This is a genomic window from Parapedobacter pyrenivorans (assembly GCF_014636865.1).
Taxonomy (GTDB): domain Bacteria; phylum Bacteroidota; class Bacteroidia; order Sphingobacteriales; family Sphingobacteriaceae; genus Parapedobacter; species Parapedobacter pyrenivorans.
Map to the genome: position 1 here is coordinate 119,226 of NZ_BMER01000007.1, position 164,473 is coordinate 283,698.

Annotated in this window: 139 protein-coding genes and 4 tRNA genes (1 of these 143 running past the window's edge); 80 read left to right on the forward strand and 63 right to left on the reverse strand. The window is 48.5% G+C overall.

Translation table 11 applies throughout. The features are described from left to right. Both rho and pssA read left to right on the forward strand, forming a co-directional pair. Positions 1–1,214: the 3' portion of a transcription termination factor Rho gene (rho, locus tag IEV98_RS23550; protein ID WP_188508516.1), read on the forward strand. Its footprint begins 286 nt before the window's first position; only the last 1,214 of its 1,500 coding nucleotides appear in the window; the start codon falls outside the window, past its left edge; it ends in the stop codon at positions 1,212–1,214. 43 nt (positions 1,215–1,257) lie between these two features. Continuing rightward, positions 1,258–1,935 (forward strand): CDP-diacylglycerol--serine O-phosphatidyltransferase, encoded by a 678-nt coding sequence (pssA, locus tag IEV98_RS23555; RefSeq protein ID WP_188508517.1) that lies wholly within the window; start codon positions 1,258–1,260, stop codon positions 1,933–1,935. A 15-nt stretch (positions 1,936–1,950) separates the two neighbouring features. Here pssA and IEV98_RS23560 read toward each other — a convergent pair whose 3' ends face one another. Continuing rightward, complete coding sequence (locus IEV98_RS23560; protein ID WP_188508518.1) at positions 1,951–2,313, reverse strand: Hpt domain-containing protein; 363 nt, start codon at positions 2,311–2,313, stop codon at positions 1,951–1,953. Next, positions 2,294–2,824: a 2-amino-4-hydroxy-6-hydroxymethyldihydropteridine diphosphokinase gene (folK, locus tag IEV98_RS23565; protein ID WP_229738941.1), complete on the reverse strand. Its 531-nt coding sequence runs from the start codon at positions 2,822–2,824 to the stop codon at positions 2,294–2,296. Before folK ends, IEV98_RS23560 begins: the two co-directional genes overlap by 20 nt. A gap of 166 nt (positions 2,825–2,990) precedes the next feature. Here folK and sppA point away from each other — a divergent pair, with 166 nt between their 5' ends. Genes sppA through IEV98_RS23580 form a run of 3 tightly spaced genes read left to right on the forward strand, consistent with a single transcriptional unit; the run spans position 2,991 to position 6,904 of the window. Further along, on the forward strand, positions 2,991–4,763 hold the full coding sequence (sppA, locus tag IEV98_RS23570; protein ID WP_188508519.1) for a signal peptide peptidase SppA: 1,773 nt from the start codon (positions 2,991–2,993) through the stop codon (positions 4,761–4,763). Between the two features lie 4 nt (positions 4,764–4,767). Next, a complete protein-coding gene (locus tag IEV98_RS23575) occupies positions 4,768–5,658 on the forward strand; it encodes a hydroxymethylglutaryl-CoA lyase (RefSeq protein WP_188508520.1) in 891 nt (296 codons plus the stop codon). A 55-nt stretch (positions 5,659–5,713) separates the two neighbouring features. After that, a complete protein-coding gene (locus IEV98_RS23580) occupies positions 5,714–6,904 on the forward strand; it encodes a phosphoglycerate kinase (protein ID WP_188508521.1) in 1,191 nt (396 codons plus the stop codon). A gap of 53 nt (positions 6,905–6,957) precedes the next feature. On the opposite strand, the gene IEV98_RS23585 is transcribed toward IEV98_RS23580, so the two are convergent. Then, positions 6,958–9,627, reverse strand: a complete 2,670-nt coding sequence (locus IEV98_RS23585; RefSeq protein WP_188508522.1) for a hypothetical protein — start codon at positions 9,625–9,627, stop codon at positions 6,958–6,960. A gap of 829 nt (positions 9,628–10,456) precedes the next feature. On the opposite strand from IEV98_RS23585, the gene mgtE reads away from it, so the two are divergent. From mgtE to IEV98_RS23605, 4 genes are all read left to right on the forward strand, one after another. Then, the gene (gene mgtE, locus IEV98_RS23590; protein ID WP_188508523.1) at positions 10,457–11,833 is read left to right on the forward strand and encodes a magnesium transporter; all 1,377 of its coding nucleotides are present in this window, start codon (positions 10,457–10,459) and stop codon (positions 11,831–11,833) included. An 11-nt stretch (positions 11,834–11,844) separates the two neighbouring features. Beyond that, positions 11,845–12,483: a hypothetical protein gene (locus tag IEV98_RS23595; RefSeq protein WP_229738942.1), complete on the forward strand. Its 639-nt coding sequence runs from the start codon at positions 11,845–11,847 to the stop codon at positions 12,481–12,483. Then, the gene (locus tag IEV98_RS23600; RefSeq protein WP_188508525.1) at positions 12,480–13,568 is read left to right on the forward strand and encodes a sialidase family protein; all 1,089 of its coding nucleotides are present in this window, start codon (positions 12,480–12,482) and stop codon (positions 13,566–13,568) included. Before IEV98_RS23595 ends, IEV98_RS23600 begins: the two co-directional genes overlap by 4 nt. A 131-nt stretch (positions 13,569–13,699) precedes the next feature. Then, a tRNA-Asn gene (locus IEV98_RS23605) sits at positions 13,700–13,773 on the forward strand. Between the two features lie 137 nt (positions 13,774–13,910). Here the strand turns inward: IEV98_RS23605 and IEV98_RS23610 are convergent. After that, positions 13,911–14,876: an NAD(P)-dependent alcohol dehydrogenase gene (locus IEV98_RS23610; RefSeq protein ID WP_188508526.1), complete on the reverse strand. Its 966-nt coding sequence runs from the start codon at positions 14,874–14,876 to the stop codon at positions 13,911–13,913. 56 nt (positions 14,877–14,932) lie between these two features. After that, the gene (locus IEV98_RS23615) at positions 14,933–15,388 is read right to left on the reverse strand and encodes a hypothetical protein (RefSeq protein ID WP_188508527.1); all 456 of its coding nucleotides are present in this window, start codon (positions 15,386–15,388) and stop codon (positions 14,933–14,935) included. 112 nt (positions 15,389–15,500) lie between these two features. On the opposite strand from IEV98_RS23615, the gene IEV98_RS23620 reads away from it, so the two are divergent. Further along, entirely contained in the window at positions 15,501–16,421 is a 921-nt protein-coding gene (locus IEV98_RS23620) for a PfkB family carbohydrate kinase (RefSeq protein WP_188508528.1), read from the forward strand. 6 nt (positions 16,422–16,427) lie between these two features. On the opposite strand, the gene IEV98_RS23625 is transcribed toward IEV98_RS23620, so the two are convergent. From IEV98_RS23625 to murB, 3 genes are all read right to left on the reverse strand, one after another. Further along, the gene (locus tag IEV98_RS23625) at positions 16,428–16,682 is read right to left on the reverse strand and encodes a cytochrome b5 domain-containing protein (RefSeq protein WP_188508529.1); all 255 of its coding nucleotides are present in this window, start codon (positions 16,680–16,682) and stop codon (positions 16,428–16,430) included. Next, positions 16,669–17,184 (reverse strand): RNA polymerase sigma factor, encoded by a 516-nt coding sequence (locus IEV98_RS23630; protein ID WP_188508530.1) that lies wholly within the window; start codon positions 17,182–17,184, stop codon positions 16,669–16,671. The genes IEV98_RS23625 and IEV98_RS23630 overlap by 14 nt, the downstream gene beginning before the upstream one ends. A gap of 209 nt (positions 17,185–17,393) precedes the next feature. Continuing rightward, the gene (gene murB, locus IEV98_RS23635; protein WP_188508531.1) at positions 17,394–18,422 is read right to left on the reverse strand and encodes a UDP-N-acetylmuramate dehydrogenase; all 1,029 of its coding nucleotides are present in this window, start codon (positions 18,420–18,422) and stop codon (positions 17,394–17,396) included. A 134-nt stretch (positions 18,423–18,556) separates the two neighbouring features. Between murB and IEV98_RS23640 the strand changes: the two genes are divergently transcribed. Further along, on the forward strand, positions 18,557–19,165 hold the full coding sequence (locus tag IEV98_RS23640; RefSeq protein ID WP_188508532.1) for a TetR/AcrR family transcriptional regulator: 609 nt from the start codon (positions 18,557–18,559) through the stop codon (positions 19,163–19,165). Here the strand turns inward: IEV98_RS23640 and IEV98_RS23645 are convergent. Beyond that, positions 19,131–20,141 (reverse strand): YpdA family putative bacillithiol disulfide reductase, encoded by a 1,011-nt coding sequence (locus IEV98_RS23645; protein ID WP_188508533.1) that lies wholly within the window; start codon positions 20,139–20,141, stop codon positions 19,131–19,133. The two genes, IEV98_RS23640 and IEV98_RS23645, sit on opposite strands and share 35 nt — an antisense overlap. Positions 20,142–20,198: 57 nt before the next feature. Next, positions 20,199–22,370, reverse strand: a complete 2,172-nt coding sequence (locus IEV98_RS23650; protein ID WP_188508534.1) for an FUSC family protein — start codon at positions 22,368–22,370, stop codon at positions 20,199–20,201. A 191-nt stretch (positions 22,371–22,561) separates the two neighbouring features. Between IEV98_RS23650 and IEV98_RS23655 the strand changes: the two genes are divergently transcribed. From IEV98_RS23655 to IEV98_RS23705, 11 genes are all read left to right on the forward strand, one after another. Then, the gene (locus IEV98_RS23655) at positions 22,562–23,245 is read left to right on the forward strand and encodes a hypothetical protein (protein WP_188508535.1); all 684 of its coding nucleotides are present in this window, start codon (positions 22,562–22,564) and stop codon (positions 23,243–23,245) included. A 28-nt stretch (positions 23,246–23,273) separates the two neighbouring features. Continuing rightward, the gene (locus IEV98_RS23660; RefSeq protein ID WP_188508536.1) at positions 23,274–23,969 is read left to right on the forward strand and encodes a hypothetical protein; all 696 of its coding nucleotides are present in this window, start codon (positions 23,274–23,276) and stop codon (positions 23,967–23,969) included. A gap of 19 nt (positions 23,970–23,988) precedes the next feature. Continuing rightward, a complete protein-coding gene (locus IEV98_RS23665) occupies positions 23,989–24,948 on the forward strand; it encodes a hypothetical protein (RefSeq protein WP_188508537.1) in 960 nt (319 codons plus the stop codon). Positions 24,949–25,036: 88 nt separating this feature from the next. Then, complete coding sequence (locus IEV98_RS23670) at positions 25,037–27,247, forward strand: ATP-binding protein (protein ID WP_229738943.1); 2,211 nt, start codon at positions 25,037–25,039, stop codon at positions 27,245–27,247. A gap of 125 nt (positions 27,248–27,372) precedes the next feature. Continuing rightward, entirely contained in the window at positions 27,373–28,014 is a 642-nt protein-coding gene (locus tag IEV98_RS23675) for a response regulator transcription factor (protein WP_188508539.1), read from the forward strand. A 247-nt stretch (positions 28,015–28,261) separates the two neighbouring features. Continuing rightward, positions 28,262–30,838, forward strand: a complete 2,577-nt coding sequence (locus IEV98_RS23680) for a phosphoenolpyruvate carboxylase (RefSeq protein ID WP_188508540.1) — start codon at positions 28,262–28,264, stop codon at positions 30,836–30,838. 75 nt (positions 30,839–30,913) lie between these two features. Continuing rightward, positions 30,914–31,468: a DUF4142 domain-containing protein gene (locus IEV98_RS23685; protein ID WP_188508541.1), complete on the forward strand. Its 555-nt coding sequence runs from the start codon at positions 30,914–30,916 to the stop codon at positions 31,466–31,468. A 15-nt stretch (positions 31,469–31,483) separates the two neighbouring features. Next, entirely contained in the window at positions 31,484–32,515 is a 1,032-nt protein-coding gene (locus IEV98_RS23690) for a Gfo/Idh/MocA family oxidoreductase (RefSeq protein WP_188508542.1), read from the forward strand. 146 nt (positions 32,516–32,661) lie between these two features. Continuing rightward, a complete protein-coding gene (gene ppk1 / locus IEV98_RS23695) occupies positions 32,662–34,728 on the forward strand; it encodes a polyphosphate kinase 1 (RefSeq protein WP_188508543.1) in 2,067 nt (688 codons plus the stop codon). A gap of 6 nt (positions 34,729–34,734) precedes the next feature. Next, on the forward strand, positions 34,735–35,628 hold the full coding sequence (locus tag IEV98_RS23700) for a Ppx/GppA phosphatase family protein (RefSeq protein WP_188508544.1): 894 nt from the start codon (positions 34,735–34,737) through the stop codon (positions 35,626–35,628). A 128-nt stretch (positions 35,629–35,756) separates the two neighbouring features. After that, positions 35,757–35,839: transfer RNA gene (locus IEV98_RS23705), tRNA-Leu, on the forward strand. A 289-nt stretch (positions 35,840–36,128) separates the two neighbouring features. Here the strand turns inward: IEV98_RS23705 and IEV98_RS23710 are convergent. Together IEV98_RS23710 and IEV98_RS23715 are read right to left on the reverse strand one after the other, a co-directional pair. Next, entirely contained in the window at positions 36,129–36,419 is a 291-nt protein-coding gene (locus tag IEV98_RS23710; protein WP_188508545.1) for an HU family DNA-binding protein, read from the reverse strand. Between the two features lie 162 nt (positions 36,420–36,581). Continuing rightward, entirely contained in the window at positions 36,582–36,986 is a 405-nt protein-coding gene (locus tag IEV98_RS23715; RefSeq protein ID WP_188508546.1) for a cupin domain-containing protein, read from the reverse strand. Positions 36,987–37,100: 114 nt separating this feature from the next. Here IEV98_RS23715 and IEV98_RS23720 point away from each other — a divergent pair, with 114 nt between their 5' ends. Continuing rightward, positions 37,101–37,316 (forward strand): dodecin family protein, encoded by a 216-nt coding sequence (locus IEV98_RS23720; protein ID WP_188508547.1) that lies wholly within the window; start codon positions 37,101–37,103, stop codon positions 37,314–37,316. Here the strand turns inward: IEV98_RS23720 and IEV98_RS23725 are convergent. From IEV98_RS23725 to IEV98_RS23740, 4 genes are all read right to left on the reverse strand, one after another. Next, a complete protein-coding gene (locus IEV98_RS23725; protein ID WP_188508548.1) occupies positions 37,313–38,083 on the reverse strand; it encodes a peptidase associated/transthyretin-like domain-containing protein in 771 nt (256 codons plus the stop codon). The genes IEV98_RS23720 and IEV98_RS23725 overlap by 4 nt on opposite strands. Before the next feature lie 33 nt (positions 38,084–38,116). Continuing rightward, positions 38,117–40,087, reverse strand: coding sequence for a M1 family metallopeptidase (locus IEV98_RS23730; protein ID WP_188508549.1), 1,971 nt, complete (start codon positions 40,085–40,087; stop codon positions 38,117–38,119). Positions 40,088–40,113: 26 nt separating this feature from the next. Then, positions 40,114–40,458: an ArsC family reductase gene (locus tag IEV98_RS23735; RefSeq protein ID WP_188508550.1), complete on the reverse strand. Its 345-nt coding sequence runs from the start codon at positions 40,456–40,458 to the stop codon at positions 40,114–40,116. Positions 40,459–40,520: 62 nt separating this feature from the next. Next, positions 40,521–42,965: a TonB-dependent receptor gene (locus IEV98_RS23740; protein ID WP_188508551.1), complete on the reverse strand. Its 2,445-nt coding sequence runs from the start codon at positions 42,963–42,965 to the stop codon at positions 40,521–40,523. Positions 42,966–43,219: 254 nt separating this feature from the next. Between IEV98_RS23740 and IEV98_RS23745 the strand changes: the two genes are divergently transcribed. Next, entirely contained in the window at positions 43,220–43,633 is a 414-nt protein-coding gene (locus tag IEV98_RS23745) for a DUF6157 family protein (protein WP_188508552.1), read from the forward strand. 29 nt (positions 43,634–43,662) lie between these two features. Further along, on the forward strand, positions 43,663–45,453 hold the full coding sequence (locus IEV98_RS23750; RefSeq protein ID WP_188508553.1) for a DNA polymerase III subunit gamma/tau: 1,791 nt from the start codon (positions 43,663–43,665) through the stop codon (positions 45,451–45,453). Positions 45,454–45,472: 19 nt separating this feature from the next. On the opposite strand, the gene IEV98_RS23755 is transcribed toward IEV98_RS23750, so the two are convergent. The 11 genes from IEV98_RS23755 to IEV98_RS23805 form a co-directional block, all read right to left on the reverse strand. Continuing rightward, the gene (locus IEV98_RS23755) at positions 45,473–47,215 is read right to left on the reverse strand and encodes an ABC transporter ATP-binding protein (protein ID WP_188508554.1); all 1,743 of its coding nucleotides are present in this window, start codon (positions 47,213–47,215) and stop codon (positions 45,473–45,475) included. Between the two features lie 3 nt (positions 47,216–47,218). Then, on the reverse strand, positions 47,219–47,962 hold the full coding sequence (locus IEV98_RS23760) for an LOG family protein (RefSeq protein ID WP_188508555.1): 744 nt from the start codon (positions 47,960–47,962) through the stop codon (positions 47,219–47,221). Between the two features lie 4 nt (positions 47,963–47,966). Further along, on the reverse strand, positions 47,967–48,803 hold the full coding sequence (locus tag IEV98_RS23765; RefSeq protein ID WP_188508556.1) for a restriction endonuclease: 837 nt from the start codon (positions 48,801–48,803) through the stop codon (positions 47,967–47,969). Positions 48,804–48,854: 51 nt separating this feature from the next. Next, positions 48,855–49,583 carry an HAD family hydrolase gene (locus tag IEV98_RS23770; RefSeq protein WP_188508557.1) on the reverse strand — a complete coding sequence of 243 codons (729 nt, stop codon included), beginning with the start codon at positions 49,581–49,583 and terminating at the stop codon, positions 48,855–48,857. A gap of 165 nt (positions 49,584–49,748) precedes the next feature. Then, a complete protein-coding gene (locus IEV98_RS23775; RefSeq protein WP_188508558.1) occupies positions 49,749–50,867 on the reverse strand; it encodes an ABC transporter permease in 1,119 nt (372 codons plus the stop codon). A 17-nt stretch (positions 50,868–50,884) separates the two neighbouring features. Continuing rightward, positions 50,885–51,991, reverse strand: coding sequence for an ABC transporter permease (locus IEV98_RS23780; protein ID WP_188508559.1), 1,107 nt, complete (start codon positions 51,989–51,991; stop codon positions 50,885–50,887). Further along, positions 51,992–52,738 (reverse strand): ABC transporter ATP-binding protein, encoded by a 747-nt coding sequence (locus IEV98_RS23785; protein WP_188508560.1) that lies wholly within the window; start codon positions 52,736–52,738, stop codon positions 51,992–51,994. After that, positions 52,735–53,649: an ABC transporter ATP-binding protein gene (locus tag IEV98_RS23790; RefSeq protein ID WP_188508561.1), complete on the reverse strand. Its 915-nt coding sequence runs from the start codon at positions 53,647–53,649 to the stop codon at positions 52,735–52,737. The genes IEV98_RS23785 and IEV98_RS23790 overlap by 4 nt, the downstream gene beginning before the upstream one ends. 1 nt (position 53,650) lies before the next feature. Further along, the gene (locus IEV98_RS23795; protein WP_229738944.1) at positions 53,651–54,547 is read right to left on the reverse strand and encodes an HlyD family secretion protein; all 897 of its coding nucleotides are present in this window, start codon (positions 54,545–54,547) and stop codon (positions 53,651–53,653) included. 15 nt (positions 54,548–54,562) lie between these two features. Beyond that, the gene (locus tag IEV98_RS23800) at positions 54,563–55,834 is read right to left on the reverse strand and encodes a TolC family protein (protein ID WP_188508562.1); all 1,272 of its coding nucleotides are present in this window, start codon (positions 55,832–55,834) and stop codon (positions 54,563–54,565) included. Positions 55,835–55,887: 53 nt separating this feature from the next. After that, positions 55,888–56,502, reverse strand: coding sequence for a TetR/AcrR family transcriptional regulator (locus tag IEV98_RS23805; protein ID WP_188508563.1), 615 nt, complete (start codon positions 56,500–56,502; stop codon positions 55,888–55,890). A 149-nt stretch (positions 56,503–56,651) separates the two neighbouring features. Between IEV98_RS23805 and IEV98_RS23810 the strand changes: the two genes are divergently transcribed. Further along, complete coding sequence (locus IEV98_RS23810; protein WP_188508564.1) at positions 56,652–57,029, forward strand: SRPBCC domain-containing protein; 378 nt, start codon at positions 56,652–56,654, stop codon at positions 57,027–57,029. Here the strand turns inward: IEV98_RS23810 and crcB are convergent. Together crcB and IEV98_RS23820 are read right to left on the reverse strand one after the other, a co-directional pair. After that, positions 57,017–57,403 carry a fluoride efflux transporter CrcB gene (crcB, locus tag IEV98_RS23815; protein WP_188508565.1) on the reverse strand — a complete coding sequence of 129 codons (387 nt, stop codon included), beginning with the start codon at positions 57,401–57,403 and terminating at the stop codon, positions 57,017–57,019. The two genes, IEV98_RS23810 and crcB, sit on opposite strands and share 13 nt — an antisense overlap. Positions 57,404–57,427: 24 nt before the next feature. Continuing rightward, a complete protein-coding gene (locus tag IEV98_RS23820) occupies positions 57,428–58,261 on the reverse strand; it encodes a sulfite exporter TauE/SafE family protein (RefSeq protein ID WP_229738945.1) in 834 nt (277 codons plus the stop codon). 109 nt (positions 58,262–58,370) lie between these two features. Between IEV98_RS23820 and IEV98_RS23825 the strand changes: the two genes are divergently transcribed. From IEV98_RS23825 to IEV98_RS23870, 10 genes are all read left to right on the forward strand, one after another. Continuing rightward, on the forward strand, positions 58,371–58,658 hold the full coding sequence (locus IEV98_RS23825) for a YgaP family membrane protein (RefSeq protein ID WP_188508566.1): 288 nt from the start codon (positions 58,371–58,373) through the stop codon (positions 58,656–58,658). A gap of 51 nt (positions 58,659–58,709) precedes the next feature. Continuing rightward, positions 58,710–60,284 (forward strand): lipopolysaccharide biosynthesis protein, encoded by a 1,575-nt coding sequence (locus IEV98_RS23830; RefSeq protein ID WP_188508567.1) that lies wholly within the window; start codon positions 58,710–58,712, stop codon positions 60,282–60,284. After that, positions 60,277–61,224, forward strand: coding sequence for a glycosyltransferase family 2 protein (locus IEV98_RS23835; RefSeq protein WP_188508655.1), 948 nt, complete (start codon positions 60,277–60,279; stop codon positions 61,222–61,224). Before IEV98_RS23830 ends, IEV98_RS23835 begins: the two co-directional genes overlap by 8 nt. A gap of 5 nt (positions 61,225–61,229) precedes the next feature. Then, positions 61,230–62,297 carry a glycosyltransferase gene (locus tag IEV98_RS23840; protein ID WP_188508568.1) on the forward strand — a complete coding sequence of 356 codons (1,068 nt, stop codon included), beginning with the start codon at positions 61,230–61,232 and terminating at the stop codon, positions 62,295–62,297. Continuing rightward, positions 62,294–63,499, forward strand: a complete 1,206-nt coding sequence (locus tag IEV98_RS23845) for a glycosyltransferase family 4 protein (protein WP_188508569.1) — start codon at positions 62,294–62,296, stop codon at positions 63,497–63,499. Before IEV98_RS23840 ends, IEV98_RS23845 begins: the two co-directional genes overlap by 4 nt. Then, positions 63,486–64,673 carry an O-antigen ligase family protein gene (locus IEV98_RS23850; protein ID WP_188508570.1) on the forward strand — a complete coding sequence of 396 codons (1,188 nt, stop codon included), beginning with the start codon at positions 63,486–63,488 and terminating at the stop codon, positions 64,671–64,673. The genes IEV98_RS23845 and IEV98_RS23850 overlap by 14 nt, the downstream gene beginning before the upstream one ends. Positions 64,674–64,678: 5 nt before the next feature. Continuing rightward, the gene (locus tag IEV98_RS23855; RefSeq protein ID WP_229738947.1) at positions 64,679–65,674 is read left to right on the forward strand and encodes a glycosyltransferase family 4 protein; all 996 of its coding nucleotides are present in this window, start codon (positions 64,679–64,681) and stop codon (positions 65,672–65,674) included. Further along, entirely contained in the window at positions 65,671–67,224 is a 1,554-nt protein-coding gene (locus IEV98_RS23860; protein ID WP_188508572.1) for a right-handed parallel beta-helix repeat-containing protein, read from the forward strand. Before IEV98_RS23855 ends, IEV98_RS23860 begins: the two co-directional genes overlap by 4 nt. Beyond that, positions 67,221–68,129 carry a glycosyltransferase family 2 protein gene (locus IEV98_RS23865; protein WP_188508573.1) on the forward strand — a complete coding sequence of 303 codons (909 nt, stop codon included), beginning with the start codon at positions 67,221–67,223 and terminating at the stop codon, positions 68,127–68,129. The genes IEV98_RS23860 and IEV98_RS23865 overlap by 4 nt, the downstream gene beginning before the upstream one ends. A 158-nt stretch (positions 68,130–68,287) precedes the next feature. After that, the gene (locus IEV98_RS23870; protein ID WP_188508574.1) at positions 68,288–68,998 is read left to right on the forward strand and encodes a sugar transferase; all 711 of its coding nucleotides are present in this window, start codon (positions 68,288–68,290) and stop codon (positions 68,996–68,998) included. Positions 68,999–69,043: 45 nt separating this feature from the next. On the opposite strand, the gene IEV98_RS23875 is transcribed toward IEV98_RS23870, so the two are convergent. Next, positions 69,044–70,498 (reverse strand): sialate O-acetylesterase, encoded by a 1,455-nt coding sequence (locus IEV98_RS23875; RefSeq protein ID WP_188508575.1) that lies wholly within the window; start codon positions 70,496–70,498, stop codon positions 69,044–69,046. Positions 70,499–70,626: 128 nt separating this feature from the next. Between IEV98_RS23875 and IEV98_RS23880 the strand changes: the two genes are divergently transcribed. After that, positions 70,627–71,895 carry an MFS transporter gene (locus tag IEV98_RS23880; protein ID WP_229738948.1) on the forward strand — a complete coding sequence of 423 codons (1,269 nt, stop codon included), beginning with the start codon at positions 70,627–70,629 and terminating at the stop codon, positions 71,893–71,895. Positions 71,896–72,034: 139 nt separating this feature from the next. On the opposite strand, the gene IEV98_RS23885 is transcribed toward IEV98_RS23880, so the two are convergent. Beyond that, positions 72,035–72,106, reverse strand: a tRNA-Arg gene (locus tag IEV98_RS23885). 337 nt (positions 72,107–72,443) lie between these two features. Here IEV98_RS23885 and IEV98_RS23890 point away from each other — a divergent pair. Both IEV98_RS23890 and IEV98_RS23895 read left to right on the forward strand, forming a co-directional pair. Next, positions 72,444–72,806 (forward strand): DUF2200 domain-containing protein, encoded by a 363-nt coding sequence (locus IEV98_RS23890; protein ID WP_188508577.1) that lies wholly within the window; start codon positions 72,444–72,446, stop codon positions 72,804–72,806. A 137-nt stretch (positions 72,807–72,943) separates the two neighbouring features. Continuing rightward, entirely contained in the window at positions 72,944–75,871 is a 2,928-nt protein-coding gene (locus tag IEV98_RS23895; RefSeq protein WP_188508578.1) for a hypothetical protein, read from the forward strand. Between the two features lie 22 nt (positions 75,872–75,893). Here IEV98_RS23895 and ychF read toward each other — a convergent pair whose 3' ends face one another. Beyond that, positions 75,894–76,994: a redox-regulated ATPase YchF gene (ychF, locus tag IEV98_RS23900; protein ID WP_188508579.1), complete on the reverse strand. Its 1,101-nt coding sequence runs from the start codon at positions 76,992–76,994 to the stop codon at positions 75,894–75,896. A 74-nt stretch (positions 76,995–77,068) separates the two neighbouring features. On the opposite strand from ychF, the gene IEV98_RS23905 reads away from it, so the two are divergent. Next, entirely contained in the window at positions 77,069–77,404 is a 336-nt protein-coding gene (locus tag IEV98_RS23905) for a Rieske (2Fe-2S) protein (RefSeq protein WP_188508580.1), read from the forward strand. Positions 77,405–77,489: 85 nt separating this feature from the next. Further along, a complete protein-coding gene (locus IEV98_RS23910; protein WP_188508581.1) occupies positions 77,490–79,292 on the forward strand; it encodes a serine hydrolase in 1,803 nt (600 codons plus the stop codon). A gap of 3 nt (positions 79,293–79,295) precedes the next feature. Here IEV98_RS23910 and IEV98_RS23915 read toward each other — a convergent pair whose 3' ends face one another. The 3 genes from IEV98_RS23915 to IEV98_RS23925 form a co-directional block, all read right to left on the reverse strand. Beyond that, positions 79,296–79,541 (reverse strand): DUF1456 family protein, encoded by a 246-nt coding sequence (locus tag IEV98_RS23915; protein ID WP_188508582.1) that lies wholly within the window; start codon positions 79,539–79,541, stop codon positions 79,296–79,298. A gap of 14 nt (positions 79,542–79,555) precedes the next feature. Beyond that, positions 79,556–80,857, reverse strand: a complete 1,302-nt coding sequence (locus IEV98_RS23920; RefSeq protein ID WP_188508583.1) for a DEAD/DEAH box helicase — start codon at positions 80,855–80,857, stop codon at positions 79,556–79,558. Between the two features lie 112 nt (positions 80,858–80,969). Then, a tRNA-Leu gene (locus tag IEV98_RS23925) sits at positions 80,970–81,051 on the reverse strand. Positions 81,052–81,316: 265 nt separating this feature from the next. On the opposite strand from IEV98_RS23925, the gene IEV98_RS23930 reads away from it, so the two are divergent. After that, complete coding sequence (locus IEV98_RS23930) at positions 81,317–81,739, forward strand: VOC family protein (protein ID WP_188508584.1); 423 nt, start codon at positions 81,317–81,319, stop codon at positions 81,737–81,739. A 9-nt stretch (positions 81,740–81,748) separates the two neighbouring features. On the opposite strand, the gene IEV98_RS23935 is transcribed toward IEV98_RS23930, so the two are convergent. Genes IEV98_RS23935 through IEV98_RS23950 form a run of 4 tightly spaced genes read right to left on the reverse strand, consistent with a single transcriptional unit; the run spans position 81,749 to position 85,666 of the window. Continuing rightward, complete coding sequence (locus IEV98_RS23935) at positions 81,749–82,663, reverse strand: metal ABC transporter permease (protein ID WP_229738949.1); 915 nt, start codon at positions 82,661–82,663, stop codon at positions 81,749–81,751. Further along, on the reverse strand, positions 82,638–83,927 hold the full coding sequence (locus IEV98_RS23940; protein WP_188508585.1) for a metal ABC transporter permease: 1,290 nt from the start codon (positions 83,925–83,927) through the stop codon (positions 82,638–82,640). Before IEV98_RS23940 ends, IEV98_RS23935 begins: the two co-directional genes overlap by 26 nt. 12 nt (positions 83,928–83,939) lie before the next feature. Then, positions 83,940–84,728 carry a metal ABC transporter ATP-binding protein gene (locus IEV98_RS23945; RefSeq protein ID WP_188508586.1) on the reverse strand — a complete coding sequence of 263 codons (789 nt, stop codon included), beginning with the start codon at positions 84,726–84,728 and terminating at the stop codon, positions 83,940–83,942. Positions 84,729–84,742: 14 nt separating this feature from the next. Then, positions 84,743–85,666, reverse strand: a complete 924-nt coding sequence (locus tag IEV98_RS23950; RefSeq protein WP_188508587.1) for a metal ABC transporter solute-binding protein, Zn/Mn family — start codon at positions 85,664–85,666, stop codon at positions 84,743–84,745. A 144-nt stretch (positions 85,667–85,810) separates the two neighbouring features. On the opposite strand from IEV98_RS23950, the gene IEV98_RS23955 reads away from it, so the two are divergent. From IEV98_RS23955 to IEV98_RS23980, 6 genes are all read left to right on the forward strand, one after another. Further along, positions 85,811–86,986, forward strand: coding sequence for an acetyl-CoA C-acyltransferase (locus IEV98_RS23955; RefSeq protein WP_188508588.1), 1,176 nt, complete (start codon positions 85,811–85,813; stop codon positions 86,984–86,986). 26 nt (positions 86,987–87,012) lie between these two features. Then, a complete protein-coding gene (locus tag IEV98_RS23960) occupies positions 87,013–87,909 on the forward strand; it encodes a hypothetical protein (protein WP_188508589.1) in 897 nt (298 codons plus the stop codon). A 118-nt stretch (positions 87,910–88,027) separates the two neighbouring features. Next, positions 88,028–89,635 carry a peptide MFS transporter gene (locus IEV98_RS23965; protein WP_188508590.1) on the forward strand — a complete coding sequence of 536 codons (1,608 nt, stop codon included), beginning with the start codon at positions 88,028–88,030 and terminating at the stop codon, positions 89,633–89,635. A gap of 116 nt (positions 89,636–89,751) precedes the next feature. Beyond that, positions 89,752–90,477, forward strand: coding sequence for a polyprenol monophosphomannose synthase (locus tag IEV98_RS23970; RefSeq protein ID WP_188508591.1), 726 nt, complete (start codon positions 89,752–89,754; stop codon positions 90,475–90,477). Positions 90,478–90,479: 2 nt separating this feature from the next. Continuing rightward, positions 90,480–91,502 (forward strand): Holliday junction branch migration DNA helicase RuvB, encoded by a 1,023-nt coding sequence (gene ruvB / locus IEV98_RS23975; RefSeq protein ID WP_188508592.1) that lies wholly within the window; start codon positions 90,480–90,482, stop codon positions 91,500–91,502. Positions 91,503–91,544: 42 nt separating this feature from the next. Then, on the forward strand, positions 91,545–92,315 hold the full coding sequence (locus IEV98_RS23980) for a putative outer membrane beta-barrel protein (RefSeq protein ID WP_188508593.1): 771 nt from the start codon (positions 91,545–91,547) through the stop codon (positions 92,313–92,315). On the opposite strand, the gene IEV98_RS23985 is transcribed toward IEV98_RS23980, so the two are convergent. Next, positions 92,286–92,867, reverse strand: a complete 582-nt coding sequence (locus IEV98_RS23985) for a HEAT-like fold family protein (RefSeq protein ID WP_188508594.1) — start codon at positions 92,865–92,867, stop codon at positions 92,286–92,288. The genes IEV98_RS23980 and IEV98_RS23985 overlap by 30 nt on opposite strands. A 13-nt stretch (positions 92,868–92,880) precedes the next feature. Next, the gene (locus IEV98_RS23990) at positions 92,881–93,111 is read right to left on the reverse strand and encodes a DUF4287 domain-containing protein (RefSeq protein ID WP_188508595.1); all 231 of its coding nucleotides are present in this window, start codon (positions 93,109–93,111) and stop codon (positions 92,881–92,883) included. A gap of 124 nt (positions 93,112–93,235) precedes the next feature. Here IEV98_RS23990 and IEV98_RS23995 point away from each other — a divergent pair, with 124 nt between their 5' ends. Beyond that, positions 93,236–94,450: an NAD(P)/FAD-dependent oxidoreductase gene (locus IEV98_RS23995; protein ID WP_188508596.1), complete on the forward strand. Its 1,215-nt coding sequence runs from the start codon at positions 93,236–93,238 to the stop codon at positions 94,448–94,450. 65 nt (positions 94,451–94,515) lie between these two features. Here IEV98_RS23995 and xylA read toward each other — a convergent pair whose 3' ends face one another. Both xylA and IEV98_RS24005 read right to left on the reverse strand, forming a co-directional pair. After that, a complete protein-coding gene (xylA, locus tag IEV98_RS24000) occupies positions 94,516–95,847 on the reverse strand; it encodes a xylose isomerase (RefSeq protein ID WP_188508597.1) in 1,332 nt (443 codons plus the stop codon). Positions 95,848–95,883: 36 nt separating this feature from the next. Further along, positions 95,884–97,401 carry a xylulokinase gene (locus tag IEV98_RS24005; protein WP_188508598.1) on the reverse strand — a complete coding sequence of 506 codons (1,518 nt, stop codon included), beginning with the start codon at positions 97,399–97,401 and terminating at the stop codon, positions 95,884–95,886. A 143-nt stretch (positions 97,402–97,544) separates the two neighbouring features. On the opposite strand from IEV98_RS24005, the gene IEV98_RS24010 reads away from it, so the two are divergent. Then, positions 97,545–98,561 (forward strand): LacI family DNA-binding transcriptional regulator, encoded by a 1,017-nt coding sequence (locus tag IEV98_RS24010; RefSeq protein ID WP_188508599.1) that lies wholly within the window; start codon positions 97,545–97,547, stop codon positions 98,559–98,561. Positions 98,562–98,670: 109 nt separating this feature from the next. Next, the gene (locus tag IEV98_RS24015) at positions 98,671–99,966 is read left to right on the forward strand and encodes a GntP family permease (protein ID WP_188508600.1); all 1,296 of its coding nucleotides are present in this window, start codon (positions 98,671–98,673) and stop codon (positions 99,964–99,966) included. Positions 99,967–99,982: 16 nt separating this feature from the next. Here the strand turns inward: IEV98_RS24015 and IEV98_RS24020 are convergent, their stop codons facing one another. The 9 genes from IEV98_RS24020 to IEV98_RS24060 form a co-directional block, all read right to left on the reverse strand. After that, positions 99,983–100,774: a (Fe-S)-binding protein gene (locus tag IEV98_RS24020; RefSeq protein WP_188508601.1), complete on the reverse strand. Its 792-nt coding sequence runs from the start codon at positions 100,772–100,774 to the stop codon at positions 99,983–99,985. A gap of 34 nt (positions 100,775–100,808) precedes the next feature. Then, complete coding sequence (locus IEV98_RS24025) at positions 100,809–102,104, reverse strand: 4Fe-4S dicluster domain-containing protein (protein ID WP_188508602.1); 1,296 nt, start codon at positions 102,102–102,104, stop codon at positions 100,809–100,811. 152 nt (positions 102,105–102,256) lie between these two features. Further along, positions 102,257–102,823: an OmpH/Skp family outer membrane protein gene (locus tag IEV98_RS24030; protein WP_188508603.1), complete on the reverse strand. Its 567-nt coding sequence runs from the start codon at positions 102,821–102,823 to the stop codon at positions 102,257–102,259. Positions 102,824–102,937: 114 nt separating this feature from the next. Further along, a complete protein-coding gene (locus IEV98_RS24035) occupies positions 102,938–103,474 on the reverse strand; it encodes an OmpH/Skp family outer membrane protein (RefSeq protein ID WP_188508604.1) in 537 nt (178 codons plus the stop codon). Between the two features lie 71 nt (positions 103,475–103,545). Beyond that, complete coding sequence (gene bamA / locus IEV98_RS24040; RefSeq protein WP_188508605.1) at positions 103,546–106,101, reverse strand: outer membrane protein assembly factor BamA; 2,556 nt, start codon at positions 106,099–106,101, stop codon at positions 103,546–103,548. A 57-nt stretch (positions 106,102–106,158) separates the two neighbouring features. After that, a complete protein-coding gene (gene uppS / locus IEV98_RS24045) occupies positions 106,159–106,902 on the reverse strand; it encodes an undecaprenyl pyrophosphate synthase (RefSeq protein ID WP_188508606.1) in 744 nt (247 codons plus the stop codon). Positions 106,903–106,939: 37 nt separating this feature from the next. After that, on the reverse strand, positions 106,940–107,767 hold the full coding sequence (gene porG, locus IEV98_RS24050) for a type IX secretion system protein PorG (RefSeq protein WP_188508607.1): 828 nt from the start codon (positions 107,765–107,767) through the stop codon (positions 106,940–106,942). A 47-nt stretch (positions 107,768–107,814) separates the two neighbouring features. Then, the gene (locus IEV98_RS24055; RefSeq protein WP_188508608.1) at positions 107,815–108,702 is read right to left on the reverse strand and encodes an NAD kinase; all 888 of its coding nucleotides are present in this window, start codon (positions 108,700–108,702) and stop codon (positions 107,815–107,817) included. Between the two features lie 4 nt (positions 108,703–108,706). Then, positions 108,707–109,369: a CBS domain-containing protein gene (locus IEV98_RS24060; RefSeq protein ID WP_188508609.1), complete on the reverse strand. Its 663-nt coding sequence runs from the start codon at positions 109,367–109,369 to the stop codon at positions 108,707–108,709. 250 nt (positions 109,370–109,619) lie between these two features. On the opposite strand from IEV98_RS24060, the gene glsA reads away from it, so the two are divergent. Then, positions 109,620–110,459 carry a lyso-glycine lipid O-acyltransferase GlsA gene (gene glsA / locus IEV98_RS24065; protein WP_188508610.1) on the forward strand — a complete coding sequence of 280 codons (840 nt, stop codon included), beginning with the start codon at positions 109,620–109,622 and terminating at the stop codon, positions 110,457–110,459. A 4-nt stretch (positions 110,460–110,463) separates the two neighbouring features. After that, positions 110,464–111,429, forward strand: coding sequence for a glycine N(alpha)-acyltransferase GlsB (gene glsB, locus IEV98_RS24070; RefSeq protein ID WP_188508611.1), 966 nt, complete (start codon positions 110,464–110,466; stop codon positions 111,427–111,429). Here the strand turns inward: glsB and IEV98_RS24075 are convergent. After that, entirely contained in the window at positions 111,412–111,867 is a 456-nt protein-coding gene (locus tag IEV98_RS24075; protein WP_188508612.1) for a GatB/YqeY domain-containing protein, read from the reverse strand. The two genes, glsB and IEV98_RS24075, sit on opposite strands and share 18 nt — an antisense overlap. Before the next feature lie 78 nt (positions 111,868–111,945). Between IEV98_RS24075 and IEV98_RS24080 the strand changes: the two genes are divergently transcribed. Then, complete coding sequence (locus IEV98_RS24080; RefSeq protein WP_188508613.1) at positions 111,946–112,164, forward strand: hypothetical protein; 219 nt, start codon at positions 111,946–111,948, stop codon at positions 112,162–112,164. A gap of 3 nt (positions 112,165–112,167) precedes the next feature. On the opposite strand, the gene IEV98_RS24085 is transcribed toward IEV98_RS24080, so the two are convergent. The 6 genes from IEV98_RS24085 to IEV98_RS24110 form a co-directional block, all read right to left on the reverse strand. Then, positions 112,168–112,596, reverse strand: coding sequence for a CBS domain-containing protein (locus IEV98_RS24085; protein WP_188508614.1), 429 nt, complete (start codon positions 112,594–112,596; stop codon positions 112,168–112,170). A gap of 185 nt (positions 112,597–112,781) precedes the next feature. Next, positions 112,782–113,216 carry a hypothetical protein gene (locus IEV98_RS24090; protein ID WP_188508615.1) on the reverse strand — a complete coding sequence of 145 codons (435 nt, stop codon included), beginning with the start codon at positions 113,214–113,216 and terminating at the stop codon, positions 112,782–112,784. Positions 113,217–113,229: 13 nt separating this feature from the next. Then, complete coding sequence (locus tag IEV98_RS24095; RefSeq protein ID WP_188508616.1) at positions 113,230–113,868, reverse strand: SprT family zinc-dependent metalloprotease; 639 nt, start codon at positions 113,866–113,868, stop codon at positions 113,230–113,232. 53 nt (positions 113,869–113,921) lie between these two features. Continuing rightward, positions 113,922–114,860: a T9SS type B sorting domain-containing protein gene (locus IEV98_RS24100; protein ID WP_188508617.1), complete on the reverse strand. Its 939-nt coding sequence runs from the start codon at positions 114,858–114,860 to the stop codon at positions 113,922–113,924. Positions 114,861–114,975: 115 nt separating this feature from the next. Continuing rightward, the gene (locus tag IEV98_RS24105) at positions 114,976–115,668 is read right to left on the reverse strand and encodes a hypothetical protein (RefSeq protein ID WP_188508618.1); all 693 of its coding nucleotides are present in this window, start codon (positions 115,666–115,668) and stop codon (positions 114,976–114,978) included. 36 nt (positions 115,669–115,704) lie between these two features. Next, positions 115,705–116,586: a hypothetical protein gene (locus tag IEV98_RS24110; RefSeq protein WP_188508619.1), complete on the reverse strand. Its 882-nt coding sequence runs from the start codon at positions 116,584–116,586 to the stop codon at positions 115,705–115,707. A gap of 547 nt (positions 116,587–117,133) precedes the next feature. On the opposite strand from IEV98_RS24110, the gene IEV98_RS24115 reads away from it, so the two are divergent. The 18 genes from IEV98_RS24115 to IEV98_RS24200 all read left to right on the forward strand — a co-directional run bounded on the left by IEV98_RS24115 (position 117,134) and on the right by IEV98_RS24200 (position 146,052). Next, positions 117,134–117,775, forward strand: coding sequence for a DUF6266 family protein (locus IEV98_RS24115; RefSeq protein WP_188508620.1), 642 nt, complete (start codon positions 117,134–117,136; stop codon positions 117,773–117,775). Positions 117,776–117,790: 15 nt separating this feature from the next. Further along, positions 117,791–118,351, forward strand: a complete 561-nt coding sequence (locus IEV98_RS24120; protein ID WP_188508621.1) for a DUF6266 family protein — start codon at positions 117,791–117,793, stop codon at positions 118,349–118,351. Between the two features lie 239 nt (positions 118,352–118,590). Continuing rightward, positions 118,591–119,712, forward strand: coding sequence for a glutamine-hydrolyzing carbamoyl-phosphate synthase small subunit (gene carA, locus IEV98_RS24125; protein ID WP_188508622.1), 1,122 nt, complete (start codon positions 118,591–118,593; stop codon positions 119,710–119,712). Between the two features lie 131 nt (positions 119,713–119,843). Beyond that, positions 119,844–121,136, forward strand: a complete 1,293-nt coding sequence (gene eno / locus IEV98_RS24130) for a phosphopyruvate hydratase (RefSeq protein WP_188508623.1) — start codon at positions 119,844–119,846, stop codon at positions 121,134–121,136. Positions 121,137–121,311: 175 nt separating this feature from the next. Further along, positions 121,312–122,931, forward strand: a complete 1,620-nt coding sequence (susR, locus tag IEV98_RS24135) for a SusR family glycan utilization regulator (protein WP_229738950.1) — start codon at positions 121,312–121,314, stop codon at positions 122,929–122,931. Between the two features lie 179 nt (positions 122,932–123,110). After that, complete coding sequence (locus tag IEV98_RS24140; protein ID WP_229738951.1) at positions 123,111–124,517, forward strand: SGNH/GDSL hydrolase family protein; 1,407 nt, start codon at positions 123,111–123,113, stop codon at positions 124,515–124,517. A 38-nt stretch (positions 124,518–124,555) separates the two neighbouring features. Further along, a complete protein-coding gene (locus IEV98_RS24145) occupies positions 124,556–126,901 on the forward strand; it encodes a GH92 family glycosyl hydrolase (protein ID WP_188508625.1) in 2,346 nt (781 codons plus the stop codon). Between the two features lie 18 nt (positions 126,902–126,919). Next, positions 126,920–129,211, forward strand: a complete 2,292-nt coding sequence (locus IEV98_RS24150; RefSeq protein ID WP_188508626.1) for a GH92 family glycosyl hydrolase — start codon at positions 126,920–126,922, stop codon at positions 129,209–129,211. A 76-nt stretch (positions 129,212–129,287) separates the two neighbouring features. After that, complete coding sequence (locus IEV98_RS24155; RefSeq protein WP_229738952.1) at positions 129,288–131,015, forward strand: RagB/SusD family nutrient uptake outer membrane protein; 1,728 nt, start codon at positions 129,288–129,290, stop codon at positions 131,013–131,015. 23 nt (positions 131,016–131,038) lie between these two features. After that, positions 131,039–131,491 (forward strand): DUF5004 domain-containing protein, encoded by a 453-nt coding sequence (locus tag IEV98_RS24160; RefSeq protein WP_229738953.1) that lies wholly within the window; start codon positions 131,039–131,041, stop codon positions 131,489–131,491. After that, positions 131,488–132,477: a DUF4961 domain-containing protein gene (locus IEV98_RS24165; RefSeq protein WP_188508628.1), complete on the forward strand. Its 990-nt coding sequence runs from the start codon at positions 131,488–131,490 to the stop codon at positions 132,475–132,477. Before IEV98_RS24160 ends, IEV98_RS24165 begins: the two co-directional genes overlap by 4 nt. 11 nt (positions 132,478–132,488) lie before the next feature. Further along, positions 132,489–135,596 (forward strand): SusC/RagA family TonB-linked outer membrane protein, encoded by a 3,108-nt coding sequence (locus tag IEV98_RS24170; protein WP_188508629.1) that lies wholly within the window; start codon positions 132,489–132,491, stop codon positions 135,594–135,596. Positions 135,597–135,615: 19 nt separating this feature from the next. Beyond that, positions 135,616–137,298 (forward strand): RagB/SusD family nutrient uptake outer membrane protein, encoded by a 1,683-nt coding sequence (locus IEV98_RS24175; RefSeq protein WP_188508630.1) that lies wholly within the window; start codon positions 135,616–135,618, stop codon positions 137,296–137,298. A gap of 33 nt (positions 137,299–137,331) precedes the next feature. Further along, positions 137,332–140,382: a SusC/RagA family TonB-linked outer membrane protein gene (locus IEV98_RS24180; RefSeq protein ID WP_188508631.1), complete on the forward strand. Its 3,051-nt coding sequence runs from the start codon at positions 137,332–137,334 to the stop codon at positions 140,380–140,382. A gap of 116 nt (positions 140,383–140,498) precedes the next feature. Beyond that, a complete protein-coding gene (locus IEV98_RS24185) occupies positions 140,499–141,887 on the forward strand; it encodes a sialate O-acetylesterase (protein WP_229738954.1) in 1,389 nt (462 codons plus the stop codon). After that, positions 141,884–144,457 carry a glycoside hydrolase family 38 N-terminal domain-containing protein gene (locus IEV98_RS24190; RefSeq protein WP_229738955.1) on the forward strand — a complete coding sequence of 858 codons (2,574 nt, stop codon included), beginning with the start codon at positions 141,884–141,886 and terminating at the stop codon, positions 144,455–144,457. Before IEV98_RS24185 ends, IEV98_RS24190 begins: the two co-directional genes overlap by 4 nt. A gap of 7 nt (positions 144,458–144,464) precedes the next feature. Continuing rightward, complete coding sequence (locus IEV98_RS24195) at positions 144,465–145,622, forward strand: prolipoprotein diacylglyceryl transferase (RefSeq protein WP_188508632.1); 1,158 nt, start codon at positions 144,465–144,467, stop codon at positions 145,620–145,622. A 133-nt stretch (positions 145,623–145,755) separates the two neighbouring features. Further along, entirely contained in the window at positions 145,756–146,052 is a 297-nt protein-coding gene (locus IEV98_RS24200; protein ID WP_188508633.1) for an FtsB family cell division protein, read from the forward strand. A gap of 26 nt (positions 146,053–146,078) precedes the next feature. Here IEV98_RS24200 and IEV98_RS24205 read toward each other — a convergent pair whose 3' ends face one another. After that, complete coding sequence (locus tag IEV98_RS24205) at positions 146,079–146,987, reverse strand: DUF3078 domain-containing protein (RefSeq protein ID WP_188508634.1); 909 nt, start codon at positions 146,985–146,987, stop codon at positions 146,079–146,081. A gap of 114 nt (positions 146,988–147,101) precedes the next feature. Here IEV98_RS24205 and rlmH point away from each other — a divergent pair, with 114 nt between their 5' ends. After that, on the forward strand, positions 147,102–147,575 hold the full coding sequence (gene rlmH, locus IEV98_RS24210) for a 23S rRNA (pseudouridine(1915)-N(3))-methyltransferase RlmH (RefSeq protein ID WP_188508661.1): 474 nt from the start codon (positions 147,102–147,104) through the stop codon (positions 147,573–147,575). 241 nt (positions 147,576–147,816) lie between these two features. Here the strand turns inward: rlmH and IEV98_RS24215 are convergent, their stop codons facing one another. Both IEV98_RS24215 and IEV98_RS24220 read right to left on the reverse strand, forming a co-directional pair. Beyond that, complete coding sequence (locus IEV98_RS24215) at positions 147,817–148,224, reverse strand: DUF5606 family protein (protein ID WP_188508635.1); 408 nt, start codon at positions 148,222–148,224, stop codon at positions 147,817–147,819. Next, entirely contained in the window at positions 148,224–148,670 is a 447-nt protein-coding gene (locus IEV98_RS24220) for a peptidylprolyl isomerase (RefSeq protein ID WP_188508636.1), read from the reverse strand. The genes IEV98_RS24215 and IEV98_RS24220 overlap by 1 nt, the downstream gene beginning before the upstream one ends. A gap of 215 nt (positions 148,671–148,885) precedes the next feature. Between IEV98_RS24220 and radC the strand changes: the two genes are divergently transcribed. The 6 genes from radC to IEV98_RS24250 all read left to right on the forward strand — a co-directional run bounded on the left by radC (position 148,886) and on the right by IEV98_RS24250 (position 155,214). Continuing rightward, entirely contained in the window at positions 148,886–149,581 is a 696-nt protein-coding gene (radC, locus tag IEV98_RS24225; protein WP_188508637.1) for a RadC family protein, read from the forward strand. 56 nt (positions 149,582–149,637) lie between these two features. Then, positions 149,638–152,034, forward strand: coding sequence for a phenylalanine--tRNA ligase subunit beta (pheT, locus tag IEV98_RS24230; protein WP_188508638.1), 2,397 nt, complete (start codon positions 149,638–149,640; stop codon positions 152,032–152,034). 91 nt (positions 152,035–152,125) lie between these two features. Next, positions 152,126–152,434, forward strand: coding sequence for a hypothetical protein (locus tag IEV98_RS24235; protein ID WP_188508639.1), 309 nt, complete (start codon positions 152,126–152,128; stop codon positions 152,432–152,434). A gap of 37 nt (positions 152,435–152,471) precedes the next feature. Beyond that, on the forward strand, positions 152,472–152,762 hold the full coding sequence (locus tag IEV98_RS24240) for a cell division protein ZapA (RefSeq protein WP_188508640.1): 291 nt from the start codon (positions 152,472–152,474) through the stop codon (positions 152,760–152,762). Positions 152,763–153,115: 353 nt separating this feature from the next. Beyond that, on the forward strand, positions 153,116–154,666 hold the full coding sequence (gene rny, locus IEV98_RS24245; protein WP_188508641.1) for a ribonuclease Y: 1,551 nt from the start codon (positions 153,116–153,118) through the stop codon (positions 154,664–154,666). A 5-nt stretch (positions 154,667–154,671) separates the two neighbouring features. Then, the gene (locus tag IEV98_RS24250; RefSeq protein WP_188508642.1) at positions 154,672–155,214 is read left to right on the forward strand and encodes a DUF962 domain-containing protein; all 543 of its coding nucleotides are present in this window, start codon (positions 154,672–154,674) and stop codon (positions 155,212–155,214) included. 43 nt (positions 155,215–155,257) lie between these two features. On the opposite strand, the gene IEV98_RS24255 is transcribed toward IEV98_RS24250, so the two are convergent. Beyond that, positions 155,258–157,771, reverse strand: coding sequence for a hypothetical protein (locus tag IEV98_RS24255; RefSeq protein WP_188508643.1), 2,514 nt, complete (start codon positions 157,769–157,771; stop codon positions 155,258–155,260). Positions 157,772–158,589: 818 nt separating this feature from the next. On the opposite strand from IEV98_RS24255, the gene IEV98_RS24260 reads away from it, so the two are divergent. Beyond that, on the forward strand, positions 158,590–164,473 hold a 5,884-nt coding region (locus IEV98_RS24260; protein WP_188508644.1), incomplete at its 3' end, for an Ig-like domain-containing protein.

Below are 164,473 nucleotides of genomic sequence, written 5' to 3' on the forward strand. Positions count from 1 at the left end.
AAGCAACGGTCCCATCCGCGGAAAGCCGTTTAGATTCCGCTTCATTGCCGAAGCCAACCAATGGCAATAAAGTCGAAGGATCATCCGCTAGCCTCGACTTTGATAATGTCATCGTTAATGAGGGGGTGCTTGAAATCATGCCCGATGGATACGGTTTTCTTCGTTCGTCTGATTACAACTACCTCACATCGCCTGACGATATCTATGTCTCCCAATCCCAAATCAAGCTTTTTGGGCTCAAAACTGGGGATACCGTACGTGGAAGCATCCGGCCTCCAAAGGAAGGGGAGAAGTATTTTCCATTGGTACGGGTCGAAGCGATCAATGGTCAAAACCCCGCAGAGGTACGTGACCGTGTACCGTTCGATTTCCTCACACCATTGTTTCCAACCGAACGGTTGAAACTTTTTACCGGTCCGGGAAACTATTCTACGCGTATCATGGATCTTTTCACACCTATCGGTAAGGGACAGCGGGGCTTAATTGTGGCCCAACCAAAGACAGGTAAGACGATGTTGCTCAAGGATGTGGCCAATGCGATAGCCAAAAACCATCCTGAGGTATATTTGATCATCCTGCTGATCGATGAACGCCCGGAAGAGGTGACGGATATGGCGCGAAGCGTACGGGCTGAGGTGGTATCGTCTACCTTCGATGAACCAGCTGAAAGGCACGTAAAAATCGCCAACATCGTATTGGAAAAAGCGAAACGTATGGTGGAATGCGGGCACGATGTGGTGATTTTGTTGGATTCGATCACGCGTTTGGCGAGGGCCTACAATACCGTAGCGCCTGCCTCAGGTAAGATCCTATCAGGCGGGGTGGATGCTAACGCGCTTCACAAACCCAAGCGTTTCTTTGGCGCTGCACGTAATATCGAACACGGGGGCTCATTGACCATATTGGCAACCGCACTGATTGATACAGGCTCGAAGATGGACGAAGTTATCTTTGAGGAATTTAAAGGGACGGGTAATATGGAGCTGCAATTGGATCGTAAGCTTTCCAACAAGCGGACTTTCCCGGCGATCGATCTTACGGCATCCAGTACACGTAGGGATGACCTCCTTAACGACCGGGAGACCCTCCAACGGATATGGGTGTTGCGTAATCACCTGGCAGACATGAACTCAACCGAGGCTATGGAGTTTCTGCTAGCACAGATGCGTGGAACCAAATCAAACGAGGAGTTCCTCATCAGTATGAATGGTTAATCATTATAATGGCTATGGCATTACGATGCTGTAGCCATCTATCATGAAAAGGTATATACCCAATTTCATTACCTGCCTAAACCTTTTCAGTGGTTGTATTGGGGCAGCCTTTGCTTTTTCGGGCCAGCTCGATGCCGCGGCATATTGCGTGGTTGTATCGGGTATTTTCGATTTCCTTGACGGATTGGCAGCACGCGTGCTTCAGGTAAAATCGCCCGCAGGTAAGGAGTTGGACTCGTTGGCGGATGTCGTGAGCTTCGGCCTTGTTCCAGGGGCGGTGCTTTATTCAATGCTGGGCGAATCATGGCCCGCAAACAATTATCTGCCTTATATGGGATTTGTGGTTACCGTATTTTCTGCGCTCCGTTTAGCGAAGTTCAATATCGATGAGCGCCAATCTAAAGATTTCATCGGCCTCAATACGCCGATGAATGCATTCTATGTGATTTCCCTGCCCTTCGTTGCCGAAAATTATAAACACATCGTTTACAATCCCGTTTTCCTGGTTTTCAGCATTGTGCTTACGAGTCTTTTGCTCGTAAGCAATATTCCGCTGTTTTCCATGAAACTGGATTCGTGGTCGTGGCGGAGAAATGGCTGGAAATTCATTTTTATAATTTTGAGTGCGGTTTTAGTTGGTTGGTTTAAGTTTGCGGCGATTCCCGCCGTGCTGGTGTTATATTTTTTATGCTCGTATATCCATTTTAGGCAAACGGCTTAAACGCGAGTACTACAGTTAATCGATTGTCCTCAAATACGCATTTAATTCACCGTATAGCGTTTCCAACCTGGGTAACAACGCATTGAATTTTTCGGTTATCGAGTCGAGCCCTTGCCTGTTTTTGGCAATGCTTTCTATTACCTGCAACTCTTCACGCATTCCATTTGCCCCCACATATGCAAGGGTGGGCTTGATGTGGTGGGCTTGTCGGTAGACGTTTTCCCAATCTTCCTGTTGGATATAAGTGGCGAGCAGCTCCATGTCAGGAGGGGTCTGCTTGACGAAGAGCTGGAGGATTTCTTTAATCAATTGGGTGTTGCCCCCCGAAAGATCCACCAGGTAGTCCATATTAGCTTGTTCAAAGTTGATGTTGCTCATAGGTGTGTGGTTTGTAAAGTTGTACGGATAGCTGGTCTGCGGTTTCGCTCAATAATTCGACAGTTGTTTTTTTGGATGTCGGATGAATAAGCTGAGGTGCGATTTCTTGCAAGGGGATCAACGCGAATCTACGGTTGGGTAAGTGGGGATGCGGCACCTGCAGGGTTGGTTCATCAATGATGCGGTCGGCATAATATAAAATATCAATATCAATCGGTCGCGATTCCCATTTGTTGACGCGTGTCCTTCCCATTTTTTTTTCGATCGTATTGATTTTTTTCAACAATTGAAGTGGGTGGAGTAGCGTAGTAGACAACACCACCTGGTTGAGGTAATTGGGCTGGCTCTCATCCCCCCAAGCACGGGTCTCATAAACCGACGAGATTTTGCGTGTGATTCCGATTTCACGGGTTATTTCATTGCGAGCTTGTTCCAGCAAGGCTATCCTATTGCCCATGTTTGTGCCCAATAAGAGGTAAACATCCACCGTAACCGACATTGACTTACTCAAATGAAAGATCTTGAATGGCAAACTTAGATAAATAGCCGCTTATATGCAAACGGTAAAAATGACGTAACTATTTGGTAGCTTCGGCGTCAAACCAGTCTTCTTGCTTTATGCAGCTGTTGTTAATGCAATGTAGTTTTTCTAAGTTTGAACACAAGAAAGTAACCATATGAAGTCATTTTTCAAATATGTCCTCGCCACCGTCACGGGTATTGTCATTTCATTTATCCTGTTGTTTGTCGTGGGTTTGATTATCATCGGAGGGTTGGTGAGCTCCATGAGTGCCGATAAGGAATCGGTTGTAGTAGCAAATTCCCTGCTTCACATCGATCTCAAGCATGAAATCACGGAGCGTACCATTCCGGATCCTTTTGAAGAGCTTGATATACCGGGGTTCGTTACCACGAAGAGCTTTGGACTCAATGATATATTAAAGGGTATAAGCGGGGCCAAAGAAGATGACCGTATAAAAGGTATTTACCTCGACCTCTCTTCGGTGTCTGCTAGTTTTGCCACGTTGCAGGAAATCCGGGATGCGTTATTGGATTTCAAGGAGTCTGGTAAGTTTATTGTCGCTTACAGCGAAGGGTATACACAGCGCGCCTACTACCTGGCATCCACGGCCGATAAGATTTATATCAATCCGGAAGGAACGATTGACTTTAGGGGATTAGCTTCCCAAACGGTATTTCTAAAAGGTACGTTGGATAAACTGGGCATCGAGGCGCAGGTGGTAAAGGTTGGGACTTTTAAGAGCGCCGTGGAGCCTTTTATATTGGACAAAATGAGTGATGCCAACAGGGAACAGGTGAGTTCGTTTCTGGGAAGCATATACGACCATTTTATTGTACAGATCAGCGCAAGTCGGCACATCGCTGCGGATTCATTGCGGGCAGTTGCCGATGGTTATCTGGTGCGGACTGCAGATGATGCGCTTACCTACGGATTAGCGGATGGAAAGAAATATAAAGATGAAATCCTGACCGAGTTGAAAGATTCGTTAGACATCGAGGCAGATCAAGACCTCAATGCGGTGACGCTATTGAAATATAAGCCGGCCGTGAAGTCGGCAAGCGCTTCTTTCAGTAATCGTGTTGCTGTAGTATATGCTGTCGGTGATATCGTGTCCGGAGAGGGAGGGGATAACATGATCGGCTCCGAACGCATCTCGCGTGAACTGCGGAAAGTCCGTCGGGATGATAAGGTGAAAGCCGTCGTGTTCCGCATCAATTCGCCAGGGGGCAGTGCTTTGGCTTCCGATGTGATCTGGCGCGAGGTGGATCTGTTGCGTAAAGAAAAGCCGGTTATCGTATCGATGGGTGATGTAGCGGCGTCTGGCGGGTATTATATTGCTGCGGCGGCCGATTCTATTTTTGCGGAACCCAATACGATAACGGGTTCAATTGGGGTTTTTGGTGTAATCCCGAATATGCAGGAACTTTATAACGATAAGCTGGGTATTACGTTTGACAAGGTCAAAACGGGAAGATATGCGGACTTTCTGGCTAACGTGGACCGCCCGCTCACAGCCGACGAGCGCAACATTCTCCAAATGGAAGTAAACCGGATTTACGATACGTTTTTACAGCGGGTAGCAGATGGCCGGGGGCTATCCAAGGCACAGGTAGACAGTATCGGGCAAGGCCGCGTGTGGAGCGGTCAGCAAGCGCTGGACAACGGGCTGGTGGATCGCCTGGGTAGTATCGACGAAGCGGTTGCAGCCGCCGCCCAGAAGGCGGGTTTGGAAGATTATCGGTTGGTCACTTATCCCGCTATAAAAAATCCGCTGGAATCGCTATTGGGCGGCTCGGCCGACCGAATCAGCGCATGGTTCAGTAAGCAGGAGCTAGGCCAACATTATCGCTACTATGAACAGCTGAAGTCAACACTTCAACTGCGTGGTATACAAGCCCGACTTCCATTCACCTTGGAAGTTTATTAGCAAAATGTCGATCGGATTGCAGCCATCGTCGCCTCATCATGATGCCAAATACGTGTACATCACGGAATGTCCACGCGATGCGATGCAAGGAATACATCGTTTTATCCCTACGGCGGTAAAGGCAGCATATCTACAATTACTCCTTAATGTGGGCTTTGAGCGGCTAGATTTCGGAAGCTTTGTATCGCCCAAAGCCATTCCTCAAATGCAGGATACGGCAGCGGTGCTCAACCGGCTGGATATCAAGATAAGTGCGACTCAACTACTTGCCATTGTGGCAAACCTGCGTGGATCTTCGGAGGCCGTGCGCCATGACGGCGTAACGTTATTGGGCTTCCCCTTTTCCGTATCAGAAACTTTCCAGCTGCGCAATGCCAATAGCAGTATTGCGCAAGCATTGGATGCCATACGGCAAGTCGTGGCAATATGTCGGGCGCACCGTAAAATCCCACTGGTTTATCTTTCCATGGGGTTTGGTAATCCCTACGGCGACGAGTGGAGCCCTGCTATTGTCGCAGACTATACCGAAAAGCTGGTCGCATTGGGCGTAACACATTTTGCCCTGGCTGATACCGTCGGTAGTTCTACACCGGATCACATTATGTCGTTATATACGTACATTAACAACGCCTTCCCGGGGATCGAGTTAGGCTTGCACCTGCACAGTACGCCGGATGCCAGCCGTGATAAGCTGCATGCCGCGCTGGATGCTGGGTGCATGCGATTTGATACTGCATTGCGCGGATTTGGCGGATGCCCTATGGCTGAAGATAAGCTGACGGGGAATATCGCTACGGAAACACTTCTGGAGGTGCTTGATGAGCGCGGTATTGATACGGGGTTGGATAGGGATGCGTGGGCCGAAGCGATGCGGTATAGCAGTCAGGTATTTTGATTTTCCAATACTTATAGTAGCTTTGTTTCCCAAAATAATTAGAACAATAAGTGATATGAAGACCATAGATGATTTAGATTTTTCCGGAAAGAAAGCGTTGATACGGGTAGATTTTAATGTCCCCCTTGATGAACATTTTGCTATTACCGATGATAACCGCATCCAAGGGGCGACCCCTACGATCAAGAAGATTTTGAATGACGGTGGTGCGGTGGTGCTGATGTCTCACTTGGGTAGACCGAAGGAAGGCCCTACGGAAAAGTATTCATTAAAGCATATTGTCGCGCACCTTTCGGGTGTGCTGGGGGTGGATGTGCAGTTTGCCAATGACTGCATTGGTGAAGAGGCCTATGCCAAGGCCGCTGCCCTAAAGCCGGGTGAAGTGCTGCTTCTGGAAAACCTCCGCTTTTATAAGGAAGAGGAAAAAGGGGACGCTGTTTTTGCCGAAAAATTGGCAAAGCTCGGTGATGTGTATGTCAATGATGCCTTCGGTACAGCGCACCGTGCGCATGCTTCCACAGCGGTTATTGCACAATTTTTCCCAAAGGCGAAATATTTTGGATACCTGATGGCAGCCGAAATTGGCAATGCGGAGAAGGTGCTTCACAGCCCGCAACGACCTTTTACAGCCATTATGGGCGGAGCCAAAGTGTCCGATAAGCTGGAATTGATCGAGGCACTGCTTGATAAGGTCGATAACCTGATCATTGGTGGAGGTATGGCCTATACCTTTGTGAAGGCACGTGGAGGAGAGATAGGTAAATCACTCGTGGAGTTGGATAAATTAGACCTCGCCAACGACTTGGTCAAGAAGGCAGAAGAAAAGGGTGTTAACCTGGTGTTGCCAACCGATTGCCAAATAGCCGATGAATTTTCGCCAGACTCACCAGCCTATGATGGTCCGAACAACCAAATCCCGGCAGACAAAATGGGACTGGATATCGGCAAAGCGTCCGGCCAACACTTCGCCCAGGTAATCATGGCTTCCAATACCATCCTGTGGAATGGTCCCATGGGCGTGTTTGAAATGGATAAATTTGCGAAAGGTACGCGAGCGGTTGCTGATGCCGTCGTGGCTGCCACCGAACGTGGTGCGTTTTCACTCATCGGTGGCGGCGATTCTGCAGCGGCGGTGAGCAAGTTCGGTATGACCGAGCATGTGAGCTATGTAAGTACCGGTGGGGGTGCCCTCCTGGAATATATGGAAGGTAAGGAATTGCCGGGTGTGAAAGCAGTAAACGACTAGAGGAAGCGGCTTCGGCCGCTTTTTTTATGAGGTTCACATGGGGCCTCTTGCGATCAGTAGCTGTACCCAATGCTATAGGTGGCAAAAAACCGTTGTCTCGGATTTGCTTCATTCGCGTAAACCAATTTTACGCCGATGTCGAAGTTGGGTAGGTAAAATCGCAAAAGGTTCATATCAGATCTCAGTTCTACACCGAACGTGCGAGGTTGGAATGGGGTTTCTGAATCCACATTCTGGAAGTCAGCAAATAATCCGCCCTTGAATCGTTTGATATAGGCCAGCGGGCCGATGGACCAATCGGGATAGGCGATGGGAAACCGGTAGCTGAAAAGTAAGGTATTATCCACGGGTACCGGCCGTAGCTGATCGTACCCACTTACCAATGGAATGTCATTTGTGATTTGGTACATGCCATTACGCTGCTGATAGCTGAAACGCGCAAGTAACGAATGATTTCGCCACAAGCCAGGAAAAAAGAACGCGCTGCGCAACGATAGATGCGCACCTTTTAGTCTATTTTCAAATGGGAAGTGACGGTAGGTAACACTGAAATGTTGCCCCCAGCGGGGGGCGAGATCCAGCGCGCTTTGACGTACTTGGTGGTTGAAATAAAATTGGTAGTGCATGGGGAAGCGGACCCGTTCGATAAATTGGTTTTGGAACCGCGGTTCGGTCAACCCGTAGCGTTGGGTATAAGAGGTCGCTGCGCTGACACCCGTGGTAAATACGTGATTAATCCGGTAAAACACCAGCGGGATATCGATCTTGAGCGTGGTCACATTTTCGCGCCAGTGTAAACCAATCAGTTGTTCCTGGCCATTGCCTATTACCCGCGCCGTACCCACCTGCCCCCGGTTGCGGTACTCCAGCGAAAACTTCGGGAAGAACCGTTGATATGCTATCGACGCGAGGTATTCGCTGCTACGGATGTCACCGTCATAGGTGTAGCCCAGCCGGAGTTGGGCGGTGTTAAGCAAGTCGTCAGAGAGCCAGTAGACGCCGGGGTTGATGGCGTCCAAGTTATCGAAACTTCCGTTATCGATGGATAAGCTGTGGAAGTTGATCAGATTTTTAAGTCCTTTATAGGGCTTTGAAGGTAGTATCACGGTTTCAGGTGTGTCCGTTGTTCGATAAGCGTAATCTTGCCTTAAAAGGGGTTTAAAATAGCTGATATGCGAAGCGCTTGTTTTTTGCGTTGCTAGATCTCGTGTTTCGTTCCACGAAACCTTGCTAATCCGGTACCCGTTTACTTGATAGCTATTGAACCACAGTTGGTTGCTAACTACATCGACTAACGGATTGAACGCTCCAAAACGGGCATTGGTGCACTGGCGAATTGCGCCCGTGGCGGTGTTTAGGGCGTAAATATTGTCAATGCCGTTATAGTGGGCTTTGAATGCGATTTCGTCGTCCGCATACGTCGGTCGCTCGATTTGCTGTGATTGCCAGTCCAGCATAAAGCGGTAGTTGCCAGTAGGAATGTCCAATTCAACGATTGCGGTACCTTGTTGCGCGACGCCCGTTGCGATGACTTTTGTGCCGGTCGGGTCGAATGCCGGTGTTTGCAGCAGGATGTTGCCCGGTGAAGGGTAGCGGGCCACCACTTCACCATTTGGGACGGCTATAACCACTAAGCTGATGGCGTTGCTTTCGTCTATTTCGACTGCAACGACCCGATGTGCATCCGGGCGGAGGGCTGGCGAAAAGTAGCGGCTTTTGCGGGTTAACTGGTGGTATGAACGGGACTCGAGGTCGTACAGGTTGATGACGTTGTAGCTGCGTTTGCCATAACGGGCATGCCGTCGCACCTCATCCCATACGACCTTTCCGGCGGCATAGGAAAAGTTAGGTTCGGTTTGACGACCGGTTTTTATCACTTCTTTTTGCCGGCCCAATGAGTCCATCACCATGATTGCCGAAACATGCTGCGCGCCCTGATGCAGGGCGATGATGCGTTGATCTGAGAGTGGCCGTGGCAACAGCCAGTTCTCCGGTTTATCGGTTGTTTTTGGGGGCAATAGCGGGTAATCGATGGGGTTGTTTTCCGCCAGTTGTTTCCGCCACAAAGCCGTCAATTCTTCACGGGTTTGCTCATGCCATCTGCGGGTATTGTAGCCAGTGAATTTCCGTAAGGAATTACTGAAATTATAGGGACGTATAGGCAGTCTGGCCATGCGGGTCATGAGACTATCCATGATGTCTGCGCCATACACTCGCTGCATCCGGGCAGTCATGAAATAACCGAGTTCGTAGAAGCCCGGCGTGAGGTCTTTGAGCGACCCAAGATAGTCCTTTTGGTAACTGTATGTTCGACCGCTGAGGAGGTTCGTCCGGAAGGGCATTTCCCAAGAAGGGAGCCGTCCCCGGCCTGCTGGTGAGAGCACGGTTTCGGAGACCACAGCGTCGCCCTCAAAAAACCATGAAGGCAGGGTGACCCCGTAGATCGCGAGTGCCAATTGTTCGAAAAATGGCGCACGTAAATATCCTGTCAATTTGTCAAATTGTGCTACATGCCGTAGCTCATGGATAGCCAGGTTATTCAGCCAATCTTGGAAATCACCTTGCTGAGGCGGGGTAGTATAGAATTCCGAACGGCGGGGTGCAAGCTGCACATTTCCGTTGGATTCTACGGTTTGATTTTGTAGAATGATCGAAATTTTGCGGGGCTCCTTTCCCAACGTCGCACTTACCCGCTTACGCAAAAACTCCAATTGACTAGCCACTTTTTGTGCTTCGTTTTCAAAACTAGCCGGGTAAATCAACTGGAAATTTTCCGTATTTATTTGTCGCCATTTTACACTTGGTGGGTATTGGTCGGCGTTAAAAATTTGCGAAAATGCGATATATGAATTAATGCATAATATAATTAATGTTAAACATTTGATTATTATGATGTAAAATGTACTATTTTGGATGATCATATGGGTTTGCTAATTTTTTTGGCATACTACAGCCTGAGGGATGTCAGATAAAGTAAAGTATAATTTTATATAAATAATTTTTATTTCTGATTTACAGATTATAATGAAATATAAGTATATTGATTTTTCATCGTTTTTCGCTATATAATTGTTTCGTTAATCCGATTAAAAGTCGTATCCTATTAGATAGGAACAAACGAGTCAATGGCATCGCTAATGTACACTATCTTTTTGAGTTTGCCGGCCAGTTTTTTTTACGGGTACGCGAAAGGTAGCGTAAGCGATATGGTGCGGACCCTTTAGTGGCGTTGCCGAAATTTGGACTATCCCCCACTACCTAACACGGAGCCTGTTGTGTTGGGTAGGTTTCCATGTCGTATTACCACGGCCGGATTCCAACAGCGGCGGTACCTGAAAATGAGGGCGCCGTATTTGTTATAAGCTTGGCGTATGAGCTGCACAATTCGGTGATGTCATTTTGTCGCTATCGGGTAGCGGTTACGCCTTGCTCAACTTGTTTTTCTTTCTGGTTTTTTAACGCTTACTTGTTCGTTCTTTTGATTTAAAAAGCCGACTTTTGCATGCAAAATAATTCACCGATGTAGGATGTTGTTTTAAGATAGGAGGGCCCATGGACGAATTGGATACACTGGTTGAACAAACCGAATTGCTTTTGGCCGAAGGCAACGAGATCGAGCTCAAGGACCACCTTGATGAGTTGAATATCTCGGACGTAGAGGCGCTGATCGACGAGCTGCCGGAATACGGTGCTTTGTTCATCGAAACGCTTAGTGTCAATAGGGCGGTAAACGTGTTTCGTATCCTGGATTTTCCTACCCAAGAACGCATTCTTAAACGGCTTCCCGGTCCCAAGATTTCAGAGATTATCAACGAGATGCCGCCAGACGATCGGACGGCATTTTTCAGTGAGCTGAAAGGCGATGTGGTAAAGCAGCTGATCATCCTGCTTCCTCCCGCGGCCCGTAAGGAAGCATTAGCTTTACTGGGGTATCCAGAAGACAGTGTGGGGCGGTTGATGACGCCTGATTATATCACAGTGAAACAGCACTGGGATATTGCAAGGGTGTTGCACCATATACGCAAATATGGGAAGGCTTCCGAAACCATTGACGTATTGTATGTCATCGACAAAGATGGCAAGTTGCTAGATGATATTCGGATCAAGGACGTCTTGCTGGCTGATCCCGATACCAAAGTGAAGGATTTAATCGATAATCGGCTTATTGCTCTCCATGCCAATGACCCGCAGGAAGAGGCAATCAATGTATTCCGGATGAATAACCGGGTAGCGCTTCCCGTAGTGGATGAGCAGGATATCATGTTGGGTATTGTGACCGTGGATGATATCCTGTGGGTAGCCAACGAGGAGTATACTGAAGACATGCAACGGATAGGGGGTACCGAGGCGTTGGATGAGCCCTACCTGGATGTTTCCATCCCGCACTTGGTGAAAAAGCGGGCAGGATGGCTTATCGTGCTTTTTTTCGGACAGCTTCTTACGACCACCGTACTCGAACACTACGAAAGTCAATTAGCCAGCGCCGTATTGATTTTATTTATGCCGGTGATTCTTTCCAGCGGGGGAAATAGTGGTTCACAGGCTTCCACATTGATTATTCAAGCAATGGCCCTCGGAGAGGTTACACTCACCGATTGGTGGCGGGTAATGCGACGTGAAATCCTTTCCGGTTTGCTGCTCGGATTGATTTTGGGGAGTTTGGGTTTTCTGCGTGTATGCACGTGGCAAGCTTTTGCCCATGCATACGGCAACCATTGGCTTTTAGTGGGCGCTGTGGTAAGCCTATCGCTCGTCGGTGTGGTGCTGTGGGGCTCACTGGTAGGGTCTATGTTGCCGTTCATCCTGCGCAGGCTTGGTGCTGACCCGGCTTCCTCTTCGGCACCTTTCGTGTCGACGCTCGTGGATGTAACCGGATTGATTATTTATTTTACGGTGGCTACAGTAATTCTCACCGGGGTGTTGTTATGAGCGGTTTCAAGATGTGTCGAATGGTGTGGGTAGGGTTGCTGCTTTCGGCGATGACACTTTCCGCCCAGGAGAAACTACCGATTTTCTTGGAGGTAGAGGCAGGTGTTGAACGGTTGTGTAGTCCGTCCATTCAGTCCGTTTTCCCAACAGGTGCAAATGTAAAGATGGGTCCTGTATTTGCATTGGCAGAAGAATGGCGACTCCGGCTCCGGCCGCAGGCTGGCGTAAAATTATTCTTCAACGAAATTGACGAATGGGTTACCGAGCAGCTTCTTATTATCAAAGTGGGCGGACAGGTGAGTTATGATGCGTTTTATATTGGACAGGTAACGTTTTTTCCTTATCTCGCAGCTGATTTCAATTGGGTAAGCAACTACGATGCGGAAAGTGACGGAGGGACTGGTGAAGATGAGAGCATCACCTATTCGGATAGTTATTTAAAGGGCTCCGGTTTTTCGCAAGAAGTGGGGATGCGGATACAGCTGCAAAAATGGTATGTAAAAATGGGGTACGAATTTTTTAAACCCCGCCTGAAGGCCAGGCGTACTATCATTACGGATGATTTGGCATCCGGTTATCTCACCCCAAAGTCGCATCCCTTCGTCTTCAATACGTTTAATATCACCATCGGTGCCACGCTGGGTCTATGAAGCAAGTTTACAAAAGAATAGGAGTGGCCTTGGCCGGGATAGCCTTTCTCTTAGGTTGTAAGGGCGATGGTACGCTATTGGATTTATACCCCATAGACCCCATCGTGAATCCCGATGTTGGTATCTTGATACAAGAGAACCGGTTTATGAACGTCCGTTTGGACGGCCGGCAGCGAATCAGCGGAATTACTGAAAAAGGAGTGTTCTCAACCAACGATAGGTTTCAGTCTTTTGATTTCGAATCCCATCCGTGGCAGGGGGTGCAGGGAGTGGTGGCATTTGGTGACGACCTCATCGTACATGCCCCAAATGATGGGCTATCATTTTCCCTGCGGTATTCTACCGATAACGGTTTGACCTGGGCTACTTACGACAAGCCTGTATTGGATGAAGCTGATCTTGCCGCCGGGAGTGTTTCGGTTGTGCAATTGCTGGTTTCGGCAAATCGCTTGGTTTGGCTGTTATGCCAGCAGCATAACGGGGCCGACCGTAGGATGTTGCTCTATCGCGTGGATTTGGAAGCAGAAAGCAGCCAAAAGCTGTTTAGTAAAGCGCATGCGATTGGCGTGGATGCCAGCTTTTCAGGCGGTGAAAGCGGATGGTTGCTTTATGCGGAGCAGGATGAGCCGGAAGGCCGAATCCATGTGCTGAAAACGACAGACGGTGGCCATTCTTGGTCGGAGGGCGCAATGTTGGACGGCGTTGAGCATCCCGCTATCGAGCCACTGGATGCCCGAACGTTGCTCGTGTACGATACGGCGGGTAACGTATTTTATTCTGCCGATGGAGGTGTTTCTTTTGCTCCGGTAGCAATTGTAGGAGGCAGGATAAGTCGGTGCCGGGCGGTGTCTGCCAACATCGTCTATGCCCTCTTAGCTAGTGGCGTAGCCAAAAGCATCGATGGCGGGCGAACGTGGGTTATTTTGGATGCGGAAGCTCACGGTATTAAAATATCGGGCTCTGCTATGCATTTTTACAATGAGCGGCAAGGCATTGTGTATGGTGACGATAAGTTATTTCTTACCGATGATGGCGGAGCGCATTGGGATATCCTTGTTTACCCCTATGACTACGTAATTAGATAAGAACGATTCCCACGCAAATGAGTAGCTGTTGATAGCGAATGAGTTGCGTAATTTTTGAAATATTTTTTGTTTATTCGACGGAAAGTTCCGAATATTGCAGTCCCGAAAACGGGGTATACCAGCTAAAACACTCCTGAATAGCTCAGCTGGTTAGAGCATCTGACTGTTAATCAGAGGGTCGCTGGTTCGAGCCCAGCTTCAGGAGCACGAAGAAAGCCTTACAGCAATGTAGGGCTTTCTCTTTTCTGCACTGAGAAGGAATAGAAATGAAAAGATAACAGAAATGTGTCGGGTGGTTGGTGATGTGTCAATTCGCGGGCTGTGCTGAGATTTTCTGGCTGATCAAGCGGTTATCGTGATGACGACATTGCCAGTCTTCTGCCCCGTTTCAACATAGCGATAAGCATCCACAATCTGTTCCAGTGAATAATGCCTGTCGATAATCGGTTTAAAATGGCCAGACTCTGCCAAATCCCTTAAAAATAGCACATCTTCCTTCGTGATCTTGGGGATAGGAAAAAGCACTTTTTTGCCTGTTGAAAACATACCCACCAGTGCCAGGAATATATTTTCGGAGTTCTTGCCCAATTCGGTCGATATGTAAACACCCTTTGTGGTCAGCAATGGTTTGCATTGCCCGAAAGAGCTTTTACCCACGGCATCAAATATGAAGTCGAATCGCCGATCGGTTTTGGTAAAGTCCTCGTTCAAATAATCAATGACTTTCTGTGCCCCAAGCTTCTCCACCAAACCGAGGTTTTTCGTTTGACACACGGCGGTGACATGCACACCAAAATACGTTAACAGTTGGACCGCCGCTGATCCGATGGCACCCGTAGCACCGTAGACCATGGCGTATTGTCCGGATGTTACCTTTGATGCTTTGATGTTGCCCAACGCATAGTGTGCGCCTTCGGTTAATGGAGCGGCGTCTTCATATGTCCAGCCCTCCGGTATCGTAGCCAACGGGTCGTTTGCGTCCATGATTTTATATTCGGCGTGCGATCCGAAGCGGGTGTCGTCGTAACCGAATACGCGGTCGCCGACTGAAAACCCGGTAACATCCGTTCCAATAGCTGCGATTTCACCGGCAAACTCGTTGCCCAGTATTTTTCCTTTTGGTCGTAAAAGGCCGCTCCAAAACCTTGAAACGAAATATTCAGCGCTCCTGAACCCACAGTCTGTCCGATTCACCGTCGTGGCATAGATCTTTATGAGGACTTCATTAGCCGTTGGCTGGGGGGTACTCACCTCTGCCACCGAAACTACTTCAGGAGGGCCGTATTGTGTATATATTGCGGCTTTCATCTACACTTCCATCTATTTTGATGCACAAAAGATAATGCTTCCATATTAACTTTCTGTTAATTAAGTGCAGCTGGAGGATAACCACTTCCCTTCAATCCCTCCAACACCTCATCGTAAAGCGATTGGTCCTTGCTGATGCCGTCATCTTTAAAATGGTAGGTTTTATTATGGATATCTCCGCCGAACATCTTGGTAGCGATTTGGATTTGAAGCCGAACAGTTGATGTATGTTCTGCTTCGCCCGGTCGGATGAAAAAATTGTAGGTTCGTTGCTCACCGCTTTTCGCTGACAGCGCCTTTCTTATACTGACGAACTGCGTAGCTTGGATAAAGCCGGTAGCCCGATCTGCATTTGCGAAAAAATAGTCGTGCTCCAATAGGTAATCAATCGTTTTTTGAAAGAGGACATCAGCAGCTTGGTGAAATGTCGCCTGACTGACAACGCGTTTTTGTGCGTGGAGGGTAAGAACGAGCAGTAACGGGAGGAATGCGGATAGAGCGAGCTTTTTCATACCGCAAGGTACTGCATAGTACTTAAAAATGCAATCGGGATGACAATTGCCGTAGGAAACAGCGATTATGTGAAATAAATCCTACCTTTGCGCCCAAATTGAAAATAACACCATGAGTTTAGTTATTATTGGTACCATTGCTTACGACGCAATAGAAACACCTTTCGGAAAAACGGATAAAATTGTAGGCGGGGCGGCGACCTTTGCAGGGTTGGCAGCGTCGTACTTATATCATCAAGTGAAATTGATCGGTGTGGTCGGAGAGGACTTCGGTGACGATAATTTGAATATTTTAAAATCAAAGGGTATCGATCTGGACGGTGTACAGGTAAAAAAGGGAGAAAAGTCTTTTTTCTGGTCGGGTAAATACCATAACGATATGAACAGCCGGGATACCTTGGTTACCGAACTCAACGTGCTGGCAGATTTTGATCCGATTGTTCCGGAAAGTTACCAGGACTGTGAATACCTGTTGTTGGGTAATCTTACCCCGCAAGTACAGCAGACGACGCTCGATCGGTTACGGCACAAACCCAAACTGGTGGTGTTGGATACCATGAATTTCTGGATGGATATTGCGTGGGACGACTTACTCAGCGTATTGAAGCGGGTAGACGTGTTGACCATTAACGATGCAGAAGCCAGGCAGCTTTCCGGTGAGTATTCGTTGGTAAAAGCTGCGGAAAAAATTCTACAACTCGGGCCGAAATATTTGATTATAAAGAAAGGCGAGCACGGTGCCCTGCTATTTGGTGATGGCGGTATTTTTTCGGCGCCCGCGCTCCCGCTAGCAGAGGTCTATGACCCTACTGGAGCAGGGGATGCCTTTGCCGGCGGATTCATTGGCTACTTGGCTAAGGTGGGGACGATAACATTCCACAATATGAAAAATGCCGTGATTTTTGGTTCGGCATTGGCATCCTTCTGTGTTGAAAAATTCGGAACTGAGCGCCTGAGGGAGTTGGACGAAAATGTTATTAACCAGCGTATTGCTCAATTTACAGAGCTCAGCAAGTTTGAAATCGGTGATTGAGGCGACTTATTGCAATGTGCCTACGACGTCAAACCGCAAAAACACGTCGTCGGTGTGCGGAGCGTCTATTAATTCTTCTGTGAGGTCCTGCCCGGCCCAATGTTCGTAATGCATTCCCCGTAACCAAAGCCGGCTTTTAGAAACGTCATAAATATATCCACGATAAGCAATCCAAATTTCTGGCCTGTCCTGACCGTTTCTCAGGGCTAATTGTGATTTAGAGTACGTGGGGAGTTCTTCTTGTAGACTAAACCCGTTCATACTTATAGGCATTCAATGTCCTTTTCATGGTTCGCCGCGCCACATGTATGCGCGTTTTGACAGTACCGATCGGAATTTTGAGATGTTCGGAAATCTCGTGGTATTTGTAGCCTTCAAAATACATACTGAACGGAACGTAATAGTCGTCGGATAACCCGGCCATTGCATCCTTAATATCCTCCATTACGAACCTTCGTTCACCATCATTGGTTGTTGCGCTGTGAACTAAGTGCGTGTTAGGAATCTCATTGGATTGGGAAACCAATCCACTGGTCTTTACAAACCTTCTGTAGTTATTGATGAATGTGTTTTTCATGATGGTGTACAACCATCCTTTGAGGTTTGTGCCTTCTTTGAATTTGCCGTGGTAAGTCACTGCTTTCAGCATGGTGTCCTGTACGAGGTCATTTGCATCTTCATTGTCGCGTGTAAAATGCAACGCATACCCTCTGAGCGATTCGGTATGCTCCACCACTAATGTGTTAAACTCAAATCTCGTCATCTTTTTACGGTTTAAGGGGTTTCAGGTTAGGGCCTGATCCTCCATGTTAAACAATTTTTGATACAAAATAAGCGGTCTCAATGCTTATTTTGGAAAACCTGACGTTTTACTTCGGTCTATTAGTGCCGCAATGGTTACTGCAAGTATCGTGCTAGAAGGAGTGTATGTGCTGTATATGTAGGGCTAATTTAGAAAAAATAATGATTACATCATAATATATTTACTTCGCGCTCCAGGGTGATGCCGAACCGCCTCTCCACGTCTTGGATGATCTGTTCGGATAATTCGTAAATGGCTTTCCCAGAAGCATTTCCATGATTTACCAATACCAGTGCTTGGTTTTTCCATGTGCCTGCATCACCAACTCGTTTCCCTTTCCAGCCGCATTGTTCGATTAACCACCCCGCGGCAATCTTAACGCAGCCATCTCCTGCTGGATAATACACAAAGTCCTTGTCTGGTAAAGTGGACTGTAGCTGTTCTAAATGCTGTCTGGATACGATGGGGTTCTTGAAAAAACTACCCGAATTGCCAATGGTTGACGGATCGGGTAGCTTGTCGGTACGGATGGCAGACACTACCTCTGCAATATCGCTAATGGTGGGCACGGTGATGTTTCGTCGAGCTAGTTCGGTATTTATTGCGCCATAGGACGTATTGATCACGGGTTTAAGTGATAAACGGAAGGTCACCTGCGTAATAATATAACGACCTTTTGCTTCATTCTTGAATAGGCTTTCCCGATAAGAAAAGCGGCAAGCTGCCCGATCAAATGTGGAGATTTTCCCACGTTGTGTATCGAAAGCGCGACAGCTGACAAAAACATCTTTAAGCTCAGCGCCATAAGCACCGATGTTTTGAACAGGTGCTGCCCCAACCGTGCCCGGAATAAGGGCCATGTTTTCTACGCCCGCAAAATGATGGTCAACACAATACCATACAAGTTTGTTCCACACCACCCCGGCGCCGGCAACGACCGTTGCAGCTGTTGATGAAATAGCATGGGTGATGCCGGGTATATTGATTCGGACGACTAAGCCATCGAAGTCTCTGGTGAATAGGATGTTGCTCCCACCTCCTAAAACAAGGATCGGCTGCCGCGTGATTTCTTTTCGTTCGGTAAATAGGTAGGTGAGTTCTGCTTCCGTGCGGATTTCTATATATTGTTTTGCAAACGCCTCAATACCAAAGGTGTTGTAATCTTTTAGGGGAAAATGTTCCTGAATCGACAGTTCCATAAAATTTGACCAATATTTTCAACTATTCAAAATAATGACTATCTTTAACTTAAAGTTTTGCGGGTTGCTGCCCTTAACTGAACGCTCAAAGATAATAGATTGACCTGACAGCACAACTAACTTGATTGCACCGTATGATTAATGCAGATAAAAAACGCACGCAGATATTGGAGGCGGCCACCCGGCGATTCGCACATTTCGGATTGGCTAAGACCACAATGGCTGAAATCGCCCAAGACCTCTCGTTTTCTAAAGCACTATTATACTATTATTTCCCGGATAAAAACACCTTGTATGCCGCAGTGTTAGAACACGTGATTAACCAATCTTTCTACGAGATGGAAACAGCATTGCCCACCATACCGGATTGCCAGGCGACGATGATGTTTGTATTGGATAAACGAATCGAGTTTATAACGAAATATTATAATTTATTGGAATATTCCGTATCGGCTGTACAGCAGGTTCCGGATGTCATGGCGCGTGTGCTGGCAGAATCCAAAGACAAAGAGCAAACCATCATCACCAAGATACTTCAAAAAGGCATTGATAGCGGGCAATTACACGTCGAAGACGTGCAAGAAACAGCTGAAATCATGCTGTTTGCTTTGGTAGGTATGCGATTCAGTATTCTAAAAGATATAAAGGGTATGTTGTTCCCAACCAAAGGGGAATTTGACAGGATATTAAGCCTTCAGAAAAAAATGGCTACGGTGTTCTTGAAAGGGCTGGCGAAGCCTTAGCTTGGTCTTGCAAAATCCGTTTTACGATTTGTTCGGCGTGTACCCGTGAATTTTCAATAAACCACAAGTGCGTGTTCATCCCACCGCAAACTACACCGGCGAGAAAAAGGCCCGGTATGTTGGTTTCCATGGTCTCCCGGTTGTGGAAAGGTTCTCGAGAATGATCCTCAGCTAAGGTAATGCCTATTTTTTCTAAAAAAGCAAAGTTGGGCTGGTAACCGGTAAGTGCCAATACAAAGTCATTTTGGATGGTTACTAAGCCCGTTGGGGTGAGGATATCGACTTCCGTATGTCTGATTTCAACCAGCTTGCTGTTAAACAATGCACGCACTTCGCCGTTGGCAATGCGGTTTTCGATGTCGGGGCGTACCCAATATTTCACCCGGCCACCAATGCTTTCAGCCCTTACCACCAATGTTACATTTGCGCCCTTGCGGTAGGTCTCTAGGGCGGCATCCACCGAAGAATTGCTGGCACCGACCACTACCACATGTTGCCCAGCATAGTAATGGGGGTCGTTGTAATAATGACTCACTTTGGGTAAGTTTTCTCCCTTTATGTTCATCAGGCAAGGAATATCGTAAAATCCGGTTGCCACGACTACATATTGGGCCGAGTAGACCGATTTGGAGGTGATTACTTCAAATCCAGAATCGAGTGGGTTGACTGTCTTCACCTCTTCAAATAAATGGACTTCCAAGGCAAACTTCTGCTGAATGCGTCGGTAATATTCCAGCGCTTCGGCACGCTTCGGTTTCGGATTGGTCGATACAAAAGGTACACCGCCTATTTCCAAACGTTCAGACGTTGAAAAAAAAGTCATGTTTTGGGGATAGCGATACAAGGAATTAACTAAACAACCTTTTTCCACAATGAGGTAGGTCAGTCCGGCTGTCTGGGCGGCGATACCGCAGGCCAACCCGATGGGGCCGCCGCCGATGATGAGCAGGTCGTAGCGTGCTGAAGGTATTTCCATGTCGTACAAAGATACATGACAGTTTCGCGAAAACAAAACAATTGCACAGGTACGCACTTAGGTGCCTTCCGGTTGCTGGCGCTGCTGCATGAGTTCGTTGCAGCTTTTGTTTAGATCGGTTGCAATGCGGTTCAGAAAATGGAGTTGATCGGTAATCAGTCGGGATTCCTCCGAGTCGATGTTATTATCGTCGATGTCAGGTGGGGTGTCGATTTCTATTTCACGGAATTCGTCTTCATCCTCATCGGGCTCGAAAAGGTTGATGCTCTGCGCAAGTAAGAATAGCGTCTTCCGAATTACCCTCACCTGTGCGCCGGTAAGCGACGTGCTGTCGGCCCCCATCACGTTGTTGAGCAGGGTAACCGAATAAGAGGAAAGAATATGGTTGAATACAACAAATCGATTTACCTCCTTGGCATCTTTCTGTTTGCTCTTGGGTTCGGTAATCATCCGTTGGAAAGCAGAAGCCATGTTTGCGGTAGTGACGTATACATCTTTGCGGGCCAGTTTGTAGTCGGTTATGTTTGGTTGTTGACCTGCTATGACTTTGAGTGCTTGAGCCATATAGTGGTAATTGGCAATGAGCAATTTACGCATGGGGCCGTGCACCTGCATGCTTTCCCAGCTCGGTAGTATGATATAGCTTGAAAAGAAGGCCAAGCCCGACCCGATCAGTGTATCGATGATGCGTTCCCTAAGAATGGTTAGCGTATTCATATCCAAGAAGCTAAACAGGATCAGGATATAAGGTGTCATAAAAACAACACTGATGACGTAGTTGATGCGGATGAGGCTGTAAGTAGCCACCATGAAGACCAATAACAGGATAAAGAGCGACGTCTCGTCGGTAATGAACATCAAGAGAAGTGCACCACCAATACCTCCGATGATGGTGCCGATCAGCCGTTGGAAATTCCGTTGTTTGGTCAGGCTGAATCCCGGCTTCAAGATCACCATGATCGTCAGCAATATCCAGTAACTGTGTGCCCCCACATTGATGACCAATGACAGGAGGTAGCCCAGTCCCATCACAATGGCCATCCGAAGTGCGTGACGGAATAGCGTAGACTTCATGGTCAGATTTTCCCGAAGCGGCTTGAGGTCTATTTCCTTATGTTCAATAAACTTGCTGAGATCCGTTTCTTCCTTCTTGAAGGAGTTTTTAGACTCCATGTTAAAATATCCGTAGATCGAGTCGATGCGCTGGATGAGGTTACGGACATTGATCAGGATTTTCTTCAGCGGTAGCGTATTGATTTGATGGGTTGTCTCTACGTTGTCAATGGCGGCGCGTATCCGCTCCAGATCGGTCTTGAAATTGTATAATGCCGTAGGTTTTTTGTTGGCATTGATTTGATAGGAGAGGTGTGCGAGTTCGTTGCCGATTCTCCGAATGGTGGCGTTGAAATACTGAAGTACGCCAGTTGGACCAAATTGTTGGCGGATCGTATCGTAATCGTAATGGGTGGCCATGCTCTGCTCGAACAGGTCGACAATATCGGTGAAAATCACGATCAGCAACCGCCCGATCTTGGTCGTATCCTTGATCGTTTTTTTGCCACGGAATAAAAGCTCACGCACATCGTCTTGATGCTCGCTTACGATGATTTGCTGCTCGATTAAGGCACGATAGTTCTTTTCGCTATTCAGCTCAGTCGTATAAAAGTTTGCCTTGATGCGAATATAATCGGCGACATTTTGAATGGACTCAGCAAGTGCTTGCTGCGCTTGTCGATAAGGCCTTACCTGCTGTAGTGACAAGCTTAATAGCATATACCACGTGCAACCCGCCAAAATGTATGACAAATGCGCAATCACCCCGCGGGACGTGTCGTCTATGGCGTCTATACTAAGTACCATGACCAGAATACCCATGGTGCCTACCGACGAGGCACGGGCACCATAAACCGCAAACATCGAAAACAGAAACGATAGGGCAATAATAATCAATGCGAGAAGCCACGGAATACTGCTGGCCAACACCGTAATGAGGACCGATACCAATACGACTAATGTACATAACCACATGCCATTCCGCCGGTGATTTAGCGGACCAGGTGTGTCTGATAAGCCAACCACCATGGCGCCCAATGAGATGATAATGCCCACCTGAAGATTGCCAAGCAGAGAGAAAATCAGTGCAGGAACTACCGTGCCGAATGTGATACGAAGGCCGTCGGCAAAGTACTGGCTGTAAAAAAAATTCTGGATTTCTTTCGTCCTATTCATGCATAGACGGATGGTAACTGCAAAGGTACATAAAAGGATTGTGATAAAGACGAGGAGTTGGCGGTATAAAATACCCAATAGTGAGTATTTTATCTTACTTTTTACATAGCTAGGTTTGTCTCGTCAACCGATGGCCAACCATCTGTAGACCCAAAAACTTAATTTTTAAGATTCAATCAACAACAAAGACTATGAAAAGTAGAAATTTACTGATGATTTTCACTCTTGTAGCGGTAGGTTTGATCGCTACATCGCTAACCGGTTATGCCCAAAAGGCCAAGAATAGAACCATTACGATTAGCACAGAAAGTGGTGCAAGCATGTTTGTAGACGGCAACCAGGTGACCTCTCCAGCCAAGATCAAAATTTCGAAGTATGCTACGGTAAACCTGCGTGTTGAAAAAGTAGGAATGGTTACCGAGATACGGAATTATGAGAATAATGGGGTAAATGTCATCCCAAAGACCGATTTTATCCAATTGGTAAAGGATGAAGCGTACGAAAATTCGTTTGTAACCAATTTGGCCAATCAGGATATTGATATCAGACCCTCCAGGAACGCCGATGAATCGTGGATACTTTTGAATCGCATCGTCACGGGCTCTTTTGATGTCATTGCCATCATGGACAAATCCACGGGTTACATGGCCACAGCGTGGTCCGCCAAGGCATTCAATTCGGGCGTGGTTCGCACCCGGCTAATTGTGAAAACTAGCAATACCAGTCCACTGGAATATAAAGCAAAGCTGGTGTCGGAAATAGCCCCTCCAGGTACCAGTGTAAATGCGGATGAATCTTTCCGCCGGTGGGATCGAATCTTACGTACTTACGAAAATGTCATCCCCGATCTACAAAGCCGATTAGGCGTTAATTAATCAGACCTTTTTCAATTCTTTTTTAACTATGAAAGCAATCAGATATTGTATTGCCGTTTGCATGGCATTCGGTATGGCGCATCTTTCGTACGCACAACAAGCGACGGTAGTGAGGCAGGGTTACAACAATGAGTCTGACTACGGGAAATTCTATTTGCGTGTGGGCGCGAGTTTCCTGAACAACGATTTTATAACGCAATTGAACGATGGCGAGATCGGCGACGGATATTCCGCACCGACGGGACTGAACTTCGAATTGGGCAGGTATTTTTTCCTGCAATCGGAGCCTGTTGCCGACCTGTTTAAAGTGGGGATCGATGCCACATTCCTTTCAATAGGATACAATCCATTGAAATGGAACGATCCGGATGACCCAAGTTATTCGGAAAAATTTGATTTGACAACTGTTGGGGTTAAGCTTGGTCCGGTGATTTCATTCAATCCGCTAGGAGATTTATATGTCGACGCATTTGCAAAAGTTGCACCGACTGTATTGACTTCTATCGCCGGACTGGAAGATGTTGAATCGGTATTGTTTGGCTGGAAAAGTGATTTTGGAGTAAATCTTCGTTACAAAAAGGTGACACTTACGGCCGGGTATGAATCCGGTTCATTTAAATACGATTCTTACGAATACGATGAGGTTACCGACATCGAATCCTCAAGCGAGGAAAAGTTCCCGATGGGAATGTTCCAAGTCAAGCTAGGCTTACAGTTTTATTGATTGCGGCAAGGCAAGCGAGATGAAATACAACCTGGATAAATTTGCGGTGATGTTTGGTTACTTGGGAAAGGCAGCCAGTCAGTCAAACCGACCTGTTTTTGCGTCCGATGGAGGTGGTAGGCTCTCAGCGGAAGAGAAGGTAGCCGAAATCGAGCGCAAAGTATCAGCCCGCCTAGCGGTGAGAAAGTCTTATCTGTGTGGGGTGGGGCTGATCCTTTTACTGGGGACAGTACTGCCGCGTAACGCATTTTCGCAGCAAGTCGTTGGTAGCGCAGCTGTTGATGATGGGATTGATATGAATATTGCTAAGATAAACGTATTGGCGCTGCCTTTTCGCAATTTCTCCCTGCAATATGAGCGGCTGGTTTCCCGCAAAATATCCGTGGCTGTCGGTGTACGGCTGATTCCGAAAGGCGCGTTTCCGCTATTAAATGCATTTGAGTCGTATATCGATGATGAAGAGACGTTCAACGAATTGCAAAACCTTAGGGTAAACAACCAAGCCATTACCATAGAACCCCGGTTTTATTTTGGCAGGCATGACGGGCCGCGCGGCTTTTATATTGCACCGTATGCACGCTATAGCTCATATGGACTGGGGTTCGACCGATTTGAATATACCGTAGGATTGGAAACCGAAGAGGGAGATTATCAAGAGGAAACGCATACGATGGCGCTTGACGGAAACATAAACGGGTTTACAGGCGGTGTTTTATTCGGCTGTCAATGGCGGATAGCCCGCTGGGTATACTTGGATTGGTGGATATTGGGGCCCGCATACGGCGCAGCCAAAGGTAAACTTAGCGGTGCTGCACCGTTGACGCCAGCGGCACAATCAGCACTGCGAGACGAACTCAATGCATTGGAAATCCCTATGGTAAAGACCGAAGCTCATGTAGATGCTAATGGTGCACGGCTGGATATGAAAGGTCCCTGGGCTGGAGTAAGGGCAGGACTGGCGGTGGGAATACGATTTTAATTTAGAAGCTGTTTTGTGACGTTGGATAAAAAAACTATTATTGCAACATGGACTAAAAAAGCCAATATCAATTTGGACCGATTTTACGATGAAGGATTTATTAAGCTGTTACGTTTTTTTAGCGTTAGCTCTTTGCCAAACTGCTTTCGCGCAACGGAATTCGAGTCGCGATGCGATTGACAGCATAAGTCAACTTATAACGAGTGAAGTAGATCCGGAAAAACGCGATGAGTTGATTCTTAAACGCGCCGTCCAATATCCTGCCGAGGCATATGACCAAGCCGTAGAAGAGGCAGAGCAGGTACTGGTAGCAGCGCAGCGGGCCGTTAATGCCGAAGGCGTTGTGCATGCATATATTACATTGGGTAATATAAATCACAAAAGCAGAAAATACCGACAAGCCCTCGGCTATGATTCCTTGGCCCTGAATCTAGCCAAGGATGCCGGCTATCGTAAAGGGGAGGTATTGGCGTTCGGAAACATTGGCAGGGAGTTTTACGCGCGAGGCGACTTGAAGACGGCTGCCGAAAATTATTCAAAAGCACTAGCGCTGTCGCCATCAAATGCATCTACAGAAAGTTTGCTGACTTATTATAATCAGCTCGGGGTCATCAACCGGATATTCGGGGAGTTTCGACAATCCATCATCTACTTGGATAAGGGGATCGACCTGGCTGAGGAAAACCAGGAGCTCCGGTCGCTGGCGCTGCTATACATGAATAAGGCAAACACACTTGCCGAAACATCCCAATATGATGAATCTGCCACACTGCATTTAAAGAGTATAACCATTAAGGAACAACTAGGTGACAGGTTGGGGCTTGGCCAGTCATATGGGAATTTGGCCATTGTTTTCCGTAGAGCAAAGGAATATGATAAGGCAATTTCCTATTTCTTCAAAAATAGGGATATCGCCACAGCATTGGGGGAGCATAAGAGCCTTGGGCTTGTGGCGTCAAATTTAGCCGTTACCTATATCGAAAAGGGTGATTTTGATGAAGTTCGAGGTTTTTTCAACGAAGCGATCCTGAATTTTGATAAGATTTCGGATATCCGTGGGCTGGGCCTTTCTTATCATAACTACGGCAACTTCTTGTTTGATATGAACGAGCTAGACAGCGCGGAGGTCTTAATGAAGAGGGCACTGGGATTTCGGGAAAAAGTTGGATCCGATACGGAAATCAGCTCCACATTAGCCAATTTAGGGAGGTTATACCTGAAAGCCGGAAAAGTTGGTCTTGCGGAAAAGTACATATTGGATGCCCAATCACGATTGGATACGACCCACAAAACAAAAGGACTTTTGGATGTTTTCTCCTATCTAAGTACGTTGTATGCAAAGAAGGGCGACTATCGAAAGGCCTTCGAATACCAATCGAAATTTCTCGACCTCGAGAAAAGTATGCTCAATGAGAATGAACGGATCAATATATTGAAAGCCGAATCCAAATATGAGTTGGAGAAACGCGATTTACAATTGGCTTTTGAAAAGGATAAGCTACGAGAAAGGCAGTTCAACATCATTTTGATCGCTGCATTAGTGATCCTGGCATTAGTCGCCCTGATAGGTATATCGTTGTTCCGACGAAAACAGGCTAAGGAGCGACATCAAGCACAACTGATGCAACTTGCCCAAGAACACCGCATTGCTACCGCACGGGCACTGCGAGAGGCGGAAAAAGAGGAACGTAAAAAGATAGCCGGGAAGCTACACGATGAAGTGGGTGCTCAACTTTCCATTGCGAGATTGAACATCAATCAACTTGAATCAACGATGTTCGCCGCCGACAGTGAGGCCGGTGCTAAACTTGAAGCTGCGCAGAAGCTATTGGGCGATATGAGCGAAACCGTAAGGGCGATTAGCCATTCACTCATGCCCATTGCCCTTGAAAAATATGGTCTTAAGGCAGCTATCCTTGATCTCGTCGATGCGGTTAATGCTTCGGGAAAAATAAGGGTCGAGGAAGTGATTGACGGGCTAGCTAACGCCGATAGCTGGAGCGATGAATTCCGGTTTGGTCTTTACCGGATCGTGCAGGAAGTTCTTAGTAATATCATTAAACATGCACAGGCCAGTCATGTGTTGGTGCAGATCGTAGAGCTTCAGCGCTCGGTTACCATTTATATGGAAGATAATGGAAAGGGATTGGATAGCAATGGGGCGCCGTTGGGTCTCGGGCTCAAGCTGCTGAAAAGCAATATTGAATATTTCAATGGGGTCATCGAGATTAACGGACGCGAAAATCAAGGTACGTTTGTGTTGATCGAACTGCCGCTGGAAAGCCCTGCGGTTGGCTAATAGGTCCAATCCTGCGACGTTGCTCGTGGTTGGATCATTCCATTTAAAAATTGCGGTATTCCAGAAAAAATGGTAGTATTGTGCCATCATACTGATGTCACCTGAAGAATGTTAATCTACCTGCCATGGAAACACGCCTTATCATAGCTGATGATCATCCCATCGTTATACAGGGTATTAAGGATGTGCTAAGCAAACGCAAGGAGATTCATGTGGTCGCAACGTTTAGTGATGGCAGGTTGTTGTTGCAGTCGCCTATGTTGGCCAATGCAGATGTATTGCTGCTTGATCTTAATATGCCTAATATAGACGGGTTGCAGGTATTAGATGAATTGAAAAGGCTTCATCTTACCCTGAAAATCATTGTTGTTACCTCTTACCTATCCCCGCAGTTGGCCGAACAATGCAAGGATGCGGGAGCAGCGGGTTATCTGATCAAATCCGAAGACCTCCATCAGTTGGTTAAGAATATTGATGATGTACTATCCGGAAAATTGGTATTCCCCGATTTTTCTCGTTCTGAGCAGCGAACAGTGAATGATTTTTCATATTTTGATGAATTTCTGAAGAAATACAAACTCACCAAGCGTGAGGTAGAAATTATCCGGATGGTCTGCAACGATTATAATTCCAAAGAAATTGCGGATCGACTATACCTTTCCACGTTTACAGTCCAAACTCACCGACGCAATATTGTTAAGAAACTAGGATTGGACGACTCGAGAATCTCGCTGTATCGATTTGCAAAGGATAATGGCGTAATCTGATTGGGTGATTTCGGAAAATCTGATATTATTTTATTTTTAATTTTTCGTGACGTTTCTTGTTATAATTATAACACATCAGATTATTGTTAAATAAATTTTTATATATTTGGTGGTTTGGTTACTCAATATGTATTGTTTGTCGAGGGCCGGCGAACGGTATTGATCAACAATCCCTATATTAGTTTTCATAATTTCCCATCCCGAAAATCGGAGGAATTACGGAGCCTTTGAATAGTAAAATATACAGATGAATTTAAGTAAAAAACAAGCGGTCTTTGAAAGTGAAGTAGTTACTCGTTTCGAATTATTCAATAGCCTGTTCATGACGCTGCCGTTTTATCAGGTGAAGCATACCGGTACATTACTGCCTTTTTTTACAACACATTGCGAGCATGGCGTTGCTGATAAAATGGATCCGGAGGCTATTATTGAGAGTTTTTTTGGCCAATATGAACAATATGTGCGCGAGTCGGACCGGATAGATCTATTGTTTAGGATCATTCAATATATCGAGCGGCAGGTAGTGCTCTTTGACGCAGTGGAAGATGCCGCCTTCCGCAAAACAGGCCGCTCCGATGAAGCAGGACTGCTCGATTCGGTTTTTAAACAAACGGAAAACAATAAAGAGCTTCGAAGCAAACTGGTAGAAAAGCTTAATGATTTTTCATTGCGACTGGTTTTGACAGCCCATCCTACGCAATTCTATCCCGGACCTGTTTTGGCAATCATTACCGATTTGATTGAAGCGCTGAAGACAAACGATATCCACAATATTCATCTTTTGCTGCAACAGTTGGGTAAAACGCCGTTCATGAAAAAGAATAAGCCGACGCCGGTGGATGAGGCTGTTAGTTTGGCTTGGTTTCTTGAGAAAGTATTTTATCCAGTGGCTTCGGGTATTCAATCCAAGATTGAAGACGAATTCGATCTTCCCGCCGATGAAAACAGGCAGTTGGTAGAGCTTGGTTTTTGGCCTGGTGGCGATCGCGATGGTAACCCAAATGTGACGGTTGAAAGCACCAAGCGTGTGGCGCTACTGTTACGCGCTGTTCTCTTTCGCTGCTATTACCGGGATTTCAGGATACTCAAACGGCGGATCACCTTCAAAGGTGTTGAGAAATATATGGACGTGCTGCAGGACCGATTTTACGAGAATAGCTTTAACCCGTCGGAAAATCCCGAAAATGAAAAGCCGGTGATCGTCCACAATCTCAAAGAAATTAAACGGGTACTGACCGACTATCACGATGGGTTATTTGTGGAGCTGGTGGATGATTTGCTTCGCAAGGTAAAAACCTTTGGGTGTTTCTTTGCTACGCTTGATATCCGGCAGGATAGCAGCATCATCCGGCAGACCCATGCCTACCTGCGGAAGGCCTATGCTGAACGCATAACGATACCGGATAATTTCGAGCAATTGGACGAAGTAGGTAAGCAACAGGCACTGAAATTTGAAGAACACGATTTGGCACCAGGAAAAGATGCTTCTGCGTTGGTAGCCGATACGCTACAGGTTATCCGGCTGATCAGCGGCATTCAGCAATCAGGCGGCGAACGGGCGGCCCAGCGGTTTATCATCAGCAATTGCCAACAGGCCTACGACATCTTGGAGCTGATGGAGCTTTTCCTGTGGAGTGGGTGGAAAACAGAGTCGCTGCATATCGATTTTGTGCCTTTGTTTGAAACCGTTGATGACCTTAAGCGTGCGGCAGCAGTGATGGACAGGTTATACACGCATCCCCAATACCAGGCGCACCTCAAACGCCGCGGCAATAAGCAAACGGTTATGCTTGGTTTTTCTGACAGTACGAAAGACGGAGGATACCTGATGGCGAATTGGTCGATTTATAAGGCCAAAATAGAACTTACGGCTATAGCACGCCAGTACGATGTTGATTTGGTGTTTTTCGATGGGCGCGGCGGTCCACCGGCGCGCGGTGGTGGGAAGACACAGCGCTTTTATGCATCCATGGGCAAAGAAATCGCCAATGATCATATCCAGCTAACGATACAGGGGCAAACCATCAGCAGCCAATACGGCTCGCTGGATACTGCGCATTATAACATTGAACAGTTGCTTCACGCGGGGCTTACCTCGCATATTGAGCAAAGAAACGGGGATACCTTGTCGACCGACAAAAAGGAGTTGATCGAATACATGGCCCAAATCAGCCACGGACGATTTTTGGAGTTGCGGCATAATCCACTGTTTCTCAAATATCTCGAGCATTTCAGTCCGCTCAAATTCTTGTCACAGATCAATATTAGCAGCCGGCCGGTCAAACGGAATGCGGATAGGGAATTGCGTTTGGAAGATTTGCGGGCAATTAGTTTTGTCACATCCTGGAGCCAGTTAAAGCAGAATATACCCGGATTTTATGGCGTGGGTTCAGCACTTAAGCAGGCAGAGCAAGACGGGAAATGGGAGCAGGTGAAAGACCTCTATGAAACGTCGAGGATGTTCCAAACCATTATAGACAATTGTATGATGTCGATGTCGAAATCGAATTTCGACCTGACTTCCCACATCCAGCACGACGAAACCTTTGGCGCGTTTTGGAAGGAAATGCGCGATGAGTACGAGCGCACTACCGAGTACATATTGAAACTCAGCGGAAGCAAGGTGTTGATGGAAAACTATCCGGTGGAACGGGCGTCGATAGCACTACGGGAGAAAATCGTCTTGCCGCTGCTGATCATCCAGCATTATGCTATTAAAAAGTTGCAAAAAGGTAAGCTTAATGAAAAGGATCAAGAAGTGTTTTCTAAATTGATCACCCGAACCATCTACGGGGTCGTCAACGCAGGCCGGAATCTGGCCTGATGGAATGCCCGATAAAATTGTTGATGGGAATGACATTTTTAGCTAAGTTTGTTGCATTAAATGATTAAATTCAATATGAAATTCCATACCATTTCTTTCGTTGCTGCTTTTAGTGCGGTTGCCTTGTTGGGATCCTGTAGCCGATCCGGCGAACCTGTTGGACGTAATAAACTCTACCTTAATGCAACGGATACGGATTCTGAAGCATTCACATTCCTGAAAACCGTACATGAAAAGGCGGTTTTTGAAACCGAATTGGCAAAATACGTTGCATCTACTTCAGCCTCGTCTGAAGCGAAGACATTGGCGGCTGACGTTGTAAAGACATACGATGCAATCATCCCCGAACTGGAAGAGCTGGCTGCTACGTTTCATGTCGTTTTACCAAGCCCGGGAATGCCAGCATTTGTTCTGCCGGACCAGTTTTTGGCCGATAGTCTGGCTAGTTTTGATAATGCGGCTTATGCTGGACACGTTCAACATGAGCAAGAAGCTATACGGGCACAGTTTGAGCGACTTAGCCGGAATACAATCAGCGAGTTGAGGGTATATGCGAATGAAAAACTCCCTGCCGTGAAAACGCTTTTTGCCGCCGCGGGTGGTGAAGAAGACCATGGTGCCCACCATTGATAACATTGTAATGCCATGTCCAAAAAAAGCATAGTCACAGGTATTTTATCGTATGGTATGTCCGGAAGGGTATTCCATGCGCCGTTCATCAATCAGAAGACGCGGTTTGAACTGCGGGCCGTTGTTGAGCGACATGAGAAGCGTGCCAAGCAACGGTATCCCGACATCATCAGCTACGACTCCGTAGATGAGCTGTTGAATGACGATAGTATCGAACTGGTCATCGTTAATACGCCAAACAATACCCATGTGGACTATGCGATACGGGCATTGAGGGCTGGTAAGCATATTCTCGTTGAGAAACCTTTTGCCCCGAATAGTGCGGAAGCGAAGCACGTGTTCGACGTAGGAAAGGAAATGGGCAAACATGTCATGGTATTCCAAAATAGAAGATGGGACAGCGACTTCAAATTGCTCAAACAGGTGGTGGGGCGTGAGCTGTTGGGGGAGCCGATTGAGTTGCACGTCAGGTTCGATCGCTATCGTATGGAGAAAAGTCCCAAAACCTTTAAGGAGCAAAAAATTCCAGCAAGTGGTGTACTCTATGACCTCGGCCCTCACCTCCTTGATCAAGTAATCAGTTTGTTCGGTAAGCCCGAGAAGAGCATAAAGATCGTCTCCACCCATCGACCGGGCTCTGAAGTGGATGATTTTTCAAGCTTGGTACTTACCTACCCAAAGGGGCTTACCGTATTTATCTATGCAAGTTTGCTGGTAGCTAATCCGCTTCCAGCTTACGTATTACACGGTACCAAAGGCTCCTTTCAAAAGGTAAGGGCGGATGTGCAGGAAGACCAATTGCAGGCAGGAATCTCACCAAAAGACCCAGAATACGGGATAGAGCCCATCGGAAAAGAAGGGTTGATTACACTCATGAAACCGAATGGCGATCGGGAAATGCGTTACCGCGAAGCCCTTAAGGGAGACTACAATGATCTGTTCAATGCAGTGTATGCACAGATACGGAAAGAGGAGCCTTTTCCCGTGAAGCAGGAGGAAATCCTCTGGCAACTGGAAATCCTTGAGCAATCAGCGTTGAATGGGTGATGATATTTAGTGTTTATTTAGTTATTCCCGTCGTTAAGCGTTAAGTCCGTTACCAATACGATGTTTGCTTATCGTGAATTAATACACGATTAACATAAAGGAAACTTTGCATTGTTATTATTGGCCGAGTAACTTAAGACGGCCGTATGTTAACAGTTGTGAAGCGCAAATTCCCCCTTATAAACCGAGAAATAAGCTGGTTGTATTTCAACGAGCGGGTGCTGCAGGAGGCCGCGGATAAGACCGTTCCTTTGATGGAGCGTCTTCGTTTTCTGGCTATTTTTTCATCCAATCTGGATGAATTTTACCGGGTACGGGTGGCTACGCTCAACCGGCTGGTAGACATTAACAATAAGACCAAGACCATGCTTGGCTTCAATCCGAAGAAACTCCTCAATGAAATAAAAAATATCGTGGTAAAGCTCGAAAAGCGCTTCGACTACCTTTATGAGCAGGAGATCATCAAAGAATTAGAAGCACGAAAGATTTTTATCATCAACGAGCATCAGCTGAATGTTGCAAGAGGTGCTTATGTGCGTGGTTTTTTTAGGCAGCAGGTGTTGCCCACCCTTGTGCCCATTATGCTGGAAGGCGATGACTCGGCTAAACCATTTCCAGAGCTCAAGGACAGGCACATCTATTTTATCGTGAAACTGACCTTCCGAAAGAAGGTCAAATACGCCCTGATCGAAATCCCCACTTCCATTTTTTCAAGGTTTCTCATATTGCCTGAAAACAAAGAGCTGAAGTTTATCATTTTATTGGATGATATCATCCGGTATTGCTTGGATGATCTGTTTTTCATTTTCGAGTACGATACGGTAGAAGCTTATAGCATACAGCTTACGCGTGATGCAGAATTGGATATCGATGCCAATGTAAGTGAAAAGTTTGTTGATGCGCTGATGCACAGCCTTCAGCGCCGGGATAAAGGGAGGCCTATGCGGCTGCTTTACGATAGTGATATTCCGTTGGACACACTCAATTACCTCGTTTCTCGCATGCAGCTGGATCAGGAAGCACTCATCCCGGGTGGGCGATACCACAATTTCAAGGACTTCGTCGACTTCCCCAATGTCGGGGGGGAGCCGTTGGAATACCCACCCATGACCCAGCTAAGAGTCAATAATTTGGATTTGAGCCGGAGTATATTTAGCCAAATGGCACAGCGTGATTATTTGGTCAGCCTGCCATACCAATCGTTCGACTATATCGTCCATTTTCTTCGGGAGGCGGCTATAGACCCCAAAGTGAAGGAAATCAATATATGCCTATACCGTTTGGCGGAAAATTCCAGCGTTATCAATGCGTTGATCAATGCGGCACAAAACGGGAAAACGGTCAATTGCCTGCTCGAATTGAAGGCCCGTTTTGATGAGGAAGCAAATATCTACTGGCGCAATCGACTGGAAGAAGGCGGTGTCAATGTCAATATAGGTGTTGTGCAATATAAAGTCCATGCCAAGGTTTGCCTCGTTACCCGGCGAGAGAAGCGGGGGCTGGTTTATTATGCCAACCTTGCAACGGGTAATTTCAATGAGAAGACGGCTAAGCACTACTGCGACCATAGCTTATTCACGATTGATCCGTTAATAACTAAGGATTTAAAGCATCTTTTTAAAGGCTTGGAAAAGCAGGTGTTTTACAATGGTTATAAGTCCATTATCACCTCACCGTTGGGAACACGCCAGCGATTGTACCAGCTCATTGCAAATGAAATAGAAATGACCAGGTTGGGGAAGAAGGGATACCTAATCCTCAAAATGAATAGTCTTTCGGATGAAGAGATGATTGAAAAACTCTATGAGGCTAATAATGCTGGAGTGACCATTCAGCTCATCATCCGCGGCATGTGTTGTCTCGTGCCGGGACAGGAGGGGTTCAGTGAGCGGATCACCGTTAGGAGTATCGTGGACCGGTACCTGGAGCACGCGCGGGTATGGATTTTTGGAAATGGTGGTGACGAATTGATGTACCTGTCGTCTGCCGATTTGATGACACGCAATATTGATCGCCGGGTGGAGGTTGCTTTCCCTATTCTCGATGCCCGTATCCGGAAGGAAATACGCGATATCATCGACATCCAATTGCGGGATAATACCAAGGCCCGCGAAATCAATCAGTTGAATAATAATCGCTATATCGGCGCCAAGAGTAAAATCAGGCACCGTGCGCAGGAAGACATTTACAATTATCTTAAATATAAATCCTAATAGAACGTGAGGTACGCAGCAATAGACATCGGATCAAACGCAGTAAGGCTCCTTATAGCCGACATCATTCAGAACAACGATATCGTGTCGTTCAAAAAAAATACATTGGTGCGGGTGCCATTGCGTCTTGGCGACGATGCCTTTATCGATCGACGGATATCCGAATCCAAGGCCGTGGATTTGGTGAAGACAATGTTAGCCTTCCGCAACCTGATGGATGTATACAAGGTAAGTGAGTACATGGCCTGTGCCACATCTGCCATGCGTGAAGCCACGAATGGCGGGTCGTTGGTTGAAGATGTCAAGGCCGCAGGGATAGACCTTCAGATTATTGACGGTGCCGAAGAGGCAAGAATCGTATGTAGCAGCCATATCGAGCAACACGTTGCCAATAAAAAGGCTTACCTGTATATCGATGTTGGCGGAGGAAGCACAGAATTGTCCGTATTTGCCGATGGCACCTTGTTGGCGTCCACGTCGTTCAATATCGGCACCATCCGCATACTGGATAACCAAGATAAAGAGGAAACGTGGGATGAGATGAAAGCATGGGTGAAAATCCACACGCGCGAGTTTAAATCTGTCTATGGCATTGGCACGGGTGGCAATATCAATAAGTTGTCCCGGCTTGCCAACAATAAGGAAGATAAGCCCATTTCATTTGCTAAATTGAAGTCGTTGTACGAATACTTGAATTCCTTTTCGTTGAAGGATCGAATCAATGTGCTTGGGTTGAACAATGACCGTGCGGACGTAATTATACCCGCTTGTGAGATTTTCCTTACCTTGATGAAGCATGGTCATCTCCGGCAAATCATCGTTCCGCGCGTGGGTTTAGCGGATGGCCTTATCCAAACGTTGATCGATAGGCACCTAGCGCCGACTTTGCGCGAAGCCTGAGTTCAGTTTTCACCTATAGCCCTGTCTTTCAGGGCTGGATGAGCGAACGATAAAAATTGTTTTATATGCCGTTTCTGTAAACTTGCATATCAATACAATTTTATCTAAGTTTGCGCCTGTTAATCCCCGCGGAAGTGGCGAAATTGGTAGACGCACCATCTTGAGGGGGTGGCGCCTTACGGGCGTGGCAGTTCGAATCTGCTCTTCCGCACCGACGAAAAAAGCCTCTGCTAAAGCAGGGGTTTTTTCATTTAAAAGGGTGCGCCAAGCTTGCTTGAGCGTGCCCTTTTAAATGAAAAAAAATAAGCACGGAGTGCTAGGCTTTTTTCGTTGCAGCCACCCCTTTACAGATGGCTGCGGCCGTCGCGTGCGGGGTAGTGGGGCACAGCCAATCTGCTCTTCCGCACCGACGAAAAAAGACCTCTGCGCATGCAGAGGTCTTTTATTTCGGGTATGGATGCAACCGCATCCATACCCGTTTGCAAGAGATTTTGGGATTTTTATTTGGGTAACTTGGCCTTTTCCACTGTTTCACTCAGGGTTTTGCCCGGCTTGAATTTGGCCAGCTTTTTCGCTTTGATTTTAATGGTTTCCCCGGTTTGTGGATTACGGCCATTTCTGGCCGATCGTTGCGATACAGAGAACGTGCCGAAACCGACCAAGGTAACCGATTCACCTTTTTTTAAGGAGGCTGTTACCGATCCGGTGAAACTGTTGAGTGCTTTTTCCGCTTGTCCTTTGCTGATACCAGATTCTTTGGCGATTTTTTCAATAAGATCTGCTTTTTTCATAACTGTTAGCGTTAATTGGTGGTGTAATTTTAGACAATAGTTACGCACAAATTTTATGCCGTATCTCTCACTTCTGCATTATTTTTCGGCTGCTGTCCTTGTTTCTTCGCGCATATTATTCATTCTACGATTTGCAAAACCGCGTGCTACAGACAACATCGGTCATGTCGCTTTGGGCGTAGGCGCAAGCGTGAGTAGAAACATGCTTTCTTCGATAGCCAACACGCTATGAGGTATCCCTTTGTGCAAGGCTACCATTTCCCCTTTTTCCAATTGTAGTGATTCGCCCCCAGTACCGAACCGCAACTTTCCCTGCAACACTTGTACACTAATCATGCCGTCGGCCGTATGCGTAGGAAGTTCCGCACCGGCGTGTAATGCAATCAGCACGATGCGTAGGTAATCGGATTTAAAGACGGTGATTGCATTCCGCGGTCCGTTCAGCCAGGCAGCCTCACTTTTGATCTGTTCCATAAAACGGGGTAGGTCGATGGCCACCAGTGGCGCGTTGACCATCCGTCCCCCTTCTGGGCGTTGCGGGGTAGACTCATTCATTTTTTCTTCCATAGTCTGGAGCTAAACAATAGGATAAGATAGGCATAATCGATAGCGTGCCTGTCTTCCCTAAAACAAATCATTCATCCAATATGTTTACATGACACAAACATTAAATGATATATTATGGCTATTGTAAAAGTAATCGAGGTTATCGCCTCGTCTGATTCCAGTTTTGACGATGCGATCCGCAATGCGGTAAAGGAAGTATCGGCTACGGTTGCCAACATTGACTCGGTCTATGTTAAAGATTTTAAGGTGCATGTGAAAGACGGAGAAATCACCTCCTACGGAGCAATCTGCAAAGTGGCCTTTCGGGTAGAACGAGGCGGAATGGTCTAGCGGCTTTCACGCTCGGGGATCTTTATCTCCGAACGTTGCTTAGGGGTCAATGCCTTGAACTTGGCATAGGTATCCATAATGTAAAGCCGTAGGTCGGATTCATTGGCCGTGGTGAGGAATTCTACAGTGGGGCGGTATTTGGTCATGTATAGTTCGAGATCTTCCCCTTTCAGGGGGGTGATCGCCATAATCGCCTCTGGCGTAAACCGGGCATCGATTTGTCTCCTTTCCTTTTCGGCGAGCAGCATCTCGTGGCGTTGCCTGGCCTGTCGGCCCGTTTTCCCAAACCATCGCGATGGGGATATACGTACACCGCCACGTTGTTGGGAGGTTTCTGTAAACTGGCCTTCGACTTCCGCACGTTTGAGCTCTGCATCCAACCGGCTGTCCGTCATGGCTTGGATCTGTACTTCGTCGAGTTGAATGGCGCTGCCATCAGGCGCCATGTACACCCGTTTGATCGTGAATTCGATAACCACCAAGGTGTCGGTACGATATCCGGGATATTCAAATTGAAGCCGCTCGTTTTTCTTTGCCGCGATGCTGAACCTGCCATCTTCGAGGCTTTCCGCAGCTACACCCGTTTTCAGGTTTTTGATTTCTACGTATTGCAGCGGCTCACCACTATCCAATTCCAATACGTATCCGGTAAGGAGGGAGTCTTGCGCAGCCACGTGGGAGGCGGCTATCCCTAATAAAAGGAAAACATACAGCGCTTTGATAACAACGTTTACTTTAGTGCTCGGTATTGATCTTTGACGCTGCATGTTCTTTTATATTTTACTATACCTTGTATGGATTTATTGTGCGGGGGCTTCCCATCGATTATTATCCGGATTGTGGTCTGGATATACTTTATCGGGATCGAGTTGGACCGCCACGATTTTTTCATCTGTGGGGGCTTTGAATGTCCATTTGCTGTTTCGTTCCCAGATCTCTACCGGTAGTTTTACGCGATGCACCTCACCGCTTTCCGTAGTGATATCTACCACCACAGGCATCGGTAATTTTTCGAAGTTTTCCACGGTGATCATCCCATTGATGCTCGGATCACTGGAATCGGTTATGACCATAACAACCCCCTGATCAAACCGCCAGTTATATTTGAACCAGCCGCGCCAAAACCAATTCAGGTTTTCTCCCGCAACATTTTCAATCGTACGGAAAAAATCATCCGGTGTCGGATGTTTAAACGCCCATCGGTCTAGATACGCCTTAAATGCACGGTCAAATCGTTCGGGGCCAAGGATTTCATTACGAAGTAACGTAAGGCCAAAGCCCGGCTTGAAGTAAGCTAATGTGCCGATATTACGCTCCTGCATATTTTGGGGTGTACTCATCACGGGCTCGAGATCCGGCCGTGTCAGCGCCTGTGCAAGCCGGTTGGCATCGCCCATGGGGCGGTAGTATTCCCCACCGTTGAACGCTTCTGTAGAGAGGTCATTGATGAACGTGTTGAATCCTTCGTCCATCCAGGCGTGAAGCCGCTCGTTGCTGCCTACAATCATGGGAAACCAGATATGGCCGAATTCATGATCGGTGACCCCCCATAGTCCGGCACCTTTGGATTTATAACTGCAGAACACGATGGCTGGATATTCCATCCCGCCTATATCTGCCGCGACATTCACGGCTATTGGATAGGGATATTCCATCAATTTATTCGAGTAAAACTCGATGGATGCCTTGGTGTATTCTGTAGAACGCTCCCAAGCGTTACCGCCATTGCTTTCCACAGGATAGGCCGATAGGGCGAACGAGCTATTTCCGCTGGGCAAATTGATTTTTGCTCCGTCAACGATGAAGGCTGGCGAAGATGCCCAAGCCACGTCATGTGCTTTTTCAAGCCTGAATTTCCAGGTCAGTTCCTTGTTTGCTTGGGGACGCGATTGGGGCTGCGTCACTTCTTCGGCGGAACGGATGATGACCGTTTTATCACTTTTCTTCGCCTGTTCCAGACGCTTCAGTTGTTCTGGTGTATATACCTCACTTGGATTGAGGAGTTCTCCCCCCATCACCACGATGTGATTGGCTGGAGCGGTGATATCCACTTCGTAGTTGCCGAATTCGAGGTAAAATTCACCCGGCCCAGTATAGGGTTGCACGTTCCAGCCGAGGATATCGTCATATACCGCCACGCGGGGAAACCATTGCGCGATAGCGAAGATTTTACCATTTTGAGTTTCCAATACGCCCGTACGGTCGGCCCCATGGGTGGGTACGATATACGAGTAGGCGATGGTAATGGTTGTTTTACCACCGTTGGGCTTCAGGGGTTCCGGCAAAAATACCTGCATGCGCGTGTCGGTGATCAGGTGTTCCGCGGCCGCACCGCTACCAAACTTGACCGACTTAATGTCGTATCCCCCGTCAAATTCCGACTGTGCATCACCATAGCGGCTTTTCGTGAGCGGCACGATGAGATGTCCGCGACCTTCCTGCGAAAACATGTTTTGATCCAGCTGCAGCCAGATGAAATCAAGCGCATCAGGGCTATTGTTGGTATAAGCCAGCGTTACAGTTGCGTTAATCTCGTTGGTTTCGTCATCCAGCCGGGCACTGATTTTATAGTCGACCGCATTCTGCCAATATTTAGGTCCCGGCATTCCACTCGCTGAGCGGTATTCAGTGCCATTGTTCGTATAAAAGAACGGATTGAATGCTTCTTTGTAGTCATACTTAGGCTCAGGGGCTTGTGACAATCCGACCAGGGGTAAAGTCCCAATCAACAATAGGATGCCGGTAATGCGCGATATTAACGATGTATTCATATGTGTATTGTTTGGTGCAGTATTATTTACGTAAGCTTAGCTTTGTACTCTGATTCGTCGAACCCCACGATGATTCCCCCCTTGCTTTCAATCACCGGGCGCTTGATAACGCTGGTTTTTGCCTGCATCAGCGCATTTGCGCTATCGGAATCGATAACGGCAGTCTGCTCCTCAGACGAAAGTTGTCGCCAAGTGGTACCCCGTTTGTTAACCAACGGCTCCCAGCCAATTTGGTTTTCCCAAGTAAGCAGTTTCTCTTCGGATATGCCTTCTTTCTTGAAATCATGGAACGTGTAGGAAATAGCATTGTCCTCCAGCCATGTTAAGGCTTTTTTTACTGTATTGCAATTTTTGATTCCGTAAACGTGCATAGTTGGGCTTTTTTGCAAGCAAACTTAAAATTAAATATCCATTTGTCGAAAAAATCACGTGCTTAATTTCCCCCCTGTTGCCCACCACCTCCCGAAACGTCATCGTTTTTGATTCCGCGCCGATTCTTACGGATTTCATCTTTCAATCGGCCGAAGCGGTAGGAGAGACTCATGCTGAAGGATCGGTAGTAATTCTGGAAAAACGACGACTGGGTAAAGTTGGGACCGGTCATATCGTTGATGTAGTTGCGGTATTTATTAAAGGGGTTTGATACGGATCCGGAGATACTCAATTTTTCCTTAATCAGATCTTTAGAGGCACTGATGCCGTAATAAGGGAAGGAGTTGCTTTGACCCTGTAGCATGATATATGCGGTGCTGTAACTAAAGTTGCCATTAACCCGCCATCCCTCTTCAAATAGGTAGCTCAATCCGCCATACATGTAGCCCCGTAGCCCGGAATTGCTGGTCGCCTTGCCATCCACGACGCCTTCTAGCCAAATGTAGCTCATATCGCCGCTCATATTGAGGTTAAGTTTTTTTGTGATGGGATAATTGATGCTGACGTTGGTGCCCAGTGATTTGTCCTTACCGATGTTTTCGTAAGTAAAACGAGAGATACCCGTCTCCTCATCGTAATTGATCAGTCGTTGTATGGTATTATTCGCAAAGGAATAACTCATCCCGACATTGATGTTGGCTTTACTGAAACTGCTATAACGGAGGTTGAATGTATTGTTGAGGACAGGCCGGAGGTCGGGATTTCCAGCGTATTCAAAATTTGGATTTGAGCGATTCACGAACGGATTCAGGTTCCATATACCCGGGCGCTGTACCCGTTGCGTATAGCCTAAGTTCAATGTTTTGCCCTGCTTGAGAATATGGTTAACGGCTATCGATGGGATAAAGTTGAAATAATTTTGGTCTACATTGGAATCGCTGGAAATAAAATCGGCTTTGACCACGGTCTGCTCGGCGCGTAATCCGGCACTGAACCCCCATTTCTCAAGCTTGTACTGATAGGAATTGTAAACGCTGAGAATGTATTGATTATTTTCGTAAGTGTTTGTTTGGTTTGGAGCTTCGACGAATGCGCCGCTGGTTTCATCGAAATTAGCCGACCGAAAATCGCTGCTATTCAGCCGGAAAATTCCCTTTACTCCACCTTCGATGTTCAACTTGTTGACCGGGTGTACGTAGTCAAGTTGTACCGTGTGTTCGTCTTGGTTGCCGTTATTCGTTTGGTTGTAATCGGGCACTTCGTAGTTAATGCGGTCTGCGATGCGCATCCGGTTATCTTGCCCGTCCTTGTCATGACCAAAGCGGTAAGAAAACGTGAGCATTTGCTCTTTATTGCGCTTGAAGCCTTTTTGATAATTGAGCCCAATGTTGTAGCCATCCCAACGGTTTTTCCCGACGTTGTACATACTGAATCCCTGCAACGGCGAACCCTCTAGGGTGCTTGTATTAGAAAATTGACTGCCGTTATTGTCAAACCGACCCAAATTGAAGCCAATCTCGCCGGTGATAAGATTTAGGCTGTCAATATCATAACTGAGTTCTGTGCCCAAGTAAGTAAAGTTGCTTTTGCCATCATTGAGGCCATTTTGGAACAAGATATTCGGTTGATTGCCCAAGGTTGCGCGTTCGAAATTACTTTGCGTTTCGGGGCGTTGTGAAAGACTCCCTCCGAAGTAACCGGATGCACCGAATTTCCCTTGCTTAAGTGTAAAAGAGCCACCTACCCCAGGTCCACCCGCCGGACTGCGGTAATTGAGGTTGGCCGACCCGCGGTAGCCATTGTCGACATTTTTGTTGGTAATGATATTGATGATACCTGCCAGCCCCTCGCTTTCATACCGTGCTGGAGGCGTAGTAATAACCTCTATTTTTTCTATGGATTCAGCGGGCATGGCCTTCAATACATCTTTTGGATTGCGCGCAATCATGGTAGACGGTTTGTTGTTGATAAAAATCCGGTAGTTGGAATTACCCTGTAGCAATACGTTTTCATCGCCATCTACGGAAAGCAACGGAATCTTTCGCATCATGTCCAGCGCAGTCAGTATCTTGCTTTCGGGATCAGCCTGCACATCGTAGGTCAATCTGTCGATATCCTGTTTCACAATGGGTCGGCTAGCCGTTACCACAACTTCATCCAGCGCTTGGGCATCGGCAGCTAGTGAGATATTACCCAAATTGAGTTCGGCTGTGTGATCGAGCAGTTCAATCGGCAATTCCTTGGTTTGGTAGCCCACAGCAATGAATGTCGCCGTGTAATTTCCCGTATTCAATCCGGCAAGCTCAAATTCGCCCTTCGCATCGGTAACAAGGGATTTGAATGCCGCACTGTCCGTACGGATATTGACGGTTACGTAGGCTATCGCATTGCTATCGACGGAGTCTACCACTTTGCCTTTCAAGGCATGTGTAGTGTCCTGTGCAAATGAAATAGAGAGCGTAGCGGCGAAGAATAGCGCGAATAAGGGTAAGAATTTACGGGTCATGTGCTTGTTTATAAAATATGTACTATTGTTTTAGTTATGGCAAAGAAATGGGTTTCAATAATTCATATTTGTTAATTAACGTTAAAAGACGCTACCACAACTGTTAAAATATGCTATTTATGATAAATGTCGTAGCATTTGATGACGCTAGGATAGGATGTTGATAAGAATGTTACGTAGATTCCATATTTCCCCTACTTTTGTTACAAAATTTTAACTGACGAAACGTGGCATACTGAATAATTGCGATGGTTATGAACACACATACGACAAACTACGAGAACGCCTTCATTGCAGTTGCAGACGATTGCAAGGCGATAAATGGTGAGGTACCACCCACAAAAGGAGCGAAAAAATCGGTTGCTAATATCCAGTTTGAAATGATCAGTAAAAAGCCTTATCAGTTTACGTCGGATGATGTGGTATTTGGCGTATTTGCTGAACGGAATGATTTGACGGAAGGCGAATTCGCCGAAGCACGGGCAATGTTTTTTTCAAAAGGGCAACCTTGTTTGCGGGCGTCGCCACTGACCAAACGGTATGGGTGGGGGGTGCATAGCGATCAAAACGGCAGAATCGCTATCTATGGTCGCGAGACAGCGGAATATGAACGGTTGATAAGCGACAAAGGCGTGAAGGTTGTGAAAGCAATGAAGTCCAGTAGATAGTTTCGACCGAAATTCCTATCTTCGTACCGATGGATAATTTTATCGTTTCGGCTCGTAAATATCGTCCTGCCACGTTTGATACGGTGGTTGGTCAACAGCATATTACCGTTACTCTCAAAAACGCCATTAAAAATAAGCAGCTGGCGCAGGCGTTTTTATTTTGCGGCCCGCGGGGCGTCGGTAAGACTACCTGTGCCCGCATTTTGGCCAAGACCATTAATTGCGAGCGCTTACGGGATGATATGGAGGCTTGTGGGCAATGTGATAGCTGTAAGTCTTTCCAAAACGGTAACTCCTTCAGTATCCATGAACTCGATGCCGCGTCAAATAACTCCGTGGATGATATCCGCAGCCTCATCGACCAAGTGCGCATACCACCGCAAACAGGCAAGTATAAGATATATATTATCGATGAGGTGCATATGCTGTCCCAGCAGGCATTCAATGCGTTCCTGAAAACATTGGAAGAACCTCCTTCCTACGCCATATTTATTCTGGCCACCACCGAAAAACACAAAATCCTGCCTACTATCCTGTCTCGGTGTCAGATTTTTGATTTCAATCGCATCAAGGTGGCGGACATGGCAGGGCACCTGGCTTCAATCGCTGATAAGGAGGGGGTGTCTTATAACAGCGACGGGCTCCACATCATCGCGCAGAAAGCCGACGGTGGTTTGCGTGATGCGCTGTCCATGTTCGACCAGATCGTGAGTTTCTCCAATAAAGAGGTGACCTATCAGGCCGTTATTGACAACCTCAATATCCTCGATTACGAGTATTATTTCCGGCTTACCGATGCGCTTGTCAACGAGGATTCGCCAACAGCCTTGCTTATCCTAGATGAGATATTGGCTCACGGGTTCGATGGCAGCCATTTCATCAGCGGGTTGGGGTCGCACTTTCGAGATCTGCTTGTGGCCAAGGAGCCTGCTACGCTTAAGTTGCTGGATACCAGTGATGCCATTCGCCAGCGCTATCAACAACAAGCCCAACGGCTCTCTCCAGGTTTACTGCTTTCGGCACTCAATATTTCCAACCAATGTGAAGTTAACTACCGCACGAGCAAAAACCAACGCTTACAGGTAGAACTGGCCTTGCTGAAGATGTGCCACATCACGGCAGCGATTCAATTGGCGAAAAACAATGTTGTGCATCCCCCTATGGAGACGGCTGAAAAAAAAAAGCCTCGTGAATCCGTAACACCTACGGTGACCACGGACCATGAATCACAGCCACCGATTCCCCAACCACCGACCACGGAACGTCAACCACCGGTCACGGATGTTCGCGTCCCAGCATCGCAACCTCCGGCTACCGAACCCTCACCTAAGGCCGTCCGCTCATGGGGTGATGTCAAACTGGGTAATGCCGTTCCTGACCTGAACAAGATTTTCGATGATAAGCAAACCGTAGCGCAATCCGATGAGCCCGAATTGCTTAATGGCGAAGAAAGGGAGATATTCAGTCCTGATGAACTGTTGGAACAATGGCATGCATTTGCTGACAAACTGAAGGCGGAAAACAAGATCAACCTGTTTACGTTGATGACGGCCAACGTACCCCAGCTCTTACCGGATTTTCAAATCGGCGTGGTGGTCGAGAACCCCATTCAGCAGGATTTGTTGAGCACCTCCAAGATCGACATCCTCAATGGACTGCGTACGAAACTGCGTAATTTCGCAATAGATCTCGTTCCGATACAGGTCCAAAACGACACAACGCGAAAGCCCTATACGGCACAAGAAAAATATCAGGCCATGGCAGCCAAGAACCCGACGCTTGATGTGTTGCGGAAAACGTTTAACTTGGGGCTGGAATAATTCGCAGTCAAGGGTCGGCTTACCGCCGCTCTCCGATCTGTTGCCGCCACATGGCGTAGTATAAACCTTTCGCGGCCACCAATTCGCTATGCGTACCCGTTTCGGTGATTTTTCCTTTTTCCAATACGATAATCCGATCTGCGTGCATAATCGTCGACAATCGATGGGCAATCAGCACCGTAATTTGTTCGCGTTCGCCGGATAGCGTCCTCACCGTTTCGGTGATAGCCTCTTCGGTGAGTGAATCCAATGCGCTGGTTGCCTCGTCGAAAATCAACAGGCGGGGATTGCGTATCAATGCCCGTGCGATGGAGATACGTTGTTTTTCACCACCGGACAACTTAAGCCCACCTTCGCCCAAGATCGTGCGTATGCCCTTTTCACTGCGGGCCAACAACAGATCACAGCTGGCTTTATGCAGTGCTGCGAGCACTTCTTCCTCGGTCGCATCCGGTTTTACAAATAGGAGATTGTCTTGGATGGTACCGGCAAACAATTGGGTGTCCTGTGTTACAAAACCGATTTGCCGCCGCATCTCATTGAACCGAACTTCTTCGGATGGGATATCATTGAATAAGATACTGCCGGATACCGGTCGGTATAATCCGACTAGCAATTTGACCAGGGTCGACTTCCCCGAGCCCGATGGACCAACAAATGCGATTGTCTCGCCGGTCTTGGCGGTGAAAGAAATACCATCGATAGCATTTTGAGCCGCTGTTTTATGCCGGAAAACCACCCGATCAAAAACTACTTCCTCTAACGGGCCGATCGGAACCGGATCTTCCGGTCGCCGCTCGATGGGTTTCGCCATCAGGTTGTCAAATAGCTGTACGGAAGCTTCGGCTTCGCGGTATTGCACGATGATGTTGCCGATATCCTGCAACGGCATAAAGATGGAAGTGGATATGAACTGCATGGTTATCAGTTCGCCGGGTGTAAGCACATTCCTGAAAATGAGCCAAAGCAACGTAAACAGAATGGATTGCCGCAAGAGGTTCAAGGTGGTGCCCTGAAGGAACGAGAGGAAGCGGACACGGCGTGTCTTGGTCATTTCCAAATCATAAATGGTTTGCGTGTGCCCGCGCATCCGCCGTATCTCCGGAAAGGTTAGGCCAAGGCTTTTGACCAGCTCGATATTGCGCAGTGATTCGGTGATGATACCGGACATCCGGGTCGTTTCGCGGTTGATGCTCCGTTGCGTAGTTTTTATTTTTCGGCTTAACAATCCTGTGATGGCACCAATGACCACGAAGCCGATGAGGAAAATCGGAATCAACGCCCAATGTTTGGTGATGGCATACCAAATCAGAAAACTGAGACCTACCAAGGACGAGAACAGGATGTTGATACCCGAATTGATGAAGCGCTCCGTATCGGTACGTACTTTTTGCAATATAGCGAGTGTTTCGCCGCTGCGCTGTTCCTCAAACTCCTGAAACGACAGGCGTAAAGTCTGCCGTAGCCCATCATTGAATATTTGCATGCCGAAACGCTGAACAGCGAGACGCATCACATAGTCCTGGAATGATCGGGCCAAACGGGCCAACAGGGCAATGCCAATCGCTATAAAAAGCCAGAAAAGTACACCTTCGACCAGCTCTTGTTCGCTGCGTCCATCCCGATTGTTTGCATAGTCATCGATAATCTTCCCGAAAATGATAGGGTCGATCATCGAGAGTAATTGGGCGGCAGCAGCCAACAGTAACGCAAAATAGATGTACTTGCGTTGCGGTTTGAGGTATTTCCAAAGAATGAGCACAGCCTAGGCTCTTTTCAGCTTCCGTTCACCCAAAAGCCAAGCCGCTTTTCGTGGCGGTTCCAACTTGATGCTGGGTGAGCCCTCAGCGTGTTTACGGATATGGGCTACCACCTCCTGTACCGAATCCGTAAAGAGTAGGAGGTCCATGTCTTCAGGGCTGATGGTTTGTTCGTCCATCATACGCTGTACATGGGCAATGATTTCTTTGTGAAAACCTACGCCCATTACCACAATCGGAAACCGTTGGATCTTGCCGGTTTGGATGAGGGTAAGTGTTTCGAAGAATTCATCCAACGTGCCAAAACCTCCAGGTAATACCACGAAAGCAAACGAATATTTACGCAGGAGCTCTTTGCGGACAAAGAAATACTCCATGGTGACAAATCGGTCGAGATAGGGATTGTGGGCCTGTTCATGCGGGAGCAGGATGTTGCATCCGACGGAAAGTGCCCCCGCTTCTTGGGCACCACGGTTGGCTGCTTCCATGATGCCGGGACCACCGCCCGTCATGATGGCGAACCCCAGTTTGCCGATTTCAGCAGATACCTCCCGGGCGAGTTCGTAGTAGGGGTGATCTGCCTTGAAACGCGCGGATCCGAATACCGTGACACATGGCCCAATGAAATGCAATTCCCGGAACCCTTTTAGGAATTGCATCACCACACCGCCCACGTATTTCAGTTCTTTCCAGCGGGCGCGGGCCCCCTCCATGAATTTCTTTTCCTCTTTTAAAAATGCATTCCTCATCGCATCACTGGTTTTGATGGTTAACCAACTCGGTGGCTTCCTGTACAATTCTTTTTTTCTTTCGCGGGGCACAATCCAGTGTATCCAGCTGGGCCTCATCGTCGAGAATGTCCTTTACCAAGATACACCCCTGTTTCAAAAGCAGTTCTTTTTCAGCTTTGTTAACGGTTGTGAGGCAGGTGATCGGATATAATCCCGCATAATCTACACGGCGTTTAATACTGCTTTCTTCCGGATAATCCCAGGATAGGAGGTTGAGATCGTAGTATTTCGAAAATTCGATCGAGTCGGTAGTGACGTAGGCGTTGGTGACAAGCCAGCCCGCCGTAAATTGCATGCTTTTACCGAAGAAGGAAAATGAAAGTCCCTCGAAATCCTTTACCCGCGATAGGAAATACATGGGTGTGGTGACCGTGATCTTCGCGTCTTCTGTGTTTCTGAACTTGCATTCGACCAATAAGAGCTCGTCATCCTTTTGCGCTACTACATCCACTTCATGCGTTACCGAGTTACCCCGGAGGTGCTGGCTGGTTGTCGTCTGATAAGACACGTATCTGAAAAGCTTGGCCACCCATTGTTCAAAATAATAACCTGCGGGACCCAAGTCTTTGAGCGCCTGTTTGAGGCTGTAGCGGGCAGCGAGGGAATTGGCTTCCCGTTTTAATAAACGGAAGGCGAGTTTGTAAAGATCACGGGTATGGATCCCGTCATAGACCAGGGGTTTCATCGTTTCCCATACTTCGTCTACGACATCCGGCGAGGCACCCGATTTAGACAGCGAGCCTTTCAGTCGGCGCACATCAAATTCAACGAGTTCACCCGAATATTTCTTTACTTGCATAGCAGATACTTTTTCAAGCACCTAATATGCGATTTTTTTGTTAAAACGCCATCACAAACCGGTCGAAAACGCAGGTTCCCACCTTTCAAGCAACCGGGGTAATTGATTGAAATCCCCGATTTCGGCATCCGAAATCCCCAACTCGTCTATTCCCCATTCTTCCCAGCTCTCCACATTAAGCCAAACCGTTTGACAGCCGATTTCTTTAGAAGGTAAAATATCGCGGTTGTATGAATCACCGACAGCTACGCACTCCTCCGCTGCGTAACCGAGCTTCTTTACTCCCCGCTCATATATTTCGGTATTGAGATGCGAAGCCGAGTCGGTCGTTTCAACAACGTCTGAAAAATACTTCCGGATGCCGAAATCGGTCAATACCGCATTGAGGTTGCCATAGAAATTTGAAACCAAGACCACAGGGAAGGCACTCGATAGAATTTCCAGAATACCCCGAGCTTTCCGCAGCGTCCGTTGAGCTAACTGGTCACATTCTTTTGCAATGGAATCAATTACAGTATAGTCGAGCTGATAACCCTGGTAGGTCAAATAATTGAATTGTTGCGTTATTTTATGGATAAGCACATCCAAAAACACATGGTTGGGCTTGATGATGTCACCGGTTGCCAAAGCCGCTTCCGAAAACATGTATGCCTTGTTGAACGCTGCTTTGTCCAGACCGATGTTGTGCTTCTGGAATTTGTGCCAAAGTATCGCCCCCCAATGCTGACCATTCGTATCAATCGTACCTTCGTAATTTAGTAAAATGCCTCGTGTTTGCATGGTTGTCAATCTGTTAAACTTGAGTGGTAAACAATTTGACTTTTGTTTACCATAAGTCAAATGTATAAAATTTATTCCAGTTGCTGTACGTACTTTTTAAGTAGACGAGAATAATGACCAACAAATTACAATCCGCAGGATAAATAATTTGCGGTTGGTTATTGCTTAGTTTGTTTTTCGGTAATTCCATATTGCCCAGCTATTTAATACGAGCGCGAAACCCAGTATCGCACCCAGGTGCGGAAGAACGGCTCTCCAGCCACTGCCTTTCAGGATAATCATCCGCATCACCTCCACAAGATAACTCACCGGGTTTAGGTTAGCAATCACCTTGGCCCATCCAGGCATGCTGTTTATCGGTGTGAACAGTCCGCCCATCAGAATGAAAATCATCATGAAGAAGAACATGATAAACATGGCTTGCTGCTGCGTATCCGTGTAAGTAGAGATCAACAGCCCGAAACCCAGCACGGCCAATAAGTAAACCCAAATGAAGCCATACATCGCCAATAAGTTGCCTTGCGGAAATATACCATAGACGAGCCATGACACCAGTAGGCCGAGGGTGAATACGACATTGCCCAATATCCAGAAAGGGATAAGTTTGCCAAGAATGAAATGATGCTTTTTGATAGGCGTTACGTTGATTTGCTCTATGGTGCCGATTTCCTTCTCCTTTACGATATTCAATGCCGAGAGAAAGCCACCGACCATGGTCAACAGAATAGCCAATATACCCGGTACCATGAAGAACTGGTAGTTGAGCAGTGGATTGAATCGGTTATTGGGTACTATCTCGATGATAGGTAGGGATTGGAAGCGTGTCGGTATGGTTAGCTCCGTCCTGATGTGTTGGTTGTAATCACGGATAATGTCGGCAAGATAGGCTCCACCCAAACCGGCTTTGGTTCCATTGATGGCGTTGACGGCTATGAACAGCTGTTGTTCACCTTCCCGGATAAGGTTGCGCTCAAATCCATAAGGTATTTCCAGTGCGAGATCAGCCTTGTCCTGTTCAATCGACCGGTAGGCTTCTTCGATTGACGTGTGATATCCCTGCAACCTGAAATACCCGGATGCGGTAATCTTCGAGATCAATTGCTGTGAATATGGAGAGTGGTCATGGTCGACTACTGAAAGATTGATGTTCTTTACTTCATAGTCGGCAGCTAGCGGCAAGATGATCAATTGCATGACCGGCATCACCATGATGAGGATCAGGATGGCGCGATTACGGAAAATCTGCCGGAATTCTTTTTGTAGTAGGAATTTGATGGTTCTCATTTTTTTAGTTGAACGGGTTACTCCAGTCGTATTTTAAAGCTTTTCAAACTCACAATGAAGAAAAATAGCGTAATTCCACACAGTACGAGTGTTTCTTTCCATATCTCTGCGAAACCCATGCCTTTGATCATGATGGATTTCACAATAATATAAAACCATTTTGCAGGGACAATATTGGAGATAACCTGCAGTGGAACCGGCATGTTTTCGATGGGAAACATAAATCCGCTAAACATCACCGTGGGCAGCATCATACCCATCAGTGATACCAGCATGGCCACTTGTTGGGTCTTCGTCTTGATGGAAATGAAGATTCCCAACGTGAGGCATGTGATAATGAACAACGTACTTTCGGCAAACAGCAATAGCCAGCTACCCGCTACCGGGAGCCGCAGTACGAACACACTCATCAACACAATGGATAGTACATTGATGAGCGAGAGGAATAGATAAGGAACTGCTTTTGACAGGATGACCCACACCGGCCGAAAGGGCGAAACCAGCAGGACTTCCATGGTGCCCGTTTCCTTTTCCCTGACAATGGCGATTGCCGTCATCATGACGGAAACCAACATCAAGACCAACGCCATCACGCCCGGCACGAAATTGGGAGCACCTTTTAATTGTGGGTTGTAAAGCATACGGATCTGTGGGGTGATCCGGTAGGGCAGGGCAGCATTTTCACTGAGTTCCGTTTGGTAATCCCGGATAATCGAGGATACATAATTAGTCAATGTGGTGGCATAGTTCGGGTCGGAAGCGTCTGCAATTACTTGTATTTGGGCGTGATTTTGATGGACGAGGTCGTTGTGGAAGTTAGCAGGAAATACTACCGCGAGTTTGACGGTACCTTCCCGGAATGCCATTTCCATGCGATCCCTATCCATCACATCCTCCCCGAGTTCGAAATAGTTACTGGCGGCAATTTGGGCGATGATACGCTGGGAGGCATTGTCCTTCGCATGGTCCACGACCACAATACGGGCATTTTTTACTTCATTTGTCAACGCGAATCCAAAAATGAGGATTTGAGCGAGCGGCATTCCAAAGAGGATGAGTAACGTCCGCCGGTCACGTAAAACGTGATAGCATTCCTTTCTTACAAATGTGAAAAACTGTCTCATTTAATCGCTTCTTTTAGCTCCTCGTGCCAGTTGATAGAAAACGCCGTCCATGGTAGATTCATTCAGCTTTATTTTTAATTCTTGCGGTGTTCCTAGTGCTTCGATCCGGCCATCCACCATGATGGAGATGCGGTCACAGTATTCTGCCTCATCCATGTAATGGGTGGTTACAAATAGGGTAATGCCGCGGCTTGCCGCTTCATAGATCAGCGCCCAGAATTGCCGACGTGTTACGGGGTCCACACCACCTGTAGGTTCATCAAGAAATACAATCTTGGGCTCATGCAGCACCGAAACAGAGAATGCCAGTTTTTGTTTCCAGCCCAAAGGCAGTTCACCGACCAGTTTTTTCGTTTCCGATTGCAATCCGAGCCGTTGCACCAGTTCCTCGCTTTTTGATTTGAGCTGCCGATTGTCCAGGCCATAAATTCCGCCGAAAAAGCGAATGTTTTCCAATACCGTAAGGTCTTCATATAAGGAGAACTTCTGACTCATGTAACCGATGTGTTGTTTGATCTGTTCGGTTTGGCGGTACACATCGAAGCCAGCGACGGTTGCCTTGCCCGAAGAAGGGGTAGACAAACCGCATAACATGCGCATGGCGGTGGTTTTGCCGGCACCGTTGGCACCCAGAAAGCCGAATATTTCACCTTTAAGTACCTCAAAGGTAATTTCATCGGTGGCGATGAAATCACCGAATCGTTTGGTTAGTTTTTCGGTTTTGATGACGGAGTCTTTGCGTGTCATTTGGTTAGCATTTTAATGAAGCAATCTTCTATGGTAGGGGTAATTGGCATCACTTCAATCTCGCGGAATCCTTCTTTTGCGAGGAGGGTGGTGAGTTCTTCTGTCAGGTACTTACTGCTTACCCCCTGCGGATCAACATGGATATACTCACCGAATATATAGCTGCTGAAAGACGGTGCATGGGTAGCCAATGCCTGAGTGATACGTGGCTTATCCGTAGCTTTGATGGCATACAATGGACCGGGATATGCCCTGATGATCCCCTGCGGTGAATCGATGGATAGGATTTTCCCATGTTGCATCAGTGCGATCCGGTCACACCGTGTGGCTTCGTCCATGTAGGGAGTAGAAACCAGCACCGTGATGCCCTGTTGTTTCAGTCGCTTGAGCATTTCCCAGAATTCCTTACGCGAAACGGGGTCTACCCCCGTTGTCGGTTCGTCGAGGAAGAGCACCGTAGGCTTATGGATGAGCGCACAGCAAAGGGCCAGTTTTTGCTTCATTCCGCCTGATAACTTTCCCGCCCTGCGCTTTTTGAAAGGCTCCAACTGGATGTAGATGTCCTCGATGAGGTGGTGATTTTCCGCTACTGTCGTGTTGAACACCGTTGCGAAAAACTGGATATTTTCTTCGATGGTAAGGTCCTGATAGAGGGAAAACCTACCCGGCATGTAGCCCACGTGGTTGCGGATGTACCGGTAATCTTTGACGACGTCGTGTCCATCAACGGTAGCCGTGCCGCCATCCGGCAACAGCAGGGTGGTCAATATGCGGAAGATACTGCTTTTACCTGCGCCATCCGGTCCGATCACGCCGAATAGTTCGCCCTTTTCAACCGAAAAAGAGACATCGTCGACCGCCTTTACGGCACCTTTGTTGTACGTTTTCGTGATGTTGTTTACGGTAACCATATCAGTTGAATCTCACCTGCCCATACATTCCGATTTTCAGCAAGCCGTCGTTCTTTACCCTGATTTTGGTGGCGTAAACCAGGTTCTCGCGCTCATCCTTGGTCTGGATCGTTTTTGGAGTGAACTCCGCTTTGTCGCTGATCCATTCCACAATTCCTTCGTACTCCCGGTATTTTCCCGCCGCGTCGTCTACCAGTACCGTTACCTGTTGATGGAGTTTGATTTGGGTAAACTGAGGTCCCGTTACGTACGCACGGAGGATGATGGACGACAAGTCAGCTATCTTATACAGCGGTTTGCCTACGATTGCTGTTTCATTGGCTTCGGCATATTTAACCAATACGGTGCCTTCAAGGGGGTTGACGATGCGACTTTTGGCCAGCTGGTCTTCCAATTGCGCAATCTGGATTTCCAGAGGAGAAGCTTCCTCGGTGAGACTGGATGCCGTGATCCCGAGTGAAGATCGCTGGGCTGCGATTTGCTTTTTGATCACAGCCACTTGGGCATTGGCATCGTCCAGCTGTTTGGGCGTCGCAGCGTCGGCTTCTGCCATGTTGGCAATCCGCTGCTGTTCTCGGATAGCTTGGTGCAGTTGCTCCTGCAGGGCGGCCAGCTGTATGGCAACGTTGGGTTTTCGACTAAGCACAGCACCGATTTGTGCTTGGAGCTGCCGTTTTTTTAAGTGAAGTTGCGTACTATCGATATACCCCACCATCTGCCCAGTTTGTAATAACTGGCCTTCCTGTACGTTGAGTTCCTGGATGACGCCGCTTGCTTCAGCAGAAATAATAGTTTCCACGGCCTCGAAGGTGCCGGACGCATCGTAACCACTTCGGTCATCGTTGCATGAAGCCAGCAAGAGAGCGGCGAGTGTGAGGATTTTTACGTTGTTCATCATTGTCAATCTTTATGGTTAATTACCGGTTGTGTATTGGATATCGTATTGGGCTTTCAATAGTTGGAGTTCGTGGTATATTTTGGCTAACTTGGCACGATCCTCCGCATTGACTTCTCGTACGTAGTCGGCCGTATTGATCACCCCATTTTCCAGTTGGGTGAGTGCCGCGTCTTTTATCGACGTCCGGAGTGCGATGATTTCATTGTCGGTTTCCAAAAGCTGCCGATATTTGGCTGCTTCCGTATTTTGCTGCTGCACTGAGAGGTCAATGTTAAACAGGAATGTTTCCTCTTGTACATCGATAGCTGTCTTTCTGATGTCCAGTAGCGCCCTTTCCTTTCTCAACGTATAGAAACCGGATATTGGAATAGTTAGCCGAACACCGCCGTAGTAATACGTTTCAAAATCGTTGCTCAACATGTTTAACGCCGGCCGCCCGGCACCGGCTTGCAGAAACAACCCTAATTTGGGGCGATTCTTGGCGAGCACTAGCTTGCGTTCTACATCGATACCTTTTTGTTGTAGTGCATACCAGTTCAATTCCGGTCGGTTGATTGCCGCCGAAATGGGTTGGGATACTGGTTTTTCCAATACGGTACGCTCGTCGAGGGATTGGTCGATGAAAAGACCAAGCATGCACAGGTAAGCCTTTCGCGTGGCCCGTAGTTCGGTAACCTGTTGCTCGGCCTTGAGCAACTCGGCGTCAAGTAGGTTCCCGCTACTTTTTAACGCTGCACCGTTGGCAATGGCAGCGCGGGTCTTCTCCAAACCCGCTTGGATGTCCTTTTGGTACAGGTCGTTTTGCAGCAGTTGCTCATTCAGCAATAGGATGCCAAAGTATAGTTGATTCACTCGGTCCTTGACCTTATAGAGCTCCACTTCCAACGCCTGTTGCTCCAAGTCGGCATTAGTCGCAATGGCTTGCTTTTGCAGCCTGATTGCACCGCCATCATAAAGATGCTGGTTTACCTCCCCGTATAGCTTATACTGATCTTTGTTTAACGTGGGTACATCCATTCCCGGCACGCGTAGGGGTATTTCAGTGACGGCAGACTGATACGTGGCTTGCCCATTGATATTGATTTGTGGAAAATAGCCGTCGTTCGCCTTATCGATGGAGTACGCCGTACTTTGGGTAATGAGGTCGCGTTGTCTGACCATCGGGTAGTTTTCAGCAGCTTGGGCGTGAGCTTCAGGGAGTGTGAGCGACAGAAGCTGCGCCTGCGTTGTTTTCAGCGAAATTCCCAGCGAGCAGATGAGCAGTAATGTGGAATATGGGTTAATCATTTTATTTATTGTTTTGAATTAATCATTTGATTAATATGAGTCCAAAAAAAAAGCTACGTTGCAGCTACCATAGCTGAAAACCACGTTTTAACCAGCATTTTGCGCTCTTTCATCAAGGTAATGGCCTGTTCAGATTTTAACCCCGTAATCAACTGGATAAGTGGCTTGCCGATAAATGGGAAGATAATAAGGCCAAGCATATTGAAGATAAAATGCAGGGGGTCAATATCCGGGCGCTTTTCGGCCAACTGCTTGAAGAGTGTCGAATCGGCGATGTTTGTTTTTGTCTTAATCAAGCTTGCAAACTTATCCGGGTTACTTCTGATTTCACCCAATACAAACAACGGGATATCCGGGTTAGCCAAGAGGGTATCAATATAGTGTTCGGCGACTTGTTCCACTTTTTCTTCGATGGAGGTGTTTTTATCCATAATGATCGGCCCTATTTTGCCGAGTAGGATTTGCATTTTCTCCATGATGATCAACTCGAATAGCTTTTCCTTGCTACGGAAATAGTAATTGAGCAGTGCCAGGTTGATGCCGGCTTCTTCTGCGATATCCCGTGTGCGTGTAGCAGCATAGCCTTTTTGAGTGAAGACCTTCCGTGCAGCTTCCTTGATCTTTTCCTCGGTGCTGAGGTCCGCTTTTGCCGCTTTCGTTTTTGCCATAATCTATGTGATACGCTGCAAATATAAACAGGGTATTTGGTTTAACCAAATATTTTAATCATTTGATTAACTACGAGGTTTGATTCGTAGGCGCAATGTCTGTGAAAAAGGATATTTTTGCAAAACAATTACAACACTATTTTTTGCAAATGAAGGATTATAAGGCATATTTCATCATACCTGCACAACCCGAAGAGGTTTATTTGGCACTAACGACTGCAATAACTATCAATCTCTGGACTGGAGAGGAGGCCGTTATGGCGGAGGTACCCGATACCGAATTCTCCCTGTGGAGCGGTGCGATTGTGGGAAAAAACCTCTCGTTCGTGAAAAACAAGGAAATCGTGCAGCAGTGGTATTTCGGCGAAAACACGGAATCCATCGTCACCATTAGGCTACATGCACATAAACGTGGTACGTCCATGGAAGTGCGGCAGTCCGGTATTCCCGATGGGGATTACGATGATATTGTGGATGGCTGGAAGGATACCTATGCGGCGTCGCTTATTGATTTCTATCGTGAATAAGCCACCTGGCTTACCCATATTCCCGCCCATACCAATGCGATGCCTAAGACCACGCTCAATAGGGTATAGCCGATCGCCAAGGGTATTTGCTGGTTTTCGATGAGTAGCAGGTTTTCATGGGCAAATGTAGAAAATGTGGTATAACCGCCGCAGAAACCGGTGATCAGTAAAAATCGCATGTTATTACCTACGTGGGGCGGTTGACTGAAAATCCCGACCAATACGCCGATCAGGAAACAACCGGAAAGGTTAACCAATAACGTGGACAGCGGAAATGTGCCGTGGACAAATCTGCTGGTCGATACCGACACGAGGAACCGGAGCATGCTTCCGAGACCTCCACCTATTCCCACTAAGATAAGTTGTTTTATCATACGCGTTTCATGACTACAAAGATATCAAAACAACTCCCTGCTCAAAATATAAATCCCCATGGTGAGCACAAACCAACCGAAACCTGAACGCAGCCGATCCCCCGGTATATTACGGCCGAAAGCACTTCCAATGACCACACCAAATACAGTAATGGCCAATATTTTCAATAAGAACGGCCAGTCGATGTAGACATGCCCGATATCGCCGACAAAGCCCACCGACGAGTTAACGGTAACGATAAATAACGAGGTACCGATAGCCGTTTTTATGGGAATACGGGCGAGTAAGACCAACGCGGGGATAATCAGAAATCCGCCGCCTGCTCCCAGAAGTCCGGTTACCAAGCCGATACCTGCTCCAAAAGCCAATAATTTGGCTAAGTTGGTCGGTGTGTCTGTAGGTTGCTCCCGATGCCCGAGAATCATGGAAACCGATGCGGCAAGCATCAAGGCCGCAAAGAAAACCATAATGGCTGTGGATTTGGTGAGCGTAATGGCTCCCAGTTGCAGAAGCACCTCGGGAATTGCTGGCAGCACGTATTTCCTAACAATAAAAACGGTCACCACCGACATCAGTCCAAACGAAAGGGCTGCCTTCATATCCACATAGCCCTTGCTGTATTGATAAACTGCGCCCGTGAGGCTGGTCATCCCAACAATAAACAGCGAATAGGAGGTCGCCAACGTCGGTTCGATATGGAATAGATAAACAAAGACAGGTACCGTGAGTATGGAGCCACCGCCACCGATGAGACCCAGGGAAATGCCAATAAAGACAGCCAGGATGTAGCCTAAAATTTCCATCAATGGTGCATCGTGTCGTTGGGTACGTTGGACAAAGTACGTGTAATTTAACATATCTACCAAGGCGATCAACGGATATAATGTGCTTTCCCCGAAAACCAAATGGCAAGGTAGTTGTTTGTATTTATAGCTAGTAAAGGTAATTATCAAGAGATTGAAAGATATGGACACCAAAACCAAAGAAATATTGGACGACGTAAGAGAGCGGCTCAGGGAAGCCAATGACAACCGAAACATCGCCAATTCCGAGCGCCTTTTGTCAGTGGCAGCCGGCACTTTCGTGTTGTATACGGGCATTACGCGTATGTTTAAAACACCGCTTTCCTCGTTGGCCGAAGTAGCGGTTGGGGGTGCACTTATCCTGCGCGGAGCTACCGGTTATTGCCCGGTCAAGGACTCCGTTTGCCCGCAACATGAAATAACCGTCGTTGAACGGATATTGGAAGACTAAGGGTAAGTTTTGGCCGATCGGCATTTTTGCCGATATTGCTGGGCTTAAAATATGAATCCCAATACCACCGTACCGCCACAGGAGACAGTCGGCGAGTCACATCGTGCGAAACGGGTATTTGCCGGCTCGCTATGGGGCATCTTGGCCAAGATCCTTGATGCGCTGGCTAAATTTATCACCATCCCACTGCTTGTAGGTTTCTATGGCAAGGCCGATTACGGCCTTATTGCATTGGCTTTTTCACTCAATGCGTATCTCCGATTAATGGATTTGGGATTCAATGTAGGTGCGGTGCGATATTTTTCCATGTGGACTGCGAAAGAGGAGTGGGAGAAAATCGGAAATGTATCGCGTTCCAGTGTTGTTTTCTATGGCGTAATCGGGCTGGCCAATGCGGTCATATTCCTTGGTATGTCTGCCTATGGTCAACAACTTTTCAACCTGACGGATGCACAGGTGCCGCTTTATCGGCAAATGATGTATATCCTCGCCTTTTCCACCGTGTTGAACTGGCTTTCCGGCGTGGCAGTCCAGCTACTTAGTGCTAAGGACGAATTGGCGTACGTCAATCGGGTGACGGTCGTCAGTAGCATACTCAATTTTACAGTGGCACTGCTGGCTATCCAATTGCATTGGACGCTCATTACGTATTTCGCCTGGTATACGCTGACCACGCTCATTCCCATCCCGTTTTACATATGGCGCCTACGGGTCTTCCCGATATCTCGAAGCGTATTATTAGCGCCCCGATGGGATGGTGGTGCTTTCCGGGAGATATTGACCTATAGTTTGGCGATTTTTCTCATGGGGCTGTTTCAATTGACGGCCAATAATCTCCGGCCATTGTTGTTGGGCAAGTTTGCCAACGGAATGGAGGTACTTACCGATTACCGGGTCATCCAGACCATCGCGATGCTCATTGTAGCATTCGGCGGCGTATTCATGCAGGTACTCTTGCCTTCAACATCCAAGGCGTATGCCGAGGGAGATCACCAACGTATTGAACGCATGGTATTCGAGGCCACGAAATACATCTCCATTTTTTTGAGTTTCATGGTTTTCGTACTGATATTGAATGCAGACGAAATCTTGTTGTTGTATATGGGCAATGACTACAGCGGCCTTTCATTATGGTTGTCGCTTTGGTTACTCACGGTGTTGCTTTCCATGCACAACACGCCCGTTGCCAGTTTGGTGCTTTCTACCGGGAAAACACGGTTTCTGGTTTACTCTTCGGCTGTGGCTTGCATGGTTTCCCTACCCATCACCATCATCTTTGCGCCTAGCTTGCAAGTGGGGGCGGCTGTGGTAGGATATCTGGTGTATATGGTACTCCAGATTGGTTTTTTTTACAGTTATTACATCCCGAAAGTGCTCCGACTGGATGGGTTTCGGTTGTTCACCCGCGCCTTTCTGCCCGCAGCAGTCGGCGGTGTATCGGCACTGCTCATTAGTCGGTATGCTACAGGCCAGCTTACCCTGCCTCACGGATATGGCATGGTTATCGCCAGTTCAGTTATCTTCGCGGTGATATATGTGGTATACCTGTTGATGTTTGTGCTAAAGCCAGCAGCTATCCGCGAATTGAAAGAAACACTTATGGGGAAAGGAAATGGCAATGCCTAAATTCTCGATTTGCATCCCGGCTTATAAAAGCCGCTTTTTGGAAGAATGCTTACAGTGTGCGCTCAACCAGTCGTTCGTCGATTTTGAATTGGTCATACTCAACGATTGTTCGCCCGAACCTGTGAAGGAAATCGTAGCAGCGTATACGGACACCCGTATCCGCTACTATGAGAATGAACGCAACGTTGGTGCAGTCCGATTGATCGATAACTGGAATAAATTACTGGCATTGGCCGAAGGGGAGTATATCGTCATACTGGGTGACGATGACCGGATGGAACCCGATTTCCTGAGTGAATTTACGGCTTTGATGGCAAGTTATCCCGGCTTGGATGTCTATCATTGCCGGAGCCTGGTCATCGACGATCATAACCATCCGATCCAGCTCACACCGGCGAGCCCGGCCTTTGAGCATGTATGCGATCATATCTGGCACCGCCTCCGGCAATGGCGCTCGCAATACATCTCCGACTTTGTATACCGCACGGATGCCCTTCGGGAGTCAGGGGGTTTTTATGACCTGCCGCTCGCCTGGGGTTCGGATGATATCACTGCATACAGAGCCTGTGCGGGAAAGGGTATCGCCCATACGAACAAACCGGTGTTCAACTACCGGAGTAACAGCCTATCCATCAGTTCCTCAGGGAGCGACTTGGAAAAAATGCGAGCCAACGTTGCATATGCCCGATGGCTGCGTGATTTTTTGGAAGGGCACACCCCGCATGAAACGGAACATGTTGTGTATAACAGCTTAATTGAACAGCAAACGATGCTCATGGAACAGCGCAAGCAGTATACGATGGCGTTGTCCATGCGTGGCCGCCGGTTGAACAAGTTCTGGATGTGGTACACACACCGTAAGGAATTCGGTATCCGGTTCAGCGATATCATCGTCGCGGCGTTAAAATCACAGGGGCTGCGCAAAAAAATGCCGAATTGAAGACCATGGATATAATCTTCAATCCCCCGGTCAATGATGAAAACCAATATATTCGATTATTGGTAGACGAATTGCGCGCCAAGGGTTATCGGATACATCCATTAGATACCCTATTTTCCAGCCGCAAACATTTTCGGTCTATTAAACTGGTGCACCTCAATTGGTTTGAAAATATCGATGATAGCAGTTTTTTTGTGGCATTGCGGAGCTTTCTGCGTAAGCTGATTGTACTGGTTGCCATCCGAATCAGCGGCAAACCCTTAGTTTGGACCATGCACAACCGGGTTTCTCATGAACAAGGTACGGCCCTTTTCAGTCGTGCAATCACCGCCCTGCTGCTACGTTGGTCACATCGTATTGTTATCCATGCCCGACAATCTGAAGGTATAGTTGCTGCACATGGAGTAAAGGTATTACAGCGTTTAGTATACATTCCCCACCCAAATTTCATCGGCGTGTATGGAGCGGTACATCCTCGCCATGCCCAGGGGTCCGATAAGTTGCACCTGCTGTTTACCGGCATGGTGAAGCCCTATAAAAATCTGGAACTGCTTATCGATGTGGTAGGTAGTTTCGGGGAGCAAGTACAACTCACCATCGCAGGTAAAGCCCTTAATGAACGCTATGAGCAACAGGTGCTCAATCGCGCACAGCACATGGGAAATGTAACCCTGCTGCCTTATTTCGTGCCCGATGGAGAAGTGGCAGCGTTGTTGGCGGATGCGGACGCAGTAGTGTTGCCGTATGATTTGGCAAGCAGCCTCAATTCTGGTACAGCGATTTTGGCATTTTCCTATAAAAGGACGGTGATATGTCCTGAAATTGGAACGATTTCGGACTTAGACCAGCATATGGGGGATACGTTTCACTACCGGTATGGTACCGAAGAACAGCACCGTAGGGTATTAAGGGAACAGATCGCCCGGGCGCTGAAATTAAAACAGCGCGACCCAGCCGCCTTGGACAACTTGGGCAACCAGTTGTACGAATATATGGCGGCGGTACATGACCGGCAGCGGATAGGCTGGGAACTGGATAGGGTATACCAACACGTATTGGGGAGGGCGGCATGAAGATTTTATACATCAATGCACTTTATGCCCCGCATATCGCAGGCGGTGCCGAAATCTCCCTCAAACTCATTGTGGAGGGTATGCAGGCCAGGGGGCACGAAGTGGTTGTGTTGAGCTTGGCGCCGGAGGGTGGTTTGCGAAGCGAATGGGTGGATGGGGTGAAGGTCTATCGCGCTGGTTTGAAGAACGGTTACTGGCCATTTGCCAAGGAGCGTCCAGGCAGATTCCGCAGGTTGCTGTGGCATGTCCGCGACCGTTATAATACATCCATGCGAGCTTATGTCCGCGAAGTGTTGAACGCGGAACAACCAGCTGTCGTATCCTGCCACAATTTGGTGGGCTGGTCGATTTCCGTATGGGATGAGATACATCATGCGGGCATTCCCATTGTGCAGGTATTGCATGACATGTACCTGTTAAGCCCGAATAGTACGCTTTTCAAAAAGGGACGCACAGCGGCACACCAAGATGCGCTGAGCCGCTTACTGCGAGTTAAGCACCGGCGGGCATCACGTGGGTTGGCTGCTGTAGTCGGCATCAGTCAAAGTGTGTTGGGGCGCTTTCTCCAATACGGGTATTTCGAGCAAATTCCACATTATGTGGTGCACAACGCGCGGGATATCCCCGCAGCCCATCCGCCGCGTACACGCGAGGAAGGTGCTCCACTCACGGTCGGCTATATCGGCACACTTACTGCGGTCAAGGGTGTGGAATGGCTCATCGAGCAGTTTAAGGCGTCAGGAGTGGAGGGCCGACTGGTGATTGCGGGTAGTGGCAAAGCAGACGATGTTCAGCATTTTCAGCAGCTCGCCGGAGATGGTGGCCGTATTGTGTTCGCGGGCTATGTAGATCCAAGTGACTTTTATGCGAACATCGATCTGCTGGTTGTTCCTTCCCTATGGGAGGAACCCTTGGGCATGGTGGCTGTAGAAGGTTTGGCAAACAATTTGCCGGTTATTGCAAGCAATCGGGGCGGTTTGCGAGAAACCGTCGTTGATGGCGATAATGGAATCCTGTGCAACCCCGATGAGCCGGATTCGCTCGGACAGGCGCTGATCTGGCTTTGGAAAGATGTCGCGTTGTATAACCGGATGGCGCGCGCAGCGCGGCCATCCGTTGGCGAATACCTGAGCGTGGAGCGCATGGTAAACCAATACGAAAACGTGTTAAGTACGGTAACAACGGATCATGCAAATACCTAAAACGATGGCGGAGCATAAGACGACGATTTGCGAGGTGCTATTTTGCGTGGCCCTACTTGCCGTTTTCCTGCCGTTTAAAATCTATCCACTGGTGTTTTTAGTGGCATCACTTTTTTTCGCGATGGATACGTCGGTTAGGCTGTGGCACCCGTGGGTGGTTTTTCTGGCGATTTTTACGGGCTATGCCCTGCTTGTCTTCCTCGTCGGTTTACCAGACGGCCATCGGGACATGACCAATTTCCTCAAGCTGCCCATCAATTTCTGTTACCTGTATTTTGCGGTGGGATGGCTCGCGCGGCGCGATAACAGCCGCCTATTGCGCTGGGTGGATCTGGCGTTGCATGTCGCGCTCGCCCTTACGTTGTTGCAATTGTTGATCTATCATCAGGCCGTTGGATTCCGCTGGATAGCTGGTGCGAGCGGTTCAGCACAGGGAAGTGCCCTTTACCGTGCTTCCCATTATTTCTGGGGGTTGGATGATAAGAATATGTTCGGCGCCCGTATTGCCCTATTGGGGTTTGTCTATGTGTTATTGCCGCTCGTGCGGCAACAAGGCAGGGTGTGGTGGCGTATTGCCTTGGTTTTGCTGCTTGCCTGGCTGTCCCTGTCGCGTACACCGGTGGTGGCATTGCTCATGGGTGTATTTTGCCTTGTTTGGGCGGCTTCGGGCATCCGTTGGCGGGTGGTACTTGGTTTAACGGCGGTATTGGCACTTCCGCTCATCGCCCAAAAAGTTATCCGGATAGAAAACATCACCGCCTCCAACGACGGCATGGGGGTCCGGATGGTGTATTGGAAAGCATTTTTCGAGCACTTTACCACGATTTCACCACTGGGCAACGGGTTTATGAGCGGCGGCGATTTCCTGGATCGGTATGCAGCGTTTTATCACGGCGAGCCGCATATCCATAACACGTTCCTCAGTTGTTACCTCGATTTCGGTATTATCGGTTTGGCTTCTTATGTGTTGTTCCTTTTTTACTTTTATCGTTTCTGCCTGGCGAGGCAATCCACTAAACTATTTTGGTGGATCGCGGCTGTCCCCCTGCTGGCCATCATGATGATTTTGTATTCAGGGTACGACAATGATATTATCCTTTACCTGGTATTGATATTCTTATTGGGGAGCGGCCATCCCGTCGCTATAAAGCATGTTAAGGGGAGGATAGCCTGATGGATATGCGTGTACTGATCGATAACAGGTGGGATGGCGATACGGGTATCGGAAAGCTGTACCGTGAGGTGATGGCTAGAATGCCTGCAGAAATTTCACCTTCGTTTGTACAAAGCCGATTGGCGTTGGGCAACCTGCTAACCCCTTTGGTGCTCGCCCGTGAAATCCGTCGGTGTGATGCTGAGGTATTTTATAGTCCATCGTTTATGCCGCCGCTGTACAGTCGTATTCCATTTGTGTTTACGATCCATGATTTGATGCACCTGTTTTATTACACACCGTGGCATCGCCTGTACTACCAACAGGTGATTGCTAGGCTGGCTACAAGAGCGAAGCAGATCATTACCGTATCGGATTTCAGCAAAGGGCAACTGGTCGATCTGCTTGGGATTGACGAACGGTTGATTACGGTCGTGTATAACGGTGTGGACGACCGCTATCGGGAAAATACGGACGCATTTCAGTGGGAAGTGCCGTATTTTCTCTATGTGGGCAACAGGAGAAAGAATAAAAACCTACCCGCCATGCTGACGGCGTTTGCCCGCGCATCTATCCCCTCGGATTTTATGTTCTTCCTTTCCGGTCACATGGATGAAGATTTATCGGTGTTGATTGGACAGCTCGGTATCAGCCGGAGGGTTCGGTTTTTAGGGCGTATTCCCGAGGAAAACCTGCCCGCACTGTATAAGGGGGCTTATGCCACGTTCTTTGTATCGCTCATGGAGGGTTTTGGACTACCCATTATCGAATCCATGGCAACCGGCACGCCGGTACTGACGTCTACGGCCGGTCCCTTGCCCGAAGTCGCAGGCGACGCCGCGCTATGTGTGGATCCTCGCAATGAAGACGCGATTGCAGCTGGCATCGAAACACTGGTAAACGATCGTACCCGCTATGATACATTAAAAAATAAAGGCTTGGTGCGGGCCGCCCAATTTACCTGGGATAATACGGCAGCGAAGACGTGGAATGTGATCACAACAAAACGGCCAAAGCAATGAAGGTAGCTCATTTTTTTCAACTCTTATCGATTTACGGGGCTTTTATGGCCTTGGCATGCGTAGCCGAGACGCCGCGGCAGGCAGAAGCCGCTATGGTTGAAGGCGGGCGAAGGATCGATGTCAAGGCGTTTGGTGCCAAGGGCGATGGGAAAGCCGATGATAGCCAGGCCATACAAGCTGCCCTTGACAGCGCATCGATGGGCGACACGGTTTATCTTCCTAAAGGGACATACCTGGTACGTACCATCCGGCTGGTACCCAATGTCCACCTGGTTGCGGATGGTATGCTGAAGCAACCAAAGGAACTAACAGGGCATTTTGCAGTGGAGAAGCAACATTCAGACGCACCACTTTTTCGCGCGCACCGGATTTCCAATGTGTACCTCGCTTTTAATGCGGAGACCGTCAATGAAGCCATTTATGCATCGCAATGCGCCAATATCACGATTGCCGATAGCCATATCACCGGCGATTCCACCAATGACCGCTCTTTTCCAGCGGTGTTGTGGTACGATTGCTTGGCCTCACGCGTGGTGGGTACGACCATCAGCCATTTCGGAATCGCCCGCAAATCCCCGAAAACCTATCACCCTGGTACGGCCGTTCGGGTGCTATCAAGCCAGGGTGTTACCATCTCCGGCAATCGCTTCCACCACAATGGGGAAAACGGCATTTTCGTCCACGACAGCGGTGACGTCGAAATCGACGGGAACCACATCCATCACAACGGGATGAGTGGTATCCAGGTGGCTTTCAATACGGCCGATCGAGTGGCTAATTACCGGATTACCAACAACCGGCTGGAACATAACGCTGCCGATGCCGTGGATATCAATAACCGGGCGCATGGCCGGGTGGTAGCCATCAATGCACTCATTGCGGGAAATTATAGCAATAACAACGGTTTTGTGAACGGCGAATCGACCCCCGATGGTTCTGGAATGGGTACCCTTATCGGTATCTCGGGGGTGACTCTGAGTGGAAACCAGGCTTTTAACAACAATAGGCCTGCACTCTATATTGAAGGGTGCGGAGACATCACGGCCAACCGGAACATGACCGACGGAGCTTTTGAATTGGTAGGACGGTGGGAGAATATCCGTATGGAAGGAAACAGTTTCCATACGTTGCGCTTACTGGCCAATGCTGAAGGGCGGTCACTGGATATCAGGCACAGCCAAATAGGTAGTGTGATGTTGCCCAATGGTATCCGCATCGACACCTTGCGCCTCATCGAAAACGAAATCAAGAGCGGTCCCGTCAATATCAACATGGAAGGGCACTTGAAGTTTGAAGGAAACCGCCTGAACAGCGGCCATGAAGGCGGAGCACTCCTATTGGTCAATGTGGCAAGCGCTTCCCTGTTGGGTAACCACATCCTCAATGCAAAGAATGCAGCGATTACGGTAAGGAAGACAGCTTCGAATGTGCGTATAGATAGCAATTTCGTCACATCCGGTGGTGCCTGGATCCATGATTTCGGCCCGCCGAATATCAAAATCAACAATAATCAGATAAAAGAACACGTCAAATTGGATGGATTGCGATGAAGGTGAATGTTTATATACCGACACTGAATGGAGGCAAACGCTTTCTGGACTTACTCGAAGCATTGGCCGGACAGACCCTTCCCGTACAACACTATATCGCGGTCGATTCGGGCTCCACGGACGGGACGGTAGAAGCGGCGCGGGCCAACGGCTTTGAGGTGATGGGATTGGGGAAAACCGGATTCGACCACGGTGGCACACGCCAATTGGCGATCAATACATACCCCGAGGCAGACGTTTATATTTTTCTTACACAGGATGCCATTCCGGCCGACGCTTCGACGTTCGCCAACCTCGTCCGTGCTTTTGATGATCCGCAGATCGGTATGGCATACGGTCGGCAGCTCCCGCATGCCGGTGCCACACTTCAAGAAAGTCATGCCCGGTTGTTTAACTATCCAACGCAATCCCAGATTAGGGAGTTGGCCGATGCGGATAGGTATGGCATCAAAACAATCTCCTGTTCCAATTCCTTTGCCGCCTATCGCCGCGTTGCTTTCGAGGAAGTGGGCGGCTTCCCGTTGGGTACCATCATGGGCGAAGATGTTATTGTGGCCGGTAAATTATTGCTGAACGGCTGGAAGATGGCTTATGCCGGGAATGCTTGCGTATACCATTCGCATGATTACCGGGTGCGCGAGGAGTTTGAGCGTTATTTCGATATCGGCGTATTCCATAGTGATAATCGCTGGATATTCGATTCTTTTGGGCGCGCCGATGGCGAAGGCTTCCGGTATGCCAAGTCTGAAGTCAGGTATGTGGGCCGTCGTAATCCGTTTGCTCTTTTCAAAGTAGGTTGTTCCTTCGTTGCAAAATGGCTGGGGTACAAACTCGGACTTGCTTATCGATCACTACCCCCCACGCTGCGGAAGGCGTTTTCGATGTACAAAGGTTATTGGAAGTAAACTCGGCCGCCACACCCTAAATTGTGGAATTTTTCCCCACTTTATCAGCCATCTGATTCCATCAACCCTGCCTGATTCGCTATATAGGGCATTAGGTATGATTTGTAGAATATGGCACTTAATTGGCATTTAAGTCAATGTAATTAAGTGGAGACACCATGATAAGAGAAAATCAAATACAGCAGCTGACCTATAACGTCGATAATTCGATATATGAGTTGATAACTTATCAACCGGCATTTCGGATAGATCTTAACGCAGTGAAACGGAAACTCCTGGTTTACCAGGAAACCATCTTTCTCAAACGCGTATTTGACATCTTGTTTTCTGCCCTGGTGCTGATCGCAGGCTTGCCAGCTTACGTGGTGCTGGCCTTGATCACGAAATTCACTTCGGCTGGCCCGGTATTCTATAAACAGGAACGCATCGGCAAAAATCAGAAGCCATTTTTTATCTACAAGTTCAGGAGCATGCAGGTGAATGCTGAAAAAGCAGGTCCTCAATTGGCATCTGATGATGACCCCCGGATTACGAAATGGGGGAAATTTATGCGAAAAACCCACCTCGATGAGCTACCCCAATTTTGGAACGTATTGAAGGGTGATATGGCCATCGTCGGCCCTCGTCCCGAGCGTCGGCATTTCATCAACGAGATTAAGGAGCGCAAGCCCGAATACACGCAACTCTTCCGCCTTAAGCCAGGTATCACCTCCATCGGACAGGTGTATTATGGCTACGCCGAAAACGTGCAACAAATGTGCGAACGGGTGAACTATGACTTGGATTACCTGTCGAGCATGAGCTTAAAGACCGATATCGGTATCATCATGCAGACGGTGAAGGCAATGGCCCAAGGAAAGGGGAAGTAGTTCAGTAGTTCACGGCCTACTTAACTGACTAACAGTGGTTTCTTTTTACGGGGCGTATTTTACCTCCTGCGTAACGCTTGGCCAATCGTCCGTGCGAAACGGTGCCGCCGGCAACCCAATTCCATTAAAGAGACTGCTTTCGCCCGCGTCATCCGCCCACGCATAGCGAACTGCAACTGGCTTGGCTACCGAATCACTGTGCAAGATAACCGTGTTTCCTTTGATGGTAGCATGCGCAGGCTTGAATTGTTGATCTTCACCAGCTATTTCAAAACCAAGCAATTCGGTGGCATTGTTTTTCGCGGCCAACCCGCCGTCAACATGGTCGAAGCTCACGGTCAGCCGATTGCCCGATACCTTAAACTGCTTAAAAACCGGACCACTGTATTCCACCTTTTTGCCGTACGCGTCGTGCAATGCTACCAATGCCAGCCGTTTTCCGACATCCTGTTTGTTACGGGGATGGATATCGTCCGTCTCCCCGATGTCGGTGGTTACGGCCATGCCGGTGTGCGGAAGGGACAAGGTCAGGGTTTGCGCTTCGCGTAGCTCAGCCCAGGTACTACCCGTGGCGCTTGTGCCGCCACCAGCTTTGAAGCTGGCCAATTGCACAAAGTAAAATGGAAAATCGCCCAGCCCCCAGCGTTGGCGCCAGTCTTTGATAAGCAAAGGGAAAGCCTTGCGGTATTGATAAGCGCGGCCGGCATTGCTCTCACCCTGATACCAGATTGCTCCTTTGATGGTATATGGAATTAATGGACTCACCATGGCGTTAAACAATAGGGTAGGGTAGGCATTGGGTTTGCCCTTGATGGCTTCTGCTTCGAGCTCGGGTACGTTGGCTATCATCGCAGCAAATTCGGGATCTTGTTCAAAGGCTTCCTTGCTTGTCCATGTTTCCACCATGGTGCCACCCCAAGAGGTGTTGATTAGCCCAATGGGCACATCCAATGCGTTACGGAGTTCGCGGGCATAGAAATAACCCACGGCGGTAAAGTTACCTACGTTAGCCGGGGTGGTCTCCTGCCATGTTACGGCACCATCGATGTCCGGTAATGGTTCCCCGGCCACTGTATTCGGTATCTTCACGTGCCTGATCTTCGGATAACTGGCCGAAGCGATTTCCTCGTCTGCGTTGGCCGAAGCACTGACAGGCCATTCCATATTGGATTGGCCGGAGCAGATCCACACGTCACCGACCAATACGTCTGTGAATTCCAATTTATTTTTACCATTGACTGCTAACTGGTACGGGCCCCCAGCGCGCTCCGCATCCAGTCGAACCAGCCATTTACCGTCGCTTGTTGCCGTTATTGTCTTTGTCTGTTTGTTCAGGGATACCGTTACCGACTCATTTGGGTCTGCCCACCCCCATACTGCGATGGGCTGGTTTCGTTGCAGGACCATGCCATTGCCGAAAATTTTAGGTAACCTTACATCGGCAAATACGACGTTACCTATAAAAAGTAATGCGAAAGATAATAGCGTAATTTTTTTCATATAAGTTTAGAAATGGTACAATTTGTCTTTGATAATCAAAGATAGCTCTTTTTCTTTGCGTAGCTGTTGCCCGCAGGAATATTTTTGAGCTTACGTAACAATTAACTACGAAGCATCGTTAACAGCGAATGAACACAACTCCGATGACACAATCCTCTACGATTCCGTTTACTCGCTACCAGATCATGGTAGTTGTTATTTTAGCCATCACGCAATTTACGGTGATCCTCGATTTTATGATTATGTCTCCCTTGGGCGATATCTTGATGAAATCGATGCACCTGATACCTTCGGAATTTGGCTTGGCAGTATCGGCCTACGCCTTTAGTGCTGGCATTTCGGGCTTCCTTACTGCCGGCTTCTCCGATCGGTTTGATCGTAAGAAATTGTTATTGTTCTTTTACGTCGGCTTCATCATCGGCACGGTGCTCTGTGGAATCGCACATACCTACTGGTTTTTGGTATCGGCACGGATCATTACCGGACTGTTTGGCGGAGTTATTGGATCGATTTCCATGGCGATCATCGCCGATTTATTTGCCCTGCAACAGCGTGGTCGTGTGATGGGTTACGTGCAGATGGCTTTCGGTGCCAGTCAGGTGTTGGGTATCCCTATCGGATTATATATCGCTACCGGTTGGGGCTGGGAAATGCCTTTCCTCATGGTAGCTGCACTCGGGGTGTTGACTGCTGTGGTCATCGGGTTTTACTTGCGCCCCATCAACGAACACCTGCGTGTCAAAAGTGAAAAATCGGCTTTTGCTCACCTTTGGCATACACTTGCGCAGCGTAATTACCGTATTGGATTTATGGCTACCGCGTTGCTGTCGGTGGGAGGCTTCATGATGATGCCCTTCGGTAGTGCATTTGCCATCAATAACCTGCAGGTGACCGAGCAACAGTTACCACTATTATTTATGGTATCAGGGCTGAGCACGTTGGTTATTATGCCTTTCGTGGGCCGCTTTAGTGACAAAGTGGATAAGTATAAACTGTTTGTGATCGCGTCATTGTGGTTGATGGTGATGTGCGTTTGGTATACCAATCTCTCAGTAACCCCACTTTGGATCGTGGTCGTGCTCAATGTGTTGTTGATGGCCGGGGTCACCAGTCGGATGATTCCCTCTTCGGCGCTGACGAGTGCCGTTCCTGAACTGAAAGATCGGGGAGCTTTTATGAGTATCAACGCATCTTTGCAACAATTAGCCGGTGGCATTGCAGCAGCATTGGCGGGAAAGATTGTGGTGCAGCAAACCAATTTCAGCCCCCTTGAGCATTATGACGTAGTGGGCTATGTCGTCGTGGTCTTTTCCATACTCGGATTGTTTTTTATGTATCGGGTGGATCGGGTGGTAAAAAGGGGGATTGCCCTTAAAAACACAAAAGCACCTCTTTAAGGTGCTTTCTAGTGTTCCCGAAGGGATTTGCTGCGTCCCTTTACCCCGTACGCTTATCCGCAGCGAGATAGTTCGAACCCCGGCCCGCTTCGGTTCTCATCCCTAAAAACACAAAAAGCACTCTGAAAGTGCTTTCTAGTGTTCCCGAAGGGATTCGAACCCCTATCTTCAGAACCGGAATCTGAAATTCTATCCATTGAACTACGGGAACAGGGTTGCAAAGATATTCAAAATTTCGAAATCAAGACAGTGGCCAGCCAATATTTTTAAGTTTTACTAAAAGCTCAGGGCAACACCTTCCCACAATGCAATCATTTCCTCGCTATTACCCCTGTGTGTTTTAACCGACTCAAACTTCAGCTCGCGGTATTCCTGATTTATCGCGTACGCTCTTTCACACGGGCTACCTGCCATGGATGAACAACAGAATCCGTATATTAGCCATATGAATCCGGCATTCAGGAAGATGGTGGGTCATGAGTATCTCCGCTGAATTCCATTGGATAGCTTATCAGCTAACGACAGGAAACATTTTAAATACATACGATATGAAAACTACTCCCGAGCACGATGCGAGAATTGCAAAAATGACATTTGCATCGGTATATCCGCATTACATCACTAAGGTTGAGGGTAAAGGCAGGACAAAAGCAGAATTACATCAAATCATAGAATGGCTGACCGGATTTGATAACAAAAAACTGCAAGAACTCATTGACGAGAACGTAACTTTTGAGACTTTTTTTAAGCGAGCAAAATTGAATCCCAATGCACCACTGATAACGGGGGTAATCTGTGGTTATCGGATAGAAGAGATTGAAAATCCATTAACCAGACAGGCGAGGTACCTAGACAAGTTGGTAGACGAATTGGCAAAAGGCAGAAAGATGGAAAAGATCTTAAGGCAGTGATCAAAAAAACGGAAATGTAGATTATCCGATGGCCATAACTGCAGCTCGGCGGGGAAATGGTTGGTTTTCCAGAAACAAAAAGGTATATTGCTTGCGCAATCGTCATCTAGAAAGAAACGAACCAATATTACCTGTCTATGATGCAACGAAATATATCGGCTATTTGGTGCACGGTGTTCCGCAATAAGCTAATTGATTTGCTCCTTCTCCTTTTTATGCTTTTGGCTATCCAAACGGCCACCGCACAGCACAAGGCCTTAAAGGTTACGGAGCAGGCGTTGGATCGGCTTCGGGAAACAGCACCATTGGAAAAGCTTCATCTACAGTTCGACAAATCAAGCTATATCCTGGGTGACACGTTGTGGTACAAAGCTTATGTGTTGGATGGATTTATGGGAGCGCCCTCGCTACGGAGCGGCATTGTCTATGTCGAATTGGTGGACGGTGAGGGTGAATTGGTGCAGCGATCCAGGCTGGTTGTTTTGGGCGGGTCGGCCCATGGTGAATTCGTGCTGGACCCGGCGGTTGCAAAGGCCGGCCGGTTTATGGTTCGTGCTTACACTCGGTGGCTACTGAACTTCGGGGAAGATTTCTTTTGCCATCAGTATATCGATGTTTTTGGCGACTACCACCAGGAGTGGGCGATAGACATGTCACCTGTCAACTTCGTCGATTCCGCTGATGGATCGGTACTCGATATGGCGATGGTTTTGAGAAGCGTGGATGGTACTCGATTCGAACCGCAGCCGGTAACGGTGGAGCTGCGGGATAACGGCCGGCCGGTGTCCAGCCAACTTGTGCTGGTGGATGGATCGGGAGCGCTAGCAACGCAGTTGAAGGTTCCCAAAAGAACGGTTTCGGGGGATATGGAGGTGGTATTGCGGAGCTATGAGGAGGTCAGGTTGCGGTTTCCATTAACCACGGGGATGGTCAACGCGCACTACGATGTCCAATTCCTCCCGGAAAGTGGTTATTGGTTGGCGGATATCCCGGCGGTCATGGGAGTGAAGGCGGTAGACCAAGATGGCTTGGGCGTGCGTGCGAAAGGGGTTGTGGTAGCGCCAGATGGTACGGAAGTTGCAAACTTTGATTGCGTACATAAAGGGATGGGGCGCGTAGCGCTACCGCCTTTGCCCGTGGGCAATTACCAGGCCCGGGTAACCTTCCCCGACGGCGCTCAAGCTACCTATCCGCTTCCAGGACAAAAGACAAAGGGGTTGGCGCTCCACTATAGCGAGCAGCTGAGCACACCCGAACGTTTCGCAGTGCAAGTTTTGGGTACCGATGCTGCTTTTGTCGATGGCTTGGTCTTGGTGGGGTTTGCACGTGGAGCCATGTGTTACGGCATTTCGATCAAGAAAGGCGATAATCTATTGTATGTCAATGTGAAAAAGGATGCCTTTCCTGAGGGTATTGTCCATTTTTCGCTGTTGGATGCCGCCGGAAAACCCCTGGCTTCCCGTATGGTGTACAACCACAGAGAGAACAGGGGATTATCGATACAGGTGTCTCCCCACCGGCAAGTGTACGGCAAGCGCGACAGCATTGCACTGCATGTCAAGGTTACAGACGCTGATGGGCAACCGGTACGTGGCAACTTTGCCATGGGGGTGACAGACGACGGCCGTTATCATGCAAATAGATTGGAAGAGACCATTCGTACACGCTACCTGCTATCGTCCGAGCTCCAGGGATATATCGAGGATCCTGGTTTCTACCTGGCTGCCGACAGTGGTGCCCGGATGGCTGTCGACAATCTCCTCCTTACCCAAGGATGGGTACGTTACGACCAGTCGCTACTACCGAAGGTCGCCAAGTTTACCCACCCGCCTGAGCCTTTCTTCCGAATTGCTGGGACGGTCAGTAACGGATTCGGTAAACCGCTTGGAAATACCGAAGTCTCTTTGGCGGCGATAGGCAAGAACGCGTTTATGATGGATACGGTGGCAGATGAAAATGGGGTGTTCCGATTTCAGCAGTTCCCGCTATTCGATTCGTTGGGATTCGTCATAACAGCCAAGAACAAGCGGGGTAGGAGTTTCAACGTGAGAATCGAATTGGCGCCGGATGTCGAGCGGATGGTCACACCCAACACGGACTGGCGGGCGGGCGAACGTTTGCCCTGGTATGTCAATTTAAATCGGAACACCCAACGCGCGGTGATTGCCCAACGGGAGCACTTACGCAATACGATTTACGGCACGGAAGGCGGCGACCTCAAGATGGTTATGCTGGAAGAGGCTAACGTAACCGGACGGCGGGTAATCAAGGGGTCGACAAACCTCAACGGACCGGGAAATGCTGACCAAGTGATTGATGAGGAAGAATTGATGGAACACGGTACGAAAACCCTCCTGCAGATACTCGCAGAGCAGGTGGAAGGATTTCAGGTGGGGAGGTTCCCACGTAGTCGTTCCGGGAAACCTGCGTACATGGTTTTCAACAGGCCCGTACGGATCATCTTTGACGGAATGGATATCGAACGGTTTTACGACCCGGTAGAAGGGATGCCCGAAAACGACCATCTCTTATTTGTAAAAGGTCACTTGCAGGGCTATACGGTAGACGAATTGGTCGGTATTGAGGTGATGTCTGGTGCAGGATACAGTTCAAGGTACAATTCCTATTTTTTGCATGGTTCGGAGTTGGTCGCTTCTTCGGGGCAAGCACAGATTGCGCAGCCCGGTCCCGGCGCGGTAAACCCCTTAAGCAGGACGAGTGCCGTTATGGGGCTCAATCCCGTATACATTAACATTACAACACGTAGTGGTATGGGTTTGTATGACCGCCGCACGCCGGGCGTGGTGCATTTCAGGCCCATGCCATTCGCTTGGCCACGCGATTTCTACAAACCCCGTTACCCGGTCGCTTGGGCCGATAAGGGAATACCAGACCTGCGATCTACCATCCATTGGGAACCGTTTATCATCACCAATGAGCAGGGCGAAGCGACCATTTCATTCTATGCCGGCGATTTGCTGGGGAGCTATACCATCCGTATGCAAGGCTTGGACGATAAGGGCAACCTCGGTGTCTTGCACCAGCAGCTTCCAATCCTTGAGTAGCTGACTTTCGGTTGGCCGATCGCTAGACGTTGAAGCGGAAGTGCATGATATCGCCATCCTGCACCAGATAGGTTTTGCCTTCTACACTCAGTTTACCAGCTTCTTTCACGGCGGCTTCCGAGCCATATTCGATAAAGTCAGCGTATTTGATGACTTCGGCACGGATGAAACCCTTTTCGAAATCAGTATGGATGACGCCCGCAGCCTGTGGGGCGGTATAACCATTTTCAATGGTCCAGGCCCGCACCTCTTGTACACCTGCGGTAAAGTAAGTGGCCAGGTTCAACAGTTTATAAGCCGCTCGGATGAGTTTATGCACCCCCGATTCGTTCAGACCGAGGTCTTCCAGGAAAAGCTGGCGCTCTTCGTAGCTATCCAATTGCGCAATTTCCGATTCAATCTGCGCGGAAATAATCAATACTTCGGCATCCTCATCCTTCACAGCCTCACGCACCCGGTCTACATAAGCATTGCCCGTATTTACGGAAGCCTCATCTACATTGCAAACATACAGGATGGGCTTTACGGTCAACAGCGACAAGTCGCTGATAAATTCGAAATCCTCTATAGATATGGCCGCTGTACGGGCGGATTTGCCGGATTCAAGATGGCTTTTCACCACCGAGAGGATTTCGTAGCTCCGCTTGGCTTCCTTGTCATTTCCAGTTTTGGCTTGCTTTTCTACCTTTTGGACGCGTTTGGTTACGGTATCCAAATCTTTCAGCTGTAATTCGGTATCGATGATTTCCTTGTCGCGCACCGGGTCTACCGATCCATCCACATGTATCACATTCCCATCGTCGAAACACCGCAGTACATGAATGATGGCATCTGTATTCCGGATGTTGCCAAGGAATTGATTACCCAGGCCCTCGCCCTTGCTAGCCCCTTTCACGAGGCCTGCAATGTCCACGATTTCGATGGTATTGGGCACCACCCGTTGCGGCTTTACCAATTCCGCGAGTTTATTCAAACGTTCGTCCGGTACGGTGATTACCCCCACATTGGGCTCGATGGTACAAAATGGAAAATTAGCTGCCTGGGCCTTCGCATTGGAAAGGCAGTTGAATAACGTGGATTTGCCTACGTTCGGTAGGCCTACGATGCCGCACTGTAATGCCATGAATTGTTGAAAATTTTGAAAACGGGGCAAAGATAACAATTAGTATTGTCTTTAAGTATTATCTTTGGACAACCATGAAGTGGATTAAAGTAGCTGACGGCGAGATTCCCAAAACAGATGGAATCCGGAAAATCAAAATAGGTGGGAAACACGTCTGTATCATCCGTCACGGTGACAAGTTGCATGCCACCTCCGTGCGTTGCCCGCACGCCGGGGCCGACCTTTCGGGCGGGTGGTGCGAAGAAGAGCGGCTGATTTGCCCCTATCATCGCCATGCATTTAGCTTGGAAACCGGTAGGGGTGACCCCGGCCAGGGCGACTATATCACTGTCTATCCATTGGAGGAACGGGCAGGTGAGTGGTTTATCGGTATGAAAGAAAGCTGGCTGGGCAGCTTGTTCAAAACTTAATGCCCATTGTTTGCGTAACCATTTCAATAGCTGGGCGTCTAATCATGGAATACTTAATTGTTGCACCTTAATCCGATAAATTACCATGCGAACGCGTTTGTTGTTACTCACCATGTTATTGGGCGGTCCGGCTTTCCTTTGGGCACAACCTGGCTCACCGGCTGCCAAGTTAATAGGCATTGATTCGTTGCTGGTGAAATTACTCGATGATTATAACGTTGCAGGTTTCTCCGTAGCCGTGGTACATAAGGATAGCGTAATTTATGCCAAGGGGTTTGGCTACCGCGATTACGAAAAGCAATTGCCTGCCACACCTCAAACACTTTATGCCATTGGGTCGTCATCCAAAGCCTTTACCGCAGCGTTGTTGGGTAAGCTGTTTGGGGATAGTCTCTCATTGGATGACAAGGTAACGAAGCATTTGCCACAGTTGGAATTTCAGGATGGCAGGGAGGTCGATGTAACGGTACGCGACTTGATGACACACCGTACGGGCTTAACACGCTACGACTTTTCGTGGTATGTGTTCAATTCCGATTCGCGAGATAGCCTATTGCAACGGGTAAAGTATATGAAACCCGATGCAGACTTACGGGCCAGATGGCAATACAACAATTTCATGTACTTAGCGCAGGGCATGATTGCCGAGCGGATGAGCGGAAAGACGTGGGAAGAAAATATCCGCGAGCATTTTCTCACCCCCCTAGGGATGACGCGCACCAATTTTGACGTGAATGATATGGCTAAGGATGCCGATGCTTCGATAGGGTATACGGTTACCGACAAAGATTCCATTAAAATGACGCCCTACTTTGAAATCCGTGGTATGGGACCTGCAGGCAGCATCAATAGCAGTGTTGAAGAAATGGCTAATTGGCTGAAAACGTGGATCAATAACGGAAAATATGGAGGGAACCAAGTGATTCCCGCGGCCTATCTGAAAGAAGCGGAGAGTTCGCAAATGGTCATTGGCCCAGGCTTGCCTGGGCGCAAGCATCCAGACGTCCATTTGGCCAATTACGGCTTGGGCTGGATGATTGGCTCCTATCGGGGGCACTACCAGGTAGAGCATGGTGGTAATATCGATGGGTTTTCGGCCAGTACGGCTATTTTCCCCACAGACTCGCTCGGCATCGTGGTGCTGACCAATCAGAATGCCTCCGCGGTACCTGGCGTGGTACGTAATTTTATTGCGGATCGTGTTTTAGAGCTGCCTTTCGTTGACTGGAATACAAAAACCGTTAAAAAAGACACGGCCACGGTAGATACCGCCAGCCAGGAGGAGGATGTAGCCCGGATCAAAGGAACGAGACCTACCCATGTGCAGGCCGATTATACGGGCATGTATAGTCATGCAGCATACGGACAGTTTGCCATCGGTCTCCATGGCGATACACTCAAAGCCGCCCTCGGCAAGCAGCGGGTATGGCTAAGTCATTATCATTACGATGTGTTTGAGCTCAAAGATATCGATGCTCAGGGAAATGCTGATACGTCGGACGGCGGTGTCAAGATCAACTTCCGGACGGGACTCGATGGTCAGGTCGAAGGCGCTGCCCTCTCTTTGGATGATCCCTCTGGCAACGCGGTGGAATTCAAACGGCAACCAGATGCCAAGGAGGTATCCGAAGAACAATTGCAGGCTTATATCGGCACCTACGAGGTGGGCGGTATGAAAATCAGTATTACGGTTGAAAATGGTATACTGTTTATGGATGTTCCCGGCCAAACCAACTATGAGACGATTGCACAGGGCAACCATTACTTTAAGCTGAAGGCACTGAGCGGGTTTGCCATCCGTTTTGAAATAGATGAATCCATAGGTAGGGCCATCGTCATGTACGCCATTCAACCCAATGGCACATTCAAAGCTGTACGGATCAAATGATGGTCACTTTTTTTCACCGCCATCACGACGGGGTCTCGGACCACGTTTGTAAATGATCAGGCCGTTCAGAAAATTGCGGAGCAGTTGGTCACCGCAGGGTTTGAAGTTGGGGTGATCTTCTTTGCGGAATATCGCGCCAAGCTCTGTTTTGGTTACCCGGAAATCCGCAAGTGCCAATACCTCGATAATATCGTCGTCCGTGAATTTTAAAGCTACGCGGAGCTTTTTCATGATATCATTATTGCTCATGGTCGTAAATGATCCTACCGTGAAATTTCTATCTTAATTTTTTTGCCTTTTATCTTTTCGTCTTTAACCAACCGGATAACACCATCAACCCGATTGCGTTTTACCGCTGCGTAGGCCGAGTGGTCCAGCACCTCGATCAGCCCCACGTCGCCTTTATCCAATCCCCCTTTTTTAAGCAATAGTCCCACGATATCTACCTTGTTTATTTTTTCTTTCTTTCCGGCGCCGATGTAAAGTGTCACCCAAGGCGAAGGCTGCGGTAAGGGGGCTATTGCCGGTAGGACTTCTTTTTCGGGCAATTCAACCAAATATGCTGGTTTTTCGTCTGGAGTTAAAAGCAGGTACGAAGTACCGGTAGCATGCATCCTTGCGGTACGCCCATTGCGGTGCAAAAAGGCTTCCTCATTGTGCGGTAGTTGGTAATGGATGATGTGCTCAATTTCAGGGACATCCAAGCCGCGGGACGCCAGATCGGTGGTAACCAAAATGCGATGGCTGCCATTCCTGAACTTGAGCAATGCCCGTTCCCGGTCTTCCTGCTCCATTCCGCCGTGGAAAATATCATGCGGCAGCTCCCTGTCCCATAATAGGTCGCTGATGCGCTCCACCGCATCGCGGTGGTTGCAGAAAACAAGTGTAGGCTCGTTACTTATTTTGCAGATCAGCGTAAACAAGGCATCGAGTTTATCGGCAGCATCGGCGATGACGACCTTTTGTTTTAGATTGGGTGCCGATGCCGTATGTGATAAAAAGTTAAGTGTCTCCGGTTCGATTATGCCGGTAAACGCAGGGATTTCATCCATTGGCGTGGCCGATGTCAGTACACGTTTTCGCACTGCCGGCAATTGCCTGATGATATAAGTCATGTCTTCCTGGAAGCCAAATTCAAGTGACTTGTCGAATTCATCCAGAATCAACGTGCTCACTGTACTGGTATCAAACGTCTTGCGTCGCAGGTGGTGAGCAATGCGGCCGGGTGTACCGATGAGCACGGCAGGCGGCTGCGATAGGTTGTTGATTTCAATAGGAACAGGATGTCCGCCATAAAAGCAATTCACCTTAAATCCACTGCCCATGGTTTTGAATACCTGCTCAATCTGCAGCGCAAGTTCCCGTGACGGTACAATGATCATTGCCTGGACAGTGGAAATGTTTTCTTTCAGTGATGTGAGCAAAGGCAATAAAAAGCCGAGTGTCTTTCCCGAGCCTGTGGGCGAAAGCAAAACGAGGTCGCTTTTTTCGTCTACACGGAGTGCGGCCTCCTGCATTTCGTTGAGCGCGTTTATTTTTAGATTAAGGAGTGCACGTTTTAACATGTGTATGGATGAGTCGGCATCAAAGATAGGGGAAAAACCGTGGACTTGACTAGCAATGTCAATATCAACGCATAAAAAAAGAGCTATGAAGAATCATAGCTCTTTTTTTAAGTACCCAGGGCCGGGATCGAACCGGCATGGGTCGCCCCACTGGTGTTTGAGACCAGCGCGTCTACCAATTCCGCCACCTGGGCATATGTTAATGTACTATCCCCTGTTCGGGGATGCAAATGTATTTATTAATCCGTATTTCACAAAATGTTTTTCCAAATTCCTTAAGCGCGCAATAATGCCGCGATCCCATCGGTATCGGAACTACCCTAACAACTTGTCACAACCGCCCCGCTAGATTGGCGTGTTTTCCCTCTTTGTTTGCCCGCAGAGGAGTTACCTTTGTCCTATAGCTGAATAGCAGCAAGTAAACGTAACTTGATAATTTCATAACTAATAGTATACGCAATGGTACTCAATCCTTATTTGAATTTTGCGGGTAATGCGGAAGAGGCATTCCGTTTTTACCAAACAGTTTTTGGTGGCGAACTATTTATCCAGCGGATGAGTGACGCACCCGGCTCAGAAAATTTGCCTGACCACGAAAAAAACTATGCGATGCACGTGTCTATTCCGGTAGGAAAGGGACAATCCATCATGGCATCGGATTGCCTGGAATCCGCGGGCCAAGTGTTGAATGTGGGCAACAACAATTACATATCCGTTACGCCCGATAGCAGGGAAGAAGCAGACAGGCTGTTTAACGGATTGTCTGCCGGTGGCAATGTAGAGATGCCCATGGAAGATATGTTTTGGGGTGATTATTTCGGCTCGTTTGAAGATAAATTCGGCGTACGTTGGATGATCAATTTTCCAAGCAACGCAAAATAATTCGATAGCCTAAGCCATCACCTCGTTGGTGATGGCTTGGCTGCCTTTCGGTTTAATCAACTGTCTGATAGAAAATACGCCGACAAAACATCCCCCGGTTATCACCGCCATGCACCCCGCGATGGACGCATTGAGCCAATAGGCCATCCAATAACCCGTAAAGGAAATAAAGATAGCCAAGACAACCGTGATGGCCAGCATGTGTTTCAGGTCGTGCGTCAGGAGATAGGCGGTGGCCGGTGGGCCGATAAGGAATGCAATGACCAATATGGCACCTACGGATTCAAAGGAGCTGACCGTTGTGAAGGATACGGCAGCCATGAGCAAGTAATGCCATAAGGCCGTGGAAATACCCAGGGCCGAAGCGAAAGCGGGATCAAAGGAGGTCAACTTGAGTTCCTTGTACCCTAATTTGATAAATACGGATACCACCAACAAAACTACCGACAGGATGTAAACAGGTCGTGGCCCCATGATGGTCCCGTTGGCGGTCACCCACAGATCGATGGGTACATAGGCGATTTCCCCATATAAAACACAATCCTGGTCGATATCCACTTTGCCAGCAAAAGCACTGATGAGGATGATACCCACCGCAAAAAGAAAGGTGAACGTAACCCCGATCGCCGCATCGGTCTGCAGACCGGCCCGCCGGTGGAAATACTCGATCAAGAACGTGGCCAGCAAACCGGTTGCGCCCGCACCCAATAACATCGGTAGTGTCTCGCGGCTTCCGCTGAGCAAAAAAGCAATCACAATTCCCGGCAGTACCGCATGGCTGATTGCATCGCCCACCATGCTCATTTTACGCAGAATCAAAAAACAGCCCAGTAATCCGCAGGTAACGGCTACCAAGGCACCGGTCAATATAATCCAAAAGGCAATCATAACGTCATCGTCAAATTTTCGGTATCTCCGTATCATGCGGATCTTTATCCGGATACCCCAACTGCGCCTCCAGTTCACGCTCCAGTTCAGGGGTCAGGATATGTTCAATGGTTTCCGCATCGTCATGCACATGGTCGGCCGCTATATTCATATAGCTGGTCAAATACAACTCCCATAGCCGATGTAGCCGCACTACCCGCGTGGCTTTGCGCCAACCCCCATCCGTCAACCCCCATTGATCGCCCTGCGATATCAGTAGCTTTTGGGCAACTAATCGCTTTAACGTCGCTTCAAGCAAGGGTTTGTCCACTTCACGCGCACCGGTTAATTCATTGAAATGCCGCATTCCATTGAAATGACCCGTCCGCTCGCCGAGGTGATAGAAGATTTTCAAGGTGTTTTCCTCCGCGATGATGCGTTGGTTTCTGCGTTGCGTATATAGTTTTGGTACAATACCTTTCCTTGGCGCAAAGAAGAAAGAGAAAAAAGCGATGGCTGAGGAGACCACTACCATCCACGGACCTGTGGGCATGGAAGGAGCTGTGTAGGATATATAGGCTCCGGCCAGCCCGGCAAACATCCCGAAGGCTACGGCAATCCCAACCATTCGCCGGATGTTGTCTGTCCAGTACCGCGCAGCCGCCGCAGGGGTAATAAGCATCGCGGCCATCAGTACGACACCCACGGCCGTAATGCCCGTTACCACGGCCAGCACGGTGAGGCTGGTGAGCAGTAGGTCGAGCTTGCGTACCGGATACCCCAGCGCCTGGGCATAAGGCCGGTCAAAAGCAACCAGGGTAAATGCCTTGAAAAACAGTCCCACAACGACGAGCAGCACCGCTGCCAGTATGCTGAAAATGATGAGGTCTGAGCCAATGAGGGTCGCTGCCTTGCCGAATATAAAGTGATCCAGCCCACTCTGCGCGGCGTTGCCCGATTGCTGGATGTAGGTCATCATCACCATGCCCACACCAAAAAAAACCGAGAGGACCAATCCGATGGCCGCATCCTTCTTGATCTTCGATTTTGCAGTGATGTAATCAATGGCAACCAACGCGAGCCATCCGGTAATGAACGCACCTACGAGCATGAAGGCCGTGTTCTTGCTGCCGGAAAAAAGGAATGCCGCGCAAATCCCCGGGAGGACCGCGTGCGATACCGCGTCACCCACCAGCGCCTTCTTTTGCAACAGGATGAACGCACCGACCATCGCTGCGCTGGCCGACAGCAATACGTTGCCGACCACCACATAGCGAACGTTGGGGTCCGAGAATGAAAAGAAGTCGATTAGGCTATGCATGATTTCTCTTCTTTAGTTTTCCCTGCTGGGGAAGGCACGTTTCTCCATGACGTCACCTACCTGCGACAATAAGTTGAGTCTGCCTCCATAGGCCTGTTGGATGGTTTCATCCGTAAAGGCCTGGTCTGTCGGACCGGCCGCGACCAGCCGCATATTAAGCAAAATGATCCAATCGAAATAGGTGCGTGCCGATTGGAGGTCGTGATGTACCACGATGATGGTTTTTCCCGCCGAGGCCATCTCCCGCAGCAAGCCGATGATCGCCTGTTCGGTAGCGGCATCCACACCGGCAAATGGCTCATCCATGAAATAAATGTCTGATTCCTGGGCCAGAGCACGGGCAAGGAAAACACGTTGCTGTTGCCCACCGGATAATTGGGAAATCTGTCTTTTGGCAAATGCAGCCATGCCTACTTTATCCAGGCAGTCACGCGCAATAGCCTGGTCGCGTGCGCCTGTATTACGCAACAGTCCCACCTTGCCGTAACGTCCCATCAGCACCACATCCAACACCGAAACGGGGAAATCCCAATCAACGGATTCACGTTGCGGTACGTAACTGACGCGTGACCTCACTTCATCTACCGGACGGTCAAATAGCTTGATATACCCGCTTGAAGGAGGGATTAGGCCCATGATGGTTTTGAGTAGTGTGGATTTACCGGCACCATTAGGCCCCACAATTCCTGCAATACAGCCGGAAGGCAATGTAAAGTCTACCCCCCAAAGCACCGGTTTCCGCGCGTAACTCACGGTCAGGTCGTGTACCTCCACGATCGGTTGTTGTGCATGTATGATCATCGCTTCGTTTGCTATCAGTTTTTTAATGCTGCCACTATCGTATTTACATTGTGTTTGACCATTCCGATGTACGTGCCCGCTGGCGTACCGGAAGCCCCCATCGCATCCGAAAAAAGATTTCCGCCGATTTGGACCTGGCCCCCCCGTTGGTGAACCCCTGCCAATACCGCCTTCAGGGATCTGTCTGATACCGAACTTTCCACAAAGACAGCGGGTATCTCCTGCCGTACGATGTAATCAACCAAACCGGACACATCGCGCAGCCCAAATTCTGAGAGTGTCGAAATTCCCTGGAGTCCCCTGACTTCAACACCATATGCACGACCGAAATAACTGAATGCATCATGTGCGGTGATGAGTACTCGTTTGGTACGTGGGATGGTGTTTATCCGCGAATGTATCCATACGTCCAATGAGTCCAGTTGTTCCATGTAGTTGAGGGCATTGGCTTTGTAATACGCGGCGTTACTGCTGTCCAGCCGGCTCAATTGCTGAACGGCGTTAGCCGTGGCTGATTTCCATAGCGATACATCAAACCAGATATGGGGGTCGTAGGTTGTCTCATTCACCTTAATCAGGTTATTAAGGCCGTCGCCTACAGCGACTACCGGCTTTACGCGTTTTTGTTTGTCCAAGATGGTTGCGAGTTTCCCTTCCAGGTGTAATCCATTGTAAAACAGGTAGTCGGCATCCAGTATTTTCCGGAGATCGCCTTGGCTCGCTTTGTAGAGATGGGGGTCAACACCGGGTTGCATCAAGGCTACCACAACGGCCGAGTCGCCCGTAATGTGCTGTACCATATCGGCAACCATGCCTGTCGTAGCCAAGATATGGAGCTTGCCTGCTGCCGCTGAACCACCAGCTGGTGCGGGTTGGCAAGATATCAGGGCGCATATGGTACAGCATAATGCGTAAAAGTAGCCGATTACTTTGGTCATATCGAATACAAAAATACAAAATTTAGATTAATCTAACATTTTTTGTAAGTTATTTTTAACTGATACGTTGATGAAGTATGTGTTCAAAACGCACGTTGGGTGTTGCGTGAATTTCGTACCTTGGCACGGTAATCCATTGTTATTATGCAAGAAGTTTATCTGGTTTCTGCGGTGCGTACGCCCATTGGTAGTTTTGGTGGGGGGGTATCGGCATTATCCGCCACCCAATTGGGAGGCGTCGCCATTCAAGAAGCGGTGCGCCGGGCGGGGCTTCCGCCCGATGCCATAGAGGAAGTGTTTTTTGGGAACGTGTTGTCGGCCAACGTCGGGCAAGCACCGGCTACGCAGGCAGCTAAATTTGCCGGATTGCCCGATGTTCCGGCTACCACCGTGAATAAGGTGTGCGCTTCCGGTGCCAAGGCAATCATGCTGGCGGCGCAGGGCATTGCACTCGGGGCCAATGATATCGTGGTAGCTGGTGGAATGGAAAGCATGAGCAATGTGCCCTATTACCTGGATAAGGCGCGGACCGGTTATCGGTTGGGCCATGGGCAGGTAACGGACGGCTTGGTGAAAGACGGGCTTTGGGATGTGTACAACGATTTCCACATGGGTTCGGCGGCTGAACTTTGTGCTGCGGAGTGCCAGATCAGCCGCGAGGATCAGGATGCCTATGCCGTGGAGTCATACAAACGGTCGCAGGCCGCGCAGCAAGCAGGTAAGTTCAAGCAGGAAATCGTGCCGGTAGCGGTGCCGGGTAGGAGAGGGGAAGTAACTGTAGTCAGCGAAGACGAAGAAATTCATGCCGTAAAATTCGATAAGATTCCGGAGTTAAAACCCGTATTCAAAAAGGAGGGCACCGTAACTGCTGCCAATGCCTCCACGCTTAACGACGGGGCTGCAGCATTGGTACTGGTTAGCGGTACAAAGCTCCGGGAGTTGGGGCTGCAACCCATAGCCCGCATTCGCGGTTACGCGGATGCACAGCAGGCACCCGAATGGTTTACCACGGCCCCGGCAAAGGCCATTCCCCGTGCTTTGCAGCGGGCGGGCATCCAGCCAGCGGAGGTAGACTGCTATGAAATCAACGAAGCTTTTTCCGTGGTTTCCATCGCTAATAATCGCGAACTCGGCTTATCACCGGATCGGGTCAATATCAATGGCGGAGCTGTGTCGCTGGGACATCCGCTGGGTGCTTCGGGTGCACGTATCGTGGTAACCCTGTTGTCGGTATTGGCCCAAAACAATTGCCGTATCGGCGTGGCCGGGATTTGTAATGGCGGCGGCGGCGCCAGTGCCTTGGTGGTTGAAAGAATTTAGGATTGGGATTTATAGTTGACATACGGATGCGGTTTTTTTTGCTATTGATGGCGGGGTTAGTTGCCGGTATCGCGGAGTCCAATGGTCAATCCAACCCGCGACGTGACATTCAAGTACTGCAGGATAGCCTCACCAAACTTGGCTATATCATGTATAACGAGCCAAGCGAACCCGAACGGCTGGCGGCCAACTTTACGTTCGTCAAGACCTTGGTGGCTGCATTGAAAACACCCAATTCATTTGCTTTTCCGTTTGATTCGCTCGGGATGGTCTCCATACTCCGTGCACCGGACGACCGCTTCCGGATCTTTTCCTGGCATATCCAGTTGAACGACGGGTCATACCTTTACTATGGAACCATCCAATTGAATACACCGGATGGTAGCCTCAAGCTTTACCCGCTACTGGATAAGACCTATCAAATCGAATCCCCAGAGACGGCCATAACCACCACGGATAATTGGTACGGAGCGCAGTATTACCGCCTTATCCCATTCAACGGTGACTATATCCTGCTTGGCTGGAAGGGGCATACGCCGCAAGTAACGCAGAAGGTTATTGAAGTCCTCCGGCTCACGAACACAGGTGCACAATTGGGCAAAGCTGTCTTTGAGTCGGCCGATCACCCTGCTCATGCCCGCGTTATTTATCGATATGACAGGAATGCCCGTATGTATATGGACTATGACAGCATGGAAAACCGTATCGTGGTGGATCATTTAGCACCAGCGGATACCAAGTACGAGGGGCAATACGAACAATACGGGCCAGATATGACATACGATGCCTGGCAATTGGAAAACGGTAGGCTGGTGCTCGTTTCGGATGTGCCAATGATGAATCCGCCCAACCTAAATGATGATCGGTATAATGATCCCAAAAAGCCGCTAAACCATCCCAAAAGCGGTCTTTCCATACAATGAATACCGGTTTTGTAGACGAATAAATTTGCCCAATGCGGCGGGAAAATCCCAAAAAGTTTGTTTTATTTGCAACATGGGCACATGAATGAACCCAATTTTTAATACCTAATATCAAGATATGCAGCACAATCATGATGAACAACTAACAAAACACCTGGTTAAGAACGGCGTCGATACGAAGACGGTATTCGACCACCCCGTCGGACTATTCGTCCTGTTTTTCACAGAGATGTGGGAACGGTTCAGCTATTATGGCATGCGGGCGCTTCTTACCCTGTTTTTGGTGTCTGAGCTCGCAAACGGAGGCTGGGAATGGACGCGCGAAGATGCCATGAAATTGTACGGTTGGTATACCGGATTGGTATACCTAACCCCCTTGATCGGTGGATTCATCGCCGATCGGTTGACAGGCTACCGAAAAGCTGTGGTACTCGGCGCGCTGATCATGACGCTGGGCCATGCCTCGATGGCTTTGGAAGGTGCCGGCTCGTCATTTTTCTACATCGGGTTGGTACTGATGATATTGGGTAACGGGCTTTTCAAGCCGAATATTTCATCCATTGTTGGCCAGCTTTATCCGGATAACAGCAAGAAGAAAGATTCAGCATACACCATTTTCTATATGGGTATCAACGCTGGTGCCTTCTTGGGTATGTTGCTCTGCGGATATATCGGTGAAAAAGTAGGTTGGCACTGGGGCTTTGGCCTAGCCGGTATATTCATGTTTTTTGGTATGCTCCAGTTTTATTATGCTCAGCGTATTTTTGGCGTATTGGGCGAGTCGCCCAAAGAAACCCGTGAGCGCGGAGTTGCGGTAGCGGATGGTGCGGAAGCAGCCGAGGCGGAAGAAGAGGGCATCGAACCCCCATCCAAGCGCGTGGTCACCGACCGGCTGATCGTTATCATTGTCCTTTCATTGTCGAGCATCTTTTTTTGGATGGCTTTTGAACAGGCTGGCGGATCGATGAGTATTTTTGCATTGGATTACACCGAGCGGATGTTGGCGGGTAATGCGGCGCTTACCTTTAAATGGGTGGATGCCATACTTACCGTATTTCCCTTGCTCATCGTCTCATGGGTACTGTGGTCACTTGCCAAAAAGATATTTTCGAAATACCCGATTTCCATCCTATTTACAGCGTTGAGTTTCGTGGTGATTTGGTGCCTCGGCATCTGGAAGATTTATCGCGAGTTTTATGCATTGGAAACAGAGGTGGCTGCTTCTTGGTTTCAGATACTGAATTCGTTCTTCATCATCACCCTGGCAACGCTATTCAGTAAAATGTGGGAAAAGGTGTTCAATCCTTCGGGGCCGGTGAAATTTGCACTTGGGCTGATTCTGCTGGGCGTCGGTTTTGCCGTATTGGGTTACGGTAGCAAAGATATTCCGCAAGGGGCCGCCACGGCACAGGTAAGTATGATCTGGCTGGTACTGGCGTATTTCTTCCACACATCGGGCGAGTTGTGCGTATCTCCGGTAGGGCTTTCATACATGAGCAAACTTTCTCCGAAGAAATTCGTGGGGCTGATTTTCGGGATCTGGTTTGCCTGCAGTGCGGTCGCGAATTTTCTTGCGGGAATGTCGGGCAGCTTGATCGACAAAATCAGCGCGGCTTATTCGATCTCGACATTTTTCCTGATTTTTGCGGTGATACCCGCCATAGCCGGACTGATTTTGATTGTGTGCTCACCGTTGCTGAAGCGGATGATGCACGGTATCCATTAGTGTCCGGAAAGACACGCCATACCTGCCGTTACGGTAAATCGATGCCGTAACGGTATTTTTGTATTCCTCTTTTTTGTTGATAATCCTTACCTTTACGTTATAAATTTCAATCGGTAGTGTCAGATAGCATCGTCATCATCCCTACTTACAATGAGAAGGAAAACATCGAAAAAATTATCCGTAAAGTGTTTTCGCTGCCGGAAAGCTTTCATGTACTGGTGGTGGATGACGGCTCACCCGATGGTACCGGGGCGATCGTAAGGCGGCTGCAATCGGAATTTGGCGGACGGCTTTTTTTAGAGGAACGAACGGGCAAGTCAGGATTGGGAACCGCTTATATCCATGGGTTCCGTTGGTGTATTACCCGCTCTTATCGATATGTATTTGAAATGGATGCCGATTTCTCGCACAACCCCGACGACCTGGTGCGGCTCCGCGAGGCATGCATGGCCGGGGCCGATATGGCCATTGGGTCCCGATATATCAAAGGTGTAAATGTCGTGAATTGGCCCATGAGCAGGGTGTTGATGTCTTATTTCGCTTCGGGCTATGTGCGCTTGATTACGGGAATACCCATTCGTGACGCTACGGCCGGTTTTGTCTGTTATCGACGCGAAGTGTTGGAAACCATACCGCTTGAGCAAATACGTTTTGTCGGCTATGCCTTTCAGATTGAAATGAAATTCACGGCCATCAAATACGGATTTAACGTGGTGGAAATACCGATCATCTTCACGGACCGTACCGAGGGAGTTTCGAAAATGAGCACGCGTATATTCCAGGAAGCCTTTTTCGGTGTCATCCAGATGAAGGTGAATAGTTGGTTTAGGAAGTATAAATAAAAATGAACGAACATTTGGACCCCAATCTCGAAAGGTTATCAAACACGGAGCGTGAGCTGGAAAAGGTGCTGCGCCCGCAAGCTTTTGAAGATTTCACGGGTCAGCAGAAGATATTGGATAACCTCAGTATATTCGTGCAAGCTGCCAAGATGCGGGGCGAGGCGTTGGATCATGTATTGCTGCATGGTCCGCCGGGGCTGGGCAAAACGACCCTTTCGCATATCATTGCCAATGAAATGGGAGTGGGTATCAAAATTACGTCGGGGCCTGTATTAGACAAACCGGGTGATTTGGCCGGCCTATTGACCAACCTGGATGAGGGTGACGTGCTCTTTATCGATGAGATACACCGGCTTAGCCCATTGGTAGAGGAATACCTTTATTCGGCCATGGAGGATTTCCGCATCGATATTATGCTCGAAACCGGGCCAAACGCACGCTCGGTACAGATTACCCTGAATCCATTCACGCTCGTTGGAGCGACCACCCGTTCGGGATTGCTTACTGCACCGCTTCGCGCAAGGTTCGGTATCAATGCACGGTTGGAATATTACGATGCCAAGCTGCTTACCACCATCGTGCTGCGATCGGCCAGTATCCTTCGGACACCCATCACCGAAGAAGGGGCCTACGAAATTGCCCGAAGGAGCCGTGGAACCCCGCGGATAGCGAATGCCTTGCTTCGGCGAACACGTGATTTTGCACAGATAAAAGGAGATGGCAAAATCGATACCCCCATTGCCCAGTATGCGCTGCATGCACTCAATGTGGATGAACACGGCCTCGATGAAATGGATAACCGCATTTTACTGACCATCATTGATAAGTTCAAGGGCGGGCCGGTAGGCGTGAAAACCATCGCTACGGCGGTAGGCGAGGATGAAGGAACCATCGAGGAAGTGTATGAGCCGTTTCTCATCCAGGAAGGGTATCTAATGCGTACGTCCCGCGGCAGGGAGTGTACCGAATTAGCCTACAAACATTTGGGAAAGCTAAATAACCCGAAAGGCAATACACTTTTTTGATATTTTTATGCAAAATGGTATAAGTATTGAGGGGATGGGATTATGAAAAGAAGCTCGTTGTTTGCCTTTGTATGTATTGTCGCCTTTCCGTATCTCGGTTATTCCCAATTTGGCAACGAGTCGCCCATCCCATATTTCCGGTATTCGGTAACCGCTGGATTGGGTCCAGCGTTGTTATATGGTGATTTGGATAAACAACAAATCGGCGGTGGGGTATACCTCAGGGGCAATTATTTTCTCACCCATGGGCTGAGCATCGGTTTGGAGTTACAGGAAGGACTGTTGAGGGGAGAAGATCAGACTGCTATAAATAACGTCAGGAGAAAGACCACGAACTTATACCATTCAGCTACGCTCGGTGTCCGTTTCCAGCCGATCAAATACCTACAGGACGACCACCTGCGGCGGATCGAATACCGGCAGTCGTTCGGTAAGCGTACGCTCAATAGTGTGTATGTAGGTGCCGGTATGGGTGCATTGTATAGTTTGCAGTGGGATAAACGTCGGGTTACTGGGCAATTTCCTTCTACCGATAACAATGGCCAGGAAATTATGGTAAACGGCATATTGCCCACTCATCAAGGCGATAACTACGGACTCAGCTATATTGTGAGTACCGATTTCGGATTTGAAGTTCCCCTCCATAACCTCAAACCGGATCTCTTGGACTCTTACATCTGGAATTTGGTGGTCAACGGTCAACTCAACTTTTCGCTCGACGATGAACTGGATGGCTATAGCGGTGCTTATCCGGGCAACGAAAGTAAAGATGTTTTTGCCCTGCTATCCCTCGGGGTCAACCTCAGGTTTTAACCGGTTCAGTTTTTCCAGCACGTTCTTGCCGCGGCTTTGCAAGGCAGCCGAGCCATCGCGCATGAGGAATTCAATCTGATGCTTCAATTCTTCTCGTATCCATCCAAACTCCCGGCTCATGTACAGGAGGATATCCATGCAGTTGGCCTGTACGGCTACGGTCGTACGCGGGGCGATGAGCCACCCAAAAACGGTCTCCACTAATAGCTCGCGTTCAATCTGCGAATATGCTTCCTGGTATAATTCTGGAGCCTTGGGATGGGCTATCACCATCAGTATCTTCGTGAAGTGGCGTTGGCAACTGGCGTTTTTCTGCTCAGGCAAACGGGAAATGAACGTATCGAAAACAGGCATGAATCGCTCAGGATAACGGGAAGCGATATGCTCCAATACGTAAGCGGCATAAAACGCGATGGAATCATTCTTTTCGTAAAAACACACGTCATGCAGCAGCGTTGCGGAGATCGTGTCATCCTCGCCCAGGCTAATCAAAGCCGGTACCTTAATTTTGGCCACAATGGGCAACCGATCGATAAGCGTCTGTTGGTCCACGCTTATAGATTATTCATTCACTATCTTCATTTTTTATCCCTTTTAATAACGCATAGATTGCCATGGCGTGTCCGTGGCCAAGCGAAAAGTCGGTTTTCAGCCAATCTACGACTTGCCCGGCTTTTATTCCGACCTTCAGTATCCCGTTTTCAGTAAGGTCTTTTTCAGCCGCCAATTGCCGGAAGTCTATCGGATCCTTACCCGTTTTTTCTTTGATGGACTTGAGGTAACTCTGAAATGACATCTCGTTTTGCTTTTAGTAGTTTGTGTCGATAAATATACGATACAAAGAGGACAATGAATGCCACCAGCGGATAAAATACACAAACAATCCAACCCGTTTCCTGTTTAATTGGTAAATACAACATATGGACCTGCATTCCGGCCTTGCTTATTGGATAGTGAAAAACAAGCTGTATGACTATTTCAACCCGCTCCGGGATGATTATGCAGTCGATGTGGCTATTATCGGCTCGGGTATCACGGGTGCGTTGGTGGCACATGAACTGTGCGCGGCGGGTATTCCCTGTGCCGTATTTGATAAACGGACTATTGCAACGGGTAGTACCGCCGCAAGCACCTCGCAGCTGCAATACGAAATCGATGTACCCTTGTGCGAAATGATCGATGATGTGGGTGAGCGCATAGCGGTCGCCGCCTACCACGCCAGCCTGCAGTCCATTTCCGATATGGAGAAGGTATTCGACGCCACACGGGTACGTCCCGATTTCAAACGCGTGCCCAGTATTTTTCTAGCCAGCAATAGACGAGGGCTCCGCCTCCTCGAACGGGAGTATGAAATCCGGAAGAAGCATCGGCTTCCTGTAGATTTCCTAAACAACGACGCGTTGTTTGCAACGCATCGGATCAATGGTTACGGTGCATTGAAGAATAACGAGGCAGCACAGATGGACTGTTATAAAGCAGCTACCGGACTTCTCAAACATCACCTGGCGAATGGTGGCCTCTCGCTTTTTTCGCATACGGATGTTATGGATTATCAGCAAACAAGAGGTGGATACGAACTGTTGACCGATGCGGGGCGGAGGGTTCGCTGTAAGTATATGGTCATCGCAGCCGGTTTTGAAGCGGGGAAATTTCTGCCCGAACAGGTAATGGATCTGACGTCTACATATGCGTTGATATCACAACCGGTAGATCCTGCTCAGCTGTGGCCGGAACGCAGCTTGATTTGGGAAACAGCAAAGCCTTATTTCTACATGCGCACCACACCCGACAACCGGATGATGATTGGGGGCGAGGATGTGCCGTTCCGGAATCCCGAACGGCGGGATCGGCTACTGCGTTGGAAAATAAAAAGGCTTGAGAAACAATTCAATGCTATTTATCCGAAAATCCAATTCACTACAGATATGGCCTGGTGTGGCACGTTCAGCTCCACGAAAGACGGCTTGCCTTTCATTGGCCACTGGCCGGGCAGGAAACGTATGTTTTTTGCGTTGGGTTATGGCGGGAATGGCATTACCTTCAGCATGATTGCCGCGCAGGTCATCCGCAATAAACTGATGGGTGTGAAAGACGAACGTGAACAGGTATTCGGGTTTGAACGCAGGGATTTATAATTGAAAATGGTTAATTGCCAATGCCATTTTTAGGTATTGACAATTAACCATTCATCACAAAGCCATTAAATATACCGGTTGACGATATTCTCGAATAACTCTTGCTTGCCGCTGGTCGTTGCAGGCTCTCCGGATGCCGCCGCGATGTCGCGTAGGTCGGAAAGGCCCAATTTGCCATTCTCGAAATCTTTTCCTTTTCCGGCATCGAACGAAGCATAGCGTTCTGCCCGGAGCTTCCGATAATCGGATTTTTTCAGGATGTTATCAGCAACGATAAGTGCACGCGCAAAGGTGTCGGCACCACCGATGTGTGCATAGAACAAGTCTGCACGATCCGTGGAATTGCGGCGTACCTTGGCATCGAAGTTGATGCCACCGCCGGCAAATCCGCCCGCCTCAAGGATGATTAACATGCATTCGGTAAGCTCGTTGATGTTGTTGGGGAACTGGTCCGTATCCCAACCGTTTTGGTAATCGCCACGGTTGGCATCCATGGAACCCAACAAACCAGTGTCGGCCGCAACCTGCAATTCGTGTTGGAAAGTGTGTCCGGCAAGCGTAGCGTGGTTCACTTCGAGGTTGAGTTTGAAATCATCCAGCAGATCGTATTGGCGCAAGAAGCTGATCACCGTTGCCGCATCGTAGTCATATTGATGCTTGGTGGGTTCACAGGGTTTAGGTTCAATGAAAAATGTACCGTTGAACCCCTGACTACGTGCATAATCCCGGGCGATATGTAGCATCTGTGCCAGGTGTTCCTGCTCACGCTTCATATCCGTGTTGAGTAAGGTCATATACCCCTCACGTCCACCCCAGAATACATAGTTTTCGCCACCGAGTGCAATAGTCGCATCCAAAGCAGCCTTGATCTGCGCACCCGCATGGGCCGTAACCGCGAAATCCGGGTTGGTCGCCGCGCCGTTCATGTAGCGTTTGTGGGAGAAGAGATTGGCTGTGCCCCACAGTAATTTGACACCGCTGGCAGCTTGTTTCTCCTTCGCGTATTCGACCAAGGTCTGGAGCCGCTTTTCATTTTCAGCGACGTCATCACCATAATCCACCACGTCCACATCATGGAAGCAATAATAAGGCATGCCGATTTTTGTGAAAAATTCGAATGCCGCATCCATTTTATCCTTTGCCCGCTGGATGACATCCTGGTGTTCATCCCATGGGAAGAACAACGTCGGACCGCCGAATGGGTCACCGCCATTGCCATTGAACGAATGCCAGTAAGCCACAGCGAACCGGAGGTGTTCTTCCATGGTCTTGCCTGCGATGGTTTTACCAGCATCGTACCAGCGATATGCCAATGGATTATCTGATTCCGGTCCTTCGTATCCGATCTTACCGATACCTTTAAAGTATTCTTTTTCGCCGATTACTACGTTTGACATGTTGTTTTTTTTATTAATATGTTTATTCGCTTGTTCTTATTCGTTATTTTCCCGCCCAGTAGTATCCAATTCCTTGGCCAACTGGTCTTCGAGGAGTTGTTTCCACTCTTGGTATAGTGCTTCATAATGGTCGGTACCCTGCGGTTCGACGATCGTTAACGCTTTCTGCCGACTGAAGGCTTCGCTGGCGGAAGCGAAAATACCTGCACCGATACCTGCTCCCAATGCAGCGCCCACGCTACCATCATTTTCATGTAGTTCCACGGGCACGCCGGTCACGTCTACGAAAATTTCCGTAAACAACTCACTAAGGAACATATTAGCCTGACCCGCACGGATAATGGCGGGACTCATTCCGTTTTCCCGAATGATATCGAGCCCGTAGCGGAATGAAAAGGCAATGCCTTCCTGTGAAGCCCGGAAAACATGTGAACGCCCATGGGCATTGAAATCCAGGTCGATAAACCGTGCGCCGAGGATTTTGTTATGGAGGATGCGCTCAGCCCCATTGCCGAAAGGAAGGATCTTGAGGCCATTGCTGCCCGGGCTTACCGCCTTGCCGAGGGCATTCATCTGTGGATAGGCGATGCCATGCCCGAAATGATCTTTCACCCACCGGTTGAGTATCCCCGTTCCGTTTATGCATAATAGTACACCGGTACGCGGCTCTTCCGGTGTGTAGTTGACGTGAGCAAACGTGTTTACCCGGGATGCCTGATCGTAAATCAATTGGTCGCTCACGGCATAAATCACGCCCGAAGTGCCTGCCGTCGCGGCAACTTCCCCGGGTTGCAATACATTGAGAGAAAGTGCGTTGTTGGGCTGGTCGCCGGCTTTGTAGCTTATCGGGATGCCCGGTCTGAGTCCGAGTTGTACAGCCACGTCCTTCCGCAGCGTCCCGTGTTCGCCAAACAATGGCCGGATTTCCGGGAATATCGCTTCATCGAAACCAAAATAATTGATCACGTCTTTGGAAATGCCGTTGGTTTTGAAATCCCAAAACACACCTTCGGAAAGGGCTGATATGCTGGTGGTGGCTGTGCCGGTCAGCTTGAGGGCAATGTAATCGCCCGGGAGCATGATGTGATGCGCCGCTGCGTAGGTGTCCGGCTCATTTGCTTTTACCCAAGCCCATTTGGACGCCGTAAAATTACCGGGTGAATTGAGCAGGTGTTCCAAGGCGTATTCCTTGCCGATCTGTGTGAATGCCGCTTCACCGATGTCTACCGCGCGGCTGTCGCACCAGATGATGGAATTGCGGAGTGCGTTGCCGTCTTTGTCGACAACCACCAGCCCGTGCATCTGATAGGCAATTCCGATAGCGCCGATATCTTGTGTTTTGAATGAGGCATCAGCGGTAAGTTGCCGGATGGCCAATACAACCTGCTCCCACCACATATCCGGGGCCTGTTCAGCCCACGTCGGAATAACAGAGAGAATGTTGTTTTCGTGGTCGTCGGGATAACGGACCGAGGCAACACATGCCTGTGTGTCGGCGTCAACCACCGAAACTTTGATAGATGATGTACCGATATCGATGCCTAATAGTAACATGGTGGGCTAATACAGATTTTATAATGCTAACGTTGGCATAAAGGTATATATTACATTTTGTATTCCAAAATCTATCTTTACTTTTGTTGAAACCCCATGATCAGGCAAGTGCTTGAACAGCGTATACATTAATTGACATCGGCTTGAAGAAGATTACCATTTTAGATATTGCGAAGGAACTTAACATCACGTTTTCCACGGTAGCACGCGCGCTCAACGATCATCCGGCTATCAGTACAACCACTAAGCAGGCTGTGCGGGAGACGGCCGACCGACTCGGCTACCGGGCCAACAAGGTGGCTTCTTCTTTGCGTTCAGGCAAGACAAAAATCATCGGCGTGTTGGTGCCCCGGCTCGACGTCACTTTCTTCAGCTCCGTCGTGCATGGCATCGAAGGGGTAATGAATGAAAACGGCTATACGATATTATTGTATCAATCGCAGGAGTCCATTAAGCAGGAGAACCGTGGAATCGATACGTTTCTCCGTTCGCGGGTAGACGGTATCATTGCTTCCATTTCCCTGGAGACCGAGGGCGATGGTGGTTACGGTGAAATTAAGGACCGAAATATACCCTTGGCATTTTTCGACCGTGTACCTCAGGGCCTCGACGTGCCGTCGGTAACGATCGACGATTACCGTGGCGGTTTCATGGCCACTGAGCACCTTATCCAATCCGGATACCGCCGGATCGTGCACATCAATCAGTACCGGAATATCAATATCTTCAATGAGCGCCTGCGGGGCTACCTCGATGCGCTGAAACAGTATGGGCTTCCCATCGACGAACGCCTCATCATCAAAGGAGATTTTTCACCGGAATTCGGCCGTCAGTGTGTACGGAATTTATTGGCCAACGGCATCGACTTCGATGCGATATTCACCTTGGAGGATTTTACAGCCATGGGGGTGGTGCAGGAGTTGAAAGCCGCCGGAAAGGACATCCCGACGGAAGTCGGCGTTGTAGGATTTGCCAACGAAGCATTTACCAGTTTGGTAAGCCCCACCGTCTCTACGGTAGATCAGTGTACCGTACAAATGGGAGAGGAAATAGCACGGTTGTTTCTTCGGCTGCTGGAAAGAGGCGACTACTACAAGCACAAACCCGAGAAAATTGTGCTAGCGCCTAGCCTGCTGATCAGGGAGAGTTCATCGCGCTAATCGCCCGGCAGTCGTGTCCGATTTTGATAGTTGCTTGTTTTTACTAACTTTAGCCGCGTAGCTATGTCGGAAGATTTCCCTAGTTACGACAACTGATATAACTGTATTTATGGCCATCATTACCGTATTGTTAAGCATCGCAGCCATTGTGCTGCTGATCACCAAACTAAAATTACATCCCTTTCTGGCATTGTTGCTGGTCAGCATTGTGCTCGGCCTTGCCAGTGGCATGGATGCAGATGCCGTGATCAGCTCCATACAGAATGGATTTGGCGGTACCATTGGAAAGATTGGACTGGTGATCATCCTCGGTGTAATGATCGGTGTGTTTCTGGAGAAAACCGGCGGTGCGTTGGTATTGGCCCAAAAGATGCTGAGCCTGATCGGGAAGCAGCGGGTGATCACAGCCATGGGGATCATTGGTTACATCATTTCCATCCCGGTTTTTGCCGATAGTGGCTTTGTGTTGTTGTCGGCATTGAATAAGCGGCTGACCAAAAAAGCGGGATTGTCACTGGCCGGCACCGCGGTTGCCTTGGGTTTGGGGCTAACGTGTACACATGCACTGGTACCACCGACACCGGGTCCGGTAGCTGCAGCGGGTATCCTCAACGCCGACTTGGGGATCGTCATGGGCCTGGGCATGATTGCCGCGGGAGTGGCATTGGCTGCCGGATTGCTATTCGCTCATAAAATGGCCGTGAAAATTTATGTTGACCCGGGTGAATCGGCTGGAGAGCCGGAAGGAACAGCTGGTCGTACCCCTGGACTGCTTGTTTCCTCCCTACCCATACTGATTCCGATTTTCCTGATCATCGGGAAATCGTTGTCCGATAATCCATTTCTCACATTCTTCGGTGAGCCTGTTATTGCGTTATTGGTAGGGTTTGCACTGTGTTTGCTGCTTCCTAAAAAGCTGGAAAAAAGCATGCTTTCCACGGATGGATGGGTAAACACGGCCTTAGTCGATTCGGCTACCATCATACTGGTGACCGGTGCTGGTGGGATATTCGGCGCCGTGCTGCAGAACTCGGGCGTGGCAGGCACATTGGGCGATGCCCTGACGTCATCCAATCTCGGGCTTCTGTTGCCCTTTCTTTTGGCGGCTGCGTTGAAAAGCGCCCAGGGCTCATCCACCGTGGCATTGATTACCACGGCGTCCGTAATTGCGCCATTGATGGAGTCCTTGGGCTTTGTGAGTGAGTTGGATAAGGCGATTGTTGTCGTTGCTGTGGGCGCCGGTTCGATGGTTGTATCGCATGTGAACGACAGTTTCTTCTGGGTATTTACCCAGATGAGCAATATGGATGTGAAAACCGGTTACAGATTACAGACAATGGGTACGCTGATCATCGGTACAACCGCTATGGCTACCGTATATGTGATGTATTGGTTATTGCATTGATGAAATAAGTGCCGGATCACAATCCATTGGCACGTGCGGTAATCTCAGCGATATCCAGCACCTGTACTTCCTGTTCTTTCTCTTTGGCCTTGACGCCGTCGCGCAGCATGGTCATGCAGAATGGGCAGGCAGCGGCCACGATTTCGGGTTGCGTCTCCAACGCCTCTTCAATGCGTTCCACATGGATGTCCTTGTCGCCGTTCTCGGGTTCCTTAAACAGCTGGGCGCCACCCGCCCCGCAGCACAGTCCGTTGCTCCGGCAGCGCTTCATCTCCACCAATTGGGCATCGAGGCTTTCAAGCGCTTTGCGCGGTGCTTCGTAAATCCCGTTTCCCCGTCCAAGGTAGCAGGGGTCATGGTAAGTGATGCGTCGCCCTTTGAACGACTCGCCGCCCTCGGCTTTCAGTTTACCCTCGTCGATTAATTGCTGGATCAATTGCGTATGGTGGATAACCGTATAGTGACCGCCGAGCGCCGGGTATTCGTTTTTGAGCGTATTGAAACAGTGCGGACAAGCCGTAACGATGCTTTTTATTTCATAACCGTCAAGCACCTGGATGTTTGCCATGGCTTGCATCTGGAAGAGAAACTCGTTGCCTGCACGCTTTGCCGGGTCGCCCGTACAGCTTTCTTCCGTACCCAAGATGGCGTATTTCATGCCTACATGCTGCAATATCTTACAGATATCACGCGTGATGCGCTGGGCGCGTTCATCAAAACTACCCGCGCAGCCTACCCAAAACAGGATATCAGGCGCTTCGCCCTTAGCCACCATCTCGGCCATCGTCGGTATCGTTAACTCAGTCATTAGTAACTAGTACATAGTAGTTAGTATCTTCAAATTATCCTTCGCGCCAATTCGCTCGGTCCGCCTGCGCATATTTCCACGGGGCGCCGTTGTTTTCCACATTGCCAAACATGGCGTTCAGGCTCGATGGTGCCCCGGATTCCTCCATGACGAGGTATCGCCTCATTTCGACGATGATTTCCAGTGGATTGATGTTTACCGGACAGGCTTCCACACAGGCATTGCAGGTCGTGCAGGCCCAAAGTTCCTCTCGTGTGATGTAATCACCGAGTAGCGCCTTTCCATCATCTTGGAAGCCATTGTTTTTGCGTGCATTTTCGCCCACTTCCACCATGCGGTCGCGCGTGTCCATCATGATTTTGCGCGGTGACAGGAGTTTTCCCGTGATATTTGCCGGACAGACGGCCGTGCATCTTCCGCATTCGGTGCATGTATAGGCCTCCAATAGGTTTTTCCAGGTCAGGTCCTGGACATCCTTCGCGCCGAAGTGGGCCGACGCATCTGATGGCTCAGGGGTGTAGGACGGGTCAAGCATGGCCTTCACTTCGTTGGTTACCTTACCCATATTCGTGAACCGTCCCTGTGGTTTCAGATTTGAAAAATAGGTGTTCGGAAATGCCAATAGGATGTGCAAATGCTTGGAATAGGGGAGGTAGTTGAGAAACAGCAATACGCCAACGATGTGGAACCACCAGCAGAAGCGCTCGATGCTGATGAGCGCCATAGCGCCATCGGGAAGCAAGGGAAGTAACCAAGAGCTTATTGGAAACGAGCCCCCCGGTGTATAATGGGGGGCACCCAGCGACTGGAGTTTGTAATCAGCCGCATTCATCGTGAGAAAAGCCACCATCAACAGGATTTCGGCGACGAGAATCAAGTTTGCATCGGTTCGCGGCCACGGGGTCATCTCCTTGCCAAAGAAGCGCCTTACCCGGGCAATATTACGCCGGGCAAGGAAAATCACGCATCCTGCCAACACACTGAAGGCAAGCCATTCAAAAGCTCCGATGAGAAAGGCGTAGAAAGCACCGGCGCCGGCAAAGATGCGGTGTGTGCCGAAAAGACCATCGATGACAATTTCGAGCATCTCGATATTGATGATACAGAACCCCAAATACACGAATAGGTGCAATAGCGCTGCAAATGGGCGCTTGAACATTTTTTTTTGGCCAAAGGCAACCAGCAACATGGTTTTTAACCGCTTGGCGGGTTGATCGTTGCGCTTTTCATCCCGACCCATCCGGATATTCCGAATGATAACCCGGGCGTTGCGGGTAACCAATGCCAACGCTGCAAGCAGCAATATCCCGAAAATCAGTTGGCTTACCATTACTTTTTGGTTTAATACGAAATTACGGAATTAAAATTACTATGCAAGCATAATAAATTATTTAGAGGGATTTTAAGATTGATCGGCTAAGGCGCAATAAAAAAAGCGGAATGTACACACATTCCGCTTTAGCTTTTTTAGTTAACCCGGTATTAGGGGTTTGTCGGGGCTGCCGCCGGCGTCGTGTTAGCAATTCCCAATTTGGTTTTGACATCGGCCGTCAAATCGTCACCACCCGCGAAATAGGGGAGGCCCGCATTGGCGATATCAAAAACGTATGCATACCCTTTTTCCTTGGCTACACTTTGTACGGCTGTGTTGGCTTTTTGGAAAATCGGAGCAAACAACTCTTCTTGCTTTTTTTGCAATTCCTGCTGGGCAACTTGTTGCTGTTCGTTTATGCGACGCTCAATTTCCTGTACCTGTGTACTAAGGGCCTGTAACTGGGTGTCGATCGAATCTGCATTGGCTTCGCTACGGTTCCGTTGTAGATCCTGAGCAGCTGTTATTTTTTTCTGATATTCGCCTGCCATGCCTTGCAGCTCTGTTTCTTTGGTCTTTTGCAGGTTCTCGAATTCCGCATTGGCGGTTTTGAATTCGGGCATGGCCTGGATGATGTCAGTTGAATTGACATGGCCGATCTTCTGCTGCGCACTTACGAGTCCGGTTGATAAAAACAGCACCGCAACCACCACTCCACCTTTAAACAATTTTTTCATGCTATCCATTTTGATTTTTACTTGTTGTTGAGGAGAATCTTACCACCCCTCCATTGTGATTATAAGGTTATTTTTAATTTACGTTTAAAAAGTTGCGCAATGATACAAAACGGATTACTTATCCGCAAGTGAAGGATCGGGTTTATATCCTAATTTGGTGATGATATCATTGCTTTTGTCCAATTTTGGATTGGCATAGAGAAAGGTAACTTCGCTGCCCTTATCCAGCACGATATCCAGACTTTGGTCGGTAGCAATGGTTTGTATCGCTTGGGCCACACGGTCCTGTATCGGTTTGACGAGTTTGACACGTTCTTGGAAAAGATCGCCCTCAAACCCGAATTTCTGCCGCTGGAATTCCCGTGCCTCCTGCTCCTTGAGTACGATCTCGTCTTCCCGTTTCCTACGCATTTCTTCACTAAGCAATACCTGATCCTCTTGGTACGACTTATACAATTTTTCGATATCCGCAAAACGGCTATCAACCTCTTCCTGCCATTGTACCGAAAGGGCATCCAATTGCTTTTGAGCAGCGAGGTACTCGGGTATATGTTTCAGAATATATTCCGTATCCACATAAGCAAACCGTTGGGCAAAAGTCGCTGAGGAGGCTACCACAGACAGGACAACTACTCCGATTATTTTTTTCATGCTCATCATTTTTATACTTCGTGTTGGTCTACAACTGCAAAAGTAATTCCATTTTTTAAATATCGTGTATATTAATTGAACCCGCCCATTTGCTGCATGATGCTAAACGTAAAATTTTGCCGCCAGGTGCTGGAGGGCACACCCGGTATCGGGTCGAACGCGTGACCATAGTCGATGCCGAGCAATCCGAAGATAGGGAGGAATATACGTGCACCCACACCCACCGAACGGCGTACCTTGAACGGATTGAAATCCCGGAAATTATTCCACGTATTACCGCCTTCGGCAAAAGCCAGTACGAATACGGTGGCCTGGTCATTCAGCATCACCGGATGGCGCAGTTCCAATTGGTATTTATTGTAAATGGGACTACCCGAATTGCGCGCAATATTGACATCGGCACCATCGGGTATCACCATGCCGTTGGCATAGCCCCGCATGGCGATAATCTCAGACCCTTGCAGGAAGTCGAAGCCCATCATCCCATCGCCACCGAGTTTGAACCGCTCGAAAGCAGATTGGCCGGTGACGCTATTGTATGAACCCAGGAAGCCGAATTGCGCTTGTGCTTTAAGTACCAGTTTACCGGCAATCCGGGTATACCATTGGGAATCGAATTTCCACTTGTGGTATTCCGTCCACTTGTACCGTTCATCATTTGGCGCGGTGGGGTAGTTGATGTTGTTGAAACTGGAATACGGCGGCGTCACCTGTACGGTGAACTTGATGTGTGAGCCCGAAGTAGGGTATATCGGCGCATCCACCGAGTTACGGCTGATTTCCTGCGTGAGGTTGATGTTGTAGGATGTTCCGTTTTCAAATAGGAACCCCGGATAGTTCTGTAATTTATACTGCTGGAAGCCCAACGAATAGTTCAACTGGAAATAGTTGTCGGGCCATTGCAGCCGCTTGCCCAAGCTTACGGTCACCCCGTTCATCCAGATCCGGTTCAGATCCTCGTCGGCGGCGATTTGACGGCCACTCCAGTAATCAAAACCACCAAACGACGAAGACGACGTAAATGCGCTGACGCCGAAGTATATCGGCTTCTTACCGCCCAGCCAGGGTTCCGAAAAGGAGAAGCTATAGGATTGGTAGCGCTTGCCACTGGTTTGCCCGCGGATACTCAATTTCTGCCCGTCACCTCTGGGCAGGGGCTTCCACGCTGTTCTATCAAAAATATTGCGGGTAGAGAAGTTGTTGAAGGAAAGCCCCAATGTACCGATGACCTGGCCTGCGCCGAAGCCACCGGAGAGCTCCACCTGGTCGGCAGGTTTTTCGACCACGTTATATTCGATATCCACGGTCCCGTCCGAATGGTTGAGGTTGGTGGGAACCGGATTGGTTTTCTGTTCGTCAAAGTTACCCAGTTGGGCAATTTGGCGTGTACTGCGCATCAGCAGCTCCTTGGAGAATTTCTGGCCCGGCTTGGTGTGTATTTCACGCAACAATACGCGGTCGTTGGTCACATCGTTGCCTTTCAGGATAATGTTGTTGATTGTAAACTGAGCACCTTCGTAGATGCGCAGGTCCATATCGATGGTGTCGTTGTAGATCCGGGTTTGGACAGGATCTACCGTAAAGGTGAGGTAGCCGTCATTGAGGTATAGCGACGAGATATCATCGCTGTTTCGGGTTGGGCCCATCAGCTTGGTGGTCAGCTTTTCCTCGCTGAACACTTCGCCTTTTTTAATGCCCAGAATAACATTCAGGATGGAATCCGAATACTTGGCGTTGCCCTGCCAGGCAATGTTACCGATGTAATATTTTGGCCCTTCATACAGATCGATATCCACGATGACATTCCGGTTGTTGTATTTGTAGAAGGTATCCCTGAGGATTTCCGCATCGCGGTATCCCTGATCATGCAGTTTGGCGATGAGCTTTTCTTTGGCTTCCTTGTATTTTTCTTCTTTGAATTTGCCCGGCCCGGTAACCCGCCACCACGTACGCTGCCGGACGCCTTTGAAGAACTTACGGAGCTGACGCTGGGAAAATGTTTCGTTGCCGGTGAAATTGATGCGATGGGCCCGCACCTTGCGGTTTCGGTCTACATTGACCACCAAAATCTGGTTGTTTACCTGGGCGGAGTCTTTTACGGGTGCCATGGTGATTTCGGGATACAGGTACCCCTTTTCACTCAAGTAGCGCGTAATGGTATTCCGCGTAGTATTCATCAGGTTCTGGTTGACGATCTTACCGGTGTTTTCGTTGAGCTTTTTGCGTACATCCTCGGTTTGCGTCTTGCTGAGCCCCTCGATATCAATCCGGGTGAGGCGGGGACGCTCCACGACATGAATATTGAAGAAAATCGAATCACCCTTTACCGCATCGGCATAAAGCTTTACATCGTCGAATAAACCCTGGTCCATCAGGTTTTTTACTACGTTTGACGTTGCATCACTCGGTACTTCAATGCGTGATCCCACGACCAATTTGGAGATGGTGATGAGTACATCATTGTCAAGGTATTCCGTGCCACTTACCGAGATTCCGCCGATGATGTAATTCTGGGGGTTGAGGTAGCTGAATTCATCAGAATCGCCTACGGGTATTCCGCGTTGTTGAGCAGTGGTTGTCCTTGCTGCCAATATGGTAATGAGTATAAAAAAGAGTATTCGCTTCATCTATCTAATTTATCGCCGCTAAAGTACGTCAAACAGTTGTTAATTTTTGTTAAAAGGTTATTTTGCTAATTGTTCGCTAGTTAATCCGAAACGCCGCTCGCGACTTTGGTAGGTGACTATGGCCTCAAAAAGGTCATTCCTCCTGAATTCAGGCCACATTTTTTCGGTGAAGTACAGCTCTGCATAAGCCAATTGCCAGAGCAGGTAATTGCTGATGCGTTGCTCACCGCTCGTCCGGATCATAAGTTCGGGGTCGGGCATGCCCCGGGTGGCAAGGTGTTGCGCAAATCGCTCTTCATTGATGTCGTTCGGGTTAATACGGCCTGTTTGGGCTTCCTGTGCCAGTTGCCGCGCCGCCTCCGTAATTTCCCACCGGGCGCTGTAGCTCAGCGCCAGCGTCAATGTACAATTGTCGTTTTCTGCCGTTTTGCGCATCGCTTCCTGAAGGCGGTCGTTGGCTTTGGTGGGCAGTTGTCCGAGGTTGCCGATGGCACGGAGTTTTACACCATTATCCATCAGCGTTTTGGTTTCTTTACTGATCGTATTGATCAAAAGCTCCATCAAAGCAGATACCTCCAGCTTCGGGCGGTTCCAATTTTCCGTCGAAAACGCATACAGGGTAAGGTATTTGACGCCGATTTCCACTGCACCTTCTACCGTATCCCGTACGGCCGCTACCCCGTTTTTGTGACCAAATACACGCAGTTTGCCACGCTCTTTGGCCCATCGTCCGTTGCCATCCATGATAATGGCCACATGTTGGGGTAGCCGCGTTTTATCAATCGTTTGCTTGATGTCCATCCTTAATTTGGGGCAAAGTTAATATTTTTTTGAGGAGTTACTGCCATTCTGGGCATCCTCCTTTAAAGATGGTGTAAGATAAGGTGAATCCAGCGATCATGTAGGAATCGTAGGGGCGGCCATCGCCACGTTGTCCAACCGGCTGGGCGGCGTTTGCAGCATTGCGATAAGCCAGGTACTGCCAGTCGGTCACGGACAGCTGTGCTGGCAGACGCGGTGGCGGCTGGGTCGGGTAGTTCCCGCTTACGTCATCCAGGTAGTCGGTCAGTGCCAAGCGATAGCCCACTTCCATGCCGATAGACCACGGGCCCCTTAAGTTGTATTTAAAACCTGCTCCGAAAGGGATCGAGAAGGCATATTTCGGATAGGGAACGTGATTATCCATATCGTGGTATTCGGTCTGCATATCCCGGAGCTTCACCTTCCGGGGCGTTTCCCCGATTATGTAAGGTAAGTACCATTTCGGATCGAAGGATATTCCCCCCACCCCGGCAAAGATGTAAGGCGTGTACACGATCCGGCCCCGTTGCGGTAGCCATTTAAAGAAATTGAAATCAACCAGTACGGCGGCTTCCTTTACCGATCCGAAAAAACCCAGGTTGCGCTCAACACGCTGCTGCACCTTTGAGTTTCCATCATAGGCAAATAGGTTGGCATATGCAAAATTACCCCGGATGCCCCATGTATGGTTGAGGTTATACTTTATCGAGGCCCCTGCAGCCCAATCATTGAACGCCAAAGGGTTTTCCGGGTTCAGGTCGCCCATGTAACCGGAAGTTCCGCCCAGCAAGCTAAATTCCCACTCCTGTGCGGAGACGGTTGAAAGCCCGAAAAAAAGGAGTAGCGTTACAATTCGGCTAAGCACAATATTGGCAGTGTTATTTAAAAGTCGGTAAAGATAGGGATTTTAGGTTAATAATTACGGGCATCCAAACCCCACAACAGTTTATTGCGCAGTGTAGAAAAGTAGCGGTAATTTTTCAGGCGGATGAGGTTTGCCTGATAATGGGCCCTGCGCACGGTCAGCCGGATATCCGTCGACACCGATGTGGTTTTGGAATCGCATGAAAGCAGAAATTTTGCACTTCTGCTTTCAATTTCGAGGTGGAGCTCCACATTGTCCGAAATAACCACCGGCCGTACATTCAGGTTGTGCGGCGAGATGGGTGTAATGACAAAATTGCCACTGCCGGGCATGAGGATAGGCCCCCCGCAGCTGAGCGAGTAGGCGGTGGAGCCGGTGGGAGTGGCCACAATGATGCCATCCGCCCAATACGCATTCAGCAACTCCCCGTCTACATAAGCACTTACCGTAATCATGGCCGAACTGTCGGACTTGAATAGCGTCACATCGTTGAGGGCGAAATGGTTCCCGTCAAACAGCGCAGCCTGTTTGGATTCCACTGCCAGCAACGTCCGTTTTTGGATGTTGTAATCACCCGAAAAGATAGCTTCCATGGAAGCGTCGATATCATCCTTGCTGATGTCTGCCAAAAATCCCAGCCTGCCGAAATTGATGCCCGCTACCGGTATGCCCGACTCGCCCACGATCGAAACCGCCGCCAGCATCGTGCCGTCTCCGCCCAAGCTGAGCATGAAGCCGACATCTTTGGGCAACTGTTCCTTTGTGTTATAGGTGTGCAATTGCCTGGGGAACGCCACCTGCTGCTGCTCCAAAAACCTGTGGAAGTCACCAAATATCCAAAGTTCCGTATCCCGGGCAATCAGGGAATCGAACAGATGCTGAACATAAGGAATCACCGATGGCTGGAATTCCCTTCCGTAAACCGCTATCTTCATCACGCTACATATTGATATAGTTCATCAGCTGGTCATAGCGATCACGGGAATTGTCGCGGCTCTTTTCGGTATTGTAGGTTGTTTTGACCGTGTAGTCATGCCTCAGAAATGCAGCAACGACGGATGAGATGTCCGCTTTGTTGACTTTAATCGTGACTTCCAGGCGGGAGGAATCCGAAAACATCTGTACATAGGAGTTCAGTATCTGGGTGTTTTCCGATTCCACGATATGGGCAATATGTGACAGCGCATTGTCGCGGTTGCCTATTTCCAGCACAATGATTCCACCAGGGTGATGGATGGACATGGTCTCACTCAATGCATCGATCAAATCAAGGGGGGTGATTGCACCCAGATAGGCATGCTCATTGTCCAGCACCGGCAGCAAATCAAGCTGGTGAATTTGAAAGACCAGCATTGCATCATAAATGTGTTGAGCATCATGGAGCTGTACCTGCTCGTAGGCGATACCTGCCTGTTGGATCGGTTCATCCATATGATCACGCCCCGAAAGCGCCTCATAGGTAATCAGTCCGAGTAAAACGTCATCCTTCACCACAGGCAGATGGGCTAATCGGAGATCGGCCATCTTATCCAAGATTTTGCGTTTGCTGTCCGTCGGACTTATCGCGTAATTTTGTGCTGTTATGATCTGGCCTACATTCATGGTTTTATTCACCTCCTTAATCCATTAAACGAATAAAACAAGCAATCGTTTAACAGGAATCCATATCCTTGCCAAAAATAGACGCTTTTATGGATTTCAACGACTAATTTAGTTTTTTTTTCTCATGACGGCGGTTTTTTCTGACTTAAAACCGTAATAAAACAAACGACTGACAATACCGGAACTTTTACTACTTTTGGCTGCTAATCATCTCCTCCGATAGGGCGATACTGCGGGAGGCGATCATCGCATGGTAAAGACAGTTTTGGAAAATAAGGATAAATACATCGTCATCAGGGAGGTCATCCGGAAGAAGAACCCGCAACTGCTACGATGGATGCCACGGTTTGTGTTGCGTTACATTGAGCGGGTGGTACATGAAGACGATATCAACCAGGTGATGGATCATATCGGCCACTTGCATGGGTTGGCATTTGTGGATGCACTGATTGACGAGCTGGGCGTCATTGTCGAACTGAAGGGCGAAGAAAACATACCCCGCGAAGGCGGCGTGATTTTTGCGTCTAACCATCCACTGGGTGGGCTGGATGGCGTTGCTTTCATGCACGCACTGGGCAGGTACCGGCAAGATATCAAGTTTATCGTCAACGATATCCTGATGAACATCAAGAATCTCCAACCGCTATTTGTGGGCGTGAATAAACATGGCACACAGGGGCGCCAGGGGATGAAACAGATCGAGGAAGCCTACGCGCAGGACCAAGCATTGCTGGTTTTTCCAGCAGGATTGGTGTCGCGCAAGCGAAAAGGAAAAATCGAAGACCTGGAGTGGAAAAAAAGTTTCATCGGTAAAGCAAAAAAATACCGAAAAGACATTGTACCTGTCTACATTGACGGCAGAAATTCCGCCTTTTTTTATAATTTCGCTCGTTTCAGAGAATCGATAGGCATAAAAACCAATGTCGAAATGTTTTACCTCGCGGATGAAATGTTTGCGCAGAAAAACAAAAAAGTAACTATCTGTGTAGGAAAACCAATTTCTTATACTTATTTTGACGGCTCCAAAAGTGAAAAGGAATGGGCTGAGGAGATTAAACAAACGGTATACGACTTAGCGCCAGAAAACTAATTATATGCAAGAGATAATAGCACCCGTTGACCCAAATATCATAAAAGAGGAGCTTGCCCAAGAGGCGTTTGTCCGTTACACCAATAATGGGAATAATGAGATTTACCTGGTTAACCACCGTAGTGCACCCCATACCGTAAAGGAAATCGGGAGACTGAGGGAGCTAACTTTCCGTTCAGCCGGAGGCGGCACAGGTTTGGCGTTGGATCTCGATGACAACGATATGGGTACCGATGCCTACGACCAGCTGATTGCATGGAATCCCGAAGATGAGGAAATTATTGCCGGATACCGATTAATCAAATGCAAAGATGTGGGCGTAAACAGCCACGGCGAAATTAATTTATCCACAGCACACTATTTCCATTTTTCGCCAAAGTTCATCGCTGATTACCTACCCTACACAATAGAGCTGGGTCGGTCTTTCGTACAACCGAAATACCAGCCAGGCAAGGACAACCGCAAAGGTCTGTTTTCGCTGGATAACCTCTGGGACGGATTGGGGGCTGTGGTGAAGCTCAACCCGGATGTCAAGTACTTGTTTGGCAAAGTGACGATGTATCCCCACTATAATCGGGAAGCCAGGGATTTGCTGATTTATTTTATGCATCACTATTTTCCAGATAGCGAACAATTGGTCTGGCCCATTAAGCCCCTGCACTATTTTGGAGACGTGGCCCCCTTCCGTGAAGTTTTCGGCGGACTGTCTTATAAAGATGGCTATAAAGCATTAAACAGCAGGGTGCGGGCCTTGGGCGAAAACATTCCGCCATTGATCAATACCTATATGAACCTATCCTCCACCATGAAGACATTTGGCACTGCCGTAAATGATGAATTCGGAACGGTGGAAGAGACGGGTATCATGATCACCATTGACGACATCTTTGAAAGCAAGAAAGAGCGTCACATCTCCACCTTCGAGCGCGATAGGGAATTGGGGAGTAGGCACCTAACCTCCGACCAATAGCGCTTTGGCTATTTCGGAGATGGTTTTGCCATCGGCCTTTCCGGCGAGTTTCTGGTTTGCAGGCCCCATGACCTTGCCCATATCTTTTGGGCCCGTAGCACCTGTTTCCGTGATAACTTGTTTAACGATGCGTTCAATATCCTCACGGCTGAGCTGGGCAGGTAGGAAGCTTTCTATCACAGCAAGTTCTTCTACCTCGATTTGATAGAGGTCATCGCGGTTTTGCTGCTGATATACCGATGCTGATTCCCGGCGTTGCTTGGCCAGTTTTTGTAATACAGCGATCTCGGTATCTTCCGTTAGCACCTCGGTAGGCCCCTTTTCGGTTTTGGCGAGCAAAATGGCTGCCTTGATGGCCCGGAGGCCTCGTAACCGGACACTGTCCTTGGCCAGCATGGCCGATTTGATCTCTTGGTCTATTTTATCTTGTAAAGCCATTCGACGTGTTGTTTTTGGAATGCAAAGGTAGCAATTTACTATATTTTTTGTACTTTTGACGGCAAATTGTTAACTCACATGGCAACATCATTAGAAAATAGAACATCCCGCAAGACCGAGAACAACGCAAACCAGACAAATTATTATGTCACCTTGACCATTGCCGTAGCCATCGGACTAGTAGGTACGTTTTTGCGGTTCGTCCAGGATTCATTCCTGTTTTCCGCGGTATCGAATATTTTGCTGGCCATTGGTTGGCTTATCGTATTCCGCGTGGTCTTCCGGATTATGAAGTAGTTGCTAACTATTGATATAGCTTTCCAATTGGCTGATGGTCTGCTGTTGGTCCTCGATGATGTATTTCACCAGGTCACCGATGGACAGCATTCCGATGACCGTTCCATTTTCCATCACAGGCAGGTGCCTGAAATGCCTGTTCGTCATGAGTTGCATGCACTGGTCAATCGCTTCATCCTGCGTGATCGTGTGCGGCTCGGTTGTCATCACTTCGTGCATCAGCGTGTCCTTCGAAGATTTTCCCTTCAGGATGATTTTGCGGGCATAGTCCCGTTCGGTGAAGATTCCCATCAGCCGGTCGTGTTCGATGACTAATAATGCACTGATGTTTTTTTCCATCATGATTTGCAATGCGTCGAATACGGAAATATCTTGCGTTACCGAATAGACGACGGCCGGTTTGTTTTTGAGAATGTGCTTGACGGTCTTCATGATAGTTGCTTTATGTGTTCAATCGCTGTGTTAGTCAGCGCACTGGATGCATGAATACGTAAACGGCAAATAAGAATTACAATTGGGTGCTTTGCTAACTACACGATAAAGATAATAATAATCCCACAAAAAAACCTGACAATTTCAAAACTGTCAGGTTTTTTTGTTCGGGGATACCGATAGGTTTATCCCACCAGGCCTTTGGGCCATACCTGCCAGGGGATACGGGAAAGGATGATTACCAATGCAAGGAGGTAAAAAGCCAATATGGTACCATTCTGTTTTTTGGGTATGGTCAGCCTTTTAGCCCTTGAATAGCCAACGGTGATGAGCACAATGGCGATCAACATCATCAATGGATGTTCGAGAAAGTAAAGGCGGGCCGTGCTGATTTTCATGGCTTCGCCCGAAGCACCTTTGATGCCCAGCGGTGACACGAAGTAGATAATCAGGCCCACCACGAATTGCACATGCGCACATATAAGCCCCAAGAGCGCCATCTTCCGGTTGTAGCCCTTGTTCTGCAAATATGCGAAAAGCACGTAGAGAATGGAAATGATTAACCCCGCTAACAATACATAGGCCAGCGTGGAGTGTAGGTGTTTGAATCCGGTGTACATAGTTGTTTGTTATTTAGTAAGTTGTTGAGTCTGTTGTCTTATCCGCTAGTACCGTCACTTCCGCTATCGGACTGAAAAGGTATACCCGTTGCGTTTTTACTTCAATACAACGGTACCGTTTTCTTATTTTTTCCCTTTTCTGAAAAACCCGGCCGTTTTTTAGGGTAAATATCGTGTTTTCAGGCAACTGCTCCACGGTATGTGCCAGGTTGTTTTCGGCATCATACCGTTTCAATACCCTAAACAGCTGCAGGTCCGTACAGCTGGAAGCAGCGGGATTATTCAGGTACGTGATGACTGCCCGTTGAATATCATCGGGGAAGGTACCCGACTGGACAAAGGGTAGCATAAGCTGCCTGAAATTGTTTTTCCATTCGGCCCCATGCGGTTTTACTCGGCTTTTATGGGCATTCCATGTTTTGAGGTGGGCAAATTCATGCACCGTGGTAATCAGGAATGCATACGGATTGAGGTTATGATTTACGGAGATACGATGTCCGTTTTCGGCATATGGCGGCCGGTAATCACCGAATTTCGATGTGCGGCTCCGGCTTATCCGGAAAACGCACCCGCTGTCGTTGATCCACCTTGAAATGATCGGCGCAGCCGGGGCGGGCATGTATTTACGCAACTGTACACTGTAGTCCTGCATTGATGCAAACTTAACACAAAGGGGGCATTATTCATAACGTCAAATAAAACTACCTATCGCGCTGCATTCCGGATGATCGTTACAAAGCCCTTGGATGTCTGCCAGTGGCCGTTGTGGAGCCGCAATTCGAACACATAATAATACGTACCATCACCGAGATTGCTGCCGTTCCAGTCGCCCTTATAAGGAACTGCTTTGTACACCTCATTACCCCACCGATTGAAGACGAAAAGCCGGTTTTCAGGAAAGGCGTCCAGTCCATCGATTCGGAAATAATCGTTTACACCATCTCCGTTCGGCGTAAAGATGTTCGGGACTTTCAGCGCGATTACCTCCACCAAGGCCACCGCTTCGTTGTCTGCGGGGTTGCTGTCGGGCAGGCTGCTGGTTACCACGGCAAGCTGCGATGCCGATCCTTGGCCTTGCGCCCTTACGCTGACAGTCAGTGATTCGGATTGGCCGGGGATGATGTCTCCCAATTCCCAGGTCAGTTGGCGCGTAGCCGGGTTATAGCTCGTCTGGCCCATAGGATTACCCAGAATAGCCTCATATGCCACCTGCTGGGGCAGTGTGGCCGTGACGACAACCCCGTTGGCTGTGTGACTGCCATTGTTCACAGCCATCAGTTGGTAGCTGAAAACCTCACCGATGAATACCGTAGGCCGGTCAGGTTCGTTACGGATACGCATGTCGACGTGTACGGGCTCGCCGCCCGGGTCGACGATGACCTCCACCGGATCGGACAGGTCGGAATTGCAGGTGTTGCCTAAGCCGATTACGGTGTAAGTGCCGGCTTCGGAAGCGATGATAATGGCATCATGGGAGCCGTTGATGGGTGCGCCATTGTGGAACCACAAATAGCTGATTGCACCCGTGGATGCAGCCGTTAAGGTTACCGAACTACCTTCGACAATATGCACAGTTTGTTCTTGCGCCTGACTTCTAGAAGCCAGTACACAAACAAACCAAATAAGGAGATAGCTTTTGTTCATGAACCCCGGTAAATCGTTGGCTACATTCGCTTTAAAAAAACGTGCTGTATGGGTAATCACCGCCCATCAAATTAGTTTCATTGACGGGCGGCGAATATCCGATCGTTATTTTTGTCTACAGTGTTTCACCCGTAGCCCCACCGCCGATTGTAATGGTCGGTGTGCCTGGTTTTTCTAGAACCGTAATGTCATTTTCACCGACTTGTGAGCAATAAGCCAAACCACCAACCAAATAGCCGGCTTTTAGTCGGTATGTCGTCGTCGTATTGGCAGGGATTGAAGGATCTGGGGTATAGGTCGCGGCAGTTGCTCCGGCGATTGCTGTTTCGGTGGTCCCGTCAAACGTATACCATTGATAGGCGTAATCTGTAAACGCATCATCCGTTGTGATATCGGCCGTAAACTCTTGATCGGCAGCGTCTTCTATACAGTAGTCTTCGGCAATGAAGTTCACGGTAAGGGTTTGCAATACATATACCGGAACTTCCACCCATTCAGATTCGCAAATTTGTGGGTTACCCGCATCGCCGACCGTCGCAATGTAGTAGTAGCCATTATCCAATTCGGCAGCTGGAATCGTTGTGCCTCCTGTTAATACCAGTGTTTCTTCCGGTGTCGCATTTCCCGAGGTCGTACTGTACCGTACTACCCATTCCGTGCCTGTGGGAGCCGCTCCCAAGTTTAAATCGGTTCCTTCGCAAAATAATTCTACACCCGCAGTGGTCGGTGTCTGTGCGTTGACGGAGAGTAAATTTAATGTCAACAGCATTGCGGTCGTCATCGTCAGAATTTTAATCGTAGTTTTCATAATGTGTTAGTTTTTATTTGTTTTTTCGATAATATATTAGTGTTGTGAATTCGGGTGAATATTTAATGTCGGTGCGGGTGGCCTTGAGCTCACTGACACATTGATTTCTGTACGAGCAGATGGGTATATGTCGTTTTCTCGCGCTTCGAGCCAATATGATCCCGCTGGCAGGTCAGATGGGACGGTAAGCGTAGCTGAATTTGTGGGAGGTGCGGCTTCGGTTCCACCAGTCTGCGCAGAAAATAATCGATAAGTATATGGGGTTCCATTTTCGATATGGAAATTCGAAATAATCGCCTCACCCGACTGACCCTCACACAGAATGATTTCGTTATTTTGAAGTTCAGGAGGTTTGATGTAGAAGGCGTAGTAGTAGTTAGCCGTAAGTACTCCACCTAACGTTGTATTTACCTCAAGTCGTACGCCGTCATATGCTAATCCGTTCGAAGGTATGATTGCTGTCGCGATTTGCGGACCGCCAAGTAAATTCAATAGATTAAGGAGCTGTGTACCACTGTAGCTTGGCGCGACCGGAGAGGTTCGTCCTCCATTTGTACGTTGGACGGAAATACCCCCTAGCAAATTTAATAGCGAACTGGTACTGCCAAACTTGAGAATCACAGGGGAATTGTTGGTGGGTTTAGGATCGCCAAATTGCAGATTTTGGTTGGCTGTAATTGCGCCTAAGGCACCTAATGTCACGGAGAGTGTCGAGTAATTTAACGTGTCGTTATCAACAGCTCTAGCTTGGTTTGTTACTTGGGATAATATAACAAGCAGTTGTTGTGTGGGACTCGACTGCTGCGTAACCGCATACACCCGTTGTCCATACCCCTCCTGTACCGCGCCGAGCAGCAAAGCACACACCACGAAAAAACGTAAGGACGTTATGAAGGCAGATGTAGCGTAAGGGTACATATCAATTCATAGGCTGTGGTAGAAAATATGCTATAGTTATCCCTAAAAAGCAGGTTTAAGCATTGTTTTTCACGTGTTCAAATTAGTTGCACTACAAAGTTAACATGCGGCGAAAGCTAAGGTTGTATTCATTTTGTTCATATTCGTTCTGTTCAGGGCGGTTGACTTGTGCTGGAAGGGGATAGGCTACTATGTTGATAATTTAAGCAAAGAGGCGGTTTCAGTAAGCGGGCTTTAAGGAAGTTTAAATATAATTTTAACCCATGTTCTTTAAAAATAATTATACAAAACTTATATTATAGTGATATATATTTTATATTTCATCGTCTTATTATCGTCTTTTCATCGACAATCTATCGTCTTTATGTCGATAGAAAGACGGTACAATGTATATTGAATGATGATTAATTATAATTTAATTATAAAATTTAGACCGCTTTATGATAACTTTATTTGTGGGAAATTCCCGGATTCTGTATACTTGCTTATTATAAACCCATCCCGGCCACGGCCGGGGTGCATTTGTTGAACAATTAACCGTGATGATATGGCGATACTGAAAGACGGGATAAACGGACCCTTCAGCGGGAAGGTGGGCAGCGTGGTGGGCAGCAGCTGGCGCAAGATAAACTACATCAAGGGCTTCCGGCGGATCAAGGAGACCAAGCCGGAGCCCTCGCCGAAGCAGGCTGCCCAGCACCGCAGGTTCAAGCTGCTTAACGGATTCCTCCGTCCGGTGTCGGAGATACTGGAAACGGGCTTCGGGCAGTTCACGGGCAGGTCGACCGCCGTCAACGCCGCGTTCAGCCACAATTACGGCCATGCCTTCCTGATGGACGGCGACGAACTGACGCTCAACTACCGCGAACTGGCTTTCAGCCGGGGGACGCTGTACACCGCGGGTGCCGAAAAGGCGTGGCTGGAAAACGGCGGCATCAGGGTGAGGTGGGATCCCAGGACCTACGGCGTGGGCGGGGAAATGGATGACGTGGGCCATGCCATCGCCCACCATCCGGAGAGCGGCCTGTTCTTTGGCGGGAATGCGCAGCGGCATGCCGGGGAGGTGGCCTTCTCCTTCAACGGGCATGTTTCGGGCGGCGACTTCCATGTGTGGCTGTTCTTTGCGGACAGCAGGGGGAAGCGGGCTTCCAGAACCGTTTACATCCCGCTCACCGGGCCGGTATCCTGAAAAAAAAACGGACCGATGGATTTTTTCTACGACAGAAGCGTCATCAAGACCAAAGAGCAGTCATACGGCAAGCTGGCCGTACAGCAGCGGATGCGGCTGGCCATGGCGTTCCTCAACCCGCTGAGGCCCATCGTCACCGCGGGCTGGGCGGGCCACGGCAAAGGGAATAAAAGCAGGGCATTCGGTCAGGCGCTGAAAAAGCTGCTGCAGGACGCGGTTGAAGGGCAGTACCCCGACCAACGGATCGTGCCGGAGCGCGTGGCGGTCAGTACGGGCATGCTCCCGGCGGTGGAGATCCGGGACGTGGTACAGACGCCCGAAGCGTTGGAAATCCATTTCTCCAGCGGGGAAAACCCTTTGGCAAGGCCGGCCGACGGGGTGGTGCTGGTGGTGTACAGCCCCGAGACCGGTATAGCCGGCCGCAATACCGATGGCTGTACGCGCAAGGACGGATACATCAAGGTCGACCTGCCCCCGCAATTGCGGACAGCGCCGTTCCACGCCTACCTCTTCCTCCAAAGTGCCAGCAAGAAACAATACAGCAAAAGCATTTACGTTGGCCAATTGGGGCAATAACGGGGCTGTAAAAGAAGTTTTGGAGATAACCTGAAAAAATCACAGCAACTATCCGGTAAAATCCTTACCTTTGTCCCTCGTGAAATTTAGCGTATCTTGCTACAGGACGAAATCTCCAAAACCCGGAAACCTTTCCGACTTATGCTGCATTTCTGATTGTTTTTGGCCCGTAGAGGGCTTTTTTTATGGCTATACGCTGGATATAATTACAGAACACATCAACATTACAATAAGAGCGAATGACTAATTACAGCAAGCTGCCGGCTATTTTGTTACTGGAAGACGGGACCGTTTACCATGGCAAGGCCGCCGGAAAGATTGGCACCACTGCCGGTGAAATCTGTTTCAACACCGGTACCACGGGTTACCAGGAGATTTTTACAGACCCATCTTACTATGGCCAGATTATGGTCACTACGAATGCCCATATCGGTAATTATGGGATAACGAAAGATGAATCGGAGTCTACCAAGATACAGATCGCGGGGCTCGTGTGTAAAAACTATAGCGTTAATTACAGCCGTGGACAAGCCGATTCCTCCATACAAACCTATTTCGAGGAAGGCAACCTTGTCGGTATCTCGGATATCGATACGCGCTCGCTGGTGCGCCACATCCGAAACAAAGGTGCGATGAATGCCATTATCTCATCGGAAACACTGGATATCGCGGAATTGAAAGCGCAGCTGGACAACGTGCCGTCAATGGCGGGTTTGGAGCTATCGTCTGTGGTGACCACCGAGGAGCCCTACCACTACGGCGACGAGGATGCGCCACTGCGCTTAGCCGTACTGGATTTGGGGATCAAGCGTAATATCCTCCGCAATTTCGATGCTAGGAAGGTTTATGCCAAGATATTTCCCGCAAAAACGCCTTTTGCGGAAATGGAAGCGTGGGGAGCGGACGGTTACTTCGTTTCGAATGGCCCGGGCGACCCGGCTGCAATGGATTACGCGGTACAGACCATGAAGGACATTCTGGCCTCGGATAAGCCGCTTTTCGGAATATGCCTTGGGCATCAGTTGTTGGCCTTAGCCAACGGTATACGCACCAGCAAGATGTTTAACGGACACCGGGGCATCAACCATCCCGTGAAGAATATTATCGCCGACCGGTGCGAGATCACGAGCCAAAACCATGGGTTTGGTGTGGTGGCGGAAGATATTGAGCAGTCAGACAAAGTGGAAATCACCCATGTGAATCTCAATGACAAGTCCATCGAAGGGATCCGGGTGAAGGGCAAAAATGCATTTTCGGTGCAGTACCACCCCGAGTCGTCACCCGGACCGCATGACTCGCGCTACCTGTTCGACGATTTTGTGCAGTTGATGGAGGAGGGGAAGCTGAGCTTAGCGCGTTAAAAGTTTTCGGGGGCGGGTTTTCCTGTTCCCGATTATTTTGCTAAATTTGGCGGAAGGAATGTATAGTGTATTGGTTACACTAACTGTTATATACGAAGTACTAAATACTATATACTAATAATAAAAATACAATGAGTTTGATCATCGACGTACATGCGCGGCAAGTGTTGGATTCGCGCGGTAATCCTACCATAGAGGTGGATGTAACTACTGAAAATGGCTTTGTAGGCCGTGCAGCCGTTCCTTCCGGTGCTTCCACCGGCGTACACGAAGCCGTGGAGCTGCGGGACGGCGATAAATCCAAGTACCTGGGCAAAGGAGTACTGAAGGCTGTCGAAAATGTAAATACCCAAATCGCGGACGCGTTGCAGGGTATCGATGTCTTTGAGCAGAATGCGATCGATAAGGTGATGATTGAACTGGATGGCACCGAGAATAAAGGTAATCTGGGGGCAAATGCCATTTTGGGGGTTTCATTAGCCGTTGCCAAAGCCGCCGCCCAAGAGAGCCGTCAGCCGCTTTACCGTTACATCGGCGGCGTCAACGCCAATACATTGCCTATCCCGATGATGAACATCATCAACGGGGGGTCGCATTCCGATGCGCCCATCGCTTTCCAGGAATTCATGATCATGCCGGCGGGCGCATCTTCATTCTCCGAAGCGCTCCGTTGGGGTACCGAGGTGTTCCATAATTTGAAGAAAATCCTGCACGACCGTGGCCTCTCTACCGCCGTAGGTGATGAGGGTGGTTTTGCACCTACATTCGACGGCACGGAAGATGCCATTGAAACGATTCTGAAAGCGATCGAAACGGCCGGATACAAACCGGGTAGCGATATTTACCTGGCACTCGATTGTGCAGCTTCCGAATTCTACGTGGATGGCAAGTACGATTATACCAAATTTGAAGGTGATGGCGGTGCGGTACGTACCAGCGAAGAGCAAGTGGCTTACCTTGCCGAACTCAGTGGGAAATACCCGATCATTTCCATCGAAGACGGGATGCATGAGGACGATTGGGCGGGCTGGAAATTGCTGACGGATAAAATCGGCGCTACCGTACAGCTCGTAGGCGATGATTTGTTCGTAACCAATACCAAGCGCTTGCAGCAAGGTATCGATACACATACGGCAAATTCCATACTGGTGAAGGTTAATCAGATCGGTTCGTTGACAGAGACCATCAATGCGGTGTCGTTGGCACAAACGAATGGCTACACGTCCGTAATGAGCCACCGGAGCGGCGAAACCGAGGATTATACCATTGCTGACCTGGCCGTGGCACTCAATTGCGGGCAGATCAAGACCGGATCGGCTTCGCGCTCGGATCGGATCGCCAAATATAACCAGTTGCTCCGCATCGAGGAGGAATTGGGTAGTAATGCGAAGTTCTTGGGTAAGAGCTTTAAGTTTGCGCGCTAGTTGAATATATTTAAATATTGACAGAAAGGCCGTCTCAACTCAATGAGACGGTTTTTTTGTTCATAACCGTTTGTTTGTTTTTCAGTTTCGAAATCTCCCGATCGTGAGGGCGTTTTTGCTTATATTTCGCTAGCTTTGTCTCCCACGACAACTTACCGGCCAATTATTATTGAAAATGAAACGACATTTATTGATCATCTTTGCTGCATTAGGTTTCTGCATTTTTTTCGTTTTGGATAGCCGGGGAACGGAAATGGATTCGCTGTTGCGGATACTGGATGAAACCATACTGAAACGCAAGCTTTATGCATCGGAAAAGGAACAAAAAATCGATGAGCTCAAGCATTTGCTCGCGCATGAGCATTCCCTGGAAAAGCGCTTTCAACTGAATAATACACTTATCGCTGAGTATCAATCTTTCATATGTGATTCTGCATTGGATTACATCGATCGGAATATCCAGTTGGCAAACACGTTGAATAACCGGGTATTTCTGGATGAAAGCAAGTTAAGGTTAGCTTTTGTACTGTCGATATCGGGCTTGTTTACCCAGGCGGCCGAGGTTTTCGAAACCATCGAATACGACACATTACCTCATCACTTGAAGGTGTATTATTGTTGGGGTTATATCCGATACAATGAAAATCTGATCAAATATACCGACAACCCGAAATATGAAGATGTGCACATACGGGAGATCGCGAGATGCCGGGATACGCTGATGAATCTACTTGGCAAAGACACCGATATGTACCTCAAGGAAAAGTCTTTCAAGCTGAAGGCAGAAGGCGCTTTTGAAGCTTCTGCGGAGATCCAGACAGAATTATTCAAGAAAGAGCAAGTGGATTCCCACGGTTACGCGATGTCTGCGATGGGGCTCTCGATGATTCACAAATCACTCGGAAATCAATCACTGCAAGAAAAATATTTGCTGCTTGCGGCCATAACAGATGTAAGGCTAGCCGTGAAAGAAAACGAATCGTTATTGACGCTGGCAATCCATCTGCACGAACAGGGGGAAGTAGACCGGGCTTATAATTATATCCAGGCGGCCCTCGATGATGCAAATTTCTATAACTCACGTTTCAGAAATGCAGTGATCGCACGTACGCAGCCCAAAATTGAAGCCATGTACCTGACTAAGATCGAACAGCAACGGCGAAATTTACGGTCTTATGCACTGACCATCAGTATTTTCCTGGTTGTGCTGATCGGGACATTGTATTTTCTCTACAAGCAGATAAAAACAGTATCGAGAGCAAGGAAACATTTGAATGCGGTCAATGCACAACTTATATCTGCCAACCATAGGCTGGACGAGGCTAATCTCATACGGGAACGGTATATCGGGTATTACATCAACCAATGCGCGGTATATCTTGATAAGTTGGACGAGTTCCGAAAGAGCGTGAGCCGAAAGATCAAAGCCGGTCAACTAGCCGATTTAGAGAGGCTAAGTGCAACGACAGCTACCCTGGAAAAAGATGCCCAGGAATTGTATACGGACTTTGATAGCACCTTTCTGGAAGTTTATCCGGATTTTGTGGAAGGGTTTAATGCACTGCTTAGAGCGGATGAACGATACGTGCTTAAAAAAGATCACTTGAATACGGAGCTTCGCATCTTTGCGCTGATTCGATTAGGTATCACGGACGTCAATCAGATCGCTACTTTCCTGCGCTATTCCATCCAGACCATTTACAACTATAAAAGCAAAGTGAAGGGGAAAGCCGCGGTCGACATCGAACATTTTGAGGAAAATGTAAAAAAAATCGGCACGCTCCGTGTCGAATAAATTCTCATACGTTTACCAATTGCTTTCTGGTTGTTGTTGTTAATTAATTGATATGTAGTTTGTTGTGATTTTTTTAAGTAAAAATCACTTACCAAGATGCCTACTTACGCATCCACGCGGACGGCTTGGTATATACATTTGTTCCTGATTATAAACATCAAAAATTTATAAACACAGCTATGAGAAGTCACCTCTCCGGGATCGCCCGGTTGCTCCTGCTTGTCTCGTTTTTCTTCCTAAAGGGGATGACCGCCCACGCACAGGAAATAACTCCATTCGCCAACAACGACCGGGTCGTTTTCCTAGGTAACAGCATCACCGACGGCGGGCACTATCATTCGTACATAGGACTCTATTACATGACGCGGTTTCCGGCGATGAACCTATCCATCCTCAATGCAGGAATCGGTGGCGACCGGGTCATAGAAATGGTCAAGCGCTTGGATGGGGATGTTTTCAGTAAACGCCCGACTGTACTGGTTACAACGTTCGGGATGAATGATTCGGGCTATTTTGAATATAACGGCGACGAGCCCGATAAGTTTGCAGACGAAAAAGTAAAAGAATCGTACGATGCCTATCAGGAAATGGAAAAGCGGTATAAGCAAATCCCCGGCATCCGCATCGTTCTGATGGGGAGTTCACCTTACGACGAAGGGGCGATCATCAAAGATAACACCCCATTTAAGGGAAAAAATGACGCGATGCTTCGCATCGTGGATTTTCAAAAGGCGTCAGCTCAATCGAACCACTGGGAATTCTTCGATCTTAACCAACCGATGACACAGCTAAACCAACATATCCAGCAACAGGATTCGACGTTTACGCTCTGCGGCGGTGACCGTATCCATCCCGATAACGACGGGCACATGGTGATGGCCTACCTGTTTCTGAAGGCACAGGGATTTGCCGGAAATAAGGTGGCCGAACTATCCATCGATGCTACCCGTCAGCAGGTAGTCTCCGCGGTGAATTGTCAGTTGTCAACTATCAAAAAGACAGCAGCCGGCATTTCGTTTGACTACAAGGCCAACGCTTTGCCCTACCCGTTGGATACGGTTGCGCGCGGATGGGGAAGTAAAAAAAGCCAGTACGATGCCCTGCGTGTCATCCCTTTCATGGAAGAGATGAATCAGGAACAGTTGGTGGTAACCGGTTTGAAGGGACGCCATAAACTGGTTATCGACGGTGAAGTCATCGGGGTGTGGTCTGCAGACGATTTTGCCCGTGGAATCAACCTGGCTACCTTAAGTCATACACCTCAATACCAACAAGCGCTGGGCGTCATGTATCTAAACGAAGAGCGGTGGGAGATTGAGCGCAGGTTCAGGGATTACGCGTGGGTACAATACAACTTTTTTCAACCCAGAGGACTCTTGGACGCCAACAACCGGAAGGCCATCGACGTCATGGATGAACACGTTGCAACCGACGGCTGGTTAAGAGCTAAAAGGGACTTGTATGCCAGGGCGATGCTGCCCGAAGTGCGGAAATCCTGGCAAGACCAGATCGATCAGTTGACAGACGCCATGCGTGAAGCGGCGATACCCAAAACACGGAAAATTACACTGGTTTCCGTTCAATAAAAAGTAATACGAAGTCATATAGAATTATTGAGGCAGTCATGATGAGGATGAAGAAAATCGGCTACTGTTTAGGGATTGTTGTTTTTTTGAGTAGTGCTTGTTCGGAGCAAAAGCAAGAGGAAAAAACTTCGCCCGTAGACTTCGTGAACCCGTTTATCGGTGCAAGCACAAGTACCGGGGCAGCCGGGGTTTATCATGGGTTGGGAAAGACATTTCCCGGAGCCACGACGCCTTATGGGATGGTACAGGTCAGCCCCAACACGATAACCGGGGGCGACAACAGCCCCGGATACAGTTATGAACATAAAACCATCGAGGGCTTTGCGTTTACACAGATGAGCGGAGTGGGGTGGTTTGGAGATCTGGGTAATTTTCTCGTGATGCCCACTACAGGGAAGCTGAAAACTATCGCCGGAAAAGAAGATGAAAGTATCCAGGGATACCGTTCATCTTATCATAAAGATTCAGAAATCGCCAAACCGGGCTACTACGCCGTAGAATTAACGGATTATCGCATCAACGTGGAAACCACCGCCGCTCCGCATAGCGGGATGATCCGGTTTACGTTTCCGGAAAATAAACAATCTCGGATACAGATCGATCTCGCACGACGCGTAGGAGGTACAGCGATCCAGCAGTACGTCAGCAAGGTGGACGACCATACGATACAAGGGTGGATGAAATGTACGCCCGAAGGCGGAGGCTGGGGAGATGGAGAAGGAAAAGCGGACTATACCGTTTACTTTTATGCGCGCTTCAGCAAGCCGTTGGATAACTATGGTTTCTGGAGCGCTGATATTCCCGATGGGTGGTCCCGTAAGCGGGATGACGTGGTAAGTGAGCAGTACCTACGCCGCGTTGAGAAAGCCGAAATCATTAAAGGGCAAACCGAATTGGAAGGAAAGCACCTGGGCTTTTTCTCCGATTTCGAAACCCACGAAAATGAAGAAGTGACTTTGCAGGTAGGGATCTCGTTTGTCGATATGGAAGGAGCGTCAACTAATTTCAAAAGTGAACTGGCAGGAAAAGATTTTGATCAGGTAAGGGCAGAAGCGGAAAAACTATGGAATGAATCGTTATCTAGGATCAACGTGCAGGGCGGAACGGAAGATCAAAAGACGATATTCTATACGGCGCTTTACCACACGATGATCGACCCCCGGACGTATACTGATGTGGATGGACGGTATGTGGGCGGTGATAAAAAAGTCCATGAACGCGGAACCTATACAAAACGGACCATCTTTAGCGGATGGGATGTGTTCCGTAGCCAGTTTCCGTTACAGACCATCATCAATCCACGACTGGTCAGCGATCAGTTGAATTCGCTGATTTCGCTTGCCGACGAATCAGGGCGGGAGTATTTTGAACGGTGGGAGTTGATGAATGCCTACTCCGGGTGCATGATCGGTAACCCTGCACTGTCGGTATTAGCAGATGCCTACGTGAAGGGTATTCGGGACTATGATATCGAAAAAGCTTATCAATATGCGGTTAATACTTCGAAGCTATTCGGCAATGACAAGCTGGGGTATACCGGCCCCCCTTTCAGCATTTCCAACACCTTGGAATATGCGTATACGGACTGGTGCATTGCGCAACTGGCCAAGGGAATGGGCAAAGCGGAAGATGAGCAACTTTTTCTAAAAAAGGGGCAGGCCTACCGGAATATTTTCGACTCTGAAAAGGGATGGTTCCGGCCAAAAAGGGACGATGGTTCGTGGGAAGAATGGCCCGACAGTGCCCGGACCAAAGAATGGTACGGGAGCATCGAATCCAATCCGTACCAACAAGGGTGGTTTGTTCCACATGATATTCCCGGTATGATTGAACTCATGGGGGGGCGTGAAAAAGCACTGGACGACCTGACTCATTTTTTTGAGAAAACACCGGAACACATGCTGTGGAATGAATATTACAACCATGCCAATGAACCGGTGCACCTTGTACCGTTTCTCTTTAACCACCTGGATGCGCCGTGGATGACGCAGAAATGGACCCGGCACATCTGCGAGAAAGCCTACAAAAATTCCGTGGAAGGGATTGTTGGGAACGAGGATGTGGGGCAGATGTCGGCCTGGTATGTGCTGGCATCCGCGGGAATACATCCATCGTGTCCCGGAAGTACGCGGTATGAAATAACCAGTCCGCTTTTCAGTGAAGTGGAGTTTGCATTGGATCCGGATTATTTCGAAGGAAAATCCTTTAAAATAAAGGCTCATGACAACTCACCTGCGAATGTCTATATACAAAAGGCGTTGCTGAACGGGCAACCATACAACAAATGCTATATCGACTTTCAGGACATCGTATCCGGAGGTACACTGGAATTGTTTATGGGCCTTCAGCCCAATGAAGACTGGGGCACAACCCTAGGGAACTAAAACAGAAAGGATTTGAAAATGCGAAGAAGACATCAACTAATCAGGAAGCTGCTGGCGGGTTTAGCCGTCGCTTGTTTTGCCTTCCCCTATTCCTATGCGCAGGAACGCGATTTGGTGAAGTATGTGAACACCTTGCAGGGAACCGATTCTGAATGGTCGTTATCCTATGGAAATACGTATCCCACTGTGGGGTTGCCCTTTGGTGTCCATTTCTTTTCCGCCCAAACCGGCAAAAACGGCGACGGCTGGAAATACCAATATAAAGCCACTACCATCCGGGGATTTCAACAGGTTCACCAATGCAGCCCCTGGATGAACGATTACGCAGTTTTTTCGCTGATGCCGGGCGTCGGAAATCTGGTGGTCAACGAAGATGCGCGTGCGTTGGCATTCAGTCACGACCGCGAAGTTGCAAAACCGCACTACTATGCCGTGGAATTCGATAACGGCATACATACAGAAATAAGCCCTGTTGAACGGGGAGCGCATATGCGATTCAGCTTCCCCGGCAAGCAAAAAGCTTACTTGGTGTTGGACGGGTTTATCAAAGATAGCGAGGTAAAGATCATTCCGGAGGAGCGCAAGATTATCGGTTTTGTCAACAATGGACGTTTCGTACCCGGCAATTTCAGGAATTATTTCGTGCTTGTCTTTGACCGGGATTTCAAGAGTTTCGGTACCTGGGAGAACACGGAAGACCAGGTAAAGCCGGGGAATCGGTATGACGAGGGAAAAGGAGTGGGCGCTTATCTCGAATTCGCACCCGGCATTACTGTTGAAGTAAAGGTGGCCTCCTCCTATATCAATCCCGATCAGGCGGAGCTGACCCTCAAGCAGGAGCTAGGGAATGCCAAAAATTTTGAAACGACAAAAAGCAAGGCTTTTGATAGTTGGAATACCCTGCTGAATCGCATCGTCGTAGAAGGTGGAACCGAAGAAGAAAAAGCGACGTTTTATTCCTGCCTGTTCCGCGCCAATCTGTTTTCGCGGAAATTTTTTGAAATCGATGCAGATGGTAACCCGTATTACTATAGTCCTTACGATGGCGAAATCCATTCAGGGTACATGTATACCGACAATGGTTTTTGGGATACCTTTCGGGCACAGTTTCCCCTGAGCAACATCCTGCACCCAGAAATGCAGGGAAGGTACATGCAATCGTTGCTGGATGCCCAGAAACAGTCCGGTTTTTTTCCGACATGGTCTAATCCCGGGATGTCGGGCGTCATGATCGGCAACCATGCGATATCATTACTCGCCGATGCCTGGGCTAAGGGCATCCGGACGTTTGATCCCGACAGTGCACTAGCAGCTTACTACCACGAAACAACCAATAAAGGTTTTTGGGGTGGTTCTAACGGACGCGAGGGATGGAAGGACTACTTTACAAAAGGCTATATTCCCTATGGTGAAATCCACGAAAGCACAGCCAAAACCTTGGAATACGCCTACGACGATTTCTGCGGTTACCAGTTGGCGAAGTCTATCGGCAATGATTTCTACGCCAACGTGTTTGCCCGGCAACTATATAATTACAAAAACGTGTTCGACCCGGGCGTCAACTTTGTGCGGGGGCGGCAGCCGGATGGTAAATGGCTTCCCGATTTCGATGCCGTTGAATGGGGTGGACCGTTTACGGAAGCCAATGCGTGGCAATATACGTGGTCGGTTTTGCACGATATAAATGGCCTCATTGATCTCATTGGTGGAGAAGCGCGCTTTAATGCGAAGCTGGATTCTTTTTTCACGATGGATCAACGGATCGAATACGGCACCTACGGTAAAGAAATCCATGAAATGCGGGAGATGCTGCTGGCAAAAATGGGACAATACGCGCATGGCAACCAGCCTACGCAACACGTTCCCTATCTCTACAACTTTAGCGGCCAGCCCTGGAAATCGCAAAAGCAGGTCCGCCAGGTCATGTCGCAGTTATACAATGCCACCGAAAAGGGCTATCCGGGCGATGAAGACCAGGGCCAGATGTCATCCTGGTATGTACTGAGTGCATTAGGAATCTATAGCGTTTGTCCGGGAACGGATGAATACGTGATCGGCAGTCCGGTCTTTGAGAAGGCCACCATCACCTTGGAAAACGGGAAACGTTTTACCGTTCGGGCTAGGAAAAACGGTCCGAAGCATGTCTATATCCAATCCGCGCGCCTGAATGGAAAGTTGTATGACAAAAACTACATTACTTATGCTGATATCATCAACGGCGGAGAGATCGAGTTTGTGATGAGCGATGTCCCTAATTTTGAACGCGGGACTGACGCAACGTCTAGGCCATTTTCCATGAGTCCACTGTAGCTAGTCGAAATTTCGGTTTCGGCAACCAATAAAGAGAACCATTATAGCACCCTAATTATAAGTTAAAATTTTGATTATGAGGTTTTTTATGTACGCAGCGCTTGTTGCGCTTACGCTGGCGTCGTGCAGCAAACAAGGGTTTCTTGACCAGACACAATCGACGGATCTGAATGAGCAGGTCGTGTTCTCGGACAGCGCCTACACCATCAATTTCCTTTCCAGTATGTATGCCGATATCGGCTTTGCTACCTGGCCGAAGCGATTTGGCGGGGGTGGGCTAGACGCCTGTACCGACGAAGCGGAGGGCACCGGTTTAGGAAGCATCAATACATTCATCCAGTTTGCCACGGGCACGGTCAATTCGAATATGATTACCAAGGATGCCTGGACCACGGCTTACACCAATATCCGAAGGGCCAATATTATGCTCAAGAACGTGCCGGGGGCAAAATTCGGTGCCGATATCAAAGTACGGGCAAAAGCTGAAACGCGCTTTTTGAGGGCCTACTATTATTTTGTTCTGCTGGAACACTACGGAGGGGTGCCCCTAATGGGAGATAGCGTATACCGTAAGGAGGATATTATTCCTGCCACGCGCAATACCTTTGAAGAGTGCGTAGAATATATTGTGGCGGAATGTGATGCGGCAGCGGAAGACTTGCCCTGGATGCACATCGGCGAAAACTATGGGCGTGTCAGCAAAGCGGCTTGTTATGGGCTGAAATCCCGTCTGCTGCTGTATGCCGCCAGCCCGTTGTTTAATGGGGGAGCGACAGTGACGGACGAGCGTTTACGGTCGGTTGTCGGCTATCCGGATGCCAACTCATCGAGGTGGGAACGGGCCGAACAGGCGGCGCTTCAGGTAATGGATGGCTCGGGCGGACAGTATGCATTACATGTTGATAACGAAACAGAACCGGGCTACGGATTTTATGAGGTTTTCCAGTTGAGAAAGAACTCCGAGTACCTGCTGGCCCGGATGCAGGCTTCAAACAGCGACTTAGAAGGTATCTGGAATCCGCCGACCTTTGGGGTTTCAAGTCCCGGTGCCCGTCCCTATCTTGAAATGGTGAATGCATTCGGTATGAAGAATGGAATGCCCATTGACGACCCGGCATCCGGTTACGATCCCCAACAGCCTTACAAAGACCGGGACCCGAGGTTTGCCAATACCATCACGCGCGACCAGTCGCTGGTTTTTCACCGCGATGGGCTGGCAAGGCGGCCGGTTAATATCTACGTCAATAAAACCGATCCCAATAACGTCACATCCGGTCAGGATGCTGTCTACAAGGGTACACCAACAGGATATTATACGTATAAGATGCTTAATCGGGATGTGGCTGCGGATTGGTTTAACACGTATACACCACGGTGTCTTCCCATCATACGGTATGCGGAAATACTATTGAACTACGCCGAAGCGCGTAACGAACGGCTGGCATCGCCCGACCAGGAAGTTTACCAAGCGGTCGAAGCCATCCGCGAACGGGCAGGCCTTTCGCCCTACCAATTACGCACGGGATTAAGCCAGGCTGAAATGCGGGAGATTATCCGTAATGAGCGACGGAAGGAACTAGCCTTCGAAGGACACCGGTTTTTTGACGTCAGGCGTTGGATGATTGCGGAGGTTGTTGAAAACAGTCAATTGCACGGCACCGAACCAGTACGGACATCATCAGGCATTGCCTACCAAACCATAGACGTACGAAAGCGCGTATTTGATCAACGCATGTATTTATGGCCCATTCCGCAGTCGGAAGTGGCTAAATCAACCGATTTATTGCAAAACCCGGGCTATTGATTGTCCGACAAACCTATATGAAGATGAAAACCAATTTAGTAGCATCTACCGTGTTCATGGCCCTGGGGCTGGTAGGACTCTCGTCATGTGAAGATGGAATATCAGAAATGGCGACAGAAGAAACGGTGAAAGACATCACCGGAAGTTGGAAAGTGGTGCAGCTGACGAGAAACGGAGAAGATTTGAGCCAGCGCTTAGACCTGTCCGATTTCCGTATCGATTTTAATGCGGATGGGACCTACACACTGGCTGAACAATTGCCGTTTATTGCCGATGCGTCGGGATCCTATCGACTCAGCGACCCGCAATATCCGTTTTCGCTGATTTTAAGACCAGCGGGCATCGAAGAGGACGTGGTGGCCAGGTTTCAATTTCCGACCGTTGCAGGCAAGCGACAGTTGAGCCTTTCTTTCAGCCTCGGGTGTGAAAGCAATACTTATCAATATAATTTCGAACGCGAAAACCAAGACTTATGAAACGGGCAACTCATACCTTACTATATGGCTATCTTCTCGTAGGCCTTTTCGTTACGATGTTCCTCGTGCATTGCGGATTGACGGCGCTAACCGTCACCGTACCTGAAAAAGCAACGGTAAACGAACGCGTCACTTTTGTGATGCACAGCGGTGCGGAACCACGGATAGAAGAACCGGGAACCTATACTACACAGTTGCTTGCGGGGATCATGGTTCCCAAAAGCTGGAATGCCAGAACGAATGCAGTGCTGACGTTTACCAGTCCGAAGGGAAATGGCGTCTTGCGGATGATTCCCGATTCGGAAATCGAACCGGTCTCCGGCGTGAGCTGGCATCAGGCTGCAAAGAATATGTTTGGTATCGGACCAAACCTGGTGGACGACTTCGAATGGATTGTGTACCGGAGTACGCAGTCCTATACATTTAGAAATAACGAGGATATCGATTTTGATGTCAATGTGGAGTGCAATGTCGGGTCGGAGAATATGCTCGTCAAGTTGGGATTTTATGTCGGTTCTTCCATAGAAAATCTCCGTCCGGAAGATACGGACTACAAAAAGGTTGCGTTTTCGCAGTCGTTTGAAGTGACCGGTGGCGAGGGCGACTTGATCGACTTTGTCAACCCGCAGCTGGCCACCGTGCAACCTGTCAGGAGTCTGGATAACGATATCATTACATTAATGTTCGATGCGGGGGTTACGCAAACCGCACTCGAAAACGAGGATGATATCTATTTGACGATTCAGGGTTTTGATGAAGCGGGGCTACTCGTAGCCGAAGTGAACGAACAAACCGGTAAAACCCGGCTTACGAGTATCGGCGGAAAAAGATTTCTAATCGATTTCTGGCCGCGTGGTTATTTCAGTCTTGAAAGTGTCCAACGGATAGCCCGCCTGGAATATTTTGTTACCGACGCCAGTGGTATCCGACGTGTTGGATACGGCAACACCGACGAACCCTTTACGTACACTTTTCGCTGTCAATAAATACCTTGAACATGTTGAATCACTATATAAAAGTCAGTGCAACCGGTTTACTCCTGCTGGTCGCCGTAAACCGCGGTGTACAAGCAAGATCTATTAAATCAATCGACGTGCGTAGCACGATCTGTCAAATCGGAATGAACAGCGCGATCAAAGTAGTCGACGAATATGGGAAACCACTCCCGGCCGTAAAAATCTATTCTTTGCAAAACGAACTGCTAGGAGAGACAAACGAACAGGGTGAGGTTGATCTCGTGGTTAACGACCCGGATATGCACATTTCACTACGACATCCAGCCTACTATGCAAAGACATTGCCAGCAGGAGCGATGCGTACGGTGGCGATGATCCCGATTTACCTGCAAGCGCCGGATACGGTTGACGTGGTGCATGACAAACGGGATCGGAACGCAGTGATTGGATCCGTCGCGGCCGTTTACAACAGCCAACTTAAATCCACACCCACGCCTTTATACCTGAACGCACTTACAGGGAGGCTTCCTGGCTTGTACACCCAAGAAACCAACGGCTTCCGGTCGGTGCGCACCTCGCCGATTACCGCAAATGACCTGGCTGGTTCGTTGCCGACAGACGCAACTAAATACAGCACCAGCCTGAGTGACAATTCGGAGCTGGCTTTCCAATTGCGCGGACAAAACCCCGTCGTGTTAATCGACGGTGTACAACGGGAGATTTATTCGATCGATCCGGAGAGTATCGAATCGATCACCGTAGCGAAAGACGCTTTGTCGGCCATTCTCCTCGGGCAACGGAGTTCCCGCGGGGTGCTGCAGGTAACAACCAAGAAAGGAAAGCCCGGTCCGCCGCGTATTTCCTTTACCGCGCAAACCGGTGTGCAGAACGCCTTGAAACAGCCCGAGCCTTTGAATGCAGCTCAATATGCCTACCTATATAATGAGGCGTTATTAAACAGCGGGCGTCCAGCTGTATATACCCAGGAGGACTTTGACGCGTTCAAAAGCGGGGGCGACCCGGTTTTTTACCCAGATGTGAATTGGTACGATGCGGTTCTGAAAAATAACAACCCAATCACCAAGTACAATCTTGGGGTAAACGGGGGGACAAAGATTGCCCGCTATGCCTTATCACTGAGCTACATGAATCAAGACGGCATGTTCCAGTCGTCCGATCAGTTCAACTATGAAACCAACTTGAGACAGCAACGGTATCTGATAAATAGTTCCATTGATGTCGATGTAACGAGCGATCTGACCATTGGGCTGCAACTGTTCGGCCGGATTCAGGAAGGGCGCCACCCCGGTGCGGGTGTTGGCAACATCCTGAATGCGCTGCATTCAACTCCCAATAGTGCGTATCCTATTTTTAACGACGATGGTAGCTACGGAGGCTCGGCTGAGTATCCGACCAATCTTTATCAACTGGTTACCGGATCCGGATATCGCTTGGACAATACACGGGATGTGATGGCCAACCTTGATTTCAACTATCGGTTTGACCGATGGCTGCCAGGGCTGTATGCCGGGGGCAAGTTAAACGTATCGTCCACTTCCTCCAGTTTGGTCGACCGGAATCGTCAGCAGCCGGTTTACGATGTCCGGTACAATGACGCCGGAGAGCTGGTGTATGTACGCTATGGAAATATTGCAGATCAACCCAACTCCTTTGCGACGACATCAACAGCCAATTTCATTTACTACCAAGGTAACATCGGATACGATACACAGCTAAACGGCGATCACCGGATAGGGGCCCGGATTTTTATGGATCAACAGACCGCCAACTACCAGTTCGATTTGCCCGCGATTCATACGAATGTGGCAGCCACCGCAAATTATGCTTACCAAAAGAAATATTTTGCTGAGTTTGCTGCAAATTATTCTGGTTTTAACCGCTTTCTGCCGGGGAAAAAGTTTGGGCTGTTTTACGCCGTCGGCCTGGCATGGGACGTGGCACAGGAGTCTTTTCTGGACGAACAATCCGATTGGTTGACGGAGCTCAAATTGCGGGCTACGTATGGCAAAACCGGAAATACCAACGAAGGCTCGCTGGGTTATTACAGCTGGCGCGCATCCTACGGCCAGGATGGAAACAACGGCTACAACGTGGGTTCGGAATACTCGTTCGTTAGCAGCTTGATAGAAAAAGGGCTGGCCAATGTAGAAGGCACGTGGGAAAAAGGACGTAAACTTAATGTAGGACTGGATATATCGTTATGGAGTTCCCTCAGTTTATCTGCGGAATACTACCAGGATAACTATTACGACCTACTGCAGCAACGGGGATCCACCATCGAGCTGATTGGGATTGGATACCCGAACGAAAATATCGGGAAGAATCGGTATGAAGGACAGGAACTAACTATTACCTATCAGAATAGGGCAGGAAACTTCCATTATTTTGTTGCGGCGAATGCTTCGCGGATGCGTACGGAAGTCGTTTATATGAACGAAGTTTTCCAACAGTATGCGTGGAGCCGCCGTACCGGTATGCCTGTGGGACAAACGTTTGGCTACCTGGCAGACGGACTGATTCGTGACCAGGCCGAAGCCAATGCCGCGCCACTACTGGGCGGGAATGAAGTGCATCCGGGCGACGTAAAACTGGTCGATCTGAACAACGATGGTATCATTAATATCTACGACCAGACCGCAATCGGCAACACCAAGCCGTTGCTCTATTTCGGGACGACCATTGGATTCAATTTCGCAGGTCTAGATTTCAGCGTGTTGTTGCAGGGCGTTGCCAATCGTACCTATCAACAGACGGACTATTCCTTCGGAAGTAGTGGAGAACGGCAGGGATATGCGTACTTGCTAGGGCGGTGGACACCGGAGACAGCCGAAACGGCAACCTACCCACGCCTCACTGTCGGTTCCGATCCAACCAATACGCCGCATCTCAATACGTCCAGCTATTGGACACGTTCGGGAGAATACCTGCGGGTACGTAATATCGATTTGGGCTACACGTTCCCCTTTCACCTAAGCCGGAAGATACGGGTCTCCACGCTCCGCGTTTTCGCTAATGCACAGAATCTGTTTACCGTTACACCCTACGACCGGCTGGACCCGGAAATACATGGTGATACAGCCTATCCCATCCAGCGCGTGATCAGTTTTGGGGTAAACATCAAATTATAACCTGAAATCAGTTAACGATATGAACCCTATACATTTAAAATGGATTGTTCTCGTCGGAACCATCATCTCCTTTTTCGCTTGTCAGAGCGACCTTGAGGTAGAACCCATCGAACTGCAGACGTTGTATCAAGTATTTGACAAGAATGATTCAGCAGGTGTAGAAGCCAACCGGTTTTTGTTGGATTGCTACCGTTTTCTGCCAGCGACGGGAAATCGGGTGGGCGGAGACTTTCTGGATGCCGCGACGGACGATGCCGTTTCTTCTAACCCTACAAACACCTCCGTGCAACAATTGGCCACAGGATCGTATGCTTCCGATAATTATCAGGATAACCTATGGGCATCATGGTATCAAGGCATACGCCGGACCAGCATTTTTATTACCCATATCGATCGGGTACCTTTGAACGGAAAACTGGCCAATGGAACGCCATTCAATAGGGTATGGAAAGCAGAAGCCCGGTTTTTGCGGGCGCTGTTCTATTTCGAACTGGTAAAGCGCCATGGCGGGATACCGTTGCTCGGCAATAAGGTGTATCAACTGAATGACAACATCGAGCTGCCGCGCGCGGATTTCCAGGAATGCGTTGCATTTATCATAGGCGAATGTGATGCCATTAAAGATAGCTTGCGGACCGATCCGTTTAATCTTCCCTTTTACGAGAGACCAACCAAAGCTGCGGCATTGGCCTTGAAATCACGGGTACTGTTATACGCAGCCAGTCCGCTGTTTAACGGTGAAAATATCGATCCGCAAAATCCCCTTACGGGCTATACGGATTTTTCTGCTACCCGATGGGAAGCGGCAGAAAACGCAGCAACCGCGGTGATGGAACTGGATCTGTTTACGCTCGAGCCGGAGTTTAAGGATATATTCATAACCCGCAATCAGGAGCGTATATTTTCGAAGCAAGGCGGACCCAATACCAGTCTGGAAAACGCCAACGGGCCGGTCGGGTATTCCACCGGCGTCAACAACGGCCGGACGAGTCCGACCCAGGAACTGGTAAATGCATTCGGCATGGTAAACGGATTGCCAATCGACGATCCGAATTCTGGATACAACGCAGACGACCCTTATGTGAACCGGGACGAGCGTTTTTATGCCACAATCTTTTACAACGGTGCCCCATGGCTGGGCCGGCCGGTGGAAACCTTTGAAGGCGGAGCCGATAAGCCTGGGGGTACCAAGCAGCAGACGAAAACCGGTTATTATTTGCGGAAATTTATGGGTGATTTCGAATCGGCGGTTAATTACAGCAACGTCAACCACGATCATATCCTTTTCCGTTATGCCGAAGTACTATTGAATTTTGCCGAGGCCCGAAACGAACGGCTAGCTGCGCCCGATCAAGAGGTATACAGCGCAGTGGAGCAAATCAGGGAACGCGCAGGGTTGACGCCTTTTCAGCTTCCCGCTGGACTTAGCCAATCAGCCATGCGCGAAATCATCCGGAATGAACGCCGTAAGGAACTTGCTTTTGAAGAGCACCGGTTTTATGACGTAAGGCGATGGAAGATCGCCGAAACGGAATTCAACAAAGAGCTGTCGGCAATGACTAGCTATCAGACCGGTACTGGAATCATCCGACAGCAGACGCCGGTATTGAAAATGAATTTCGAAGAGCGGATGTACCTGGCACCGATTCCGTTTAATGAGGTTATCAAAAATCCACAAATGACACAGAATCCCGGTTGGTAATCAGATGGTTTAATTGCTATTAGGAAGAAACAGATGAAAAGAAATTTATATCTTTTGCTGGTCATGGTTGCAGCACCATGTATACTCATTGCGCAGACGGTCGTCTCCGGAATAGTAAAAAATACCGAAGGTCCATTGGCAGGTGTGACCATCTCGGAGAAAGGCAGCAGTAATGTCGCCCAGTCAGACCAAAATGGCCGGTTCCGCATTTCGTTGAGCCGACCGGATAACGTATTGGTATTTACCAGTGTAGGGTACACCACACAAGAACGGACGGTTGCGGGGGAAAAGGAACTGGAAGTAATCCTTCAGTCCAACGTTCAGGATATCAATGAGGTAGTTGTAGTTGGGTATGGAACAACCAAAAAGCTCACGAGTACCGGCGCGATCAGTTCTATCAAAGGGGCGGATATTCGGGAAATCCCCACTGCTAATGTCCAAAATGCACTTACCGGAAGGTTACCGGGCTTTGTATCGGTTCAGCGATCGGGGCAACCGGGCAGGGATGCTTCTGATTTCTATATCCGTGGTGTAAGTTCGCTAAATCCGGACGGGAACCAGCCGCTGATCATCGTGGATGACATTGAATATACGTATGAACAGTTGTCACAGATCAATGTAAACGAGATTGAGAGTATCTCGATTCTGAAAGACGCATCAACCACTGCGGTGTTTGGTATTAAAGGAGCGAACGGGGTGTTGGTGGTAAAAACCCGCCGAGGCATATCCGGTAAACCGAAAATTAATGTCCGCTTGGAATCGGGTGCACAAAGCCCGGTGACCCGGCTTAAGTTCTTGGACGCTTACGAAAGCGCGTTGCTGTGGAACGAAGCGATTGCCAACACCGTTGGGGACAACACCAACCAGCCATTCAGCGCGGAAGCTTTGGAACATTTTCGGCTGGGGGATGCTCCTTATACTTATCCCGATATCAATTGGTATGATCGGATATTCAAACCGATGAGCTTTCAACGGAACAGCAATGTGGACGTGACCGGAGGCAGCGAAAGCATCAAATACTTTATCTCCGGCGGTGCCTTTTCCCAGGATGGCAATCTCTATAATTTCGAAAACAACGGCGATCAGGTCAATAACAATTATTATTATCGGCGGTTCAACCTGCGATCCAACCTCGACGTCCAAGCAACCAAAAGCCTGCAATTGCGGCTGGATTTTCGGGCAAACTTCAATCGGATAAATGGCCCGAGGGCCGGAAATATTGTAGGAGAGGTATTTAATTTCAATAAAATCCGGCCGTGGTCGGCACCATTTCTCAACCCGAACGGTTCTTATGCCTATGCCGGCGACACCCAGGATCTGTCGCCCACCATCAATGCACGTCTGGCAACAGCGGGTTACCGGCTGGACCGGCGAAACGACCTGAATATCCTGTTTGGGGGAACGCAGGATTTGGATGTCATCACAGAGGGGCTTTCGTTTTCAACCCGTATTGCCTATGCGAGTGTCGAATCCAATGGACGGGAGCAGGCGCGGGATAATTTGCCAGTCTATAAGTATTTTCCCGAGACGGATTCCTACGAGCTAAAAGGCGGAGCACCCTATGTATTAAGCCCGTATACGCTCCGTGCTTACCAGGGCGATTACAATAGCCGGGTAAACGTGCAGGCCAATTTTGATTACACGAAGTCTTTCGGTGAACACCAGATCAATTCGTTATTGCTCTATAATCGAGAGTCCTACAGTACAAAGGGCGACAGACAGTCGAATTGGATTCCACAGAATTTCCAGGGATTTACATTCCGCACCGGCTATAGCTATAACGAGAAATACCTTGTGGACGTCACGGCTGCCTACAACGGGTCCGACCGTTTTCAAGCCGACAAACGCTACGGATTTTTCCCTGCCATATCGGTTGGATATAACCTGGCGAGGGAGTCTTTCATCAGGGATAAGTTTGATTTCATCGATTTACTTAAATTGCGCGGCTCGTACGGAATTGTTGGCCAAGATAAGGTGGAGGCAGATCGCTACTTATTCCAACAGGTTTACAACCCAGGCGGTGGCTATTCTTTCGGGGAAACCCATCAGGGAGTCGGTACGATATCGGAAGGCAACCTTGGCAATAGCAACGTAACTTGGGAAAAGCAGAATTCATTTGATGTTGGGTTGGACCTGAGTGTCCTGCAAAACCGGTTTTCGCTCGTGGTTGATTATTTCAGTAATGTCCGATATGATCAGCTCGTTACGTCCCAGTCATTGCCGCTCAATATCGGGGTCGGCGTGTCACCTACCAACATCGCGCGTGTCCGGAACCGGGGGGTAGAGTTTGAGCTGAACTACAACGATCATATCGGGGCATTTAATTACAATATTAAAGGTGTGCTGACCCACTTTAAAAATAAGATACTCTTTCAGGATGAACCCGCGCCGGCATTCCCTTGGCTGCGACTGACGGGCCATCAGGTAGATCAACCCCTAGGCTATGTGTTTGACGGATTTTACACCGAAGAGAACCTGGCCGACAGTCCCAAGCCGGCAGGCGGTTACGAAGTGCGTCCGGGCGATTTGCTGTATAAAGACTTGAACGGCGACGGTGTAATTGATGATTTCGATCGGACCGCCATCGGCAGACCGGATGTTCCCAACACCAGCTTTGGATTGACGTTGGGCGGGAGCTACAAAGGATTCAGTTTCAATATACTGTTGCAGGGGACTACCGCGTATAGCTTCAGCGTACAGGGAAGTGGCATCGAACCTTTTCAGAGCCAGTTCCAACCGATTCATCAGCAACGGTGGACTCCTGAAACCGCTTCGACTGCCCGGTTTCCCCGGTTGACAACCAATCCAACGACGATTAACAGTCCGTCGTCGTATATGTCCGACTTCTGGTTGATCGATGCCACCTATCTCCGGCTGAAAACCGTGGAGCTCGGTTATCAGTTGCCGGATCGTTGGTTGCCCTTCAAGATGAACAACGCAAGGCTTTACTTGAGCGGCTATAACCTGTTGACGTGGACGAATTACTCACTTTACCAGCAGGATCCAGAAGTGACCTCCAATACAGCGGGAGATGCCTATCAAAATCAACGGGTTGTCAATTTAGGCGTTCAAATCGGACTTTGATGAAACTGTTTGTTAGCATGTTGCGGATCTTAATTTTTTTCACCTTTTTATTTCCAGCCAAAAGCTTTGCTACGTTTGTTGATAGCTTGCGTTTATCAGACGCCTTACAAAACAACATGGTTGTGCAGCAAAATAAGCCATTCAAGGTTTGGGGAAAGGCGGAGTCTGGTAGGAAAGTTGTCATCCACGCAGACTGGCTTTCGGGTTCTACGGAAGTTTATGCGGATACAACTGGCGATTTTATGGCGATTATTCCGGTACCGAAAGCCTTGAAAGGTGACTTCACCCCACATCGCATGGATGTGATAGCAGGCGGCGAAAAGGTAGCGTTGACCAACCTGTTAATCGGTGATGTATGGTTATGCAGCGGCCAGTCCAATATGCAGTTTGCTGTCAAAGAGATGAAGGATGCGGAACAGGTTATTTACAAAGCCGATCAACCCCATATCCGGTTATTGAATGTAGCGCTCAATTTTAGCGAAACGCCTTTAACAAACTTCCGCGGCGAATGGCAGAACTGTTCTCCGGAATCGGTCAGGGAATTCAGTGCAGTGGGATATTCCTTCGGTAAAAAGCTGCTCGATAGCTTACAATTTCCCATTGGCCTGGTTTTTACCGGCATTGGCGCATCCGGTGTTCAGGCCTATATTCCCAAAGAAGATCTAGCGAACGACACGATGCTTAACCGGGTTTACTTGCAACCGTACCTTGCCGACCCGAAATCCAAGGAACCGATCGACGGCGGTTTTTCTTTTGAAAAGGTCATCAGACCCTATCTGTTATACAATGCCATGGTCCATCCGCTCATTAACCTATCCGTTAAAGGGTTTATCTGGTATCAAGGGGAAGCGAATCACCTGGAAAGAGCGAGTTACGTGCGGGCGACGCAAACGATGATCACCAGTTGGCGGAGCGACTTTTCGCAGGGTGAGTTGCCTTTTTATTATGTTCAGATCGCACCGTTTTTTCACGACGAGGAAAATCCGACTTTAGCGTTTGATGCCTATTTCAGGGAAGCGCAGGAAAAGGTAGCTGACCTCAATAACACCTATATGGTCAGTACCATGGACGTGGGAGAAGCCAAGGATTTACATCCCAAAAACAAAAGGCCGGTTGGCGAACGGTTGGCCGCCGTAGCCCTCAATCGCGTATATCATAAGTTGGATGTTAGCTATCAAGGGCCGGTTATGGACGACGTCAGTTTTCATGGCAAAAGGGCGTATGTTTCCTTTGAGCCAGAAACCTTGGGGAACGGTCTCCAAACGAACGACGGGCAGCCGCCTAAATTTTTTTATGTGGCGGGTAGCGACCGGATTTTTTATCCCGCGGAAGCGTTAATCGACGGAGAACGCATTGTAGTAGAAAGTGACAAGGTGACTGAAATCGCGTCCGTTCGGTATGCCTTTTTTAACTATCCGGTGACTAATCTTGAAAATAAAGCCGGGTTTCCAGCGCTACCATTCCGGACCGACAGGTGGGAGGAAACGTTAAACGAAAACAGATGAAGAAACAATCTCTTTTAACACTCTTTTTTTGCGCCATGAGCATCCCTTATCTGGTGTTCGCTCAGGACGCTTATTTTATAGACGGCTATCACGGAGGGATCTATGGGCACTATCCCATAGGACAAACCGCCTTTATTAACAACATGCTGAAGCAACATGCCGATTGGCGTGTCAACATGGAGGTTGAACCGGAAACATGGGACGCCGTTAAGCTGCGGGACCCTACGGCGTATGAAGCATTCAAACAATTATTTGAAGATCAGTCTATCGCTAACGGACGGATCGAATATATAAACCCAACCTATGCACAAAGTTATCTTTTCGCTACCTCGGGTGAAAGTAACATAAGGCAATTCTCCTATGGCATTGCACTGTTGCGGAAGCACTTTCCGTCTGCGAGATTTACCACTTACTCGGCCGAAGAACCCTGCTTTACCAGTTCGCTTCCATATATCCTGAAATCGTTTGGATTCAACTATGCATCCACCAAAACACCCAATACCATGTGGGGCGGTTATATCAAGGCTTATGGCGGAGAGCTGGTGAATTGGATAGGGCCAGATGGAACCGCCATAACGACTGTTCCCCGATACGCAAGCGAAAACCTCCAGCCGGGTTCTACATGGCAGAGCATTGCCTGGTACAATAGCAAAGACTATATCAAGAAATCGTTCGATGCGGGAATCCAGAACCCTGTAGGCATGTGTATTCAAGACGCTGCGTGGAGCAGTGGATGGGGTAAAGGGCCGTGGTTGGGACAAGATAGTTATACCCCTACACACTACAAGACCTGGCGCGATTATATCGCGAATTATTCCATCGGATCGACCACCGACGATTGGCATTTTACTCAGGAGGATGTGCTGACCAGCCTGATGTGGGGCAGTCAAATCATGAATACCCTCGCGCAGGAAGTCCGGGGCGCTGAAAACACGATTGTACAAGCTGAGAAAATGGCGGTGTTTGCGTACTTGGCCGGAAATATGCAGTGGCCGGAAAAGCTTATAGACGAAGGGTGGATTAAACTACTGCTTTCGCAGCATCACGATTGTTGGATTGTACCTTATAACAATCTCCAGGGCGGGCGCACCTGGGCCGATCACGTAACCGAGTGGACCGGAGTGACCCATCAGAACAGCCAAGTAGTTATTGATCGATCGCTGAAAACCCTGAATGGAAAAAGCGGCCAAAATGCAGTTCGGTTGTTCAACACCTTGGCGGTCGACCGCAACGAGATCGCGCGCGTGAAAGTGCCTTCGAATTGGGTCCGTTCGTCTTGGGAGGTAATCGATCCGCAAGGCAAGGTGCATCCCACACAGCTGGTCAAAGAAGACGGAAGCACCTGGCTATTGTTCCGGGCGCACGTTCCCTCTTTTGGCTATTCCACCTATACCCTCCGCGAAGGAAAAGCAAGCGCAAGCGATGCGCTATCGTATCGTGAGGAAAAAGGTAAATACGTACTCGAAAGCGACTTATACCGCCTAGTTATCAATCCAGAAAAGGGCGGTGCGATTGAAAGCCTGATTGCCAAGAAGCTCAACAACAAGGAGTATGTAGACGCTACCAGCAAATGGCGCTTCAATGAACTCAAAGGCTACTTCGGCGAACAGTCGACCTTTATATCCAGTGCCGATCAGCCTGCCCGCATACGGGTGGTAGAACATGGGCCGCTGATGCTTCAAATCGCAATTGATGGGATGATCGGCGAACACCCCTTTACCCAGACCATCCGGCTTCAGCAAAACGAAGAAAAAATAAACATGGGCGTATTTATCGATTGGCAGCGCAATGAGGCCATCGGCGAAGCTGGCATTCCATTCAGTGCCGAGAACCCACGGAAGGCATTTTATGACGATCGCTATAAACTGCTGGTCTGTTTTCCGGCAGCGATTAGCGATCAGCAAATTTACAAGGACGCGCCTTTCGATGTGAGTAAAAGCCAATTGGAAAATACGTATTTCAATCGGTGGGACGAGATCAAGCATAACATTTTGTTAAACTGGGTCGATCTCGGAAGCAACGGTAAAGACCCTAGTTTAGCCCTGTTTACCGATCATACTACCAGCTATGTGCACGGAAGCGATCACCCGTTGGCGCTTACCCTGCAATATTCGGGCCGTGGACTGTGGGGCAGGGATTATACCATAACGGGTCCCACGGATATCTCGTACAGTTTGCTGCCGCACGCCGATAGATGGGACGACGACCGGATTTGGACCCGAAGTGAACGCACAAACGAGCCGCTGGTAGCCACCTTGGTTGACGCTGGGGCCGATAACGTAGCGCAGCAATCGTATTTTTCCATTGAGGACCATGCGTATGAGTTGGTATCCATGGAAATGAAAGGAGCTGACCTCTACATTCGGCTTTTCAATGCGCAAAGTGATCAAGCCAAGCGGCAAATTACATTTGGCGGAAAGACGGATAAGATAGCATGGGTGGAGTTAAGCGGTGAAGTTTCCGAGCAAGCGCAATACAGGACCACAGGAAACCATGCAACGGCCATCACGGCCCATATTCCCCGCTTCGGTATCCGAACCCTCAAACTCAGCAACGTGCAACTGTTTTGATTCGATCATGTTTCCATTGATCTCGTCCTTATTCAACTATTTATTCGGCACGGACTTCTCCTGGCCGATACCTACGTTTGGATTTTTTGTAACCCTCGCATTCATACTTTCTTGCCTGGTATTCCGGAGCGAGTTCGATCGCAAGGAAAGAGGGGGGCTTATTAAGGCGTTTGACGAACGGGTCAAAATAGGCTTACGATTTAAGCTGTTGTTGTTTTTGGGATATGGATTGATCGGTTTCCTGATCGGATTTAAAGGCGGGGGATTGCTGTTTGAATACGATCTGTTCCGTCGCAATCCTCTTAGCTGGTTGTTTTCAGGCCATGGTAGCTGGCCTGCGGGGGTGATATTGATGCTGTCTGTTGTCCTGTTACTATTCGTTATACAACGGAAATTGATCTTGGGTACGCTTCCGATGGAAACACGGACCCTAAGACCAAGGGATCTCATACCAACCATGCTGCTATGGGCAGGGGTGACGGGGTTTATTGGCGCCCGGATCTTTAACATTTTTGAAGATGGCCGACTGGTTGGAGAGCAGGGTTTTATGGAACTGCTGGATTCCGGTGGACTGACCTTCTGGGGTGGACTTATCTTCGGTGCAACGAGTTATTTTTACATTGGTGTCCGCAAGGGAATGGATTGGAGACATCTGGCGGATATTGGCTCGTTGGGCATGCTGGTGGCTTACGGCGTAGGCCGGATTGGGTGCCATCTCTCCGGCGACGGGGATTGGGGCATCGTGAATAGCTACGAAAAACCTGTAGAATGGCTGCCGCATTGGGCGTGGTCATTCCGGTTTCCGCACAATGTGCTCAATCAGGGCGAATACATACCCGGCTGTTTGGGTAACTACTGCTCCATATTGCCTCATGGTGTATTTCCGACTTCATTGTATGAATCCGTGACGATACTGCTTATCTTTTGCGTGCTCTGGTTGATGAGGAAAAACATCAAAGTTCCCGGGATGATGTTTGTAATTTATCTGTTCGTGGTTAGCATTGAGCGGTTTCTGATTGAATTCATACGTGTTACGTATAAATTCGAGTTATGGGGTATTGCGTTGTCAGAAGCGCAGTTAATCAGCCTCGTGCTGCTGTTGTTAGCGGCGTCCGTTGGCGGGTACCTGTTCACGAAAAACGGAGCCAAACAGCGTGCGTTATAAACGGAATGTGAACATCGAATCCGAATCGCCGCCGGAATAAGCTGGTTGAATTATGACCGAGGCATTGAGAACGAGGTATTAGAAGCTGGCGATTTATTTTGCATGTAATAGAAATTTACCTAAGTTTGTAAGTATGGAACGATTCCTAACTGTTATCTGCAACAAGTACGTGATCAGTGGTGTGGCCTTTGTAGTGTGGATGCTTTTTTTTGATCGGCATGACGTGGCTACCCAGTATAGTTATTATAGCCAGCTGAAAGCATTGAAAGCCGAGAAAGTTTTCTATACCACCGAAATCGAACATGTAACCCAAACCGTCGAAAACCTGAATAACAATCCGCAGGAATTGCAACGGCTAGCCAGGGAGCGCTACCAGATGAAAAAAGAAAACGAAGATGTTTTCGTTATCATCGAGCAGGAAGAGGAATAGGTTGATAGCCCGACTTTCGAAAGCGATTAAAACTTGTACGTAATCCCAGCGCCCAATACCTGCCTCACCTGTAAGGTCGGCCTTTCCGATCCAGGAATGAATACACCGTCTTCCTGACGCGGAATGAGCGTATTGTCGTCGTAAATCAACTGTACACCACCATTAACCGTAATGTAGTCATTTACTTTCATAAAAAGGTTGAACGTATAGTCCACGTCTACGTTCTGCGGGTCTTCGAGATAGTTCGAATACAGTTTGAGGATATTTTCCACACTGACATTTTCCATCAGGTTTGCCTTGTAATAGGCGTCAAACGACGCACCGAATTCAAAACGGGATGTTGATCCAGGGTCAACCCCGAAAGCTCCTTGGCTGGAGAGCTCGTCGTTGGTGACGAAGATAAGCCGTGCCGCGGCAGGCGAGAGGTTGAAACGGAAGTTATCCGATTCCTTATAGGCAAAACCAGGGCCGAAGCTCAGGTAGGCCGGGGCGAATGCCGTCGAAATCAGCGTGCTGTTATTGTCACCGTCATACTGGAATCCATCCGCAAATTGCGTATTGAAATTCATGTAAAAGGTATAAAGCCACCGCTCTGCGGCCTGGTAACCCAACAAGCTGTTCAGTACCAGTCGGTCGTCATTTTTTCGCCAGCCGATGGATTTCTGTTTGGTAAGCCCATAAGCGGCAATGACTTTGTTGTCCCAGCTCCATTTATCTTTCTTGTAGTTGAAGTCGTAGTTGAAAATCAGGTTGGCGGCGAAGGAGTTGATCCCCCCAGCTGCCCAATTGGAAAACGAACTTTGATTGAGCAGCAGCGTGTTTTCGCCGGAAACCCGCCAGGTGGTATCCGTAACGGCTTCTTGCCCCTGTGCATCTAGTTGTGTACCTACGGATAAGGCGATGACCACCATCAGTAGTGATAGTTGTTTTTTCATGATTAGTAAATTTGAATATCAGCTAATAAGGCGATAAGAAAATCAAAAGCAGTGCCAAAGTGGTCAGAATCACCCTGTTTTTGATTAATTCTAATTTTTCCGTTGATTTGCATGATGCGGATAACCTTATTGTGTGTAGGGAAGACGGATGACGCTTACTATACCGCGCTTATCGATAAATTTCAGCAACGGCTGAAACATTACATCCCGTTCACGATGGTGACCATCCCGGATGTGAAAAATACCAAGCATTTAAGTACGGGTCAGCAGAAGGTGAAAGAGGGTGAAGCGATCATGAGACAACTTTCGCCCAGTGATCAGGTGATACTGCTGGATGAAAAAGGGAAGGAGTACCGTTCTGTGGAATTCGCTGCATACCTCAATAAGTTGATGGTGGGAAGTGTGCAGCAGTTGGTGTTTGTAGTGGGTGGCCCGTACGGTTTTGATGACGCGCTCTATCAACGTGCAAACGGGAAAATATCGCTATCCAAATTGACGTTTTCTCACCAGATGGTCCGTTTGTTTTTCGTAGAGCAGTTATATCGGGCTTTCAGTATCCTGAAGCGAGAGCCTTACCATCACGAATGAGTATATGGAAATCGTGCTATTTTCGCATCCAAACAATACGGACAGAAAATTGTATATTTGTTATATTATGCTTCAACATAAACGGAAATATCACTATAAGGGCGCAGATACTACCAGCGAAAGCAGGATGTTCTGGCTTATGGTCGTCATTGGCTTGGCGATTATGGCAGCTATCATCTTCTTGCTTTGACGGGGTTGAGATATAGCTGCATTCGAGACCGAAGCAGCTATATCGTATTGCCTACTGCTCGTCAGTTGTCGCTGAAGGCTCTTCATCGAAAAGCGGTAACGCTTTGATGATGCCGTACCAATTGATGATTTTTTTGATGTCGGAGCTGTATACCCGCTCCTCGTCGTGATCGGGCGCCACCTCCCGGAAAAATTCCCGTAAGGTTTTTCCGTCTGATTTCGCGTCGACGACCTGCGCGCTGGTTTTCATGCGCCCAAGGATGTCGGTAAGCTTAAGGTCCTCATCGTTGCCATAGACGGTGATGTCTTCGAGCGTGGCGAGCTTGGTCGTTGCTAAGTTTACCACGGATTTCACCTTTTGCTCATCCAGGCTTTCCAGGATAAAGCCACCTTTGTTTTGTCCGATCAACTTAAACAAACCGGGTTTGCCGGTCACGGATACGAGTGCCTTTAAGTTCATTATGCCGTCTCCTCTTCGATGATATCGATTCCCAGAATTTTATCGCCCTGACGGATCTCGTCGACGAGATCCAGATTTTCCACAACCTTGCCGAAACACGTGTGGTTTCTGTCGAGATGTGCGGTGTTTGTGCGGCTATGACATATAAAGAACTGTGATCCCCCGGTATCACGTCCGCGATGGGCCATGGAAAGTACCCCCCTATCATGATATTGATTGTCGCCGTCCAATTCGCATTTGATGGAATAGCCGGGTCCGCCAGCACCAGTGCCGGTAGGGTCGCCACCTTGGATCACGAAGTCAGGTATTACCCGATGAAAGGTTACCCCGTCGTAGTAGCCCGATTTAGCCAGTTTCAAAAAGTTAGCTACGGTGCCCGGAGCATCCGCGTCGTAAAATTGTACCGTTAAATCGCCTTTTTCAGTCTTGATAATTGCTTTACTCATTATTGTTAAAAATTGGACAACAAAGATAGGTATTTTAGATGGGGATGCCATAGGGCGAACACAGAAAGGCAACGGTATCAAGCCTAGGTTTCCGAATCCGCAGAGGCAGGGCGGTTTAAAAAATAATTTTAGCTAAAAAATGTAGTAAAATAATTGAAATCCCGGATGACTTTTCATACCTTTGATTACGATACAATAACCATTAATATACACCTATGGATAACCTATTACGAGTAACGATCAAATCGTGGGCCCAGGCCGATCGTCCGCGTGAAAAATTATTGGAACAGGGTCGAAGAGCCCTTACTGACGCAGAATTATTAGCCATCTTGATTGGTAGCGGGTCGCGTGAGGAATCAGCCTTGGAACTTTGCAAGCGTATCCTGTATGACCGCGGGAATGACCTGCACGATCTGTCGCGGCTGTCGGTGTCCGAATTGTGCCGTTATAAGGGAATCGGTGATGCTAAAGCGATTAGTATTATTGCCGCACTCGAATTAGGCAGGCGGAGGAAAGACCAAAAAGAGGAACAACGGCCCATACTCAATAGCAGCAAACGGGTACATGAATACATGGAGCACCTCTACCAAGATCTCCTCCACGAAGAATTTTGGGTATTGTACCTGGCTAGTGGGTGCAAGTTGGTTGGCAAGCAGCTTATCGGTAAAGGGGGGAACGATTTTACACCGGTGGATGTTAAACAGGTACTGCGTTTGGCGCTGGAATGCGGGGCTACCAGCATTGTGCTTACACACAATCACCCATCGGGTTCCATCAAGCCCAGCACAATGGATGTGCAATTAACCAATAAGCTGACGGAGGCCGCTAAGCTGTTCGACTTTACCATCAATGATCATGTCATCTTTACAAATGCGGGATATTATAGTTTTCGGGATAGTGGAATGCTGTGAGGGAATAAACAGCAAATCCGCAAAAATGCTATCTTTGCACAAATTCCCGAATCAGGATGAACATATCATATCATTGGCTTAAAGATTTTATACAGACAAATAAAACACCGGAAGAATTGTCGGGTATCCTTACCGATATCGGGCTGGAAGTGGAATCGTTGGATGTGGTTCAACATATACCCGGGGGGCTCGAAGGACTGGTTATCGGTGAAGTGAAAACCTGTGAACAGCATCCCAATGCCGACCGTCTGCGGGTAACCACTGTCGACATCGGGGGGGAGGCACCCCTGCATATTGTTTGCGGGGCCCCTAATGTGGCGGTGGGCCAGCGTGTCGTGGTAGCTATTGTAGGCACAACGGTGCATCCCATCGGTGGTGAACCTTTCAAAATCAATAAATCCAAAATCCGGGGAGAAGTTTCTGAGGGCATGATCTGTGCCGAGGATGAAATTGGGCTTGGCATTTCACACGATGGCATCATGGTACTGGCAGCCGATGCGCCGATAGGTGTGCCTGCAAAAATCTATTTAGGCATACAAGATGATTACGTTTTCGAAATCGGCCTGACGCCCAACCGTGCCGATGCGGCCTCACACCTGGGTGTAGCCCGGGATATTGCCGCTTGGCTGCGAAGCGGATACCTAATGCCAGATGTTGAGGGTTTCGTAGCCGGTAATGATCCGGCGTTGCCGGTCACGGTGACCGATTCCGAAGCCTGTCCACGGTACAGTTCGTTAACAATCGATGGTATAACCGTGTCGGAATCTCCCGATTGGTTGAAGGGCCGGTTGCAAGCCATTGGCGTCCGTCCGATCAACAGTGTGGTGGATGTAACCAATTACGTGTTGCATGAGTTGGGGCAACCGCTACATGCCTTTGACGCGGATACGCTGGCCGGTGGGCAAGTAGTGGTTCGCCAGGCCGAACCCGACGAGTTGTTTGTTACGTTGGACGGCGTGGAACGCAAGCTACACCGTGAAGACCTGATGATCTGCGATGCCGAAAAGCCGCTGTGCATTGCCGGGGTATTCGGTGGGATGCATTCCGGCGTGACCGAAAGGACAACACGTGTATTTCTGGAAAGTGCTTATTTTCACCCTGTTTTCGTACGGAAAACATCCAAACGGCACGGCCTTAAAACAGATGCTTCGTTTCGTTTCGAACGGGGTACAGACCCTGATATGACGGTGTTGGCATTGAAAAGGGCGGCGTTACTGATCACGCAAATTGCCGGTGGACATATCTCGACATCGGTGTCTGACGTGTACCCGCGGCCGATATTACCATTTACTTTTGATGTGCGGTACGCCGAGGTTCGTCGGGTTATCGGCAAGACCATTCCCGATTCCGAAATAAAGGCGATTATCGAGGCATTGGGCATAGCGGTACTTGGAGAGGCCAGCGGTGTGTTGACGGTACAGGTCCCGCCGCATAAAGTAGATGTGACCCGCGAAGTGGATGTCATCGAAGAAGTGCTCCGGATTTACGGTTATAACAATATTGAAATCAAAAGGCAGATCAAGGCCTCACTCCATACATCATCCAAGCCGGATAAAGAGGTGGTGCAGGATCAGGTCGCGGATTTGTTGATTGGCAACGGATTCCGTGAAATTCTGTCTAATTCGTTGACGAAACTGGACTATACGGACAATCCCGATCTGGCAGTACGCATTTTAAATCCGCTGAGTGCCGACTTGGATACGATGCGGCAGAACCTGTTGTACTCCATTTTGGGGGCGATGGCCTACAACCAGAAACGTAAGCAACAGGATCTGAAATTTTTTGAATTTGGAAACACCTACCAACTCGGGGAAGGAAGTTATGTTGAAAAGCAGCGCCTCGCATTGGCCATCACGGGCGGGCAGTTGCCCGAACAATGGAACCACCGGGATAAATCGGTGTCATTTTACGATATAAAAGCCGCCGTAGATGCTATTTTAAGGCGATTGAATGTGACCGGCTTACAGGTGGTTGATGCCCCCGAGCTGCATTACCAATATGGCTTGACCTACGAAAGGGCAGGGAAGGCAATGGTTTCATTCGGTGCAGTAAGCAAATCCGCTTTGGTTAAAGCGGACCTGGCCGGTGAGGTATTCTATGCCGACTTTGATTGGGCGGCGATACTCAAGGCAATCCGTAAAAACAAAATCACGTACCAGGAAGTGTCCAAGTTCCCTGCTGTACGGAGAGACCTTTCGCTATTGATCGATGCAGACGTGAATTTCGGCGTATTGAAGGGCATCGCAGAAAAGACCGAGCGTAAGCTGCTCAAACAGGTTAATGTGTTTGACGTCTACAAAGGTGATAAACTGCCAGCGGGTAAGAAATCTTATGCGCTCTACTTCGTGTTACAAGATGAAGAGAAAACACTCAACGATAATCAAATTGATGCGATAGTTAAAAAATTAATTCATAATTTTGAAAAAGAAGTGGGAGCGGAAGTGCGAAGCTGATGCATTATTTTTGCAGTTTGCGGATTCACCTATCGTTGATTCGCGAATAAAGAAACGGCAATAGCAAATAAACAAAGGTGAAAAGCGAGCGATGTCATCATTAGCGGTACAATTGGGAAGTGTGGTCGAGAATACGCGTAAATTACTGGATTTATGCGTATCTTTGCAGGAGGAAAATGACCTGTTGAAGCTGGAAGTGCAGTCGCTGCAAGTGGCAATTGAAACGAGCAGTAGCAAGAACAAACAGTTGGACGAAAAGGTCAAAGCACTTGCCGTAGCGCGTTCTTTGGACGATGGGAAGGTGGATAAGGTGGGGATAAATGAAAAAATACTTGACACAAAGCAAAAAATTAACGATTTTGTGCGGGAAATAGATAAGTGTATTGAATTGCTCAGGTAATGGGCGGACGAATGAGACATAGTGAATTAGCTCAAACATGGGAGAAATTTCCATAAAAATAAACATCGCAGACCGGATTTACCCTTTGCGAGTGGATATGGCGGAGGAGGAGGTTATCCGGCGAGCGGCCAAATTGATAAACGACAGGATTAAGGAATTTCAGGAGAATTATGCGGTAAGGGATAAACAAGACTTGTTATCGATGTGTGTACTTCATTATGCGACGGGTATGTTGAAGGCGGAAGGGAAATCGAGTACCGATGAAGCAGGGGTTGTGAAAGTGGTGAATGAGTTGGAAGGCATGTTGACTGAATTTTTTAACAAATAACGTTCTTATTAATTAGAGCTTAAAAGACGAATTTACCGCAGTTAAATTCGGGTTTCACTATTTTAAACTTAACGCTTCAATATCACAAAGCGTAATCGAGATGTAGGCCATTTTGCTGATGCCATCTGGTCATGATCAATACGCTAAAGTTGTGTAAGGAAGTTTATAATACATGAGACCTGATTAATTTAATTGCGGTTTTTTTATGCGCTTTGCAGAAGGAATGGCGTGATAACCCGATGAGCGACGCGAACCCGGAATACGGATAATGCGCAAAGGAGTAAGGAGTAAATAAGCGAATAGTAAACAGCAATACGGACAAATAAGCGAATAGACACATAAACACATAAACAATGGATATCATATACATCATTATAGCTTTTGCAGTGGGGGTGGTCATTGGCCGCTTCGCACTGCGGTTTTTATTTAAGAAACAGGAGGTGGCTGCCCAAAGTAAAGCGAAAAAGATTCTGAAAGAAGCAGAACAGACCGGCGAACATCTGAAGAAACAACGGCAATTGGAAGCCAAAGAGAAATTCCTACAACTAAAAGCTGAACACGAGAAGGAGACGAATCAAAAGAACAACGCACTAAACCAACGTGAAAACGGTATCCGGCAAAAGGAGCAGTCGCTCAATCAGAAGTTGGAAAGCTTGAATCGCGAGAAACAGGAGTTGGAAGGCACACGTAAGAACCTGGATCGTCTTACTGAAATCAATGAAAAGAAACAGGAAGAGGTAGAGCAGCTCAAGTCTCAGCATATCAAGCAATTGGAAACCATAGCAGGACTTTCGGCGGATGAAGCAAGAGCGCAACTTATAGAGAATCTAAAAGAGGAAGCCCGTTCCAAAGCCATTATCCAAATCAAAGACATTGTAGACGAGGCCAAGCTGACGGCTACCAAGGAAGCCAAAAAGGTGGTCATACAGACGATACAACGTACAGCTACTGAGAGTGCTATCGAAAATACGGTATCCATCTTCAATATCGAAAATGACGAAATAAAGGGCCGTATCATCGGTAGGGAGGGCCGGAATATCCGTGCGTTGGAAGCAGCGACGGGCGTAGAAATCATCGTTGACGACACACCGGAAGCCATTATCCTCTCGGGGTTTGATCCTGTGCGCAGGGAAATTGCCCGGCTGGCCCTGCACCGGTTGGTGACGGATGGCCGGATTCACCCGGCACGTATTGAGGAGGTGGTGGCAAAAACCAAAAACCAGATTGAAGATGAGATTGTAGAGATCGGCGAGCGGACGGTAATCGACTTAGGGATACATGGGCTTCACCCCGAACTGATCCGTATGGTTGGCCGGATGCGTTACCGTTCATCCTATGGCCAAAACCTGCTGCAGCACTCGCGGGAAGTGGCCAATTTCAGCGCCACCATGGCGTCTGAGTTGGGCCTGAATGTAAAGTTGGCCAAGCGGGCAGGCCTACTGCATGACATTGGCAAAGTGCCGGACGACAATCCCGAATTGCCGCACGCAATCCTCGGGATGCAGCTCGCAGAGAAATATAAAGAGCATCCCGAAGTATGCAATGCCATAGGGGCGCACCACGATGAAATTGAGATGACCTCGATGATTTCGCCAGTCGTGCAGGCTTGTGACGCTATCTCGGGTGCACGACCCGGAGCGCGGCGGGAAGTGGTCGAAAACTACATCAAAAGACTCAAGGAATTGGAGGAACTGGCGTTGTCGTACCCCGGCGTAGAAAAGACTTTCGCTATTCAAGCAGGGCGCGAACTACGGGTGGTCGTAGCAAGCGAGCGGGTGTCGGATGCGCAAGCGGAACTGCTTGCGGCCGATATTTCTACCCGTATCCAGACCGAAATGACCTATCCGGGACAGATTAAAGTGACAGTGATCCGCGAAACGCGGTCGGTTTCCTACGCGAAGTAAATCTGATGAGTCGTAAATCTGGAAGCCAAAAGCGAAAGCAGATAAAGGAGGTGCCGAAGCGGGAGGTTGATCGTTGTTTTGAGACTTTCGATCAACACTATCAACATCCCATAAACCGAGTGATCCAATGGATAGCGCTCCCGGTTTTTACTTTTGCTGTATTGGGATTGGTATGGATGGTGCCGTTCCCCGAGCTAGCTTTCTTGAAAAAACATGGGTATGACACCTTCGTCAATTGGGGGTCCTTCTTCATTGCGGGCATGGTTTACTATTACCTTCGATTGGCGCCCACGTTATCCTATGCGATGCTGCTTACGGTGGGTGTATTCAGTTTTTTTATCGTGCAGTTGGAGTATGTAGAGCAGGGTGGCGGCCCCGCAGTTTGGGTAGTATGTGCCTGTTTGCTTATGACGTCTCTACTGGTACTATACATCGGAAAGGGTATGGAAAAGCATGCTGTCCCTTTCCGTAGCTTCTTGCGGTTTTTGGTAATGGGTCCGCTCTGGCTTTGGCATTTTGTATTTAGAAAGCTAAACATCCCCTATTGAGTTGCTGACAAACCCGTTGGTTCACTGACTGCAGCGGACTCGATTATCCGTATTTCTTTGACAGTGCCCCCAATCCTGCGGTATAACCGAAGGCAGCAAATTGGAATTTGAGGTTGTTGACGTGTTGCAACTGTTCCTCTTTCGGAGCTCGTTCCAAAATAAGGAGACGACAATAGGCTTCCACAAGTTTGAGGCCTTGTGCTTCACATAAGGCAAGTGCCCGATGTCCAAGAGCCACATAGTCCTGGCCGCGCTTGACTTTTTCGATTTGCAGGTAGAAGATGTTGTGAAGCAGCCGGAAAGTCAGGTTGTTCAGCGCGAGCGGTGACGTCTTTTCCACATAGGCTTTAGCGGTTTCCACGTCACCGCACTCCAGTAAGTAGAGCGCTTTGGTAAGCATGGTGAAGTCCATCTGGAACCCGTTTGCCGGATTTGTTTGTTCCAACCGCTGGGTTAAGGTATCATGGTAATATCGGGCAACTGCAACATTGCCGGACACTTTAACAAATAAGTAGAGCAATATGTCGATGAATTGCATGGACGCCTGCTTTGTTGCTATTGGCAGACGATAAGGCAGTGCACCTATCTCGCGGGCAATCTCCTGATTGATACCCCCACCTTTAAAGTATTGGTAGAGGTAGGAAACTAACAAGAACGGGTTGACCGTGAAAGATGCATAGGCATCGGGCGGTATGACGGCAAGTATTTCGAGTTGCTTGAGTAGCGCATCTTCCTCCCACTTTAACAAAGCGATGACCGCAAGTTTGCTGCGCAGGATTATTTCATGTGTTTCCGATAACTCAAAGACAAGTAATTTTTCAAGATTAGGCTCGTATTCGGCCTGGAAGCAGCTGTAATTGAGTATGTAGTCCAAAAATCGACTGTTTTGGAGCCCGTGGTTTAACGTTGCCTTGATGTCGGTGTGGATATCTTTGCTCAGCTTATGAAGTCCATCGCATATAAACGCCGTGACGTCAAACCGGTCTTCCCTGATAAACGGAATGTTTTCGAATAGGTTGACCAGCCGCAGGTCTCCCGATTCGATATAAAATAAAAGCAACCACTTTAGTTGCTCGGTTTTGGCTTTGCCACTGACGGTTGATTGGTTCAACGTGTCGATGAGCTGTTCCATTTCATTGTGACCATTGAATAATTGTAGCGCCAAGAAGTAGGCGGCAATGATGTCCGACTGAAATTGGATGACGGTTTGTTGTCTTACTTCGAATCCGCTATTCGTTTCATAGAGTATACCGGTATAAAGAAGGTCGTTGTATGCGATGCGGTATTGTTTGATGATGGCATACGCTTGCCGCTTACTAATTTGCAGCGAGCCATTATCCTGTTCGATCAGTGGTGAAAGTTCTTCCATGAGGGCCTGTTTGGCCAAGGTGTTGACACCATTGAATACCTTCTTTTTTAAATATTGGGCAACAATGAGGTACTCGTCGAACGATGTCACCTGATTAGGATTCACCCGCTCGCCTACTAATTCATAATAATACTGGAAAAACAAGGGGATGTGGATAAGTTGCTTGTTTTGGTTCCTAAATGGTTGATATGGTTTGATCTTGCCATTGACATTTTGGATAAGCTGGTGCATTTCTGCACTTGAAAATGCAGCCATATTGGCTGATTCGTTGCCGGATTCGCCACTTAATATCGAAAACCATTCTGGATTGATAATCGTGTCTTTGAACAAGCCTTCATATTTCAACAGGGTAACCGTGCGCAACACCAAAACAATCCGGAACCAGTCGTATTGTGCAAAATGACGTACCATTTCGATGAATTGACTGATGACGGTATAAAATTGCCTATCGGCGATCAAATCGCTATGCAATTCATCAATAATAAGGCAGAAATTGCCAGGGGCTTGGTTTCGGTGATCTTCGATGAACGTATCCAGGATTTCACTGTTTTCAAAACCAAGCAAGTGAGCTAGCCATCGATTGCAATGATAGCCGAAAGCTGTACCCTGCAACAACGACAGGCTATTGGTAAACAGGTAGATGTCATTGTCGCAACCTGCATGGCTCTGACTGATTTGTTTCTCCACCCAACGAGACACGGCCACAGTTTTGCCATAGCCCGTTGGACCACTGAGGATACCGGTGGTAGCTCCGCTGCGTTCAAAATGCTCCATAAAATTGGACATGTGTTCGCGGTCGATAGTCAGGTGATAGGGAATGCCGCACTTGTGCTTGTTGCTCTGAATATTGAACAGGCTGATCTTTGTTGCACGCAACGAGACTTCTCCCCATGTTCGCTGTTGGGCTGTCTGTAATTTATCCTGCTCTACGTGCATGTAGAAGCTGTCCCAGCAATCAAAGTCGCAGTATTCGGCCAGCGCGTTGAGCGTATAAATAGAAGGTTGGTGTATGGAAGAAGCGAAACCGAATACGCGTTTAAGGGTGGTTTCACTTACGCTTTTGTTGGTCACCGCTTTAATTTCCAATGCCAGTCTGTAACAATCGGCCGGAACCAGTTGCGTAATCTGTGATTTTCGTAAAACGAGTAACTTGAGCTTATCGAAATAAGCTTGTAGATATGTTTTCATACAGGGGTAGATGTTTAAAACAATAGCCTTATCAATTGGCGGATTCCAATCTTAATACGTGTAGATTGGTGATTTTTAAGATGAATCGGTTGCCAGTCTACTACTTAGGTTTCTTTTTTTCATAGTGTGTGCTGTTTAGTTGCCTGGTTGTATGCTAAATCGGAATCCACTGATTTTTAACGCAGACCGCTATCTCCGGTCTCAAAGTTATGATATTTTCCGCTGCTAGCGAACTATTTCGTGAATATCTTGAACACGGGAGCAACCCAGCGGCCCATTTGTGTCGGAATGAATTTTTAACCATCTGTCCCTGCTTTTTGGCGGGATACCCCTTTCAATATGCCCGAACATCAATTTTTAGTGTTCGCCTCTAGCAAATTTAGAAATATTTATGAGGTATAAGTAATGATAGATAATAGGTGAATGAAATGAACAGATTTGAATAAAATGAATATAGTGAACAATGATTCGAAATGACGGCCAAGTTATCTTTGCGCGAAAGCGGTTGGTTACGCGATTGATTGAATTTAAATAGACACTTCCAAAGAGCGGGACGCCCTTCAGAAGTGTCAAAAACATCTACCGGGTAAATAAATGCAATAACCATACCGTTTTTGCTGGACGGCGTTTCCGAGCGGGAATGTTTACCATTAAAGCAACAACAAGATGAGACGGTTTGTCTACCAGCGCCGGCTTCATCACCTTATGAAAAACAAGTGCCAGCTGGCTTTACAGCTGGAATTACGAATAATGTGGAAACACATTTGACACAAATTATTCGATTTGAAAAACATTTACGATTATAAATCCCATAGCTAATGGAAGCATCATCTACTTATCAGAAATCTTCTTTTTTACGTTTCCTTTGTACTTACCTAGCCGTTCCTTTATTGTTGCTTGCCCCAGGTTTGATGGGGACGGTGTATGGACAGGATAAAGTGTTTGTGAAAAGCATTGAATCTCAAAGCAATGTCGACAATCCAAACAACGTGTTGGTCGGACAGGGCAGTGCCACTGAGAACACGTTTGCAACGGTAAATTCTAGCACTGTTCTAATCGTTGGTACAACTCCAGGACACATCGAGCAAGATTTCGATGAAACGTTACCTGCGAACACGACATCTTATATTAGAATAGGCGTAGATGATGCGGGCTTATTAAATGCATTGTTAGGCGGTTCGTTGGGAACTCTTCTGGATGATGTGGTGGGGGTATTATTGGGAAATCACTCGTTCGAGGTTGATGCGAAAAACACAACTGGTACCTCTGTGTTATCAGGTACTAGTGAGGATAGTTTTGATGGTGCGAATGGTCGCATACGGGTGGTGCAGAATGCACAGGGACAATTTTTTCTTGCCATTACACCTGATCAACCGTATAGTCGTATTCGAATAACAGATAGGACTTCTCCCGGTTTGATAGCCGCCAATGACATCGATGTTTATGGTGCCTACTATGTGGAAAATGAGCCCCCCTGTGCCCCCGCATTCGGTACATCTTTCGACGGAACAGGCCTTACCGTTGATTTATTAGGTTTAGGTGGTGCCGGCGTTACGAATCCACAATTCGCGATAGACAGCGATCCGGATAATTATTCGGAGATTGCCATTGGCACAGCAGGCATCGGTGCCTCCATGTTCCAAACGGTGTATTTTAACACGGTATCTGCCAAAGAGGACTATTTCAAAGTAACACTAGCAATCGAAAACGGCGGCGCGTTAACTGCCGATCTTATCGGAAATATTGAGATTAGAGCCTATAATGGCGCTGAATTGGTGTTCAGTAAAAAATTGCAGGGAGGTTTAGTAAATGGCTTGGATCTATTGGGGCTGCTTCAGTCGGGTGACCCCGTTACGCTGCCTTTTGGCCCAGGTGTGGAGTTCGATCGTGTGGCTGTCGGCTACAACTCACTGATATCCTTGAGCGTTCTGGCAAATTCGCCGATCCAGCTGTACCGCGTGGAACGCTACGGCACGGGTTGCCCGGATCCGGATCCCATTGTTATTACACCAACGGATCCGATGCTGATCCAAAAAGATTGTGCGGCTGAGGTGTTATCTTTTGAACACGCCAACTTTCCTTACAATGCTGTAGATGGGAATAACGACACGTATACGACCTTGGAGGCGAGTTCGGGTATCTTACTAGGTGGCGTGCTCGGAGAAGCTTATTCGGGCCACGTTGAGCTTGGCTTTAATGCGCCTGTTGCCGCAGATAGGACAGTATATGTACGAATCGACTTTGATGAGCAGCAGTTAGGCAGCTTGTTGGATGGTAGCGTAGGCGAACTTTTGGGTGGGGTTGTGGACGGGGTGTTACTTGGCAATCATTACTTTACCGTAGAAGCGAAAAATGGTGCCACAACGGTCCTTGAAAGATCCAGCAACAGTGGCTTCAATGACGCATTGGGAACGGGAATTGGCGAAGTCAAAATTGTACAGGATAAGAATGGACATTATTATGTTGCCGTCACGTCAGATGATCCTTTTGAAAGTATTCGAATAACGGAGCATCTTTCCGCATTAGTAGGGGCTGGAACGATTGAGCATATGAATGTTTATCATGCCTGCTTTTCTACCGGTGCTGACCTCTGCGAGCAACCATTCGCGACGTACTCAGAATCGGAAGGGATTAGTCTTGATCTATTGAGCGTAGGATCTGCAGGTGTGACCAACGCACATTTAGCGATTGATGATGATGCACTTTCTGTAGAAGATGACAATACGTATTCTGAAATCGGTACCGGTGCTGCGGCGATCGTTGCAAGTTCTTTCCAGTTTGTAGATTTCCATACGTCGTCATCGCCTGCCGATTATTTCAAAGTTAAGATCGGTTTTGAAAACAGTAGCCTGCTCAGTGTAGAACTGTTGAACAATGTTGAGATTCGTGCATATAACGGTAACGACCCTAACCCGGTGTATTCGCAACGGCTGCAGAACGGTCTGGTAGCAGGGCTGGACATTCTTGGTTTGCTAAGCGCCGATGGTGAGGTAACCATTCCAATCGGCCCTGGTGTGGCATTTGATCGCATCGCTGTCGGTGTGAATACATTGGTTGATGTGAATGCATTAACGCAGCCGATACGGTTATATAGTGTTAAACGCTTTAGCGCGGACTGTCCTGACCCGAACCCCTTGCCGAATCCCCCGGATACGGAGTCGCCTTTTAACGGACCGGACTGCGGTGTTGAACTCGGGGAGTTCGAAAACGTCAACTTCGCTTACAACGCCATCGACGGCGACATCGATACGTATGCCACGTTATCGGCCGGTTCCGGTGTGGTATTGGGTGCTGGTGCATATGATGGTTTCATTGAATTGGGGTATGATCAGCCGGTTCCAGCATTGGAAACTTCTTATATCCGCATCGATATGGCCGATAACGGATTACTCGATGCACTCATGGGTGGTACTTTAGGTAATTTATTAGCGGATGTTGGTGATATCGTACTGTTGGGCAACCACTTTTTCGAGTTGGAGGTTCGGGATGCTGTGGGGACTCCGATCACAACCATCGGCGATGCCTCAAGTGCTGGAGGGTTTACCGGAGCCAATGTTCGCATTGTTCGTGACAAATTTGGACGTACTTACATCGCCTATACAGCCGACGTGCCTTATCAATCGGTACGGATTACGTTGAAAAATACCGCTATAGCTGGATTAGACGCCGTCACGTCGATGAATGTGTACAGCATGTGCCGCGAGACGGTCTTCGATCCGTGTGAGCAGGGAGCATTTACGACGTTTGACGGTACGGGCTTGAGTGTAAACCTATTCGAAGGTGCTAATCCTGCTGGCGTCATCAACCCGCAATATGCGATTGATGATAATAATTCTAACTACTCCGAAATTACGTTGGGTGCCGTTGGTGTTGGTGTTGCAGCCTCTTTACATCAGGATATTTATTTCAAAACAAAGGTAACTACAACCGCCACGGATAAAATAAGGCTGCGTATGCAAGTGCCGCAAGCGTTGGCAAACGTAGATCTCCTAGGCGGATATACGGTTTACCTATTCAACGGCGATCAGCCGGTTGGTTTGCCGATTACGCTGGAAAATTCATTAATTCCTGAATTAGACTTACTCGGATTGCTTAATTCAGGTGGGCGGATCAATGTGGAGCTGGAGCCAGGTGCAGGTGTCACTTATGACCGTATCCGCTTTGAGGTGGCATCGTTAGTTGGCGTAGGGATAGCAAGTCCTGTACGCTTATACAATGTATACCGGATATCCGATGCTTGCCCTGATCCGGATTTTGAGACGCCTCCGTTTGAGGTGTGTGCGGATGTGATTGGAGACGCTGAAAATGTGGATGATATCCAGAACCTGACCGATGGTAATCATAACAGCTACGCAACCATCCGTTCGGATGCTGGTTTGGTTTTAGGTATTAGTGCCTATTCCGGACATCTGGAATTAGGTTTTGGTGCGGTTGTGCCCGCAGGTACGTCGTCTTATATCCGTATCGGGTATGAAGAGGAGATATTGAAGTCATTGCTTGCCGGTTCGATAGGCGGGCTTGTGAATGGTGTGCTCAATGGTGTTGCTTTGGGGGACCACTATTTCAACGTGATTATTCGGGATGGTAGCGGTACCGAGATAACGAATGGTACGGGAAGCAGCCAGAATCTCTTCGCTGATGCAGCTGGCCAAATCCGATTGGTTCAGGATACAAAAGGTCGGTATTATTTGGAAATTACACCGACAGTCGATTATCAATCAATAAGACTCGAAGATCATACCACGGCTTTATTGGGACTTTTATCATCTGAAGGACACCTTGATGTATACGGAATGTGCCACACGCCGACTACGTTTGAGTGTGCGGCAGCATTCTCTACCTCCTATGAAGGTAGCGGACTGAATCTTGATGCACTAAACCTTGGTGGCGCAGGGGTACAGAACGCGTTCTGGGCAATTGACCAAAATACGTCAAGTGCCTCGACGTTGAGTTTGGGTACATTGGGTGTAAACGGTACCATCAAACAAAACATCAAATTCGATCGCGACCTGGCAGTAGGTGATGAAATCCTTTTGCGGATGACCGTGGGTGGGGGAACATTGAATGCCGCGATATTGGAAGCGTTGGAGATCGTGTATTACTTAGATGGCCAAGAGGTGGTGGCAAAAGATTTCAATAGTGCATTCATCGAGGCAAATGTTGAAACCATATTAAATGCCAGTACACCAGAAGACGTTACCATTGCTGTCGACCAACCCATCGACGAAATCGCAATCAGACTTTCCGGCCTGCTCGCGGTGGGTGTAGCGCCGCCGGTCAGCATCTATCATGTGGCGCCAATCTGTGTGTCTTACGCGCAGAGTTCGTTGGTGGTTACGAAAGATGGTGCGCTTGCAGATGGTGTCGACTTCAATGAAGTTACAGCCACGATTATTGATGCAGGCGGGGGAAGTGTAGCGAATAAGGCGGTAGAATTTACCATCACACACGTGGATGGAACGGTGACTACCGAAACCGTTAACACCGATGCGAGTGGAGAGGCGGTCTTACAGATCACCAGTACGATGGCGGGAGTCGCTTCGATTACCGCTACGGTAGAGGGCATGGTGATTACCGAAGGAAGCCCGGCGGAGGTGACATTTATTATACCGAACAACTTAAGTATCACGAAAGTTGCTGACGAACCACTTGGCGTAACTGCTGGCGAGAGCACTACGTTTACGGTGACCATCACGAATGATGGTCCGGCACCGATTGCGCTAGGGAAGGTTATTCCGTTGAATGAGCGCCCGAGCACGGGACTGACGATCACCAACTATGCAGTGACCAGTGGCGGCGCCACGGTGTCTGGAACGGGCAATGGTGCATTGGTAACGACAACGGCTGCTGTGCCTGTAGACGGAACCATTACATTGGCGATTACGGCCGATGTTGCTGCCAATGCGCCGGCAACGGTTGCCAACGGTATCGATGTTTGGGGGCCTGATAGGGATCCGGATACCGATACGCCGGATGATATAGACGATACCGATCCGATACCGGTAAATCGCGATTACGGCTTAGCCGGCAACATTACCAAGATAGCTGCTGACGGTACGGATGCCGTAGCCGTTGCTGGTGAGGCATTTGATTATACTGTTACCGTCGTAAACGGTGGCCCGTCGACGATATTGAGCGGTACGGTGCTGTATCTGCAGGACGAGTTATCCACCGGGCAAACCATCAGTGGTATCGTAGCGGGTTCCACTAACATCACGATGGGCACTGTTGTTGCCGATGGCTCCTTTACGGTAACCGCGAATGAAGATATCGAAGTAACCGAACAGTTTACCCTGACGGTTACGGCAGATGTCGCGGGTGACATTGCAGAAGATGAGGTAAACAACACGATTAATATCTGGAGCGAAGACCCTGCTGGCGACTACAGCACACCTGAAGGTACGTTTACGACGCCGGACTATCCGGTCGACCGTGATTACGGTTTCGATGACGATGCAATCACCAAAGTTGGTGATGCTCCGAGGGCTACTGCCGGTACGGCTTATACCTACACGGTTACCGTAGAGAACCAGGGTCCATCGACCATCTTGGGTGGCACTGCGGTTTATCTTCAGGATGTTGCATCTGCGGGCCAGGCCATCACGGGTATCACCTCGGCAACGGGAGCTGTTACTGCACCGGGTGCTGATGGCGAGTTCACCTTTACGCCTACGGCAGATATCGTAGCGGGCGGTACGTTCA

Coding starts and splice junctions, on each gene's coding strand:
- IEV98_RS23630 (WP_188508530.1), bottom strand. CDS start 17,184: ATGACGAGATTTGAGTTTAACACATTAGTGGTGGAGCATACCGAATCG.
- IEV98_RS23805 (WP_188508563.1), bottom strand. CDS start 56,502: ATGGCAAAAACGAAAGCGGCAAAAGCGGACCTCAGCACCGAGGAAAAG.
- IEV98_RS23615 (WP_188508527.1), bottom strand. CDS start 15,388: ATGAAAAAGCTCGCTCTATCCGCATTCCTCCCGTTACTGCTCGTTCTT.
- pssA (WP_188508517.1), top strand. CDS start 1,258: ATGAAAAGGTATATACCCAATTTCATTACCTGCCTAAACCTTTTCAGT.
- IEV98_RS23600 (WP_188508525.1), top strand. CDS start 12,480: ATGAAGCAAGTTTACAAAAGAATAGGAGTGGCCTTGGCCGGGATAGCC.
- IEV98_RS24195 (WP_188508632.1), top strand. CDS start 144,465: ATGTTTCCATTGATCTCGTCCTTATTCAACTATTTATTCGGCACGGAC.
- IEV98_RS23560 (WP_188508518.1), bottom strand. CDS start 2,313: ATGAGCAACATCAACTTTGAACAAGCTAATATGGACTACCTGGTGGAT.
- IEV98_RS23715 (WP_188508546.1), bottom strand. CDS start 36,986: ATGGAAGAAAAAATGAATGAGTCTACCCCGCAACGCCCAGAAGGGGGA.
- IEV98_RS24100 (WP_188508617.1), bottom strand. CDS start 114,860: ATGAACAAAAGCTATCTCCTTATTTGGTTTGTTTGTGTACTGGCTTCT.
- IEV98_RS24080 (WP_188508613.1), top strand. CDS start 111,946: ATGGCAACATCATTAGAAAATAGAACATCCCGCAAGACCGAGAACAAC.
- IEV98_RS24160 (WP_229738953.1), top strand. CDS start 131,039: ATGAAAACCAATTTAGTAGCATCTACCGTGTTCATGGCCCTGGGGCTG.
- IEV98_RS24165 (WP_188508628.1), top strand. CDS start 131,488: ATGAAACGGGCAACTCATACCTTACTATATGGCTATCTTCTCGTAGGC.
- IEV98_RS23820 (WP_229738945.1), bottom strand. CDS start 58,261: ATGTTAAATTACACGTACTTTGTCCAACGTACCCAACGACACGATGCA.
- IEV98_RS23800 (WP_188508562.1), bottom strand. CDS start 55,834: ATGATTAACCCATATTCCACATTACTGCTCATCTGCTCGCTGGGAATT.
- IEV98_RS23710 (WP_188508545.1), bottom strand. CDS start 36,419: ATGAAAAAAGCAGATCTTATTGAAAAAATCGCCAAAGAATCTGGTATC.
- IEV98_RS23945 (WP_188508586.1), bottom strand. CDS start 84,728: ATGATCATACATGCACAACAACCGATCGTGGAGGTACACGACCTGACC.
- glsA (WP_188508610.1), top strand. CDS start 109,620: ATGGTAAAGACAGTTTTGGAAAATAAGGATAAATACATCGTCATCAGG.
- IEV98_RS23650 (WP_188508534.1), bottom strand. CDS start 22,370: ATGAATAGGACGAAAGAAATCCAGAATTTTTTTTACAGCCAGTACTTT.
- ppk1 (WP_188508543.1), top strand. CDS start 32,662: ATGTTAACAGTTGTGAAGCGCAAATTCCCCCTTATAAACCGAGAAATA.
- IEV98_RS23660 (WP_188508536.1), top strand. CDS start 23,274: ATGAAAGCAATCAGATATTGTATTGCCGTTTGCATGGCATTCGGTATG.
- xylA (WP_188508597.1), bottom strand. CDS start 95,847: ATGTCAAACGTAGTAATCGGCGAAAAAGAATACTTTAAAGGTATCGGT.
- IEV98_RS23920 (WP_188508583.1), bottom strand. CDS start 80,857: ATGTTAAAACGTGCACTCCTTAATCTAAAAATAAACGCGCTCAACGAA.
- IEV98_RS23980 (WP_188508593.1), top strand. CDS start 91,545: ATGAAAAGAAGCTCGTTGTTTGCCTTTGTATGTATTGTCGCCTTTCCG.
- murB (WP_188508531.1), bottom strand. CDS start 18,422: ATGGAACTGTCGATTCAGGAACATTTTCCCCTAAAAGATTACAACACC.
- ychF (WP_188508579.1), bottom strand. CDS start 76,994: ATGGCATTACAGTGCGGCATCGTAGGCCTACCGAACGTAGGCAAATCC.
- IEV98_RS24015 (WP_188508600.1), top strand. CDS start 98,671: ATGGCCATCATTACCGTATTGTTAAGCATCGCAGCCATTGTGCTGCTG.
- IEV98_RS23825 (WP_188508566.1), top strand. CDS start 58,371: ATGGACACCAAAACCAAAGAAATATTGGACGACGTAAGAGAGCGGCTC.
- IEV98_RS24215 (WP_188508635.1), bottom strand. CDS start 148,224: ATGAACTTAAAGGCACTCGTATCCGTGACCGGCAAACCCGGTTTGTTT.
- IEV98_RS23875 (WP_188508575.1), bottom strand. CDS start 70,498: ATGAAAAAAATTACGCTATTATCTTTCGCATTACTTTTTATAGGTAAC.
- IEV98_RS23835 (WP_188508655.1), top strand. CDS start 60,277: ATGCCTAAATTCTCGATTTGCATCCCGGCTTATAAAAGCCGCTTTTTG.
- IEV98_RS24185 (WP_229738954.1), top strand. CDS start 140,499: ATGGTTGTGCAGCAAAATAAGCCATTCAAGGTTTGGGGAAAGGCGGAG.
- eno (WP_188508623.1), top strand. CDS start 119,844: ATGAGTTTGATCATCGACGTACATGCGCGGCAAGTGTTGGATTCGCGC.
- IEV98_RS23620 (WP_188508528.1), top strand. CDS start 15,501: ATGAGTTTAGTTATTATTGGTACCATTGCTTACGACGCAATAGAAACA.
- IEV98_RS23575 (WP_188508520.1), top strand. CDS start 4,768: ATGTCGATCGGATTGCAGCCATCGTCGCCTCATCATGATGCCAAATAC.
- rlmH (WP_188508661.1), top strand. CDS start 147,102: ATGCGGATAACCTTATTGTGTGTAGGGAAGACGGATGACGCTTACTAT.
- IEV98_RS24235 (WP_188508639.1), top strand. CDS start 152,126: ATGTCATCATTAGCGGTACAATTGGGAAGTGTGGTCGAGAATACGCGT.
- IEV98_RS23855 (WP_229738947.1), top strand. CDS start 64,679: ATGCGTGTACTGATCGATAACAGGTGGGATGGCGATACGGGTATCGGA.
- sppA (WP_188508519.1), top strand. CDS start 2,991: ATGAAGTCATTTTTCAAATATGTCCTCGCCACCGTCACGGGTATTGTC.
- IEV98_RS23890 (WP_188508577.1), top strand. CDS start 72,444: ATGAAAACTACTCCCGAGCACGATGCGAGAATTGCAAAAATGACATTT.
- IEV98_RS23735 (WP_188508550.1), bottom strand. CDS start 40,458: ATGCACGTTTACGGAATCAAAAATTGCAATACAGTAAAAAAAGCCTTA.
- IEV98_RS24180 (WP_188508631.1), top strand. CDS start 137,332: ATGAAAAGAAATTTATATCTTTTGCTGGTCATGGTTGCAGCACCATGT.
- IEV98_RS23995 (WP_188508596.1), top strand. CDS start 93,236: ATGGACCTGCATTCCGGCCTTGCTTATTGGATAGTGAAAAACAAGCTG.
- IEV98_RS23675 (WP_188508539.1), top strand. CDS start 27,373: ATGGAAACACGCCTTATCATAGCTGATGATCATCCCATCGTTATACAG.
- ruvB (WP_188508592.1), top strand. CDS start 90,480: ATGAACGAACATTTGGACCCCAATCTCGAAAGGTTATCAAACACGGAG.
- IEV98_RS23685 (WP_188508541.1), top strand. CDS start 30,914: ATGAAATTCCATACCATTTCTTTCGTTGCTGCTTTTAGTGCGGTTGCC.
- IEV98_RS23850 (WP_188508570.1), top strand. CDS start 63,486: ATGCAAATACCTAAAACGATGGCGGAGCATAAGACGACGATTTGCGAG.
- IEV98_RS23950 (WP_188508587.1), bottom strand. CDS start 85,666: ATGACCAAAGTAATCGGCTACTTTTACGCATTATGCTGTACCATATGC.
- IEV98_RS24060 (WP_188508609.1), bottom strand. CDS start 109,369: ATGAATGTAGGCCAGATCATAACAGCACAAAATTACGCGATAAGTCCG.
- IEV98_RS23795 (WP_229738944.1), bottom strand. CDS start 54,547: ATGATGAACAACGTAAAAATCCTCACACTCGCCGCTCTCTTGCTGGCT.
- IEV98_RS23940 (WP_188508585.1), bottom strand. CDS start 83,927: ATGCATAGCCTAATCGACTTCTTTTCATTCTCGGACCCCAACGTTCGC.
- IEV98_RS24035 (WP_188508604.1), bottom strand. CDS start 103,474: ATGAAAAAAATAATCGGAGTAGTTGTCCTGTCTGTGGTAGCCTCCTCA.
- IEV98_RS23730 (WP_188508549.1), bottom strand. CDS start 40,087: ATGAATACATCGTTAATATCGCGCATTACCGGCATCCTATTGTTGATT.
- uppS (WP_188508606.1), bottom strand. CDS start 106,902: ATGGACATCAAGCAAACGATTGATAAAACGCGGCTACCCCAACATGTG.
- mgtE (WP_188508523.1), top strand. CDS start 10,457: ATGGACGAATTGGATACACTGGTTGAACAAACCGAATTGCTTTTGGCC.
- IEV98_RS24090 (WP_188508615.1), bottom strand. CDS start 113,216: ATGTACACCGGATTCAAACACCTACACTCCACGCTGGCCTATGTATTG.
- pheT (WP_188508638.1), top strand. CDS start 149,638: ATGAACATATCATATCATTGGCTTAAAGATTTTATACAGACAAATAAA.
- IEV98_RS23960 (WP_188508589.1), top strand. CDS start 87,013: ATGCGGTTTTTTTTGCTATTGATGGCGGGGTTAGTTGCCGGTATCGCG.
- IEV98_RS24105 (WP_188508618.1), bottom strand. CDS start 115,668: ATGAAAACTACGATTAAAATTCTGACGATGACGACCGCAATGCTGTTG.
- IEV98_RS23765 (WP_188508556.1), bottom strand. CDS start 48,803: ATGCAAGTAAAGAAATATTCGGGTGAACTCGTTGAATTTGATGTGCGC.
- IEV98_RS23865 (WP_188508573.1), top strand. CDS start 67,221: ATGAAGGTGAATGTTTATATACCGACACTGAATGGAGGCAAACGCTTT.
- radC (WP_188508637.1), top strand. CDS start 148,886: ATGGATAACCTATTACGAGTAACGATCAAATCGTGGGCCCAGGCCGAT.
- IEV98_RS23880 (WP_229738948.1), top strand. CDS start 70,627: ATGAACACAACTCCGATGACACAATCCTCTACGATTCCGTTTACTCGC.
- IEV98_RS24150 (WP_188508626.1), top strand. CDS start 126,920: ATGCGAAGAAGACATCAACTAATCAGGAAGCTGCTGGCGGGTTTAGCC.
- IEV98_RS23860 (WP_188508572.1), top strand. CDS start 65,671: ATGAAGGTAGCTCATTTTTTTCAACTCTTATCGATTTACGGGGCTTTT.
- IEV98_RS24175 (WP_188508630.1), top strand. CDS start 135,616: ATGAACCCTATACATTTAAAATGGATTGTTCTCGTCGGAACCATCATC.
- IEV98_RS23645 (WP_188508533.1), bottom strand. CDS start 20,141: ATGGAAATACCTTCAGCACGCTACGACCTGCTCATCATCGGCGGCGGC.
- IEV98_RS24075 (WP_188508612.1), bottom strand. CDS start 111,867: ATGGCTTTACAAGATAAAATAGACCAAGAGATCAAATCGGCCATGCTG.
- IEV98_RS23750 (WP_188508553.1), top strand. CDS start 43,663: ATGGATAATTTTATCGTTTCGGCTCGTAAATATCGTCCTGCCACGTTT.
- IEV98_RS23905 (WP_188508580.1), top strand. CDS start 77,069: ATGAAGTGGATTAAAGTAGCTGACGGCGAGATTCCCAAAACAGATGGA.
- IEV98_RS24005 (WP_188508598.1), bottom strand. CDS start 97,401: ATGTTACTATTAGGCATCGATATCGGTACATCATCTATCAAAGTTTCG.
- IEV98_RS24140 (WP_229738951.1), top strand. CDS start 123,111: ATGAGAAGTCACCTCTCCGGGATCGCCCGGTTGCTCCTGCTTGTCTCG.
- IEV98_RS23725 (WP_188508548.1), bottom strand. CDS start 38,083: ATGCAGCGTCAAAGATCAATACCGAGCACTAAAGTAAACGTTGTTATC.
- IEV98_RS23680 (WP_188508540.1), top strand. CDS start 28,262: ATGAATTTAAGTAAAAAACAAGCGGTCTTTGAAAGTGAAGTAGTTACT.
- IEV98_RS23910 (WP_188508581.1), top strand. CDS start 77,490: ATGCGAACGCGTTTGTTGTTACTCACCATGTTATTGGGCGGTCCGGCT.
- IEV98_RS23775 (WP_188508558.1), bottom strand. CDS start 50,867: ATGAGAACCATCAAATTCCTACTACAAAAAGAATTCCGGCAGATTTTC.
- IEV98_RS24205 (WP_188508634.1), bottom strand. CDS start 146,987: ATGAAAAAACAACTATCACTACTGATGGTGGTCATCGCCTTATCCGTA.
- IEV98_RS23690 (WP_188508542.1), top strand. CDS start 31,484: ATGTCCAAAAAAAGCATAGTCACAGGTATTTTATCGTATGGTATGTCC.
- IEV98_RS23770 (WP_188508557.1), bottom strand. CDS start 49,583: ATGCAAACACGAGGCATTTTACTAAATTACGAAGGTACGATTGATACG.
- IEV98_RS24145 (WP_188508625.1), top strand. CDS start 124,556: ATGATGAGGATGAAGAAAATCGGCTACTGTTTAGGGATTGTTGTTTTT.
- IEV98_RS24055 (WP_188508608.1), bottom strand. CDS start 108,702: ATGAAGATAGCGGTTTACGGAAGGGAATTCCAGCCATCGGTGATTCCT.
- IEV98_RS23670 (WP_229738943.1), top strand. CDS start 25,037: ATGAAGGATTTATTAAGCTGTTACGTTTTTTTAGCGTTAGCTCTTTGC.
- IEV98_RS24190 (WP_229738955.1), top strand. CDS start 141,884: ATGAAGAAACAATCTCTTTTAACACTCTTTTTTTGCGCCATGAGCATC.
- IEV98_RS24115 (WP_188508620.1), top strand. CDS start 117,134: ATGGCGATACTGAAAGACGGGATAAACGGACCCTTCAGCGGGAAGGTG.
- IEV98_RS23625 (WP_188508529.1), bottom strand. CDS start 16,682: ATGAACGGGTTTAGTCTACAAGAAGAACTCCCCACGTACTCTAAATCA.
- IEV98_RS23870 (WP_188508574.1), top strand. CDS start 68,288: ATGATAAGAGAAAATCAAATACAGCAGCTGACCTATAACGTCGATAAT.
- glsB (WP_188508611.1), top strand. CDS start 110,464: ATGCAAGAGATAATAGCACCCGTTGACCCAAATATCATAAAAGAGGAG.
- IEV98_RS23580 (WP_188508521.1), top strand. CDS start 5,714: ATGAAGACCATAGATGATTTAGATTTTTCCGGAAAGAAAGCGTTGATA.
- IEV98_RS23955 (WP_188508588.1), top strand. CDS start 85,811: ATGCAAGAAGTTTATCTGGTTTCTGCGGTGCGTACGCCCATTGGTAGT.
- IEV98_RS23790 (WP_188508561.1), bottom strand. CDS start 53,649: ATGGTTACCGTAAACAACATCACGAAAACGTACAACAAAGGTGCCGTA.
- IEV98_RS24085 (WP_188508614.1), bottom strand. CDS start 112,596: ATGAAGACCGTCAAGCACATTCTCAAAAACAAACCGGCCGTCGTCTAT.
- IEV98_RS23830 (WP_188508567.1), top strand. CDS start 58,710: ATGAATCCCAATACCACCGTACCGCCACAGGAGACAGTCGGCGAGTCA.
- IEV98_RS24200 (WP_188508633.1), top strand. CDS start 145,756: ATGGAACGATTCCTAACTGTTATCTGCAACAAGTACGTGATCAGTGGT.
- IEV98_RS24120 (WP_188508621.1), top strand. CDS start 117,791: ATGGATTTTTTCTACGACAGAAGCGTCATCAAGACCAAAGAGCAGTCA.
- IEV98_RS24155 (WP_229738952.1), top strand. CDS start 129,288: ATGAGGTTTTTTATGTACGCAGCGCTTGTTGCGCTTACGCTGGCGTCG.
- IEV98_RS23610 (WP_188508526.1), bottom strand. CDS start 14,876: ATGAAAGCCGCAATATATACACAATACGGCCCTCCTGAAGTAGTTTCG.
- bamA (WP_188508605.1), bottom strand. CDS start 106,101: ATGAAGCGAATACTCTTTTTTATACTCATTACCATATTGGCAGCAAGG.
- IEV98_RS23990 (WP_188508595.1), bottom strand. CDS start 93,111: ATGTCATTTCAGAGTTACCTCAAGTCCATCAAAGAAAAAACGGGTAAG.
- IEV98_RS23930 (WP_188508584.1), top strand. CDS start 81,317: ATGGTACTCAATCCTTATTTGAATTTTGCGGGTAATGCGGAAGAGGCA.
- IEV98_RS24255 (WP_188508643.1), bottom strand. CDS start 157,771: ATGAAAACATATCTACAAGCTTATTTCGATAAGCTCAAGTTACTCGTT.
- IEV98_RS24250 (WP_188508642.1), top strand. CDS start 154,672: ATGAGTCGTAAATCTGGAAGCCAAAAGCGAAAGCAGATAAAGGAGGTG.
- IEV98_RS23640 (WP_188508532.1), top strand. CDS start 18,557: ATGATTAATGCAGATAAAAAACGCACGCAGATATTGGAGGCGGCCACC.
- IEV98_RS23845 (WP_188508569.1), top strand. CDS start 62,294: ATGAAGATTTTATACATCAATGCACTTTATGCCCCGCATATCGCAGGC.
- IEV98_RS24170 (WP_188508629.1), top strand. CDS start 132,489: ATGTTGAATCACTATATAAAAGTCAGTGCAACCGGTTTACTCCTGCTG.
- IEV98_RS23780 (WP_188508559.1), bottom strand. CDS start 51,991: ATGAGACAGTTTTTCACATTTGTAAGAAAGGAATGCTATCACGTTTTA.
- IEV98_RS24030 (WP_188508603.1), bottom strand. CDS start 102,823: ATGAAAAAATTGTTTAAAGGTGGAGTGGTGGTTGCGGTGCTGTTTTTA.
- IEV98_RS23965 (WP_188508590.1), top strand. CDS start 88,028: ATGCAGCACAATCATGATGAACAACTAACAAAACACCTGGTTAAGAAC.
- IEV98_RS23655 (WP_188508535.1), top strand. CDS start 22,562: ATGAAAAGTAGAAATTTACTGATGATTTTCACTCTTGTAGCGGTAGGT.
- IEV98_RS23745 (WP_188508552.1), top strand. CDS start 43,220: ATGAACACACATACGACAAACTACGAGAACGCCTTCATTGCAGTTGCA.
- IEV98_RS24020 (WP_188508601.1), bottom strand. CDS start 100,774: ATGACTGAGTTAACGATACCGACGATGGCCGAGATGGTGGCTAAGGGC.
- IEV98_RS23935 (WP_229738949.1), bottom strand. CDS start 82,663: ATGATACGGAGATACCGAAAATTTGACGATGACGTTATGATTGCCTTT.
- rny (WP_188508641.1), top strand. CDS start 153,116: ATGGATATCATATACATCATTATAGCTTTTGCAGTGGGGGTGGTCATT.
- crcB (WP_188508565.1), bottom strand. CDS start 57,403: ATGATAAAACAACTTATCTTAGTGGGAATAGGTGGAGGTCTCGGAAGC.
- IEV98_RS24240 (WP_188508640.1), top strand. CDS start 152,472: ATGGGAGAAATTTCCATAAAAATAAACATCGCAGACCGGATTTACCCT.
- IEV98_RS23895 (WP_188508578.1), top strand. CDS start 72,944: ATGATGCAACGAAATATATCGGCTATTTGGTGCACGGTGTTCCGCAAT.
- IEV98_RS24220 (WP_188508636.1), bottom strand. CDS start 148,670: ATGAGTAAAGCAATTATCAAGACTGAAAAAGGCGATTTAACGGTACAA.
- susR (WP_229738950.1), top strand. CDS start 121,312: ATGAAACGACATTTATTGATCATCTTTGCTGCATTAGGTTTCTGCATT.
- IEV98_RS24025 (WP_188508602.1), bottom strand. CDS start 102,104: ATGGTAAGCCAACTGATTTTCGGGATATTGCTGCTTGCAGCGTTGGCA.
- IEV98_RS23840 (WP_188508568.1), top strand. CDS start 61,230: ATGGATATAATCTTCAATCCCCCGGTCAATGATGAAAACCAATATATT.
- IEV98_RS23760 (WP_188508555.1), bottom strand. CDS start 47,962: ATGAGGAATGCATTTTTAAAAGAGGAAAAGAAATTCATGGAGGGGGCC.
- IEV98_RS23595 (WP_229738942.1), top strand. CDS start 11,845: ATGTGTCGAATGGTGTGGGTAGGGTTGCTGCTTTCGGCGATGACACTT.
- IEV98_RS23785 (WP_188508560.1), bottom strand. CDS start 52,738: ATGACACGCAAAGACTCCGTCATCAAAACCGAAAAACTAACCAAACGA.
- IEV98_RS24095 (WP_188508616.1), bottom strand. CDS start 113,868: ATGCAGGACTACAGTGTACAGTTGCGTAAATACATGCCCGCCCCGGCT.
- IEV98_RS23810 (WP_188508564.1), top strand. CDS start 56,652: ATGAAGGATTATAAGGCATATTTCATCATACCTGCACAACCCGAAGAG.
- IEV98_RS23665 (WP_188508537.1), top strand. CDS start 23,989: ATGAAATACAACCTGGATAAATTTGCGGTGATGTTTGGTTACTTGGGA.
- IEV98_RS23740 (WP_188508551.1), bottom strand. CDS start 42,965: ATGACCCGTAAATTCTTACCCTTATTCGCGCTATTCTTCGCCGCTACG.
- IEV98_RS23915 (WP_188508582.1), bottom strand. CDS start 79,541: ATGAGCAATAATGATATCATGAAAAAGCTCCGCGTAGCTTTAAAATTC.
- carA (WP_188508622.1), top strand. CDS start 118,591: ATGACTAATTACAGCAAGCTGCCGGCTATTTTGTTACTGGAAGACGGG.
- IEV98_RS24110 (WP_188508619.1), bottom strand. CDS start 116,586: ATGTACCCTTACGCTACATCTGCCTTCATAACGTCCTTACGTTTTTTC.
- IEV98_RS23720 (WP_188508547.1), top strand. CDS start 37,101: ATGGCTATTGTAAAAGTAATCGAGGTTATCGCCTCGTCTGATTCCAGT.